Source organism: Streptomyces sp. NBC_01433 (genome assembly GCF_026340105.1).
Lineage (GTDB): Bacteria > Actinomycetota > Actinomycetes > Streptomycetales > Streptomycetaceae > Streptomyces.
This window is the reverse complement of record NZ_JAPEPM010000001.1, coordinates 1,545,861-1,772,118: the sequence shown is the minus strand read 5'-3', so window position 1 is coordinate 1,772,118 and position 226,258 is coordinate 1,545,861. Positions and strand designations below refer to the sequence as shown.

Below are 226,258 nucleotides of genomic sequence, written 5' to 3'. Positions count from 1 at the left end.
TAGACCGAAGATGGAGGAGAGGGCCAGAGTCCTGCTCTCTCGCTTTCCGGCGGCAACCCGTTTCTACGCGAACACCGGATGGGGGAGCGAGAATCCAGACTTCTACGTCATGGCGGCCACTGGTGTAAACCCGTTCACCCAGTACGACGCGGATGCCGGTCTGATTGCCGTCTCCGACGTCGAGGTCGGCATGTTCTGGTCTTTTGACGCCCTCTGACCACCCACCGAACCGAGGACACCGTGCTCACCCGTTCCGCGACCTACCCCGACCGGGAAACTGCCCGCTGGGCCACCCAGCAGGCCGTCACCACCAATGAACAGGCCATCCACCGCTGGCTGGCTCAGGGCACCCGGCCCCGTCTTGCCATCGAGGCCGCCTGGCCGTCGCGGGCCGAGCCGGTCGGCCGGGTGCTGTTGCAGGCCATGGCGCTCGCCGGACGCGAGCCCATCGATGTGCGAGCTGCGCGGGTGGTGCTCAGACGTGAGCCGACGAGCCCGCACGGCTTCGTTGTGCTCACCACCTTTCCGATCTACTTGTAGAGGCTGACCGCGTGTCCATGAAGCCACTCGAATTCGACCGCCGTTACGGCGAGTTGGACCAGGTTGCCGGCGCGTACCTCGGTGAGAACGCCGATGATGCCCCGGAGATGCCGAGTCGCGCCCTCCAGGCGTATCTGCGGCATACCTGGCATGCCCGGCCCTGGGCCCTGTCCGTCGCGGAGCAGCAGATCCGGGAGTACGCGCGCAATCCCCCCGGCCGGCTGCGGCTGCGCCTCGGCGAGTTCTATTCGGTGCCGGATGTGGGCCTGCCCGAGTCCGGGATCCAGGGCTGGTTCTTCCTGCTCGCCGACCACATCAAGCACAGCATCGAGGAAGGCGAGGTTCCGCCCCCGTTGGCGACACCGGAGACGCACTGGGAATGGCGCGCCCGCTTCCCCGAGCTCGCCCAGTTCCTCGGAAGCTGGTTCTCGCAGGACATGCCCGATGAGTTCGCCGACCACGATGCGGCCATCGACGACTACGGCAGCACGGTGGACCGTACGCTCGTGGCCCGACTCGTCGGCGAGCTGCACGAACTGCTTGCCCTCCGCCTTGATGAGGCCGACTACGCGCTCGCCGTGGCCGAACTGGGGATGGAGGTCGATCCGCAGGTTCCGTACACACCCGGCGCCTGGCTCGCGCTGGTGGCGGAGCGGCTCGGGGGCTTCCGGGCGGAGTACGGGCAGCCGGGTACGGATGGGTGAGATGGGGTGACGACGCCACCTGTACCGACCATGAAGCGGCCCGCCGCCCCCTCTCCACCGGCCGGAGGGCGGGGCGTACCGCGTTGTGGGGGGACAATGGCTGTATGGAGCTGAACCCCCTGGAGCAGGCACTGCACACCGCCCGCGCGCTCGTCATGGCCGATCTCGCCGCCGGAGACGTGGCCGAGGCCGAGATCGTCTCGCTCGTCGAGGACGCGGTGACGCACCGGCGCTGGTGGGTCGAGCAGTGGCCCGAGGGGGCGGGGTTCGTCGTCGGGCTGATCGCTCAGGACGTGCAGGACGCCCTGCTGGAGCGGTACGGGCGGTGGCCGCTGTGCCCCGTGTGCGTCGGCGAGGACGGGCCGCACGCCCTGGACGTCGAGCCGGAGCTGGGGCCCGATCCGCACTGGGTGTGCACCAAGGCGACCGTGAGGGTGGCGCCGGTGGGGGCGCTGAGCGGGGTGCTGCGGCGGTGACGGTCTACATCGACCCGCCGGACTGGCCGGGACACGGCCGGCTCTGGTCGCACCTGGTCAGCGATGTGTCCTTCGAGGAACTGCACGTCTTCGCCGCCTCGATCGACTGCCCCCCGCGCGCCTTCGAGCGGGACCACTACGACATACCGGAAGCCCGGTACGGGGACGCGGTGCGGGCCGGAGCGCGGGAGATCGGCTCCAAGGAGCTGGTCCGGCGCCTCACTGCTGCGGGGCTGCGCAGACCGAAGGGGCGGCCGGCTCCCGGGTAGCGGGGACCACGCTCTTCGCCACCTCGCGGGACGGGGAACCGCCGCCGCGCTGGAGCCGCAGCGAGACGACCACCGCCGCCAGCGCCAGCACCGTCATCGCCGCGCCCGCCCAGGCCGTGGCCTCGAAACCGAAGTCCGCGTCGATCACCGCACCGCCCAGCCACGGGCCGCTCGTGTTGCCCAGGTTGAACGCGGCGGTCGTCGTCGCACCGGCCAGCGTCGGCGCGGCGCCCGCCACGTTGAACATCCGGGCGTTGAGCGCCGGAGCCGTGAAGAACGCCGACAGGCCCAGCAGGAAGGCCAGCGCGATCACCGCGATCTGGCTGGAGGCGAACAGGGCCAGCGCCGTCAGGAACACCGTCGACGCCGTCACACCGCCCAGCAGCACCCCGAACAGGTGCGCGTCCGCGACCCGGCCGCCGATCGTCGTACCGACCAGCGCACCGATCCCGAACAGGCCGAGGATCCACGGCACCCAGCCCGAGTCCAGGCCCGCCACATCCGTCAGCAGCGGCGCGAGATAGCTGAACGCGCAGAAGACACCGCCCGCCGCGAGCGCCGTGATCACGATGGACAGCCAGACCTGCCGGTCCCGGTAGATCGACAGCTCCTGCCGCAGCTCCGGCTTCCGGTCCGGCAGCGGGATGTGCGGGATGCGCGTCGCGACCCCGACCAGCGCCACGGCGGACGCCGCACCCACCGCCCAGAACGCCGACCGCCAGCCCAGGTGCTCACCGAGGAACGCCCCCAGCGGCACACCCAGCACGTTCGCGATCGACAGCCCGCCGATCATCACCGCCATCGCCCGCGCCCGCGCGTTCACCGGCACCATCGCGATGGCCACCGACGCCCCGACCGCCCAGAAGCCCGCGCACGCGAACGCGCTGACCACCCGGGAGACGAAGAGCACCTCGTACGTCGGAGCCAGCGCACCCGCGATCTGGCCGAGGCCGAAGACCGAGATCAAGGTGATCAGCGTCGTCTTGCGCGGCAGCCGGAGCGTGGTCACGGCGAGCAGCGGGGCGCCGACCACCATGCCGATCGCGAAGGCGGATATGAGGAGTCCGGCGCGGGGAATGGACACGTTCATGTCGTCGGCGATGGGCGGCAGCAGCCCGGACAGCATGAACTCACTGGTGCCGAGAGCGAAGACCGAGAGGCCGAGGATGTATACGGCCAGCGGCATACGGGTGCGGCGGGAGGCAGAGTCGGGCATGACAGGCCCCAACACGGATCATGCCCGTTACATTCCCGGCCGTCCTGCTCCGTGGACGCGAGCTGCCGCGTCTTCCGGTTGTTCTGCTCCGTGGACGTGAGCTGCCGCCTCCGGCCGTCCTGCTCCGTGGACGCCGGCCGCAGCGCCTCCCGTCCTCCTACTCCTCCGACGCGCGCGTCGAGGACAGCAGGTCCAGCTCCGTCGTCAGGTTCTGCCGCGCCCTCGGCTCCCATTCCGTCACCCCGTGCGGCGTACGGAACAGGCGCGGCAGCTCCAGCAGTTGCCGCAGCACCGCCGCCCGACCCTCCCGGAACGCGTCGTCCGGTACGAATCCGTACTCCTCGCGCACCTGTGCCGCGTACGCCCCGTACTCCTGCGGGCCGCCCGCCAGGATCGCCAGGTCCGCGTCGCACAGCACCTCGCCGTTGCGGTCGCCGTCCGCCGGGTCGTGGGTGACCGTGAGCCGGACCAGCCGGGCGACCTCCGCCGTGACGGGCGCCGGGACGCCCGCCTCGGGCAGCGCGCGCTCGGCGAGTGCGGCACTGCGCTCCTCGTTCTCCGTGCGGTCCGGGCGGTACACCGCGTCGTGGAACCAGGCGGCGAGCCGTACCGCCGCCGGGTCGTCGGCGTGGCCGGCCAGCGTGTCGACGCGGTCCAGGACCGCCGCCAGGTGGGTGGCCGTGTGGTAGCGGCGCTGCGGTTCCGCCCAGCGGGCCAGGAGGTTGTCGGCGTACGGCAGCGGATCGGGGCCCGGCGCCCCGGACCGGGCGGCGACTAGGGCCTCCCGCCAGCGGTCGCGGAGGGCGGCGGTGCGGGTGCCGTCGTCGTCAGGTCCGGGGGGCGTGGTGTCGGTCATGGGCCGACCCTAGAGCCCCCGTCCGCGCGGATCGGCCGCGCGGTCCGGGTGGAGCGGCAGTCCGACCGTCAGTGGCCCGGCGCGGTGTCCAGGGCCAGCGCGGCGAACGTGGCCAGCCAGTGGTCCGAACTGAAGTCGCCCGACGACACCGTGGGGAGGCCCGCCGTCAGGTGCGCGTCGGCGGACTCGGTCAGCGCCGTGCGCTCCGGGCCGTCGGGCAGCGCCGCGGCGATGGTCCGCAGAGCCGCTGCCCGGCTCAGGGTGAGGCCCAGCAGATGGCCGATGTAGGGGTCCGCGTGGTCGGAGACCACGGGCGGGGTGAGCAGTGAGGAGGTGGCCAGGCCCGGCAGGAACGCGGCCAGCCAGCCGCGGAACTCCTCGACGGGCAGCACCCTGCGCACCGCGTCCGCCTCGGTCAGGGCCGGGGAGAGGAAGTCCTGGCCGGAGGGCTCCCAGTGGGTGGGCGCGTCGTGGTCGGCGGTGAACCAGTCGCGGATCCGGTCCGCCACCGCGTCGAGCACGGGTGCGGTCAGTCCGGCACGCTCGCCCGCGTCCAGGATCAGGCCCAGCCCGAACGCGCTGTTGCCGTGGATCCCGTGCCGGATCGGGTACGTCGCCCTGGGCAGCCAGCCGGTGAGCAGGTCGCCGACCGTGGCCACGGCGGGGGCGAGGGCGTCGGCCCAGCGGTCGCCGTCGGGGGTGCCGAGCACACGGCACTCCGCGGCCAGTGCCACGAGCCACGCCCACCCGTAGGGGCGCTCGAAGTGGGGCCGGCCGCGCAGGTAGTCCGCTTCCACGGCGAGGTTCTGCGGGGTGAGGTGGGTGTTCAGGACCTCGTGGATACGGGTGGTGAGGGTGGCCGGAAGCTCGCCGCGGGACGAGAAGCGGCGCAGGAGACGGACGAGCAGCCAGTGCATGTGCACCGTGGAGTGCCAGTCGAAACCCCCGTAGAACGCGGGATGCAGGGTGCGCGGCTCGACCAGTTCCTCGGGGCCCGCGTACAGGTGGGCCGGGGCGTTGGGGTATTCGCGTACGACGTTGGCGAGGGCGAGTTCGGCGAACGGGACGGCGTACGGGGCGGGGAACGGGGCGGGGACCGGGCTGGGGGACGCGGAGGGCATCGAGATCACTCCAGGGGGGTGCGGGCGGGTGAGGGTACGGGTGTTCGGGGGTGCCGGGGTGTTCCGGGGGTGTGCCGGGGCGAATGTTCGGCGGCTCGGGTCAGGACGCGAACAGCCGCCCCGACACCATTGGCTCAGTGGCCCGGCGGTTCGGTGGCTCAGAAGGCGAACAGCGCCATGATCGCGATGTTGCAGACCAGCAGCGCGGCGGCCGTGGGGAGCTGCGCCTTGATCGGGCCGTACTGGTCCTTGAGTTCGAGGAGGGCCGCGGGGACCAGGTTGAAGTTGGCGGCCATGGGGGTGACGAGGGTGCCGCAGAAGCCGCAGAGCATGCCGATCGCGAGGACGGCGGGCGCGTTGCCGTTCATCTGCTCGATCAGGACCGGCCAGCCGATGGCCGCCGTCATCACCGGGAAGGCCGCGAACGCGTTGCCCATGACGATGGTGAACAGGGCCATGCCGCCGCAGTAGACCACCACGGCCACCAGCTGCTGTCCCTCGGGCAGCACCGCCTCACTGATCCTGCGGACCTGCTCGCCGACGCCCGCGGACTGGAAGATCGAACCGAGGACGGCGAGGAGCTGCGGCAGGAGCAGTGCCCAGCCCATCGATTCGAGCATGCTGCGGCCGGAGTGCAGGGGTACGGCGATGCTGCGCTCGCGGAGCACCACCATGCCGACGATCAGGGCGGCGATGGCGCCGACGCCCAGGCCGAGGATGGTCTCGTACCCCGGTTCCAGGACCGGTTCGCCGTCGATCCTCCAGTTCTTCACGAGCGTCGCGCAGATCATCGCGACGACGGGGATGGTGAGGGCCGGGAGGAACAGCTTGTTGCCGAAGCGGGCGGCCGTCGCGGCGCGTTTCTCGCGCGAGGGGGTGCGCGACTCGCCCTTGCCGGTGAGGCCGAAGCCGCCCAGCACGATCAGGATCAGCACGGCGACGCCGAGGGGTTCGGCGGGCAGGAAGTCGTCGACGACTCCGGTGGAGTAGAAGAACGCGGCACCCAGCAGGCCCCAGAATCCGGCCGAGCCGAAGCGCTTGGGGTTGGTGCGGTCCATGGCCATCTGCGAGGCCATGACGAGGAACACCGCGCCGACGAGCCAGAAGAAGTACTCGGACTTGATCACTTGGAGTCCTCCGTCCGGCGGGCGGCGTGCGCCGACGACTCGTTCTCGGCTGCGGCGACGGCCAGTTCGCGCTCCAGCTGACGGTCCAGGTTGAGCAGCCGTCCGCCGTGGATCAGGAAGGCGCATATCGCGGACGGGATGGCCCACAGCGCCAGGTGCAGGGGTTCGAGGTGCTGGTTGTAGGTCGAGTTGACGAACCCCGTGATCAGGAGGATCGAGCCGATGGCGATGAAGCAGTCCTCACCGAAGAAGACGCCGATGGTGTCCGCCGCGGAGGCGTGCGAGCGGACCTTCTCGCGCAGCTTCTCCGGCAGCGGGCCGCCCGCCTTCGCCTCGGCGGCGGCCTCGGCCATCGGGGCGATCAGCGGGCGCACGCTCTGGGCGGGCCCGCCGATGCTGGTGAGGCCGACGGAGGCGGTGAGCTGACGGATCAGCAGGTACAGGGTCAGGAAGCGGCCGGTGGTCAGTTTGCCGAGTCTGCCGATCAGCGTGCGGGCCTGCTCCTGGAGTCCGTAGCGCTCCAGCAGCCCGATCACGGGGAGCGTGATGACGAAGACGGTCACCGAGCGCGAGGAGGCGAAGCTCTCGCCGAAGGTGGTCAGCACCTCCTGCGGGGAGAGCTTGCCGAGCAGGCCCGTGACGATGCCTGCGACACCCACCACGAGGAGGGGATTGCGGCGGGTGGCGAATCCGAGGATCACCACGAGCACGCCGAGGAGAACGATCACGCGTCGGCCTTCTTCCGCGTATGGACATGCGGGCACGGGGGCTCGCAGGGTCCTGATCAGACGAGGTATCGCGGAGACGTTAGGCGATTGTTGAACAAGCCCACAAGAGTGCGGGGTGCGTGGATCGGAAAGCGGGGGCGCGCTCAAGATCCGCCCGGGTGGGTGGTACGTGCGGGCGGAGTGAAGGGGTGACGGGGCGGGGTGAGGGGTGGGGGAGGCCGGTGGCGTGGGCCGGACGGAACTTCGCGGTCGCGGCCTATGCGGCCTACGGGGCAGCCCTCAGCCGTTGTGCTGACCCGTGAGCCGTTCCGCGTACGCCTCCGCGAGCTGGCGCCGGGAGTCCTCCAGGTAGAAGGCCAGCAGTCGTTCGGCGCCCGCCGCGTCGCCCTCGGCGAGCCGGTCCGTGATCTCCCTGTTGCGGGTCAGGTAGGGCTCGTGGAAGCGGCGCGGGTCGGCCATCACATGGAACGCCAGCCGCAGTTCGGCCAGGACGTTGCGCATCAGTTCGTCGGTGCGCGCGCTGCCGGCCAGCCCGGCCAGGGCCTGGTGGAAGCGGATGTTCGCGGTCGAGCAGGCGGCCCAGTCGTCCGCCAGGGCGGCCTTTTCGCCGGTGGCCACTGCGGCTTCGACGTCCGTCACGTCGTACGGCGGCTCGCCCAGCGCCCGCAGGGCCGCGCACTCGACCAGCAGGCGTACGCGGTAGATGTCCACCAGATCGTCGACGGCCAGGATGCGGACGAAGACGCCCTTGTTCAGGCGGTGTTCCAGGAGGCGCTCGTGGGAAAGCAGCCGGAACGCCTCGCGCAGGGTGTTCCTGGACACGGCGAGCGCACCGGCGATGGACTCCTCGGAGAGCCGGCTGCCGGGCGGGAAGTAGCCTTGCGAGATCCGGTCGCGCAGGATGACGGCGACGCGTTCGGCGGTGCCGGAGCGGGACAGGGAGGCGCTGTCGGCCGCCAGTTCGGAGAGATCGGGATTCCCGGTCCGCCCCGCTGCTCCGGCCCCTGCCCCTGCTCCGGTCCCTGACGTCGCGCCTGCCATGCCCGCCCCTGCTCGTCGCCGTGTCCGCTGTGCCGTGTGTGGTGCGTGTGCGTGCTGTGCACGCCCAGTGAACCGTACGGGCGTCCCGTTCCCCGGACCGGGCCTTGTCAGATTGTTGAACAATCGCTAGCGTGCGCCCGTGATGATGGATCTCAACGCGGATCTCGGTGAAGGCTTCGGGCACTGGACCCTCACCGACGACGACGCGCTCCTCGCGTGTGTCACCAGCGCCAATGTGGCCTGCGGCTTCCATGCGGGCGACGCCTCCGTGATGCGGCGGGTCTGCGACGCGGCGGCGGCCGGCGGCGTACGTATCGGGGCCCAGGTCTCGTACCGGGACCTGGCCGGTTTCGGGCGACGCTCGATGGACGTGCCCGCCGCCGAGCTGACCGCCGAGATCGCGTACCAGATCGGTGCCCTGCGGGTCTTCGCGGAGGCGGCCGGTTCCTCGGTCTCGTACGTCAAACCGCACGGCGCCCTCTACAACCGCGCCGTGTGGGACGACGATCAGGCCGCCGCCGTCATCGAGGGCGTCCGGCTCGCGGGCGGCGGCCCCGGCGGCCTCGGTGTCCTCGGGCTGCCCGGCTCCCGGCTGCTCGCCCACGCCGAGGCCGCGGGCCTGCCCGCCGTTCAGGAAGCCTTCGCCGACCGGGCGTACACCGCGCGGGGCACCCTGGTCCCGCGCGGCGAGCCGGGCGCGGTGGTGCACGACGCGGACGAGGTCGTACGCCGCAGCGTCGGGATGGCCGTCGAGCGGACGGTGACCGCCGCGGACGGCAGCCGGATACCGGTCGCGGCGCGCTCGCTGTGCGTCCACGGCGACACCCCGGGCGCCGCGGCACTCGCGCGCCGGGTGCGGGCCGCGCTGGAAGAGGCGGGCGTCTCGGTGCGGGCGTTCATGTGAGCGGGGCGTGCGGGGTGCCTGGGGCACCTGCGGCACCTGCGGCTTTCGGTGAAGTCAGGGGCCGCGACGGGGGCCGCTACGGGGGCCGCGAGGGCCGGGTACAGGTGCTCCCCGCCGGGCGGCAGGCGCTCCTGGTCGAACTGTCCTGCGGCGAACACGCCGAGGCATTCCACGCCGAACTGCTCCGCCGCCGCGCCCGCGGTGAACTCCCCGCCGTCCGCGAGATCGTCCCCGGCGCCCGTACGGTCCTCCTCGACGGCATCGCGGAACCGGGCCACGGCCACGACCCCGACGCCATGGCCCGGTTCGCCCGCGACCTCGCCTCCTGGCGGATACCGCCGCTGCGCCGCGACACGGGCGCGGCCGTGGAGATCCCCGTCGTCTACGACGGCCCGGACCTCGCCGAGGTCGCCGCGGCCTGGGGCGTCGCCGACGACGATGTCGCCCGCATCCACTCCCGTACCGAATTCCGGGTGGCCTTCTGCGGCTTCGCGCCGGGCTTCGGCTACCTCACCGGGCTGCCCGAGCGGCTGCACATGCCCCGGCGTACGACCCCGCGCACCAGGGTCCCGGCCGGGGCGTTGGCCCTCGCCGGGCCCTACACCGGGGTCTATCCGCGCCCCTCGCCCGGCGGCTGGCAGCTCATCGGCCGGATGCCGGACCCGGACGCCCTGTGGGACCCGGCCCGCGAACCGGCGGCGCTCCTGGGACCGGGCGCGCGCGTGAGGTTCGTCGCGGCGGGGACGGGGCCGGGGCCGGGGGACACCGTGGTGGAGAACGGGACGGCGGATCGGACCGCGGGCGTTGCGGGGGAGGCGCGTCGATGACCCACGTACTCGATGTGATCCGGGCCGGTGCCCTGACCACCGTGCAGGACGAGGGGCGGACCGGCTGGGCGCACCTCGGGGTGGGCCGGGCCGGGGCCCTGGACGCGCCCGCCGCCCGACTGGCCAACCGGCTGGCCGGCAACCCGCCCGGCGCGGCCGTCCTGGAGACCACGGTCACCGGCTGCGCGGTCCGCCCGACCCGGACCGTGGTGGCCGTCGTCGGCGGTGCGGTGTGCCGGGTGACGGTGGACGGCCGGCCGGTGGCCTGGGGCGCCCCCGTACGCGTACCGGCGGGTGCGGTCCTCGACGTGGGGCCCGCGGCGTCCGGCCTGCGCGGTTATCTGGCGTTCGCCGGTGGCCTCGTGCCGGAACCGGTGCTGGGCAGCCGCTCGGCCGACCTGCTCTCGGGGCTCGGGCCCCCGCCCCTGCGCGACGGCGACGTACTCCCGCTCGGCGCCCCGGCGGCGTACGGCCCACCGCTCCCCGACGCCGTGCCCTGGCCCGCCGCGCCCACCGAACTGGTGCTCCCGGTGAGCCTCGGCCCCCGCCACACGTGGTTCACCGACGCCGCGCTGCGTACGCTCACCACCGCCGCGTACCGGGTCTCGCCGCACAGCAACCGCATCGGCCTGCGCACCGAGGGCCCGGCCCTGGAGCGGGCCCGCGAGGAGGAGCTGCCCAGCGAGGGCCTGGTGCTCGGGGCGGTTCAGGTGCCGCCGGACGGGCGACCCGTGGTGTTCCTCAACGACCATCCGACGACCGGGGGTTACCCGGTCGTCGGGGTCGTGCCGGAACCCGCGCTCCCGGCGGCGGCGCAGGCCGTGCCGGGAACGCGGGTCCGGTTCGTCGTGGGCGGATAGGGGCCTTCTCGTCGCGTCGCCCCGCTTTCTACGACCCCGCTTTCTACGACCCCGCCTCTTACGACCTCGCCTTTTACGACCTCGCCTTTTACGACCCCGCCTTGAACCCGCGCAGTCGCAGCGAGTTGCCGACCACGAAGACCGAGGAGAAGGCCATCGCGGCCCCCGCGATCATCGGGTTGAGCAGTCCGGCCGCGGCCAGCGGCAGCGCGCCGACGTTGTAGGCGAAGGCCCAGAACAGGTTCGTCCGGATGGTGCCGAGCGTCTTGCGCGACAGCCGGATGGCGTCGGCGGCGGCCCTCAGGTCGCCTCGTACCAGTGTCAGGTCACCGGCCTCGATCGCGGCGTCCGTCCCGGTCCCCATGGCCAGGCCCAGGTCGGCCTGGGCGAGGGCGGCCGCGTCGTTGACGCCGTCACCGACCATCGCGACCGAACGGCCCTCCGCCTGGAGGCGCTTGACGACGTCGACCTTGTCCTCCGGCATGACCTCCGCGAACACCTCGTCGATGCCGACCTCGGCGGCGACCGACTCCGCCACCGCCCGGTTGTCACCGGTGAGCAGGATCGGGGTGAGGCCGAGGGCCCTCAGCCGCACGATGGCTTCCGCGCTGGTGTCCTTCACCGCGTCCGCCACCTCCAGGACCGCCCGCGCCTCGCCGTCCCAGGCGACCGCGATCGCCGTACGGCCCGCGGCCTCCGCCTGCAACTTCAGGCGCTCCAGCTCCACGGTGAGGTGGATCTCCCACTGCGCCAGGAGCTTCTCGCGGCCCACCAGCACCGCGTGGCCCTCGACGATGCCCTGGACTCCGAGGCCGGGGACGTTGGCGAAGTCCTCGGGGGTGGGGAGTTCGCCGACTTCGGCGGTGGCTCCGGCGGCGACGGCCTGGGCGATGGGGTGTTCGGAGGCGTGTTCCAGGGCTCCGGCGAGGCGCAGGACGTCGGCTTCGGTGGTGCCTTCGGCGGTGTGGACGGCGAGGAGGGTCATCTTGCCGGTGGTGACGGTGCCGGTCTTGTCGAGCACGATCGTGTCGACGCGGCGGGTGGTTTCCAGGACTTCGGGGCCCTTGATGAGGATGCCGAGCTGGGCGCCGCGTCCGGTGCCGACCATGAGGGCGGTGGGGGTGGCGAGTCCGAGGGCGCAGGGGCAGGCGATGATCAGTACGGCGACGGCGGCGGTGAACGCGGCGGTGAGTCCCGCCCCGTTGCCGAGCCAGAAGCCGAGGGTGCCGAGCGCGAGGGCGATCACGATGGGGACGAAGACGGCGGAGATCCGGTCGGCGAGGCGCTGGGCCGCGGCCTTGCCGTTCTGGGCGTCCTCGACCAGCTTCGCCATCCGGGCCAGCTGGGTGTCGGCGCCGACCCGGGTCGCTTCCACGACGAGCCGGCCGCCCGCGTTGAGCGTGGCTCCGGTGACGGAGTCGCCGACACCGACCTCCACGGGGACGGACTCGCCGGTGAGCATGGAGGCGTCGACGGCCGAGGCACCTTCGACCACGATGCCGTCGGTGGCGATCTTCTCGCCGGGGCGGACCAGGAAACGGTCACCGGCCTGGAGGTCGGCGGTCGGTACGGTCACCTCGCGGCCTTCGCGCAGAACGGTGACCTCCTTGGCGCCCAGTTCCAGGAGTGCCTTGAGCGCGGCGCCCGCCTTCCGCTTGGAGCGGGCCTCGAAGTAGCGCCCGGCCAGGATGAACGTGGTGACCCCGGCGGCGACTTCGAGATAGATGTTCCCGGCGCCGTCGGTGCGGCCGATGGTCAGCTCGAACGGGTGGGTCATGCCGACCATGCCCGCAGTGCCGAAGAACAGGGCCCAGAGCGACCACAGGAACGCGCCCGAGGTGCCGACCGAGATCAGGGTGTCCATCGTGGCCGCGCCATGCTTGGCGTTGGTCCAGGCGGCACGGTGGAACGGCCAGGCGGCGTACGTGACGACGGGCGCGGTGAGAGTAAGCGAGAGCCACTGCCAGTAGTCGAACTGGAAGGCCGGGATCATCGCCATCGCGATGACCGGCACGGCGAGCAGTACGGAGGTGAGGAGCCGCTGCCGCAGGGGCCGCAGCGCGTCGTCCTCGGCGCTTCCCCCGGAGCCGGAGCCGGAGCCGGAGCCGGAACCGGCGTCGTCGGCCCGTGCGGCAGGGGCGGGCTCCTGCGCGGTGTACCCGGTGGCTTCGACGGTGGCGATCAGATCCTGTACGGAGATGTCCGCGCCCCGGTAGCTGACCTTGGCCTTCTCGGTGGCGTAGTTGACGGTGGCCTCGACGCCGTCCATCCGGTTCAGCTTCTTCTCGATGCGGGCCGCGCAGGAGGCGCAGGTCATGCCACCGATGGCGAGCTCGACCTCTGCTGCTGCGGCGCCGGTGGTACGGGCCGCGTTGCTGGCTGCGGGTGCGGCGGGGTGCGCGGACACGGGTTCCTCCCTGGCGTGGTCCTGGATACCCCTAGGGGGTATCTACTGTTGCCTCATGTATACCCCTGAGGGGTGTAAAAGGCAAGTGGTTCCGGGGAGGTGCCCTCACCCGTCCGCGGTGTGCACTCGCGTATCTTCGCGATCACGCGTTCACATGGAGAGCTGCGCCTTCAGGTGGCTGACCCGTAGGCTGACTATTGGACTAGACCTATAGCCGTTATCTGGAGGAATGGGGATCCATGAGCAACCGTGCAGTCCTGGAGGTGATCGCCCTCGACGCTGAGGACGCGGTCGCCGCACAGGCGGGTGGTGCAGACCGCCTCGAACTGGTCACCGATATGGCGGCCGACGGCCTGACCCCGTCCCGGGAGACCTTCGCGGCGATCCGGTCCGCCGTGGACATTCCCCTGCGCGTGATGCTCAGGGTGGTCGACGGATTCGCCGCCGGTGACATCGACCTCCTGCTGGAGAAGGCGCGGGAGATGCGGGCGGAGGGCGCCGACGAGTTCGTCTTCGGCTTCCTGGACGAGGACGGTTACCCCGACCTCGTGACCGTCGAGCGGATTCTCGCGGAGCTGGAAGGCTGTCGGTGGACCTTCCACCGTGCCATCGACCGGGCCGCGGACCGCGACGCCCTGCGCAAGCAGCTCGCGGACCTGCCCGGCCTCGACACGTACCTCACCGCGGGCTCGGCCGGCGGGGTCGACGAGGGCATCCCGACGCTCCTCGCCGAGGCGGCCCGCACACGCGAGCCGGGCTACGAGCCGCAGATCCTGGTCGGCGGCGGCCTCCACCTCCACCACCTGCCGCGCCTGCTCGCTGCGGGCATCGACGCGGTCCACATCGGCGGCGCCGCCCGCCCGCGAGGCTGGTCGCACCCGGTGGACGCGGCAGCGGTACGGGAATGGCGCGAGGCCGTCGACGCCTGACGGCCGCGGTCCCGCTCCTCAAGCCCCTCCGGCGTGTGAGGAGCGGGGCCATCTCGACCCGTCCGGGCCGACCATCTCGACCCGTCCGACCATCTCAGCCCGTCCGGGCCGACCATCTCAGCCTGTCCGGCGATTGAGGACAAAAGGGGGCCCGGGGCGAAGCCCCCGGTTTCGGGAAGGGGCGGGCAGGGGACAGCCCCGCCGCAGGCGCCCCCACCCGTCCACAGCCCCGCCCCCACCCCCCCCGCAGGCGCCCCCGCCCCACCTACCGCAGCGCCCCCGGCAACCCCACCGCATGCAGCACCGTCAGCCCCGACACGGCCCGCGTGAGCGCCACGTACAGCCGCCGCAGCCCCGTCCGCTCGTCCGGCTCGCCGTCGACCACCGCCGCCGGTTCGTCGAGCACCACGTAGTCGTACTCCAGGCCCTTCGCCAGCGACGCGGGCACCAGCGTCAGCCGTGACTCGGCGGTCGTCTCCTCGCCGGGGGACAGATACGGGTGGCCCGCCGCCGTCAGCGCCTCGGCCAGTGCCGGAATCCGGGCGTCGGCCGCGATCAGGCCGATCGACCCCTCATGGCCCAGCGACTCCTCGCACGCCGCGACGACGGCCGTGTCCAGGGCGTCCGCGCCCGCCACCTCCCGTACGACGAGCGAGCCCGGCGACTCACGTACCGACTCGACCGCCGCCAGGCCCGGTGAGATCTCCGGCAGCAGCCGTGAGGCGTACGCGATCACCTCGCGCGGCACACGGAAGCCCGCGGTCAGCTCCTCGACCACCGCGTCCGCCTTGCCGAGGTGGAACAGCGCCTGCGCCCAGCTCTCCGTCGACCACGGCGTCGTCCCCTGCGCGAGGTCGCCGAGCACGGTCGCCGAACCGGTCGAACAGCGGCGCCCCACCGCCCGGTACTGCATCGGGGACAGGTCCTGCGCCTCGTCGAGGACGACATGGCCGAGCGAGTGCGTACGCGCCACCAGGTCACCGGCCTCGTCGATCAGCACCGCGTCCGCCGCCGACCACTTCACGGACTTCACGCTCCGGGCGGGCTTCGCCCAGAGGATCCGCTTCTGCTCGTCCTCGCTGAGCAGCCCCTCCGCGTGAGCGGCCAGGAACTCCGCGTCCGACAGCAGCCGCAGCACCAGCTTCGCCGGGTCCACCGCGGGCCAGATCGCCTTCACGGCCGCCTTCACCGAGGGATTGCGGGCCACCGCGTTCTGCACCCGGTCGTCGGGCGCCTCACCGGCCTCCTCCATCCGTACGAGGACGGAGTGCGCGATCCGCTGCGGCAGCGCCTCGTGGGCGGCGCCGTACCGCATGTCGCGGGCGAGCAGTTCGTCGACCATCTCCGCCAGCTCGTACACGGGCACCCGCCAGCGGCGCGACCCGCGCACCACCACGACCGGTTCCGTCGGCGGCGTCACATGCGAACGGATCGCCCGCCGCAGCACCTGTGCCATCCGGGCGTCGCCCTTGATGACGGCGGCGGCCGCCTCGTCCGTGCCCCGGACCTCGACGTGCGCCGTCACCAGGTCGTCGACAGTGGCCTGCTTCACCTCCAGCTCGCCCAGGGCGGGGAGGACCTGCTCGATGTAGTGGAGGAAGGACCGGTTCGGCCCGATGACGAGCGTGCCGGTGCGCGCGAGCCGGTCGCGGTGCGCGTAGAGCAGGTACGCGACACGGTGCAGGCCGACGGCGGTCTTGCCGGTGCCGGGACCTCCCTGGACGCAGACCGTGCCGCCCAGGTCGCTGCGGACGATCTCGTCCTGCTCCGGCTGGATGGTGGCCACGATGTCGCGCATCGGCCCGACGCGCGGCCGCTCGATCTCCGTCTGGAGGAGCCTGCTGGTCCGCACGGCCTCCGTCGGGTCGGTGAGGTGCTCGTCCTCGTACGCGGTCAACTCGCCGCCGGTGTAGCCGAACCGGCGGCGCAGCCCGACGTCCTGGGGGTTCTTCGGGGACGCCTGGTAGTACGGCTGGGAGACCGGTGCACGCCAGTCGATGACCATCGGGTCTCCGACGGCGTCGTGCACATGACGCCGCCCGATGTAGAACTGCTCGCCCTCCGCGCCCTCGGCGAGTTCGCCGCCGACCGGGTGCAGATAGTCGAGGCGGCCGAAGAACAGCGGGGTGTGGGAGAGGTCGGCGAGCGCTTTGATGCGGTCGTCGATCTGGGCCTGGAGCACGGCGGCGTTGACCCAGTTCGCGGTGACATCGCGGATGTCGAGGGCCTGGACGTCCTCGCGCATGGCGCGCAGGGCGGCGCGGGACGCGGCGAGATGGGCGCGTTCGTGTGCCAGGGGGTCGGTGGTGGAATCGCTTTCTGCTACGTGCGCGGGCACGGTGTTGCCTCCGGCTCTTCAACGCAGGACGGCGGACCGTGCCGCTCCGGTGACGACGGAGTCGGGCGGTCCGCTCTCAAGGGGCGTTCGCATGGGTACGCGCTTGGGCGCGCGTACGGGCTGTCGGCCGGTTTCCGTCCGGCCGGCGGCGCTCCCCCGGCTGCCGGCATGAGGCCGGTACCACGGTGCGGGAGGCGGGCAGACCGGCGATTGTATCGATCACCGCCCGCCCCGTCGAAACGGTATCCGCGCAACGTATCCGCACGTTCGTGGCCCGGACGGTATCGGCCGGTGGGCGTACAGCGGGTCGGCGACCCGTAGGGGACGGTGTGGGACCGGAGGTCTACCCGCGGGCCCCGCCGGTTCCGCCCGCAGACCGACGCGTTCACGGGGGTGGCCGGAGCACCATGGATACATGAGCACAGTCACCCTGAACCCACGCAGGACCGGCCCCGCGCACGGCGCGACCGCGGCCACCGGTCACCACCGGCCCCACCGTGTCGGCGACGCGCTGCGCGCCGTCAAGGTCTTCGCGCAATCGGCCTTCGGCGTCGTCGTCCTGGGGGAGTACGCGGAGGAGGCGGGCGTCCGCCGCACACGATGAGTACGTGTATCGCTCCGGCGTGAGTACGGGGCCGCGGACGCCGAGCGCCGCGGACGCCGCGCCGCGGACGCCGCGCCGAGCACCCCGCGCCGAGCACCCCGCGCCGCCGCCCCGGCCTTCCGCGCCACTCGGCCAAGCCGCGCCACTCGGCCAAGCCGCCCCGCTCAGTTGTCGGTCAGCAGCTCGTCCGCGTCGACGATCCGGTACGCGTACCCCTGCTCGGCCAGGAACCGCTGGCGGTGTGCGGCGAAGTCCTGGTCGATCGTGTCGCGGGCGACCACCGAGTAGAACCGCGCCTCGTGCCCGTCGGCCTTCGGCCGCAGCACCCGGCCCAGCCGCTGGGCCTCCTCCTGACGTGACCCGAACGTGCCCGACACCTGGATGGCGACGGTGGCCTCCGGCAGGTCGATGGAGAAGTTGGCGACCTTCGAGACGACGAGGACGCTGATCTCGCCCTGCCGGAACGCGTCGAAGAGCTTCTCGCGCTGCGCGTTGCTGGTCTCGCCCTTGATGACGGGCGCGTCCAGGTGTTCGCCCAGCTCGTCGAGCTGATCGATGTACTGGCCGATGACGAGGGTCTGCTCGCCCTGATGCTTGCGCACCAGCGCCTCCGTCACCTTCCGCTTGGTCGCGGTGGTGGCGCAGAACCGGTACTTCTCCTCCGCCTCGGCCGTCGCGTACGCGAGCCGCTCCGAGTCCGTGAGATTGACCCGGACCTCGACGCAGTCGGCGGGCGCGATGTAGCCCTGCGCCTCGATCTCCTTCCACGGGGCGTCGAACCGCTTGGGCCCGATGAGCGAGAAGACGTCCGACTCGCGGCCGTCCTCACGCACCAGCGTCGCGGTGAGCCCGAGCCGCCGCCGGGCCTGGAGGTCGGCGGTGAACTTGAACACGGGGGCGGGCAGCAGGTGCACCTCGTCGTAGATGACGAGGCCCCAGTCGCGCGAGTCGAAGAGCTCCAGATGCGGGTAGATGCCCTTGCGCCGCGTCGTGAGCACTTGGTACGTGGCGATGGTGACCGGCCGGATCTCCTTGCGCGTACCGCTGTACTCGCCGATCTCCTCCTCGGTCAGCGAGGTCCGCTTAACCAGCTCGTGCTTCCACTGGCGGGCCGAGACGGTGTTGGTGACCAGGATCAGGGTGGTCGCCTTGGCCTCGGCCATCGCCCCGGCCCCGACCAGCGTCTTCCCGGCGCCACAGGGCAGCACGACGACTCCGGACCCGCCGTGCCAGAACCCTTCGACGGCCTGCCTCTGGTACGGCCGCAGCGCCCAGCCGTCCTGGTCCAGCTCGATGGGATGCGCCTCGCCGTCCACGTACCCGGCGAGGTCCTCGGCCGGCCAGCCCAGCTTCAGCAGCGTCTGCTTGATCTGCCCGCGCTCGGAGGGGTGCACGGCCACGGTGTCCGGGTCGATCCGGGCGCCGACCAGCGGCGCGACCTTCTTCGACCGGAGGATCTCCTCCAGCACGGGCCGGTCGGTGCTGGTCAGCACCAGACCGTGCACCGGGTGCTTGGACAGGGTGAGGCGCCCGTACCGCGCCATCGTCTCGGCGATGTCGACGAGCAGCGCGTGCGGCACGGGGTAGCGGGAGTACTCGACCAGCGCGTCGACGACCTGCTCGGCGTCGTGCCCGGCGGCGCGGGCGTTCCACAGCCCGAGCGGGGTCAACCGGTACGTATGGATGTGCTCGGGCGCACGCTCCAGCTCCGCGAAGGGCGCGATCACCCGGCGGCAGGCGTCCGCCAGCTCGTGATCGACTTCGAGGAGCAGCGTCTTGTCGCTCTGGACGATGAGGGGTCCGGTCACGCGCTTCGGCCCTTTCTGCGGGGGGTGGCCACCGATGTGGCCAAACGTCCAGTGTGCCGCATGCGGGCCGGATGGTGCGTGGCTCAGGCCACAGAGCGCCGCCGGCCGTCCGGTGGGCGGATGCGGCTCACGTGGGAAAGGCCCGGTGGCGTCGGCCGCCGCGGGAGCCCCGAAGTCTGTGCGGACCGTCCCGGACGAGGACATGTCAGGGCCCCGGCCGGTGCGGGAGCCCCGCCCGCACCGGGGCGTCCGGTCGTACGTGATCACGCCGCCCGGTGGCTCACTCGGACGAGTGCCATCCCTATGCAATGTCGTTTCGCGGGCACTATCGTCAAGTTATGACGCGATGAGCCATGGAAAGACATCGTTCGATGCTTGGAGAGGCTGGCATGCTGCTGCGGTTCCAGGTCACGAATCATGCTTCGCTGCTGGAGGAACAGGAACTGTCCCTCGTGGCTGCCGACCGCCATCCGGAGCGGGCCGAATTCCCCTCCCCGGGCGTCGGGGAGTTCGCGGTTCCCGTGGCCGCGATCTACGGCACCAATGCTTCCGGGAAGTCGAACGTCATCGACTCCCTCGGCTGGATGCGATCCGCGGTCCTTTCCTCATTCCGCCGCTGGGACCCCAGCGGCGGCGTTCCACGCCGCCCGTTCCTGCTCGGTCACGGCGCCGCCGACCGCCCCAGTTCCTTCGCGGTCGATTTCGTCGTCGGTGGAGTGCACCACCAATTCGGGTTCTCGGTCGACGACGAGCGGGTCACCGAGGAGTGGCTGTACTACTACCCGGAGGGACGGCAGCGCCGCCTGTACGAACGTGGGGCGGACGGCACGATCGCCTTCGGCAGATGGCTCACCGGCCGGCGGAAGCTGATCGCCGAACTGCTCAGGCCGAACAGCCTGTACCTGTCCGTTGCCGCGGCCCAGGGGCATGACCAGCTCAGCGAGGTCTTCCAGTGGTTCCGGTCCGGCTTGCGGATGGCCACCGACCACGACTTCGCCCGGCGCCTGGACCTCACGGTCCGGCTCTGCCTGGAGGGGCGGGACGGCCGGCGGAACCAGCCGGTGCTGGACCTGCTCGGCTTCGCCGATCTCGGGGTGTCCGGACTGGAGATCCAGGACTGGGACGACGCCATCCGCGAGGACCACCAGCGGATCACCCAGGCGCTCCGCGAGGCGCTCGGGGACAAGGTCCTCGTCCGGGACGACGCGAAGCAGCGGGTCCGGGTGGAGCACCGGACCGCGGAGGGTGTGTTTCCGCTCGATCTCGCGTACGAGTCGAGCGGCACACGGACGTGGATCGGCCTCATCGGCCCTGTCCTCACCACGTTGGCCGAGGGCGGTGTGCTCTGCGTGGACGAACTCGACGCCCGCCTGCACCCCTATCTGGTCGATGCCCTCGTCGGCATGTTCCAGTCCACCGAGACCAACAGCAGGGGGGCGCAATTGGTCTTCAGCACGCATGAGGCGGCGCTGCTCGGACGGAACGTTCGCACTGAACTCTTCAGGGACCAGGTCTGGTTCACCGAGAAGGACCCTCGGACACTGGCGACGAGGCTGTTTCCGCTGACCGAGTTCTCTGTCCGTGACCCGGCCGACAACCTGGAAAGGCGCTATCTGGGGGGGCGCTACGGGGCGGTACCGCATTTGGACGACGACCTGCTGCGGGATGTGGCCGCGGCGCTGGGGCATGGGGGTGGGCGTGAAGCGGGGAAAGCCGCTGACGCGGACGAAGGGCGTACGCCCGGAGCAGCGTAGGTTTCTCATCTACTGCGAAGGAGAGCGTACCGAGGACCAGTACTTCAGGGGCTTGCGCGCCGACCTGCGGACGCTGCCCGTGTCCATCTGTCTCGGCGGTGAACACGGAGAGCCGCAGTCACTGGTCCGCGCGGCGATCGAGCACAAGGAGCGCGCCCCTCACTCCCCGCAGGACCGGCGAACGGCGTACGACGAGGTCTGGTGTGTGATCGACGTCGAGGCGCCGATTCCGCACGACGGTCTGGACAAGGCCGTGGAGCTTGCCCGGCGGCACGGGGTCGAGGTGGCGCTCACCAACCCGTGCTTCGAGTTGTGGATCATGCTCCACTTCGCGGACGTCACGAGGTACAGCACGTCGGACGATGCGCAGAGAGCGCTGGAGAAGCTCGGCACCTGCGGTTACTCCCTGTCCCGCAAGCACCTGGCGTACGACAGCCTGCGCGAGGGCTTCGGACAGGCCAGGGAACGCGCGGAGGCGCTGAGGCGACGTACCCCGAAGGGGCACCGTCAGAACCCCTGGACGGATGTGGACCGGCTGGTGGGAATGCTGAAGGCGGCCCGACACGGCTGAGGCCGCCGGGCGGCGGGCCTGTACGGCGGGCCCTCGGCGGGGTCTGAACGGCGGGTCCGCGACATGGACCCCGCCCGAGCCGCACCGGCAGGTGCTACGGCTTCGCGTCGTCGGCCAGTTCCGCCACGCCCGTGATGCGGTGGAGCGGATACGTGCGGACCTCGTCGGCCGTGTGGTCGTACGCCGTCACGAAGCCGCCCTCCACCCGGACCGGGGCGATCACCCGCTGGCTGGCCGCGCCCTCCGCGTTGACGTAGCCGATCCAGACCGCCGAGCCCGTCATGGCGGCGGCCTGGACCGTGGCCAGGGTCTCCGCCGACGTCGTACGGGGCAGGGAGCCGGCGGCCGTCGGGGCCGCGGGGCCCTCCCCGGTGTCCTTGCGGACGACCGTCGCGGCCGTGTCCCCGGCCCGGATCGCCCGCACCGCCGCGCCCAGCAGCGTCCCGTCGGGTACGGGCGGGCCCTCGGGGACGGGAACGGGGGCCGTGCGGGGAGGGGTGCGGCGGGCGCCCGCCCGGGTGATCAGGACGTCGCCCTCGGCGGACTCGGCCGCCGGGGCGTAGCCCATCTCGCGCAGCCCTTCGAGCAGGGGCGCCGGGTCGGTCTGGGCGGCCAGCACGGTCGGCGCGAGCCGGCGCAGTCGCAGCGTGGCCGAGCGCTTGTCGGCGAGGATCTCGTTCAGTACGGCCTCGTCGTCGCAGCGCACGTACGCGGAGGCGGCGCCGATCCGCAGGTGGCCGTGGCGGCGGGCCACGTCGTCGATGAGGTAACTGAGCGGCTGGGGCACCGGCGTACGGCTGTGCGCGGTCAGGAACGCGTGCAGGTCGGAGGCGGCCTGCCCGGCGTCCAGTGCCCGGCGCACGGAACCGGGCGTGAAGCGGTACACCGTCGCGCCGCCCTTGGACTCGACGTCCGCGAGGACCGACAGCATCTCGGCCAGCGGGCGTTCCAGCGGGCCGGGGGCGACGGCCGTCAGGTCGGCCTGGAGCAGCACATGGCTGAGCGGTTCGGGGATCAGCGGGGCGAGCCGGGCGGCGGCCGCGGCGGGTCCGTGGGCCAGCAGCGCGCGGGCCTGCGAGGAGAGGGCGCCCCGGCCCGTGATGCCCAGCAGTTCCGCCTCGTTGACCGTCCACAGGGCGAGCCGGGAGCGCAGGTCGGAGGTATCCCCCGGCGCGGTGGGCGAGGCTTCGGCGGGCCGGGGGACCCCGGGCGCGCCGGGGGTTCGCGCGCCCGAGCGCAGGGGGCGTTCCCAGCGCAGCCGGGCCAGCAGCGTCACCGGGTCGGGCGCGGTGCCCGGCGGCAGCGCGGCGAACAGGGCCAGCACCCGGTGACGTACCTCCGGCGCGGCCGAGCGGTCCAGTTCGGGTCCCAGGGCGGACAGCGCCCGGCCCTTGGCGTCCTGGCCGCCGACCAGACCGGCCGTGCGGGTGGCGGCGAGCCAGGCGGCGGCGAGCTGTGCCCAGCGGTCCTGGGCGGGGAGTTCGAGCCAGTCGTCGTACGCCGGTGTCGCCGCGTACCGCTCGTCGCTCTCCCCGTCGGCGGCCAGCAGCCCGGCCGCGTAGGCGAGTTCGACCCAGAACGCGGCGATCGGCTCCGACACGTCCATCGCGTTCGCGGCCCGCTTCAGTTCGCGCACGCTCAGCCCGCCCGCGCGCAGGATCGCGGGGCCGCCGCCGTTCCAGAGCTTCAGCAGGTCCTCGATCGTGGACAGGGCCATGAACGCCTGACCTGCCGCCGCGCCGTCCACAGCCTGGGGATCACGGTCGGCGGCCGCCGCGACGACCGGTGGCACCGGCTCCGGTACGCGGTGGGCGCGCCCGGCCCGCAGATGCAGCGCCGCCTCGCGCGGCAGCACGACGGTGCGCGTCGACACCGGCAGCAGCAGCCCGCGATCGCGCAGCCACCGCACGGGCGGCGCGGGGTTCGGTGTGATCTCCCCGTACGGCGGCCCCCACACCAGCCGGTCCAGCACGGACAGCGCCTCGACCGGGGCGGTGTCCAGCAGCGCCGCCATCCTGGTCCGGTCCGTGAACAGCCCGGCCAGCGCGGTGACGGCCGAGACCGGGTCGTGGGTGGCGGGCAGGCCGACCGAGGTCAGGATCTCCTGGAGCCGGCCGGGCGACATGCCGGCCGTCGCCTCGGCGACGGTCGGCCCGAGACCGGTGGGGGAGGGGTGCTGCGGGGACGGGGCGAGCAGTTCCCGGGCCGTGCGGACCAGGCGCAGCCGGTCGTCCTCACCCCAGACGAGGGCCTGTTCGCGCAGGGTCGCCAGGGCGGCGGGCAGCGCGGCGGTGATCGCCGTGCCCGCGTCGTCACGGTGGTCGCCGTCGTCCTGGCCGTCACCGGTGAGCAGCGAGAGCAGCGTGTCGTACGGCGCCGGGTCGGGCGCCACGGCCAGCGCCTCCGCGGTCTGGAGTGCGAACCGGTCGAGGTGTTCCAGCGCGCGGACGACGGAGGCACGGGTGCCCGCTCTCGTCGCGAGCTGGGTGATGTCGTTCGGTACGGGGCTGAGGAGATCGGGGCGGGCACGCAGCAGCCCGGCCAGCGATTCGTCGCCCCGGGCGCGCAGAGCTTCGGCGAGCGTGCGCGGTGGTGTGGTCGTCCCCATCCGTCCCACGGTAGCCCCTGGAACGCTACCGTCGGGGCAGGGCCGGTAGAGGGGAACCATCGAGTGGGGATCGAGAGCGACCAGCTCGTCTACGACTATCTGAGCCGGGTCGGGGACCTGGCCCAGCAACAGCAGCTGCCGTCGGGCACCAGAATGCGGCTCGTCTCGACGCTGCGGGGCGAGATCGACCGGCAGCGCGACAAGGACGGCACGGACACCCCGGCGTCGGTGCGGCGCATCATCGGCAGGCTCGGTACGCCGGACGAACTGGTGGCCGCGGCGGTCGAGTCGGGCGACGGATCGGTGCCGCTGCCGTCGGCGCGGGCCGCGGCCGATCCGGCGCGCGGCGCGGGCGGCGGTTCCGGCGGCGGGCAGCGGCGGGGCGTTCCCCGGCCCCGGAGCGGGATGCTCCGTAAGGTGCCGAAAGCCGGTTCCGGGCGGGGCGCGTCGGACGGGCCCGGACGCTCGCGGGAGAGCGGGGAGAGCGGGGAGAGCGGGGAGAGCGGGGAGAGCGGGGAAACCCGGGAGAACAGCAAGAATCACGAGAGCGGGAAGAACCGCGGGAGTCGCGAGGGCGTGGATGCGGCCACGGATGCCGCCGCCGCCCCGGCGTACGACTGGCCGGACCCCTCCGCGCCGCATGTGCTCGGCAGCGACCAGCAGGGGCCGTCCGGCGGTGAGCCCGACTGGTGGCGCATCGAACCGGGGCCGTTCGGCGACGGCGAGCGCGTGCCGGGGTTCGTCGGCGGTGTGGAGATCCCCGAGATCCTGAGGCCGCCGAGGAGCCGTGACCCGGTCGCGGACGAGGACGCCGACGACTTCGAGGACGAGGACGGCGAGAACGGCGACGGCGGCGAGGACTCCGCGGGCGAGGCGGGGAAGGCGGGGAAGGGCGACGGGCAGTCCGCGAAGCTCGCCCGCGTACGCCGTCGGCTGCCGAGGCTGCGCCGCCGCAGGCCCGCCGCCGCCGAGCAGCCCGCCGCGGCACCGAAGGAGCGCTCCTCGCATCCGCTGCTGCTCCTGGCCGCGGCCCTGCTGGTCGGCGGCGCGGTGACCGGTTCCTGGCTGGCCCTGGCGGGCGGCTGGCTGCTCGCGTACAGCTCGCGCACCCTCTCCCGGGCCGAGGCGAAGTGGGCCGCGATGGGCCTGCCGGGCGTCGTGGTGGCGGCCGCGGTGGTGTGGGTGTGGGGCCGGATGGAGGGGCGCTGGGGGGAGCCCATCCTTGAGGGCCAGATGCGGGACGCGCTGGTGGGGGCGTGGCCGGTGGTGCTCAGGACGGCGGCGGTGGCCTCGGCGCTGTACCTGGTGTGGCGAGGCCGCAGGCGCACGAGCTGAACGTTCCCCGGTGGGCCACCACCGGCCGCGCCCTCATCCGCCGGGCGCGGCCCACCCGCGGGGCGTCACTTCGTCAGGTCGGCCTGGAACTCGTCCAGGATCTTGCTCGCGGCGGTGTACCCGATGCCCGCGATCCACAGCCGGTCGTCGACCTTGAAGACCTTGCCGTTCTTGGACGCGGTCAGGCCCTTCCACAGGCCGCTGTTCATCGTCTTCGTCGCCCCCGCCTTGCCCGGGTCGCCGTACGTGGACGTGAAGATGACGTCCGCGTCCGCCAGGTCGATCTTCTCGGGGGACACGTCGTACGAGAACCCGTCCTTCGCCTTGTCCGTGATCGCGGGGCGGCCCATGCCGAGGTCGGCGAGGAGTGAACCGATGTAGTTCTGCTTGCCGTAGATGCGGATCTCCGCGCCCTCGACGAAGCGGACGAAGTTGACGTCCGTGGCCGCCGCCTTCTCCTTGCCGCCGATCGCCTCCGTCACCTTCGCCACATGGGCGTCGTACGCCGCGATGACCTTCTTGGCCTCGGCCTTCTTGCCGAGCGCGTCCGCGTGCAGCTGGAAGTTCTCCTTCCAGGCGCTGCCGGTCGCCTCCGTCATCACGGTCGGGGCGATCTTGCTGAGCTGCTCGTAACGGTCCCCGTCACGGACCTTGCTCGTGAGGATCAGGTCGGGCTTGAGAGCGGCGACGGCCTCCATGTTCGGGTTGGCGATCTCACCGACCTGCTTGATGTCCTTCGTCTCGCTCGCGGGCAGGTAGGAGGGGAAACTGTCCTCCGCCGCCGAGTGCGTCGCGCCGACCGGCCGGACGCCGAGGCTGAGCGCGGAGTCCAGCTCGCCGCTGTCGAGGACGACGACCCGCTTCGGAGCCACGGGGACATCGACGTCCCCGTTCGCGGTGCTGACCGTGTGCGTCCCGCTCCCGGCCGCCTTGGAACCGGAATCCCCGTCCGAGTCCGAGGAGCCGCACGCGGAGAGGGCGAGCGCGGCGGTCACGGCGAGCGAGCCGGCGACCAGGCCGCGGTGGTTGCGGAGTGAGGCGGTCATGTCTGGGGACCCTTTCGGAGAGGGGAGGGGGACGGTGTCCAGGGGGCGCCGGGCACGACGAGCGGCGAACCCGTCACCGGGTCCGGGACGATCACCGCGTCCAGGCCGAAGACCTCACGTACGAGCTCGGCGGTGACGACGTCGCCGGGGTGGCCCTCGGCGACGATCCGGCCCGCCTTCATGGCGACCAGGTGGTCGGCGTACCGGGCGGCCTGGTTGAGGTCGTGGAGCACGGTCACCACGGTCCGGCCCCGGGTGCCGTCCGCCGCCGGGGCGGAGAGCTGGCGCACCAGGTCGAGGACCTCCACCTGGTGGGCGATGTCGAGATACGTCGTCGGCTCGTCGAGCAGCAGCAGATCGGTGTCCTGGGCGAGCGCCATCGCGATCCACACCCGCTGGCGCTGACCGCCGGACAGCTCGTCCACCGAACGGTCCGCGAGCGCCGAGACGTCCGTGCGCTCCATGGCGTCCGTGACCGCCCGCTCGTCCTCCTGGGACCACTGCTGCCACCAGTGCTGGTGCGGCTGGCGACCACGGGCGACCAGGTCGGAGACGGTGATCGCCTCGGGGGCCACCGGGGTCTGCGGGAGCAGCCCGATCGACTGGGCGATCTTCTTCGTGGGGATCTTCGCGAGTTCGGTGCCGTCCAGGAGGACGGCACCGCCGCGCGGCTTGAGGAGCCGGCCGAGCGCCCGCAGGGTGGTCGACTTGCCGCAGGCGTTCGGGCCGACGATGACGGTGACCCGGCCGTCGGGGACGGCGAGGTCCAGCCCGTGGACGACGGTGCGGTCCTCGTAGGCGAGGGTCAGTTCGCGGGCCGCGAGCCTGCTCGTCGCCCCCGCGACGTCGGTCGGACGGGTCGTCGCGCTCATGCCTTGCCTCCACTGCGGCCACCGTGGCCGCGGATGATCAGCCAGATCAGATACGGGGCGCCGACCGCCGCCGTCAGAACGCCCACCGGAAGTTCGGTGGGGGAGAAGAGCCTGCGGGCGAGCAGATCGGCGAAGACGACGATCACCGCGCCGAGCAGGGCCGAGCAGAACAGCGGGATCTGCGCCGTGCGCGTCATCCGGCGGGCGATCTGCGGGGCCAGCAGCGCCACGAAGTCCACCGGCCCGGCCGTCCCGGTCGCCACGGACGCCAGGATCACGCCGAGTGCGACGAGCCCCAGCCGTACCCGCCCCAGGCGCACCCCGAGCGCGGTCGCGGTGTCGTCGTCCATCGTGACGGTGCGCTGCGCGCGGGAGGCCCACAGCACGGCGGGCAGCAGGATCAGCAGCGTCCAGCCGATCGGCGCCGCCTCCTCCCAGCCGCGGCCGTTGAGCGAGCCGGTCATCCAGATCTGGGCCTGCTGGGCGACCAGGTAGTCGCCCTTCGTCAGGAACAGCGTGGTGACCGACCGCAGCGCGATGGCGAAGCCGATGCCGATGAGGACGAATCGGGTGGCGTGCAGCCCGCCGCGCCAGGCGAAGGCGTACACGAGGGCCGCCGCTGCGACACCGCCGATCACCGACAGGTACGGCAGGACGGTGTACGAGGTCAGGCCGAACGTCATCGCGCCGACCGTCAGCGCGCTCGCGCCCTGGCTGATGCCGATGATGTCCGGGCTGGCGAGCGGATTGCGGGCCACCGTCTGGATCAGGGCCCCGGCGATCCCGAAGGCCGCGCCGACGAGGAGCCCGACGACCATGCGCGGCAGCCGCAGCGTGCCGACGACCAGTTCGTCCGGCGACGGCTGCCCGAGGACCACCCTGACCGCCTCGGCGGGGGCGACGAAGCTCTCGCCGACACAGAGGTACGCGACACAGATCAGGGCGAGGAGGACGGTGAGGACGGCCGCGACGACGGCGGCGCGGCGGTGCAGCAGGAACCGCCCGCGCGCCCCGATCCGGACGACCGAGTAACCGGCGGGCCGCACCGGGGCCGTGGTCCCGGTCATGGTCCCGGCGCTGGTTCGGTCCGTGGTCCCGTCCGTGGTCCCGGTCATGCGGGCACCGCCTTCCGGCGCACCAGCGCCACCAGGAACGGCACCCCGATCAGGGCCGTCATCACACCCGCCGGTACCTCGCTCGGCGGGAAGAGGACGCGGCCGATGACGTCGGAGACGAGCAGCATCACGGGGCCGATCAGGGCCGCCATCGGCAGCACCCAGCGGTGGTCGTTGCCGACGATCGCGCGGGCGATGTGCGGGACGGCGAGGCCGATGAAGGCGATCGGCCCGGCTGCGGCGACCCCGGCGCCGGTCAGCACGGTCGCCCCGATGCCGCCGACGATCCGTACCGTCGCCACCTTCTGCCCCAGCCCCTTCGCCATGTCCTCGCCCAGCGCGAGCGCGTCGAGCCCGCGCGCCACGGAGAGCACGAGGACCGTGCCGAGGAGGAGGAACGGCCAGATCTGCTGGGCCACCTCCGCCTCGCGTCCGGCGATGGAACCGACCTGCCAGAAGCGGAACTCGTCCAGCGCGGACGCCTTCGTCGTGAGCACCGCCATGGTCACCGACACCAGCAGCGCGTTGATCGCGGCGCCGCCCAGCGCGAGCTTCACCGGCGTCGCGCCGCCGCGCCCGCTGGACGCGATGGCGTACACAGCCACGGAGGCGACCGCGGCGCCCGCGAACGCGAACCAGACATAGCCGGTGAGCGTGTGGACCCCGGCGTACGCGATGGCCAGCACCACACCCACCGACGCCCCCTGGCTGATGCCGAGGATGCCGGGGTCGGCGATGGGGTTACGGGTGATGCCCTGGAGCACCGTGCCCGCGAGGGCCAGCGCCGCGCCGACCATCAGCCCGATGAGGGTGCGCGGCACCCGCATGTTCCGGATGACTTCGGCGGCGTCGGAGTGCCCGCCGTGCAGCAGCACGTCGAACACCTCGGACGGGGCGATGGAGCGCGCCCCCACGGCGAGGCTGAGCAGAACGGCCAGCAACAGCGCCACGACGGCCGCCGCCGTCGCGGAAGCGCGTCTGGAGAGGCGTGGTGCGGCGGCTGACATCTGACCCAATCGAAACGGACACGGGCGCGCGCGGGACGGGGGCACGTGACGCGTGGTGGTGTGTCACGTCGGCCGCGGGCACGGGTGCGGGACAAGTAAGGCTTGGCTAAGTCATCAGTCTAAGCGGCGCGATTTCGGGGACTCAGGCGGCCGGTCGGCACAATGGCCACCATGGCTTCGCACACGTCTTCGCATCCCCTGACGGTCGGCTTCGACCTCGACATGACGCTCATCGACTCCCGGCCCGGTATCAGGGCCAACTACCGGGCGCTGTCCGCCGAGACGGGCGTGCCGATCGATGCCGACCTGGTCGTCAGCAGGCTCGGCCCGCCCGTGGAGGACGAGCTGGCGAACTGGTACCCGGCCCACGCGGTGGCCGCGACCGCCGACCGCTACCGGGAGATCTATCCCACACACGCGATCGCCCCGAGCCCGGCCCTGCCCGGCGCGCGGGAGGCCATCGGGGCGGTGCGGGCGCTGGGCGGCCGGACGCTCGTGGTCACCGCCAAGTACGAGCCGAGCGCGCGGCTGCACCTCTCCCACCTCGGGATCGAGCCGGACGCGCTGATCGGACGGCTCTGGGCGGAGGCCAAGGCGCGGGCGCTGCTCGAACACGGCGCGCAGGTGTACGTCGGCGACCACACCGGGGACGTGCGCGGAGCCCGCGCGGCCGGTGCGCTGTCGGTCGGCGTCACGACGGGCCCGTGCGACGCGGCCGAGCTGCGGGCGGCGGGCGCGGACGTGATCCTGCCGGATCTCACGGAGTTCCCGGCCTGGCTGCGTACGTTCGCGGAGAGCCGCGGCTGACGCGGGACGCGCCGGGGCCGCTACGGGACGCCGCCCCCGTACCGCGTTACGAGCGGCTCGCGGCCCGCTTCGGGGAGCTGGTCCACGCCGACCGCACGACCCCCGCCGCCGCGATCAGGAACCCCACGCCCATCAGCATGCAGACCGCGTAGGCGATCGACGGGAACGGGTCCGTGCCCAGGAACAGTGGGGCCACTGTGACCAGTGTGGCCAGTGCGCCGACGAAGAAAACGATCGCGCCGACCTGAACCAGCCGGTCACCTGCGCCAGAAGGAGTAGTACTCACCCCACCAGGGTAGTTCCCAGCCCGGAGGAACCGTCCGGCGACGTCTTGTCACCGGCCCCAGGGCCATTAGCCTGGGAACCGGCGGGTCATGGGGACCCGCTGTACTGCTATCCGGAGCCGTTTTTCCCGGCTCTCCCGCGCACCGACGAGTACGAGGACGAGGACAGACGTGCCCACCGGCAAGGTCAAGTGGTTCAACAGCGAGAAGGGCTTCGGCTTTCTCTCCCGCGACGACGGCGGCGACGTCTTCGTCCACTCGTCGGTACTCCCTGCCGGCGTCGAGGTGCTCAAGCCGGGCCAGCGGGTGGAATTCGGCGTTGTCGCAGGCCAACGTGGTGACCAGGCACTGTCCGTGGCGATCCTCGACCCCACCCCGTCCGTCGCGGCCGCGCAGCGCCGCAAGCCGGACGAGCTGGCGTCGATCGTCCAGGACCTGACCACGCTCCTGGAGAACATCACGCCGACGCTGGAGCGGGGCCGCTACCCCGACAAGGTCGCGGGCGGGAAGATCGCCGGTCTGCTGCGGGCGGTCGCCGACCAGCTCGACGTGTAGCCCGGTTCGCGGCCCGGCACCGCGGGCCGCGTCAGGGAAACGACAGGGCGCCGTCGGGCAAGTGCCGGAGCGCCGTCAGGGAAATGCCAGAGCGTCCGGGCCGAGGGGCGGAACGAGCCCCTCGGCCGCGGCGCGGGTCAGCAGGCCGCGGATCGCCGCGTAGCCGTCCTCGCCGAGCCCGGCCGTGAACTCGTTGACGTAGAGCCCGATGTGCTGGTCGGCCACGGCCGGGTCCATCTCCTGGGCGTGCTCCAGGACGTAGGGCCGTGAGACCTCCGGCGCGTCCCAGGCCATCCGTACCGACGTACGCACCGATTCGGCCAGCCGCTCCAGCGTTTCGGCGCCCAGCGAGCGCTTGGCGATGATCGCGCCGAGCGGGATCGGCAGACCGGTCGTCTCCTCCCAGTGCCGTCCCATGTCCGCCAGGTTGTGCAGGCCGTAGTTCTGGTACGTGAAACGCGCCTCGTGGATGACCAGACCGGCGTCCACCTTGCCGTCCCGCACGGCGGGCATGATCTCGTCGAACGGCATGACGACGACCTCGCCGACCCCGCCCGGTACGACCTCCGCCGCCCAGAGCCGGAAGAGCAGATAGGCGGTCGAGCGCTCGCTCGGTACGGCGACGGTCCGGCCGGTCAGATCCGCACCCGGCTCCTTCGTCAGCACGAGCGGCCCGCAGCCCCGCCCCAGCGCGCCGCCGCACGGCAGCAGCGCGTACTCCTCCAGGACCCAGGGCAGCACGGCGTACGAGACCTTCAGTACGTCGAGCTCACCGCGCTCGGCCATGCCGTTGGTGAGGTCGATGTCGGCGAAGGTGACGTCGAGGGCGGGCGCGCCGGGGACCCGTCCGTGCGCCCAGGCGTCGAAGACGAAGGTGTCGTTGGGGCAGGGTGAGAACGCGATGCGCAACGCCGCGTCAGCTGAGTGAGTCGTTTCGGTCATGCCGGGTCCAACCTTCCAGTACGGCTGCTGTCTTCCCGAACGCCCCGGTGAGCGCGGCCAGCGCGTCGCCGATGCGCCAGGCCTCCCGGTCGCGGGGGCCGACGGCGTTCGAGACGGCCCGCAGTTCCAGTACGGGGACGCGGGCCCGGTCGGCGGCCTCGGCCACCCCGAAGCCCTCCATCGCCTCGGCGAGCGCACCCGGGTGGGCGGCGAGCAGGTCGGCGGCGCGGGCGGCGCCGCCGGTCACGGTGGAGACGGTGAGCACCGGTCCGGCCGCCGCTCCGGTGGCCGCCGCCACCTCCCGTATCAGCGCGGGCGGCGGCAGGAAGCGGTCCCGGCCGAAGCCGAGTCCGGTGACGGGCACGAAACCGTCCGGGGTCTCGGCGCCCAGGTCGGCGGCGACGACCTCGGTCGCCACGACGAGCGAGCCGACGGGTGCGGCGGGGGCGAAACCGCCGCCGATCCCGGCCGAGACGACCAGACCGTACGGCTCTCCGGGCGGAGCCGAGGCCAGGGCGAAGGCGGCCGACGCCGCGGCGGCGGCCGGTCCCACACCGCCCGCCAGGACGTCGAACGCACCGGTGCGGTGCAGTTCGCCGCCCGGCACGTCAGCCACCTCCGCGATGGCCCCGAACGCACGCGTGACCGCGTCCCGTTCCACCGGGACAGCGGTCACGACAAGCACACGCACGGAAGGGAGCCTCCGGGATCGGGTGGGATCAGGAGGGGGTCAGGACGTCTTCTTGAGCTCGAAGTGCCAGATGCCCGTGAGCTTCTTGCCCTTGGTCTCCACGATGGAGATCTGGGTCTTGTTCGAGGTCTCGCCGGTCTGGCTGGCGAAGAAGGCGCTGCCGGGGATCGACCGGTAGGTCTTCTTGTACGGCTCCTGCTCGGCCTGCTGGCCGTTGATGAAGAGCGTCCAGCCGTTGTCGGCGATCTCGGGGTCGACGCCGAAGCGGACCTTGTCGTCCATCGCGACCTTGACGGACTTCTCCGCCTTCTTGTTGAGGCAGCCCTGGATGTCGGACTCCTTGAGGGCCTTGCCGTCGTTGTAGCAGGACGCCTCGGTGTTCACCGAGTTGTCGCCGACCGTCACGGTGGCGAGCGGCGTCGGCTTGTCGCAGGCGGACAGGACAAGGAGTCCCGCGGACACGGCACCAAGAGCGACGCCGATTCGACGGCCCTTACCGGAGAAGAACGCAACGGTCATGGGCCGAAGGCTATCGGTCGGCCCCGCTCATGCCACGCGGGGGTGCGGCGTGCCGCGCCGTGCGGCGCCCAGCAGCCCCCGTACGGAGGTGGCGGCACCCAGGGCGAGGATCGCCGAGGCGACCGACATGCCGAGTACGCCGTTGAGGGGCAGCGCGATCCCGATGCCGCCGCCGACCACCCAGGCCATCTGGAGCAACGTCTCGGACCGGGCGAAAGCGGATGTACGGACCTCTTCCGGGACGTCCCGCTGGATCATGGCGTCCAGCGACAGCTTCGACAGGGCCTGGGTGAAACCCGCCACCGCGGCGAGCGCGGCGACCATCACGGTGGAGAAGAACAGCGCGGTGAGCACGGCGACGCCCAGGGCGAGCCCGAGGACGGTCGCGATGATCACCTCGGGGCCGCGGGCCCGGAGCCAGGCGCCCACCGCCGTACCGCAGGCGTTGCCGGCCCCGGCCGCGACGCCGACGATGCCGAGCGAGACGGCGGCGCTCTGTCCGGCGAGCGGGTGCTCGCGCAGCAGGAAGGCCAGGAAGAAGATCAGGAAGCCGGAGAGCGCCCGGTGCGAGGCGTTCGCCTGGAGCCCGTGCAGGACGGAACCGCCGACGGAGCGCAGTCCGGGGGGCTTGTCCCGGACCGGCTTGGCACCGTTCTTCCTGCCGATGCGCAGGCCGCGGCGCCCCGTACGGGGCGCCGCGGCGGGCTCGCCGTCCGCACCGTGCGGGACGATCAGGCGCGCCTTGCGCTCGCCCTTCGCGGAGTCGACCTTGGGCGGCAGGGTGAAGGCCAGGAACGTCCCCCCGAGGAAGATCGCGCACGCACCGTAGAGCGGCCAGCCCGATCCGACGGTCTGGAGCCCCGCCCCGATCGGGGCCGCCAGACCCGTCGCGAGGAGTCCGGCCAGGGTGACCCGCGAATTGGCCTTCACCAGGGAGAAGCGGGGTGGCAGCAGCCGCGGCACGACAGCGCTGCGGACGACCCCGTACGCCTTGGAGGCGACCAGGACGCCCAGTGCCGCCGGGTACAGCTCCAGGCCGCCGGTGGCGACCGCGCCCGACATGGTGATCGCCAGCACCGCCCGCGCGAACATCGCGCCCGCCATCGCGGCGCGGCGGCCGTGCGGCAGCCGGTCCAGCAGCGGGCCGATCACCGGGGCGAGCAGGGTGAAGGGGGCCATCGTGATGGCCAGGTAGAGCGCGACCCGGCCGCGCGCCTCGTCCGTCGGGACGGAGAAGAACACCGTGGAGGCGAGCGCGACCGTGATCATCACGTCGCCCGCGCCGTTCACCGCGTGCAGTTCGATCAGTTTGCCGAGGCCGGATTCCCCGGCCCCATGGGCGTGTGTCGCCTTTCGGATGCCTTTCGCGGTGCCCGTGAACGGGGAGCGCAGGGCATGGCCCATCGACCGGCCTGCCCTGCGGAGCGGGCCGGAACCGTCGTGCGACCTGGCGGCAGCCACCCCGTCATAGTGCCCCAACCCTCGCTCCGATGAACCGTGATCGGCCGCCGACGCGGCGCGGGGCGCCCTGTCGGACCAGTGCCCGGAGCGGTGATCGGGGCAGTGACCGGCAGAATGGATACGGCACGTTTGGGACGGGCAGGTGGGCTCGGAGCGGCGGAGAGGGTAGCGTGCGTAACGCGCCACCGGCGGTTGTTCTTGGCCGCGCGCCTCTCCGCGATCCCGCAGAATGGATGGCAGAAGGCGCGCCCGAGGCAGGCACAACGGGTGTGGACGTCGACGCGGCCCCCAGGTCCGCTCCGCCCACAGCCGTCATGGCCGAAAACAGCAATCGCACAGCAGCTGGCGCGCTCGTGAGACTGGCGTATGGAGAGAAGCGAGACCTGTGAGTGCTGCGACGACGCGAAGCCGTACGGCCCGTACCCCCGTTCCCGACCGCCTGTGCGCCGAGGCGGTAGACCTCGCGCGCACGGCGGCCGAGGAAGCCGCCGCGCCAGGAGTGGTCGGTGAGCATGTGGGGGTCGTCTCCGAGGGAGACCGGGTCGTCACCCACTACTTCGAGTGCGAGGATCCCGGCTACCGGGGCTGGCGCTGGGCGGTGACGGTCGCCAGGGCCTCCCGGGCCAAGAACGTCACCCTGGACGAGACGGTGCTCCTGCCGGGCTCGGACGCGCTCCTGGCCCCCGAGTGGGTGCCGTGGAGCGAGCGCCTGCGCCCCGGCGACATGGGCCCCGGCGACCTGCTGCCCACCGAGGCGGAGGATCTTCGCCTGGAGCCCGGCTACACGGGCGAGGACGAGCCCCCGCCGAACTCCGCGGTCTCCGCGGACCTCGCGGACCTCGTCGAGGCGGAGGACGCGGAGCTGACGACCCGGCCGGGCGCGACGAGCCGCGGTTCGATCGCGGCGGTCGCGGACGAGCTCGGCACCCGGCGGGCGCGGGTGCTGTCCCGGTACGGGCTGTACGCGGCCGCGGACCGCTGGGACGAGGAGTTCGGGGCGAAGACCCCGATGGCGCAGGCGGCCCCGGCCACCTGTGTGACCTGTGCGTTCCTGGTGCCCATGGCGGGCTCGCTGAAGCAGGCGTTCGGCGTGTGCGCGAACGAGTTCGGCCCGGCCGACGGCCATGTGGTGTCGCTGGCGTACGGGTGCGGAGGTCACTCCGAGGCGGCGGTCATGCCGAAGCCGACGAAGCCCGCGCCGCACGCGCTGGACACCCTCCAGGTGGACGAGTACACCCTGCGCCCGGCGCGTGACAGCGGGTCCGTACCGGACGAGGCGGACGCGCCCACGGAGGATCTCGGCCACTCCTGACGGGATCGGCGCGCGGGAGACCCGGCTCGTCCGGCGATGGAGGTCATCGCCGGGCGGGCTTGATTCTGTGCCTGCCCGCCGTCGCGGTACCTTCGGGCGCACACTGGGCGGCATGGGCACACGTGCCACACGGCGGTACACCGCACGCGTCACGCGTCGTGCCCGCCGCGCACAGGTCACGGGTCACCGGAACAGAGCGGAGTCGAGAGCGTGAGCATGAATGCGACCGAGGGGGCCGATCCGTTCGGGACGGCACGGCTGCGGCGCGGCGTGCTCGACGCCTGGGGAGCCGGGCCCGCCCGGTTCCGGGAGGACGCCAACGCCGAGGAGGACCTCGCGCTCGGCGGCTACCGTGACCGCCTCGTGGTCGAGCTGGCCCAGAACGCCGCCGACGCCGCCGCCCGCGCCCGCGTCCCCGGGCGGCTGCGGCTGACCCTGCACCCGCCCGCCCCCGGCGATCCGGACGCCCGCGCCGTCCTCGCCGCCGCGAACACCGGCGCCCCGCTGGACGCGACCGGCGTCGAGTCCCTGAGCACCCTGCGCGCCTCCGCCAAGCGGGAGGGGCACGAGTCCGCCGTCGGCCGGTTCGGCGTCGGGTTCGCCGCCGTCCTCGCCGTCAGCGACGAGCCCGCGGTCATCGGCCGGCACGGCGGCGTCCGCTGGTCCCTGGCCGAGGCCCGCGACCTGGCCCGCCAGGCGTCCATCGGCAGCCCCGGTCTGGGGGACGAGCTCCGCCGCCGCGACGGCCACGTACCGCTGCTGCGGCTCCCGCTGCCCGCCGAGGGCACCGCACCGGACGGGTACGACACCGTCGTGGTGCTGCCGCTGCGCGACGGCACGGCCGAGGATCTCGTCGGCCGGCTGCTCACCGCCGTGGACGACGCGCTCCTGCTCACCCTCTCCGGACTCGACGAGATCGTCATCGAAACCCCGGACGGTGTACGGACGTTGCGGCGCACCCAGCAGGGCCCGTACATCCACATCGACGACTCCGCGCACGGGACGAACCGCTGGCGCACCGTCTTCCACCACGGCCCGGTCGAGCCCGCCCTGCTCGCCGACCGGCCCGTCGAGGAGCGGCTGCGTCCGCACTGGTCGGTCACCTGGGCCGTGCCCGTGGACGAACAGGGCGCCCCGCGGCAGCCCCGTACCGCCCCCGTCGTCCACGCGCCCACCCCCACCGACGAACCCCTCGGCATCCCCGCGCTCCTCATCGCCTCGCTGCCGCTGGACACCAGCCGCCGCCACCCCGCGCCCGGCCCCCTCACCGACTTCCTGGTGGAGCGCGCGGCCGACGCCTACGCCGAACTGCTCGCCGCGTGGCAGCCGGTGTCCACGGGCACCGTCGACCTGGTCCCCGGGCCGCTCGGCAAGGGCGAGCTGGACGGAGCCCTGCGCGGCGCGATCCTCTCCCGGCTGCCCCGGATCGCGTTCCTGGAGGCCGCCGCGCCCCGCGACCCGGCCGCCGAGCCCGACCGGTGGGACGACTGGGACAAGGACGACGCCCCGGCCGCATCGCACACGGCCACCACCGCCCTGCGCCCCGTCGAGGCCGAGATCGTCGAGGGCGTCGGCGCCGCGACCGTACAGGTGCTCGCCGAAGTGCTGCCGTGCCTCCTGCCCGCCGGGCTGGAACGCCGCACCGAGCTGCGCACCCTCGGCGTCGCCCGTGTCCCGCTCACCGAGGCCATCGACCGCCTCGCCGGACTGGAGCGCGACCCGTCCTGGTGGCGTCGGCTCTACGACAGCCTGACGGGCATCGACCCGGACCGGCTCTCCGGCCTCCCGGTCCCGCTCGCCGGAGCCCCCGACGCTCCTGCGGACCAGGCGCCCCGCACCACCATCGGCCCCCGCCAGGTCCTGCTGCCGCTCCCGGACGCCCTCACCGGCCCCGTACTCGCCCGGCTGGCCCGGCTGGGGCTGAAGGTCGCCCACCCGGACGCCGCCCATCCGCTCCTGGAGAAGCTGGGCGCCCTGCCCGCCACCCCGCGCGCCGTGCTGAGGACCCCGCAGGTGCGGGCCGCCGTCGCCGGTTCGCTGGACGCGGGCGAGATCTGGGACGAGGACGCGCTGGACGGCGACGAGCTCGCGGAGACCGTCCTCACCCTCGTACGGGACGCGGACCTCGCCCCCGGCGACGAGCCCTGGCTCGGCGCGCTGGCCCTGCCGGACGAGGACGGCGAGCCCGCCCCCGCCGGTGAACTCGTCCTGCCCGGAAGCCCGTTCGCCCAGGTCATGCGCGAGGGTGAACTGGCCCTGTGCGACGAGGAGCTGGCCGGCCGCTGGGGCGAGCAGCCGCTCACCGCGTGCGGAGTGCTGGCCACGTTCGCGCTGGTGCGGGCCACCGACGTGGTGCTCGACCCCGATGAACTGGAGCCCTGCGACGGCGACTTCGCCGAACCGGACGACGCCGGGCTGCTCGACGCCGTCGACGTGTGGTGCGAGGACATCCTCGACCAGCTGCCCGACACCCCCGTGCCGCCCGTCGCCACCGAACTCGTCGCCGTCCGCGATCTGGACCTCGTCGACGACGACGCCTGGCCGCAGGCGCTCGCGATGCTCGCCCGGCCGCCGTTGCGCGACGCCCTGACCCAGCCGGTCCGGGTGCTGCTCCCGGACGGCACCACGCAGTCCGTGCGCCCGTACACCGCCTGGTGGCTGCGCGACCACCCGGTGCTGGACGGCCGCCGCCCGGCGGGTCTGCGCGCGGCGGGCGGCGACCCGCGCCTCAACGGGCTCTACGACGCCGTCGACGCGTCCGGGTTCGACGATGCCCAGGTGCTGCGCGCGCTGGGCGTACGGACCTCGCTGGCCGCGCTCCTGGACGAGCCGGGCGGCGCCGCGGAACTGCTGGGGCGGCTCGCGGACGAGGACCGCCCCGTCGACTCCGTACAGCTGCACGCGCTCTACACGGCGCTGGCCGAACTGGACCCGCAGCAGGTCACGTTGCCCGACGAGCTGCGCGCGGTCGTGGACGGCGAGGTACGGGTGATGGACGCGGCGGACGCCGTGATCGCCGACGCCCCCGACATCCTGCCGCTCACCGAGGGCGTGGCCCTGCTGCCGGTCGCCCCGGCGCGCGCCGCCGAACTGGCCGACCTCTTCCAGGTGCGGCGGCTCGGCGAGACGATCGAGGCCGAGGTGACGAGCGAGGGCGAGGAGCACCGCGTACCGGAATCGGTGCGGGTCCTGCTCGGTGCCGGGACCCCGGACGTGTACATGGAGCACGCGGAGCTGCGGGCGGGCGGCGTCGAGCTGGACTGGCGCCGGACCCCGGACGGCGCCGTGCACGCCGCCACGCTGGAGGGCGTCGCCGCGGGCCTGGCCTGGGCGGCCGGGCAGTGGCCGCGCCGCTTCGAGGTGGCGGCGCTGCTGGAGGATCCGTCGCGTACGGAGGAGCTGGCGCGGGACCGCTGGTTCGACTGATCCGGGCACGGGGCCGTCGCGCGACGGGTCCGGGGCGACGGGTGCGGGCGACGGGCCTGACGTGACGGGTCCGGGGCGACGGGTCCGATGTGACTTTCACAGAAAAGTCATGGGTTCGTACAACCGTTCACACGTGTGAGAGGTCTGGTCTGTCGAGTCAGCAGACTCGCAGACCAGACGGGTCCCACAGGGTGAACGTGAAACCGTGGGCCCCCTGCTCCACACTTGGGGAACGCATGCGCATTCGTGCCACTGTTGCCGTAGCTACCGGCGCCCTGGCCCTGTCCGCTCTCACCATTCCGGCCGCGCAGGCAGCGCAGGCCGACGACGGTCGTTCGTGGTCCCTCGACTACAAGTTCCCGGCGCCGAAGGGTTCCGACACGGCGAAGGCGCCCCTCGGGGCCCGCGCCGCCGCGGCCGACACCTTCAAGGTGACCAAGATCGTCACCAACGCTGGCAAGCCCATCGTGGTCGGCACCACGGCGAAGAAGAAGATCTCCATCTCGGTGACCGCCACCGACACCGCGGGTGTCGGCGGCGTCGCCGCGTACATCTGGGTCGGCAAGAACCGCACCGACGAGGACAGCTTCGGGTTCGGCCCCGAGGAGGACGGCGTCACGTGCAAGGCGGTCAACGCCACCACCACCACGTGCAAGACGGTCCTCACGGTCGAGCCGGGCTGGCTGATGAACTCCGACGCGCGTAACTGGCACGTCGGCATCGCCGGCGTGGACGACAACGGCGAGGAGTACGCGCACGACTCCCTCGCCTGGGTCAAGATGCAGCGGCTCTCCAAGCTGACGGCCAACGCCTCGCCGGAGCCCGTGAAGAAGGGCAAGACCATCACGGTCACCGGCAAGCTGACCCGTGCGAACTGGGAGACCGGTACGTACAAGGGCTACAGCAAGCAGTCCGTGAAGCTTCAGTTCCGTAAGAAGAACAGCAAGACCTACACGACGATCAAGACCATCAAGTCGAGCTCCACGGGCGCGCTGAAGACCACGGTCAAGGCCACGGTCGACGGCTACTGGCGCTACAGCTTCGGTGGTACCTCCTCCACCCCGGCCGTCTCGGCCGGCGCCGACTACCTCGACGTGAAGTAGTCACGCACCGGGCGTCTCCCAGGAGTTGCCCGAGGTGCCCGTCGAGGCACCACCCGAGGCACCCCGCACCTTCCCAAAAAGGCGCGGGGTGCCTCGCGGCTTTTCCTCGGGGTGCCTCGCGACTCTCCTACGCTCCGAAGCGGCGGCCGACCCAGCGCCAGACGAACTCCAGGGCCACCGACGCCGCCACCGCGATCCCCACGGCCGCCCACGGCATGGTCGTCCCCACCAGCTTCAGGGCGAAGAAGTTCTGGAGCCACGGCACGACCAGCACGATCAGGAACCCCAGCCCCATCGCCGCGACCAGGCAGACGCGCCACCAGGTGTACGGGCGGGCGATGATCGCCAGCACCCACATCGAGACCAGGAACAGCGTGAGCGTCGCCGCGCTCGTCTCGGCCTCCAGCGCGCCCGCGCCCGAGTAGTGGTGCCGGGCCATCAGATACGTCGCGAAGGTGGCCGCCGCCGCGATCACCCCGGACGGGATCGCGTACCGCATGACACGGCGGACGAAGTGCGGCTGGGCCCGCTCCTTGTTCGGCGCCAGGGCGAGGAAGAACGCCGGTACGCCGATCGTCAGCGTCGACAGCAGCGTCAGATGGCGCGGCAGGAACGGGTACTCCACCTGGAAGCAGACCACCAGGACCGCCAGCAGCACCGAGTACACGGTCTTCGTCAGGAACAGCGTGGCGACCCGGGTGATGTTGCCGATGACCCGGCGGCCCTCGGCGACGACGGACGGCAGCGTCGCGAAGCTGTTGTTCAGCAGCACGATCTGCGCCACGGCACGCGTCGCCTCCGAGCCCGACCCCATCGAGACCCCGATGTCGGCGTCCTTCAGCGCGAGGACGTCGTTGACCCCGTCGCCGGTCATCGCGACCGTGTGGCCGCGCGACTGGAGGGCCGCGACCATGTCCCGCTTCTGCTGCGGGGTGACCCGGCCGAAGACCGCGTTCTCCTCCATGGCCGTGGCCATCTCATCGGGGTCGGTGGGCATCCGGCGCGCGTCCATCGTGTTCTCGGCACCCGCGAGACCGAGCTTCCCGGCGACCGCGCCGACCGAGACCGCGTTGTCACCGGAGATCACCTTCGTGGCGACCCGCTGGTCGGCGAAGTAGGCCAAGGTCTCCGCGGCGTCCGGCCGCAGCCGCTGCTCCAGGACGACCAGGGCGGTGGGTACGGCCCCGTCACCGATGCCGGGCCCGTCGAGTGCGCCGGAGGCGCGGGCCAGCAGCAGCACCCGCAGACCCTGCTCGTTCAGCTGCTCGATCTCGGTGAGCGTCGGGTCCTGGTCGGGCAGCAGCACATCGGGGGCGCCGAGCAGCCAGGTCGACCGCCGGCCGCCGTTCCCACCGTTCCCGCCGTCCGCGCTACCGGCGTCGCTCTCGTCGAACGCCGCCCCGCTGTACTTGCGCGCCGAGGAGAACGGCAGCGTGTCCGTGACGGCCCACGCCCCGCCGTCCGGGTAGGCGTCGGCGATGGCCTTGAGGCTGGCGTTGGGCCGGGGGTCGGAGGCACCGAGGGCGCCCAGTACCCGGGTCACGTACGCCTCGTCGGAACCGTTCAGCGGGCGCACCTCGGTGACGTCCATGCCGCCCTCGGTGAGGGTGCCGGTCTTGTCCAGGCAGACGACGTCGACCCGGGCCAGGCCCTCGATGGCGGGCAGCTCCTGCACCAGGCACTGCTTGCGGCCGAGCCGTACGACACCGATGGCGAAGGCGACCGAGGTGAGCAGGACCAGGCCCTCGGGGATCATCGGGACGATGCCGCCGACGGTCCGCGCGACGGACTCCTTGAAGTTGTTGTCCTTGACGACGAGCTGGCTGATGATCAGGCCGATCGCGGTCGGCACCATCATCCAGGTCACGTACTTCAGGATGGTGCTGATGCCGGTGCGCAGCTCGGAGTGGACGAGCGTGAAGCGGGACGCCTCCTCGGCGAGCTGCGCGGCGTACGCCTCGCGGCCGACCTTGGTGGCGGTGAACGCGCCACCGCCCGCGACGACGAAGCTGCCGGACATCACCGGGTCGCCGGACCGCTTGATCACCGGGTCCGCCTCGCCGGTGAGCAGCGACTCGTCGATCTCCAGGCTGTCCGCCTCGGCGACCGTGCCGTCCACGACGACCTTGTCACCGGGGCCCAGTTCGATCAGATCGCCCAGGACGATCTCGGAGGTGGAGATCTCGGCGGCGACCCCGTCGCGCCGCACGGTCGGTTTCGCCTCACCGATGACCGCGAGGCTGTCCAGGGTCTTCTTGGCGCGCCACTCCTGGACGATGCCGATACCGGTGTTGGCGACGATCACGAAGCCGAAGAGGCTGTCCTGGATCGGCGCGACGAACAGCATGATCACCCAGAGCACGCCGATGATCAGGTTGAACCGGGTGAAGACGTTCGCCCGGACGATCTCGGTGAGGGAGCGCGAGGAGCGTACGGGTACGTCATTGACCTCGCCGCGGGCGACCCGTTCGGCGACCTCGGCGGTCGTGAGCCCGCCGGTGTGCCGGGCCGAGGGCGGTGGCCGCATCGGGTGTACGGGGTCGAGTTCGGCTCCGGCGTCGATCATGGCCGGCCGGGGAGGTCCGGGGGTTTGCTCCCCCGAGGAGTCGAGTGCCCGCTGTGTCATGGTTCCGACGGTACGGGTGGGTGCCCCGGATCACCCGCCGGGGGTCGGAAGATCAGACCAGCGGAGGACCAAGTCGGTCCTGTGGTCGTACGGGAACGCGCTCAGGAGGCGGGAGAGGCGGGGGAGGCGCCCGAGGCCCCGCCCGGTGCTTCGCCGTGGGTGGTCGCGGCGGCCTCCGCCTCGGCGGCCTCGGCCGCGTGCCGCTTGAGTGCCGCGTCCCGGCCCCGCACGTACCAGATGCCGAACAGCCCGAGCCCGGCAGCGGCCAGCGGGGTCCACACCCACCAGGTGTGCCCGTGGTCGTCGAACCAGCCGTAGAAGGGGAGCTGCGCGAGGAAGAGGACGAACCAGAGGATCGTGCCGCCCGTGATGGTGGCGACGACGGGACCCTCCAGGGGCTCGGGTGCCTCGTGCTTCGGTGTCCACTTCTCCATGAGCTCAGTGTATGGGCCGTTCGGGAACAGCCGGAGGACGCCCGTCGGATGCCCCGAGGACGCCCGTCGGACGCCCCTGGGGCTGCGTACATAAGTGCCGCCGGGCCAGTCGGCCCAAGGGTCTACGCGCGGAGATAGCGATCTTCGCCTTATGTATTCATACTGAATCTGCTTTGGCTGGCTCGAATTATTCGTCTGAAAGTCCAAAGTTGATCGCTTTTTGTTCCTTGAACCCCCCTACGTACGACTGAGGTCATACATGTCCCCCGCGGCTACCGCTCAGGTCGAACCCGAGCAGCCTCCGGCCCCGCAGCCGCACGGCAGCCTGGACCGGTTTTTCAAGATCTCCGAGCGGGGGTCGTCGGTCGCCCGTGAGATCCGGGGCGGATTCGCCACGTTCTTCGCGATGGCCTACATCATCGTGCTCAACCCGATCATTCTCGGCAGCGCGAAGGACATGTACGGGCATCAGCTCGACAGCGGCCAGCTGGTCACCGCCACGGTGCTGACGGCGGCCTTCTCCACGCTGCTGATGGGCGTCATCGGCAATGTGCCGATCGCGCTGGCCGCCGGTCTCGGCGTCAACACCGTCGTCGCCCTCCAGCTCGCTCCCCGGATGAGCTGGCCGGACGCGATGGGCATGGTCGTCCTCGCGGGCTTCGTCGTGATGCTGCTCGTCGCGACCGGGCTGCGGGAACGCGTGATGAACGCCGTACCGAAGTCGCTCCGCAAGGGCATCGCGATCGGCATCGGCCTCTTCATCCTGCTGATCGGCCTGGTCGACTCGGGCTTCGTCTCCCGCATCCCGGACGCCGCGCACACCACCGTGCCGCTCCAGCTCGGCGGCGACGGTCACCTCAACGGCTGGCCGGTCCTGGTCTTCGTCCTCGGCGCGCTGCTCACCCTCGCGCTGATCGTCCGCAAGGTGCCGGGCGCGATCCTGATCTCCATCGTCTCCATGACGGTCGTCGCGCTGATCATCGACGCGATCGCCGATCTGCCGGGCCAGGCGTGGGGGCTGACCGTTCCCGCGTGGCCGGGCAACCCGGTCGCCTCGCCCGACTTCGGGCTGATCGGTCAGGTCAGTCTGTTCGGCGGCTTCGAGAAGGTCGGCGTCCTGACGGGCGTCCTCTTCGTCTTCACCGTGCTGCTGTCCTGCTTCTTCGACGCGATGGGCACCATCCTCGGCGTCGGCGACGAGGCGAAGCTGACGGACAAGGACGGCAACTTCCCCGGCATCAACAAGGTGCTGTTCGTCGACGGCATCGCGGTGGCCGCGGGCGGTGCGAGCTCCTCCTCCGCCTCGACCTGCTTCGTGGAGTCCACGGCCGGTGTCGGCGAAGGCGCCCGCACCGGTTTCGCGAGTGTGGTGACCGGTCTGCTCTTCACGGTGGCGCTGTTCCTGACGCCGCTGGCGACCATGGTCCCGTCGCAGGCGGCCACCCCCGCCCTGCTGGCGGTCGGCTTCCTGATCATCGCGGGCTCGGTGCGGGACATCGACTGGAGCGACTACACGCTCGCGATCCCGGCCTTCCTCGCCATGGTGATGATGCCGTTCACGTACTCGATCACCAACGGCATCGGCATCGGCTTCATCGCCTTCTGCGTGCTGCGGCTGGCGGCCGGCCGCGGCCGTGAGGTCCCGGTGGCGATGTACGTGGTGTCGGCGGTGTTCGTCTTCTACTACGCGATGCCGGCTCTCGGCCTCACGTGATCGGTGGCGGCACCCTCCCCGGGGCGGCTCAGGTGAACCGGTTCGCCGGGTCCACCCGGGCCTCGGCCCCGTAGAACTTCTCCGTTTCGTCGACGGCCGCCTTGAAGCGTTCGTCGAAGTCGTCGCGAATGAGCGTCCGGACCACATAGTCCTGGACGCTCATTCCGCGTTTTGCGGCGTGCTGCCGGAGCCGGTCGAGCAGCTCACCGTCTATCCGCAGGCTGAGCACTGTCGATCCCATGCCAAGCAGGGTCGCCGCCCTGGCGCACGTTCGGTATCACTTTCCGCTTCCGAATCACTCGTTCGGGTGAGCAGATTCTCGCGCGTGTACCATCGGGTGGTATTTAGGGTAGGTAATGAGTTACTCTAACGAACATGCCTGACCTGATCCACGACGGCGACAGTGCCGCCGCCGTGAGCTCCCTCCGCTCCGCCGTGATGCTGCTGAGCCGACGCCTGAAGCACCAGCGTGTCGACGAGTCGCTGAGCCCGACAGAGATGTCCGTGCTCGGCACCCTTGCCCGTTGCGGTTCCGCCACCCCCGGTGAGCTGGCCCGCAAGGAGCACGTGCAGCCCCCGTCGATGACCCGCATCGTCGCCCTGCTCGAAGCCAAGGGACTGGTCCGGCTCGAACCGCACCCCGATGACCGTCGGCAGAAGATGGTCAGCCAGACCGAGCAGGCCGAGGCCATGCTCCTGGAGAGCCGCACCAAGCGGAACGCCTGGCTGACCACCCTCGCCGAGGGCCTGGACGAGGACGAGTGGGACACGCTGCGGGCCGCGGCGCCCGTGCTGGAGAAGCTTGCCCACCTGTGACCTCGCGGGCGCCCCGGACCACAGCCGGAGCGCCCGTTGTCACGTCCCCGTCGGACAGCACGCCGTATACGCCCGAGGAGGCGAACCCTTTTGAGTACGGGATCCGGAGCAGACTCCGCCCCCGCACCGACGTCCACCCACGAGAGCAAGACCGGCGGGACCTTCTCGTCGCTGAAGATCCGCAACTACCGCCTGTTCGCCACGGGCGCCGTGATCTCCAACACCGGTACCTGGATGTCCCGCATCACGCAGGACTGGCTCGTCCTGAGCCTCACCGGTTCCGCCACCGCCGTCGGTATCACGACGGCGTTGCAGTTCCTCCCCATGCTTCTCTTCGGTCTGTACGGCGGAGTGATAGCCGACCGCCTCCCGAAGAGGCAGATCCTGCTCGTCAGCCAGGCCATGCTCGGTCTCTGCGGCATCGCACTCGCCGTCCTGACCCTCTCCGGCGCCATCGAGGTCTGGCACGTCTATCTGATCGCGTTCCTGCTCGGCATGGTGACGGTCGTGGACAACCCGGCCCGCCAGTCGTTCGTCTCCGAGATGGTCGGCCCCGCGCAGCTGCGCAACGCCGTCAGCCTCAACTCGGCGAACTTCCAGTCCGCCCGGCTCATCGGCCCCGCCGTCGCGGGTGTCCTGATCACCACCGTCGGCAGCGGCTGGGCCTTCATGTTCAACGGCCTGTCGTTCCTCGCGCCGCTCATCGGCCTGCTGATGATGCGCACGAACGAGATGCACGCCTCGGTGACCGTCCCCCGCGCCAAGGGCCAGCTGCGCGAAGGACTGCGTTACGTCTCCGGGCGCCCGGACCTGATCTGGCCGATCGTCCTGGTCGGCTTCGTCGGCACGTTCGGCTTCAACTTCCCGATCTGGCTCACCGCCTTCGCGGACGAGATCTTCCACGGCGGTGCCGGGATGTACTCGTTCTTCAACATCCTGATGGCGGCCGGCTCCCTGGCCGGTGCCCTGCTCGCCGCCCGCCGCCGCTCCACCAGGCTGCGGATGCTGGTGGCCGCGGGCACGGCCTTCGGGCTGCTGGAGATCGCCGCGGCCCTGTCGCCCTCGGTCTGGATCTTCGCGATCCTGCTGGTCCCGATCGGCATGATCGGCCTGACGACCAACATCACCGCGAACACCAGCGTGCAGATGGCCGCCGACCCCGAGATGCGGGGCCGGGTGATGAGCCTCTACATGATGGTCTTCGCCGGGGGTACGCCGGTGGGCGCCCCGATCGTCGGCTGGATCAGCGACACGTACGGCGCCCGCACCGGTTTCGCGGCGGGCGGCGCGATCTCGATGGTCGCCGCCCTTGCGGTCGGCTTCATGCTGGCCCGCGTCGGCGGCCTGCGCCTCAAGGTCGACCTCCGCCCCGGCCGCCCGCACGTACGGTTCGTCCCGCGCGAGCAACTGGCGACGGCTGCGTGAGCACACCGGAACCGCCCGCGTGAGCACACCGGAACCGCCCTCTTCCCGCACGGGGAGAAGGGCGGTTCCGCGTATGCGGGAGGACGGTCAGTCGCGGGGGAACGCGTCGGTCTTCAGGACGAGGCCGACGGGGGTGTCGGTCAGGTCGATCGGGGTGCCGAAGTCGAAACCCACCGCACCGCGGTACTCGTCGTCCTTCGGGAGCGTGTGGAGATGCCACGTGCCCTTGTACGGGTCGACGATGAGGTACACGGGTACACCGGCGGTGGCGTACGTGGCCTTCTTGGAGCCGTAGTCGTTGGCGGCGGTGTCCTTGGAGATCACCTCGGCGATGAACTCGATGTCCTGGTAACGCCACCGGCCCTTCTCGTCCTTCGCGGCGCCCTCGGTCAGGGCGACGACGTCGGAGGCGAAGCCGTTGAGCCGCCCGGGGAAATCGATGCGTACGTCGGATTTCAGCTGCTTGCGGGAGTACGCGGCACGCAGCTGCTCGACGATGTCGAAGATGATCTCCCAGTGGGTGTCCCGCTGCGGCGACATGTAGACGTTCCCCTCGACGATCTCTACCTTGAATCCCTCGGGGGTGGGCTCAAGCCACTCGAACATCATGTCCAGGGTGCGCTCGTCGCTCTCTTCGGCCATCTCGATCCTGTCGGTGTCTACGACGGTCATCGTGACGCTCCTCCCCGCCGCCGCATGGGCGTGCGGGCAGCCGCGCAGTACAACGATACGCACGGGCCCCGGGACACGCCGGGAGCTGCCAGACTCGCGCGCATGAGCAGTCAGAGACTCTTCGCGGCCGTTCTGCCGCCCGCCCCGGCCGTCGAGGAGCTGCGGCGGGCCGTCGCCCCGCTCCATGAGCTGCCCGGTGCGCGGGACCTGCGCTGGACGGCACCCGAGGGCTGGCACTACACGCTCGCGTTCCTCGGCGAGGTGGACGAGGACGTGCTGCCCGAGCTGTACCGGCGGATGGAGCGCGCCGCGCACCGCACCGAGCCGTTCCCCCTCCGCGTGCACGGCGGCGGACGGTTCGACGGGCGGGCGCTGTGGGCCGGGGCGGCGGGCGGGCTCGACACGCTCAGGCTGCTCGCCGAGCGCGCCGACGCCGCCGCCCGCCGGGCCGGGCTGCCGATGGAGGAACACCGCCGCTACACCCCGCACCTCACCCTGGCCCGCAGCCGGAACCCGGCCGACCTGACCCCGTTCACGGCCGCGCTCGAAGGCTTCGAGGGGCAGCACTGGGAGGCGGGTGAGCTGAGTCTCGTACGGAGCGACCTGCCCGTGGCGGGAGCGCCCGGGGAGCAGCCGCGCTACGAGGTGACGCGAGCCTGGCCGCTGGGACGGTGAGCGGTGCGGTTAGGCTCGAAGGGTGGATCCGAAGACCAGAAACCGCATCATGGCCGCCGTACTCGTGCTGATGTTCGCCGTTGTCGCCGTGGCGGCCGCCCTCGGGGGATGACGACGGCCGCCTGACGGCACCGGCACCCGGCTACCAGGCGAAGTTCTCCGGCGACGGGCCCGGACCGGGGAAGATCTCGTCCAGCGAGGCCAGCACCTCGTCCGAAAGCTCCAGCTCGACCGCGCGCAGCGCCGAGTCGAGCTGCTCCCGCGTGCGCGGGCCCGAGATCGGCCCGGTGATGCCCGGCCTGGTCAGCAGCCAGGCCAGCCCCACCTCGCCGGGCTCCAGGCCGTGCTTGGCGAGCAGGTCCTCGTACGCCTGGATCTGCGCCCGTACCTTCGGGTCGGCGAGCGCGTCGGCGGACCGGCCGGAGGTGGACCGGGCACCACTGCCCTCGCGCTCCTTGCGGATCGCGCCGCCGAGCAGCCCGCCGTGCAGCGGCGACCACGGGATGACGCCGAGGCCGTACTCCTGGGCGGCCGGGATGACCTCCATCTCGGCGTCGCGCTGCATCAGGTTGTAGATGCACTGCTCGCTGACCAGGCCGTAGCTGCCCCGCTGGTGGGCCCGCTCGTTGGCCTGGGCGATCTTGTAGCCCGCGAAGTTGGACGAGCCCGCGTAGAGGATCTTGCCCTGCTGGATCAGTACGTCGATGGCCTGCCAGATCTCATCGATCGGGGTGGACCGGTCGACGTGGTGGAACTGGTACAGGTCGATGTGGTCCGTCTGGAGCCGCTTGAGGCTGGCGTCGACGGCCCGCCGGATATTGAGCGCGGAGAGCTTGTCGTGGTTGGGCCACGCCTCGCCGTCCGCGCCCATGTTGCCGTAGACCTTGGTGGCGAGGACGACCTTGTCGCGACGGTCGCCGCCCTTGGCGAACCAGGTGCCGAGGATCTCCTCGGTGCGCCCCTTGTTCTCGCCCCACCCGTAGACATTGGCCGTATCGAAGAAGTTGACGCCTGCCTCCAGGGCGGCGTCCATGAGCGAGTGGCTGTCGGTCTCGTTGGTCTGGGGGCCGAAGTTCATCGTCCCGAGGACGAGTCGGCTGACCTTGAGTCCCGTGCGTCCGAGCTGCGTGTACTTCATGACCCCCAAGCCAACGCCTTCGAGCGCGCTCGAAGCAAGGGGAGGGCCCGCGCCCCGGACCGGCCGGGCTACCCGCGCCGGGCGAAGCGGTCCAGGGCGGCGAGCACCGCCCGGCCGGTCGCGGCCCCGCCGAGGTGTCCCGCGTCCTCGATCACCGTCAGCTCGGCGTCCGGCCACTCCTTGGTCAGCTCCCAGGCGGTGGTCAGCGGTCCGCCCAGGTCGAACCGGCCGTGCACCAGCGCCCCGTCGATCCCCGCCAGCCGGCCCGCGTCGCGGATCAGCTGCCCCTCCTCCAGCCAGGCGCCGTGGGAGAAGTAGTGCGAGCAGATCCGGACGAGTGCCTGCCGGGCGACGGCGGGCCTGCCGCTGTACGGGAGCGGACCCTTGTACGCCTCCTGGGACAGCACCGCGTCCTCCCACGCGCACCAGTCGGCCGTCGCCCGCTCCCGTACCGCCGCGTCCGGGCTCTCCATCCGCCGGGCGTACGCGGCGACCAGGTCACCGGGGCCCGCCGCCTCCGGGACGCCCGCCCGGAACAGGTCCCAGGCTTCCGGGAAGATCTGCCCCGCACCCCGGTACAGCCAGTCGATCTCGCTGCGCCGGGTCGTCGTGACCGCCGGGATCACGATCTCCGAGACCCGTTCCGGGTACTGCTCGGCGTAGGCGAGGATCAGCGTGGAGCCCCAGGAACCCCCGTACAGAAGCCAGGTGTCGATCGACAGGTGGGTCCGCAGCCGCTCCATGTCGGCGATCAGGTGGTGCGTGGTGTTGTGCCGCATGTCGGCGGCCGGGTCGCTCGCGTGCGGGGTGGAGCGGCCGCAGTTGCGCTGGTCGAAGAGCACGACGCGGTAGCGCTCCGGGTCGAAGTACTGCCGGGGCCGCTCGGTGCACCCCGAGCCGGGACCGCCGTGGACGACGAGCGCGGGCTTGCCGTCCGGGTTGCCACAGACCTCCCAGTACACGAGGTTCCCGTCGCCCACGTCGAGCATCCCGTGCTCGTACGGTTCGATAGGCGGGTACTTCTCGTCCGGCTTGCGGTCCACAGCGGCGTTCCCCTCGGGCTGTCGGGCGGTCAGGTCGAAGGGGGCTACGTTACGCGGGTGGCGCCGGGAGCCCAGTCGCGGTCGGCGGGTTCCGGTGTCAGGAGCCGGAGTTGGAGCCGGTGCACTCGTCGAGGTCCGGTCGGCCGGGCGGGTTTCCGCCGCCCATCAGGGGCGACAGGTTGTGCATGTACAGGTCGTCCCAGACCTTGCCGTCCAGGATTCCCTTGAGGGCGGAGCACACCTCGCCCTTCAGGAGCGGGGTCTTGGGCCGCATGGCCACGCCGTAGCCCTCCGCGCCCTCGATGGGCTCCAGCCGTCGCACCTTGCCCGGGTTGTCCCTGACGTATCCGGCGAGGATGACGTCGTCCGAGGCCACCGCGTAGACGTCCGACTTCTTGTCCAGGAGCCGGTCCAGGCAGTCCTGGTACGTGTTGGGCTGCGTCTTCGCCATCGTGAAGCCCTTCTTGGGGAGCTCCTTCTCGTACGTCGAGTCCCGGGCGGTGCACACCTCGACCTTGAGTCTCCGCAGGTCGCTGGTGTCGCGGATGTCGTACTTGGCCGACTTCTCGCGTACCAGGAACTCCCGGCTCGCCTCGTAGTACGGACCCGCGAACTCGACGCTGTATCCGCCCGGTGCCGCGGTCTTGCGTTCGGGCGTGATGCTGTACGAGGCGATGACGAGGTCGACCTTCTTGGTCTTCAGGGCGGTGCTGCGATAGTCGGTGGCGACCGTGGTGAAGTCGACCTCGTCCCGCGTGTAGCCCATGCGCTTGGCGAGCTCGTAGGACAGGTCGATGTCGTAACCCGTGTACGTGCCGGTCTTCTTGTCGCGCTTGCTCAGTCCGGGCTGGTCGTCCTTGACGCCGACCTTCAGGGTGGGGTGCGTGCTCCTCCACGTCTCCTGCTCGCCGCCCCGGCCCTGACCGGAGCCGGTGACTCCACCGGTCTTGTCATCCGTCTTCGAGCCGAAGTTGTTCGCGACGAGCCACCCGGCGGTGGCCAGCAGCGTGACGCACACGGCCGCCGTCGTCACCTTCAGCCAGGGCCGTCGCGTCCGGCGCTTCTTCCCGCCTGCCGCCGCAGCGGCGGCGGATGCGGATGCGGGTACGGAAGGGGGCGGGGGTGTGGCCTGCGGGCCCGGAGAGGAGGCGGGCGCGGGCCCGAACGAGGGCGGGGGGCCGAACGAGGCCGCCGGACCGGATGCGGGCGCGGGGCCGGAACCCGACACGGGCGCGGGACCGAACGAGGCCGCGGCTGTCGGCGGGTGGGTGGCTTCGGGGGCCGGGCCGCCCGTCGCCGGTGGGGTGTTCGGCGCGGCGGGTGCCCCCAGGATGTCCCGGAGCAGCCCTTCCGCCCCGGCGGCGTCCAGGCGGCGTTGCGGGTCCGTGGTCAGCAGTCCTTGGATGACCGGCGCCAGGGGCCCGGCGTAACGGAAGGCGGGTGTCGGGGAGCTCCTGATCTGCTCCTGGACCTCCCAGACTTCGTTTCCGGCGAAGGGCACGTGCCCCTCGACCATCAGGAACAGCGTGATTCCCAGCGCCCACAGGTCCGACGCGGGAGTGGGCGCCGGGGCTCCGGGGGCGAAGAGTTCGGGTGCCAGGTACGGGGGCGTGCCGAGGACGCCGCCGTGCTGGGTCACCTGCGCGCCGCCGTCGAACTTGGCGATGCCGAAGTCGACCAGGATCACGAGCCCGTCGTCGCGGACGAGTACGTTGCCCGGCTTCACGTCGCGGTGGACGACCGACGCGCCGTGCACCGCCCGCAGCCCCTGGAGGATCTGCAGGCCGATGTCCGCCGACCTCGGTACGGCGAGTACCTTCTCGCTGCTCAGCAGATCGGCCAGGGACCTGGCTTCGAGCAGCTTCATCACGATCCAGACCTGGTTGTCGGTCTCGACCTGGTCATGGACCGTCACCACGTTCTGGTGCTCGATCTTGGCGATGGCCTCCGCCTCGCGACGCGCCCGCTGCATCGCCTCGGCCTGCGTGGTGGGGGTCATGGAGTGGCGGTCGAGCAGCCCCTTCACGGCGACGAAGCGGCGGAGCCGCCTGTCGTGCGCCTTCCAGACCTCGCCCATGCCGCCGCTGCCGATCGGTGACAGCAGCTCGTAGCGGCCGTCGATCACCGTGTTGTCGGCAGGGGGCTCCGCCCGGGGCGGCGTCTGCGGCCATTCCTGCGGCGCCTGTGCGTCGGCGCGCTGGAGGTCGTTGGCCACCCAGCGGTCGTCGGGACCGCCCGCAGCCCCGTCGTCCGCTCTGCCGTCGGCCATACCTTCGCTGTGCATGCGACCCCCTGTGCACTACTGGACCAGGCCACCCGTAGAGGTTCGGCCGACGACGCACAGGCCAAGGCGGCCTGCGGTCCCGGACACAGTCTAGGAAGCGGATCCGCCATTGCTCTTCAACAGTTGGCCGTTGACCCATTGTCCCTGGGGCGAGCAGAGGAAGTCCACCAGATGCGCGGTGTCCTGCGGGGTGCCGAGACGGCCGAGCGGTGTCGCCCCCAGGCATGCCTCCCGCACGTCGTCGGTCATCCAGCCGGTGTCCACCGGACCGGGGTTGATGGCGTTGGCCGTGACACCCAGATGGGCCAGCTCGTGGGCGGCGGCCAGCGTGATGCGGTCCAGGGCGCCCTTGCTCGCGCCGTAGGGGAGGTTGCCGACGGTGTGGTCACTGGTCAGGGCGACGATCCGGCCGGTCCCCGGGGCGGAGCGGAAGCGCAGCCCGTACTCGCGGATCAGTAGCCAGGTGGCACGCGCGTTGACGGCGAAATGACGGTCGAAGCTCTCGACGGTCGTGTCCAGCAGGCCCGAGTCGACGGACTCGGCATGGCTCATCACGAGTGCGGTGACCGGGCCGAGGCGCCGCTCCGCGTCGTCGAAGATCCTCGTTGGGGCGTCGGGGTCGGAGAGGTCGGCCTCTATCGCGGCCGACCGCGCCCCGGTCGGGCGCAGGCTCTCGGTGATGGCGTCCGTGGCCCCCTGCTCGGGCCCCCAGCTCATGCGCTTGTCGTAGGGCGTCCAGTAGGTGAAGGCGATGTCCCAGCCCGAGGCGGCCAGCCGCCGCGCGATGCCCGCACCGATCCCGACGGTGCGGCCGACCCCGGTGATCAGGGCGACGGGGCGGGGCGACTCGGACGCGGGGGAGTGCGGTTCGGTGGTAGTCATATGAGCCGATGCTCTGTTACGGCACGGCGCGGGTCAACGGCATTTGCGGCGGCCCCTGTTGTGGCGTGTCACCGGGCGGTGGCGAGCCTTCCGCCGGCCTCACGGCGGAGTCGCGATCACCTCGCGGCCCCGCCACGCCTCACAGCGTCATCGGAAGGCCGAAGGCGGGGAACAGGTGGGGTTCGAAGGTGGTGATCTCCGCGATCCGGTCCTCGCCCGCCTCGATGCGCAGGACGTCGATGATCTGCGCCCGGTAGACGCTGGTGCCGGGCCGCTGAAGGTAACCGGCCATCGCCATACGGCCGTTGGCGCGCACCGGCACGGTCCGCCAGTGCCCCGCGAACTTCGGGGACGCGGGATCGAGGTTCGGGCGCAGGAACGTGAGGAGCGCGTCACGCCCCGTGAACCAGAACGGGTTCGGCGGCATCGTCAGCACCGCGTCCTCCCGCACCAGCTCCACCATCGCGTCGATGTCGGAGTGCGCCATGGCATCCATGAAGCGCCGGACCAACGCCTGTTCCCCGGAGCCGGGTTCGCGCAGCGACCAGTCCTCCCGGCGCCCCGGCAGCGCCTGCCGCAGGGCGGCCCTGCCACGCTGGACAGCGCTGTTCGCCGATGCCGTACCGGAGCCGAGCAGGTCGGCCGTCTCCTGGGCGGACCACCCGGCGACATCCCGCAGGAGTACGGCGGCCCGCTGCCGTGCGGGGAGCTTCTGCACGGCGGTCAGGAAGGCCAGTTCCAGCGTCTCGCTCGCCACGGCCGCCGCGTCCGGTTCGTGCATCGGCGCGGGCTTGTCGGGCAGTTGATCATCGGGGAAGGGCTGCAACCAGGTCACCCGTACGGGTGGCGGCCCAACCCCGGAGTCGACGCCGGGGACGGGTGCGTACGTCGTGGGGTGCCGGTCGTGCTCGCGCAGGAAGTCCAGGCACAGCCGGGTGGCGATCTTGTACAGCCAGGCCCGGGGGTCGGCCACGCAGCTGAGCGCGTCCCGCGCCCGCCAGGCCCGGAGGAACGTTTCCTGGGTCAGGTCCTCGGCCTCGTCGTACGAACCGAGCATCCGGTAGCAGTGCACGCGCAGCTCACGCCCGTACTGCTCGGTGACCGTGGCGAAGACGTCGTCGGAGGCGGCTGAGGAGGAGAAAGAGGCCGTCGGATTTGTTACGGGTTCAGGTGTGACGCGTTCTTCCTCGCGCTCGTCCGCCCGCGTCTGCCGGGCGATGCGCCGCAGTTGCGTGAACGGCCCGGACAGCGCCTCGACGTCCGTATGGAACGCGTCGTCCCTGGTCACCGGCCGGAGCTTCCGCAGCCGGTCCCCGAGATCGGCGATCAGTTCCTGCACGGGTAGGGCGGAGGTCTGTTCTCGCTCCCGGTACAGGCGCTGCCGACACGCCTGGGTGCAGTACGCGGGCGCCCGGCCCGGCCCGGCGGTCTTCTCGATTTCCCGTCCGCAGGCGAGGCATTCCCCCGCTGTCGCAGTCACGGCTCAGACAGCTGATCCGGCCGCGTAACCGAGGAAGGAGGACCATGCCCCGGGGGAGAGGGAGAGCGCGGGGACGGCGGGGTCCTTGGAGTCCCGGACGCGGACGGTGTGGGGACAGGCGGCGACTTCGACGCAGTCGCCGCCCTCGCTGCCGCTGTACGTCGACTTGGACCACGTCATGGCGACCTCTACGCAGTCGCCGCCCTGATTGCCGCTGTAGCTGGACTTGAGCCAGTGGAGGTCGGCGCTCATAGTTCCTCTGCCATCTTCTCGATCATTTCCAGAGACCTTTCGGGAGTGTATGCCTGGGCCCGCAGAACCCCATACTTCCCGAACAGGTTTCCGAGGTCAGGCTGTTCGGTGACATAAAAGCTTCCTCCCTGCCCCTCGATGTAGGCGAGATGCTTCCGCTCGTCGGTCTCCAGGAGGACCAAGGGGCCATCGAGGGCGGCGTGATCCGCGCGGTCCGGGGCCATCAACTGGATTCGTACGTGCCGGAGCCGAGCCACTTCGGCGAGGTGGTGGAGCTGTGCCTTGAGTACTCGGCGACCGCCGATCGGCCGGGTGAGGGTGATCATCTCCAGAACGAAACTGATGTCGGGAAGCGGCCTGCGGGACAACAATTTCTGCCGTCCGAGCCGCGCGGCGACCTTCGCCTCGATCTCGTCGTCATAGGTCGGAAAGCGGCTCGCGAATACGGCGCGTGCGTACGCTTCCGTCTGGAGCAGGCCAGGGATGACCTGATTCTCGTACGAGTGCCGTGCCGATGCCTTTTCCTCCTCGTCCGCGAAGCCGGTGAACCAGTCCGGCAACGGGCTGTTGCCCGACTTCGGCGCCACAGCGATCAGTGCACCCTGTGCACCCAGCACCTCGTCCGCTCGCTGCACGAAGATGCCCTTGGGCGGCCGGGCGCCCCGTTCGACCATGGCCACTTGGGACTTGGCGTATCCGATCCGCCTGCCCAGGGCCTCCTGGGACAGTCCGGCCCGTTCCCGGAAGTGCTTCAGCAGCAGCCCGAACGTCGTGGCGTTGCTGTCCCGTGGATCACTGGAGTTCACCGGCTCACCTCTCAGGTACACGGCCGATCACGGCCTGCGTGTGACGCTGGTCACTCTAGGTGTTCTGCCGCAACGCTGAGCGCATGGAGAAGCGAAGTTCACTTGATCCGGTCCCCTGCTGGGTGCCCGCGACCGGGCACGCCCTGCGGCATGTGGGAATCCACTTCGACGCGGTGCGGGCCATCGGCATGCTCGGCGAGGAAATCGCGTACGAGATCATGCAGTTCACCGATTTTCACGCCGGGCCGATCGTCCGCTCACGCATCGGGGAGCGCGGTATGTACTTCCTGCTGCCGCCGCAGACCGCCACCGCGTACCGCTGGCCGCGCGGGGTGGAGGCGTTGCACCGGATCGAGCGGGGCGCGGCCTTCATCGGGGTGCCCGCGCTGGACGGGGCGACCTGGCCGCTGGACTGGCGGTCGCGGCCGACGACGGAGGCGCCGTTCGTGGACGCGGGGCTGCTGCACGAACTGGCGGTGAAGGTGGCCGGGGACGCCCCGTGACCGGGAGGCGTCAGAAGTCGACGGTGAGCTGGGCCCGGACGTGGGCGCGCAGGACGCCCGCCATGTCCGTCTCGCCGTCGCTGAGGAGCCACTGGACCTGGAGGCCGTCCATGAGGGCGATCAGTTGCCGGCCGGCGGCCGACGGGTCGATGCCGGCGCGCAGGGCGCCTTCGTCGCGGGCCTCGCGGTAGGCGCGTTCCGTGTTCGTGACGGAGGTCCGGTAGCGGCGGACGAAGTACGCGTGGGCGGGATGGTCGGCGGCGGTCGCCTCGGCGGCGACCACCGAGAACAGCTCGACGATCCCGCGCCGCGTGGCGTTCAGGGCGGCCAGGTCGGCGAGCCGGCGCAGATGGTCGACGCCCGTGGCGACGCCGAGCGCCAGCCACTCGCCGTCCACGTCGTCGCGGTGTTCGAGGACCGCGAGGAGCAGGGACTCCTTGGTCGGGAAGTGGTGCAGGAGGCCGGGGTGCGAGATCCCGCAGCGGGTCGCGATGACACGCAGTGAGGCGCCCCGGTACCCGGCCTCGCCGAACATGGCCATGGCCTGGTCGAGGATCTCGCGGCGCTTCGCCCGGCCCTTGGCGTAGCCACGCCCCGCTTCTGCGGTCACTCGCACGCTCCCGACTTCTTCCCGGCCCCCCGGACGGCTGTCCCGCCAGGCTGTCACAGCCAGATACTTACCACGCGGTCGGTATTGAGCGTACGGTGATGCGGTGATGTGTGGAGTGACGTCCTGAAAGGAACTCCTGTGGGTCTCTTCCCGCCCTACCTCGACCCCGCGCTGCCTGTGGCGGAGCGGGTCAGTGACCTTCTCGGCCGGATGACGCTGCCGGAGAAGACCGGCCAGATGCTCCAGCTGAACGCCAAGGACGGGGTGCGGCACCTCGTCGAGGACCTGCACGTGGGATCGATCCTGCACGCCTCGCCCGAACGCGTCCTGGAGGCGGCCGAGGCGACCGGGCGCACTCGGCTGCGGATTCCGCTGCTCGTCGCGGAGGACTGCATTCATGGGCACTCCTTCTGGGAGGGCGCCACGATCTACCCGACGCAGCTCGGCATGGCCGCGACCTGGGACGCGGAGCTGGTGGAGCGGATCGCCAGGGCGACGGCCGTCGAGGTCGCGGCGACCGGTGTGCACTGGACGTTCTCGCCGGTGCTGTGCATCACACGGGACCTGCGCTGGGGTCGGGTGAGCGAGACGTTCGGCGAGGACCCGTTCCTCATCGGCGAGCTGGCCTCGGCCATGGTGCGCGGGTATCAGGGCGACGGTCTGGCGGACCCGACGGCGATCCTGGCGTGTGCCAAGCACTTCGCGGGCTACTCCGAGACGCAGGGCGGCCGTGACGCGAGCGAGGCGGACATCTCGCGGCGCAAGCTGCGGTCGTGGTTCCTCCCGCCGTTCGAGCGGGTCGCGCGCGAGGGCTGCCGGACGTTCATGCTCGGCTACCAGTCGATGGACGGCGTGCCGATCACGGTGAACAACTGGCTGCTGAACGATGTGCTGCGCGGTGAGTGGGGGTACACCGGGACGCTGGTGACCGACTGGGACAACGTCGGCCGCATGGTGTGGGAGCAGAAGGTGTACGCCGATGCCGCGCAGGCGTCGGCGGCGGCGGTGCGCGCGGGCAACGACATGGTGATGACGACGCCCGCCTTCTTCGAGGGGGCGCAGGAGGCGGTAGCGGCGGGCACGCTCGACGAGGCGGAGATCGACGCCGCCGTACGCCGCATCCTGACGCTCAAGTTCGAGCTGGGCCTCTTCGAGAACCCGCGCCGCCCGGACGCCGCCCGGCAGGCGGAGTTCATCGGGAGCGCCGGGCACGCCGCGCTGAACCTGGAGGCGGCCCGGCGCTCGCTGGTGCTGCTGGCCAACGACGGGACGCTGCCGCTGTCCGGCGGGTTCGAGGCGGGTGACGACGGGCGGGCGGTGGCCGCGCCGGGGTCGTCCTCCGCGCCGGGGGCCTTGGGCCCCGTACCGCGCACGGTCGCCGTCGTCGGCCCCAACGCCGACGACGCGCAGACTCAGCTCGGGGACTGGGCGGGGTCCTCGGGCCAGGCCGACTGGCTGCCGGACGGGCAGCCGCGCCGCATGATCCGTACGGTGCTGGACGGGTTCCGCGACCATGTGCCCGCCGGGTGGAACGTGTCGTACGCGCGCGGCGCCGACATCCTCACCGTGGGGCCCGACCCGGAGGGCGCGTTCTTCCCGGACGGGCAGCCCCGGCCGGAGGTCGTCGTGCCCGCCGCCGCCGACGCGGCGCTGGTCGAGGAGGCGGTCGCGGCGGCGGGCGCGGCCGACTACGTGGTCGCGGTCGTCGGCGACCGTATCGAACTGGTCGGTGAGGGGAAGTCCACCGCGACGCTGGAACTGGTCGGCGGCCAGGTGGCGTTGCTGGACGCGCTCGCCGCGACGGGCAAGCCGCTCGTCGTCGTGGTCATCAGCTCCAAGCCGCTCGTGCTGCCGCCGTCCGCACGCGGCGCGGCGGCGATCGTGCACGCGTTCAACCCGGGCATGCTCGGTGGCCGCGCCGTGGCCGAACTCGTCCTCGGCCTGGTCGAGCCCACCGGTCGCCTGCCGCTGTCCTTCGCCCGGCACGCCGGTCAGCAGCCGACGTACTACAACCAGGTGCGCGGCCAGCACGGCACGCGGTACGCGGACCTCACGCAGAGCCCGGCGTTCGTGTTCGGCGAGGGCCTGAGCTACACGACGGTGGAGTACGCGGACCTGGAGGTGCTGACGTCCGTCGTGGGGGCGGGCGACACGGTGCGGGCGCGCGTCACGGTCACCAACACGGGTGCGCGGCCCGCTCTGGAGACGGTGCAGGTGTACGTCAGCGACACGGTCACGTCGGTCACCTGGGCCGAGAAGGAGCTGAAGGCGTACCGGCAGGTGGCGCTGGCTCCGGGGGAGTCGCGGGAGGTTCCGGTCGAGCTGCCGGTCGCCGACTGCACCCTCGTGGACGCCGAGGGCCACCGCATCGTGGAACCCGGCCGCTTCGAACTGCTCGTCGGCCCGTCGTCGCGTGACGAGGCGCTGCTGCGGGCGGACTTCACGGTGAAGGGCTGAAGGGTGTACTGATCCGGGTCCCGACCCGACCGCTCCGGGCACAGGATGTCGGGTGCGGTGGGCAGCGCCTCTCCTAGCCTGGGCGCGAAAGGGAAGGGGGCCGGGATGCTGGAGCAGCTGAACCGGGCCATGGAGCACGTGGAGGCGCACCTCGATCAGCCGATCGACGTGGCGGATCTCGCGCGCATCGCGGTGACGTCGGAGTACCACTTCCGCCGGATGTTCTCGGCACTGGCGGGCATGCCGCTGTCGGAGTACATCCGGCGCAGGCGGCTGACCGTGGCGGGCGCCGAGGTGCTCGCCGGTGAGCGGACGCTGCTGGACGTCGGCATGCGCTACGGCTACCGCTCGGGCGAGGCATTCGCCCGAGCGTTCCGCGCCGTGCACGGTGTGGGTCCGGGCGAGGCCCGGCGGACCGGTGCGGCTCTGCGGTCCCAGCCACGGATGTCCTTCCGCCTCGTCATCGAGGGGAGCAGCAGCATGCGCTACCGGATCGTGGACAAGGAGGAGTTCCGCGTGGTGGGCGGGAAGGCCCGCGTACCGCTCGTCCATGAGGGGGTCAACCCGGCGATCGCCGCGTTCATCCGGGGCCTGGACCCGGAGAAGCTGCGGCGCATCGCGGAACTGTCCGACCAGGAGCCGGAGGGGGTGGTCGGCGTGAGCGACCACATCGATCCGAGCCGGGCCGAGGGGACCGAACTCGACTACTACCACGGCGTGGTGACGCGCGCCGAGGCCCCGGCGGACATGGAGGCACTGGACGTCCCGGCGGGGGCGTGGGCCGTCTTCGAGAACTCGGGAGCCTTCCCGCGGGCACTCCAGTACCTGTGGCGGGACGTGTTCACGCAGTGGTTCCCGTCGAATCCGTACCGGAGCAGACCGGGCCCCGAGATCCTGCGCGTGCGCGTCTTCGACGACGGGGCGCGGGCGGACGCGGAGCTGTGGATTCCGGTGGAGCGGTCGGCCGCCTGAGCGGCCCGGAGGGGCGGTCCGGGCTCACTGTCCGGGCTCACTGTCCGGGCTCACTGTCCGGGCTCACTGTCCGGGCCGTGGACTTGTTCGCCGGGCTGTTCGCCGGGCTGTTCGCCGGGCTCTTCGCCGGGCTTCCGCCTACGCGGCGGGGGCCCGGTTGTTGCGTACCTTCCAGAGCCAGCCCGCGCCGCCGAAGGCCATGACCGCCATCACCGCGGCGATCACCCAGCCCACGGCGGCGGGCGGATCGCTGGGGGCGAGGCCGAAGTTGAAGGTCATGGCCAGCGCCGTGGGCAGGAGGGCGGTCACGGCCACGCCGGCCCATTTCTGCTCCCGCGTCCAGTACGGGGACCTGCACAGCACGATGATCCCGGCGATCCTGAACACGAATCCGAGCGGCCCCCAGAACTGGCCCGGCACGATGGTGAGTACCGGAAGCGCCACCGCGAGCCACGCGGGCGCACGGCGCCCGGCGGTCTTCCCGCTACCCGCCTTCACCGCTGCCCCGGAAGAGTCCCGGGCCCCGGCCTCGGCTCCGATTCCAGCTCCAGCTCCAGCTCCAGCCCCTGCTCCCGCCTCCTGGAGCGCGGTGGTGGCGATGGTGCGGGGGTCACCCAGTTCGCGCAGGATGTCCCGGCTGCTGCCGGGCCGTTCGGCGAGCGCGATCTCGATGTGCTCGGTGAGATCGGCGACCAGCTCCTGGCGGCGGTCCGCAGGGAGCGCGGAGGTCTCGCGCTCGACGGCCGCGAGGTACTGCTCGACCAACGCGCTGTCGGTCTGCCCGGTGTTCTGGGTGTTCATCGTTCTGTCTCTCCAGGTGCCTGGGTGCGCGTCTTCGGTGCGAGAAGGTGGTCGACGGCGTTGCGGAAGGCGGGCCATGTGCCGGTGAACTCGGCGAGGGCGGCGTGTCCGGCCTCGGTCAGTTCGTAGTAGCGCCGCGGCGGACCCGAGGCCGACTCGCGCCAGGTGGTGACGACGAGCTCGTCCCGCCGCAGCCGGGACAGCAGGGGGTAGACCGTGCCCTGGCTGGTCGCCAGCGCACCCGTCTCCTCCAGCTCCCGCAGCAGCTCGACCCCGTACCGCGCACCGTCGCGCATCAGGGCGAGCACGCAGTACTCCAGCACGCCCTTACGAAGCTGGCTCACGGCCTTGCTTCCGGGGCGGCTGCTCGCTTCGACCGGTTCCATGCAATGCACAGTACCTTGTCTGGGAGAGGAGCGGAACGCCGCCCGTGCGGCCGTGGCGCGGGGGCCGGTGGGGGGCACGGGGTGTCTCGGGCGGCGGACCCTCGGCGAACAGCATCCGTACCCGGGTTGCCCGCCACGGCCCGGTGGCCCTGGAGATCGACGGCCACATCCATCCCGTGGCGGGCAACCCGGCCGCGCTGCACCGTGCGGAGATGCTCGACCTGGTCAGGTCGCTCGGCCTGTCCTAGGCGGAGCGGATCACCGGCACAGGGCCGTTTCCACGACGCTGTCGACACGCTTCCTGGACGCCTCGTCGCTCAGCTGAACGGTCACCGCGACATTGGCGGCGCGGCCGTCGTCGGTGGCGCCGCCCCGGGTCTCGTATCCCGGGAAGCTACCGCCGTGGCCCCAGTAGATTCCGTCGTCGCAGGGCAGTGGCTTGCTCACGAGCCCCAGCCCGTAGCGGGCGCCGGGGCCGAAGGTCTTGTCGGCGGGGCGGGTGGCGCCGCGCATCTCGGCGAGCTGGGCCGGCCGGAGGAGGTGGCCGCGCAGGAGCTCGCCGAAGAAGCGGTCGAGGTCGGAGGTGGTGGAGATCAACTGTCCTGCCGCCCAGCCCCAGGAGGGGTCGATCTCCGTGATGTCGGTCAGCGGCCCGCCCGCCGAATCCTGGTAGTAGCCCTTGGGATGGGGCCCTCGGACGGTCGCGTCACCGGGGGAGGGGAAATAGGTGTGGCGCAGCCCGATGCGCTTGATGATGCGCCGGTCCATCTCCTCGGCGAGGGGGTGTCTCGTGACCTTCTCCACGATCAGGCCGGCCAGTACGTAGTTCGTGTTGCTGTACTCCCACTTCTTCCCCGGGTCGAAGCCGGACTTGTGCCGGAGCGCGATGTCGACGAGCTCGCGGGGTGCGAAGTAACGGACCTCTTCGCCGAGGTAGTTGCTGTAGTTGGGGAGTCCGCTGGTCTGCTGGAGGAGGTGACGGACGGTGATGCGACGTCCGTCGATCCCGTCCCCGCGTACGAGGCCCGGCAGATAGGTGTCGACCGGGTCGTCGAGGCGGATCTTCCCCTCACCGACCAGTTGCAGCACGACGACCGCGGTGAACGTCTTGGTGTTGCTGCCGATCCGTACCCGACCGTCTCTGGGCACCTTCGATCCGGTGGCCAGGTCGCCGACCCCCGCGGTGTAGTTGCGGGTGCGGCCGTCGCGGTCCGTGACGCTCGCCAGCGCGCCGGGCGGGCCGTCGGGGTGTACCAGCGCGTTCAGGCCCTGCTGGACGGTGTCCGGCCCGGAGGCGGCGAACGCCGGGGGTGGTGCCAGGGCGCCCATCGTCATGACGCCGACGACCACCGCGGCCGCGGCTGTGGCGGCTCCGCGCCGCCCGCCCCGCCGTCGGCCCTGCTGCTCGCCCCGTCGCCCGCCCCGTCGCTCGGAGGAACGGAACCTCTGCCATGCCTGCTCACGCACGCGCCAACTCCTGTGGAATCGTTGGGGAAACCGGCGATATCCGCCGGGTCCAGCATCTCCGGAGGCGGCCTCACGGGGCGATCCTGCTACCCGCCCGGCTCAAGGTGGGGCTAACCCCCGAGGCGCTCACGGTCCGGTCGCGGTGGTGCGGGTGCGGGGCACGGGCGTGGGTGTGGGCGCGGGTTCCGGCCGTACGACCGATGACTTCCGGCTCGCCGTGCCGTCTGCGTATGGGGGAGCGTCCCGTGGGAACGTCCCTCTCTTCCGCGCCTGCGGGAGAACCGAGATGAGATGACAAGGAGCGGTGAACACCGTGGACCAGGAGAACGTGAGCGCCACCCTGACTGTTGCCGCGCCCGCCGAGAAGGTGTTCGCGGTGCTGGCGGACCCGACGACCCATGCCGCGATCGACGGCACCGGCTGGATCCAGGAAGTGGGCGACCCGGCGCCGCTGACCGAGGTGGGGCAGATCTTCCGGATGGACATGCACCACTCCCACCACCCGAAGGTTGACTACCAGGTGGCCAACAAGGTCCACGTGCTCGACCAGCCGCGCGCCATAGGCTGGTTGACGGGGCAGGAGAAGGACGACGGGCAGGTGGAGTACGGCGGCTGGACCTGGCGCTACGACCTCGCGTCGATCGGGCCGTCCCGGACCGGGGTCACGCTCACCTACGACTGGTCGGCGGTGCCGCCGTCCGTCCGGGAGAACTTCCCGTTCCCGCCGTTCGGCCCCGAGCATCTCGGCAACTCGCTGAACCACCTGGCCGAGATCGTCGCCGGTAGCTGAGGGCGCCGACCCGCGGCGGGGTCCGGCCCAGTGGCGCCGTTCGTCTTCGCGGGTGTGGGCGGCGGTCCCGCCGGGATTCCGGTCCCGGACGCGCCCTGCTCGTCAACTTCCTGTACGCCCAGCGCACCACCCTTGAGATGAAGTGTGCCGGGCTGGGTGACGAGTTGGCGCCCGGCGGTCCGTGGAACCGTCCACGCCCTCGCCGCTCGGTCTCGTCCGCCATCCCGCCGACACGGAACGCCGATGGTTCCGGCAGGACATGGCCGGACAGGGCGCGCCGCCGCTCTTCTCCTCGGAAGCCGATCCGGACGGGGATTTCGGCGGCGCGCGCGCCAATACCACTGTCATATCCGGTGCTTGGAGGCATGGCGGGCGGAAGTGGCGTTCGCCGAGCCGGTACGCCGCCGACGCCCCCGATCTCGATGTCGAGGGCCACGACGCTCTGCGGGGGCCCGGTCCCGCCGCGTCGGGTGATCGTGCACATGATCGCGGAGTACGCCCGCCACAACGGTCACGCCGATCCGCTGAGGGAGCGCGTCGACGGCGCGACAGGGGTGTGAAGGCGGGCGCCGCGCTCCCGATGGGGGTGTGGCGCAGTCGGAACCGGGGTGCGGGGGCGAGCACAATGGTGCGGGCGGTCTGTGCAGAGGTGCTGAGGCCCTCTCCCGCACCTCTTCCGCTGAAGGAGGACCGGTGATGGACAACTGGCCGGCTCAGCGCACCGGGCCCGGTGACATGCTCCGTAACCAGGCGCGCGAGCGACTCCTCGACGCGGCGCGGGAACTGTTCGGCGTCGTCGGCTACGCGGAGACCAACGAGATGGCGCTCTGCGAGGCCGCCGGGGTACCGGCCGACGTGCTGCGCCAGGAGTTCGGCTCCCGGGAAGGACTGCTCATCGCCCTGCACAACCGGGTGACGACGAGCGGCCTGCGGGCGGCGGAGAGAGCCCTGCACGCGGACGACATAAGCAAGTGCGGGACGGCGGAACGGGTCCAGCGCCTCTTCAACGCCTATGTGGAGGCCGTCACCCGTGATCCGCGTGAGGCACGGGTGACCTTCGTCGAGGTGCTGGGCGTGAGCGCCACCGTGGACGAGCACTGCAAGCTGTGGCGGGCCCTGTGGACGGAGTTCCTGACGGGGGAGGCCGAGCGGGCGGTGGACCGGGGCGAGGCCGAGGACCGGGACCACCGCGTCGACGTGATGGTGATGGTCGGTACGGTCCATGAACTCATGGCCCACCACAGCCGACGGCCCCGGCGGGCGCGGCCCGGCGAGGTGTCCGGTGAGCTGACCCAGCTCGCGCTGACGATGCTGGGGCAGCGGGGGGAGTGACCCGGGAGTGACCTGGGGGGTGCGGGGACGGGCGTGCGGGGGCGGGCGTGCGGAGGCGGGCCACCGGCTCCGCACCGCCCTCACCCGTAACGGGGCCGACAGCGGAACTATCCGTTGAACGTGTTGTTCTGGGTGCCGCTGCCCTGCACCGGGCCGCTGAACGTGCTGCCGCGGAAGTCGTTGTGCACCGCCCCCGGTGCCACGGCCTCCGGATCGATCGCCCGGACGGCCGCCTCCAGGTCCGCCGCCGCGTCCGGGTCCGCGGTCAGCGAAGCCTGGAACATCGCCTCCCACACCCGTACCGCGCGGGCGAACGCCTCGTCCCCCTCGGCCCGCGTACGCAGCGCCCGTTCGAGCTCTCGGGCGCACTCGTGGTCGCCGGGCTGCCCCTCCAGCGCGGTGAGCGCGGTCTCGGCGGTGTCGGGTTCCGGGGCCGCGCCGTCGGGCGTCCCCGGCGCGGGGTCCCGGCGGCGGCTCACCAGGCCCGTCAGCCCGGACCACGCCTGACGGCCGATCTCCCCGCCCGCGCCGCCTGCCAGCGCCGCCAGCACACCCAGCGAAATCGGGTCCATGGACCCACCCCCGTAACAGCTCGTCACTTCACCGATCAGGCACCACCGTACGGTGGCCGGTCCGGCGGGCGCAGCGGTTTCAGGCGCGGGCGGCGTACGGGGCGCCCAGCCCCCACGCCTGGTGCATCGCGTCGGCGAAGGCGGCCGCGAGCTTGTGCTCACCGCTCGGGCCGGGGTGCGTGCCGTCGTAGGTGTCGGTGTGGATGTCGTACGAGGCCGGGCGCGAGGCCAGCAGCAGCGGGGACGCCGGTCCGTCGAGGTCGGCGACGGCCTTGGCGAGGAGTTCGTTGAAGCGCTCGCACTCGGCGGCGAAGGGGGCGTCCGACTCGGCCCTGATGTTCGGTATGACGGGCAGGAGCACGATCCTGATGTGCGGGTTGGCGGTGCGGGCCGCCGCGACGAACGCGCGGGCGTTCTGGGTGGTCTGCGCGCTGTCGGTGTAGAACCCGAGGTCTATCAGCCCGAGCGAGACGAGCAGGACGTCGGCGCGGGCCTCGGTCACCGCGTCCGCGATCACCGGGGCCATGTGCAGCCAGCCCTCGCCCCAGCCGGCGAGGTGGCGGCGGGCGTCGGCGGGGAAGGACGGGGCGCCGTACGCGTACGAGAGCGGGGCCTGTGCCTCGGTGTCGTACAGCGCGGTGCGCGGGCCGGTGATCGTGTACCGGCCGGGGAGCGTCGCTTCGAGGTGCTGCCACATCCGGAAGCGCCAGGTGAAGTCCCCGGCGCTGCCCACGGTCATGGAGTCGCCGACGAAGAGGAAACGCATGGCGACATCATGGCCGATCACCCATCCGGCCTGCGACGTGACGATGGACACTGGGGTCATGCGCTCGTATCTGACAGCCTCCGGTGCCGCCCTCCTGCTCGTACTGACGGGGGCGGCCACGGCCGTGGCCGACGACGGCGGAGCCGACCGGACCTTCACGATCGAGGACCCCCGGATCACCGAGTCCAGCGGCCTCGCCGCCAGCCCGATCCATCCGGGCGTCTACTGGACGCACAACGACAGCGACGACGGCCCGTACATCTACGCCGTCGACTCCCGCACCGGGAAGACCGTCGCGACGATCACCATGCGCGGGGTCGGCGAGCCCCGCGACGTCGAGGCCATCTCGATCGGGCCCGACGGCAATGTGTACGTCGGTGACATCGGCGACAACCTGAACGGGACGTGGGACCACGTCTGGATCTACCGCTTCCCCGAGCCGAAGCAGCTGCGGGACGCCACGGTCACGGCGACCCAGTTCGACGTGAAGTACGCGGACGGGGCGCGCAACGCCGAGGCGCTGATGGTCCACCCGAAGACCGGCCGCGTCTACATCGCCTCGAAGAACGAGGACGGCGGCGGGCTGTACGAGGGGCCCGCGAAGCTCTCCACCGGCGGGACCAATGTGTTCCGGCGGGTGGGGGAGGTGCCGTGGGTGACGGACGGGGCGTTCTCGCCGGACGGGCGCGAACTGCTGCTGCGGTCCTACTTCAGCGCCCGCGCGTACGTCTTCGAGGGCGGCAGGCTGGGCGAGGACCACGCGGTGAGCGCCCCGTTCCAGCGGCAGGCCGAGTCCGTGACGTACACGGCGGACGGCTCGGCGCTGATGTTCGGCTCGGAGGGGAAGGGCAGCGATGTGGAGCGGGTCGAGGTGAAGGGCGGGGGCGGGGGCGGAAGCGGGAGCGGGGACGGTGGCAAGGACGCGGGACGCGGGTCCGGGAGTGCCGTGAGCGGGTCCGGCGGGGACGGGGCGGACGGCGGCGGGGAGAAGGGGAGCATGACGCTGGGCGCGGTCGTCCTCGCCGGGGTGGCCGTGGCCTGGTTCGCCCTGCGGAGGCGCCGGGGCGGGCGGGGCTGAGGCGGGCGTGAGGCGTCACGGGCGGGCGTGAGGCGCGCGTGAGGCGTCACGGGCAGGCGTGAGGCGGGACTGGGGCGGTCCCGTGGGTGTCCGCACCGCCCCGCCCCGCGCCACGCCGTGTACGGGGCGATCCCCGCCCCCGGGTGGTTCCGCACTGCCGTGGGCGCGCGGACCGGGCCCGTCGTCATCCCCTCGCGCGCTCCCCGACCAGCACTTCGAACCCGTCGATCAGCCGCCGCAGCCCGAACTCGAAGTGGTCGAAGTCGGCGCTGAAGGTGTCCTCCGACATGCCCGCCATCATCGGGTACTCGCCGCTGAGCATGGCCCGCTCCAGGTAGGGGCGCTGGTCCTCCCAGAAGTCGGCGTCGCTCAGGCCGGTCTGCTGCACGGCCTCCACGGCATGGCTCTGGGTGCGGGCGAGGCCCTCGACGAAGCTGTTGACGGTGATGATCACGGCGATCAGCTCGGGGTCCTTGAGGCCCATGCCCCGCAGGCCGGTGAGCGACAGTTCGAGGCCGCGCAGGGCACTGGGGCCGAGCACCGTGCGGGCCTGGTTGATCTTGAGCAGCCAGGGGTGGGTCCGCAGGTTGTCCAGGTAGGTGCGGGCCATCGAGTCTATGGCGGTGCGCCAGTCGTCGGGGACCTCGGCGGTGTTGCCGGTGAGCGGTTCGCCGAGCACCCGGTCGAGCATCAGGTCCAGGAGTTCGGCCTTGCCGGGGACGTACCGGTAGAGCGTCATCGTGCCCGCGCCCAGCTCCGTGGAGAGCCGGCGCATCGAGACACCGGCCAGCCCCTCCGCGTCGGCGACGGCGACGGCGGTGGTGACGATCCGGTCCAGGGTGAGGCCCGGTTTGGGGCCGCGGCTGGGGCGGTCGCCGCTCTTCCACAGGAGCTCCAGGCTGCGCGCGATATCGCCGCTGCCGGTGGCTGTGCCGTCCGCTTCCGCTGCCGAACCGTTTCTCGTCATGGGCACCAGAGTAATGCTCTGGACAGGAATTGGGTACGGTGTACTCTCATTCGGGTACAGCGTACTCAGTTCTCATGTTGCGGAGGGGGTTTGCCATGTCTGCGTCCGGATACGCGGTGCTGGCCGAAGGGGTCGTGAAGCGGTACCGGGAGAAGGGCCGGGGCAAGGGGCGGGGCACGAGCAAGGACGGGGGCAGTGACGGGGGCGGATCCGGGGGCGGGGAGAAACGGGCGCTCGACGGGTTCGACCTCGCCGTCCGCCCCGGCACCGTGCACGGTCTGCTCGGACCGAACGGTGCGGGCAAGACCACCGCCGTGCGGGTCCTGGCGACCCTGCTGCGCTCCGACGCCGGCCGGGTGGAGGTGGCGGGGCTCGACGTGCGGCGTGAACCCCGGCTCGTACGGAGCAGGATCGGGCTCACCGGTCAGTACGCCGCCGTCGACGAGGTCCTCACCGGCCGGCAGAACCTGGAGATGTTCGGCCGCCTCTTCCACCTCGGCGGCTGCCGGGCCCGCCAGCGGGCCGGGGAGCTGCTGGAACAGTTCGACCTGGTGGAGGCCGCCGACCAGGGGGTCATGGAGTACAGCGGAGGCATGCGGCGGCGGCTCGACCTCGCCGCGTCCATGATCCTCGCGCCCGCCGTGCTCTTCCTGGACGAGCCCACGACCGGGCTCGACCCGCGCGGCCGGGGCGAGGTGTGGGACGCGGTACGGGCGATGGTGGCGGGCGGTACGACGGTGCTGCTCAGTACGCAGTATCTGGACGAGGCGGACCGGCTCGCCTCGCACATCACCGTGATCGACCGGGGCCGCGCCATCGCCGACGACAGCCCGGACGGGCTGAAGGACCGGATCGGCGGGGACCGGATCGAGGTCGTCGCCGCCGAAGCGGCCGATCTCCCGGCGGTGGTGAGGGTGGTGGACCGGGTGGCCGGGGGCGGTCTCGTCGTCACCGACGACACGGCCCGCCGTGTGCACGCGCAGGTCTCCGACCGGGTGGCCGCGCTGACGGAGGTGGTGCGGACGCTCCGGGACGAGGGGATCGCGGTCGAGGACATCGGGCTGCGCAGGCCCAGCCTGGACGACGTGTTCCTGCGGCTGACGGGGCGCGGCGCGGGCGAGGAGACGGCGCTGGACACGACGGCCGCGAAGGACGCGAAGGGCGAGAAGGCCGCGAACGAGAAGGCGGGGGTGGCGGTATGACCGTGCTCGAACTGAACGAGGGCCCGGTCCACGCGGGTCCGCGGCACGGCCGGGCCTACTGGGCGCTCGCCGACAGCTGGAACGTCACCCGGCGCAGCATCACCCACTATCAGCGCCAACCCGTCTCCATCATCTGGCAGTTGGGCTTCCCGATCCTGTCCGTGCTGCTGTACGGCTATGTCTTCGGCAGCGCGATGAAGGTGCCGGGCGGGGGCGACTACCGGGAGTTCCTGATGCCCGGCATGTTCGTCACGACCATGGCGATGGGCTTCATGAACACCGCGATGGCCGTGGTCACCGACACGGACGGGGGCGTCATCGACCGGTTCCGCTCCATGCCGATGGCCCCGTCGGCGGTCGCCTCCGGACGCGGGGTGGCGGACCTGGTGGTGGCCTCCGCCGAGCTGGCCATCCTGGCGGCCACCGCCCTGGCGATCGGCTGGCGGGCGGGCGGCGGCCCGATGGAGGCGGTCGGCGCCTTCGGACTGCTCCTGCTGCTGCGGTTCAGCCTGATCTGGGTGGGCGTCTGGCTGGGGCTGCTGGTCCCGAACGCGGAGGCGGCGGGCGGTCTGTACGCCATCGCCTTCCCGGTCACGATGATCTCCAGTGCCCTGGTCGCGCCCTCCCTGATGCCGGGCTGGCTCGGCACCGTCGCCGCGTGGAACCCGATCTCCTCGACGGCCACAGCGACCCGCGAACTGTTCGGCAACCCGGTGGCCGGAGGCGGTACATGGGTCGAGGAGCACGCGCTGCTGATGGCTCTGGTGTGGCCGCTGGTGATCACGCTGGTGTTCCTGCCGCTGGCGGTGCGCAGGTTCCAGCGGCTGAGCCGCTGAGCCGCTCAGCCGGGCCGCTGAGCCGGGTCGCTGAGTCGCTGGGGGTTGGGCCGCCCAGCCGCTCGGGGTGGCGCCGCCCGGCCGCCGGGAAATGGTGATGCCGCCGGTGGGAGGCCCGGCATAAGGTCGGGCCTCATGCACAGAAACGGGCCCCTGCCCTTCACCACCGAACGTCTCGACGCACTGCCCCTGGAGGCCGCGTACGCGGACGAGATGGCCGCGGTCCTCGCCGACCCGGCCCTGCACACGTACACCGGCGGCGCCCCGGAGGACGTGGCCGCGCTCCGGGCCCGCTACGAGCGTCAGAGCGCCGGGTCGCCGGACCCCGCCGAGATGTGGGGCAACTGGGTCCTCCGGGCGCGCGCGGACGGCCGCCTGGCGGGCTACGTCCAGGCGACGGTACGGGGGTCGAGGGCGGAGATCGCCTGGGTGGTGGGGACCCCGTGGCAGGGGCACGGCTACGCGAAGGAGGCGGCGGTGGGCCTCGTCGCGCACCTGCGGGCGAACTGTTCCGTCCGTACGGTCATCGCGCACATCCACCCCGACCACACCGCGTCCGCCGCCGTGGCCGGGGCGGCGGGGCTCGCCCCGACCGAGGAGTGGGAGGACGGCGAGGTCCGGTGGCGCAATGACGTGCCCGGAGCCGCCGGCACGGCCTAGGGTCCTCGCCATGACCGAACCCGCCTTCCTTCATGCCACCCGCGACTCCTACGACACCCTCGCCGTCGACTACGCCGCCCGCAGCCGCGGTGAGCTGGCCGCCAAGCCGATCGAACGGGCCGTGCTCGACGCCTTCGCCGAACTGGTGGGCAAGGGGGGCGGCGGCGGTCTCCCGGTGGCCGATGTCGGCTGCGGGACGGGCCGGATCACGGAGTACCTGCACGGGCTGGGCGTCGACGTGTTCGGGATCGACCTGTCCCCGGGGATGCTGGCCGTGGCCCGCGAGAACTGCCCCGGGCTGCGCTTCGAGGAGGGGTCGATGCTCGGCCTCGACCTCCCGGACGCGTCACTGGGCGGACTGCTGGCCTGGTACTCGACCATTCACGTACCCGACGAGGAACTCCCGCGGGTCTTCGCCGAGTTCCACCGTGTGCTGGCGCCGGGTGCCCACGTACAACTGGGCTTCCAGGTGGGCGACGAGCCCCTGCCGATGAACGACGGCTGGGGCCATGAGATCTCGCTCGTCTTCCACCGGCGTCAGGTGGAGGAGATCGCCGAACTGCTGCGGCGGGCGGGCCTGGAGGTACGGGCGCGACTGTGGCGGGAGCGGGACACCGACAGCGCGTTCCCTGAACGGGCCCCGCAGGGTTTCGTACTGGCCCGTAGGCCGATTGTCAGTGGTGGGCGTCAGGATGAGGACACCAACTGAGAAAGGGACCTCATGGGCGCCTGGGACATCGGCCATTTCGACAACGACACCGCTGCGGACTTCGGGGGCCGGGTGGACGACGCACCGCCGGAGAAGCGCGCGGATGTCCTCCGGGACGCGCTGACCGCGGTGGTGGGCACGTCGCCGCAGGACTATCTGGACGACGGCGAGGTGGCGGTGGCCGCCGCGGCGCTGATAGCCACCCAGTGCCCCGGCGGTGAGCCCGTCACCACCCCGTACGGCCCGAAGAAGCCCCTGCCCCCGCTCCCCGCCGACCTGCGCCCGCTCGCGGTCCGGGCCCTGGACCGGGTCACCGCGGAGAATTCGGAGCCGCTGGAACTGTGGACGGACGGCGGTGCGGGCGAGCAGTGGCTGGCCGGGGTGGCCGCCCTGCGCGCCGTACTGGCGGCGGCGCCGGGGGAGTGACGGCTCAGCGGTGACCTGAGGGCGGCGGGGTCCCGCCCCGGACCTCAGCGTTTCGGGCGGCCCGCCTGCACCAGCTCGGCGACATCGAGGGAGACCTCGGCGCCGATGGAGGCGGGGAGCGGGGCCTCCTGGCCGGGGGCGTACACCTCGTGCCGGTCGTACCCTCCGGCCAGCGGCTCGGTCAGGACATGGATGCGGCTGTGCTTGCGGTCGAGGATGACGTAGACGGGGATCTTGGCCTGGGCGTACGCGACGACCTTGATACGGAGGTCGTTCTGGTAGTTCCCGGAGGTGACCTCCGCGACCAGACGGAAGACGCTGGGGTCGTAGCAGCTGTTCTCGGCGAGGTGGTCGTCGAAGTCTTCGTCTACCAGGGACAGGTCAGGAATGGCGTAGTCGTGCGGGCCACTGGGCAGCCATACGCCGATACCTTGAATGATGGCGGATTCGCCGTCGTCGAGACCTGCGGCAATGAACGGACGCATCAGTTTGGTCAGTGCGTGGCCGTGTCGGCCGTCCGGCGATGGAGCCACGGTGATGACGCCTCCGATGATCTCGACGCGGCGCCCCGGGAGCTGTTCGGAGAGTTCGTTGGCACTCTCCAGCAGCGAGATCTCCGGTTCACCGTCACAGGGGTGCTCGACTGCTGCTGCAGACATTGCGGGCCTCCTGGAATGGCTGGTGTCGAGAACATCATCGTAGGACGGAGTCGCTCCGGGTGTCCCGCAGGCGATCCGCCACCCGGCCGAGTGAAGCAGAAACGGCCCGGCACACGTCGTGTGCCGGGCCGTCTCCGTACGTCCGGTTACAGCTTCTCGATCACGTAGTCGACGCAGGCCGTCAGGGCCTGGACGTCCGACGGGTCGATCGCCGGGAACATCGCCACGCGCAGCTGGTTGCGGCCCAGCTTGCGGTACGGCTCGGTGTCCACGATGCCGTTGGCGCGCAGCACCTTGGCGACGGCGGACGCGTCGATCTCGTCCGCGAAGTCGATCGTGCCGATGACCTGCGAGCGCTTCGCCGGGTCGGTGACGAACGGGGTCGCGTACTTGGACTCCTCGGCCCAGCCGTACAGGTTCTGCGCGGAGGCGGCCGTGCGGCCGGTGGTGAAGTCCAGGCCGCCCTGGGTGTTCATCCACTTCAGCTGCTCGTTCAGCAGGAAGAGGGTGGCCAGCGCCGGGGTGTTGTACGTCTGGTTCTTCAGGGAGTTGTCGATCGCCGTCGGGAGCGAGAAGAACTCCGGGATGTGGCGGCCCGACGCGTGGACGCGCGCGGCGCGGTCCAGGGCTGCCGGGGAGAACGCCGCGATCCACAGGCCGCCGTCGGAGGCGAAGGACTTCTGCGGGGCGAAGTAGTAGACGTCCGACTCGGTGATGTCGACCGGCAGGCCGCCCGCGCCGGAGGTGGCGTCCACCAGGACCAGGGAGCCCTCGTCGGCGCCCGCGACACGCTTGACCGGCGCGGCGACACCCGTCGAGGTCTCGTTGTGGGTGAAGGCGTAGACGTCGACGCCCGCCTCGGCGCGCGGGTCCGGGTGGGTGCCCGGGTCGGAGGCGATGACCGTCGGGTCGGCCAGCCACGGCGCGAGCTTCGCGGCCTTGGCGAACTTCGACGAGAACTCGCCGAAGTTCAGGTGCTGGGACTTCGACTCGATCAGACCGTGCGTCGCGACGTCCCAGAAGGCGGTGGAGCCGCCGTTGCCCAGGATCACCTCGTATCCCTCGGGGAGGGAGAAGAGGCTGCGTACACCGTCACGTACCTCGCCGACCAGGTTCTTGACCGGGGCCTGGCGGTGGGACGTACCGAGAAGAGAGGTGCCGGTGGCGGCCAGCGCGTCGAGCGCCTCCGTCCGCACCTTGGAGGGTCCGGCGCCGAAACGTCCGTCGGCGGGCTTGATGTCAGCGGGAATCTGGATATCGGCCACGAGTCGGAGCGTAGTCCCTCGGCGGCACGGCGTAAGACCGTGTCCGTCGGATGAGACGGGGGCTCCGACCCGTGGGCCGGGCGTCGCGCGGGCGGCGGCGCGGGGTCAGCCGAGGTCGACCGGGAGCTCGTACAGGTCGTTCTGCGTCACGATCGGCTTGTTGCGCAGTTCGGCGGCGGGCACCGCGAGATCGAGCTTCGGGAAGCGCTCGTACAGCGCGGGCAGCGCGATCCCCGCCTCCAGGCGGGACAGGGCCGCACCCGGGCAGACGTGCGGGCCGTGGCCGAAGGCGATGTGGCGGTTGGGCGTGCGGGCGGCGTCGAACTCGCCCGCCGTCGGGCCGTACTGCGCCTCGTCGCGGCCCAGCGCGCCGAAGGAGACGATCAGCGCCTCACCCTTCGGCAGCACCTTGTCGCCGACCTCCACGTCCTCGGTGGCGAACCGGATCAGGACGTGCGAGGTCGGGGTGTTCCAGCGCAGTGTCTCCTCGATCACGCTCTCCCACGCGATCTCCCCGTTGAGCACCCGCTCGCGCTGCTCGGGGTGGGTCTGGAGCGCCTCGACGACGTTGACGATCAGGCTGATCGTGGTCTCGTGACCGGCCGCGATGATCAGCTGGAGCGTGTTGACGATCTCCTCGTCGGTGAGGTGGTCACCGTCCTCGGAGGCCGCGATCAGGGCGCTGGTCAGGTCGTCGCCCGGGTTCGTCCGCTTGCCGTCGACGATCTTCGTGAACAGGGCGCCTAGGTCCGCCATCATCCGCGGGACCTCCTCGGGCGGGGTCTGCGTCGAGAAGAACTTCTCGAACAGCTCCTTGAGGCGGGGGTGATCGGCGGCGTCCACGCCCATCAGCTCACTGATGACGTTCATCGGCAGCGGGTAGGCGAACTCCGCCTTCAGGTCGACGCTCTGCCCCTCGGGCAGCGCCGCCAGCCGGTCCAGGCTCGCGTTCGTCAGTGCCTCGATGCCCGACCGCAGCCGCTCCACCCGCTTCACGGTCAGGGCCTGCGCGACCAGGGTGCGCAGCCTGCGGTGCTCGGTGCCGTCGACCGTCAGCATGGAGCGGCCCGGGTTGGCGAGGCCGATCAGGGGCCAGTCCATCGGTATCTCGCCGCGCTGCCAGGCGCCCCAGACGTTGATGTCCTTCACGATCCGGCTGTCCGTGAGCAGCGCCTTCGCCTCGGCGTGGTGCGTGACGGCGTAGCAGTGCACCCCGCCCGGCAGCTCCACCTCGGCCAGTGGTCCGGCCGCCCGCAGTACGGCGCCCTCGCCGTCGAGGTCAGCGACGAAGGGGTCCAGGGCGATCCGGGTCATGGTCTTCCTCCGAGAGCGGGGGTGGGAGTGAAACGCACCGGCAGGTCGGTCAGACCGCGCAGCCAGGGCGAGGGGCGGCGGGTCAGCGCCTCGGCGCGGACGGCGAGGTCCACGTCGGGCAGCCGGTCCAGGAGGACTTCGATGCCCGTACGGGCGATGACCTCGGCGGTCTCCTGGGCGGGGAACGGGCAGCGGTGCTCGCCGTGGCCGAAGGAGAGGAAGGCGTTGTTGCCGCCGGTGAGGGCCGAGGCGTGGGTCCGTACCTGCGGGTCGCCGTTGGCGGCGGCGATCCCGAGGAGCAGCAGGTCCCCGGCGCGGATGTGCCGGCCGCCGAGGTGGGTGTCGCGGGAGGCCCACCGCCCGGCGACGTTCTGGGTGGGGGTGTCCTCCCAGAGCACCTCGTTCATCGCCTCGGCGACACTGTGCCGCCCGCCGGAGAGGGAGGCGGCGAACCGGTCGTCGGTGAGCATGAGGCGCAGCGAGTTGCCCATCCAGTCGGCGGTCGGCTGGTGGCCCGCGGCCATCATGACCATCAGGTCCTGGGCGATCTCCTCGTCGGTGAAGCCCCCGTCGTCGGCGAGCATCCGGCTGGCGACGTCGTCGCCCGGCGCGGTGTGCTTGTCGGCCAGCAGCTGGACCATGGACGAGGCGAGGTGCTGCTGTCCGGCGAGCGCCCGCTCCCGGCCGTCGATCATGTCGTTGATCGAGCCGACGAGCGCGGCACCGGTCTCGTCGGAGAAGCCGTAGATCTTCGCCAGGACGCGTACGGGGAGCAGCATCGCGTACTCGGCGATGATGTCCGTCCCGCCGGTGGAGCAGAACCGGTCGATGAGACCGTCGGCGAACTCCTCCGCGTACCGCTTCAGCGAGAACGGGTCGACGCCCTCCAGGGCGTCGCTGATCATCATGGCGCGGCGGCTGTGCCGTTCGCCGACCGTGTAGAGGATCGAGGGCTGCTTGCGCCCGATCATCGGCAGCAGCGGCCAGTCGGCCGGGATGCGGTCCCACTGGTTCCAGAGGTCCGAGTCCCGGCTGAAGAGCACCGGATCACCGGTGACCTGGTGCAGTTCGCGGTATCCGAGGATCAGCCAGGCCGGTACGTCGCCGTCGAGGACGACCGGGGCCACGGAGCCGTGGTCGCGCCGCATGTCCCGGTACAGCCGCACGGGGTCGGTCTGGAAGCGGGGTCCGGACAGCGGTACGGACCCGTGGGTGACGGGGCAGCCCGTCACGGGGAGAGCGGTCACGGGGTGGGCTCCGGGGTCTTGGCTGCCGGGGACGCCGAGGTCGCCGTCAGGGCCGCTTGTGGGGTCCGGGCACGGGCGGCCAGCGTCTGGAGGTGTTCGACGAGCGTGATCAGCACGTACTTGCTGGAGGACCGGTCCCGGGCGTCGCACTCGACGAGCGGGATGTCCTCGGAGAGGTCCAGGGCCTCCCTTATCTGCTGCTCGGTGTGGAGCGGGCCGCCGAAGTCGTTGCACGCGACGATGAAGGGCGTGCCGTGGTGTTCCAGCCGGTCGATGGCGTACCAGGAGTCGGCGAGCCGCCGGGTGTCGACGAGGACGACGGCGCCCAGCGTCCCGGAGAACAGCCGGTCCCACAGGAACCAGAAGCGTTCCTGTCCGGGCGCGCCGAAGAGGTAGAGCACCGAGCGTGCGTCGAGCGTGATGCGGCCGAAGTCGAACGCGACCGTGGTGGACGTCTTCGCGTGCACGCCGTCGAGGTGGTCGACGGCCTCGCCCGCGCGGGTCATGGTCTCTTCCGTGTTCAGCGGGCGGATCTCGCTGACGGAACGGACCATGGTCGTCTTGCCGACGCCGAAGCCGCCGACGACGACGATCTTCAGTCCGTTGTCGGCCGTCGCCCGCAGGGCGGCACGGTCAGAGGTTGCGGAGTCCAACGAGCACCTGTTCCAGGATGTCGGGGTCGGGGAGCCGGTCCGCGACACGGGCCGTACGGGGGTGGCGGGCGCTGATCCGGCTGGTGTCGAGCAGGTCGCAGAGCATGATGCGGACGATGCTGACGGGCAGGCTCAGGCTCGCGGCGATCTCGACGACCGCCGTGGGGCGCTCGCACATCCGCAGGATCGCGACGTGTTCCGACTGCATGCCGGGGGACGGATCGCATTCCGAGACGACGAGGGTCACCAGGTCGAAGGCGGCCGAGTCGGAGCGGCTGCGGCCACCGGTGAGGGTGTAGAGCCGGTCCGGATCGTCGTCGCGACCGGGTCGGGGGCGGGGCGCCGTCGTCATACGGCCGTGGTTTCGGCCGCGGCCGGGCCCTCGGCGGGATAGCGCGGCGGGGCGACGAGGTGCTCGCCGAGCTGCTCGACGAGTTCGCTCATGTTGTGGCCGACGAGGCCGACGTCGGAGTCCTCCGCGGCGACGACCGCGAGGTGGGCGCCCGCGCCCGCCTCGACGATGAACAGCACACCGCCGTAGAACTCGGTCATCGCGGACCGTACGCCGCCGGTGCCGTCACCGAACTCGATGGACGCGCCGTGCGACAGGCTCTGGATTCCGGCGGAGATCGCGGCCAGCTGGTCCGCCTGGTCGACGGAGAGCTCGGGGGTGCGGCACAGCTTGAGGCCGTCCCGGGACAGGACGAGGGCGTGCCGGGTGCCGGGCGTGCGTTCGAGCAGCCCCTCCAGCAGCCAGTTGAGCTTCTCGTCGGTGGTCGCGGTCATCGGGTGTTGCCTTCCGGGTGCGGGGAGTTGGCTCGTACCGCCTTGCTGAAGGTGCTGAAGCGGGCTGCCTGGACCTTCGGGTCGGTGGTACGGGGCCGGGGGCTTTCGGCTTCGCCGGGGGTGGCGGTGCCGGTACGGGACTCGGCGGCGGCCAGCGTGCGGCCGCGACGGCGCTTGGGAAGGCCGCTCTCGCCGAACTGGGGAACGGCGCCGGTCGATTCGGAATCCGGACCCTGGGGGCCGGTGTCCCGGTCCTGGTCGGGGCCGTGCGAGCCGGGGCCGTGCGCGCCGGGGGCCGGGTCCGGCGCGGGCCGGGCGGCGGGGACGGGCGCGGGGGTGGCGTCCGGGTACGCGGCCGGTGCGTGCGCGGGCTCCGGCTCGGCGGACGCGCGGGGGTCGGTCACCGGCGCGGGGAGCGCCGCGGCGGACGCGAGCGGGGTGGGTGCCGGGGTGGGCGCGGCCGGGGCGGCTGCCGTGGCCGACGGGGTGCGGGAGATGAGGTCCTGAGGCAGCATCATCAGCGCGCCGGTGCCGCCGCGCGCGGACGGCCGGAAAGAGACGGTGAGTCCGTGTTTACGGGCCAGCCGGCCGACGACGGCGAGGCCGAGCCGGGTGCCGGACAGGCCGGTGAGGTCCTGGTTCTCGGCGGACACCGCACGCTCGGCGCGGCGCAGCTGCACCTCGCTCATGACCAGGCCGCTGTCCTCGACGGTGATGACGATGCCCGCCGGGACCTCCTCGACGTACACATGCACTTCGGCGGTGGGCGGCGAGAAGTTTGCGGCGTTGTCGAGCAGCTCGGCCAGGGCGTGCATGACGCCCTCGGCCGCGTGCCCGGCGATGGCGACGTCGCTCGTCGAGTGCAGGCGCACCCGCTGGTAGCTGCCGATCCGGCCCATCGCGCCACGCAGGATCGACTCCATGACGATCGGCTTCGCCCAGCGGCGACCGGAACGCGCACCGGTCAGCACGGCGATGGAGTCGGCGAGCCGGCCCGCCTGGGCGGTGCGGTGGTCCAGGTGCAGCAGATCCCCGAGTACGTCCTCCGAGGCGTGCCGGTGCTCCATGTCCCGCAGGTCGGCCAGCATGCTGGTGGCCAGGGCCTGCATGCGGCCGGCGGCGTTGGCGCAGGCGGCGACGGCGGCGGACCGCTCGGTCTCGGCGCGGGTGGCGCGCGCGGTGAGCTGCTGGGACTCCGCGGTCAGACGGGCCCTCTCCGCCGCGGTCGCGGCGGTGATCCGGGACATCTCGGCCCGCGCCTCGGACGTGACCCGGGCGGTCTCGGCGGTGAAGCGCTGCGCGTCGGCCGCCGAGGCGGAGACCAGACGCGAGGTCTCGGCGGTGAACCGCTGGGCCTCGGCGGCCCGCTGGGCACGCAGCGCGCGGGCGGCGCCCAGAGTGCGGACGATGACGGCCAGGGCGACGCTCAGCAGTACGGCGGCGGCGCCCGCCCCCCAGGCCAGCGGGGTCCTCACAGAGTCGGGGGCGACGGCGACGGCCCACACGGTCAGTGAGCCGGTGACGATTGCCGAGATCAGCAAGGCGAGTGCGGTCGGCCGGAATGAGGGGCGCAATCGGAGTCCTTGGGAGCGGACGGTGCGGGACAGGTCAGATCGGGACAGTTCGTCACGAGTATGGATGATCGTGACAACTGGAGCTGATAATTCCTGCTCAAGTCTTGGTCACTATAAGAGAATTGACGATTGGTTTGGGAAGTTCTTGTGGGCTTTTATATTCCGAATGTGCCTTTGCGCCCGGTCCTGTCCCAAGAGTTCACTCCGTCGAAGGCATCCTGAGGGCATGGCCGAACAGCGCGAGGGGATTTCCGGACAGACGGGCGACCTGAGGCACGACCTCGGTGCCGCCGTACGCGGAGAGGTCGATTTCGGCGCCTCCGCGCGGGCGCTCATGACGATGGACGCCTCGAACTACCGCCGTGTGCCCGTCGGCGTCGTCGCCCCGCGCGACGCCGACGACATCGCCGCCGCGCTCGCCGTCTGCCGTGAACACGCGGTTCCGGTCGTCCCGCGCGGCGGCGGGACGTCCATCGCCGGGCAGGCCACCGGGACCGGCGTCGTCCTGGACCTCACCCGCCACCTGCGGTCGATCGTGGAGCTGGACGCCACCTCCCGTACCGCCGTCGTCCAGCCGGGCGTGATCCTGGACGACCTGCGGGCCGCCGCGGCACCGCACGGGCTGACCTTCGGACCCGACCCGTCCACGCACAGCCGCTGCACGCTCGGCGGCATGATCGGCAACAACTCCTGCGGCGCGCACTCGGTGGCCTGGGGCACCACCGCGGACAACGTGCACGCGCTGACGGTCGTCCGCTACGGCGGCGAGACGCTGAGACTGGACCGGGGTCTCGCCGATGTCCCGCCCGGCCTGCGCGCACTCGTCGACGCCAACCTCGCCCTGCTCCGCACCGGTTACCCCGACCTCCCGCGCCGCATCTCCGGCTACGCGCTCGACGCCCTGCTCCCCGAACACCCGGGCGGCCCCGACCCGGCCCGCGCCTTCTGCGGCAGCGAGGGCACCCTGGCCGTCGTCGCGGAAGCGACCGTCCGCCTGGTCGAGGCCCCGCGCTCCCGCGCGCTCGCCGTCCTCGGGTACGCCGACGAGTCCGCCGCCGCCGAAGCCGCCGCCGGTCTCCTCCCGTACGGCCCGCTCACCGTCGAGGGCATGGCCGCCGACCTCGTACGCGAACCGGCGGGTCTGCCGCGCGGCGGGGCCTGGCTGTTCGTCGAGACGGGCGGGGCGACCCCGGCCGAGGCCCGCGCCCACGCCGAACGCGTCCTGCGGGCGGCCGACGCGCTCGACGGTTCGGTCGTCACCGACCCGGTCGGACAGCGCGCCCTGTGGCGCGTCCGCGAGGACGCCGCCGGCACGGCGACCCGGATGCCCGACGGCAGCGAGGCCTGGCCCGGCTGGGAGGACTGCGCGGTTCCGCCCGCCCGGCTCGGCCCGTACCTCCGTGACTTCCGCGCCCTGCTCACCGACCACGGGCTGCGCGGCACGCCCTACGGCCACTTCGGCGACGGCTGCATCCACGTCCGGATCGACTTCGACCTGCTGAGCACCGAAGGCGTGGCACGCTTCCGCCGGTTCTCCGAGGAGCAGGCGGACCTCGTCGTCGCGCACGGCGGCTCCCTCAGCGGGGAGCACGGCGACGGCCAGGCGCGCGCCGAACTGCTGCCCCGGATGTACGGGGACGAACTCGTCGGCGTCTTCCACCGCTTCAAGGACCTGTGGGACCCGGACGGCGGCCTGAACCCCGGCATGCTCGCCCGCCCGGACCCCCTCGACGCCAACCTCCGCTTCGCCGTGCTGCCGAAACGCCCCGTGGACGTCGCCTTCGGCTACCCGCAGGACGGCGGCGACTTCACGGCGGCCGTCCGCCGCTGCGTGGGCGTCGCGAAATGCCGTACGGACACGGCAGCGGGCAAGGGCACGGACGTGATGTGCCCGTCCTTCCGGGCGACCGGGCAGGAGGCCCACTCGACGCGGGGCCGGGCCCGGCTGCTGCACGAGATGCTGGCGGGCGAGGTGGTCACGGACGGCTGGCGGTCGACGGAGGTGCGGGACGCGCTCGACCTCTGCCTGTCCTGCAAGGGCTGCCGCAGTGACTGCCCGGTGGGCGTGGACATGGCCACGTACAAGGCGGAGTTCCTGCACCACCACTACAAGGGGCGGCTGCGCCCCGCGTCCCACTACGCGATGGGCCGGCTGCCCCGGTGGCTGCGGCTCGCCGCCCCGTTCGCCCGTCCGCTGAACGCCCTGGCCCGGACGCGCCCGCTCGCCGCGCTCGCCAAACGGCTGGCGGGCATCGCGCCGGAACGGACGATTCCGGTGCTGGCGACGGAGACGTTCGCACGGTGGATGCTAGTGCGGGCGGGCAAGGGGACCCAGATCTTCTCGACCGACCAGGTGGTGGCCCTCTGGCCGGACACCTTCACCGACCACCTCTCCCCGGAGGTGGGGCGGGCGGCGGTACGGGTCCTGGAGGCCACGGGCCGCACGGCATACCTCCCGGCCCGGGGCGTGTGCTGCGGCCTCACCTACGTGTCGACCGGCCAGCTCGACGCGGCCCGCCGGGTGATGCGCCGCACCCTGGACCGGGTGGACCTCTTCCCCGGCCAACCGCTCGTCGTCCTCGAACCGAGCTGTGCCGCCACCCTGCGCACCGACCTTCCCGAACTGCTCCCCGACGACCCGCGGGCCGCCGAACTCGCGGCGTCCGTACGCACCTTGGCCCAGTACCTCCAGGAGTACGCCCCCGACTGGACCCCGCCCCGCACCGAGCGCCCCGTCGTGGGCCAGACGCACTGCCACCAGCACGCGGTACTGGGCGACGACGCCGAGCGGCGGCTCCGGGAGCGGATGGGGCTCACCGGCGGACTGAGCGGCGGCTGCTGCGGGCTCGCCGGGAACTTCGGCTTCGAGAAGGGCCACTGGGAGGTGTCGGTGGCCTGCGCGGAGGAACAACTCCTGCCGTCCGTACGGGCGGCGGAGCCCGGTACGGAGATCCTGGCGGACGGATTCTCCTGCCGGACCCAGCTGGAACAACTGGCCGGACGCCGGGCCAGACACCTCGCGGAGGTGCTGGCGGAGGGGCTGGACATCGAACAGAACGATCCCGCGGTGGGGACGGGGTCCTCGTGACCGGGGCCGGGGAGGAGGAGCATCGGATCTCGGACGGCCTGTCGATCATGCACGCGCTTGAGCGCACGCTCGGCCACAGGCATTCCGAGAGGACTCCGCAATGGGCAGATCTCGGCTTCCCCGTGATCGACCGGGGCACGTACGCGATCTTCCCGCTCGCGGTGGCCCGTGTGCGGGAGGACGGCGATTGCGGAACGGCCGAGCGCCTGTCGGACATGGCGCGCAGCCTGCGGCGCGGCTGCGTCCACTTCTTCGGGGGCGACGATTTCCATGCGGAGACGGAGCTCGATGCCGAGGACGGGTACGGCCGGAAGCTCGCTGACGCCGGAGCCGTCGTCACCGGACCGCCCTGGGAGTGCTTGTGGTGCGTCCAGCGCTTCGCCGTGGTGCTCGCGCACTCGGTCGATCAGCAACGTGCGTGGGAAACCCTGGCCCTCCACATCGTCCCGATCGACTGGGTCCGGTACCGCCCGCTCAACTCGGGGACGAAACGCGAAGCATCCCGCCGGCGGCGGATCATCAGGGAACGGGACGCCGCCGATGTGGTCTGGTCGTGGCCGCTTCCGGTTCCGGACGAATGAGAAGTCAGTGATGCGGCTCCCGGCCCGTCGTGCGATGCGGCAGCCCTCAGGGCCGGGCGTTGTGGTCCCGCCCCACGATCTCGCGGGCCAGCGCGGCGAGTTTCGGCAGCGCGGGGTGGCCGGGGGCGTCCCGGCGGGCGAGCAGCACGGGCAGTGGCGGGGCGTCGTCGAGCGGGCGGTAGGCCACCCCGGTGTGCGGATGCATCCCGGCGGTGGAGGCGCCGGACACCCCGCTGCCGCGCCCGGCGGCGATGGCGGTGAGCCAGTCGTCGGTGTTGGCGACGGTGAGGGTGGCGGCGGGCCGGGCGTGCGGCGGCCACAGGTCGAGGGCGGTGGTGCCGGAGACGGTGTTCAGGACGACCGGACCGGCCGCGAGATCGGCGAGCGTGAGGGAGGTACGGGCGGCGAGCGGGCCGTCCGCCGTCACCGCCGCCACCCGCGTCTCGGTGAACAGCACCTCGGTGACGAGCCCCGGCGCGTCCACCGGCCCGCGCAGCAGGGCCGCGTCGACCTCGCCCCGGGTGAGCCCGGCGGTGCGGTCGTCGATCCGCAGCAGTTCGAGCGGGGTGTCCGGGTAGCGCTCCTGCCAGGTCCGCAGCAGCGGTGTGGTGTACGGGCCGAAGGCGGACCAGGCGTGCCCCAGGCGCAGGGGCCAGTGGCGCAGCCGTCCGGAGTCGAGCGCCTCGTCGAAGGCGGCGACCGCTGCGGCGGCCTTGTCGCGGAAGGCGACGCCCTCGGGGGTGAGGGCGAGGTGGTGGGTGGAGCGGTCGACGAGCCGGACGCCGAGGTGTTTCTCCAGGGCGGCGAGAGTACGGGAGACGGCGGGCTGGGTGAGCCGGAGGCGGGCGGCGGCGCGGGTGACGTTGCCCTCGTCCGCGACGGCGAGGAAGGCCCGCAGGTGCCGGAGCTCCACGGGGCGGCCGGAAGTAGGTTCCATGCTCATGCGCGGGGAGCATAACGTGAGCCCAACAGGCATTTCACGGGACGCGCCGGGGTCCCTACGGTGGAAGGACACGGCGATGTGGTCAGTCCAGTATCGTCACTTGTCCGGTGCATTGTGTTGTACTGGAGTCTCTCCCTCCGGAAGGCCAGCCCGTGAACGACCGGCGCACTGCCGCAGAATCGGCCGCAGCGGCCGTCGCCGTACCCGAGGCGGTGTCGGCGCTGGACGAGACCGGCGGCGGTGCGGGACGCCCGGGTGGCCGACGGGCCGCGCTGGCCCCGGTCGTGCTGGTGGTCGCGGGCGGCCTCTCGGTCCAGTTCGGCTCGGCGGTCGCGGCGCTGCTGATGCCGAAGGCCGGTGCGCTCGGCGTCGTCACCCTGCGCCTGGCCGTCGCCGCGCTGGTCCTGCTGATCGTCTGCCGCCCCAAGCTGCGCGGCCACTCGCGGGCGGACTGGGGCACGGTGCTGGCCTTCGGTGTCGCGATGGCCGGGATGAACACGCTCTTCTACCAGGCGCTGGACCGCATCCCGCTCGGTATCGCCGTCACGCTGGAGGTGCTGGGCCCGCTCGCCCTCTCCGTCATCGTCTCCCGCCGCCTGATCAACGTCCTGTGGGCGGGCCTCGCGGTGGGCGGGGTCGTCCTGCTCGGTGGCGGGGGCTTCGACCGCCTGGACCCGGTCGGCGCGGCGTACGCCCTGGGCGCGGGCGCGATGTGGGCGGCGTACATCATCTTCAGCGCCCGCACCGGCCGCCGCTTCCCGCAGGCGGACGGCCTGGCCCTGGCGATGGTGGTCGCGGCGGTCCTCTCGCTGCCGCTGGGCATCATCGAGTCGGGCAGCAAGCTGGTGGTCCCCTCCACGCTGGCGCTCGGCGCGGCGGTGGCGATGCTCAGCTCGGTCCTCCCGTACACCCTGGAACTGATGGCCCTGCGACGGCTCCCCGCCTCCACGTTCGCCGTGATGATGAGCCTGGAACCGGCGATCGCGGCGGCGGCGGGCTTCCTGATCCTGGACCAGGCCCTGTCCACCACCGACGCCCTCGCCATCGCCCTGGTCATCGGCGCGAGTGTGGGCGCGGTACGCAGCCAGGTGGGCGGCGGCAGGAAGGGCTGAGCCGGGGCTCACTTGTCGGCGGGCAGGACGCGGAAGGCGTCCAGTCCCGGTGTCAGGGGCGCTGGACCAGCTGATCCAGTTCGGTGATGACCAGGGGAGAGACGGCAAGCCGCTCGTTCCTCAGGATCTCGGCCGCAGCGGAGTGCCTCCTGGGCGGCATCGAACGCGGCGTACAGGGCGGATGCATCGGAGACGATGATCAACGGCGGGCCGCTCGTTCCTTGATGTGCTCGTAGAGCGTGTCGTCCATGGCCTCGGAGGTGAGCGGGCGGCCGCTGTTGAACACGGGCATCTCATGGCCCCGCTTCGGACGCTCCGCGTTGTCGAGGAGCAGGGCGACACCGCGCCTGATGAGCTCGGCCTTGCTGACGCCGGTGGCGGACGACTCGGCGTCCCGTCGTACTTCCAGCTCCTCCGGGAGGTACACGGTCGTCTTTTTCACGCTTCCACGCTACGCACCCCGCCAGACGTATGGCACTCCGGCGAACTCCTCCGGGAAACACCTCGCCGAACAGCGCCCCGGGGACAGCGGTAGTGCCGCCCCCGGCGCTCGATCGGGTATCAGCGGCGGGCTTCGATCCTCAGGTCGCCGCGGGTCACCGCGCGCATCCTGTCGCCCGCGAGCATGTCGTGCGGGAAGCCGAGTTCGATCGCACTGGCCTTGGCGAGGCGGGCCAGTTGAGAGGCAGTGAAGTCGACCTCCAGGGCGCCCAGATTGTCCGCCAGCTGCGCGGGGGTGCGGGCGCCGATGAGCGATGCCGTCACATCCGGATTCCGCAGGGTCCAGGCCAGCCCGACCTGGGCGGTCGTGCGGCCCAGCTCCGCGGCGACCTCCTTCACGACCTCGGCGATGTCCAGGCCGCGCTCAGTGAGCCCCCCGTTGGCGAGGGTGAAACTCTTCCGGGTGCCGTCCTCGGCCGCGGCGTTCGTCGTGGTCAGGTCGTCGCGGCTGTACTTGCCGGTGAGCACCCCGCCGGCCAGCGGCGAGTACGGCACCACGCCCAGCCCCATCTCGCGTGCCATGGGGATCAGGTCACGCTCCCCGGTGCGCTCGATCAGGCTGTACTCGATCTGCAGCGCGACCAGCGGCGACCAGCCGCGCAGGTCGGCGATCGCCTGCATGCGCGACACCTGCCAGGCCGGGACGTTGGACATCGCCACGTACAGGACCTTGCCCTGCCGGACCAGGTCGTCCAGGCCGCGCAGGATCTCCTCGACCGGCGTCGTGAAATCCCACACGTGCAGGTAGAGCAGATCGATGTAGTCCGTATTCAGCCGGCGCAGACTGGCTTCCACCGACGAGAACAGGCTCTTTCGGTGACTGCCCCCGGAATTCGGGTCGCCGGGCCGGCGCAGCGTCGTGTACTTCGTCGCCAGCACCAGGCTTTCGCGGTTGTCGCGGGTGAATTCGCCCAGCAGCCGCTCGGAGCTGCCATCGGTGTAGGTGCTGGCGGTGTCGATGAAGTTGCCGCCGTGCTCCACGTAGAGGTGGAACAGCTTGCGCGCCTCGTCCTGCTCGGCGCCCCAGCCCCATTCGGTGCCGAAGGTCGCCGTGCCCAGCGCCAGTGGTGAGACCCGCAGACCGGAGCGGCCCAACAGCCGGTAGGTGTCGAGGGTGAGCGACATGGTGTCCTCCTGCGGTAGCGATCCGTTGTCGATAACGAAGTCTGTGACCGCCGCGCACCGGGGATAAGGGAAGGAAGTTCCTGGGAACGCCGGTCCTACCCACGCTGTTGGACCGAGCATGATGACCCGCACCGTGGACACGACACAGGAGCTGGCCGCGTTCCTGCGGACCCGGCGCGAACGGCTGGACCCGCAGGATTTCGGCCTGCCATCACGTCGGCAGGCGCGGCGGACCCCCGGACTGCGCCGCGAAGAGGTCGCCGAACTGGCCGGGGTCAGCACCGACTACGTCGTGCGGCTGGAACAGGCCCGCGGGCTGCGGCCCTCGGCGGACGTGGTGGAGGCGCTGGCCCGTGCGCTGCGCCTGCCTCCCGCCGAACGCGTCTACCTCTTCAATCTGGCCCAGCAGCGCCCCCGCATCGCCGACAAGCCCGCCGACGCCCCGGCCCCGCCGCTGGCCCGACTGGTCGACGACCTGTCGCCGCTGCCGGTCATGCTGTTGAACCACCGCTACGACATCCTGGCGTGGAACGGCGAAATGGCGAGGTTGCTCCTGGACTTCGACACCCTGCCACCGTCGCAGCGCAATGCGATGTGGCTGTGCCTGATGCATCCGGAGATCCGTGATCTCTATGTCGACCGCGAACGCGTGGTGCGGGAGGGGATCGCCCACCTGCGCGCCGCGTGGGCCGCGCATCCGGAGGACCGGGCGTTGACCGACCTCATCACCGCATGCACCTCCCACAACGAGGAATTCGCGCGACTGTGGGCCGAACAGGACATCAAGGTCAACGGCCGCGGGCGCAAGGTGCTGCACCACCCCGACGCCGGTGTGATCGCGGTGCATTTCGAAGTCCTCACGCCACTCGAAGATCCTGACCAGCGACTGGTGATCTACCGCGCCGCGGACGAGGAGAGCCGGGCGGCCCTGGACCGGTTGTGCGCGCGGTGACGTCGTTCCGGCGTTCCGGCATGTTGCCGGACCGTCGAATCGCTGTCCCGGCGGTGGTACTGGTGGGCCCGCGAGGGTTACTTCACGTCGACGTAGTCCGCCGTGGAGGCGACCGCCGGGGTGGTGGACGTGCCTGCGAAGAAGTAGCGGAAGTGGCCGTCCGCCGTGGCCTTCGTCGTCGTCCTCAGGTTGCCCTTGCTGTCCGTCGTGGCGGTCTTGAGGGTCTTGTAGGTGCTGGAGCCTTTCTTCTTGAACTGGAGCTTCACCGGCTGCTTGGTGTAGCCCCCGTACTTGTAGGTCTCCCAGTTGGCGCGGGTCAGGGCACCCGTGACGGTGATCGTCTTGTTCTTCTTCACCGGTTCCGGCGAGGCGTTGACCGTCAGCCTGGAGTTGCGCAGGACTTTCGCCTTCGCGGCGGAATCCTTGGTGATGTAGTCACCGTCGTTGGCCAGGGCAGGGGCACTCACGGTCCAGGTCCCGGCCGTGGTGTTGTCCTGAGGGTCGACGCGCGGGTTGATTTCCAGCGTGTAGGTGCAGGTGGTCGTGGTGAAGCTCTGCCGCACGCACTTGCCCGCGAAGTTGTCGGGCATCACGAGACCGTGATAGTCGCCGTTCGGGAAGGGCGTGTGCCACATAACCGGGAAGGTCTTTCCGACCTCGATGCCCGAGTCGTCCGTGGCGGTCACCGCGATGGTGAACGTCTTCACGTACGTGGTCCCCAGAACGATGTCCCTCCCGCCGTTGACGACCACATTCGTGATCCTGATGTCGCCCGAGGAGTCATCCGCCTGGGCGGCCCCCGGAATCGTGAGCGCGGACAGGGCGAGGGCCCCGGCGAAGCCTGCCACGGTGGTGCGGTGATGCATGAACGCGTTCTCCCCATGTTCCAGCGCCTCAGGAACGTCCCGAGGCGGAGCTGACAACGGCCCCCGGTACGCGGGTGGCACGCACATGACCATCAGGTCGCGGTAATGGTTGCCCATCGATCACACGGCTGCCAGGACGAGCGCGGGGCTCACGCCATCTTCCGGCCCCGGGGTGTTCCGGCCTTGGTCGGACCATCGGTACAGCAAGTGACGTCCGGGGGTCAGGGGAGTTCGGCGACTTTCACTCCGCGTAGTTGGCGGAGGAGGAGGAAGGCGAGCATGCCGGGGTGGCGGGGTTTGCTGTAGGGGGAGAGCTGTCCGTTCTCGGTGGAGACCCAGCCGGTGGTGGTGAGGCGGTAGAGGGTGCCGGATACCCCGTAGAGGTGGGGTTTGCGTACGCGTAGGAGGACGTGTTCGCCGCGGCGGAGGAAGGGGCATTGTCGCAGGGAGATGCGGGCGTGTTCCGTACAGAGCGGGGGCATGGTGGTGAGTGATTTCTCGGGCCAGGTGGGGGGTGAGTCCTCGCGCTGCCAGTCGATGAAGAGCCAGCCTTCTTTGTTGCGGTCTGCGGGCTGTGCGCAGATCTGGCACAACAGGTGTTCCATGCAGGTGCGTTGGCGGGTGGAGTGGAGGGAGTCGTACTGGACGTGGCCGGGGTCGGGGGACTCCTCGATGCGGACCCAGAGGTTGCCGTGGTTGTCGCGGTCCTTTGGGCGTACGTCGCGGTAGGCGAGTCGTGGCCCGTTCGCGGTGAACTCGACGTCGAGGGTGGATTCCGGCATGCCTCTGTCGGTGCTGCGTGAGGCGACGTACGGGGTGAGGAGAGGCATGGGTTCCTCCGTAAGTTGTTAGGCGGCCCGGGAGGGCCGGATGTGGCTTATGGGTTCTTGCCTTCAGTGGCTCCCAAGGAGTGGCCGTCCGGCTCTCCGGGGCGCCCTGGCTGCTGATTGAGATGTGCGCGCTGTGTGCGGTCGCTGATTACGGAGACGGCAGCGGGGTGTTCCTCGGGCCGACGGCATGTCGTGCGGAACGAGGAGGGGCGAGTGAACGAGCGGAAGACCCAGGTCTGGGCCGGCGTGGATGCCGGCAAGGGCCACCACTGGGCGGCCGTGGTCGACGAGACCGGTGCCACCCTGTGGTCGAAGAAGGTCGACAACGACGAGTCGGCGATCCTGACCGCGCTCGGCGAGATCCTCGACCTGGCGGACCACGTCCACTGGGCGGTGGACATCTCCTTGTGGGGGTGGAGCCGCCCGGCTGCCGCCGTCCCGATGACAGGGGGCAGCCGGGCGGGGCTTGGGGGTTACTGGGCTGCCGGGTGTGTGCCGTGGGTGTGGGGTGCTGTGGTGGGCGGGGTGGGTTTCGCGTAGGGGCAGCCGGGTTTGGTGCCGGTGCAGAGGTTGCAGTGGGGGCAGTCCTGGATCCGGGTCTCGGGGTTGTTTTCCACGGGGATCGCTCCATGCCTTGGTACGGGGAGGGGAAAGGGGCGCTGGTAGGGGCTGGTCCGGTGTGGCCGGGGGTGGCGGGCCGTCCGGCCGGTGAGGGTCAGGTGGAGGCCGACGGCCGGGTCGGTCACGGTGAGCAGGGTGCCGGGGCCGGATTCCATCTGGTGCAGTGCGTCGGCCTGGCGCTGGTCGTCGGCGGCCCAGGCACGGAGGCTTTCGGGAGCGTCGGAGCCGTGAAAGGTGACCGGCCGGACATCGTTCCCTGCCCGTGTCCAGGGGGTGGTGTCGGGAGATATGAGGTGTCCGTGCCCGTCCGCGAGCCGTAGTGCCTGCCTGCGGAGCCATCGCAGGGCGAGGCGGCGGTTGGGCGCGGTGATCCGGCCGAGGGAGACGGGGCGTCTGGTTCCGGTGGTCACGGTGATCTCGGCGACGTAGTCCGTGCCAGCGCCTGTGGCGGTGGCGGGTTCGCCGTGGCGGGGGCCGGGGGCGGGGCGGACCAGGCGCTGGAGAAGGTCGGCCGCCGCTTCGACCGCGTGCAGCCGGGCGGTGCGTTCCGCGTCGTGCCGGGCGATCGCGGCGTCCAGCCCGGCGAGGAACAGGGCCCGGTAGGCGGGGTCGGTCTCGATACGTTGCAGCTCGGCGAACAGCGGTTGTGGTGTGGGTGGTTGTGGGGCGAGTGCCCGGATGATCCGGGGGAGGTAGCGGCGCAGGAGGATTCCGGCGGCTCCGAGGGTGAGGGCGAGCCGGACCGTCAGGAACCCCGGCCTCATGACGGTGTTCCGTGCTCGGCGGTCTCGTGGCGCCGGCGCGAGGCCCGGCAGGCGGCCTGTTTGGTGGCGTCGCGCTCGGCTCCGGCCACGGCCTCGGCGTGGTCGATCTCCTGGCAGCCCCGGCACGGCTCCGGCGCGGGCGGGCCGTCGTGGACGACCGGCCGTACGCGCTCGGGGTCGGCCTCCCACTCGGGGCCGCCGCCGACCGGCCGGAGCGACCAGTACGGTCCGGCGAGCCCACGGAACTCACCTACGCGACCGGCGCGGCTGGTGTCCGTCAAGAGGGTGCCGGGGGCGGGTACGTGGGGGGTACGTCCGTTCGGAGAACCGTTTTTCGTGGACACGATCGTTCCTCTCCGTGGTCATTTCGCTACCAGGTGAGACGAGCGTGACCTAAAGTCTGGCTGTCTTCAACGTTCCTTAAGGGGAGGGCACATTGGTAAACCGCAAGGAGTTAAACCCCGAAGCGAGCCCGCAAGCCGCCTTCGGGGCGCGTGTCCGCAAGTCGCGTGAGGCTCGCGGCTGGACGCAAGACGAGCTTGCCGTGCTGGTCGGCTACTCGGGCAGGCATATCTCAGCAATCGAAACGGGACGCAAACCTCCAACTCTCCGTTTCTCGCGGAGCCTGGATACCGTGCTGGGGCTCACTGGAACAGCAGAGGCGTTCGAGCGCACATGGGGAGAGCTGCGGAACGGCAGCCTGTTGGAGGGCTTTCCGGAGTACGTGGCGTATGAGGGACGAGCCGCAGAAGTCAGGTTGTTCGAAGTCGGCATCGTGCCCGGCCTGCTCCAGACCCCGGAGTATGCGACGATCCTGGCTGCAAGCGCGGTGGCGCGTGGGGCGATCACGCCCGAGCAGGCTGACGAGCGGGTGGCGTTGGTTGCCGAGAGGCAAGCCGCACTTGTGCGCATGCCGCTGCCGCTGGTGGTTGTCGTGCTGGACGAGAGCTGCATTCGCCGGTCAATCGGCGAAACTGCCGCCATGGATGCGCAGTTGGCACGGCTGGTCGAGTTCGCTCGGCAGCCGAACACCATGCTTCAGGTTGCCCCGTTCGATCTGGCGCACCGGCCGTTCTATCTGCCGATAACGGTGTTGACGATGCCGGACCGCTCCCTGATGTCGTACGCAGAGTCTTCGCAGCGGGGGCATCTCGAACGGGAAAGCACTTCGGTCTTGCCCATGCTGACGGCCTACCATCAACTACAAGCAGAATCGCCCTCCCAGGCGACATCCGTGGCCATGATCGAGCAGTTACGAAAGGGCACTCCGTGACGACCGAATCCCCTCGTTGGTTCACGTCCTCGTACAGCGACAACGGCGGCCAATGCGTCGAGGTCGCTGCCAACCTCGCCGCCTCGCGCGGCATGGTCCCCGTACGTGACTCCAAGGATCTGAGCGGTCCCACCCTGGACCTTCGTGCCGATGCGTTCGCTTCCTTCGTGGCGGGCGTCAAGGCCGGAGAGTTCGGCACCGTCTGAACACCCGGTTCCTCACCGAGCCGGACAGCCCCGTCGTGCGCCGCATGGTGGGGCTTCGTGCTGTTCGGGTCGCAACACGGTTTTCAGTGGGCGTCGACTACAGGGATTGAAGGGAGTTACCAGCCGCCGCGTCCTCCTTCCCACAGCGCCGTGCCAGGGTTCGCAGCTCTCCTCGCGTACGTGGACGGGTATCCGGTCGGCCACGCGTACGGCAACACCAGCGAGCAACGCGCTGTGCAGGCCGGGCTGGCGGGGCCACGCGGGTGTACCTGGCGCGGACCTGCCGGAACGTCCTCGTCCGCCCGGTCGCGCGACGCAGAATCGCCTGGTTGATCCCGAACCATCAGAAGGACATCACCATGACGTCGACCGGCTCCGACCTCCCGCAGTCCGTGGAGCGCGAGGACCTGCTGGCGCTGGTCGCCGACCAGCGCACCAACTTTCTCTACACCGTCGCGGACCTCACCGAGGAGCAGGCACGCTCCCGTACGACGGTGAGTGAGCTGACACTCGGCGGGCTGGTCAAGCACCTCGCGCAGGTGCAGCGCGGCTGGCTCGAAGTGGTCGACGGCACGGCGCCGACGAAGGTCGAGTGGTCCGACCTCGACCCCGACGGCAACCGGCTGACGGAGTCCGAGTCGCTGGCCGGAGCGGTCGACGCCTTTCACGCCGCCGCCCGGGAGTTCGACCGCACGGTCCGGGAGGAGGCCGATCTCGACCGTACGGTGACGCTGCCGGAGTACCCGTGGTCGCCGCCGGAGCCGGTCACCTGGACCGTCCGGCACGTCCTGATGCACGTCTTCCGGGAGATCGCGCACCACAGCGGCCACGCGGACATCGTGCGCGAAGCCCTGGACGGCGCCAGTACCACCGCGCGGATGGCGGAGGCCGCCTCGCGCGGGGAGTGACTTTCCGAACCGGGTCATCAAGACCGTCGCCCGCGACGCCTACGGCTTCCGCGACCCCGGCAGCCAAGCCCCTACGCACCCGCTGCGCGACCACCCGTCGAGCCCGTGGGCACCTCGACGCCCGCTAATTTCGTTGAGCCCGCACCTGTGATCGTGTTGGCTACGGGACAGCCCTTAGCGGCGCCGAACTGTCCGTACCGCGGGTGTCCGCTTGGCTGTAGCAGGGAGTTAAACGTGCAGGACATGGGTGTCGACCCCGTTGCCCATAATCGGGCGGCCTGGGACAAGTACGTCCAAGAGGGCAACGAGTGGTCGACGCCGGTGAGTGCTGAGGATGTCGAGCGCGCCCGCATGGGCGACTGGTCGATTGTTCTCATCGGGCGTGAGCCGGTCGACCGCTCCTGGCTGCCGACGGACCTGACCGGCAAGGACGTGTTGTGCCTGGCCTCCGGCGGTGGCCAGCAGGGGCCGATCCTCGCCGCCGCGGGGGCGCGGGTCACCGTGTTCGACAACTCGCCCGGCCAGCTCGGTCAGGACCGGATGGTGGCGGCGCGCGACGGACTTGAGCTGCGCACCGTCCTGGGTGACATGCGCGACCTCAGCGCCTTCGGCGACGCGGCGTTCGACGTCGTATTCCATCCGGTCTCGAACTTGTTCGTACCCGACTTGGCACCGGTGTGGCGTGAGTGCTTCCGCGTCCTGCGACCGGGCGGAACTCTGCTCGTGGGCTTCCTCAACCCTGATGTGTACTTGTTCGACCACGAGGCGCTCGACGAGCGCGGCGAGCTGGTCGTCGCGCACAAGCTGCCCTACAGCGATGTCACGCAGTACTCCGCCGAGGAACGCGCCACGAAGTTCGGCGCGGATGCCGCTCTTGAATACAGCCACACCCTGACCGACCAGATCGGCGGGCAACTCGCCGCGGGGTTCGTCCTCACCGGCTTGGCGGAAGCGCCGCACCAATCCAACGCATCCGCTCAATACATGTCGAACTATTTTGCGACGCTGGCGGTCAAGCCGGGCTGACCCAGCCGTGGGGCCGGCCGGGACGGCCGTGTCTCCGCATGGTCAAGTGGAGCGCTGTGCCGGCCCGGCCCCCACTGACTTCGCCGAGCCGGGACAGGGCGCGGGCTAACGGCCGCGGCTTCGCTCCGTGGCGTGGCCGTCCGGCTGGGCGGTCGCGTGGGCGGACCACTGGAGGAGGAAGCGCAGTGATTCCTGGGAAGGCGAGTCCGGTGGGGCCGTGTAGGCGACGAGTTGCTGGTCGGGCTGTGTGCCGACGCGGAACTGTTGTACGTCGAGGGTCACGGAGCCGATGACCGGGTGGCGGTAGGTCTTGGTGAGCTGCCTGGGCCCGCGGACCTGGTGACTTGCCCACCAGGCCCGGAAGTCCGCGTCCCGGACGGTGAGTTCGCCGACCAGGGCGGTCAGGGCCGGGTCACCGGGGTTGCGTCCGGCCTCCATCCGCAGGACCGCGACGCACTCGCGGGCGGCGCGGGGCCAGTCCGCGTACAGGGACCGGTAGGCGTCGTCGAGGAAGGTCAGCCGGATCAGGTTGCGCTCGGACGCGGGCAGTGCGGCGAAGTCGGTCAGCAGGGCTGCCGCACCCCGGTTCCAGGCCAGCACGTCCATGCGGCGGTCGAGGACCATGGCGGGGATGTCGCGCATGCCGTCGAGCAGTTGCCGCAGCCGCGGGTCGACCTGCTGCCCGGCGGGCTGTCGGGCGGGGGCGGCCTGCGTGGTGTCGGCCACGGTGAACAGGTACGCGCGTTCGTCCGGGGCGAGTTCCAACGCGTCGGCGAGGGCGTCGAGGACCGGGCGGGAGACCCGGCGGGTCCGGCCCTGTTCCAGCCGTACGACGTAGTCGATGCTCACGTGCGCGAGCTGGGCCAGTTCCTCACGGCGCAGGCCCGGTACCCGGCGCGGGCGGCCGTCGTCGGGCAGGCCGACGCGGCGCGGGTCCAGGGCGGCGCGGCGGGCGCGCAGGAAGTCGCCGAGTTCCTTGCCGCCCGGCGGATCGCGGCGGTTGTCCATGGTTCCCAGTGTCCGCCAGGTTCCGGCCGCGTGCCTGGTACCGGTCTGCACAGGCAGGGCTCTCCCTGGCACCTCGTAGCGGGCTGCGCGACGGTGGTGGAGGTGGCCCGGCGCACTCGACGCGGTCACCGGTATCCCGCCCTCGGGGCGGGGCCGCCCCTGTCATGACCGGAGAGCATCACCATGAAGACGGACGTCAGCTTTCCCAGCGCCGGCCTGGAGCTCGCCGGTCACCTCTACGCGCCCGACGGCGAAGCCGGTGGTACCCGCCCCGCCGTCGTGGTGGGTCATCCCGGCGGCGGGGTGAAGGAACAGGCCGCCGGTCTGTACGCGCGGCGCCTGGCCGAGCGGGGCTTCGTCGCCCTCGCGTTCGACGCCGCCTACCAGGGCGAGAGCGAGGGCACCCCGCGCGGCCTGGAGGACCCGGCCCATCGGGTGGAGGACATCAAGGCCGCGGTCTCGTTCCTCACCACCCGCGACGGTGTCGACCCCGACCGCATCGGGGTGCTGGGCATCTGTGCCTCCGGCGGGTACGCGCTTCCCGCCGCCGCCACCGACCACCGCATCAGGGCCGTCGCCGCCGTCAGCGGCGTCGACATCGCCCGCCAGTTCCGTCTGGGTGCCGACGGCGCGCAGGACCCCGCCGTCATCCAGGGCATGCTCGACGCGGCCGCGGCCGCGCGTACCGCCGAAGCCCGCGGTGAGGGCGTGCAGAGCTTTCCGCTCTTCCCCGACACCGCCGAGCAGGCGCGCGCCCTGGGCGGCCGGCACGGCTTCGAGGGCTTCGAGTACTACCGCACCGACCGCGCCCAGCACCCGCGCGCGGCACGGTTCTTCACCTGGTCCAGCGTCGACCGCATGGTCGGCTTCGACGCCTTCCGCTTCGTCGACCTGATCGCACCCCGCCCGCTGCTGCTGATCGTCGGAAGCGAGGCGGTGACCTCCTGGATGGCCGTGGAGGCGTTCCAGAACGCTCGCGGCCCCAAGGAACTGCACTGGATCGACGGAGCCGACCACGTCGACCTCTACGACAGAGAGCCGTACGTCGGCCCCGCGGTCGCGAAGCTCACCGACTTCTTCGGGACCCACCTGGCCACGGCCGGGCAGACCGGCCGTGCCGCCGTGGCCTGACTACAGCGACGCCAGCACGGCTGCCCCGGCGAAGACGATATTCAGGTCGATCACGACCTCCTCACCCTCCCAGCGCCCGCGCTCCGAGATCACCAGGCCGATCAGTGCCAGATCACCGGCCTGGTCCCGCAAGGTGGACTGCTCAGAGGTCTCCTCACCGAGGTCACCCGACTCATCACGCTCCCAGGCAGCCACCGCGGCCTCGGCCACCGCCCTGGGCAGTCGCACCGTGACATGGCCGACCTGCGCGTCGACGTGCTTCCCGATCGCTGCCAGTACCGTCGAGTCCGCCCGGTACCGGACGTACGCCTCTTCATCCACCACAGGGCGAGGCTACGCGGGCCGCCGGACCTGTCCCGACCGAATTAGTCCGGCGAACCCATGCGGTCGGCGCGCCGGCCGTTGTGGGAAGCGGCCTTCGGCTCCACCTGAGTGTTCGTCTCCGGCGGCACCGGGAAGTGCCTCAGCAACTCCTCCATCCAGGCGGCCGGATGCGTGGCCGTCGCCGCGCCGCCCGGGAGGGCGCGTGCGCCGCGGATGCCCTCGATCAGCGCCGCGGTCGCGGCCTTGGCGGTGTAGCGGTCGGCCACCCACTGGCGGCCCGCCTGCCGCACCTCCTCCTGGTCGGGCAGTTCGAGCAGTTCGAGAGCCTTATCGGCCAGCTGATCCGTTTCGAGCTCCGGAATCCGCCACGCGGACGGCGATTCGAACAATTCCGCTCCGCCGCCACCGGCGTAACCGGTCACCAGGCAGCCGCCGGCCATCGCCTCGGCCGGTGGCAGTCCGAAGCCCTCGCCCTCGGGCGCTCCCAGTGCGATGAACACCGACGTGTCCGACAGCACGCGAGCGACTTCCTCATGGGGAACCGCGTGGATGTCGTACAGCTCGACGTCGTGGGACCGCGGGTCGGCGTGGAGCAGGCGGTGGAGCAGCGTGCTTTCGATCGGACGCTTGCGGGACATCCACGCGATGCGCCGGACCCGCCGGGTCGTTGCCGGGCGGAACAGCTCGGTGTCAATGATGTTCGGCACCAGGTGCGGTTCGAACTCGGGCAGGGCGCGGCGAAGCATGTCGACGCCCGCCTGCGAGATCACCCACAGTGCCGGGCGTTCCGACCAGCCCGGATACGGGCCGACGCCGGGGCAGGTCAGGAAGTTGACGTAGTGCCCCTGCGAGTAGATGACCTTGTGTCCGCCGGGCGCCGGGTCGTGGTCCGGGACCACGCTGACCTCGTGCAGCACGAGTACGTCCTCGGGCCCGAGATCCAGGGTCATGCCGGACAGCGTCGGCACATCGTCGTCGAACCACGTGTAGCGGAACCCCGGCGTGGGTGTCCAGCGGTACGCCTCGACACCGATGTCCCGCAGCAGCGAGATCTGTTGGTTCAGCACGCGAATGCCGCCCACCGGGAACTGGAACTCGAACGACGCGTAGATCACTCGACCGGTCACGGTACCTCCATGAGAGACAACGTCCGGTGAGACCAACCAGGGGGAGTCCCTGTGCATTCCTCCACCGCACGTGACGAGTTGGCTGTGCCGATGTGTCAGAGGCCCTGATCCGCACGGCGGTTGGCGTACGGGAGCGGCGGTCAACGGGCGGCGGGAGAACGGCCCGATACGTCCGGCCCGCGGCATAAAGGCTGGCTCACGACAGCGCGCCGGTGGTCTAATCAGCGGCGCTCCGTCGGGTCGAACGTATGCCCTATCGAGAGCCGGGGGGCGGTCTCTTCACGGCGGAGCGATGTGCGCCCGTAGATCACGGGCGCATTCTCCCGTCCAGTGACAAGGGGCATGAGCAGCCGGATGAAGAAACCTTTTGGCATAATAAGCGCCGCTGTTGTGTGCGCTCTGCTCGGTCTGCACGCCGGTACCGGCAGTGCGGGCGCCGTGGCGAAACAGGGCCCACAGGTGGGCGTCGAGTCCACCGTGAGCGTCGGCGGCACCGGCTCGGACCGTGCGTGTACTGACAACTGCCCGGCCGGTGTGGAGCCCAGTGCCGCCTCGCCGCGCGGCGGTGAAGCCGTAGACGGGACGCGGATCGCGGCCGGAACCACGCTCTTCCCCGGAGAGAGCCTGCGCTCCGAGAGCGTACGGATGACGATGCGGACCGACGGCAATCTCGTCATCGTCTCGGGTGCGGGGACCACGGTGTGGTCCACCGACACCGCGGGCAACCCCGGTGCCACCGCCCGGTTCGACGACACCGGCAATCTCCGCGTCCTCGATGACGACGACACGACCGTCCTGTGGGAGTCGGGTACCTCCGCTCCCGACGGCGAGGCCGTCCTCCAGGACCGCGGCAACCTCGTCATCTACGACGCGGACGACGCGTCGCAGTGGACCAGCGGCACCTCCGCCCGCCACGACTACAACCGAGACGGCCGCAGCGACCTGGTGGCCTGGTACGACTACGCCGAGGCAGCCGGGCAGACGGACGGCGACGACGCCCTGCACGTCTTCCCCGCCGGTGCGGACGGTGCCCTGCTCGAACCCGGTAAGGCATGGAAGACGGATCCCGGCAACTACTGGGCCGAGCACATGAAGCGCCTCACCGGTGACTTCAACGGTGACGGTACGGGTGACGTCGCCGCGTTCTACGGCTACGACGACGGGAAGGTCAAGCTCTGGACCTGGCTCGGCAAGGGCGACGGCACCTTCGCCGAACCCTTCTCCTCCTGGTCCGTGGCTCCCAAGATGTGGTGGTTCGACGCCATGACCGCCGAGGCCGGTGACTTCAACGGTGACGGCCGTGACGACCTCGCCGTTTGGTACAACTACAGCAACGGCGACGACAAGCTCTTCACCTTCCTCTCCAACGCCAAGGGCGGTTTCGCCGAGCCCTTCTCGTCCTTCGAGCGCACCGCCGCCGACGGATGGGACGTCGCGCGCATGAAGTTCGCCACCGGTGACTACAACGGTGACGGCCGTGACGACCTCGGTGCCCTGTACGGCTACGCCTCCGGCACCGTGACGCTGATGTCCTTCACCAGCAGGCCCGACGGCGGGTTCAACGAGGTCGTCCGCGGCTGGGAGGCCACCAGCGGCTGGACGTTCAGCCGGGCGACCATGCACTCCGGTGATTTCGACGGCGACGGCCGCGACGACCTCGCCGCCTGGTACGACTACAGCGACGGTCACGATGCCCTGATCGCCTTCACCCTCGGCGCCGACGGGGCGTTCGGCAACCGCCGCGAGATCCTGAACAGGCCGGCGGGCTGGTACGAGCGGTCCCGCATGAAGATCGTCACCGGTGACTACAACGGGGACGGCCGCGACGACCTCGCCGCTCTCTACGGATACAGCGACCTGCGGGTGAAGACCGTGAAGACCATCACCTTCACCGCCGGGGCCGACGGCATTCTTGAGGGCGACCTGCACGGCTGGGAAGACCTCACCGGCTGGAACTTCGACAGGGCGCACCTGATCGAGCGCCACTCGGAGGGGCTGCCCGTCTGCCCGACGATCTTCGGACACGGCGGCTACCCCACCGGGCCGGACGCCGGGAAGCGCGACCAGATCCGTCAGCCGAACCATCCCATGGGCCTCGCACAGCAGAAGAGCTGGGGAGCGGGCGGTGTGGAGGCCGACCTCCAGCTCACCAGGGACGGCACCAAGGGCGTGATGTGGCACAACGCCTCGACCAGGGGACTGACGGGCACCAGTGCGAAAATCACGGACCTCTGGTGGGCCACCGGTGCCGACCAGCTCAAGGGCCGCACGATCGACCGGGGCCCGTACGCGGGGGAGACCGTGTACACCTTCCGTGAGTGGCTCGACAGCGCCAAGGCCCAGAAGATGGCCGCCTATGTGGAGCTCAAGGGCGAGGCCGGCCAGTCACTCCTCAACACCGACGCGTCGATCCGCGAGGCCGCGTGGAAGGAAGTCATCGATCCCATCAAGGACCGCATCTCCGCGCAGAAGATCATGATCTATACGGCGGCCAAGAACACCGATCTGGTCGTCGAGCTCAAGAAGCGCATCGCGGCGGCCGGTCTTGGTGCCACGCTCAACAACCGCCCCTACTGGGTCGACGGTATCGGCTGGGAGGAGCCCTCTCCGCCGGTCTCGGGCAACTATGCCTCCTGGCTGGACAGGCTGACCCGGAACGGGCTCCCGACCACCTCGGTGCCGATGGCCACCACCTGGCCGAAGGAGTTCGCGTCCTGGCTGGACGGACGGTGCATCTGACGCTCTGGGCGCGTGCGGGGGGCGGCGGTGCTGCCGTCCCCCGCATGTCCTCGCCGGCGCGACCCGGCGCGACCCGGCACGATCCGACAGCACCCGGCGCGACCCGGCCGTCGGCACGGCCCGGCGGACATCGAGGACACCCGGGCGGGGAATCTGAAAATCATGCAAGCGTGCTTGATTGTTTCCCGGCCCGCTGCCATGCTCCTGGGCACCACACCCGGTCCCGAGGGGGCGCACGTGTTCGACGCCGTAGCCGTGATCGACGATCTGCGCGAGGAGAGCGACGAACTCGACCGGCTGGTGCGCGGGTTGAGCGTCGAGCGGTGGGCCGTTCCGACGCCCGCCGAGGGGTGGACCGTCGCCCATCAGATCGCCCACCTCAGCTGGACCGACGACGTCGCCCTGGTCGCCGCGACCGAGCCGGACCGGTTCGCCGACGAGGTGGCGAAGGCGCTGGAACGCCCGGACTCCTTCGTCGACGAGGCCGCCGGTGAGCTGGTGGCCGCCCACGGCCCGGACGCGCTGCTCGCCCGGTGGCGGGCGGGACGGCAGCGGCTCCAGGAGGTGCTGCGCGCCGCCCCCGCCGGGAGCCGTTTCCCCTGGTACGGGCCGCCCATGGGCGTCGCATCGATGGCCACCGCCCGGATCATGGAGACCTGGGCGCACGGGCAGGACATCGCCGACGCCCTCGGTGTCACCCGGACCCCGACCGCCCGGCTGCGGCACGTGGCGCGGATCGGGGTGCGGGCCCGTGACTACGCCTACGCGGTACGGGGGATCAAGCCGTCGGAGGAGGAGTTCCGGGTGGAACTGACGTCACCGGACGGTGAGTTGATCACTTACGGCCCCGAGGGTGCCCCGCAGCGCGTCACCGGGCCGCTCCTCGACTTCTGCCTTCTGGTCACCCAGCGCACCCACCGCGACGACCTCGCCGTCACCGCCACCGGGCCCGACGCCGAACAGTGGCTGGACATCGCCCAGGCGTTCGCTGGGCCCGCCGGTCCCGGCCGCGCGCCCCGACGGGCCCGCTGATGGAACCCCTGCGGATCGGCAACGCCTCCGGGTTCTACGGCGACCGCTTCGACGCCGTACGCGACATGCTCACCGGTGGCCCCCTCGATGTCCTCACCGGCGACTATCTCGCCGAGCTGACCATGCTCATCCTCGGGCGCGCCCGCCTGAAGGACCCGCAGCGCGGATACGCCACCACCTTCCTGCGCCAGCTCGAAGAGGGGCTCGGGCTCGCCCACGAGCGCGGGGTGAAGATCGTCGCCAACGCCGGGGGGCTCAACCCCGCCGGACTGGCCGCCGCCGTGCGGGAGTTGGCCGACAACGTGGGCGTGCCCGTGCGCGTCGCCCATGTCGAGGGCGACAGCCTGCCCGTGCCCGGCGGATTCCTCACCGCCAACGCCTACCTCGGCGGCGCGGGCATCGCCGCCTGTCTGCGCGCCGGGGCCGACGTCGTCGTCACCGGGCGGGTCACCGACGCCGCCCTCGTCACCGGACCCGCCGCCGCCCACTTCGGCTGGGGACCGGACGACCTCGACGCGCTCGCCGGGGCCGTCGTCGCGGGGCACGTCCTGGAGTGCGGCACCCAGGCCACCGGCGGCAACTACGCGTTCTTCGGCGAGCACGACGTGCGCCGCCCCGGCTTCCCGCTCGCCGAGATCCACGCCGACGGATCGTCCGTCATCACCAAACACGACGGTACGGGCGGCGTCGTCGACGTCGGCACGGTGACCGCGCAACTCCTGTACGAGACCGGGGGAGCCCGGTACGCCGGGCCCGACGTCACCGCCCGGCTCGACACCGTACGGCTCACCCAGGACGGGCCGGACCGGGTCCGCGTCCACGGGGTGCGGGGCGAGGCCCCGCCGCCCACGCTCAAGGCCGGGCTCAACCGGCTCGGCGGCTGGCGCAACGAGGTCGTCTTCGTGCTCACCGGTCTCGACATCGAGGCCAAGGCGCGGCTCGTGCGGGAGCAGTTCGAGGACGCCCTGGACCGGGGCGGACGCCGGCCGGCCGAGGTGCGCTGGGAGCTGGCCCGTACCGACCGGCCCGACGCGCCCACCGAGGAGACCGCCAGCGCCCTGCTCCGGCTCGTCGTGCGCGACCAGGACGCCGCCACCGTCGGGCGTGCCGTCTCCGGCGCCGCCGTGGAGCTGGCACTCGGCAGCTACCCCGGCTTCCATGTCACCGCCCCGCCCGGAAAGGGCGCGCCCTACGGGGTGTTCGAGGCCCTGTACGTACCGGCCGGGGACGTCCCGCACATCGCCGTCCTGCCGGACGGGGCGCGGGAAGCCGTGCCGCCCGCCCCCGTCACCCGCGTACTGGAGGATCTCCCGGACGCCCCGGAGCTTCCCGAGCCCCTGCCGCCGGGCCCCACCCGCATCGCCCCCCTCGGGCGGGTCGCGGGCGCCCGCAGCGGGGACAAGGGCGGCGACGCCAACGTGGGGGTGTGGGTGCGCACCGACGACGTGTGGCGCTGGCTCGCCCATGAGCTGACCGTCGAGCGGTTCCGGGAGCTGCTGCCGGAGACCGCCGGACTCACCGTCGTACGCCATGTCCTGCCGAACCTGCGCGCCCTGAACTTCACCGTCCGGGGCCTGCTGGGCGAGGGCGTCGCCGCGCAGGCCCGCTTCGACCCGCAGGCCAAGGCGGTGGGGGAGTGGCTGCGGTCCCGGTGCCTCCCGATTCCCGTCACTCTGCTCACCCTTCCCGAGTCCGAAGCCGCAGCCGGACCCGAAAACGAGCCCGAGTCCGCCCCCGCACCGGAGGTGACCGCATGACCGTCCTGCCCACCGGGCTCGACACCGCCGGACCCGAATACGCCGCGAACCGCGAGGTGATGCTCGCCAAGCTCGCCGAGCTGGACACCGAGCACGCCAAGGCCCTCGCGGGCGGCGGCGAGAAGTACCTCGCACGGCACCACAAGCGCGGCAAGCTCCTGGCCCGGGAGCGGATCGAGCTGCTCCTCGACCCGGACACCCCGTTCCTGGAGCTGTCGCCGCTCGCCGCCTGGGGGAGCGACTTCGCGGTGGGCGCCTCGCTCGTCACGGGGATCGGGGTGGTGTCGGGCGTCGAGTGCCTGATCACCGCGAACGACCCGACCGTACGCGGCGGCGCGTCGAACCCCTGGACGCTGAAGAAGGCCCTGCGCGCCAACGAGATCGCCTTCGCCAACCGGCTGCCCTGCGTCAGCCTGGTGGAGTCGGGGGGCGCGGACCTGCCGTCCCAGAAGGAGATCTTCATCCCCGGCGGGGCGCTGTTCCGCGACATCACCCGGCTCTCCGCCGCCGGAATCCCCACCGTCGCCGTCGTCTTCGGGAACTCGACCGCCGGAGGCGCGTACGTCCCCGGCATGTCCGACCACACCGTCATGATCAAGGAGCAGTCCAAGGTCTTCCTCGGCGGACCGCCGCTGGTGAAGATGGCCACCGGCGAGGAGAGCGACGACGAATCGCTCGGCGGCGCCGAGATGCACGCCCGTACGTCCGGGCTGGCCGATCACTACGCCGTGGACGAGCACGACGCGCTGCGGCAGGCCCGCCGGATCGTCGCCCGGCTCAACTGGCGCAAGGCGCACCCCGATCCGGGTCCCGCCGAGCCGCCCGCGTACGACGAGGACGAGCTGATCGGGATCGTGCCGGGGGACCTGAAGGTGCCGTTCGACCCGCGCGAGGTCATCGCCCGGATCGTGGACGGCTCGGACTTCGACGCGTTCAAGCCGCTGTACGGGACCAGCCTGGTCACCGGGTGGGCCACGCTGCACGGCTATCCCGTCGGCATCCTCGCCAACGCGCAGGGCGTGCTGTTCAGCGAGGAGTCGCAGAAGGCCGCCCAGTTCATCCAACTCGCCAACCAGCGCGACATCCCGCTCCTCTTCCTGCACAACACCACCGGCTACATGGTCGGCAAGGAGTACGAGCAGGGCGGCATCATCAAGCACGGCGCGATGATGATCAACGCGGTGGCGAACTCGAAGGTCCCGCACCTGTCGGTGCTGATGGGCTCCTCCTACGGGGCCGGGCACTACGGCATGTGCGGCCGCGCCTACGACCCCCGCTTCCTCTTCGCCTGGCCCGGCAGCAAGTCCGCCGTCATGGGACCCCAGCAGCTCGCGGGCGTCCTGTCGATCGTCGCCCGCGCCTCCGCCGCCGCGAAGGGGCTGCCGTACGACGACGAGGCCGACGCCGGGCTGCGCGCCATGGTGGAGCGGCAGATCGAGTCGGAGTCGCTGCCGATGTTCCTCTCCGGGCGGCTGTACGACGACGGGGTCATCGACCCGCGCGACACCAGGACCGTCCTCGGGATGTGCCTGTCCGCGATCCATACCGCACCGGTCGAGGGCGTCCGTGGCGGCTTCGGCGTATTCCGGATGTGAGGCCCCAGATGATCACCACTCTGCTCGTCGCCAACCGGGGCGAGATCGCCTGCCGGATCTTCCGTACCTGCCGCGCCCTGGGCATCACCGGCGCCGCCGTGTACTCGGACGCCGACGCGGACGCCCTGCACGTCCGCGAGGCCGACCTCGCCGTGCGGCTGCCGGGGGCCGCCCCGTCGGACACCTATCTGCGCGGCGATCTCCTCGTGGCCGCCGCGCTGGCGGCGGGCGCCGACGCGGTGCATCCCGGGTACGGCTTCCTCTCCGAGAACGCCGCCTTTGCCGCCGCCGTCCAGGACGCCGGGCTCCGCTGGGTCGGGCCACCGGTCAAGGCCATCGAGCTGATGGCGTCCAAGACCCGCGCCAAGGAACTGATGGGGGCGGCCGGGGTCCCGCTGCTGGCACCCCTGGACACCGGGAGCGTGACCGCCGCCGATCTGCCGCTGCTGCTGAAGGCCGCGTCGGGCGGGGGCGGGCGCGGTATGCGCGTCGTACGGGAACTGGGCTCGCTGGAGGCAGAGTTGACGGCCGCTTCCGCCGAGGCGGCGGCGGCCTTCGGGGACGGGGAGGTGTTCGCCGAGCCGTACGTGGAGCGCGGCCGGCATGTCGAAGTGCAGGTCATGGCGGACGGCCACGGCACCGTCTGGGCGCTCGGCACCCGGGACTGCTCGCTCCAGCGCCGCCACCAGAAGGTCATCGAGGAGGCCCCCGCGCCCGGTCTGGACGACGCGGTGCGGGCCCGGCTGCACGAGTCCGCCGTCGCCGCCGCGCGGGCGGTCGGATACGCGGGGGCCGGCACCGTCGAGTTCCTGCTCTCGGCCGAGGGGCGCCCGTACTTCCTGGAGATGAACACCCGGCTCCAGGTCGAACACCCGGTGACGGAAGCGGTGTTCGGGCTCGACCTGGTCGCGCTGCAACTGCGGATCGCGGAGGGGGAGCCGCTGCCCGCCGCCGGGCCGCCGCAGCCCGAGGGGCACGCCGTCGAGGCCCGGCTCTATGCCGAGGACCCCGCGCGTGACTGGCGACCACAGACCGGAGCACTGCTCACGCTCACGGTGCCGGAGGAGCCCGGACTGCGCCTGGACACCGGGTACACCGGCGGTGACACCATCGGCGTGCACTACGACCCGATGCTCGCCAAGGTCATCGCCCACGCGCCCACCCGCACCGAAGCGGTGCGCCTGCTCGCCCGCGCCCTGGAGCGCGCCCGTGTTCACGGCCCGGTCACCAACCGCGATCTGCTCGTACGGTCCCTGCGCCACCCGGACTTCGTCGCGGGCCGCGTGGACACCGGCTTCTACGACCGGCACCTGGCGGACCTCACCGCCCCGGCGGACGGCGACCGGGCCCGTGCCGCCCTCGCCGCCCTTGCCGCAGCCCTCGCGGACGCCGTACGTCACCGGTCCGCCGCCGCCCCGGCCGCCCACGTCCCCGCCCCGGCCGCCTCCGTCCCCGGCCCCGTCCGCTTCGGTGCCTGGCGCAACGTCACCTCGCAGCCGCAGACCAAGCGCTACCGCAGCGAACCCGACGGAGCCGAGCACACTGTCGCCTACCGCACCACCCGAGGCGGCCCGGTCCCGTACGACGCCCCCGGCATCCGGGTCCTCGCCGCCCGCCCCGACCGCGTCACCCTCGAAACCGACGGCGTCACCCGCCACTTCGACATCGCCGTCCACCGCGACCGGGTGTACGTGGACGGAGCCACCGGCTCGTACACCTTCACCGCCCTGCCCCGCTTCACCGACCCGAGCGCGCAGAGCGAACCCGGCTCGTTGCTCGCCCCGATGCCCGGCACCGTCGTGCGCCTCGCGGACGGGCTGGCCCAAGGCGCCGCCGTCGAGGCCGGACAGCCGCTGATCTGGCTGGAGGCGATGAAGATGGAGCACCGCATCCTCGCCCCCGCCACCGGCACGCTCACCGCACTGCACGCCGCCCCCGGCCGCCAGGTCGAGGTCGGAGCCCTGCTCGCCGTCGTCACCGAACCCGCCGCACCGGAGGAGAACGTATGAGCACCGTCCTCGAAACCGAAGAGCACCGGGCGCTGCGCGCGGCCGTCGCCGCCCTCGGCAAGCGCTACGGGCGCGACTACATGACCTCCGTGATCCGCGAGGGCGGCCACCCCCGCGAGCTGTGGGCCGAGGCCGCCGAGCTCGGCTACCTCGGGGTGAACCTGCCGGAGGAGTACGGCGGCGGTGGCGGTGGCATGGCCGAACTCTCCATCGTGCTGGAGGAGTTGGGTGCCATGGGCTCACCGCTCCTGATGATGGTCGTCTCGCCCGCGATCTGCGGCACCGTCATCGCCCGCTTCGGCACCGAGGCGCAGAAGCGGCAGTGGCTCCCCGGTCTGGCCGACGGCAGCCTCACCATGGCCTTCGGCATCACCGAGCCGGACGCCGGTTCCAACTCGCACCGCATCACCACCACCGCCCGCCGTGACGGCACGGGACCCGACGCCGACTGGCTGCTCACCGGCCGCAAGGTCTTCGTCTCCGGCGTCGACATCGCCGACGCCACCCTGATCGTCGGCCGCACCGAGGACGCCAGGTCCGGCACGCTCAAGCCCTGCCTCTTCATCGTGCCGCGCGAGGCCCCGGGCTTCGGTCGCTCGCAGATCGACATGGAACTCCAGGCGCCGGAGAAGCAGTTCGAGCTGGTCCTGGACGACGTACGGCTGCCCGCCGACGCGCTCGTCGGGGACGAGGACGCCGGACTGCTCCAGCTGTTCGCCGGGCTGAACCCCGAACGCGTGATGACCGCCGCGTTCGCCATCGGCATGGGGCGCTACGCGCTGGGCAGGGCCGTCGAGTACGCCAGGACCCGCCAGGTGTGGAAGGCCCCCATCGGATCCCACCAGGCCATCGCGCACCCGCTCGCCATCGCCCACATCGAGCTGGAACTGGCCCGGCTGATGATGCAGAAGGCCGCCGGGCTGTGCGACGCGGGCGACGACGTCGGCGCGGGCGAGGCCGCCAACATGGCCAAGTACGCGGCCGGTGAGGCGTGCGTGAAGGCCGTCGACCAGGCCGTCCACACCCTCGGTGGCAACGGCCTCACCCGCGAGTACGGGCTCGCCTCGCTGATCACGGCGTCCCGGGTGGCCCGGATCGCCCCGGTCAGCCGCGAGATGATCCTGAACTACGTGTCCCACCAGTCGCTGGGACTGCCCAAGTCGTACTGACGGGCCCGCTCCGGCGAAGGTGTTCGGTCCAAGGTCTCCCCAACCCTGCCGGCAGAGGCGATTCTGTCTCCCGTCAGACCCGACGCGCCCGACCCACCCGGCTTACCCGTCCGACCCGGCAGACGCGACTTACCCGTCTCACCCGTCCGACCCGTCAGACGTGACTTACCCGCCCCACCTGCCCCACCCGACCCACCACATCCGCACGGCGCCCCTCGCCATCGTCATCGCCATCGGCAGGGGCGCCGGTCCGGCCACACCGCGACAACAGGGGACTGCCATGGTGTTCCGCAGCGAGTACGCAGATGTCCAGGCCCTCGACACACCCATCCACGAAGCGGTCCTCGGGAGGGCCGCGGAGTTCGGTGACACCGTCGCCCTCATCGACGGGACGAACGGCGCCACCCTCACGTACGCCCAGCTCGACGGCTTCCACCGGGGGATCGCCGCCGCCCTCGCCGAGGCCGGACTCCGCAAGGGCGACGTGCTGGCCCTGCACAGCCCCAACACGATCGCCTACCCCGCCGTCTTCTACGGGGCCACGCGCGCCGGAGCCTCCGTCACCACGGTCCATCCACTCGCCACGGCCGAGGAGTTCGCCAAACAGCTCGGCGACTCCGGGGCCCGCTGGATCGTCTCCGTGTCCCCGCTCCTCGAATCCGCCCGCCGGGCCGCCGAACTCGTCGGCGGCATCCAGGAGATCTTCGTCTGCGACCGGGCCGAGGGCCACCGCTCCGTACAGGACATGGCGGCCTCCACCGCCCCCGAGCCGCGGATCACGTTCGACCCCGCCGAGGACGTGGCCGCCCTCCCGTACTCCTCGGGCACCACCGGCACTCCCAAGGGCGTCATGCTCACGCACCGCTCCATCGCGACCAACCTGGAGCAGCTGAAGCCGTTCGTCCCCACCGGCCCCGGAGACCGCATCCTGGCCGTGCTTCCCTTCTTCCACATATATGGCCTCACGGCCCTGATGAACGCCCCGCTGCGCTGCGGTTCCACCGTCGTCGTGCTGCCCCGCTTCGACCTCGCGCAGTTCCTCTCCGTGATCGAGAAGCACCGGATCACCGGCCTGTTCGTGGCCCCGCCGATCGTCCTGGCCCTGGCCAAGCACCCCGCTGTGGACCAGCACGACCTGTCGTCGCTCGAATACATCATCAGCGCCGCCGCCCCGCTGGACGCCGCGCTCGCCACCGCCTGCGCCGACCGCCTGGGACTGCCCGTCCGCCAGGCGTACGGGATGACGGAACTGTCGCCCGGCACCCATGTGGTGCCGCTGTCCGCCGAGCACCCGCCGCCCGGCGCGGTCGGCAAGCTGCTGCCCAGCACCGAGATGCGGATCGTGTCGCTGGAGGACCCCGGCAAGGACGCGGACACCGGCACGGACGGCGAGGTCCTCATCCGGGGCCCGCAGGTGATGAAGGGCTACCTCGGCCGCCCCGAGGCCACCGCTGAGATGATCGACGCGGACGGCTGGGTGCACACCGGCGACATCGGCCGCGTCGACGCCGACGGCTGGCTGTTCGTGGTCGACCGGGTCAAGGAACTCATCAAGTACAAGGGCTACCAGGTCGCCCCCGCCGAACTGGAGGCCCTGCTGCTGGGCCACGAACACCTCGCGGACGCGGCCGTCATCGGGGTGTACGACGAGGAGGGCAACGAGGTCCCCAAGGCGTACCTGGTGCGCGGTGCGTCCGCCGCCTCGGAGGCCCTGACCGCCGAGGACGTCATGGCGTACGTCGCCGAGCGCGTCGCCCCGTACAAGAAGGTCAGGCGGGCCGAGTTCATCGCCGCCGTACCGCGCGCGACCTCGGGGAAGATCCTCAGGCGTGAACTGCGCGACCGCGAGAAGGGAACGTCCGCATGACCTTCGGGGCCCTCTCCGAGCCCACCCACGACCGGGGCGTCACCACCCTCGCCCTGGACTCACCGGCGAACCGCAACGCGCTCTCCGCGCGGCTCGTCTCCGAGCTGTCCACGGCCCTCGACGCCTGCGCGGCCGACGACTCCGTACGCGCGGTCGTCCTCACCCACACCGGCAACACCTTCTGCGCGGGCGCCGACCTCACCTCCCCGCCCGACCCCGGGGCGTTCGTCGCCCTGATGCGGCGGGTCGTCGCACTGCCCAAACCCGTCGTCGCCAGGGTCACCGGACATGTCCGGGCGGGCGGCCTCGGCCTGCTGGCCGCCTGCGACATCTCGGTGGCCGGTCCCGCCGCGAGCTTCGCGCTCACCGAGTCCCGGCTCGGCCTCGCCCCCACCGTCATCTCCCTCACCCTGCTGCCCCGCCTGGACCCGGCCGCCGCGAGCCGCTACTGCCTCACCGGAGAACGCTTCGACGCCCCCGAAGCCGCCCGGACCGGGCTCGTCACCCTGGCGGCCGAGGACGTGGACAAGGCGCTCGTACCCGTACTGGACGGACTGCGCAGGGCCTCGCCACAGGGGCTGACGGCATCGAAGGAGCTGCTCACGGCTACGGTTCTGAAGAGCTTCGACCAGCACGCCGAAGACCTCATCGCCCGCTCGGCGGCGCTCTTCGCCTCCGCCGAGGCACGGGAGGGGATGACGGCCTTCCTCGAACGACGGGACCCCGCATGGGTGTGGTGACACCCCCCAAGACCCCCAACGCCCCCAAACAGGACCGCAGTCGGGCCACCCGGCAGCGGCTCCTGGAAGCGGCGGTCGCCTGCCTCGCCGAACACGGCTGGGCGGGCTCCACCGTCTCCGTCGTCGCCGAACGCGCCGGAGTCTCGCGCGGCGCGGCCCAGCACCACTTCCCGACCCGCGAGGACCTGTTCACCGGAGCCGTCGAATACGTCGCCGAGGAACGCTCCGCCGCCCTGCGCGCCCTGCCCGTCCAGGGCCGCAGCGAGGTCGTCGCGGCCCTGGTCGACCTGTACACCGGCCCGCTCTTCCGAGCCGCGCTCCACCTCTGGGTCGCCGCCTCCAACGAGGAACAACTGCGCCCCCGCGTCACCGAACTCGAAGCCCGCGTGGGCCGCGAGACCCACCGCATCGCCGTCGAACTCCTGGACGCCGACGAGACCCGCCCCGGCGTCCGCGAAACGGTCCAGGGCCTCCTCGACATGGCCCGCGGCCTGGGCCTGGCCAACCTCCTCACCGACGACACGACCCGCCGCACCCGCGTGGTGACCCAGTGGGCGTCGGTACTGGACGAGGCGCTGGGCTGAGGGGGCGCGGGCGCGGCGGCGGTCAGTTCCCCAGGTCCGCCAGCTGGTCGAAACCGGCGATCTCCGCCGGGTTGCGGGTGCCGGGGCCGATGTACGTCGCCGAGGGGCGCACCAGGCGGCCCGTCCGCTTCTGTTCCAGGATGTGCGCCGACCAGCCCGCCGTACGGGCACAGGTGAACATCGACGTGAACATGTGGGCGGGGACCTCCGCGAAGTCCAGCACGATGGCCGCCCAGAACTCCACGTTCGTCGCCAGCACCCGGTCGGGGCGCCGGGCGTGCAGCTCCTCCAGCGCGGCCTTCTCCAGCGCTTCCGCCACCTCGAAGCGCGGTGCGGCCAGCTCCCTGGCCGTGCGGCGCAGGACGCGGGCGCGGGGGTCCTCGGCCCGGTACACGCGGTGTCCGAAGCCCATCAGACGCTCGCCGCGGTCCAGGGCCTGCTTCACGTACGCGGACGCGTCACCGGTGCGTTCGATCTCCTCGATCATGCCGAGGACGCGGGAGGGCGCGCCGCCGTGCAGCGGGCCCGACATGGCGCCCACCGCGCCGGACAGCGCGGCCGCCACGTCGGCGCCGGTGGAGGCGATGACGCGGGCGGTGAACGTGGAGGCGTTCATGCCGTGCTCGGCGGCGGAGGTCCAGTACGCGTCGACGGCCTTGACGTGCTGGGGGTCCGGCTCGCCGCGCCAGCGGATCATGAACCGTTCCACCACGGAGCCCGCCTTGTCGATCTCGCTCTGCGGCACCATCGGCCGACCCTGGCCGCGTGCCGACTGGGCGACGTAGGACAGGGCCATCACGGCGGCCCGCGCCAGATCGTCGCGGGCGGTCGCCTCGTCGATGTCCAGCAGCGGTTTCAGGCCCCACACGGGGGCGAGCATCGCCAGCGCGGACTGCACGTCGACCCGGATGTCACCGGAGTGGACGGGGATCGGGAACGGCTCGGCGGGCGGCAGGCCGGGGTTGAACGCCCCGTCCACCAGCAGACCCCAGACATTGCCGAAGGACACATGGCCGACGAGGTCCTCGATGTCGACCCCGCGGTAACGGAGCGAGCCGCCTTCCTTGTCCGGTTCGGCGATCTCCGTCTCGAAGGCGACGACTCCCTCTAGTCCCGGTACGAAGTCGGACATCAGGCGGCTCCCTCAGTTCGGCGGCGGGCGGTGGCTGTACGAAGGCCGCAGGGGCCTGCCACAAGATATTGGCGGGTTCCCACGATGCGGGGAAGCGTGACATCCGGCACAGGACCTCATTTCGGCGGCCGGCGGTTACCACCCCTCCTCGCCGGGCACACTCGGCCGCTGCGGCAGGATGACCCCGTGCCCACACGAGACGACAAGGCCCCTTCCGCCGCTTCCTCCGCACCCACCTCCGTTCGCGCCCCCGGTTTCGATTGCACCACCGATCCGGCGGCCATGCGCGAGCAGTACCGCTCGGAGCGGTTCGCCGAGCAGGACCTCAGCCCCGATCCGATGGACCAGTTCGCCCGCTGGTTCCGCCAGGTCGCGGCGGGTGGCGTGCTCCACGAGCCGAACGCCATGGTGGTCTCCACGGCCACCCCGGAGGGCCGCCCGTCCTCCCGCACGGTCCTGCTGAAGCGGTACGACGGCCGGGGCTTCGTCTTCTTCACGAACTACGGGTCCCGCAAGGGCCGCGAGCTGGCCGCGAACCCGTACGTCTCGCTGCTCTTCCCCTGGCACCCGCTGGCCCGCCAGGTCATCGTCACCGGCACCGCGGCCCGGGTCTCCCGCGAGGAGACGGTCTCCTACTTCCGCACCCGCCCGCACGGCTCCCAGCTGGGGGCCTGGGCCAGCGCCCAGTCCACGGTCATCGGCTCGCGCCAGGAGCTGGTCACCCGGTACGAGGACCTGGCCGCGCGCTACCCCGAGGGCGAGAAGGTTCCGGCCCCGCCGCACTGGGGCGGCTTCCGCGTCGTCCCGGACACCATCGAGTTCTGGCAGGGCCACGAGAACCGGCTGCACGACCGGCTGCGGTACGTACGCGAGGACGCGGAGAAGGCGGAGGGCGCGGAGGAGCGGGACGCGGAGGCCGGTGGTACGGGGTGGCGGGTGGAGCGGCTCTGCCCGTAGGCCGCCGGTAGACCCGTAGACCCGCAGGCCGCCCGTAGGTCCGTGGCGCCCGCGGCCGGGTCGTCCGGCGCGAGGCGCCCGTACGACCCCGGACACGCAGAAACCCGCAGGCTCTGGTCCCTCCTTGCGGAGGGGCCGGCCGGACTTACCGGCGAGCCTGCGGGTCGGTGACTGCTAGGGATTGGCCGGCGACCGGCCTGCACTGCAAGAGCGCGACGACGGGCGTCAGCCCGCAGTCACCTCACGAGTCCGAAGATAAATCACTTCCGGAACACCTCCTCTCTTGTGTGCCATCAGCTTAGGAAACCCCGTCGGGGGCCTCAACCGATTTAATTCGCGCCGCCGGTGAACTCCTGTCGCAGGGGGAACGCCCGCCCCTGGGTGAACTCCCGCCGCACGGTGGACGGAGCCGGGGGAGCCGCCGGATTTCGGTGAAGTGGATGTGCGCCGGGTCACGTTCCAGTTGAATGGTGTGACGTGCAGCAATGCGTGCGGAAATACGTACGGCAAGGGCCGACACGTCCTGCGGGGGGTACGGAATGAGTGCTTCCAGGAGCAGTGGGACCACCGACGCTCTCGGGCCGGACGAGGGCCCCGGCAGAGAAGCCTCGGGGTCCCCGGAGGCCGGGGCGGTTCCCGGGTCCGAACTGCTCGCGGCACTGCTCGACGGGATGGACGCCGCCCTGTGCGCGTTCGACGCGGGCGGCGCGATCACCCACTGGAACCGCGAGGCCGAGCGGATTCTCGGCTGGACCGCCGAGGAGGCCGTCGGGCGGACCGGGTTCGCGGGCTGGGCCGTGCGCAGGGCCGACGCGGACGAGGTGCAGGGGCGGCTGATGTCCGCCATGGCCGCTCCGGGGCGCCAGGTGCACGAGTTCGCGCTGCTGCGCAAGGACGGCGGCCGGGTTCTCGTACGGACCCAGTCGGCCGGGGTGCGGGGCGCGGACGGGAAGCCGGCCGGGGTCTACTGCGCGTTCAGCGAGGTGCACGCGCAGATCGACCTGGAGCGCTCGATCGCGCTCAGCGAGGCACTGTTCGAGGACGCGTCGTGGGGTGTGGTGCTGGTCGACGTCGATCTGCGGCCCACGGTCGTCAACTCCCACGCGGCACGGGCGCTGGGCGGCGGCCGTACGACGCTGCTGGGGCGCCCGCTGGGCGAACTGGTCGTGCAGGGCGTCGAGGACCTGGAGGGCGCGTTGCAGCACGTGCTCGCCGAGGGGGCGCCGACCGCCCCCACCGAGATCTGGGTGACCCTGCGGACGGCGGAGGGCGACCGGCGGCGCTGCTGGCGCAGCGGATTCCTGCGGCTGGCCTCACCACTGGCCGAGGAGCCCGTGCCCCTGGGCGTGGGCTGGCTGTTCCAGGACGTGACCCGGGCGAAGCTGGCCGAGCAGGACGCGGACCGGGTGCGCTTCCGGGCCAACCAGCTGCACCGGGCCGCGCGGGCGGCGTCCGAGTGCGAGGACCCGATGGAGGCGGCGACGTCGTCGCTGGACTTCGCCCTGGCCGGGTTCGCCGACCATGTACTGGTCGACCTGGTGGCGGGGGAGCGGCTGGTGCGGGCCGCGGCGACGCCGTCCGACGAGCCGGGCCCGTGCCTGCCGGTGTCGGGTGGTGCCGTCCCGGCGCGCTACGGGCCCGGTCACCCGGCCCTCCAGGCGGTGGAGCGCACCGGCTCGGTACGGGCGAGCGCGGGTGCGGCGGGTGCGGCGGACGGGGTGTGGGCGCTGGAGCGGCAGTGGCCCCGGGACTCGGCGCACGCCCTGTGTACGGTGCTCCGGAGCCGGGGCAGGACGCTGGGCGTGGTGACGTTCCTGCGCGCGGCGAACCGGGTCGCGTTCGAACGCCCGGACGTGATGTACGCGGAGAGCGTGGCGGTCCGGGTCGCGTCCGCGGTGGATCTGCACCAGCTGCTGAACGCGGGCGGATCGGACATGGGCGGCGGCACCGGTATTGGTGGCCCGTCCGGGGTGTGAAGGGCGCCCCTGTCGCGCCCCTGTCGCGCCCCTGTCGCGCAGCTCAGGGGCTGCGGGGCGGGGCAGGGGCGCGGCGGACGAACCGGACCCCTTGGTTCAGTGGCGGTAGAAGACCCGGTCCGCGTACTCCGTCATGACCCGGCCGTTCCACTCGTGCCCGCCGTCGACGTTGCCCGACCGCAGCAGCGGCGGCTCGATCCCCCTGGCCACCAGCTCCTCGGCGGCGGCCGCCATCATCGCCTGCATCACCGCACTGGTGACCACCGTCGACGCGGGCGCGAACGGCGCCTCGATGCCGTCCGTCGTCAGTTCGGCGTCGCCGATCGCGATCTTGCTGTCGAGCACGATGTCGCAGTGGTCCCGCAGGAAGCCGCCCGACACATGCCGGGACCGGGTGCCTTCCGTGTACGCGACCGAGGTGACCCCGATGACCTTCAGACCGAGCGCACGGGCGTTCAGCGCCATCTCGACGGGCAGCGCGTTGCGCCCGGACAGCGAGATGATCACGAGTAGGTCGCCGGACGTGGCGGGGCTGGTGTCCAGTACCGCCGAGGCGAGCCCGTCCACCCGCTCCAGCGCGGAGCCGAGCGTGGCGGGCATGACGTCGACGCCCATGGTGCCCGGCACCGTGAGCAGGTTCATCAGGGCGAGCCCGCCCGCCCGGTAGACGACGTCCTGCGCGGCGAGGGAGGAGTGCCCGGCGCCGAAGGCGAAGAGCCGGCCGCCCGCCTCGACGGTGTCGGCGATGGCCGCACCGGCGGCCGCGATGTTGCCGGATTCCTCGTCCCGCACCCGTGTCAGCAGGCCGATCGCTGCGTCGAAGAACTGACCGGCCAGCTTGCTTTCGCTCATCGGGGAGAGCCCTTTCGGCGGGGTGGGATGTCCGTGCCGCCGATCACGTTGCGGTCTGGACCAGCGGCCTGTCAATAGCGCCTGGGCCGCTCCGCCGCATGGTCTTCGGTCCGTGCGGCACGGTTGTCGGCGGTATGCGTCAGAATTGGTGCAGGGCCATCGCACGACGTTTTTCTTGTCACAGCATCGAGGGGCACGTATGTCCGGACTGATCGACACCACGGAGATGTATCTCCGCACCATCCTCGAACTCGAAGAGGAAGGCGTGGTCCCCATGCGCGCCCGGATCGCTGAACGGCTGGACCAGAGCGGTCCGACGGTCAGCCAGACGGTGGCGCGCATGGAGCGCGACGGACTCGTCCAGGTCGCGGGCGACCGCCATCTGGAGCTGACGGACGAGGGCCGCAGGCTCGCGACGCGCGTGATGCGCAAGCACCGGCTGGCCGAGTGCCTGCTCGTCGACGTGATCGGCCTGGAGTGGGAGCAGGTCCATGCCGAGGCGTGCCGTTGGGAGCACGTCATGAGCGAGGCCGTGGAGCGCCGGGTGCTGGAGCTGCTGCGGCACCCCACGGAGTCTCCGTACGGGAATCCGATTCCGGGCCTGGAGGAGCTGGGCGAGAAGGCCGAGGCCGACCCGTTCCTGGACGAGGGCATGGTGAGCCTGGCCGAGCTCGACCCGGGCGCGGAGGGCAAGACGGTGGTGGTGCGGCGGATCGGCGAGCCGATCCAGACCGACGCCCAGCTGATGTACACACTGCGGCGCGCGGGCGTGCAGCCCGGCTCCGTGGTCAGCGTGACGGAGTCGCCCGGCGGCGTGCTGGTCGGCTCCAGCGGGGAGGCGGCCGAGCTGGACTCCGATGTCGCCTCGCACGTGTTCGTCGCGAAGCGCTGACGCGTCGCGAAGCGCTGACGCGGGGCGCACGCCCGGCGTGTGGAAACGGCGCGCGGACCGCGCGTACGGAACTGGAAGCGGGCGCTACGGAAACCGAACCGTAACGCCCGCTTTCTGTTTTCCGTCCGGAATTGCAGCGCCCGCGCGCATCGCGTGCCAGGCTGAGGCCAGGCATATGACCTGAGGGTGCCGGCCGGGTTCGGCCGCGCGGTCGGGGAGGGAGCAGGGGATGCGCCCGTCGTACTGGCATGTGCGCCGAAGGGCGGCTGTCACGAGCCCGGATGCCCATGCCGGTTGCCGTTCCGACGCCGGTCGCTGTCCCCGTGCCCCTGCCCCTGTCCGTACCCATGCCCCTGCCCAGGCGCCCGCCCATGCCCGTTCCCGCGCCCACGGCAGTCCCCGTACCCATGGCTGTTCCCTTGCCGACGCCCGTGCCCGTACGCATGCTCCGGGGCGGTTTTGCCCGTCCGTTGCCATCGTTGTCGTACGAGGCCGGAAGGGCGCTTCCGGCGCCTCCGGAACAGGGGGCGGCCCCGGCGCCCGAGGGCGCCGGGGCCGGTCCTCCCCTTCGCTGACCTGGAGCCCCGAGCTCTCAAGGTCAATCCCCACGAACCGTCATCCCCGAGCGGCCCGCCTCCCGCTGAAGGTCTCCCCTCGGCGGCGGGCGCCAATCCTTGGGCGCGGTCACTCGAAGGTGGGGTGTTATGTGGCGGAACCCGATTTTCGAATAAGTGTTCGATAGTCTGGCGTGACGCGATGACACGGTGATCGAGGACCGAGAAGGGGGTGCCAGAACCTATGGTGCAGCGCATCGATGTGACCGGATCCGGCGGTGTACGCCTCGCGGCGTGGGAGTTCGCGGATCCACCCAAAGCGCGCGCGGAGGCGGAACGCGTGCCCGGGATCTTATTGCTCCACGGGCTGATGGGCCGGGCCTCGCACTGGGCCGCCACCGCCCGCTGGCTCGCCGAGCGGCACCGGGCGGTCGGCCTCGACCAGCGGGGCCACGGCCGCAGCGAGAAGCCCACGGACGGCCCGTACACCCGCGACGCCTACGTCGCGGACGCCGAGGCCGCCATCGAACAGCTGGACCTCGGCCCCGTGACCGTCATCGGTCACGCGATGGGTGCCCTCACCGGCTGGCAGCTCGCCGCGAAGCGCCCCGACCTCGTCCGGGCACTCGTCATCTCCGACATGCGGGCCTCCGCCCTCGGCGCCGCTTCCCAGCGGGAGTGGGGGGACTGGTTCGACTCCTGGCCCGTCCCCTTCGCGACCCTCGCCGACGTACGGAAATGGTTCGGCGAGGACGACCCCTGGGTGGAGCGGCCGAGCCCCTCCCGCGGCGCGTTCTACGCCGAGGTGATGGCGGAGCGGGCCGACGGCTGGCGCCCCGTGTTCTCGCGCCGTCAGATGCTCACGTCCCGGGCGACCTGGGTCTTCGACGCGCACTGGGAGGAGCTGGCACAGGTCCGGTGCCCGGCCCTGGTCCTGCGCGGGCTGGACGGGGAGCTGGGCCGGGCCGAGGCCCAGGAGATGGTCCGCGTCCTGCCGCGCGGCCAGTACGCGGAGGTGGCGGACGCCGGTCATCTCGTCCACTACGACCAGCCGGAGGGCTGGCGGGCGGCGGTGGAGCCGTTCCTGGAGCAGCTGGCGGAGGAGTCCCACGACGACCTTGAGCCGGTCGCCCCGTAGCCCGCGGCCAGCTGCTCCCGCGTCGGCCCCGGGCGACCTGCCCGTGTCCCCGACCTGCCCGTGTCCCCGAGCCGCCCGTCCTGCCGCGGCCCGCCCTGCGCTCCCGTCGCGGCCCGCCGGTCAGCCCTTGCTGACCGCGGTCAGGATCTCCGGCAGCCGGTTCGCCGTGCGCGGAGCGGCCACGCGCAGCCCCGCCCAGCCGATGAACGTCCCGTACGCGGCCCCCACCGGCACCAGCAGCCACAACGCGTCCTGCTGGTCCGACACATGCAGCCAGATCGTCAGCGCGATCACGGGCGCCGCCAGCAGCGCCGAGGCCACCATCCCGCCCAGGATCGAGATCCAGGCGAGCCCGCCCTGCCCCGGCACCACGTTCTTGAACGCGCCGTCCTGCGGGATCGAGTACGGGAACGCCGCGGAGGCCACCGCGCCGGTGGCCAGCATCGCGCCCAGCAGGGCGAACGACAGCCCCATCGCCCCCGGCATCGCCGTCCAGTCGCCGATGACGGCGGCCGTCACCAACGTCACCAGAATCGTGTACGGCAAGGTCACCACCAGCAACGCCAGCGCCCGCGCCCGCAGTTCGAGGTACGCGTCCCGGGTGGAGGAGATCGTCAGCGCCACCATCCAGAAGGCGGAGGTGTCCTGGCCGAACTGGTTGTACATCTGCATCCCGAGCATCCCGGCGGCGAAGCACGCGAAGTAGACCGAGCCGCCCCCCTGCACCGCGTTGAGCACCGGCACGATCAGCCCGATCGCCAGCGCCGCCACCCAGGCCGCCTTGGTCTTCGGGTCCCGTGCCACGTACCGCAGACTGCGCTGCATCACCGTGGCCGTACGGCCCTCCGGCAGCAGCGCGGCGAGCCCCGAGCGGCCCGGGGCGGACTCCTTGCGGGCGGGCGCGGACGCGGCCAGCGTCGAACCGTCCGGCGAGGTCATCAGCTTCACCAGGCTCCGCTGCCACAGCCACAGCAGCGCCACCAGAGCCGCCACCGAGATCAGCAACTGCACGACGGCCTGCCCGTACGAACCGTCCGAGGCGGCGTCCACCGCACCCATGGCCGAGGCCCCCGGCAGCCAGCGCACCACGTCCGCCACCGGGACCAGCGCGTCGAGCCCGCCCGCCCGGCCGAGCCGCTGCGCCCCGAAGTTGACGAACTGGATGCCCACCGCGATCACCAGACCGCTCAGTACCGCCAGATCGCGGCCCTTGCGCGAGGTCAGCAGCCGGATGTTGGCGGTGGCGACCGAGCGGGCCAGCGCCACACAGATCAGCAGCGTCAGCGGGACCGCGATCACCCCGAACACCACGGCCGCGGCTCCGTGCGCCAGGGCCAGCACCGAACCCAGGGCGAGGCAGAGCGTGAACAGCGGGCCGATGCCGACCAGCGAGGCCACCAGCAGCGCCCGGACCAGCGGGCGGGGGCGCAGCGGCAGCATCACCAGCCGGCTCGGGTCGAGGGTCTCGTCGCCGCTGGGGAAGAACAGCGGCAGCACGGCCCAGCCGGCCGCCACCACCGCCGTGAGCAGCACGACGAGGGTGCCCGCGTCGGCGTGACCGCGCATCAGGATCAGCCCGAGCACCTGGCCGGCGGCGATCAGCAGCGTGAACACCAGGGAGACGATGAACACGGCCCGCCGCCCGGAGGACTGCCGCAGCCCGTTGCGCAGGAGCGTCAGCTTGAGCCGTACGAAGACCGAGACGATGCCCTCGCCCCGGCCGGCCGGGGCCGTGGTCCCCGTAGGGGCGTCGAGCACGCTCATCGGGTGCCGCCCAGCCAGTCCAGGGAGTCCCCGGTGTCCCGGCCGCCCGCGCCGACCAGCTCCAGGAAGGCGCTCTGCAACGAGGGGGCGTCGCCGCGCACTTCCGCGAGCGTGCCCTGCGCCGTGATCCGGCCCGCGGCCATGACGGCCACCCAGTCGCACAGCGACTCGACCAGCTCCATCACGTGGCTGGAGAAGACGACGGTCGCCCCGGACCCGGTGTACCGCTCCAGAACCCCGCGAATGGTCTGCGCCGACACCGGGTCGACACCCTCGAAGGGCTCGTCGAGGAAGAGCACTTCGGGGTTGTGCAGCAGGGCCGCGGCCAGACCGATCTTCTTCCTCATACCGGTCGAGTAGTCCACGACCAGCTTGTGCTGCGAGCCCGCGAGATCGAGTACGTCCAGCAGCTGGGTGGCCCGCCTGTCGACCTCGTCCCCCGGCAGCCCGCGCAACCGGCCGGTGTACGCGAGGAGTTCACGCCCCGAAAGTCGTTCGAAGAGCCGCAGTCCCTCCGGCAGCACCCCGATCCGGGACTTCACCTGGACCGGGTCCGTCCACACGTCGTGCCCGGCGACCTCGACCTTTCCCATGTCGGGCCGGAGCAGCCCCGTCACCATCGAGAGCGTGGTGGTCTTCCCCGCCCCGTTGGGCCCCACCAGGCCGATGAACTTGCCCGCGGGCAGCTCCAGATCGATTCCGGCGACCGCGATCTGGTCCCCGAACCGCTTCCACAGGCCCTGCACGCGAACGGCGGGCGGCGCGACCCCCGCCCCGCCCGCCCGGTCCTCCTGCGCGCCCCGGGTGCTCTGCGCGCCCTCTACGCCCTGTGCGTTCTGCGGGCCCTGCGTGTCGTGTGCGTTCTGCGTATCCGCTACGTCTCGTGCATCTGCCCGGTCCGGCATGGCACAGCCTTTCGATATCCCCATCGGTGGGGACCACCCTACGAAAGGCGTGCCCGAGCGTCCGCCGCCTCGCGCGCGCAGGCGTAGGCGAGCGGGCTGATCAGCTCCTCGGCGTCCGGCAGCCACCGGTTGGCGTGGGTGGGGCGGCGCGCCCACTGCACGGCGCCGCGTCCCCCGACCCGGGTCGGCGGCCCCGCCACGTAATGGCCGTCGCCGCGGCCCACCAGGTCGATCGCCTCGGCGTTCCAGCCCAGGGTCCGTACCAGCTCGGCGACCTTGACCGCGGCGCCCGGCAGGACGAAGAACAGCATCCGGCGGTCGGGGGTGCAGGTGACCGGGCCGAGCGTCAGACCCATTCGCTCCATCCGGGCCAGCGCCAGGAAGCCCGCGGACTCGGGAACGTCGATCGCGTCGAAGGTCCGGCCGGTCGGCAGCAGGACCGAGGCCCTGGGGTGCTTGGACCACATCCGGCGGACGGCGGCGGCGCTGCCGGTCGCCTGGCCCGCCCAGTCGGGCCGGGGGGCGTGCGCTCCGGGGGCGGCACAGCCGTCGTCCTCGCAGGAGCAGCGCTCCCTGCCGCCCACCGCCTCCAGCCAGGTGCCGGGGAACACGTCCCAGTGGCGCTCTTCCGTGTACCGCACGGCGGCGTCGAGCAGTTGCTCGCCTCGCTGTTGGGGGACGTGCGCGTGCTTCGTGACTCCGATGGTCTCTTCCACGAAGAGCACAACTCCCGCCGCCACCTGGGGTTACGGGCGTGACGTACGCGTCACGGCGCATCGGTCCCCCGTACGGGGCGCATGGATGCATGGGCGGGGGCGCGCGTGCGGCGGTGCGTCAGTGTGTGGGTAGCCCCATGCAGAACTGAGCAACTCGCCGTGCTCGTACCGAATGCCGTTGGAATATGCGCATTTCTTGTGTATCCGCCGGGCAGTGATCCGTCCATCGATCACCGCGTATCCATCTCAGTCTTCGCGCATCACGCGTATCCATCTCTGTCCATCAAGGGGGAAACATGGCAGCCAGGCCACTCGTAGCCCGCCAGCCGAACGAACGGCTTCAGACACTCATTCAGGAAGCGGCTTGCTCCAACGCGGGTCTCGCACGACGCGTCAACATGGTCGGCGCCGAGCGCGGACTCGATCTCCGTTACGACAAGACGTCCGTGGCCCGGTGGCTGCGCGGTCAGCAACCACGCGGCAGGGCACCGGGAATCATCGCCGAGGCGCTCGGCCGCAAGCTCGGCCGTACGGTCACGATCGACGAGATCGGCATGGCCAACGGCAAGAATCTGGCCTCCGGCGTCGGCCTCCAGTTCGCGCCGACGGTCATGGGCGCGATCGAGCAGGTCTGCGAGCTGTGGCGCAGCGATGTGGGCCGCCGCGATCTGCTGACCGGTTCGACGGTGGCCGCCTCCGCCCTCGTGGAACCCAGCAGGGACTGGTTGATCACGGGCGCCGACCCGCAGGTCGCCCGGACGGCCGGGGCGCGCGTCGGCATGTCGGACGTGGAGGCGGTACGGGCGATGACGGCCGCGCTCGTCGACCTCGACCACCGCTTCGGCAGCGGACACGTGCGTCCGGTGCTGGTCCACTACCTCAACAGCGTGGTCTCCGGGCTGCTTTCGGGGGCGTACCGCGAGGCGGTCGGCCGGGAGCTTTTCGGCGCGGTCGCGCGACTCACCGAGCTCGGCGGCTACATGGCGATCGACACCGGCCAGCCGGGGCTCGCCCAGCGGTACTACATCCAGGCGCTGCGCCTGGCCCAGGCCGCGGGGGACCGGGCGTACGGCGGCTATGTGCTGGCCGCGTCGATGAGCCACCTCGCCGCGCAGCTGGGCAACCCCAGGGAGATCGCCCAGTTGGCACGGGCCGCGCAGGAGGGGGCGCGTGGGCGGGTGACGCCGAGGGCGGAAGCGATGTTCCACGCGGCGGAGGCCCGCGGGCACGCGTTGCTGGGCGACGTCCGCACCTGCCAGGCGGTGGCGGGCCGGGCGTTGGCGGCCATGGAGCACGCCGACCCGGACACCGGCGACGACCCGGACTGGATCGCCCACTTCGACGCGGGGTATCTCGCGGACGAGCTGGCGCACTGCCACCGCGACCTGGGGCAGGCGGAACACGCCGCGCGCCGGGCGAAGGAGGCCCTGGCCGCCCTGCCGGAGTCCCGGACCCGGCGTCGCGGCATCGGGCTGGTGCTCCTGGCCACGGCTCAGGTGCAGCAGCGCGAGGTGGAGCGGGCCTGCCACACGGGGATGCGGGCGATGGAGCTGCTGGGGACGGTGCGCTCCAGCCGGGGTGCGGAATATCTCGATGACCTCCAGCAGCGGCTCCTGCCGTACGGGGACGAGGCGGCGGTACGGGAGTTCGGCGCGCGACTGGAGCTTCAGGCGGCCTGAGAAAGGGTCCCGGGGGCGATCCGAACCGCGGCCCGAACCGCGGAATCGGGAAGTCGCCCCTTAACAGCGCCTTAAGAGCGCTGGGTGTTACCCGGCGTGTGAAGGGGTGGTGAGTGGCATCACGCGCTTGGCGGAGGCGGGCGACCACCCGATAGCGTGAGCCGACGATTCCGTAGGTTTACACGTAGGAGTCCCGGTGACGCAGAGCGGACAGGGTGACGAGCGGCAGCTCCCTGCTGTACGGCCCGCGCACGAAGGGGTCGTGCTGCCCGCAGACGGTGGCGCCCCGTGGATCCCGGGGGGCGACGCGGGCGGCCCGGCCGAGCAGGCCGTGCCGGCGGGCGGGCAGCCATGGGGGCAGCCCTGGGGGCCGCAGAGCGCTCAGCCGCCGCACCCGGACGCCCAGGCACCGGGGCAGGGCGGGCAGGGATATCCGCAGGCGCAGCAGCTGCCGCCCGCGCAGCCGGGGTCGTACCAGCAGCCTCAGCAGCCCGGCCCGTACCAGCCGCAGCAGCCTGGCGCCTATCAGCAGCCGCAGCAGCCGGGGGCGTATCAGCAGCCGCAGCAGCCCGGTGCGTACCAGCAGCCGCAGCAGCCCGGTGCGTACCAGCAGGCGCCGCCGCAGCAGGGCGCGTATCAGCCCCAGCAGCAGGGGCGGCCCCAGCCGTACGCGCAGCCGCTGCCGCCCGAGGCCGGACCGGGCGCCGGTGCCGGCGCGCCCGGCGGGGACGCGGACGCCACGCAGTTCATCGCGCCCGTCCCCGGTGGGCCCGGACCGGTTCCGGGTGGGCCCGGTGCCGGTGGGCTGCCGCCCGAGCGGCCCGCGGAGTCCACGGCGTACCTGGGGCAGGCGCCGCAGTCCGGCCCCGCTCCGCAGGCGGCGGACGCGGACGCGACGCAGTACATACCGCCGGTGCCCGGGGGCGCTCCGTACGGGATCAGGCCGGGCGCGCCGGGGGACCGGCAGCCGCCCGCGGAGTTCGACAACCTGTTCCGCGACGAGGCGCCCGCGGGTGCCACGCAGCAGATGCCGCACTTCGACCCCGCGCGGCAGCAGGGGCAGCAGCAGGCTCCGCAGCACCAGCAGTACCAGGGGCAGCAGCATCAGGGGGCGCAGGGCGGGCAGTTGCCGCCTCAGGCCCCGCACGCGTACGGGCCGGGGGCCCAGGCGTTCCCGGGGGCGGCCGGGCCGCAGGAGCCGCCGCGGCAGCATCAGGACGGCGGCCCCGCGCCGCGCAGGCGTCGCCCGCACGTCGCGCTGATCGCCGCGGTCGTCGCCGGGTGTGCCGTCATCGGGCTCGGCGCGGGCGCGCTGATGAGCGGTGGCGACGACGACAAGAAGGACGACAAGCAGCCGGTGGCGGCGCAGAGTCCCTCGGCCGAGGAGACCGGCACGAAGGCGGCCGACCCCGCCGAGCCGCAGGCCCAGGCGCTCGACAAGCTGCTGGCCGACAGCAACAACAGCCGTGCGGCGGTGATCGGCGCCGTGGAGAAGATCAAGTCCTGCCAGGCGCTGGAGCAGGCGGCCACCGATCTGAAGGGCGCGGCCCAGCAGCGCCGTGATCTGGTGACCAGGCTCCAGGGGCTCACCGTGGACAAGCTGCCCGACCACGCCGCGCTGACCGCCTCGCTGACCAAGGCGTGGGAGGCGTCCGCGTCGGCCGACGACCATTACGCCGCGTGGGCCGGGCAGGCCAAGAGCAACAAGAAGGTGTGCAAGGGCGGCAAGGCCAGGTCGACCAACGAGACGGTGCAGGCCACCATGCGCAGCGGTGACGCGAGCAAGGCCAAGGCCAAGGCGTCGCCGCTGTGGAACACCATCGCCGAGAAGTACGGCCTGACCAAGCACGCCCCGACCCAGCTCTGAGCCGCTGCGGCTCTCCGGCGGTGCTCTCCCGCGACCGGCCGGAGGGCCGACCTACCGCCGGAGTGTCGAAGAGCCGCCGAAGAGCCGCCGGAGGGCCGGCCAAAGGCTCAGCCCACGGTGTTCGGGGCGTCGGACAGGGTCTCCGTGACATCCACGAAGCCCTTCCTGTCGGCGACGAGGCGGCCTTCACGGACCACCTGGAACGTCACCTTCCCGTTGATGATGCGCGGATACGCGGACGAGCCGACCATGTCCTTGTAGCGCCAGCGCAGCACCGGAGTCAGGCCGCCGGTGTCGACCTCCGCGCCGTGGTTGAGGGCGGCGGTGACCCGGCCGGAGGTGACCGCGGAGTCGCCGAGCGACTCGACGACCGCCTTCAGCGCCGTGTACGCGATCCAGGTGGTCTGCACGCCCGTGTCCTCCGGGTCGACGCGGTTGTCGCCGAACGCGTGCTTCCGGATCACCTCGCGCATCCCGTCCCAGCGCGCGTCGCCCGAATCCGGGTACCAGCCGGTGACGTACGCCCCTTCGAACGGGCTGTTCCGGCCGCCCGTGCGGTCGATGAGCGGCTGGCCGACGCTGCCGAGCACGGAGGAGATCCGCACTCCGCTGCCTTCCGGTTCGAGTCGGCGGAAGGAGTCGAAGAAGGTCTCCGTGCGTTCGCCGAGCACCGCCGTCACACAGCCGTCGCCCGCCTGCTCCAGCGCCTTCGCCGCCTGGTCGGCGTACGACGTTGCGGTCTCCGGAGCCAGGATGTCGACGGACTCGGGCCGGTCGGCCGCCAGGAGGCTGGTGTTGAGGAGCGACGGCATGCCGTCGCCCGCGATCGAGTCGGGCCGCACCAGGGACACCCGGTCGCAACCGGCCGCCAGCTGCTTGCCGTTGCCCGCCAGGAGCGCCGACTGGCCGCCGTTGACCGGGTAGGAGACATAGCTGGTGAACTCCTCGTCGGAGGCCCCGTACCCACCGATGTACGGAATTCCGGCGGCCTCCAGCGGGGCCATGAAGGACCGCCCGTGCCGGCTGTAGGACCCGACGACCGCGGTCACCTTCCGCCGGACCGCGTCCCGGGCGCACTTCTCCGCGCCGACGGAGGTGTCGCCCTCGTTGCAGACGATCACGCGCAGGTCGTGCCCGCCCATGCCGCCCCGCCCGTTGACCCAGCGGGCGTACGTCTTCGCCATCGCGGGCATCCCCGACATGTTCACCGCGTCGGCGTCGTCCGAACGGTCGGGTGCCCAGGTCATCACGGTGACGGGCTCCCCGGAACCCCCCGAGGCCCCGGGGAGCACGCCGCAGCCGGATATCAGGACTGCCCCGGCCGCCGCCGTACAGGTGAGGAACCAGTAGGGGCGGGGGGAGGTGGGGCGTCGCCGTCCGGTCATAGGTCTGTACATTTCCGCCCCTGGGGTAACGCCACAGAGTGCTCTGTTCAACGCTCGGTGACATCGAGGTGAATTGCGGGGGCCCGTACGTACACGGGAAAAGGGAACGTACGATCGACAACCGTGCAGCAAGGTTCGGAGAACACTTCCCGTCGCGGCCGTCGCTCCTCCACCATGGGCGACATGCCGCTCAATGACATGCCGTGGTGGCGCTGGCGCACCAACGTGCGCTCGGCGCTGCACATGCTCTCCGACCCCACCTTCCACCACGAGTGCTGGCTGGCCGGCCGGGAAGGGTACGGGGACGTCACCGACGCCGTGTACCGCCTGGTCGAGGACACCTGGCTCGACAACTGGTCCGCCGAGAAATACGTCGGGACGATCTTCCGGGACTCCGGTGAGGCCGCCGCCGTCGACGTCGCCGCGCTGCGGGTGCTGCGCATCATGCACCAGGTCGGCGCGGACGCCCCCGTATCGGCCTATCTGGAACATCACGGCTGGCCGGAGGCCGTCCGGGCGGCCCGCGAGGCGCATGTGATGCTCGCCACCAACGACGCCGAGGATCCGGACATCCCGCCCCGTTCCCTGGACGTCATCCGCATCATGACCAGGGCCGCCTGAGACCGGGCGGGTGTGGCACCCTACGGGGATGACCGCGCCGCAGCCCGCCTCTCCCGCCGCCTCGGACGCCGTATCCGAGCAGTACGTCCTCACCCTTTCGTGCCCCGACAAACAGGGCATCGTGCACGCCGTGTCGAGCTATCTCTTCATGACCGGGTGCAACATCGAGGACAGTCAGCAGTTCGGCGACCACGACACGGGTCTGTTCTTCATGCGCGTCCACTTCTCGGCGGACTCCCCGGTGACGGTGGACAAGCTGCGGGCCAGCTTCGCGGCCATCGGGGACTCCTTCCGGATGGAGTGGCAGATCCACCGGTCCTCGGACCGGATGCGGATCGTGCTGATGGTCAGCAAGTTCGGGCACTGTCTGAACGACCTGCTGTTCCGGTCCCGGATCGGGGCGCTGCCGGTCGAGATCGCGGCCGTCGTCTCCAACCACACGGAGTTCGCCGAGCTCGTCGCCTCGTACGGCATTCCCTTCCGGCACCTTCCGGTGACCAAGGAGAACAAGGCGGACGCCGAGGCGCGGCTGCTGGAGCTGGTGCGCGAGGAGGGCGTCGAACTGGTCGTCCTGGCCCGGTACATGCAGGTCCTCTCGGACGACCTCTGCAAGCAGCTGAGCGGCCGGATCATCAACATCCACCACTCGTTCCTGCCGAGCTTCAAGGGCGCGAAGCCGTACCACCAGGCCCATGCGCGCGGCGTGAAGCTGATCGGCGCGACCGCGCACTATGTGACCGCGGACCTCGACGAGGGCCCGATCATCGAGCAGGAGGTCGAGCGGGTCGGCCACGACGTGACGCCGGACCAGCTCGTCGCGATCGGCCGCGACGTGGAGTGCCAGGCGCTGGCGCGCGCGGTGAAGTGGCACGCGGAGCGGCGGATTCTGCTCAACGGCCGCCGTACGGTGATCTTCGCGTAGCGGTAGCCGTAAGCCGTGAGCCACAGCGGGGGCCGTCTCGACCGTTGCGGCGGGCGCTCGGGAGCTGGGCTTGTTACAGGCGGCTGAGCGAGGCCGCGGCGAACAGCACGTCGCGGATCGCCTCGCGGTCGCCCTCCTGGCCCGCCGCCGCGTCCACCGGCGAGATGTGGCCCGCGACCAGCCGGCAGAACTCCACCCCGTCGAGCGCGACCTGTGCCACCGCGTGCTCGGGGGAGCCGACGGCGGCCGGGGAGTCCAGCGCGATGTACCAGTCGCCGCCGCCGTGCCCCTCGACCTCCAGATGGAGCGAGCGGCCCGGTGCACCGGCCGTGACCAGTTCCTTGGCCGGTCCGGCCAGACCCGTACGACGGCGACCCGCGAGGGCGGCCGGGAGCAGCCGGGCCGCCAGGTCGATCATCCGGTGGAGGTGCGCGGCGGACGGTGCCCCGTACGGGTAGTCCACGGCGTCGGCGATGTCCCCGCCGTGCATCCAGCACTCGAACGCCCGGTCCAGCAGCGAGTCCTGGAGCGGGAGGGCGAAGTCCCCGTAGGAGACGGAGTGGTCCGCGATGTCGCGGCCGGCGAAGGACACCGTGCGGATCAGCTCGTGGCTCTGGTCGCGCCAGGGTTCCCGGACGGTCCGGGTGGGTGGCAGGCGCGCGGCCGACCAGTACGTCTCGGTGCGCTCGGTGGGGGAGGACGGCACGTCGCCGGTCCCGACCGGGTCGTCGAGGCCGAGGGCCGCGGAGACCAGGCCGTCCACGGCCATGAGATGGCCGATCACCCCGGCGACCGTCGTTCTGCGGTGGACCGCCCGCTCGCTCTCGAACCACTTCAGCCGCACCGGGGCGTGCCATTCCGAGGCGCCGATGTCCCGGAGCAGGGCATCGAGCCGCGCGGTCTCGGCGTCGTACGGTGCGGCCCAGCCCGGTACGGGGATCTCGGCCGGACGACGCCCCAGGCAGCCGTCGATCACCCGGGACCGCAGCGTCGGGTCGAGGTCCAGGGAGCGGTCGGCGTGCAGCAGCCCCACCGCGTCGCGCAGCCGCAGGGCCTCGTCCTCGCAGCCGGCGCACTCGGTGAGGTGATCCTCGACGGCCGCGGTCTCCCCGGCCGAGCAGGCCGAAAGGGCCCAGGCACCGAGGAGGGACTTGAGGACCTGGTGGGAGAGGACCGGCGGGGCCGACATCACCTCGGGCTCCGGTTCCGTAGGGGCGGCGGGCGCTTCGGCCGAGGACGCCTCGGGTGAGTGCTCGTCCGGCACGGGGGCGTCCGGCGCGGGTTCCTCGGGCGAGGGCTCCTCGGCAGCGGGCTCACGCCGTACGCCCGGGAGGGCGGCCCTCCGCACGACGGCGGCGAGGTCGAGGTCGTCGAGGTCGTCCGCGGCGCCGCGGGGCGCCGGTATGCGCCGCGCGCCCCGTACCTCGTCGTCGCGCCCGCGGCTCTCGCGGCCGTTGTCGTCTTCGCCGGTCACAGTGTCCGACCGTATCCGGGTGGCGAGGACCCTTCCAGTGGCCGGGCGTTCGCGGTGGACAGCAGCTGGAGTCCCAGCCGGAGCCGCCGCCTCGCCTCGTCCTCGGTGACCCCGAGGTCGGCCGCGGTCTGCCGGTAGTCCCGGCGCTGGACGTACGCCAGTTCCAGCGCGGCGCGCAGGGGTGCGGGCATGGAGGCGACGATGTAGTCGGCGCGGGCCGCGGCGGTGGCCCTGCGTACGCGCCGCTCCAGCTCCTCCGGGTCGAGGACGGCGCCGTGCCCGTGCTCCTCCTCGTAGGAGGAGGCTTCCGTCGTGCGCAGCCGCTCCACGGAGCGGCGGTGGGTGAGCCGGGCCACCCAGGACCGCATCGAGCCCTGCTTCGGGTCGTACGCGTCGGGGTTCTCCCAGACCTGGCCGAAGACCTCGCGGGTCACCAGGTCGGCGGCGTCCTCGTCGTCGAGCATCCGGTTCGCCTGGCTGTGGACCAGCGCGGCGAACCGGTCGTAGAGCTCGCCGAGGGCCGCCGCCTCACCGCGTGCCAGCCGTTGCTGCATCCTGCGGTCCCAGCGGGGAGGTGCGTCCTTCGCCATGAATCCCCCAGCCCCAGCCCTGTGCCCTGCTCCGTGCCCTGCCCTGTGTCCCGCTCCGTGCCCTGCTGTGTCCTGATCTGTCCTGTCCTGTGCCGCTCGTCACTCCGAATGTAGTCGGCGGCACCGCTCAATCACGCACGTTTCTCTCAACTGCGCCCGGTGGAGGGCCGGGGATGGTAGGGAATGTGTCACCTGCCTGCGTCCTTGGCAGGAGAAACAGACCCGAAGTGATCATTTCCGCAGGAAACCCTCTGTTCCTTTTTGAGCGGGTCGGTGTTTCATGGATGAGCGGTGGGGCAGCCGCGAGGAGGAACGGAAACTTCCGCATCGTCGGGAGCCCCCCGGAACGAGAGGTCCAGCCGCGTGACACTGAAGGTGGACGAGACCGAACAGGGCGCGTGGACCGTGCTGAGGATCCGGGGTGAACTCGATCTGGTGACCTCACCCGTCGTCCGTCAGTCCGTGCACGACGCGGTCGCCGAGGGCCGTCACGATGTGGTGCTCGACCTGTCGGACGTCTTCTTCTGCGATTCCAGCGGTGTCGGCGTACTGATCGCCTCGCGCCGTCTGATGAAGTCCTGCGGTGGCCGGCTGCGGCTGATTCTCCCGGCCCGGGGGGCCGAGGACGGCTCCCACGTCAACCGGGTGCTCGCCGCGCTCGGGGTGCGCCGGCTCTTCGCGGTCTTCTCCGACGCGGCGGCCGCCGTCGACGAGGAAGCCCAGCCGCTCTCCGCCTGAAGCCCGGGTTAATACCAGGTTGTCACATGGGTGGCGTGCGTTAGTGACACGTGATGGCTCCGGGCGTCGTACGCTCCCCGCATGGACAGCGCAGAGTACGAGCGCAAGATCGCGCACCGGTTCGCCGCCTTCGACCAGGACGGCAACGGATACATCGATCGCGCCGATTTCAACGCAGCCGCGGCCCGTCTGCTCACCGAGTTCGGTACGACGGCCCGCTGCGACAAGGGTCAGGCGCTCTACACCGGGGCCGAGGCGTTCTGGCAGGGCATGGCGGGGATCGCCGATGTGGACGGGGACCAGCGCGTCACCCGTGAGGAGTTCGCGGGCGGAGCCGTGAAACGGCTGCGCGACAACCCCGAGCGTTTCGCGGAGATCGCCCGCCCCTTCCTGCGCGCGGCCATCGCCGTCGCGGACGGCGAGAACGGCGGGGCGGCCTCGGTGGCGGCCGTGGAGCGGGCACTGAGAGTCCTCGGCGCCAGTGGCGAGATCGCGAGCGTCGCCGCCCAGAGCCTGGACACCGACCGGGACGGCCGGGTCGCCGAGAGCGACGCGGTGGCCGCGTTCGCCACCTACTTCACGGTGATCGAGCCGGACGCGTAACCACTTCCCTTCCCGGCCTTCCGGTCGGGGCGGGGTGCGGACGTGCCGAGCCGCCGTCCGTGCCCCGCCTCCGCGCGCCCGGACCCGGGCGTTGTCAGTGCCCCGTTCTACGCTCCACCCATGAGCGTCTCCCTCTACTGCTCGGCTCGCCGCGACACGCTCCTGAGCCCGGCCGAGACCGCTGCCGTCCAGCGGGTCGTGACCGTGCGCGGAGCCACGTATCCCTACGACGACGAGGAAGGACTCCATCTGTACGACACGTGCGGGGACGAGCCCGCGGAGATCCTGGCCGGATCCACCAAGCTCTCCTTCGAACCCGCCCGCGTCTTCCCGCAGCTCCGCCATCTGCTGGGCTCCATGACCGAGCTGCGCCGGGCCGTGCCCGACGCCGAGTGGTACGTGGCGATCGACGACGGCGCGGTCGAGTGGGAGGAGCCGGTGGGCTACACCCTGCCGGGCCTGGACGACCCGGACCTCCAGGCCGAACTGGAAGCCCTGTAGCGGAGGTTCGCCTGCGGGCGGCCGGTCCGGTCCCGCATGGATCAGGCGAATCGCTCCCGCAGCTTGTACTTGAGCACCTTGCGCAGCGTCTCGTTGCGCGGCAGCGCGTCCACCACCTCCAGCTGTTCCGGCACCTTGTGCACCGAGAGGCCCTCGGCGCGCAGGTGTCCGGCGATCTCCGCCAGGGTCAGGACCGGTGCCCCGGTGGGCTGTTCGACCACCGCACAGACCCGCTCCCCGCGCTCCGGGTCCGGCAGACCTATCACCGCCGCGTCGGCCACGCCGGGGTGGCGGTGGAGCAGGTCCTCGATCTCCTTGGCGGAGATGTTCTCGCCCTTGCGGATGATGATGTCCTTGAGGCGGCCGGTCAGGGTGAGGTGGCCGCTCTCCTGGAGCCGGCCGACATCTCCGGTGATCAGGAAGCCCTCGCCGTCGAAGACCGGGACCGAGGCGTCCGGGTTCAGATAGCCCCGGCAGACCGCCTCGCCGCGCAGCCGTACCTCGCCCTCCGCGCCGTACGGGAGTGGCGTGCCCCGCTCGTCGGTGATCCGGATCTCCATGCCCGCCGGGGGGCGGCCCTCCGTCAGGGCGAGGTGCTCCGCCGTGTCGTCCGGGGTGCCCATGGTGATCATCGGGACCTCGGTCATCCCGTAGCCGTGGGTCAGCATGACGCCCATCTCGCGGACGACCGCGTGGTGGATCTCCGGCGGTTTCGGCGCCCCGCCGCCCGCGAGCAGCCGCAGGGTGGGGATCAGCCTCCGGTCCGGGGCCTTGCGCTGTTCGGCCAGGAACATCGAGTAGAACGCGGTCGATCCGCCCGCCACCGTCACCCCGTGGCGCCGGTACTCCGCCAGCGCGTCCGGCAGCGCGAAGTGCTCGAACATCACCGCGGGGAACCCGTACAGCAGCAGCATCACGGTGTAGTCGGGCCCGGCGACATGGGCGAACGGGAACGCCATCGAGCCCACGTCGTCCGCCGACAGGCGCAGGGCGTGGGCCAGGCAGGAGCCGGCCGCGATCAGGCTGCGGTCGGTGTGCAGTACGCCCTTCGGGTCGGACGTGGTGCCCGAGGTCCAGTAGATCCAGCGCACCGCGGTCCCGTCGGCGGGCGCGGGAGGGGGTGGCAGGATCGCCGGATCGCCGTCCGGGAGCGTCTCGTACGCCTCGAAGACCAGTGGCGGGCGCTTCAGTTCCCCGGCGAGGCGGTGCGCCATCGCCGTGTGGTCGAATCCGCGCCACAGGCCCGGTACGGCGAAGAAGTCGGCCTGTGACTCGCGGAGCGCGAACCCCACCTCGCGGTCCCGGTAGAACGGGATGACCGGCGTCTGCACCGCCCCGAGCCGGGTCAGCGCGAAGGACAGCAGGGCCGTCTCCAGCCGGGTCGGCAGCTGCCAGGCGACCACACTGCCGGAGCGCACCCCCAGCTCGTACAGTCCGGCGGCGACCCGTTCGGCGCGGTTCCGCAGCTCGCCGAAGGTGAGGGCCCGGTCGTCCTGGAGGAGTACGGGACGGTCCGGGGTCAGGGCGGCCCGGCGTTCGATCAGCTCCCAGAAGGTGCGGGAGGCGCCCAGGGTGTGCGCGATGTCCGTCGCGGCCGCGTCCCCCGTCGGTGTGCTTCCGGTGTTCCCGTCGTTCACGGCTCCCACGGTGATCCCCTCTGAACTGACGGATAGTCAGATAGTGCGGAGAGCGTAGAGCGCTGCGCCTTGTCGGTCCAGGGGTGCGGGGCTAGCCTGGGTGCGGATGTGAATCTGACGGGTCATCAGATATTGGCCGAGTGCGCCGAAGGGGACACCATGACGGAACTGCCTCGGATCGTCAGCGTCGACGACCATGTGATCGAGCCACCGCACCTCTTCTCCACCTGGCTGCCCGCCAAGTACCGCGAGCGCGGCCCGCAGCCGCTCACCGCGGGCATCGGCGAGCTGGCGTACACGGGAGGCAAGTACGTCATCACGATGGACCCGGACGGACCGCCCACCGACTGGTGGATCTACGAGGACCTGAAGTTCCCGTACAAGCGCAACATCGCCGCCGTCGGCTTCGACCGCGACGACATGACCCTGGAGGGCATCACCCGGGCGGAGATGCGGCGCGGCTGCTGGGACCCCGCCGAACGCCTCAAGGACATGGACCTCAACCATGTCGAGGCGTCCCTCTGCTTCCCCACCTTCCCGCGCTTCTGCGGGCAGACCTTCGCCGAGGCCCACGACAAGGAGGTCGCCCTCGCCTGCGTGCGCGCCTACAACGACTGGATGGTCGAGGAGTGGTGCGGCGACAGCGGCGGCCGGCTGATCCCGCTCTGCGTCATCCCGCTCTGGGACATCGACCTGGCCGTCGCGGAGATCAGGCGCAACGCGGCCCGCGGGGTGCGGGCGGTGACCTTCTCCGAGATCCCCACCCACCTCGGACTGCCGTCGATCCACACCGGGTACTGGGACCCGTTCTTCGCGGTCTGCCAGGAGACCGGGACGGTCGTGAACATGCACATCGGGTCCAGCTCGCAGATGCCCGCGGCCTCCCCCGACGCCCCGCCCGCCGTCCAGGCGTCGCTCTCCTTCAACAACGCCATGGCCTCGATGATGGACTTCCTGTTCAGCGGGGTCCTGGTGAAGTTCCCGCGCCTCAAGCTGGCCTACAGCGAGGGGCAGATGGGCTGGATCCCGTACGCGCTGGAGCGCGCCGACGACGTGTGGGAGGAGCACCGCGCCTGGGGCGGGGTGCGCGATCTGATTCCCGAGCCGCCGTCCACGTACTACTACCGGCAGATCTTCTGCTGCTTCTTCCGCGACAAGCACGGGATCGCGTCCCTCGATGTCGTCGGCCGCGACAACGCCACCTTCGAGACCGACTACCCGCACGTCGACTCGACCTTCCCGCACACCAAGGAGGTCGCCCTCGACCACGTCAAGGGACTGGACGAGGAGACCATCTACAAACTGATGCGCGGAAACGCGATCCGGATGCTCGGTCTGGATCTCGACCGGGACCGGGACAAGTAGGCGGCTGCGCCGTGGATCTCGCGTACACGGAGGAAGAGGAGGAGTTCCGGGCGCGGCTGCGGAAGTGGCTCGCCTCGGTGCTCCCCGGGCTGCCCGCGAAGCCCCCGCCCGACGACTGGCCCGCCCGCCGCGCGTACGACACCGCCTGGCAGCGGATGCTCCACGACGCCGGGTACGCCGGTCTGCACTGGCCGCTCGACGCGGGCGGCCGGGGCGCCACCCCCACCCAGCACCTGATCTACCTGGAGGAGACCGAGCGGGCCGGCGCCCCGTACGTCGGCGCCAACTTCGTCGGGCTGCTGCACGCCGGGCCCACCATCGCCGCCGAGGGCACGGCCGGGCAGCGGGCCCGCTGGCTGCCGCCCGTCCTGCGCGGCGACGAGATCTGGTGCCAGGGGTTCAGCGAACCGGACGCGGGCTCCGACCTGGCCGCCCTGCGCACCCGGGCCGTACGCGACGGCGACCACTACGTGGTGAGCGGCCAGAAGATCTGGACCTCGCACGCCGAGGTCGCCGACTGGTGCGAACTGCTCGTGCGTACGGACCCGGAGGCGCCGAAACACCGCGGCATCAGCTGGCTGGCCATGCCGATGGACGCCCCCGGGATCACCGTCCGCCCGCTGCGCACCCTCGCCGGGTCCACGGAGTTCGCCGAGATGTTCCTCGACGAGGTCCGGGTGCCGGTCTCCCACCGCGTCGGCGCGGAGAACGACGGCTGGCGGGTCACCATGGTCACCCTTTCCTTCGAACGCGGTACGGCCTTCGTCGGCGAGGTCGTCGCCTGCCGCCGCACCCTCGGAGAACTGGCGGCGGCCGCACGCGTGAACGGCCGCTGGGACGACCCGGTGCTGCGCCGCAGGCTCGGCAGGCTGAACGCGGAATTCCGGGCGCTGTGGCGGCTCACCCAGTGGAACGTCAGCGAGGCCCAGCGCAGCGGCGGCGTCCCCGGCACCGGCGGGTCCGTCTTCAAGCTGCGCTACTCGCAGGCCCGCCAGGAGCTGTACGGGGCGGCGGCCGAGGTGCTCGGCGCGGACAGCCTCGATCTGGACCGGGAGTGGGTCCTGGACCGGCTGTCCTCGCTCTCGTACACGATCGCCGCGGGCACCTCGCAGATCCAGCGGAACATCGTCGCCGAGCGGATGCTCGGCCTGCCGAAGGGGCGCTGAGCGGACTGTGGACTTCCAGCTCTCGGAGGATCAGCGGGCGTTGCGGGCGGGGGTGCGCGACCTGCTCGCCGGCCGCTTCGGCAGGGACCGGATGCGGGCCGCCCTGGACCGGGGCGAGGGCCCCGGCCGGGGACTGTGGGCAGAGCTCGGCGCGGCCGGGTTCTTCGCGCTGCGGCTGCCGGAGGACAGCGGCGGGGTGGGCCTCGGGCTGCCCGAGGCCGTGCTGCTCTTCGAGGAGGCGGGGCGGGTGCTGCTGCCCGGCCCGCTGGTGGCCACCCACCTCGCCGCCGGTGCGGTGGAGGGGGCCGCGGAGGGGCGGACGATGGTGACCGCTGTGACCGCTGTGACCGCGGCGACCACGGTGACCGCGGCGGACGGTGCCGGTCCGGTGGCGGGCCCGGTGGCGGACCTGGCGGGCGCCGACGCGGTGCTCGTCCTGGGGGAGGGCGTGCGGGTGCTGACCGGGGAGCCGTTGCGCGCCCTGGTGCGCGGGGCCCGCCCCGTACGTTCGCTCGATCCGTTCACCCCGCTCCACCGGTTGACGGACCTCCCCGGACCGGGGGAGCCGCTGCCCGGCGACGCGGCGCGGCTGCGCGGTGAGGGAGCGGTGCTGACCGCCGCCGAACAGCTCGGAAGTGCCGCCCGCACCCTGGAAATGGCCGTCCAACACGCCCGTGAGCGTGAGCAGTTCGGTACCCCGATCGGGTCGTTCCAGGCGGTCAAACATCTCTGCGCCGAGATGCTGGCGCGGGTCGAACCGGCGCGTTGCGCCGTGTACGCGGCGGCCGTGACCGGCGACCCCGTGGAGATCGCGGGCGCCAAGCTGCTCGCCGACGAGGCCGCCGTCGGCAATGCGCGGGACTGCCTCCAGATATACGGCGGCATGGGCTTCACCTGGGAAGCAGATGTTCACCTCCACCTGAAACGGGCCTGGGTGCGTTCCGCCCGGTGGCTCACGGCGGCGGCCGCGGAGGAGATTCTGGCGGCCGAGCTGGGCGCTGCCGGGCCGCAGGACCGGGACCCGGCGATACACGTGTAGAGGGCATCCGAGCTTGTGGGTGGGGTGTGACTCACCGCAGCCGGACCGTGCCGAGACCGGGTTGTGTCCGTTGCGTGATTCGTCACCGGCCGGAGTCGGCGCCGGGCTCGGGTACGCTCCGTGGGATGCGAGTGGTTCTGGAACCGGGCGATCCGGGTGCGGCCTGTGCGGCTGCTCCGGGCCGGGAGAGATGCCCCGCGCATACCTCAAGGAGATCGGCGGAGCCTGTCCGGGAAGCGATTCCCGAGGCGTCGGCGCGCTCCTGTTCGACTCCCCGCAACGTGCGTCGCACAGTATGCACCACGCGTACTCCTTCGCGCTGGAATATGCCCGAAGCGCTTGTTGCGGTGACTGTACGTCAACCATGCTGTATCCCAAGGGAATCACGTTCCGTGACCCTGAGGAGGCGCGAGGCGATGTGTCCGCCGGTTCGGATGGTGTGAGCGGTGCAGGTGCTTCAGGTTCAGCTGGAGGTCGGGCCGGATCCCGCGGAGGTGGGGCGGGCCCGCAGATGGGCGCGTTCGCGCCTGGTCGGGTCCGGGATGGGGGACGACGAGCCGCTTGCCGAGACGCTCATCCTGCTCATCTCGGAGCTGGTCACCAACGCGGTCGTCCACACCGGCTGTCCGGCCGTGCTGAGGATGCTGTTCGGTTCGGCCGGGGGCACGTGCGCCGCCGGGACCGTACGCGTCGAGGTCGCCGACGCCAGCGCCCGCCCGCCCCTCCAGCGTCACGCCGAGGGTGACGACACCAACGGCCGCGGCCTGGAACTGGTGGACGGTCTCGCGGACCGCTGGGGCTGGCAGCCCGAGGGCGCGGGCAAGCGGATCTGGTGCGAGGTCGACCGGGGCGGCCCGGTACTGGTTCCGGTGCTCAAGGACCGGTCCGGGCCGGGGACCGTCGCGGATTCCGGGGCCGGGGTCACCTCCGGGGGAATCGGCGCGCAGAGTGCGGGGGCGCAGGGTGTCGGCGTACAGGGCGCCGGGGCGTGCGATCCGTCCCGCGCCGTCTTCACGCCCTTCTTGTAATGGGCGTTGGCGGCACTGGGCGGCACTGACAGGCGCTGGTGCAAGGCATCGGTCGGGCGGCTACGGGGCTCCGGCTGTCACATGACACCAGAGGTCACGCGGGGCTCCGGCCGTCACAGGATGGCGACCGGGGCGACCGGGGTGCCGGTGGCCCCGACGAAGGGCTCCGGCATCGCCGAGAGCAGGAAGGCGTGGCGCCGCTCCTCCGCGCAGGCGGTGGAGAGACCTTCGAGGTTCCAGTTCTGGCCCTGGAGCATGCCCATCTCGACCAGATGGAGCGCGTGCACCGGCATCCACAGGTCCTCGATCTCCGGCGGGAAGATCTCGAACGTCAGGGTGTCGTTGGCGACCGCGGCCACGTCGCGCGCGTGGAACCACTCGGGCGTCCGCACCGAGAGGCCGGGTGACGGATAGCCGTAGCCGTGTTTGTCGCCCGCCAGACAGACCCGCACCTGTCCGGTCCGTACGAGCACGATGTCTCCGGCCCGGACCCGTAGGCCCGCGAGATCCTCCGCCGCGTCCAGGTCGTCCGGGGTGACGGCGTGGTCGCCCGGCAGCCGGTCGACGCCCCGGGCGCGGGCCACGTCCAGCAGGACCCCGCGCGAGACGAGGTGCGGCACGGCGGCGATCGAGCTGAACTCCGCGCCGCCATGGGCGGTGATGGTGGCGGCGGGGCGGCCGTTGTAGATCTTCCCGCTGTGCGAGGCATGGGTGAGCGCGTCCCAGTGGGTGGCCGCCTGGAGTCCCATCGTGACGGCGTCGTCGCTGGTGGCGACGGTGCCGGGGCCGAAGAGCTCCTGGTTGATCTGGACCATGGTGTGCAGGGGATTGACCCGTCCCGGGATCAGCCCGCTCTGTACGCCGTCCTGCTGGAGCGGCAGCGCGAGCGGTATCCGGCGGCCCGTGCGGACGGTGGCGGCGGCCTCCCGTACGACCGCGTCGGTGATCAGGTTGAGCGTGCCGGTTTCGTCGCCCGCGCCCCAGCGGCCCCAGTTGTTGACGCGCTTGGCGATCTCGTGGAACTCGGCCGGCAGGGACATGGGGGCCTCCTGGGTCTTGTGCCGGAGCATCCGACTACCCATAAAATCTAACGGTCCGTCAGAAACCGCGGGAAGGGGCCGGGCATGGGGAACTTCTTGGCAGGCAAGGTGGTCGCCGTCACGGGGGCCGGCCGGGGCATCGGGCGGGCGGTCGCCGTCGCCGCCGCCGCCGAGGGCGCGCGGGTCGTCGTCAACGACTACGGCGTCTCCATCGAGGGCGGTGAGCCGAGCAGCGACGTCGCGCGGTCCGTCGTCAAGGAGATCGGGGCGGCGGGCGGGGAGGCGGTCGCGGTCGCCGACGACATCTCCACGATGGCGGGCGGGCAGCGGATCGTGGACACGGCGCTCGACCGGTTCGGGCGGATCGACGGAGTCGTGTGCGTCGCCGGGATCCTGCGCGAGCGGATGCTGTTCAACATGTCCGAGGAGGAGTGGGACCCGGTCCTCGCCACCCATCTCAAGGGCACCTTCACGGTGTTCCGTGCCGCGTCGGCGGTGATGCGCAAGCAGGAGGGCGGCGGCACGCTGATCGGTTTCACCAGCGGCAACCACCAGGGCAGCGTGGCCCAGGCCAACTACAGCGCCGCCAAGGGCGGGATCATCTCGCTCGTCCGCAGCGCGGCGCTCGGCCTGCACAAGTACGGCGTCACGGCGAACGCCGTCGCCCCCGTGGCCCGGACCCGGATGTCCGCCAACGTACCGATGGAACTGGCGGAGATCGGGGAGCCGGAGGACGTGGCGGCGCTCGTCGTGTACCTGCTGAGCGAACGGGCCCGCGCCGAGCGGATCACCGGTCAGGTGTACACGATCGCGGGCCCGAAGATCGCGGTCTGGGCCCAGCCGAGGGAGCTGCGCGCGGGGTACGCGGACGGGTCCTGGACCCCCGAGAAGATCGCCGACTTCCTGCCGGGGACGGTGGGGGTGGACCCGATGCCGATGCTGGCGCGGCTGGAGGAGATGGCGGCGGCGGCCAGGGCGGGCACCCGGCCCAACGCCTGACCGTCCGTGGGGTCGCATCCGGCCCGACGTCGACCGCCCGTGCGGTCGCACCCCGGCCCAACGCCCGACCGTCCGTGGGGCGGAGCCCCCAGGAGAGAAGCAGGAGGCACGCATGGACTTCCGTTTCGGGCCCGAGGACGAGGCGTTCCGCGCACAGGCCCGCACCTGGCTGGAGGCCAACCTCCCCACCGCCACCACCCCCCGCACCTGGGAACGCACCCTCGGCCGTGACGGCTGGATCGGCCTCGGCTGGGAGACCCCGGACCCCGGCTACGGCAACCGGCGCGCGAGCCCGGCCCAACAGGTGCTCTGGGCCGAGGAGTACGCCGCGTCCGCCGCCCCCGCCCGGGTCGGCCACATCGGCGAGAACCTCCTCGCCCCGACCCTGATCGCGTACGGGACCGAGGAGCAGCGGCGGCGCTTCCTGCCCGGCATCGCACGCGGCGAGACGCTGTGGTGCCAGGGGTACAGCGAACCGGGCGCCGGTTCCGACCTCGCCTCGGTGCGGACCGCCGCCGTACGGGAGGGGGCGGGCGGCTATGCCGTGACCGGGCAGAAGATCTGGACCTCGCTCGCGCGGGAAGCCGACTGGTGCTTCGTCCTGGCCCGCACCGAGCCGGGATCGTCCCGCCACCACGGGCTGTCGTTCCTGCTGGTCGAGATGGACCAGCCCGGCCGCGTCGAGGTGCGGCCGATCCGCCAGATGTCGGGGACCAGCGAGTTCAACGAGGTCTTCTTCGACGGGGCGCGTGCCGAGGAGGTGGTGGGCGGCGAGGGCAACGGCTGGACCGTCGCCATGGGGCTGCTGGCCCTGGAGCGCGGGGTGTCCACGCTCGTCCAGCAGATCGGGTTCGCCGCCGAACTGGAGCGGGTGGTGCGCGCCGCCGTCGAGGGCGGTGCCGTCACCGATCCGGTCCTGCGGGAGCGGCTGGTGCGGCAGTGGGCGGAGCTGCGGACCATGCGCTGGAACGCGCTGCGCACCCTCGGTACGACGGGCGACCCCGGCGCCCCCAGCGTGGCCAAGCTCTTGTGGGGCGGCTGGCACCAGCGGCTCGGCGAGCTGGCCGTACGGATCAAGGGCCCGGCGGGGGCCGTCGGCCCGGCCGCCTGGTCCGAGCGGAGCCCGTACGAACTCGACGAGGCACAGCGCCTGTTCCTCTTCACCAGGTCCGACACCATCTACGGCGGCTCGGACGAGATCCAGCGGAACATCATCGCCGAGCGGGTGCTCGGCCTACCGAGGGAGCCGAGATGAGAGGCGTCGTCTTCGACGGCAAGCGGACCGAGGTCATCGACGACCTGGAGATACGCGATCCGGCGCCCGGTGAGGTGCTGGTCGCGGTGGCCGCGGCGGGTCTGTGCCACAGCGATCTGTCGGTGATCGACGGCACGATCCCCTTCCCCGCGCCGGTGGTCCTCGGCCACGAGGGTGCCGGGGTGGTGGAGGCCGTCGGCGCGGGCGTCACGCATGTGGCTCCGGGGGACCATGTGGCGCTGTCGACGCTGGCGAACTGCGGGGCCTGCGCCCAGTGCGACCGGGGCCGGCCCACGATGTGCCGCAAGGCGATCGGCAGGCCGGGGCGGCCCTTCTCGCGGCGCGGGAAGCCACTGTTCCAGTTCGCCTCCAACTCCGCTTTCGCCGAACGGACCCTGGTCAAGGCCGTACAGGCGGTGAAGATCCCCGCCGGGATCCCGCTGACCTCGGCGGCGCTGATCGGCTGCGGGGTCCTCACGGGAGTCGGCGCCGTACTCAACCGGGCGCGGGTCGACCGCGGCGAGACGGTCGTCGTCATCGGCACCGGCGGCATCGGGCTCAACGTGATCCAGGGGGCGCGGATCGCGGGCGCCCTGACCATCGTGGCCGTCGACGCGAACCCGGCGAAGGAGGCGGTGGCCCGGCAGTTCGGCGCCACGCACTTCCTGACCTCGGCCGAGGGCGTACGGGAGATCCTGCCGACCGGCGCCGACCACGCCTTCGAGTGCGTGGGCCGCACGGAACTGATCCGGCAGGCGATCGACCTGCTGGACCGGCACGGCCAGGCGATCCTGCTCGGTGTTCCGGCGGCGACGGCCGAGGCGTCGTTCCTGGTCTCGTCGATGTATCTGGACAAATCGATCCTGGGCTGCCGGTACGGATCGTCGCGCCCGCAGCGCGACATCGCGCTCTACGCCGACCTGTACGGCGAGGGGCGGCTGCTCCTGGACGAGCTGGTGACCAGGACCTACCCGGTGGAGGACTTCGACGAGGCGGCGGACGACGCGCACCACGGGCGGGTGGCGCGGGGGGTGCTGGTGTTCTGAGGCCGCGCGGTGCGTCGCGTCGCCGGGGGAGCGCGTGCTGCGCCCGGCGACGCGTCGCGCCGTTGTGGGTCAGTGGCGCTGGTCCGCCGTCGTGCGGAAGGTGCGGCGGTACACGGTCGGCGGCACGCCCAGCGCAGCCTGGAGATGCTGGCGCAGTGAGGTGGCCGTGCCGAAGCCCGCGTCCCGTGCCACCTGGTCGATCGACAGGTCCGTGGACTCCAGCAGCTGCCGGGCCCGCTCCACCCGCTGCTGGGCCAGCCACTGGCCGGGGCTGACGCCGACCTCCTCGCGGAAGCGGCGGGTGAACGTCCGTACGCTCATCGCCTCCTGCCGCGCCATGTCGCGCAGCAGGATCGGCCGGTCCAGGTGCCCCAGCGCCCAGGAGCGGGCGCCGGTGGTGGTCGCGAACCGCGGTTCGGGTACGGGCCGGTGGATGTACTGGGCCTGCCCACCGTCCCGGTGCGGGGGCACGACGGTGCGGCGGGCGATCTCGTTGGCGACGGCGGCGCCGTGGTCGCGGCGCACGATGTGCAGGCAGAGGTCGATCCCCGCGGCGACCCCGGCGGAGGTGAGGACGTCGCCGTCGTCGATGAACAGGACGTCCGGGTCGACGCGGACGTTCGGGAAGAGCCGCTGGAAGTGTTCGGCGGAGGACCAGTGCGTGGTCGCGGGCCGCCCGTCCAGATACCCGGCGGCGGCGAGGACGTAACTGCCGGTGCAGATGGAGACCATCCGGGTGCCCGGCCGGACGAGCGCGAACGCGGCGGCCAGTTCCTCGGTGAGCCTGCCCTCGGTGTGGACGGGGCCCAGCTCGTAGGAGGCGGGGACGACGACGGTGTCGGCGGTGGCGAGCGCCTCCGGCCCGTGCTCGACGGTGATCGTGAAGTCCGCGTCGGTGTGGACCGGGCCCGGCGGGCGGACGGAGCAGGTCACGACCTCGTACAGCTTTCTTCCCTTGTTGCGGGGCTCCGCGCCGAGCGACCGGCCGAAGATCCTCTGGGCGATGCCCAGTTCGAAGGGGAGCAGCCCATCGAGGGCCAGAACGACGACACGGTGCGGCATGACGGACCTCCTACAACCCACTAGCTGGTATAGACCAAAAGCTGATACATGTCACTGCTGTGATGGAGAAGCCGATAGAAACCGCGCCCATTCCCGGCGCACCGGACGACCTGGTTCCGCCCCTGGCCCCGCCGCCCCCGCTGCGGGGGGTGACGGTCGGTATGGGGCCCGGCTCGGGGTCCGGCGCAGGTCCCGGCTCGGAGTCCGGTGGAGGGTTCGGCTCGGGGTTCGGCTCGGGTCTCGGCTCGGGGCCCGGCGAGCTCTGGAACCGTAACTTCCGGTACTTCTTCGTCGCCCGTACCGTCGCGCTCTTCGGCGACGGGATGATCCCGGTGGCGCTCACCGCGGGTCTGCTCGGCGCGGGCCGCCCCACGTCGTCCGTCGGGTTCGCGCTGGCCGCCTGGATGGGGCCGCTGGCGTTCTTCGTGCTGTTCGGCGGGGTGCTGGCGGACCGCTTCACCCCGCGCCGCATGATGATCATCGCCGATGCGCTCCGGCTGATCGGTGCGTCGTTGCTCGCGGTGGCCTTCGCGACGGGCAACCCGCCGCTGTGGGCGGTCTACGTACTGAGTTCCGTCGCCGGGGTCGGCGCCGCGCTGTTCCAGCCGGGCGTCGCCTCGACCGTGCCCCGGGTCTCCTCCGACGTCCAGCGGGCCAACGCGGTCCTCCGGGTCTCCGAGGCGCTGATGACCATGGCGGGTCCGGCCTTCGCGGGCGTGCTCGTCGGGCTGGCCAGCGCCGGGGCCGTGTACCTGGCGAACGCGGCGACCTTCGCCGTCTCCGGGATCTGCCTCTTCCTGATGCGGCTCGCCCCCGCCCCGGCCGACGACGCGGTGCGCGGCACGTTCGTCGCGGAACTCGCCGACGGGTGGCGGGAGTTCCGGGCCCGCTCCTGGCTGTGGGGCGTGATCGCGATCTGGACGGTGTACGGGTTCATGGTGCTCGGCCCGATGCTCCCGCTCACCGCCGTCCTGGTCACCGAGGAGCACGGCTCGGGGACGTACGGCGTGATGATGGCGGTGAACGGCGCGGGCAGCGTGGCCGGCGGCCTGCTCGCCCTGCGGCTGCGCCCGCGCAGACCGCTCGCGGCGGGGGCCCTCGCGCTGTCCGCCGTGGTGGTGAACCTGGTGGTGCTGGGCCTCGGGACGCCGGTGTTCGCGCTGGGGGCCGGACAGTTCGTGGCGGGCGCGGCGTTCGCGTTCTGGCTGGTGATGTGGTCGACGACGGTCCAGACCCACGTTCCGCCGGAGGCCCTGAACCGTCTGCACGCCTATGACGTGGCGGGCTCGCTCCTGATGGTGGCGGCGGGCCGCGCGCTGGCCGGACCGGTGGCGGAGGCGGTGGGTGCGCCGGAAGTGCTGCTGGCCGGTGCGGTGATCAACATGCTGGTGGTGGGCGTGCTGTTGATGGCCCGGCCGATCCGGCGGCTGGAGCGGATCGGATGACGGCGCGGGTACGCGGGCGGGCGTCGGCCGCTCGTACGCGGGCGCTGGCGGCGGGTGCCGCGCTGCTGACCGTGGCCGCCGGGCTCGGCATCCGGTCGGTGGCGGTCGGCGACGTCGCCAAGTACGCCGGGGACGCGCTGTACACGGTGCTGATCTGCGTCCTCGTGGTGATCGTCGCACCGAGGGCGAGGCCGCTGCCGGTGGCGGGGGTGGCGCTGGCCTTCAGCTGGGCGGTGGAGTTCGCCCAGCTGACCGGCGTACCGGCGGAGCTGTCCGCGCGCAGCGGGGTGGCCCGGCTGGTGCTCGGCTCGACGTTCAACGCCCCGGACCTGTTCTGGTACGCGGTGGGGGCGGGGGCTGCCTGCGGTGTGCACGCGTGGGCGACGCGGCGTGGCACGTCCGGCCGGGCCGTGGGGCGGGCGGTCGCCGAATAGGCCGGGGAGGGGGCGGACAGGTCCGGGAGGTCCGGGAGGTCCGGGAGGTCCGAACAGGCAGGGGCGCCTCGACCCGTGCCCCGACCCGTGGCCCGATGCCTGCGAACCGTGTCCGTCCGGCCACTCGTACGCCCGGCGTCCGGGCCGGATGCTGAGTGACGTGACCCAGACAACCGAAGGCGCCGCCAGGGACGACGACCGGCGGCCCGGCGCCGCCGCGGGGCCGGGCGGCAAGTCCGCGACGTCCGGCTCCCGTACGTGGACATCCGACCGTCGCGCGGGCGGGCCCGGCCCCCGTTCCGGGACGCATGACCGCCGCCGCCGGGACCCGCGCGTCCACTGGGCCTGGGTCATCGCCGCCGTCACCTTCGTGACGATCATCGGCGGCGCGGCGTTCAACTCGCTTCCCGGCCTGCTCATCGACCCGCTCCACACGGAGTTCGGCTGGTCGCGCGGGGAGATCGGGCTGGCCGTCTCGATCGACATGGCGCTGTACGGGCTGACGGCACCGTTCGCCGCGGCGCTGATGGACCGGTTCGGCATCCGCCGGGTCGTCGTCGTCGCGCTCAGCATGGTGGCCGCGGGGGCGCTGGCCAGTGTCTGGATGACGGCGGCTTGGCAGCTGATGATCTATTGGGGCCTGCTCGTCGGCCTGGGTACCGGCTCCATGGCGATGGCGTTCTCCGCCACCGTGACCAACCGCTGGTTCGTCGCCCGGCGCGGCCTGGTCACGGGCGTCCTCACCGCGGCCGGTGCCTCCGGCCAGCTGGTGTTCCTCCCGCTCTGCGCCTGGATCGTCGACGCGCACGGCTGGCGCCCGGCCTCGGTGACCGTGGCTCTGGCGGCCCTGGTGGTCGTCCCGTTCGTCTGGCTCCTGATGCGCGACCACCCGGCCGACGTGGGCCTGGCCCCGTACGGCGGTGAGTACGTGGCGAAGCCCGTACCCGAGAAGGGCGCCGCAGGACGTACGGTGCGCATTCTGTTCGACGCCGCGCGGACGGGCCCGTTCTGGCTGCTCGCGGGTACGTTCGCGATCTGCGGGGCCTCGACCAACGGCCTGATCCGCACCCACTTCGTCCCGTCGGCCCACGACCACGGCATGCCGATCACGGCCGCCGCCTCGCTGCTCGCCGTCATCGGGGTCTTCGACGTGATCGGCACGATCTTCTCCGGCTGGCTCACCGACCGCTACGACGCCCGCCGTCTGCTCGCCGTCTACTACGCGCTGCGCGGCCTCTCGCTGCTCTTCCTGCCGATGCTGATGGCGCCGACGGTCCACCCGCCGATGGTCTTCTTCATCGTCTTCTACGGCCTGGACTGGGTCGCGACGGTCCCGCCGACCATGGCGCTGTGCCGTGAGCAGTACGGCGAGGACAGCGCGATCGTCTTCGGCTGGGTCCTGGCCTCGCACCAGGTCGGCGCGGCGGCGGTGGCGTTCCTCGGCGGTGTGGCACGGGACGTGTTCGGTTCGTACGACATGGTCTGGTACGCGTCGGGAGCGCTGTGCGCGACGGCGGCACTCATGGCGCTGGTGATCCGGCGGAAGGCGCCGGCGCCTGCGTGAGGCCCCTCGGCCGGTTCAGCCGCTGAACCGGCCGAACGCCCCCCGGTGGAACAGCAGCGGATCCGCGTCCGCGCCGTCCGCCGTCGCCCCCAGCGCCTCCACCCGGCCGACCACGATCAGATGGTCCCCGCCCGTGTGCACGGCCTGGATGCGGCAGTCGACCCAGGCCGGTACGGAGCGCAGGAGCGGTGACCCGGTCGCGGGGGTGTTCTCGTACGCCACTCCCGCGAACTTGTCGGCCCCGCTCACCGCGAACCCCCGGCACAGCGCGCCCTGGTCCGCGCCCAGGATGTTGACGCAGAAGACTCCGGCGCGCGCGATGCGCGGCCAGGTCGACGACGTACGGGCGACCATGAAGGTGACCAGCGGCGGATCGAGGGAGAGCGAGGCGAACGACTGGCAGGCGAACCCGGTCGGGCCGTCCGCGTCCTGAGCCGTCACGACGGTGACGCCCGTCGCGAAGTGCCCCAGCACACGTCGGAATTCGCCCGGATCGACGGACAGCCGCTCGTCGTCGCGGACGGCTCTGAGCTCGGGCCGAGGCAACGGGTCCAGCGGTGCCGGGGCGGTGGTTCCGGCACCGACGGACCTGAGGTACCGGACGGCGGTTGCGGCCATACCTGCGTGTCCCATCACACCTCCATTAGAACTGACGAACCATCAGACAGGAAGGGATGGAACCCTCACCTTCCCCGGTACTTCGGTGAGCGCCGTGCCACGAAGCTCGCGACCCCTTCGTTCGCGTCCCGCGTCGTCATGTTGACCTCCTGGGCCATCGCCTCGGCGGCGAACGCCGTCGCCCGGTCGCTGTCCAGCGAGGCGTTCACCAGCTGCTTGGTCAGGGCGATCGCCCGGGTGGGCCCGTCGGCCAGCCGCCGCGCCCATTCCCCGGCGGTCTTGGCCAGCTCCGCGTCCGGCACCGTGCGGTTGACCAGTCCCAGCCGCTCCGCGTCCGCGGCGGGGAGCGCGTCGCCGAAGAACATCAGCTCCTTGGCGCGCTGCGGCCCGATCAGCCGGGGCAGCAGATACGCGCCCCCGCCGTCCGGGACGAGACCGCGGCGTACGAACACCTCGATGAACTTCGCCGAGTCGGCGGCCAGGACCAGATCGCAGGCGAACGCGAGGTGCGCGCCGAGGCCCGCCGCGGTGCCGTTGACGGCCGCGATCACGGGTTTCTCGCAGTCCAGGACGGCGGCGATCAGACGCTGGGCGCCGAGCCGGATCGTACGGGCGACATCTCCGGGTACGCGTTCGCCGCCGGAGGCCGGGGCGCCGCGCAGGTCCGCGCCCGCGCAGAAGCCGCGGCCGGTGGCGGTGAGGACGACGGCCCGCACGGCGGGGTCGGCGGAGGCTTCGGCGAGCAGGGCGATGACGCGTTCACGCTGGTCCCAGGTGACGGCGTTCATGGCGTCGGGCCGGTTGAGGGTGATCCACGAGACGCCGTTGTCAGTGGTGTGGAGTACCAATGACTCAGTGGGGTCTACGGGTTCGACAGGTACGACGGGTTCGACGGAGGTGTCGGGCCTGGCGGTGTCTTCGGGGGAGGACGGCATGAGGCAGCTCCATGGCGGGCGGCGGCGGGGCGTGGGCGGCAAGTGGTGGGACAAGGACAAGGGCAGGAGCAGGAGCAGGACCAGGAGCAGGACCAGGAGCGGCGGCGGGGGCTGGAGCGGAGGCGGCGGGTGGTGGCGCTGGGGCCGGCGTGGGGGATCAGCTGCAGACGGCCAGCGCGTCCAGGGCCACCGCGCCCTGCCCCCGCCCCAGCACCACCAGCGGATTGATGTCCAGTTCGGTGAGGTCGTCGCCCAGCTCCAGGGCCATGCGCTGCACCCGGAGCACGACCTCGACGAGCGCGTCCACATCGACCGGCGGCCCGCCGCGTACGCCCTCCAGGAGTGCGCGGCCACGCAGTTCGCCGAGCATGTCCCGCGCCTGGTCCTCGCCGAACGGCGGCACGCGGACCGCCGTATCGTGCAGGACCTCGACCAGTACGCCGCCGAGACCGACGGTCACGGTCGGCCCGAAGAGGGCGTCCTGGGTGACGCCGACCATCATCTCGACGCCCCGCTCGATCATCTGGCAGACGAGGACCCCGTCCAGGTCGATGGACTCGAAGCGCGCGATGTCGGTGAGTTCGCGGTACGCGTCGCGGACCTGGCTGGCGGAGGTGAGCTGCACCTTCACCAGCCCCAGCTCGGTCTTGTGGGCGAGCTGGGCGCCGGACGCCTTCATGACGACGGGGTAGCCGACCAGTCCCGCCGCCCGGACGGCGGCCGCCGCGCTGGTCACCAGCTGCTCGCGCGGCACGCGAATGCCGTACGCGCGCAGCAGCTGCTTCGCCGCGTGCTCGCTCAGCCGGCGTCCCGGGCGGATCAGTGCCTGCGCCTTGCGGAACGAGGGCGACGGGGTGCGCGGCGCCTCGTCGAAGGGCGAACGGTAGCCGGAGGCGAAGCGGTGGTGGTCCAGATAGGCCCGCACGGCGGTGATGCAGTTGCCGAACGTACGGAAGGTGGCGACCCGGGACGAACCGAGCAGCGTCGTGCGGTAGGCGTCCTCGGTGCCGACGGGCGACCCCCAGATCACGCACACCAGCTTGTCCGTGGTCTCCGCCGCGTCCACCAGGTCCTGGGCGAGCCGGTCGCTCATCGGAGGGAAGGGGCCGGTGATCGGGCAGATCAGCACCCCGACGGACGGGTCCGCGAGGATCGCGTCGATGATCTTCCGGCCACGCCAGTCGCCGACCGGGTGGCCGCCGTTGTCGATCGGGTTGGCGACGTTCAGATAGCCGGGTATCCAGGAGTGCAGTTCGCGCTGCTTCTCCTCGGACAGGGTGGGCAGGTGGAGCCCCGCCCCGGTGGCCAGGTCGGAGAAGTGCGCGCCCGTGCCGCCCGAGATCGAATACACCGCGACCCCGTCGGCCTGCGGCGGCCTGGCACGGGCCAGTAGCGCGGCGGTGTCCTGGAGTTCGTCGAGGCCGTCGACCCGGATCACCCCGAACTGCCGCATCGCCGCGTCCACCACCTGGTCGGCGCCGGTCAGCTTGCCGGTGTGCGAAGCGGCCATCCGGGCCCCTGTCTCCGTACGCCCCACCTTGACCGCCACGACGGGGACCCCGGCACGGGCCGCCCGGTCCGCGGCGAGGAGGAACGCGCGGCCGTCCTTGAGGCCCTCGACGTAACAGGCGATGGCCCCGACCTCGGGGCGCTCGGCGAAGTACGAGATGAAGTCGGAGGTCTCCAGATCGGCCTCGTTGCCCGTGGGCGCCCAGTGCGAGAGCCGGATGCCCAGCTCCTGGAGGGTGTAGACGGGCCGGCCCTGGTGCCCGGACTGGGTGATGAGGGCGATCGCGGGCCCGTCCAGGTCCTCCCGGAACTCCTCGAAGGCGTTGAGGTTGGTGTTCGGCCCGAGCAGCCGCAGCCCGGACCGTTCCACCGCGGCCGCCAGCCGGGCCTGCGCCGCCGCGCCCGCCTCGCCGGTCTCGGCGAACCCGGAGGCGAAGGCTACGGCGAACTTCACCTTGGCCTCGGCGAGTTCCTCGATGACCGGAAGGGGGTCGCCGACCAGCAGTACGGCCAGATCGACCTGTTCCGGCAGGTCGGCCACGGAGGGAGAGCAGGCCCGTCCGAACACGGAGGGCCGCGTGGGATGCACCGGGTGCAGCCGCGCCCCGACCCGCTCGGCCCAGGCGATGAGCTGCCGGGTGATCCCGGTGTTCGGCCGCCCCTCGGTGTCGGAGGCCCCGATGACGGCCACGGACCGTGGCCGGAAGAACCGGTCCAGGTCGGGCACGGTCGAGTGCAGCGGCCGCCCGCTGACGTCGAGACCGCCCTCCACCGCAGCGGTTGTCATGCTGACGACGGCGGCGTGCGGCTCCTCGCCGCAGGCCACCACTCTGGCGCGGAAGTCGGTGGTGAGGGTGCCGTGAGTCGATCCAAGCATCGTTCCGCCCACTTCTGCTCGATGGTGTCCGTCCGGGCCCCGCGGAGTCGTCCGGGCCCCCGTTCCATAGCTGACGCCTTGTCAGGTTACTGAACTGACGGCCCGTCAGGAATGGCTGGGACGGAATGGGTGGGACGGAATGCGTGCGGCACCGCCGGTCCGGGGCATCGCCCGGTGGCCGTGACCGCGAGGGGCCGGACCTTCGGAGCCCGGACCTTCGGAGCCCGGAGACCCGGGCGCCGGACGTCCGGACATTCATCCCGGATTCTGGAACATGGCCGCAGGAGCGCCGCCGGGACAGGCTTCAGTCATGACAAAAGCAACTGTTCTCGTAATCGGCGGCACCGGCAAGACCGGCCGCAGGGTGGTGGCCCGGCTCCGCGAGCAGGGCGTGGAGACGCGCGTCGCCTCCCGTTCCTCGGAGATCCCGTTCGACTGGGCGGACCCGGGCACCTGGGAGGGGGCCCTCGACGGGGTCACCGCGGCCTACATCGTTCCGTACGACATCTCGCCCTCGCCGACGCCCGCGCTGGTGGAGCGGGCCGTGGCGAGCGGGGTGCGGCGGCTGGTGCTGCTCTCGGCCCGGGGTGTGGACGTGCCCGGATACTTCGGTGCCGCGTACGACGGTGACGGGCCCCATACGCAGGGGGAGACCGCCGTACGGGCCTCCGGGGTGGAGTGGACGATCCTGCGGCCGGGCTGGTTCGCCCAGAACTTCAGCGAGGGCATCTTCCACGACGGAGTGACGGGCGGCGAGCTCGCCCTGCCCACCGGGGACGGCGCCGCCGCGTTCGTCGACGCCGAGGACATCGCGGCGGTGGCCGTCGCCGCGCTCACCGAGGACGGCCATCAGGGCCAGGTGTACGAACTGTCCGGCACCCGGGCGCTCGGGATCGCCGACGTACTCGCGGAGATCGCCGGGGCGACCGGGCTGCGGGCCCGCTATGTCCCCGTGGGGGAGGACGAGTTCCGGGCCGGGCTGGTCGCCCAGGGATTCCCGGCCGAGGAGGCGGCGGTCTGGACCGACGCGCTGAAGCCGATCCGGACGAGCGAGGAGGCCCCGGTCGTCGACGGGGTACGGCGCGCGCTCGGCCGGGCACCGCGTGACTTCACCGATTTCGTGCGGGACGCGGCTGCGGGGGGTGCCTGGCGGGCGTGAGGGCGGGGAGGCGCGGGTCGGGGGCAGGGGGCGAACGTCCCTTTGCCCCCGCGCCCCCGCGCCGGCCGTTTCAGCATCCCCGCGCCCCGCACCGCGCCCCCCGACCGCGCCCCGCGACCGCGCCCCGCACTGCGTACGGACCGTCTCGGCCCCCCGGAACTGGCGGCCCCACTTACCCCGCAGGGGCCGCCAGCTCCGAGGGCGCGAGGGACGCGGCCTCCCGGCGGTACGTGCTCGGGCTCTCGCCCCGGAGCCGCTTGAACGCCGCGCTGAAGCCGAAGGCGTCCGCGTACCCCACCCGCCGGGCCACGGCCGCCACCGTCAGCTCGGGGCGGGTCAGCAGGTCGGCCGCGAGGGTCATGCGCCACTCGGTCAGATACGCCACCGGCCCCTCCCCGACGAGTTCCGTGAACCGCTTCGCCAGGGTCGTCCGCGACACCCCGGCCCGGGTCGCCAGTTCCGCCGTCGTCCACGGGTGCGCCGGGTCCTCGTGCATCGCGCGCAGCGCGGGCCCCGCGACCTCGTCGCCCAGCGCGCGGTACCACTTGGGCGGGTCCGCCTCGGGGCGGTCGAACCAGTCCCGCAGCGTGCAGACCAGCAGCCAGTCCAGCAGCCGGTCGAGCACGATCTGCCGGCCCGGCCGGGCCCCGGTGATCTGGGCCTCCAGGTAGTCGCGCATCGCCGTGCAGTCGTAATCGTCCGGCACCACGAGTACCGGGGGCAGGACCCGGAGCAGCCGCTGCGGAACCTCCGCGCGCACGTCGTAGGCGGCGGCCAGCAGGACGGTGGGGCCGGTGAGTTCGTCGTCGGGGGACGACGCGTCGTCCGGCCGGTCCTCACGCCAGCGCACCTCCCGCACCGAGGCGCCGGGCGCCGCCCCCGTGGCCGGGTCGTCGGTGAAGACGAACGGTGCCGGACCCCGTACGATCGCGGCCTCACCGAGCCCCACCCGCTGCGGCGCACCGCTTTCCGGCACGATCCACCCGGCACCCCGCAGCGGCACGCACAGGGTCAGATACGCCCCGTCCGTGAACCGCAGCGACCACGGCGGCCACAACACCGAACGGCCGAACACCGCACCCTTGCCCCGTACGCCCCGCAACAGCTCATCGAACACGTCCATGTTCCCCACCGTACGCAGCCCCGGCACAGGTCCGGACGATCGCCTATGTGCCACGGACGGGCGGCCATGGTCGCGACCCCGTCGCCGCGATGGACTTGCCCCATGACAACGAAGACGAGCACCCATTCAGCCTCAGCCCCTGCCTCCGCCTCCGCCGACATCCTCGTGCTGGGCGCCACCGGCAAGACCGGCCGCCGGGTCGTCCAGCGCCTGCGCGACGCCGGGACGGCCAGGGTTCGGGCGGCCTCCCGCTCCGGTGGAGTGAGGTTCGACTGGACCCTCCCGGACACCTGGGAGCCCGCACTGTCCGGGGCGTCGGCCGTCTACCTCGTCGCACCCGACGACCCGTCCCCGGTACGGGAGTTCGTCACCAGGGCGACGGCCTCGGGCGTACGCCGCTTCGTCGCCCTGTCCGGCCACGGCATCGACAAGGCCGGGGGAGGCTTCGACAGGGCCGGGGGCGGGTTCGGCCAGGGCATGGCGGCAGGTGAGACGGCGGTACGCGAGTCCGGGGCCGAGTGGACGATCATCAGGCCCAGCAACTTCTTCCAGAACTTCGACGAGGACCTCTGGCTGGCCCCGCTGCGGGCCGGCCGGCTGGGGCTGCCGATCGGTGCGACGCCCGAGCCGTTCATCGACGTGGACGATGTGGCGGAGGTGGCGGTGGCCGTCCTCACCCAGGACGGCCACGCCGGCCGGATCCACGAACTGACCGGACCCCGGGCGCTCACCTTCGCCGAGGCCACGGAGACGATCGCCCGCGCCGCCGGACGGCCCATCCGCTACGAGGAGTTGACCCCCGACGCCCACCGCGCGGAACTTCTCGCCGAGGGCTGGCCCGAGGCCGCCGCCGACGCGCTGGGCGCCATGTTCGCCCTGCACCGGGCTGGCCGCTCGGCGGATGTCGCCGACGGCGTACGGGAGGTGCTCGGCCGCGCGCCGTCGGACCTGGAAACCTGGGCCCGCCGCATCGCGGCCAGGGGCACCTGGTCGGCGATGACCTGATCTTCCGAGACGACGGTCAGGTTCGCCGCCACGATATGTGGCCGAAATATCGGCCGGAAACCCCGCTCGCGCATGTGGTCGGAGCATCTCGCCCTCCGCCGTGAAAGACGAATGGGGGACGGCGGTCGAATAGGCGGAGCATGAGGGTGATCGCTCTTGCGATGCCAGAACTCCCGATGATATGACCCGGAGGCTTTTCCGGAGATGCCTGTCTTTCGCCTGTGTGTTTGGCAAGGGGCGGTGCGATAACGTCACCCACGAAACGGTAAGCGTTGGGGAAATCGGGGGGATCCGTGCAGAGTTCGGTCGAATGGCTGGAATTATTCGAACAGGCGGAGCGACCCAGAACCGCTGAATCCGGAGAAACGGCGCAGCGCATGTCCCTCGCCTCGGTCGCACCCGAGGGGCCGAGGAGTCCTTCGGCGCCTCCGGGCGAGGGCGGTGCGGGAGGTCTGCGGCACAGCGGCGGACCCTGGACCACGGCGTCGGGTGCGGCCGAGACCTTGCGGATCAGCACCGAACGGAGCCACCGCAGACTCGGATCCGCGCATGAGGGCGTTGCGTCCGGGGCGCGGGGGCTCGCGTCCGCAGCCGCACTCAAGTCCGTCCAGGAGTCCTGGGAGGAGCGGCTGACCGGCGTACGCGACGAGTGCGGATATCTGAGAACGGTGCTGCTCAGGGTCGCCAAGGACGTGGGTGAGACCGATGCTGCCGTGGACCGTTCCTTCGGTGCGGTGGCGAAGGGCGGGTCCCGGTGACCGGAGTGTCGCTGACCTGGCAGCTTCTGCGGGACCTGAAGCCGTCGGAGTTCGAGAGCGCGGGAGACGGCTGGCACGAGGTCTCGGGCCGCGCCGATGCCGACCGGGTGAAGACCGACAAGGTGATGACGGCGGGCCTGAGGAGACGCAGCAGGGGGCGACTCGGCGAACGGGGCCGTCGCGCGACTGGAGCGGCTGAGCCGGAACTTTCAGTACGTCCACACCGAAGCGGGCCTCATTCGTACGGCACTGAACGGCCTCGCCTCTGAACTGGCCGTACCGCGCAAGCAACTCCTTGAATTCCTGGAGGATGCGTGGAGCCTGAAGTTCACCGTCCACGAAGACGGTTCGGTCAGCTATCCGGCAGCCATGGGTGAAACCCTCCTCGGAAAGGAGGAGGCGCCGGGCGGGAAATCCCTGGGCAGCTCGCGATTGCCACTGGAAGCGCCGGGCCTGAACGAACAGCCCGGACTTCCGGGAGGCCGGTTCATTCCCAACCCGAATGCGGCGAAAGCGCAGGTAATCGCGGACAGCATCGCCCGGGCGGTCCGGTCGGCGGCCGAGATCGACGGCCGGTACGCGACGGCACTCGGCAAACTCAAAGCAGCCCGGGGCCTCGACGTCACCAGGGCGATGATGGACGACGTATTCCGCGACACGGCGGTGGTGCGCTCCACTGCCGGTACCTATCTGGGGCACGGCATTCCCTGGGACCGAACTCCCGCTGAGCGCAAGGAATGGTGGGACGGCCTGACGGAGGAGCAGCGCCAGGAGTATCTGGAAGTGGCCCCGGATCTGGTCGGCAACCTGGACGGCATTCCGGCGGTGGCGAGGGACGAGGCGAACCGCAACCATCTACCGGTGCTGAGCGGTGAGTTGGAGCAGCGGGGCGGCGAGGCGGCCCGGACGAAACTGGACGCGCTCCGAGAGCTACAGGTCAAACTGGGCGAGCCTTCCAAGGTGCCGATGTATCTCCTGGGCATCGGGGACGAAGGCAATGGGCGCGCCATCGTGGCGTACGGGAATCCGGATACGTCGCGGAACGTCTCTACGTACGTCCCTGGGCTGGGGACCAAACTGGACAAGAGTTTCGTCGATGGCACCCTTCAACGGGGCCTGGACACCGCCGTAGGCGCTAGAGGCTACGACTCATCGAGTGCGGCCATCGTGTGGCTCGGCTACGACGCACCCCAGGACGTGGACGTCATGGGCAAGGGCGACGCGCAGAAGGGAGCCCCCGCCTACAACAGTTTTATGGGCGGGCTGGAGGCCACCAACGAGTACAAGGACCCCCACCTGACCGCGATCGGCCACTCCTACGGCTCGCTCACGGTGGGCACCGCGACCCAGCAGGCCGGCGGCATTCCGGGCGCGGATGACATCATCCTGCTCGGCAGCCCCGGCACCGGAGTCGACAGAGCGGAGGACCTGGGTGTCGGTAAGGACCATGTCTTCGTCGGAGCGGCCGACAACGACCCCGTGACCAAGTTGCCTTCGAAACAGGAGACCGCGGCGGCCGCCCCATTGGTGTTGGGTGGGCCGCTGGCGATGTACATGGCCGGGGATATCGCGGACCAAGGTGACGACGGCCTCTACTTCGGCAAGGACCCGGCGAGTGGGGCCTTCGGCGCGCGCCGCTTCGAGGTGGACGACGGGCCCCGGCCCATCCGTGATCGGGGCGGGTTCGACGCCCATTCCCAGTACTTCACACCGACGAAGGACCACGTGTCCGCAGACAACATTGCCCCCGGTATCTTCGCCAAGAGCTCTGACGGATTCGCGATTGCTTTGACGATTGCCGACAAGGGGCAGGCCCGTTTCGAGGTGTCAACCCCATGCGTCAAGGAGTCGGACGTCGCAGCGCCCACGGCCGCGCCCAACGGGCCCGCCTACGAAGGCGTCGAGATTCCCCGTCCCAATGTGCGTTCCGACTTCTGGTCGGCCGGAACGCCGGTGCCCGCGCCGACGCCTCGCACGGGCTGATCCGACGCCCCGATGAGCGCCAAGGGCCGACGCCCCGATGAGCGCCACCACGGGCGGGCCCGCGCTCAGTGCGTTTTGGCCACCTTCTTGGCGATCTTCTCCGCGTCCAGGGCCATTTCGCGGAGCATGCCGCTGATCGGGTTGGTGAACCCGGTGAAGTACAGGCCGGGCGCCTGCTTCGGGGTGCGGCCTCCGTGTGTCACCGGGCGTCCGCGTGCGTCGAGCACGTCCAGGTGGCCGACCAGGTCCTCCAGGGCCCGCCGGTAGCCGGTTGCCGCGATCACCGCGTCCGGGGTGATCCGGGTGCCGTCGGCCAGGATCACCGTGTCCTGGTCGAAGGACTCCACCGTCGCCACCGGGGCCACCCGGCCCTTCTTCACCGCGTTGATCAGCCCCACGTCCTGGACCGGGATCGCCCCCTCCTTGACCCGGGAGTACAGACCGGTGTCCGGGCGCGGCAGCCCCTGGGCGGCGAGGTCGGGGACGGCGATCCGGTTCATCAGGCGGCCCGCCCAATCGACGAGCCGGACCGGCAGACGGCGTACGAGGATGCCGGTCGACTGCGCGGGCCAGCCCGCGGTGGAGCGGCGCACGATGTGCGGAACGGTGCGTACCGCGATCCGTACCAGGGAAGCGCCCCCCTCCACCAGGTCCACGGCGATCTCCGCCCCCGTGTTGCCGATGCCGACGACCAGGACGTCCTTGCCCGCGTACGGGGCCGGGTCGCGGTACTCCGAGGCGTGTGCCAACTCCCCGGTGAATGTGTCGCGGCCGGGCCAGTCGGGAGTGCGCGGGGTGTGGTTGTAGCCGGTGGCGACGACGACCGCCCGGCCGGTCAGCACCCGGCCGCCGGTGGCGGTGAGCTGCCAGCCGGTGCCGTCGGCGGTCCGGTCGATCCGGGACACCTCGACGCCCGTCACCACCTCCAGCTCGTGGTGATCGACGTACTTCTCCAGGTACCGCACCACGTCGTCCCGGGACACCCACCGTCCGAACCGGCGCGGCATGGCCAGCCCCGGCAGGGCGGACCGGCGGCGGGTGGTGTGCAGGTGCAGCCGGTCGTAGTGGCGGCGCCAGGACGCGCCGACGTTCTCCGACTTCTCCAGCACCACCGCCCGCACTCCCCGCGCGCGCAGGGCGGCAGCGGCGGCGAGGCCGCCGGGGCCGCCGCCGATGACGTAGACGGGCCTGGCTGAGGGGCCGGAGAGGAGAGCGCGGTCGGACATGCTTCGGAGCGTAATGGCGCGATTTGTTGTTGGGTCTCGGTCAAGACCGAAATCGATTGCGAATTGATCACGGGGACCTGTGCACGCCTCTTGCGGACCGCCTTCGCCATCAGGTGAACTGACGTATCGTCAGATTCGGCGACCGGGAGGGACCCCGATGCAGACCATCTGGCTCGGCGGCGCGGAATGGCTCGCCGTTCTCCGTATAGGGCTCGGCCTGTGGTGGCTGGAGAGCTGGCGGCACAAGGACAAGAAGGGCTGGTTCGAGCGCGGTACGGGCATCGCCTGGGCGGCCGACGTGGCGGGCAAGCACCGGTGGCCCGTGGTGCGCACCGGCTTCCGGCGGATCGTCGAGCCCCGCCCCAAGGTGATGGCGTACCTCGTCGTGTACGCCGAACTCGCCCTGGGGCTCGGGCTGATCGCCGGATTCCTCACCCCGGTCGCCCTCGTCGCCGGGCTCCTGCTCAACCTGCTCTACCTCGTCCTCATGATCCACGACTGGGCCGAGCAGGGGCAGAACGCCATGATGGCGCTCATCTCGCTCGTCGCCCTGTTCGCCATGTCCTGGCAGACGTGGTCGCTCGACGCCGCGATCGGACTCTTCCTGTGACGGCCGCGCCCCGCTACGACCTGCCGGAACCCGACGCCTTCACCCGCCCCTACTGGGAGGCCGCCGCCGAGGGGCATCTGCTCCTGCGCCGCTGCGCGGCCTGTGGGCGCGCCCACCACTACCCGCGCGAGTTCTGCCCGCACTGCTGGAGCGAGGACGTGACGTGGGAGCGGGCGAGCGGCCGGGCCACGCTCTACACCTGGTCCGTCGTCCACCGAAACGACCTGCCGCCCTTCGGCACCCGTGTCCCGTACGTCGCGGCCGTCGTCGACCTGGCCGAGGGGCCCCGGATGATGACGGAGATCGTGAACTGCGAAGAGGCGGATCTGGCCATCGGCATGGAGCTACGGGTCACGTTCCGGCAGGAGGAGGGCGAGGAGGCCGTACCGGTGTTCCGGGCCCGGCGCTGACCTCGGCCGCCCTCTGCGCCACTCGATCGGAGGATGGCGAAGCCATCGCGCCGGGCCCCTCCGGCGCCGGAGGGGCCCGGCGCCGGGCACCCGCCGACCACGGACCGCGTCCCCCGGACACCGCTCCCACTGGCTGCTCACAACCCCGGCGCGCCCCAGACCGGGAACCAGCGGGCGAGGTCCTTCTCCACCCGTAGGTCGTCGCCGAGTACGGCTCTGGCCTGCAACTCCAGCTGGCTGTCCCGTTTTTCCGCGCCTCCTTGGACCGGGGCGAACGGATAGAACGTGCCGCGCTTGTACAGGTACACCAGCGCCAGCGAACGCCCCTCCGCGTCCCGGAAGCCGATCAGCGAGCAGAGCAGCTGCGGGCCGAAGCCGCCGTCCTGGAGCAGGGTGTTGACCGCGTGCAGGTCGTTGACCAGGCCGGCGGTGTCCTCGGGAGGGTGGCGGGCCAGCAGCCAGGTGTAGCCGTACGAGTCCCGGCTGAACTCCACCGGGACCCCGCCCCGGTCCGCGTCCAGCAGTTCCCGTACGTCCTCCTGGATACGGGCGAAGCCGCCGCCCTCGACCCCCGCGAAGCACACCGAACCCAGCCCGGTCGGCGTGAAACCCGCACCCGCCTGGAGGGTCAGCGCGGCCGAGGGGACGGCGAAGAGCTGGTCGAGGTCGGGGCGGACCGGTTTGCTCCGGCCCAGGATCGCGTCGAGCAGGCCCACGGAGTCTCCTTCGGGAGTTACGGGCGGTTACGAACAGCTACGTGACGGTTGCGGGGCGGTTGTGGGGCGGTTGTGGGTCGGGATCCTTACCGGTGGCGATCCGTACGGGTACGGGCGCGGCCCTTACGGGCGGGACAGGTCCGCCGAGATGCGGGCCAGCTGGTCGAGGCGCTGTTCGAGGGTGGGGTGCGAGGAGAGCAGCCGGCCCAGGCTCTCCTTGGAGGCGAAGGCCGGGACGAAGTAGAAGGCGTTGTACGGCTCCGCCTTCCGCAGGTCCTCGGTGGGGATGCGGGCCATCTGACCGCTGACCTTCGTCAGGGCCGACGCGAGGGACGACGGGCGTCCGGTGAGCAGGGCCGCCGTGCGGTCGGCGGACAGCTCGCGGTAGCGGGAGAGCAGCCGGGTCAGCAGGAAGCTGAGGGCGTACACGACGGCGCTGATCAGCGGGATCAGCATGATGACGATGCCCACCGGGTCGTTGCCCCGGCTGTTTCGGGCGAGGCCGCCCCACAGGGCCACTCGGGTGATGATGCCCGCCAGCACGCCGAGGAACGACGCGATCGTCATGACGGCGACATCGCGGTGCGCGACGTGCGACATCTCGTGCGCGAGGACCCCTTCCAGCTCCTCGGGCTCCAGTCTGCGCAGCAGTCCCGTGGTCGCGCAGACCAGGGCGGTCTTCTCGCTGCGCCCGGTGGCGAAGGCGTTCGGTACGTCGCTGGTGGCGATCGCCACCCGGGGCTTCGGCATGTCCGCCAGGGCGCAGATCCGGTCGATCGCACCGTGCAGCTCGGGGGCCTCCTCGGGCGTGACCTCGCGGGCTCCCATGCCGTACGCCGCGATGCGGTCGCTGAACCAGAACTGGGCGATGAAGAGGCCGCCCGTGATGATCAGGATGATTGGCCAGGCCCCGCGCAGCACCGCGAGCAGCACGCCGACGAGGACGACGTACAGCAGACCGATGAAGAACATGGTGCTCACCATGCGGGCGGTCAGACCGCGGTCCGGTGCGTAACGGGAACGAGTTCGTGGCATCGGTGCCTCCCAACAGCTCACCTGTCTCCCATAGTGCCCCTTTCTTGTCGAAATCGAATAAAATCCGGCCCGCGGTACGGACGGAGACGCGGGGCGCGGGGCGCGAGGGGCTGGGCGCGAGGCCGGTGTCTTCTACGGCCAGAGCAGTTCCCGCACCCAGGCGTCCGCCTCCCGGCGGTAGCGGAGCCGGACGTGCCGTCGACCCGCGTCGCCCTGGAAGAACTCGACCTTCTCCGGGGCGACCACATAGCGCGTCCAGGTCTCCACCTCGGCGTCCGGCTCGGCCCGCGCCCGCTCCCACGCCGCGTCGGCGGCCCGGGTCAGCTCCTCCCCGGAGCCGAGGACCGCGCTCTGCGACCCGGTCAGCGCCGAGGCCAGGGCTCCGGTGGACCGGGCGTGCAGATCGGCGCGGCTCTCGGCGGGTGTGCAGGCCGTGACCGGGCCCCGTACCCGCACCTGCCGGCCCTGGGCGGGCCAGTAGAAGCCGAGTGCGGCGTACGGGCGGGCGGCGAGCTGGCGGCCCTTCGCGCTGGTGGAGTGCGTGGCGAAGTGCCAGCCCCGGCCGTCCGCGTCGTGCAGCATCAGCGTCCGTACGTCGGGGCGGTCCGCGCTGTCGACGGTGGCCAGCGTCATCGTGTGCGGCTCGGGCTGCCCGGCGGCCACCGCCTCGGCGAACCAGGCGTGGAAGAGGGGTACGGGGGCGTCCGGTGCGGTGGCCGGGTCGAAGCCGGGAAGGTCGACGTCCCAGACGCGCTGGGCGTGCAGAAGGTCCCGGAAGGTGCGCTGGGCATCAGGAGTCGCGTCGGTCATGCGGCCATTGGACCTCACGCGGCGCTCCCGTACGCGGTGCGGTGGAGCGCACCGGGCAGGCTCGGCCGCGCCGGTCGTACGGAGAGCCACGGCGCTCGGCCGCGCCGGTCGTACGGAGAGCCACGGCCCGCCCGTTCCCGCCCCCTCGGCCGGGCCCCTCAGCCCCGCCCCAGCACCACCGTGCCCGATGAGCAGAACCAGCCGCCCGTCCCCGAGGCCACCGCCAGTTCCGGGAGCCGTCCGCCCGCGCGCCGCACCTGACGCGCGCCCGCCTCGCCGCGCAGCTGCCGTACCGCCTCCACCAGCAGGAACAGTCCCCGCATCCCGGGGTGGCAGGCGGAGAGGCCGCCACCGTCCGTGTTCACCGGCAGCTCGCCCGTCAGGCCGGTCCGGCCCTTCTCGACGAACGCGCCGCCCTCGCCCTTCGCGCAGAACCCCAGGTCCTCCAGCGTCACCAGCGTCATATAGGTGAACGCGTCGTAGATCTCGGCGATGTCGATGTCGGCGGGCCGCACCCCGGCCCGTTCGAAGGCCAGCCGCCCGGAGACGGCGGCGGGGGAGACCGTGAAGTCCTCCCACTCGGACATGGCGGAGTGCGAGACGTGCTCGCCGGTGCCGAGGATCCACACCGGAGCCTTCGCCGTGTCCGGTACGTACTCCTCCGCCGCCAGCAGCACCGCGCAGCCGCCGTCGCTGCGGATGCAGCAGTGGAGCTTGGTGAACGGGTCCGCGATCATCGGGCCGGACAGCACGTCGTCCACCGTGATCGGGTCCCGGAACATCGCCTCCGGGTTGACCGCCGCGTTCGCCCGCGCCTGTACCGCCACTTCCGCGAGCTGCTCCAGCGTCGTGCCGTACTCGTGCATGTGGCGGCGGGCGGCCATCGCGTACTTGGCGATCAGCGAGTGCCCGTAGGGCACTTCGAACTGGAGCGGGCCGCGCGCCCCGAACGACAGGTTCGACGTGCGGCGGCCCGCCTTGATGTCGGCGCGGGCCGTCGATCCGTACACCAGGAGCACGGCGTTCGCCCGGCCCGCGGCGATGGCGTCCGCCGCGTGGGCCGCCATCACCTCCCAGGTCGCGCCGCCGACCGCCGTGGAGTCCACCCAGGTGGGTTTGAGGCCCAGATACTCGGCGACCTCGACCGGGGCGAGCGTGCCGAGGCCCGCCGAGGCGAAGCCGTCGACGAGCGAACGGTCCAGGCCCGAGTCGGCGAGTGCCCGGCGGGCGGCCTGGGCATGCAGGGCGTACGGGGTGGACCCGTCGACGCGTCCGCAGTCCGCGAGGGATATGCCGACGACAGCGACCTTGCGCGGGGAGGAGGAGGGTGAGGAAGGCATGAATCTGACGGTACATCAGATATGAGCGGACGTGACCGGGCGCGGAGGTCGGTTCTCCGGCCTCCGTAAAAGGAGTTGGGGTGGTGCCCGTGGAGGTGGGGGTGTGCCGGAGTCTGGGTTTCTCGCCGCTTCCCGCCTAGCATGACGCACCGTCAGATCGGGGGCACCCGCTCCCGAGGGGAAGGAGCCCGAGGATGGACGCCGCCTTCACCGCGGAGCAGCACGAGATCCGCCGCACCCTGCGCGAACTGCTGGCCGAGCGCTGCGGACCCGCCGAGGTCCGTGCCGCCGTGGACACCGCCCTCGGCTACGACGAGGCCCTGTGGAACCGGCTCGCGGGGGAGCTCGGGCTGCCCGGGATCGCGCTGCCCGAGGCGTACGGCGGTGTCGGCTGCGGGACCGCCGAGCTGGCCCTCGCCTGCGAGGAGACCGGCCGCGCCCTGCTGCCCTCACCCCTGCTGGCCACCTCCGTGCTCGCCGCACCCCTGATCGCCGCACTCGGCACCGAGGCCCAGCGCGCGGCCCTGCTTCCCCGCATCGCCGCGGGCGCGCTGACCGCCACCCTCGCCGTCCCCGGCGGCTCCCTGTCCACCGCTCTCGGCCTCACCGGCGACAACGCCCGCGGCGAATGGGCGGGCGGCGGCCGTGCCGGTGGCGTCCAGGCCAGACGGGCCGACGGGGACGGGGGCGGAGGCGGGGACGCGGGCGGAGGCGACGACGGACGCGACGACGGAGGCGGGGGCTGGCGGCTGTACGGGGAGGCCGCCCAGGTCCTCGACGGCCACAGCGCCGGGCTGCTCGTGGTCGCCGCCCACACCGGCGGCTTCCCGCGCAGCCGTACGCTCCTGTTCCTCGTCCGCACCGACACCGCGGCCGGACTCGTCCGCACCCGGCAGACCTCGATGGACGCGACCAGGCCGCTCGCCCGCGTCGAACTGCGCGACACGGGCGCCGAACTCCTCGGCGCCGACGACACTGTGGACGCCGCCGGTGCGCTGGCCGCCACCGGACGCAAGGTCGCCGCGGTACTGGCGGCCGAGGCGGTCGGGGCCGCGTCGAGCGCGCTGGACCGGACCGTCGCCCACGTCAAGGAACGTGAACAGTTCGGCCGGCCCATCGGCTCGTTCCAGGCGGTGAAACACCGGCTCGCCGACCTGTACGTACGGGTGCAGGCGGCCCGCTCCGCGGCGTACTACGCGGCCTGGGACCCGGCGGCGGGCGGGCTCGCGCTCGCCCAGGCACTGGAGGCGCTGCGCGTCACCACGGCGGAGGCCGTCCAGCTGCACGGCGGCATCGGCTTCACCTGGGAACACGAGGCGCACCTCTACTTCAAGCGGGCGGCGGCCGACGAACTGCTCTTCGGCCCCGTCCACCGGCTGCGCGACCACGCGGCGGGCCAGGCCGGACTGTTCGCGCCCCGGACCGCGGGACAGCGGGTGGCGGTCTGATGGCCCGCGGTGTCCGGCTGATGCAGAAGGTCTCCTCGACCCGCACCTTCGCGCGGATCGCCCCGCACGTCGTCCCCGCCATGGACCGCGCCGTGCACCGGCTCACCCGGGGCAAGGTGCTCCTGAGCGCCCGGATGCTGCCGGGGCTCATCCTCACGGTGCCGGGGGCGCGGAGCGGGCAGCCCAGAACGACCCCGCTGGCCTGTATGCCGGAGGGCGGGGCGGACGGCGGCTGGATCCTGGTCGGCAGCAACTTCGGCCGTGCGGGGCATCCGGCCTGGACCGCGAATCTGCTGGCCGGTCCGGACGCGGCCGTCGTCAACTGGAAGGGGCGGGACATCCCGGTGCGCGCCACGCTGCTCCGGGGCGAGGAGCGGGCGAAGGTGTGGCAGGTCGCGCTGGCGTTCTGGCCGCCCTACGCGACGTATCAGGCGCGGGTGGAGCGGGAGATCCGGCTCTTCCGGGTGGAGCGGCGGGAGGGGCCGTGAGACCGGGGCTTCGGTGAGACCGGGCGTTCGCTGACGCCGGGGACGGGGACGCCGACGGCGGATCACCTGCGTGATCCGCCGTCGGTGAGACAGGACCTGGGGGCGCCCGGGGCCGCCGTACGTGCCCGGCGTGAGCCGGGGCGTCCGGAGCCCGTGCCGGTGCTTACTTCGTCGGCTTCTTGCCGGTGATGCCCAGGTGGACCAACAGGGCGAGGTTCGGCTTGAGTTCGGCCTGCTTCACGCCCCAGGTGGTGAAGCCCTTCTGGTGCGAGGCGACCGCGGCCAGCATCGCGACCAGGGCGCCCGCCATCGCCGCGGGGCTGACGTCCTTGTCGACCTTGCCCTTGGCCTGGAGCTCCTTGACCGTTTCGGTAAGGGAGTTGGTCACCGAGTTCAGGATTTTCATGCGGATCTTGTAGAACCGCTTGTCGCCCTCGGCCGCGCCGAGGTCGACCACGCGGAGGATCGCGTCGTGGTGACGCCAGAAGTCGAGGAATCCCTCGACCAGTTCCTCGGAGGTCTGCCAGCCGGCCTTGCCGACCCAGGAGCGGCCCGCGACCAGTTCCGTCAGCCCGGCGCCCTCCTTGGCCATTTCCTCGGCGATTTCGAGGACAGCGCCCTCGACGTCGGGGAAGTACTGGTAGAAAGTCGCGGGTGAAGTCCCGGCCTTCCGGGCGACGTCGATGACTTTGACGTCCCGGTACGGCGAGGAACTGAGCATCTCGCTGAGGCAGTCGAGCAGCTTCTGCCGCGTCGCCTGGCCGCGTCGTCCGGCCACGCGGCCGTCGACGGTGCGTACTTGTCCTGTCATGCCGTCAGCTTACCGACGGGTGATCGGAGCGCGATTCGGCCGACTGCAAATGGGGAACGCCGCAGGACCGGAGGGGTGTACGGAGGCATTCGGGCCCTTCCCGGGAGGCTCGCTCCCGGCGCGGGGAGCCCGGTCCGCATTAGTGTTATCAACAGCCTGTGGACAACTTCGGTGGACAACTTTTGTCCACGGGGGTGCTGGATCTTCACGATTCGGGCGAACGTTCTATATGGACAGGGTCGGGGATGTGCCGGGGCGCGGAGTGCGGGACCCGAGGCTACGTTGAGTGTGACGGGCGTCACTGCAACGGAAGGATCCGGGCCCATGGCCGTATTCGCGCACTCCGCGCCGTGCTGGGTGGACGTGCAGCTCTCCGACCTCGAAGCGGGCAAGCGCTTCTACGGCGGGCTCTTCGGCTGGACCTTCCGGGCGGGTGACGGCATGCCCTTCGCCGACGCCCTCAGCGACGGCAAGCTCGTCGCCGCACTCGCCGCGAAGCAGGACGGCCGGATGCCGACCGCCTGGGGCGTCTACTTCTCCACGGACGACATCAGGGCGACGGTGGCAGCGATCCGTGCGGAGGGCGGCCAGGTGATCACCGAGCCGGTGCACGCCGGACGGGCCGGGTTCGTGGCACAGGCCGCCGACCCCGGCGGCGCGGTCTTCGGGCTCTGGCAGGCGGGCGACCGTACCGGCTTCGAGAAGCGGAACGAGCCCGGCGCCTTCTGCTGGACCGAGGTCTACACCCGGCAGCCGGAGCGTGTCGATCCGTTCTACGAGAAGGTCTTCGGCTTCCGGGGCACCGACCTGGGAGAGTCCGGAAGCGACGCCCCCGGCACCGCCGAGTCCCTCGTCGACTTCCGGATGTGGTCCCCGGCGGGCACCGAACCGGGCCCAGACACCGCGATCGGCGGGCGCAGCGTGATCACGGACGCCCTCCCCGCCGAGCTGCCCAGCCACTTCCTCACCTACTTCGCCGTCGCCGACTGCGACCGGGCCGTCGAGACCGCCGTGCGTCTGGGCGGCCGGGTCTCCGCGCCGCCGTTCGACATCCCGTACGGGCGGATGGCCGTGCTCCACGACGATCAGGGCGCCGTCTTCGCCGTGCTCCAGCCGATCGAACCGCTTCCGTAATCGTTCCGGGCGGCCGTTGTGGGCCGATAGCGGGCGAAGTGACATGAGACACCCTGATCCGCCCCCGGGTTCGCAACCGGCGCCCGAGCCAGGAACAATCGGGGTGCGCACCGCCAGGTGGTGCCCAGTGGTGAGACGCTGCACAGGGCGGGAATTCGCGGGCTTCTGTTCCTGAGGTCCGTACGGGGAGGTGGCAGGCAAGTGGTGGAACAGCTGACGCAGCACGACCCGAGGCGGATCGGCCCGTTCGAGGTGCTGGGACGGCTCGGTGCCGGTGGCATGGGGCTGGTCTATCTCGCGCGCTCGGCGTCCGGCCGGCGGGTGGCGATCAAGACGGTCCGTACGGAGCTCGCCGAGGACCAGCTGTTCCGGGTCCGCTTCACGCGTGAGGTGGAGGCCGCCCGCGCCGTCAGCGGTTTCTACACGGCCGCCGTGGTCGACGCCGACCCGCGGGCCGCGGTGCCCTGGCTGGCCACCGCCTATGTACCCGCCCCCTCCCTCGAAGAAATAGTGAACGAGTGCGGGCCCATGCCGACCCAGGCGGTGCGCTGGCTGGCCGCCGGGATCGCCGAGGCCCTCCAGTCCATCCACGGTGCGGGGCTCGTCCACCGCGACCTGAAGCCGTCCAACGTCCTGGTCGTCGAGGACGGCCCCCGGGTGATCGACTTCGGCATCGCGTCCGGAGTCTCCAACACCCGGCTGACCATGACGAACGTCGCGGTGGGCACGCCCGCGTACATGTCGCCCGAGCAGGCGCGGGACTCGCGCAGCGTGACGGGTGCCAGCGACATCTTCTCGCTCGGCTCGACGCTGGTCTTCGCCGCCACCGGCCACGCGCCCTTCCACGGGGCGAACCCGGTCGAGACGGTGTTCATGCTGCTGCGGGAGGGCCCGGACACCGAGGGCCTGCCCGACGACCTGCGGCCGCTGATCGAGTCCTGCATGCAGCTGGACGCCGGGCTGCGGCCCAGCCCCGCCGACCTCCAGGCCCAGCTCGCCCCGCATCTGTTCGCCTCCGGGAGCGACGACAGCGGTACGGCGTCGGCCTGGCTGCCCATCAGCGCCACGGCGATGATCGAGCGGCGCCGCGGCGGCGGGCGCACCGTCGCGCCTGCCGCGCCCGCCCCGGTCGCCGCACCGCCGCCGCCCTCGCGCCCGCCGCGCTCCCCGGACACCGGCTGGCGCGGCGGCGCCGACCTGCGCTCCCCGTCCCCGCTCTCCTCGCCCGCCCCCGTCTCGTCCCCGCTGCCCGACGGCGGCCCGGTGCGACTGGCCGGGGCGAAGGTGCCGATCGGCCCCGGTCCGCGTGCGGGGAGGGCCGCGGTGCCGCCGCCGCGCATCCGGCCGCGGCCACCGGCTGGGTCCGGCCGCCCGCCGGGCTGAACGGCGCGACCACCGCCGCGGCCGCCCCGGTGCCCTCCCCGGCACCCGCCCCGGACGCGGCGCCCGCGGCGCCGGACCGCTGGCGGCCCTGGCGTTTTCGCATGTCGAACGATGTGTGGGGGACGCCCATCGTCTCCGGTGACCTGCTGTACGTGACGTCCTTCGAGGTGCACGCGCTGGACGTGGGCAATGGGCGCCGCCAGTTCAAGACCCGTGACGTGGCCTGGGCGATGGCCGTCGACGGGGGCAGGATCCACGCCTCGGACGGCCCGTCCCTCTACGCCCTGGACGCGACGAGCGGCGCCGAACGCTGGCGGCTCCAGACCGATGCCTGGGTGTACTCCCTGAAGGCCGACCGGGGGACCGTCCTGACGGGGACCCGGGGCGGCGGCGTACAGGCGTGGGAGGCGTCCAGCGGCGAGAAGCTGTGGGAGTCCTCGGGCCTCCAGACGGACTTCGAGACGCCGGAGGCCGGGCCCGCGATACACGACGGCACGGTCTACCTCTGGCAGGACGCCCGGCTGCGGGCCGTGGACGCCCGTACCGGCCGGGAGCGGTGGTCGTACCCGATCGGCGACGCCGCCTCCTGCGGCGGTGTCCCGGTCCGGGTGACCCCGGCGCCCGACGGTTACGTCTACGTCGCGGCGGGGACCCGGGTGCTGGCCGTCGACGCGGCCTCGGGCCGGGTGAGCTGGCACTTCGAGTCGCCTGCGGTCTTCCTCTCGCCGCCCGCGTTCGCGCCGGGCCCCGCGGTCACCGGGGGCGGGGTGTACCTCGCCGACTACCTGGGCACGGTGTACGCGCTCGACGCGTCGACCGGCAAGGACCGCTGGCGGATCGCCACGGAGGCCCGGCAGTCCATCGAGCCCGTGCTGGTCGTGGCGGGGAACGTGCACGTCGGCAGCGGCAGCGCGCTGTACACCCTGGACGCGGTGACCGGCACCCCGAAGTGGCGGTTCGCCGCGGGCGGCGACGTGGTGGGCTCCCCGGTCGTCGCCGACGGCCGGGTGCACTTCGGCTCCGCCGACCATGTGCTGTACACCCTGGACGCGGCGGGCGGTCAGCTGCGCTGGAAGCTCGCCACGGGCGGCGAGATCACGGGCTCACCGGTGGCGCAGGCGGGCGTCGTCTACGCCTGCAGCAAGGACCGGTGCGTGTACGCGCTGGACGCGCTGAAGGGCACGGGCACGGGGAACAAGGCCCGCGCGTAGGTGCGGAACAGGGCCCCGCGCGCACGGACGGAACAAGGCCCGCGCGCACGGACCGGCGGGGGTCTCAGTTCTGCGGCGGGCGGCCGGGGTCGTGCCCCTCGTCGTGCCCCTCGTCGTGCTCCGGACGTACCGTCGGAAACGGAGCCGTGTCGTGGTCGTCGTACGGAGCCGCGCTCCGGGAGCGCGGGTCGTGCGGGTCGTGCGGGGCGCCGGGGTCCGGGCCCGTGTACGGGTCGGCCTCCGGCTCCGGCCACGGCGTCGTCTGCGCGGACATTCCCGGCTCCTGCGTGGGAGGCCAGGTGTCCGGGTGGTCCGCGCCGGGCGCGCGATAGGGGGCCGCGTGCCGCCCGGCCCGCTTCACCCGCCCCGACATCAGCAGCGATCCCAGCAGAATCAGCACCCCGCCCGCCGCCGCGCTCGCCACCCCCATCCGGAGGCCCGACCCGTCCCCGGACACGGTCAGACCGCCCGCCGCCTGCCCCTGCCGGACCATCCACAGCACGGTGAAGCCGAGCACCACCACGCCCGCGAACGCCACCAGCGGCCGTGACCGCAGGATCACCCCGACGATCACCACCAGCGCGGCGAACATGAACGGCAGCAGGATCGAGACCATGACCCCGGACGACGTGGTGGTGATGCCGCCGAAGAGGTCCTGGACGCGGTAGTCGCGCCCGAGCCGGCTGTTGTACCACTCGCTGAAAGGGCTCTGGACGGCGCCCGCCGCTCCGATGAGGGCGACGACGGAGCCGAGGACGTTGCGGATCATCATCAGCCTCCTGCGGCACTTGCCGCGTGTGCGGTGCGCGCGTGCCGACGGCATTCGCGCCCACCCCCGGCCGACGCTACGCCCGGCCGATCACCCCCGCCACACAGACGCCGATCACCCCCGCCACACAGACCATGACGGGGTCGTGACAGGGTCATGACTTGGCTGTGAGTCTTCGGCCGCCATGCTGTGGGGCGGTACGGGGACGGCCGGCAAGCAGACGGTGACAACTCAAGGGGGGCTGCATCGATGATGCGGCAGCGTATGAAGTTCGCGGCGGTGCTGGTCGTGGTGGTGCTCGCGCTCACCGGATTCTCGACCTCCACCAGCGGCGGCAAGGGCGGCAAGAGCCGCAGCGGCAAGAGCAGCGGTTCGGGTGGCGGCGGCGGATGCTCCAGCTCCAAGAAGAGCAACCACGACTACGACGACTACGACGGCGACAGCTCGTCGAGCAGCTCCTCCGGCGGAACCGACTACGGCACACCCACCCCCGGCATCACGGAGTCCGACGCCCCCGACGTCCGGGTCATCCGCTGCGCCCAGCCCCGCAAGGGCAAGCGCAAGGCCGTCACCTCGTCCGTCGTGGAGATCAGGTCCAAGGCGGCCGGCACGGACCGGACGTACGAGATCGACGTGACCTTCCTGGACGCCGCCGGCCGGAAGGTCGACTCCGCGGAGACCACCGCGACACTCGGCTACGGCGACGTCAGGAGCCTCACCGTGCGCATGGACAGCCCCCGCAAGGTGTCCAAGGTGAAGCGCTGCCAGGTCACGGCGGTGGCGCGCCCCTGACGCCGGACGGGCGGGCTCACCGCGACCGCGGAACGCCACCGGCTCACCGCAATCGGGGAGCCCCGCCCCTGCGCCGTCCCTCGAACAGCTCGGCCTGCCGCTCCGGCGCCAGATTGCCGAGCGCGACGAGATGCGGGGCGTGCGCCATGGCCTGGGTGCGGGCCGCCTCCTTCGCGGACCACACCGCCCGTACGGTGCCCTGGACGGCGGCCGTCGGGTACGAGGCGATCGTGGTGGCAGCCCGTACCGCGGCCGCCACCGCGCCGCCGGGCGCGGTGACCTCGCTGACCAGCCCGGTCTCGTACGCCCGGCGGGCCGTCACCCGTTCGGCCGTGCCCATCAGGGACATCCGGGCCACCTCCCCGAACGGCATCCGCTGGGCCATGGAGATCGCCTCGTACGCGCTGACCATGCCGTACGTCGTGTGCGGGTCGAAGAACGTCGCCTCCTCGGACGCGATGACGAACTCGGCCTCGCCCAGCAGATAGAACGCCCCGCCGCAGGCCATCCCCTCGACGGCCGCGATCACCGGCTTCCACAGGTCGTTCGCCTTGGGCCCGATCGCCAGCAGCGGATCGTCGATCGTGTACGGGGACGGGGGCTGCGGGACCTCGGCCCCCCGGTCGATCCCGGTGCAGAAGGCGCGCCCGCCCGCCCCGGTCAGGACGACGGCCCGCACCTCCTCGTCGAAGCGGAACGCCCGCCAGACGGCGGCCAGTTCACCGGCGGTGGCCAGGTCGACGGCGTTGAGCCTGTCCGGCCGGTCCAGGGTGACGACCGCGACTCCGCTCTCCTTGTCCGTTTCGGTGCGCAGCGCCATCGCTCAGCGCTCCAGCAGCCAGCGGACCATGGTCACGTCCGGCGTCACCCGGCAGAAGACGGCCCGGACCGCCGCCCCGATCCGCAGCCGCCCCGGATCGACGGAGTCCAGTCGCGCGTCGGGCCCGGCGACCACATTGCCGACCAGCCGGATGTGCGGGGCGTCGGACAGCTCCACGACGACCGCGTTGTACGGGGCCTGTTCGGCGTACGCGGGCAGCAGTGGCGGGTGCGGCAGCACGTACGACCAGATGCGGCCGCGCCCGCTCATCGCCCGCCACTCGCTGTCGAAGGACTGGCAGTGCGGGCAGCAGGGCCGGGGCGGGAAGCGGAGTTCTCCGCAGCCGGGGGCGGCGCAGGACTGGACGCGGAGTTCACCGGCGGCGGCGTACTCCCAGAACGGTGCCCCGTCCTCGTCGACGACGGGCAGCAGAAGGGGGGAATCCGGTGTAGGCATCTCAACTCCTCAGCAGAACGGCGGAGGTGGGCACGCCCTCACCCGCGGTGACCAGGCAGGTCGCGGCGTCCGGCACCTGGGCGGTGGAGGTTCCGCGCAGTTGCTTGACGCCCTCGGTGATGAGGTTGAAGCCATGGACGTACGCCTCACTGAGCCCGCCGCCCCCGGTGTTGATGGGCAGCCGGCCGCCACTCTCCAGCGCGCCGCCCTCGGTGAACGCGGCGCCCTCGCCGCGCCCGCAGAAGCCGTAGCCCTCCAGGGAGAGCGGAATGAGGGGGGTGAACGCGTCGTAGATCTGGGCGACATCGACGTCGTCCGGACCGAAGTCGGCCTGCTTCCACAGCTGTCGCGCCGCCGTCCAGGCGGGGCCGGTGAGCGGGTCGTCGTTCCAGTAGTTGACCATGCCGTGGTGCTGGGCGGGCAGGCCCTGGGCGACGGAGTGGATGAGGACGGGCCTCTGCCGGCAGTCGCGGGCGCGTTCGGCGGAGACGATGACGCAGGCGAGCGCCCCGTCGGTCTCCAGGCAGTTGTCGAAGAGGCAGAGCGGGTCGCTGATCCAGCGGGAGGTCATGTACATCTCGCGGGTCAGCGGCCGTTCGTACATCATCGCGTCCGGGTTCTGGTTGGCCCGGTTGCGGCAGGCGAGCGCGACGTTGAAGAGGTGGTCGCGGGTGGCCCCGTACTCGTGCATGTACCGCCGGGCCAGCATGCCGATCTCGTCGGCGGGCCGCAGCAGTCCGTACGGCCGGGTCCACTGGGCGGGGGTGGGCAGCTGCACGGCGGTGTTCTTCCATGGCCTCGGCCCCGAGCCCCGCTTCCGGGACCGCCAGGCCACCCCGACGCTCGCCTGCCCGGTGGCGACGGCGGCGGCGAGATGCGCGACGGTCGCGCAGGATCCTCCGCCCCCGAAGCCCACCTTGGAGAAGAAGGTGACATCACCGGCCCCGACGGCCTTGGCGATCTCGACCTCGTCGGTCTCCTCCATCGTGTACGAGGCGAAGGCGTCCACCTCCGAGGCGTCGATGCCCGCGTCGTCGAGGGCCGCGACGATGGCCCGGCAGGCCAAGGTCTTCTCGGACTCGGGGAGTTGTTTCGCGAAGGCCGTCTGTCCGATGCCGGCTATCGCTGTCACGTCTTTGAGCGTCGCCACCCGTGCACCTCCCGGAACGTCCTGACTGCTGACAGCGCCCGAGGCTACAGCTAATCTGACGGATAGTCAGCTACTGCGGTTCGGTTCGGCGGGAGGGCGTGCGATGCGCGGCGACGAGGAGTGGGGAAGCATCCCGGAGCTGGTACGGGCGGCGGCGGAACGGTACGGCGACCTGGAGGCGGTGGTCGAGGGCCGCACCCGCCTCTCGTACGCCGAACTCGGCGAGCGCGTGGAGCGGGCCGCCGCCGCGTGCATGGCCTCGGGCGTGGAGCCGGGGGACCGGGTCGCGGTCTGGGCCCCGAACACCCTGGACTGGATCGTCTCCGCGCTGGGGGCGGTGACGGCGGGAGCGGTGCTGGTCCCGCTGAACACCCGGTTCAAGGGCACGGAGGCGGCGTACATCCTGCGGCGGAGCCGCGCGAAACTGCTCTTCGTCACGGGCACGTTCCTCGGTACGTCGTACGTGGCCTCGCTGCGCCGCTCGGACGTGGAACTCCCGCACCTGGAGACGGTGGTGGTGCTCGCGGACAGCGCCCCGCGCGACTACGTCGCGTGGAAGGACTTCCTGGCGGCGGGGGAGGGGGTGTCCGGTGCGGAGGTGCGGTCCCGCGCCGACGCGATCGCCCCCTCCGCCCCCTCCGACATCATCTACACCTCGGGCACCACGGGCAGCCCCAAGGGGGCGGTGATCACGCACGCCCAGACCCTGCGGTGCTACGCGATCTGGAGCGACCTGGCGGGTCTGCGCGAGGGCGACCGCTATCTGATCGTGAACCCGTTCTTCCACACCTTCGGCTACAAGGCGGGGATCATCGCCTGTCTGATGCGGGGCGCGACGATGGTCCCGCAGCCGGTGTTCAACGTGGACACGGTGCTGGCCAACATCGCCGCCGAACGCATCTCGGTCCTGCCGGGCCCGCCCACCCTGCACCAGTCCCTGCTGGACCACCCGTCCCGCGCGGCGCACGACCTCTCCGCCCTGCGCCTGGTGGTGACCGGCGCGGCCGTCGTCCCCCTCCAGCTGGTGGAACGGCTGCGCACCGAACTGCACATCGCCACGGTCCTCACGGCGTACGGCCTCTCCGAGGCGAGCGGCATCGTCACGATGTGCCGCCGGGGTGACCCGGCGGACGTCATCGCCACCACCTCGGGCCGCGCGATCCCCGGTACGGAGATCCGCGTGCTGGCCGGACCCGGCGAGCCCGGCGAGGTTCTGGTGCGCGGCTTCCACGTGATGCGCGGCTACTTCGAGGACCCGGACACCACGGCCGCCGCGCTCACCCCCGACGGCTGGCTGCGCACCGGCGACGTGGGCGTGCTCGACGAGGCGGGCAACCTCCGGATCACGGACCGGATCAAGGACATGTTCATCGTCGGCGGCTTCAACGCCTACCCGGCCGAGATAGAACAGCTCCTGGGCCTCCACCCGGACGTGGCCGACGTGGCGGTGATCGGCGTCCCGGACCCGAGGCTGGGCGAGGTCGGCAAGGCGTACGCGGTACGGCGGCCGGGAGCGACGGTGACGGCGGACGACCTGATCGCCTGGTCACGGCGCGAGATGGCGAACTTCAAGGTGCCCAGGTCGGTGGAGTTCGTGACCGAGCTGCCGCGCAACGCGGGCGGCAAAGTGGTGAAGGAAGAACTGCGGGGGAGGGGCGAGTAGGGCCCGCGGCCCGCGCCGCTGTGCGTGCGCGGTGACGCCCCGACGGTCGTTCCGTCACCCAGGTGAATCGACTGACGCGGCCGACGGCCAGACGGTATGGCAACCAAGAAGTACACGGTCACTCTCCCGGAGGAGCTCGCGGAAGGGATTCGCGGCGAGGTGGGCCCCGGCGCGTTCAGCGCCTATGTCACTCGCGCCGTGGAGCGCCAGCGTGAGCACGACCGCCTGGGGAAGCTCGTGGGGCGGCTGGAAGGCGAGTACGGGCCCGTGGCGGACGCCGATCTGGCCGAGGGCGAGGTCGAGCCCCGCGAGATCGAACAATTGTTCGATGAACAGGGGGGTGGTGCGGAGCCGCACCGGAGCGAGGCCGCCTGATGCCGGATCTCTCCTGCGTACTGGACTGTGAGGCCCTTTCCCTGACGGCGCTCGGAAACCCCGCGATGAAGGCCCGTCTCAAGGACGCCCACGGCAGGGGCATCCGGGTGCTCACCAGCTCGATGACGCTGATCGAGGCGCAGCACAGCAAGATCCGGCGACCCGTCCGGGAGTGGGCGATGTCCGGCATCGTCGTCGAACCGGTCACCAAGGATGTCGCGGACGAGGCGATCAGGCTGCTGCGGGAGGCCGGTCCGCACGGCCACGAGTACGCCATCGACGCGGCGCTCGCAGTGATCGCGGGGCGTCAGCCCGGACGGACCGTGGTCTTCACATCGGACGGACGACATGGGGAAGCTGTGCGGGGGGCGGTTCCTGGTGCGGGGGCTGTAGCGCGCGCACGGAACGGGCCCCAGCGACGGAGCGGGCCCCCGGGGCCCCGACGCCGCCGGTACGCGGACATGCAGTGGCCGCGACGGCTCCCCCTCCGCGCCGCCGCGGCCACTCCCCCGTCCCCGTGGGCAAAAAGTCTTACTTGGCCGGCTTGAACGGCTCCGACGTGGCGTGCTGGTCCAGCGTGGTGATCTCTTCGCCCGTCGCGTGCTGGTCCTGCGTCGTGAGCGGCGTCTTCGGCTCACCGGTGGCGTGCTGGTCCGCAGGCTTGAAGATCGGGTCCTGCTTCTTGGCGTCGGCCATGATGGTCAACTCCTTCTCTCCGCGCTGTGCGCTATGGGTTGGTGAGGCCCGTCCGGCTGTTCCCCCGTGGACTGCCGGACGGGCCTCATCGGGCCGCTCACCTTAGTGGGTGGCCTGTCGCCCCCGTCTGCCCCCCGACGCGACGGATCGACAGGTACGAGAATGCCGGACGGCGATAAACGAACGATGAACGCCCGCGTTTGTCAGGACGCGGAGGCCGGCGCCAGCAGCGATCGGACCTCGTCCGCCTCCGGCGATCCGAGCTCCTCGTAGATGGCGAGCGCCTCCTGCCAGCAGACCTGGGCGCGTCCGGTCTGCCCGATTCCGGACAGTGCGCGCCCGAGGACGGTCAGGACGTTTCCCCGCCGCCATTCGCCACCGATGCCCCGCAGGACGGTCAGCGCGAGTTCGGAGTACTGGGCGGCCTGCGCGGGGCGGCCGGACGCGATGTCCACCTCCGCCAGCCGGAACATCGCCATGCCCTCCCACAGCCGCTGACGGCTGTCGCGGAAGATCTCCAGTGCCTCCGTCAGCTGGGCGGTCGCCGCGGCGAACTGTCCGCTCTGGGTCAGCGCCATCCCCAGGGCGTAGCGGCCGTTCGCCCCGCGCAGCGCGTGGCCGAGGGAGTCGTAGATCTCTATGCCCGACCGGGCGAGCGTGATGGCGCTCTTCGTCCGGCCGGTGGCCAGGTGTATCCGGGACAGGTTGCACAGGGCACTGGCCTCGCCCGGACGGTTCCCGTCGCTGCGGAACGCCGCGATGGCCTGGCTCAGGAACTCCTCGCCGTCCGCGTGCCGGTTCTGGTAGAGGGCGATGATCCCCCGGGCGTTGGCCGCCCAGCTGGCGGGCAGCAGGTCCTGGACCGTGTCCGCCAGCCGCATCGCCTCCTGGGCCTCGCGGTCCGCGTGGTCGAATCGCCCGGCCAACTGGTGGGCGTTGGCCAGGGACATGACGGCGCGGCCCTCCGCCCGCGGATCGCCGCACTCCCTGGCCGCCTCGCGAACGGTCAGCGCGGCCGCTTCGTACTGCTTCGCGTTCGCGCCGGACTCGCCCAGGTCGAGGGCGGCGTAGAGGAGGTCGACGGCGCGGCGCAGCGTCGCGGGGCGGGACGCCTGGCACACGCAGGCGAGCAGATTGGTCGCCTCCGCGTAGAGCCAGTCGAGCGCCGAGTGGCGGCCGGCGAAGGTGAGCCCCGCGTGGACCGTCGGCTCCAGATGGTCGACCAGCCGGTCCTCCGGCCGCTCCAGCGCGTACACCCCGGCCGTCGTGGCGAGGTAGAAGTCCAGCAGCCGTGACAGCGCCATCTCCCGCTCCTCCGGCGTCTGTTCGTCGCGCTCCGCACATGCACGCGCGTAGAGGCGTACGAGGTCGTGGAAGCGGTAACGTCCCGGCGCCGCCGACTCCAGCAGGCTCGTGTCGACCAGCGCCTCCAGCAGGTCCTCCGCCGCGTGCGGCTCCAGGTTCAGCAGGGCGGCGGCCGCGGCCAGCGAGATGTCCGGGCCGTCGGCGAGGCCGAGGAGACGGAAGGCGCGGGCCTGCGCGGGCTCCAGCTGGCCGTAGCCGAGCTCGAAGGTGGCCTTGACCGCGAGGTCGCCCGCCTGGAGTTCGTCCAGGCGGCGGCGTTCGTCGGCGAGTTTGGCGGCGAGGACGGAGACGGTCCAGGTGCGGCGGGCGGCCAGCCGGGAGGCGGCGATGCGGATGGCCAGGGGCAGGAAGCCGCAGGCGGCCACCACGTCCAGGGCCGCCTCGCGCTCCGCGCCGACCCGCTCCTCGCCGACGATCCGGGTGAACAGCTGGAGGGCTTCCTCCGGGGACATCACATCGAGGTCCACCAGATGCGCACCGGCCAGGTCGACCATCCGGACCCGGCTGGTGACCAGCGCAGCGCAGCCCGCCGTGCCGGGGAGCAGGGGGCGGATCTGGGCCGCGTCGTGGGCGTTGTCCAGGAGGACCAGGACGCGGCGGCCGTCCAGGGCCGAGCGGTACAGGGCGGCCCGTTCGGCCAGGGTGTCCGGGATGGCCGAGTCGGCGGTGCCGAGCGCGCGCAGGAACGAGCCGAGCACCGTCTCGGGTTCCGCCGCACGGGATCCGGCGCCCTGGAGGTCGACGTACAACTGGCCGTCCGGGAAGTGCGGACGGGCCTGGTGGGCGACGTGGACGGCGAGGGTCGTCTTGCCGACGCCGCCGATGCCGGCCAGTGCGGACACCGCCATCACCGAGCCCTCGGCGGTCGCGAGCCGGGCCCCCAGCTCCGCGACGAAGGAGGTGCGGCCGGTGAAGTCGGGGACGGTGGCCGGGAGCTGGGCGGGGCGGAGCGGGGCGGCCACCGGGGCCGGTTCGTCGGCCGGGAGGGCCAGTTCCTCGTCGGCCTGGAGGATGCGCCGCTGGAGCTGCGCCAGCTCGGGGCGTGGATCGACGCCCAGTTCGTCGGCGAGCAGCCGGCGGGTGTCCGTGTACACCGCGAGGGCCTCGGCCTGACGGCCGCTGCGGTACAGGGCGATCATCAGCAGTCCGCGCAGCCGCTCGCGCAGCGGGTGCGTGGCGGTGAGCGCGGTCAGTTCGGAGACCGCCTCCGCGTGGCAGCCGACCTCCAGGTCCAGGTCGAGCCGGGTCTCGGTGAGCTGGAGGCGCCATTCCTCCAGCCGGGTGCGCTGGTTCTCCGCGTACGGGCCGGGCACGGAGGCGAGCGCCTCGCCGTCCCACAGGCCCAGCACCTTGTTGATCAGGGTGCGGGCCTGGCCGCGGTCGCCGCCCGCGCGGACCTTCTCCGCCTCGGTGGCCAGCTCCTGCGCGAGGCTGACGTCCAGCGCGTCGTGCCGGATCCGGATCGCATAGCCGCCGGACTCGCTGGTCAGAGTGTCCTGGCCGAGCGCCTTGCGCAGCCGGGAGGCGTACGTCCGTACCGCCGCCAGCGCCTGCTGGGGCGGCTCCTCGCCCCAGATCGCGTCGATGAGTTCGGCCGCGGTGGCCGTCCGCCCGTCGCGCAGGAGCAGCGCGGCCAGCAGGGCCCGCTGCTGCGGTGAGCCGGAGGGCAGCAGCTCGCCATCGCGCCAGGCGCGTACGGGACCGAGCACGGCGAACCGCAGCGCGGCACCGGCCGCCGGTTCATCCGGAGCGCGCTGCTCCGGCACGCGCACGCGTGGCCCGTGGTGACGGTCCATTGATGCCCCCAGTCCTGCTCGCCTGCCGGTCCTGCCCTGGTGCCTGTGTCGGAATGCCCGCCTGTGTGCCGATGTATGACGGGCATCCGGATTGCTCCCTACCGCTGGTATCGCGCTCAACAGTCTGCCTTGTTTTAGGCCGACTCGTCAGCAGCGGGTGACGCTCTGCACAAGCCCTCGACAACGATTCGGGAACCGAGCCCGGTGCCGATCGCGAACAGATAGCTGACGGTTCGTCAGATCAACGCTACCGTGGTACGCATGGAGACCTTCCCGAAGATCATCTCGGTGGACGACCACACGGTGGAGCCCGCTCATGTCTGGCGGGACCGGCTCCCGTCCAAATACGCGGACACCGGTCCGCGGATCGTCCGGGCGCCGCTCAAGGAAATGACCTTCATGGGCGGCAGGTTCGCGCCCGTGATGGGGGCGAAGGGTGACGACGGGCCGGTCGGCGACTGGTGGGTGTACGAGGACCTGCACCGGCCGCTCACCAGGCTGGACACCGCCGTCGGCTACGACAGGGACGAGATCAGGCTGGAGGTCATCACCTACGAGCAGATGCGTCCGGGTTCGTATTCGGTGCCCGACCGGCTCGCCGACATGGACGTCAACCACGTCCAGTCCGCGCTGTGCTTCCCGACCTTCCCGCGGTTCTGCGGGCAGACGTTCACCGAAGCGAAGGACCGCGAGCTGGGACTGCTCGGAGTCCGGGCGTACAACGACTGGATGGTGGAGGAGTGGTGCGGTCCCGAGGCGCACGGGCGCCTCATCCCGCTCACCCTCGTTCCGCTCTGGGACGCGGAGCTGGCGGCGCAGGAGGTCCGGCGCAACGCGGCGCGGGGCGTGCGCGCGGTGGCATTCTCCGAGATACCTCCGCATCTCGGGCTCCCGTCCATACATACGGATGAATGGGATCCGTTCCTTCGGGCCTGCGACGAGACGGGGACGGTGATCGCCATGCACATCGGCTCGTCCTCGAAGATGCCGTCCACCTCGGCCGACGCCCCGCCCGCCGTCGGCTCCACCATCACCTTCGCCAACTGCTGCTTCTCGATGGTCGACTGGCTGATGAGCGGCAAGTTCGAGCGCTTCCCGAACCTGCGGATCATGTACGCGGAGGGCCAGATCGGCTGGATTCCGTACATCCTGGAACGCGCCGATGTGGTCTGGGAGGAGAACCGCGGCTGGGGCGGCGTCGCCGACAAGGTCCACCGGCCGCCGTCCGAGCTGTTCACGGAGCATGTGTACGGCTGCTTCTTCGACGACGCCTTCGGGCTGAAGAACCTCGACGCGATCGGCGTCGGAAACGTCCTGTACGAGACCGACTACCCGCACTCCGACTCCACCTGGCCCCGCTCCCGCGAGGTCGGCGAGGAGCAGATGGGGCACCTGGACGCGGAGGTCGTGGACCGGATCGTGCGCCGGAACGCGATCGACCTGCTGGGGCTGACGGACGACGGGCTGTGGGCGGGGCAGTGAACTGAGCGGGCCGGGGGTGAGGGGCTCGCGGCCCCTCACCCCCGGTCCGTGTGTCAGGCCCCGGTGACCGGCTCCTGGAGTTCCGTCACCCACTTCTCCCGGTCGTCCGGGCACTCCAGGTTGACCTCCCGGGCGTACCCCGTCGACCGGTAGCCACTGGTGTCGATCCACCGGGCCAGCGTCTGCTCCGTCGGCAGGACGGTGTCCATCGGGCCCCGGTGCACGATCGTCGCCGCCTCGAACGCGGGCAGCTCCACCACCGTGATCCCCGTGGCGCCGACCGGGCCCACCGGGGCGGAGACCGTCACGCCGGCGTGCACGGCGATCGCGCCGCCGCCGGACGGGGCGTCCTCGTAGTACGCGATGCCCGGCCCGGACGGGGAGAGCCCCGCCGTGTCCAGCAGGCCGAACAGCCGGTCGTACAGCGGAACGATCACCTCCGTGATGTCCTCGGGCCCGTAACTCGCCGCGGTCCCGGTCAGCTCCGCCACCCGTACCGCGGGAACGGTCTTCAGTACGACATCGTCCGTGGGCATGTGCCCCTCGCTCTCGATCGACCGGAGCCTCGCCTCGACCTGCGTCAGCCGCGCCTGGGCCGCCGACCTGGCCGCCTCCAGTTCCGCCCGCCGCAGCCGCAGCATCCCGCGCAACTCCTCGGGCCCCACCTGCTCGTCCAGGACGGCCCGCACCTGCTGGAGCGTGAAGCCGAGGTCCTTGAGAGCGATGACGCGGTTGAGGCGGGCGAGCTGGGCGGCACCGTAGAAGCGGTATCCGGTGGCGGGGTCGGTGCGGTCGGGGCGCAGCAGACCGATGGCGTCGTAGTGACGCAGCATGCGGGCCGACACCCGCCCGTACCGGGCGAAGTCTCCGATGGTGAACATGATGGCTCCCACTGCACCGCTTCACACGGTGTCAAGGTCAAGCGCCTCCGCGCCGCTTCCGGTCCAGCGCCCGCCGCGCCGCGAGGCCGGGTTCAGTCGCGCCGCTTCCGGTCCAGCAATTGCTCCCGCAGCGCCGTCAGCTGGTGCGAGGACTCCACCGCCCGGGTCTCGTCCAGGGTGGTCAGCGCCAGCAGCAGCGCGTCGGCGACCAGCAGTCCCGTCAGCGACTCCGCCGTGATCCCGGTCGGGGTGTGCGGCGCGGTCAGGACGGCCTCGACGCGGTCCGCGTACGCCTCGCCCAGCTCGTCCGTCACCAGGACGACCTTGGCGCCGACCGCGCGGGCGCGGTCCATCATGACGGCCAGCTCCACCAGCCGACGGCCCGGCTGGAAGATCACCACGGCGTCGCCCTGCCCGAGGGCCAGCAGCTGGTCCGCGAGGGCGAAGCCCGTCTCGGAGACGAAGCGGGCCCGGCGGCCGATCCGGCCCAGCGCCAGCGCCAGGTGCCGGGCGCCCGGCTCGGAGGCGGCGATCCCGTAGCAGAACACCTCGTGCGCCTCGGCGAGCGCGGCCACCGAACGCCTCAGGGCCTCCGGTTCGGTGAGGCGCCGGGCGTGGTCGATGCGCTCATGGGCCTCGTCGAAGACATCGGCCCAGATGGAGTCCAGGTCCTGGCCCACGTACGCGATGCGCTGCTTGAGGCGCACCTCGGGCGCGACGGCGGAGGTGAAGTCGTTGGCCAGCTCCCGCTTGAGCGCGGGCAGACCGGCGTAACCGAGGCGCTGGAGCGCGCGGACGACGGTGGCGTTGCTGGTGGAGCTGGCGGCGCCGAGTTCCTGGGCGCTGGCGAAGAGCAGTTGTTCCACGGGCGCGCTGACCAGGTACTGCGCCACCGCCCGCTCGGAAGCGGACAGTTCCTCCCATTGGTCGCGAATCGCGGCACGGAGGCGCGTCACTCCGGTCTCGTTCTCTGGAATTTCCATTACAAGCATTGACTTCCGTGTGACCGGCGTTACTGTCCTGGGCAGTACGTTCCAAAGGGAACGCTTTCTGAAATCGACGTTACAGGATCGTGGTGATCCTGCGGTGCCGGTCGCGGAGGCGTTCCGTCGCGAGGAGAACAATGGCACCCCGTCCCACGGAACCCGCCCCCGCCCGGGTCCTCCCGGTCATCGAGATCTCCGGCAGCCCGCTCGACCGGGGCCGCCAGTACGGCGAAGCCGTACGGCCCCAACTGCGCGCGGCCCTCGGCTACTACGAGGAGGCGTTCGGCCGGTCCGCCGGGCTGACCTGGTCCCGGGTGGCCGCCCGCGCCGCCCGCTGGCTGGAACCCGTACGCGACTTCGCGCCCCACCTCGTCGAGGAGATGCGGGGCATCGCGGACGGCGCGGGCGTCGGCCTGCTGGACGTCCTCGCCCTGAACGCCCGCGGCGAGGTCATCTACGACAAGTCCTTCGCGCAGATGCGGGCGGACGGGCCGACGTCCGACGAGGAGCCCGACGAGGGACCCGCCGAGGGACCCGCAAAGGGACCCGCCAAGGAGTCCGCCGAGATACCCGACGAGGAACCCGCCGAGGGCTGCACCTCCTTCGCCGCCTACGGCGAGGCCAGCGGCGACGGACACGTCTACGCCGGGCAGAACTGGGACTGGCGGGCCGGAGTCGCCGACACCGTCGTCATGATCCGCATCGTCCAGCCGCCGCGGCCGACCCTGATCATGCAGGTCGAGGCCGGACAGATCGGCCGCCAGGGCGCCAACTCCGCCGGGATCGCCTTCAACGCCAACGGTCTCGGAGGCCGCTTCGACGACACGATCGGGCTGCCCCAGACCGTCGTACGCCGCAGCGTCCTGGACCAGAGCAGCATCACCGACGCCCTCGACGTGCTGTGCCGCACCCGGGCCCACATCGCCAGCAACGCCCTGCTCACCTGCCGCGAAGGCTTCGCCATCGACCTGGAGACCACCCCCGCCGGGCACGGCTGGATGTATCCCACCGACGGCCTGCTCGTGCACGGCAACCACTACCAGGCCGGCATCCCCGCCCCGCTGGCCGTCGCCGGATACCGCCCCATGTCGTCCGACTCCCTGGTCCGCGTCCCGCGTGCCGAGCAGGGCCTCAAGGCGCTGCGCGACTCCACCGGGCCCGACGAGTCGCGGCAGATCATCCGCCGGGCGATGTCGGACCACCTCGGCCACCCCGAGTCCCTGTGCACCCACCCGGACCCCCGGCAGCCGGTCGTCAAGCACTGGACGACCCTCGTCTCCTCGCTGGCCGACCTGACCACCGGGGACTACCGCGTCACCGCCGGAACCCCCTGCGACCGCGAGTACCAGCACCTCCCCTGGAACCTCTACGACGGCCCGTACGGCCAGAACTGACAGGAACGCAGTGATGACCCACATCCCTTCACGAAGGACGGCACTCGCCGCGGGCCTCGTCGCCGCGACGATGGTCGCGGCCGCGGGCTGTAGCGGCGCCACCCGGAACACCTCGGGCAGCGGCACCGCCACCGACGCCGCCAAGCTCACCCTCACCCCGGCCACCGCCCCCGCCAAGGGCGAACTCGCCGCCGCCGACTGGCTGCTGGAGGACGAACCGGACTCGCTCGACCTGGACACCCAGGGCTCCAGCGCGGGCCGCGTCGTCCTCACCAACGTCTGCGAGCGGCTCTACCAGCTCCAGCCGGACATGTCGACGAAGCCCTTCCTCGCGGAGAAGGCCGAGACGCCCGACGACCGGACCCTCGTCCTCACCCTGCGCTCCGGCGTCACCTTCCACGACGGCACCCCGATGACCGCCGACGACGTGCTGTGGAGCCTTCAGCGGCACGCCGACCCCGACATGGAGCAGGGCGACGAGTTCGGCAACATCGCCGCGATGAGGAAGACCGGCGACCGGCAGATCACGATCACCTTCAAGGCACCGGACGCCATGTTCTTCAAGGCGCTCGCCGGTGACGCGGGCATCGTCTGGAACAAGGAGCAGGTCGAGAAGGCGGGCAAGGACTTCGGCACCCCGGGACAGCCCGACGCCTGCACCGGGCCGTACGCGCTCGGCGGCTGGAAGTCCGGCGACTCGATCACCATCGAGCGCTACGACGGGTACTGGGGCGAGAAGCCGCTGACCAAGAAGGTCACCTTCCGCTGGGCCACCGACAGCGCCCTCGTCAACGCGCTGACGACCGGCGCCGCCGACGGCGCGTACGCCGAGTCCCCGAACACCGCCTCCGCGCTCAACGGCAAGAAGGGCATCGAGCAGCACTACGGCCCCTCCACCGCCTCCCTCGTCCTCATCCCGACCGAACGCGGCGGGCTGAAGGACCCCGGGGTCCGCCGGGCGCTCTCGCTCGCGCTGGACCGCAAGGGCATCGCCGCCTCCGGTTACGGAGGCATGGTCCAGCCCTGGGGCACCCCGGTCGGCTCCGGCGCGTGGGGCTACGAGAAGCCCGTCTTCGAGGCCGCCCAGAAGGCCGTCGCGTACGCCCCCGCCGCCCCCACCGCCGACGATCTCGCCGCCGCCAAGCAGCTGGTGAAGGACGCCGGAGCCGACGCGGCCACCCCGATCGTGATCGGTACGGACGCCAGTCAGGGCCGCACCGTCGTCGCCAACGCCGTGCGCGCGGCACTTCAGCGCATCGGCCTCAAGGGGCAGATCAAGACGGTGCCGACCGCGCAGTTCGAGCAGTTCTACAGCGACCCGGAGATCCGCGGCGAGATCGATGTCCTGGTCGGCGACTGGTACATCTCCAAGGCCGACCCGATGGGCTTCTACGACAACGCGCTCTCCGACTCCTCCAACAACTGGGTCGGATTCAAGGACAAGGCGTACGACGCCAAGGTGAAGCAGGCGCTCGGCACGCTCGACGACGCCGCCCGCGCGAAGCTCACGGTCGACGTCCAGAAGATATTCACCGACGCCGCCGTCTGGATCTCGGTCGCCCAGGTCCCCTCCGTCCTCGTCCTGAACGAGAAGCTGACCGGACCGCCCGCCTCCATGGCCTACCTCTACTACCCGTGGGCCGCCGAACTCGGCGCGAAGAAGGGCTGATTCCGCGATGCTCGCCCGGATCTCCCGGCGGCTGGCCGGACTGCTGGCCACCCTCCTCGCCGCCTCGTTCGTCATCTTCGCCGCGGTCTACGCGGCACCCGGCGACCCCGCCGTCTTCCTGGCCGGCGGCCGCGACAAGCTCACCCCGGAAAAGCTGGAACTGGTCCGGGCGCAGTACCACCTCGACGAGCCCCTCGTCGTGCAGTACGGGCGCTGGCTGGGCGACTGCCTCCAGTTCGACCTCGGCCGCTCCTTCAAATACAGCGACCAGGTGGCCGACCTGCTCACCGCCCGCTTCCCGACGACGCTCGCCCTGGTGGCGTACGCGACCGTGCTCTTCGTCGTCCTCGGCGTCGGCGCGGGCATCCTCGCCGCCGTCCGCCGCGGCACCTGGATCGACTCGGCCGTGGTCGGCGGGACGACCCTGGCCGCCTCCGTCCCCTCGTTCGTCTCGGCCATCGCGCTGGTCGCGCTGTTCGGCGTCCAGCTGGGCTGGTTCCCGGTGACCGGCAGCGGCGAGGGCTTCGCCGGAACCCTGCACCATCTCACGCTGCCCGCCCTGGCACTGGCGCTCGGCGCGCTCGCGCTGATCAGCCGGGTGACCCGGCAGGCCATGGCCGACGCGGGCGCCGCCGACCATGTGGAGGTCGCCCGCGCCTCCGGCGTCCCGGAGCGCGAGATCGTGCTCCGCCACGTCCTGCGCAACGCGCTGGGCCCGATCGTCACCATGTGCGGCCTGGTCATGGCGGGCATGCTGGCGGGCACCGTCGTCGTGGAGACCGCGTTCGGGATCAGCGGCATCGGCTCGCTGCTCGTCGGCGCGATCAACACGCACGACTTCCCGGTCGCGCAGGCCGTCCTCCTGCTGATGGTCACCGGCTACATCGTCGTCACCACCCTCGTCGACCTGGTGCACCCGCTGCTCGACCCACGGGTGAAGGAGGCCGCCGCATGAGCACGACCCTGTCCACCCCCCTCACCCTCAAGCGGACCGGGGACCGGTGGCCGACCGGCGTCGTCGTCGCGGGCGCGGCGCTCGCCCTCGTGGTCGTCGCCGCGGTCCTCGCCCCGCTGCTCGCCCCGTACGCCCCCGACGCCATCGACCTCTCCGCGTCACTGAACGGCACCACCGGCGCGCACCTCCTCGGCACCGACTCCTCCGGACAGGACCTGCTCTCGCGGGTGCTGTACGGGGCCCGCACCAGCCTGATCGCGCCGGTGCTCCTGCTCGCCATCGCCGCCGTCCTGGGGGTCGCCCTGGGCACCCTCGCGGCCTGGCGCGGCGGCTGGGCGGACACCGTGGTCTCCCGGCTCACCGACGTCATGTACGCCTTCCCCGGGCTGCTGTTCACCGTGCTGATCATCGCGGTCTTCGGCGCCGGAATGACCACCTCCGTACTCGCGCTCGGACTCGCCTACACCCCGACCGTCGCCAAGTACACCCGCTCCGTGGCCCTCGCCGAACGCCGCAAGCCCTACATCGACGCCTACCGCGTCCAGGGGATGGGCGGCGCCCGGATCTGCGGCCGCCATCTCGTCCCCAACCTCGGCCGGTCGATCACCGGCTATCTGGTGGTGCTGTTCGGCGAGGCCCTGATGTCCCTGGCCACGCTCTCCTACCTGGGCTTCGGCGCCCAGCCGCCCAGCTCCGACTGGGGCCTGATGGTGCAGGAGGGGCAGGCGGCCGTCGTCCAGGGCGCGCTGCTGCCGGCCATGGTGCCCGGCGTCGCCATCGCCCTGGTCGTGGTGTCCTTCAACGTCGTCGGGGTCTGGGCCGCCGACCGACTCGACAGCGGGAGGTAGCCGCATGCTCCTCGACATCGACAACCTCACCCTCGAACTCCCCGGCGCCGCCCGGCCCCTCCTGACCCAGGTGTCCCTGCGGGTGGCGAGCGGCGAAGTGGTCGGCCTGGTCGGCGAGTCCGGGTCGGGCAAGTCCACGACCGCCAAGGCGGCGCTGCACGCGCTCCCGGCCGGGACGGCCGTCTCCGGTTCGGTACGCGTCGACGGCACCGACGTCCTCGCGCTGAGCGGTGAGGCGCTGCGCGAGCACCGTGCCCGTACGGTCGCGATGGTCCACCAGGACCCCCGCGCGGCCCTCAACCCGGTCCGCCGCGTCGGCGACTTCCTGGTCGAACGGCTCGCCGGGACCGGCCTCGACAAGCGGGCGGCCCGCGCGCGGGCGGTGGAACTGCTGGACACGGTGGGCCTCTCCGATCCCGAACGCCGGGTCCGCCAGCGTCCGCACGAACTGTCCGGCGGCATGCTCCAGCGGGTCGTCATCGCCGGTGCGCTGGCCGCCGAACCCAGGCTGCTGCTCGCGGACGAGGCGACCAGCGCCCTGGACGTCACCACCCAGGCCGAGATCCTGGCACTCCTGCGCACCCTGCGGGCCGAGCGGAGCCTGGGCCTGCTGTTCATCACGCACGACCTGCACCTGGCCGCCGCGTACTGCGACCGGGTGTACGTGATGTACGCGGGCCGGGTCGTCGAGGAGCAGCCCGCCGGGGCCCTCTTCGACCGGCCCCGGCACCCCTACACCCGGGGGCTGCTGGCCTGCTCGCCCACCCTGGGGGAGGGCGAGCGGGAGATCCGGCCGATCCCGGGGCGCCCGCCGTCGCTGGCGGACGCGTTCGGCGGCTGCGAGTTCGCGGACCGCTGCCCGGAGGCCGAACCGGAGTGCGCGACCTGGCGGCCCGAGCCGGTGCCGCTGGACGGCGGCGGCACCGCGTCCTGCCGCCGCCTGCCCGCGCTCGAGGGTACGGGTACGGGTAGGGGCACGGCCACGGAGAAGAGGAGCGAGCGATGACCGCCGCGAAGGATGCCACCGCCGACACCACCACCGCCGCCGCCGCCGACACCACCGACACCGGCATCCACACCGCCACCGCGCCGCTGCTCGCCGTTGCCGGGCTGCGCAAGACGTACGCGCTGCCCGGCAAGGGGCACCTCACCGCCGCCGACGACATCACCTTCACCGTCCCGGCGGGCGGTTCGCTGGGGATCGTCGGGGAGTCCGGTTCCGGGAAGACGACCGTGGCCCGGATGCTGGTGGGCCTCGTCCGCCCCGACGCGGGCACGGTCGCCGTGGCGGGGCGGCCCCGTGACCGGCGGACGTCGCGCGGGCGGGCGGCCCGGCTGGCGCGCGCCCGGGAGATCCAGATGGTGTTCCAGGACCCGTACATCTCACTGGACCCCCGGCTCACCGCCCGGCAGTGCCTGACCACGGCCGTGCGGCTGCACGGCCGGGAGGAGGCCCTGGTCGACGGGCTGCTCGATCAGGTGGGGCTCGGCGCGCGGGAGGCGGGTGCCCGGCCGCACGGTCTCTCCGGCGGCCAGCGGCAGCGCCTGGCCATCGCCCGCGCGCTGGCCGTCGGCCCGAAGGTGCTGGTCCTGGACGAGGCGGTGGCCGCGCTCGACGTCTCGATCCAGGCGCAGATCCTCCAGCTGCTCGGCGAGATCCGCCGGGACACCGGAGTCGCCCTCGTCTTCGTCAGCCACGATCTGGCGGTCGTCCAGCACATCACCGACGAGGTCGTCGTGATGCGCCGGGGCACGACGGTGGAACAGGGCCCGACCGCCGCTGTGCTGGCCGACCCGGCCGACCCGTACACCAGGCTGCTGCTGGCCTCGGTGCCCCGGGCGGGCTGGGACCCGGCGGACGCGGTCAGGGCACGGGCCGCCACGGTGTGAGCCGCGCTTCCCGGAACTCAGGGGAGAAAAGGGCAGGAGCCCCGCTCCTCCGCCGAAGCGGGGGAGCGGGGCTCCTTGGGTACTGCAAAACGGCCGCGATCGGCCGACCCGGGCAACTAGGCCGGGGTGACGTTCTCAGCCTGCGGACCCTTGGGTCCCTGAGTGACGTCGAAGTTCACGACCTGGTTCTCCTCAAGGGAGCGGAACCCGGCCGCGTTGATCGCGGAGTAGTGGACGAAGACATCCGGGCCGCCGCCGTCCTGGGCGATGAAGCCGAAGCCCTTTTCAGCGTTGAACCACTTGACGGTTCCGGTAGCCATAAGCCCTCCTTGGGCCAAAGGGTTGCCCTGCTCCAGAACCTGCAAACAAGTCTGAAAACTACAAAAGCCTGCGGGTTACATGCTCCGCAGGCTCTGTACTGCAAGGGAAACCAAACTGCAACTTGCGTCGAGCCTAGCACGCAGTCTCTGGAGAGCGGTAGAGGGAAAGATCACTTCACTCGAATGTTTGATTGCCCTGCCGATGACGTGAGGTGGAAGCGACTCGGGAGGGTGTCGCGTCGCCCCGGTGACGTCCTCGGACGACCGCGGGTCTAGCCTCGGGATGTGGACAATTCAACCGTCTCTCCCCTCGAAGGCGACCACCGTCGCAGCCGGCCGCGCGTCGGCCACATCCAGTTCCTCAACTGCCTCCCCCTGTACTGGGGCCTGGCGCGGACGGGAACCCTGCTCGACCTGGAGCTCTCGAAGGACACCCCGGAGAGACTCAGCGAGCAACTGATCAGGGGTGACCTGGACATCGGCCCCATCACGCTGGTGGAGTTCCTGCGCAACGCCGACGATCTCGTCGCCTTCCCCGATATCGCGGTCGGCTGCGACGGGCCCGTCATGTCGTGCGTCATCGTCTCCCAGGTGCCGCTGGAGCAGCTCGACCGGGCCCGGGTGGCGCTCGGTTCGACCTCGCGGACCTCGGTGCGGCTCGCGCAGCTGCTGCTCGCCGAGCGCTACGGCGTCAGCCCCGACTACTACACCTGCCCGCCCGACCTCGGGCAGATGATGCAGGAGGCGGACGCCGCCGTGCTGATCGGTGACGCCGCGCTGCGCGCCAACCTGCACGACGCGCCCCGGCTCGGGCTCCAGGTCCATGACCTGGGCCGGATGTGGAAGGACTGGACCGGCCTTCCGTTCGTCTTCGCCGTCTGGGCGGCCCGCAAGGACTATCTGGCCACGCAGCCCGAGCAGGCGGCCAAGGTGCACGAGGCGTTCCTGGCCTCGCGGGACGTCTCCCTGGAGGAGGTAACCAAGGTGGCCGAGCAGGCCGCGCGCTGGGAATCCTTCGACGCGGAGGTGCTGGAGCGGTACTTCACGACGCTGGACTTCCGCTTCGGTCCGGATCAGCTGGCGGGTGTGCGGGAGTTCGCACGCCGGACCGGCGCGGACACCGGGTACCCGGCGGAGGTCCAGGTGGAACTGCTCGGCGGCTGAGGGCGGCCGGGAGCAGCCGGGAGCGGCCGAGAGGTGTCCCGGGAAGGGATACCGGGAATGGATGAATCCCGTACCGTCCTGCCGTTTATCGGTGTGGTGGTGAATGGAGCGAATGGAACGAATGGGCCGGACATACGTCCGGTGCCCGGATGTCGAATAATGGACGGCGTCCGGGGTGAGTATCGTTTGCGTCCCGGTATCGATCGGATGAACGACACATTCGCGCCTTTTACCGTGGCGAAAACCTCCCTTCGTGCCCTTAGGGGGGAAATCGGTAACACGTTTCCCTGTGACCTCATGACCCCCGCCCCATAGGCTTCGGTCGGAGGTCCGGACGGTCCACAGGGGGAGTCCTTATGCAGCCGCTGGAAGCCGGCGAACCGCACACCATCGGCGCCTACCGGCTGCTCGGCCGGCTCGGCGCGGGCGGTATGGGCCGGGTCTATCTGGGGCGCAGCGCGGGTGGACGTACCGTCGCGGTCAAGGTCGTCCACCCCCACTTCGCCCTGGACGAGCAGTTCCGGGCCCGGTTCCGGCGCGAGGTCGAGGCCGCCCGGCGCATCGGTGCCCAGTGGACGGCCCCGGTCCTGGACGCCGATCCGGACGCGCCCGTGCCGTGGGTCGCGACCGGCTACGTGGCCGGACCCCCGCTGTCGGAGGCGATCACCGACCACGGCCCGCTGCCCGAAGACGCGGTACGCACCCTGGGCGCGAGCCTCGCCGAAGCGCTCGCCGTCGTCCACGGACAGGGCATCGTGCACCGGGACGTGAAGCCGTCCAACGTGCTGCTCGCCCTCGACGGCCCCCGGCTGATCGACTTCGGTATCGCGCGGGCCCTCGGGGCGACCGTCTCGCTCACCTCGACCGGCGTCTCCGTCGGCTCGCCCGGCTATATGGCCCCCGAGCAGATCCGGGGCCACGACGTCTCGGGCGCGGCCGACGTCTTCTCGCTGGGCGCGGTCCTCGCGTACGCGGCCACCGGCACCGCCCCCTTCGTCGGCGACTCGTCCGCCGTACTCCTCTACAAGGTGGTGCACGAGGAGCCGGAGCTGGGCGAACTGGAGGGCGAGCTGCGCGAGGTGGTCGCCGGGTGTCTGGCCAAGGACCCGGCGGACCGGCCCGCCCCGGCCTCCCTCGCCCGCGCGCTCGCACCCGGCGGGGCCGCCGCGATGGTGGCGGGCGGCTGGCTGCCGGGACCGCTGGTGCGTGAGGTCAGCCGGGCCGCGGTGGCCCTGCTGGACCTGGAACCGCCGCAGGACGTACCGACGCAGACGGGGCCGGTGCCGTTCAGCGACGCGTCGCTGGAGATCCAGGACCGGGGCCAGGGGGACCAAGGCCGGGGAGGCCACGGGGGCCGCGGCGACCGGGGCGACCGGAGCGGGACGGCCGCCGGGGCCGGGGAATCCGGCGGGCCGGGCGTGTTCGGTCCGCCGTTCAGCCTGCCGCCCCCGACACCCCCCGCCCCGCCCCTCTCCGCCGCCTCCTTCCTGTCCGCCGACTCCGCCAGGCGGATGGGTGCGGGCGGGATGCCCGAGCAGCGGACCCACGACCCCCGGTTCTCCGTCACGGTGAACGCCGAATCGCAGCCGGCCGGTGAGCGCCGCGGGCGCCGGGTCAGCTGCACGGTCGCCCTGGCCGTGGCGAGCGCCTGCGCCGTGGTGATGGTGAGCACCGGCATGCTCACCGACGTGCTGCCCGGCAGCGGCGGGGAACAGAACAGCACCGACAGCGTGGGCACCGCGCCGTCCGCCTCCAAGGCCCCGTCCGAGGCCGGGAGTCCGACCCCCGCCGGTTCCGCACCGACCGGTTCCGGCGCTGCTCAGGTCGACGCGCTGCCGAAGGAGTTCGTCGGCACCTGGAAGGGCCCGCTCAAGGAGCGGACGACCGGACAGCCGCACGGCACCCTCACCGCGGTGTTCACCGAGGGGAAGCGGGGCACCGACGTGGTCCGGATGCGTACGACGATCTCCAGCCTCGGCATCAGCGTCAGCTGCCACAGCGTCGGCACGCTCTCCTCCGGCACCGCCGACGAGCTGACCTTCGAGGAGCGCGTCGATCCCGACCGCATCAGTACGGCGGGCCTGTGCACCACGACCACCGCCGAAGTCGTCTTCGCCAGGAGCGCGGACGGCCGACTGCGGTTCCGGTCCGAGGAGAGCGGTGCGGGACTTCCGTACGGCACGCTGACCCGGTCCGGCGGCTGATGGCGCCAGGGGCTGGCGTACGCTGGATCGGTCCGTGGATCCGTAGAAAAACCGCCGAAAGGTGACAGCCCGGTGACCGAGAAGGCCGACCTTCAGCCCGTCCTCGACCGAGCCGCCGAAGGCGGTCGGATCACCCCGCAGGAGGCGCTCGACCTCTACCGGTCGGCCCCCCTGCACGCACTGGGAGCGGCGGCCGACGCCGCACGCCGTCGCCGTTACGCCGGTACGGAGCACATCGCGACGTACATCATCGAGCGCAACATCAACTACACCAACGTGTGCGTCACGGCCTGCAAGTTCTGCGCGTTCTACGCCGCGCCCAAGGACACCGCCAAGGGCTGGTCCCGCGACCTCGACGACATCCTGCGCCGCTGCGCGGAGACCGTGGAGCTCGGCGGCACGCAGATCATGTTCCAGGGCGGCCACCACCCGGACTACGGCGTCGAGTACTACGAGGAGCACTTCTCCGCGATCAAGAAGGCGTACCCGCAGCTGGTCATCCACTCGCTGGGCGCCTCCGAGATCGAGCACATGGCCCGGATCTCCAAGGTGTCGGCGAAGGAGGCCATCGAGCGGATCCACGCCGCCGGTCTCGACTCCTTCGCGGGCGCGGGCGCCGAACTGCTGCCCGCCCGGCCGCGCACCGCGATCGCCCCGCTCAAGGAGTCCGGCGAGCGCTGGCTGGAGATCATGGAGATCGCCCACGGCCTGGGCGTCGAGTCCACCTCCACCATGCTGATGGGCACCGGCGAGACCAACGCCGAGCGCATCGAGCACCTGAGCATGATCCGCGACGTACAGGACCGTACGGGCGGCTTCCGCGCCTTCATCCCGTACACCTACCAGCCCGAGAACAACAAGCTGAAGGGCCAGACGCAGGCCACGCTCTTCGAGTACCTGCGGATGATCGCCATCGCCCGGCTGTTCCTGGACAACGTCGCGCACATCCAGGGCTCCTGGCTGACCACCGGCAAGGAGGTCGGCCAGCTGTCGCTGCACTACGGCGCCGACGACCTCGGCTCGATCATGCTGGAGGAGAACGTGGTCTCCTCGGCCGGTGCCAGGCACCGCTCCAACCGGCTGGAGATCATCGACCTGATCCGCAAGGCGGACCGCGTCCCCGCCCAGCGCGCCACGACGTACGAGCACCTCGTCGTGCACGACGACCCGGCGAACGACCCGGTCGACGAGCGCGTCGTCTCGCACATCTCGTCCACCGCGATCGAGGGCGGCACGGCCCACCCGGAGCTGAAGCTCCTCAGCACCAACTAGGCCCTCCTTGCTGACGATTCACACCGCGGACCTGCTGCTGCCGGGCCACGGGCGCGAGCCCGTGCCCGTCGGCGCCGTCCTCGTGGCGGGGCGCCTGCTCACGGCCACCGGTCCGTACGAGGAACTGGCGGCCGCCCACCCGACCGCCAGGGTCCGCCGCTGGCCGGGCGTGCTGACGCCCGGTCTGCTCAATCCGTACGGCCCCGAACTGCTGGAGCGGACCTACCACCCCGACCCGCGCGAGGCCGACACCCTGGGCACCGAGCCGCTCACCGGGGCCGCGCTCGACGCCCTCGGCATGACGGACGCCCGCTGGGGCGCGAGCGCCCGGCGCGGGGTGCAGCGGATGCTGGCCCACGGCACGGTCGCCGTCACGGGCCCGCTGACCCGGGACGCGGTGGCTGACGCCGTGCACCGGGTGGGCCTGGGCGTACGGGAACGTTTCACCGGGGGCGAGGCCCCGGGGCGGCCGTCCCTGGACCCCCTGGCGGGGCTGCCGTTGAGCGAGGCGCTGCTGCTGCCGCCCCTGGACTTCGCGGGCCGCGACGCCGACTTCTCGGTGTTCGACGTGCCGGATGTCGCGGGCCTCCTCACGGCGGGAGCCGCGTCCTGCGTGGTCACGGTGCTCGCCGGACGAATGGTGTACCGGCGCCGCTGACCGGTGAGGCTGTCCGGCGGGGTTTCCGGCTCGGCTGTCCGGCGAGGTCGATTGGCAAGGTCGGCCGGCGCGACCGTCCGGCCTGGTTTCAGCGCACCGACGGGCCGCGCAGATACTTCCCGTTCGCGTCGTACGGCCAGCCGTTGGCGACGCAGCCCTTCAGCCCGTCGATCTGCTGCATCATCGCGGGGGCCCGGCGACCCGCTCCCGGGCAGGTCTCGTGGCCGTGGCCGAGCCAGTGCCCGACCTCGTGGTTGATGATCAGCGCGCGGTAGTCGTGGATCGGCCCGTCGAACTGGGGCGAGCCCTTGAGCCACCGCTTGAGGTTCACCACGACCGTGGTGCCGATCCGGCAGTTGACCTCGCCGCGGGTCCTCAGCCCGTACGCGCCGCAGAGCTTGTCGACGGTGTCGGGCGTGGCGATACGAATCACCAGTCCGGCCGGTCCCGAGGAGATCTGCCGGAAGGCGTCGTCGCCGGGCCCGGTCCAGCCGCGCGGATCGCCGAAGATCTCGCTGATCTCGGCCGCCGCGGGCCCGGCGGTGAGTCCGCTGCCCTTCTCCGCCTCGACCCGGTAGTGGTGGACCTTTCCCTTGCCCTGGGTGCCGCCGACGGGCCGGGCCACCGTGAACCGGCCGGAGGCGGCTGCGGCGGCCGAGGACTCCGCCGAGGATTCAGCCGAGGGCTCCGCCGGGGTCTTCGTCTCCCCGCCCCACGGCCCGGTCAACAGCGCCAGGGCCAGGGCCACCAGCAGCGCAGGAACCGCCGTCGCCCCCAGCACCCGTATCCGCGCCCGGACCCGCCGGGCCTCGCGCCCCCTGCCACGCCCAGTCCGCCCCCGCCCCGCTGCACGACGCGTAGGCCGTCCGCCCTGCTCAGCCACCACGGACAGAGGTCTCCTTCGCGTTCGGGTGTTCCGCTTCCACCGTTACTGAGTGCCTCCGGAGCCAAAAGGTTGTGGGCGACTCACGCCGCCGTGGGAGCGATCCGGCCGGACTGCTTGAATGGGAGGGTGACCCGAGCCTCCCTGGAAAAGCAGCCGCACGAAGTCGCCTCGATGTTCGACGACGTGGCCAGACGCTATGACCTCACCAACGATGTGATCTCACTCGGACAGGCCAGGCTCTGGCGCAAGGAGGTCGCCAAGGCGGTGGACGCCCGCCCGGCCCAGAAGATCCTGGACCTGGCCGCCGGTACCGCCACCTCCTCGCAGCCCTTCGCGCGGGCGGGCGCCTATGTGGTGCCCTGCGACTTCTCGCTCGGCATGCTCAAGGTCGGCAAGGAGCGCCACCCGTGGATGCCGTTCACCGCCGGGGACGGCACGAAACTCCCGTTCAAGGACGAGACGTTCGACGCCGTCACGATCTCCTTCGGGCTGCGCAACATCCAGGACACCGACGCCGCGCTGCGTGAGCTGTACCGGGTGACCAAGCCCGGTGGCCGCGTGGTCATCTGCGAGTTCTCCCAGCCGACCTGGACGCCGTTCCGCACGGTCTACATCGAGTACCTGATGCGAGCACTGCCGTCCGCCGCCCGCACGGTGTCGTCCAACCCCGACGCGTACGTCTATCTCGCCGAGTCGATCCGTGCCTGGCCCGACCAGGCGGGCCTGGCCGCACGGCTCCAGGACGCCGGCTGGTCGAACGTGGCCTGGCGCAATCTCACCGGCGGAGTGGTGGCCCTGCACCGGGGCGTACGCGCCTGACGGCCCGCCGGGTCACAGCGCCAGCCGGAAGCACCACGCGACCTGCCCCGCCCTGGGGGTCGTGAAGGTCTCGGCCCGGCGCATCCCGAGCCGCTCGGCCACCGCGACCGACCGGGCGTTACGGGAGTCGATCATCGCGACCACCTCCGGCACCCCGGCCGCCCGCACCCGCTCCAGCGCGGTGCGCGCGGCGGCGGAGGCGTACCCCCGGCCCCAGGCCGCCCGGCCCAGCCGCCAGCCGATCTCTATCTCGCCGACCGGGCCGTACGTGGTGTGCGGCCACGGCTGCGCGCCGGTGAAGCCGAGGACGCGGTCCTCCTCGTCGGTCATGGTCCACAGGCAGTAGCCCAGCTCCGCGTCGTGCCGCCGCTGCCGGGCGGTCAGCTCCTCGTACACGGAGAATTCGGCCGACCGGCCGCCGAAGAACTCCATCACCTCGGGATCGTCGAACACCCGGTGCCAGGTCAGGGCGTCCTCGTCGGTCGGGACTCGCAGACGTACGGCAGGGTGGGAAACAGGCGCGGTCGACATCGGGGAGCCCTTCGGGAGGTTGATCAGCAGGCCCCCCTAGACTGCACGGGACATGTGCCGCGCGGCACGCGAATTCGAGTCTTCGGGAGATCCGACCGTGACCGAGCCCCTCTCCGAGCACAGCGCGGACGTGATCGTCGTCGGAGCGGGCCCAGCCGGCTCCACGACCGCGTACTACCTCGCCAAGGCCGGACTGAACGTCCTGCTCCTGGAGAAGACGGCCTTCCCCCGGGAGAAGGTCTGCGGCGACGGCCTCACGCCGCGCGCCACCAAGCAGCTCGTCTCCATGGGCATCGACATCTCCGAAGAGGCGGGCTGGCTGCGCAACAAGGGGCTGCGCATCATCGGCGGCGGCGTCCGTCTCCAGCTGGACTGGCCGGACCTCGCCTCGTACCCGGACTACGGCCTCGTCCGCAAGCGGGACGACTTCGACGAGCAGCTGGCCCGGCAGGCGCAGAAGGCGGGCGCCCGGCTGTACGAGCGCTGCAACGTCGGCGCCCCGATCATCGACGAGCGCACCGGCCGCATCACCGGCGTGAACACGAAGCTCGGCGAGGACAAGACCCCGGTCACCTTCCACGCCCCGCTCGTCGTCGCCGCCGACGGCAACTCCACCCGGCTCTCCCTCGCGATGGGCCTGCACCGCCGCGAGGACCGCCCGATGGGCGTCGCGGTCCGTACGTACTTCACCTCGCCCCGCCACGACGACGACTACCTGGAGTCCTGGCTGGAGCTGTGGGACCGGCGCGGCGCCGAGGACCGGCTGCTGCCCGGCTACGGCTGGATCTTCGGCATGGGCGACGGCACGTCCAACGTCGGCCTCGGCATCCTCAACTCCTCCGCGGCCTTCAAGGAGCTGGACTGGCGCGAGGTCCTCAAGGCGTGGTGCGCGTCCATGCCGGAGGACTGGGGCTACACCCCGGAGAACATGACGATGCCGATCCGGGGCGCCGCGCTCCCGATGGCCTTCAACCGCCAGCCGCACTACACCAAGGGCCTGCTGCTCGTCGGTGACGCGGGCGGCATGGTCAACCCGTTCAACGGCGAGGGCATCGCGTACGCCATGGAGTCGGGCCAGCTCGCCGCCGACGTCATCGTCCAGGCCCACGCCCGCGCCACCCCGGCCCAGCGCGAACTGGCCCTGCACAACTACCCGAAGGTGCTCAAGGAGACCTACGGCGGTTACTACACGCTGGGCCGCGCCTTCGTGAAGATGATCGGCAACCCGAAGGTCATGAAGATCGCGACGCAGCGCGGTCTCACGCACCCGATCCTGATGAAGTTCACCCTGAAGATGCTCGCCAACCTCACCGACCCGACGGGCGGCGACGCGATGGACCGCATCATCAACGGCCTGTCGAAGGTGGCCCCGAAGGCCTGACCACGCAAGGTCGGCCGCCCGGCACATGGCTGGGCGGCCCGGTGTGCGACGGTGGAAATCTCAGACGTTGATGATCTTCACTTTCGGTGAGCCGGAAAGTTCCTCGGCGGCCTTGCACAGGGCCGGGATGTGCGACTTGTCGGAGGTGACGAGTAGTACCGGGGGCGTGCAGAGTGCGGCCGTGGCGACCACGAGCGCGTCCACGAGGCATTCGTGACCATCGAGGCCCGAGACATCCAGCAGCTTCTCAGCGGCGTCTATCACCACGTCGCTGACCGGCTTCACGTCGAACCGGGACAGCAGGAACTGGAGCCGCTTGGCGGCCTCCCCGCTCCGGCGCACCTCCAAAGGCGTCAGGGCGGACAATGCGACTCTTCGGCCGCTCTGCTGGGCGACCTCGATGCGCGCCCGCATACCCTCGTCGCCGTCGACGTGCAGCGAAAGCCCCTGGGCATCCAGGACGAGTGTGCCTTCACTCTTCGCCTTGATCTTGAGGCGTTTACTCACCACTCCAGTTCCGCCTGCCGCCGTGCCTCGTCGGAGACGGGGCCGAATGCCTTGCGGTCGGCTGTGACGACCTCGCGGAGTTTGGCCGTGGCGAGCCACTGCTCCAGAGCTTCGGCCACGACGGAGGAGAACGCGTTCTTTCCGGTCCGCTCCTCGACTTCGTTGATCAACGACTGTGCCAGCGAGACGGATCTCTTACCGGCCCGCTCGGGTACGGGGTGGGCTGCATGGCTGCTCATACCTAAAACGTAACACCGGCGGTAGGAAATTTCTTGCGAGCGTCACTCGCGTAGCCGTCGGCCTTGGACCAGGCCCGGCAGAGCTCCCCGCGCCTTATCCACTGGCACCGGGACCGCCCGGCCGGATACCGTGGCGCCCATGTCCAGCCCCGAGTCCGACAGACCGAGGCCACCGGTGCTCCGGTGGCCGAGTTCCTGCTGACCGACGCCGGGTGACCCACAGGGTCACGGGCATCTCTTCGCACGGCTCCGTCCCCGCCGGATCACCGCGGGTACGGGCCGTTCCCTCCTCGGTCACGCGCGCCGAAGCGCCGCTCACCGAGTCATGCCCCCGCGATCAGCGGGGCATTCTTCCGCGCCGCCAGGTCGCCGCCCGCCGGATCCGCTCCGGCGCGCACGACGGGGCGTGGGCCCGTATCCCCGCACACCGGTCTGTCTCGTCCATCGACGGTTCCGTCCAAGGGGTCCTGTTCCCATGCCATTCGCTGTCTACGTCCTCGGGCTCGCGGTCTTCGCCCAGGGCACCTCCGAGTTCATGCTGTCCGGGCTGGTCTCGGGCATCTCCGCCGACCTGGACGTCTCCCTGTCCGCGGCGGGTCTGCTGACCTCGTCCTTCGCCGTCGGGATGGTGATCGGCGCGCCCCTGATGGCGCTCTTCAGCCGCAGCTGGCCCCGCCGCCGCGCACTGCTGCTGTTCCTCGCGGTGTTCGTCGCCGTCCATGTCGTGGGGGCGCTCACCCCGAGTTACGGAGTGCTCCTCGCGACCCGTTTCGTCGGGGCCCTCGCCAACGCGGGCTTCTGGGCGGTGGCCCTGATGACGGCCGTCTCCCTGGTGCCCGCGCACCTGAAGGCGCGGGCCACCGCCGTGGTGGTCGGCGGGGTCACGGTCGCCTGTGTGGTCGGGGTGCCGGCCGGTGCGGTGCTGGGGGAGCGGTGGGGGTGGCGGTCGGCGTTCTGGGCGGTCGCCCTCGTCTCCGTACCGGCGGTCCTGGCGATCGTCCGCAGCATCCCGGGCGGACGGCCCGACGCCGAACCCGTACCGGTCCGGACCGAGCTGCGCGTCCTGACCCGCTCACGGCTCCGGCTCACCCTGCTCACGATGGCCCTGGTCCAGGGGGCGACCTTCTGTACGTTCTCCTACCTGGAACCGCTGCTGACCAGGGAGACCGGTCTGGGCGCGGGATGGGTACCGGCCGCCCTCGCGCTCTTCGGCGTGGGCTCGTTCCTCGGCGTCACCGTCGCGGGCCGCTTCGCCGACGTCCGCCCCACCGCGCTCATCGCCTCGGGGATGGTCGCCCTCACCCTCGGCTGGAGCGCGCTGGCCCTGACGGCGGGCAGTCCGGTGGTGGCCCTCGCCCTGATCCTGGTCCAGGGGATGCTCGCCTTCGGTACGGGCACGGCCCTGATCACCCGCGTCCTCGACCAGGCCCCGGACGCCCCGACCCTCGCGGGCGCCTTCTCCACGACCGCCTTCAACCTCGGTGCCACGGTGGGACCTTGGGCGGGCGGCCTGGCCCTGGACGCCGGATTCGGCTACCGGGCGCCGGTCTGGGTGAGCGGTGCGCTGATGACCCTCGCCCTGGTCACGGCCGGGGCACGGCGCGTACGGGTACGGGTGCTGGCGTGAGGGCCGGGTAGCGCGGGGGCGCCGGGCACGTGCTCGGCGCCGACCGCGCTGGCGCGTGGATCAGTCCCCGGTGGACAACTCCCGCGCCGCGTAGTAGGCGCGCAGCGCGGCCTCACTGCCGGAGCCCATGGCGGTCATGATCCGCTGGAAGCGGGCGGATCGCAGGTCACCGGCCACGATGAGGCGGGAGCGGCGGCCGGTCGGCGGGCAGTAGCCGTCCGCGCCGCGGACGAGGTCACCGGGCGGCGCGGTGGGCACGCTTCCGATGCTCAGGTACGCGGCGTCTGCCGTGACCGTGTGCCGTACGCCGTCGCGGCCCACCGCTTCCGCTGTGACCGGGGTCCCTCCGGAGGGGGCCAGGGTCAGGTGCGCGACGGGCAGGAGCGCGACGCGGGGGTCGTCGCGGATCTCTTCGGTCTTGTACGCGTCGGCGTCCGGGTACGCCACGAGCAGGCGGGTGCCGACGGCCGGGTGGGCGCGGAGGAAGGTGCCGATCGGGCGGTCGCCGCCGAGGACGAGGAGGGTCCGGCCTTCGGCGTCGTCCGCGTCGGCCTGCCAGAGCGGGGGCAGGGTGAGGGACTCGGGCCCGGTGATCCAGGCGGCGTCACGGGGCTGGAGCGGGCCGACGCCGGTCGCGACGACGGCGTACGGAGCGGTGAGGCGCGTACCGGTGTCCAGGGTGACGGCGACGCGGTCGTCGTCGGCGCGCAGTTCGACGGCGCGGCGGCCGAGTTCCAGGCGGCACAGTTCCGTGCTCTCCAGCTCCCCGGTGATGGCGTCGGCGAGCGCGGGGCCGTTGGTGTGGCCGCCCAGGACGTTGTTCAGGGCCGGGATGCGGTAGAGGTTGCGGCACAGGGCGTCCGCCTCGATCAGGACCGAGCGCATCCCGACACCGGCGGCCGTCCGGGCGGCGGCGCAACCGGCCGGCCCGCCCCCGACGATGATCAGATCGGTGTCGGGGGCGGTGGGCGAAGGGGGGTGGGGCGGTGTGTCGTCCATGGGGCTATTCGAGCACCGGCGCCCCTGTGTACGCGGTGAACCGGTCCTCCACGTGTTCCGTGGTCCCGGCGGGCCCGCTCTTCCGCTCTTCCGCCACCCGGGACCGATGGCGCACGGCCTGCCGGAGCACGCATCTCCTCCCGATTGAGGTGTCGGCGAGAGCCCTGTGGGTCCGGGCCGGCGTCCGCCGGGTGAGGGCCGCGGCCCGCTGGTGGTCAAGGTTCGGTGGGTTACGGGTCTGTCCCAGCGGGCGGTGGCTGGGTGCGGGTGGGGGTTGGGGGTGGGAACCGGTGGTGCGGCTGGGCGGGGGGTGCGTTCCGTCGTGACGTGCCTGGCCGCGCGTGTAACAGCGGTGTATTAGGGCGTGGTTGGGCGGAACGGGGGGCCGGGCCGGGCGGGTCTAGGTGATCAGAAATGCTCGCTCGTACTGACCCGTACTGACCCGTACCGAGCGGCTGTCGCCGCCGACCGGCAGTGCCGACAACCGATGCTGAGGAAGACATGATGCGCGTTCACAAGCTCACCTTCGCCGCTCTGGCCGTTGCCGCGAGTCTGTCGCTCACGGCCTGCCAGGGTGAGGAGGACGGTACGGGTCGGGGTGCCCCGTCGTCCGCGTCCGCCGGGTCGTCCGCGTCGTCGTCGGGTGGTGGTTCGGATCAGGTCGGTGCGGGCAAGGGCGGTGCGGACGGTTCCGAGGGGAAGGGTTCCAGCGGGAACGGTGGGACGGGCGGGGGCGGTTCCGGTGCGGGTGGCGGGGTCGGGAAGTGCCGTACGGACGAGCTGGAGATCACGGCGTCGGACCGGAGCATCAGCGATGAGGGTGAGGGCACGGTCGTGGTGGAGCTGAAGAACGGTGGTGGCGGGGACTGCTCGGTCTCGGGGTATGCGGGTGTGGATCTGAAGACGAGTGAGGGGCCGCTGTCGGCGGAGCGGGCGGGCCGCGAGACGGGTCCGGACGTGCTCAAGGACGGGGAGCGGATCTTCTTCGGTATCACCTACCCGCTGAACGAGTCGGGTGGTTCCGGTGTGCGTGTCACGGGGCTGGTGGTGACCCCGCCGGACGAGACGAAGTCCGTGACCCTGGACTGGCCGGGTGCCGCCACGCTGCCCGTCACGGACGGCTCGGGCTCCCCGGTGACGGTCGGCCCGATGGGAGGCGCCGGACAGGGCGGCTGACCCGCCCACCCCGGGCACCGGAACGGGCGGTCAGCTCGGGACACCCGCCGGCACGGGCTCGGTGGTGCGGCGCTTGATGAGCAGCACGACGATGAGGACGACCTGGAGCAGGATGATGAAGACCAAGCCCAGGGAGACCTGGGGCTTGTCGCCCACGAGGTTGGAGATCAGGCTTGTGTCCCACAGACCGTGGACGAGCATCGGCAGCAGGATGATGCCGCCGACGCGGAGGCACAGGTAGAAGAAGTAGCCCGAGGTGGACACCACGAGGGCCTGCGCGATGGCCTGCGCTCCCTCGCCGAAGGCGTTGCTGACGTGTACGAGGCCGAAGACGAGCGAGGAGTAGAGGGCGACCTTGCCCTCGGTGAGTCCCGCCCGGCGGAAGACATGGACGCCGATGCCCCGGAACATGAGTTCCTCACCGACGCCGACGAACAGCCCGAGCAGCAGCAGGCAGGCCACCAGGGAGATGCTCTGGTCGGAGAGGTGGCCGTAGTTCAGGCCGATCAGCGCGACGGCGAGCATCGAGATCGGGACCCAGCGCACCCAGCGCCGCACCGGGGCCCGATAGCGCAGGACCTCGCCCCACCAGCCGAGCCAGGTGACGACGGCCGCCGCGAACACGATCGACGCCCCGATCGGTATCAGCGCGTTGCGGACCAGGGACTCGGTGGTGGGGAACTGGCTGTCCGAGTAGCTGGTGTCCACGCCGATCAGGAGTCCCAGACCCTGGATGATGCCCGCGTACACGACGACCACCACCAGGAACCACGGCCACGACAGCCTGCGCCCCGGTTGCCCGTCCCGTATCGAGTCCGTCGTGTCCCGCACCGTGTCTCCCTTTCGTCCGGCGGCGAGGAGGGTCCCCCGCCCGGTCGGGCGCGGCCGTATGCCGCCCCTGCTTCCCGCGAAGAATCTCATACGGAATAGAACAAACATCTCGGACCGCCCTTTAACCGGCAGGAGCATCGCTCAGCGGAGACGCTCCTCAGCGCCCCGGTGGCGGTGTGAGCGATACGTAGCGCAGGGGGCGCACGCTCCACTCGATGTGGCGCCCCCTGCGGAGCAGCAAAGTGAATCCGCAGGGCTCGTCGCGATGGAGCGCGCCGAGCGCCTGTACCCAGCCACCCTGGTCGGCCCAGTGGAGGGCCCGCGCCGTCTCGCGCGGGGTCAGCCCGAGGACGTGGCTCGCGCGAAGCTGGACGCGGATCACGCGGACGGCCTCGCGGGGGCAGGCCAGGATGCGGAGGTCGACCGGTTCGGGCACGAAGCCGGTCGCGGGCCCGTACCGGAGCACGTCGAGCCGGAAGCCGTGCTCGACGCGGGCTTCGATGGGCGGGGTGTGCGGTGGCGTACGCATGGTCGACCGTCCGATCGCAGCGTGTGGGTTGGTGCGGTGCGGTGCCGGAGAGCCCCCGCCCCGGGGTTGTGTGACGAACAGCGGGGCGGGGGCGGCCCGGGTGTGCCCGCATGACGCTCAATGCGTCTGCGGGCAGGGGGAGTTGCGTTGCTGCGCGAGTGCGGCCGGGCGATGCGCCTGTTCGCTTTGGCGACGTACGGTGACCGTAGCGTCACCGGGCTTGCGGTGCAACTATGCCCCGGAGCATGCATGTTGCCGAGACGCGCAAAAGCCCTCCGCCGTGGGCGGAGGGCTCTCGTGGGCTCTACGGCTGAAGGTTACTACCGGGCGAAGTGGTCGAACTCGCCTGCCTTGACGCCCTCGATGAACGCGGCGAACTTGGCCCGGCTGGTGGTGGTCACCGCGCCTGGGTCGTCACTCTCGCGCATCAGGATCTCGCCGGCGTGCGCCGCGATCTCGACGCACTGCTCCCCGCCGCCGCCGGAGAAGGACGACTTCTGCCACTCGATCTCTGTGTTCATGCTGCGGATTATCACAGGTCCCGTGCGATGTGGTGAATGAAGCTTCGCGACTCCTCGGGGGCCAGACTGACCTCCTGTGCGAAGTCGAGCTGCATCCGGTACCGGTGGAGATCGGCTGCCGCATCCAGGTGGGTGCCGCCGAAGGGTGTGTCGATGTGCACGGTGTCCAACTGCGGCACCACTCCGCCCGCGTACAGCACTGTCTGCGTGACCTCGACGAAGTGTTCGCTCGCGAATGGAATCACGCGCACGGTGATGGCAGGCCGATCCGTTGCCTCAAGCAGGTGCTCAAGCTGTTCACGGGCGACCTTGCGGCCGCCGACCCGCATGCGCAGGCTGGCCTCGTGCACGATGACTTCGAACTCGGGCGGATCGTCGCGGTCGAGCACCGACTGTCTCCGCATGCGGTGTTCGACCCTGGCTGTCACCTCGTCCTCGGGCAGCTTGGGGAGCACCCCGTCGAACAGGGCTCGTGAGTAGTCCGGGGTCTGGAGCAGCCCCGGCAGCGTCACCGACTGGAGGCATCGCATGTAGTGCGCATGGTGCTCAAGTTCCGCGATGTTCAGGAATCCGGGTGCGAGCACGCCCCGGTACTCGTCCCACCAGAACTGGCCCCGGTGCTCGCGGGATATCGCGCACAACGCGTTGATCAGCGCTTCGGCGTCGCATGCGTAGAAACTGGCGAGCCGACGGATCCGCTCCTCGCCGATGCCGCTGCGTCCGGCTTCGATGTGGCTGATCCTGGCCTGGTCGGTGGAGATACGCCCGGCTGCCTCGCGGGCGGTCCTGCCCGCACGTTCGCGGAGCTTGCGCAGCTCACTGCCCAAGCGGGCCTGGCGTGCGGTCGGGTTGTCCCTTGGTGGCATGTCACCTTCCCCTGTTTGCGTGTGCAGTCTCGCAGGGCGCTCGCCGGTATGCGACGCGTTCACCCCTGGGCGTGAACACAAGAGGTGCAGACTTGCGCCGGTGCATTTATTGACCCTACCGTTCCCATCGTGTCGCACAGCTCGCCCCGTGGGTCGAAGTGCAGCCACCCGCACGCGAGTTGATGCCACCTCGGAGACCCGCTCACGTAGGGAGACCTCGTCATGACCTCCGTAACCGCTCCGCCTCCGCCCACCCCGTACCTCCCCCAACGCGGCGAGCGTTACCGGCTCATCGCGCCGAACACCCCCACCGCACCCCGGATCGCACGGGACTTCGTGGGCGCCGTGCTGCGTACCACCGCGCATTGCGGGCTCGCGGACGACGCCCGGTTGTGTGTGAGCGAGGTGGTGTCCAACGCGCACTGCCACACGCGGTCGGCGCGGATCCGGGTGGACGTGACGGTGAACCGGCGTCAGGTCCTGGTCTACGTGACCGACGACGAGCCCGGCCCGTTGCCGAAGCCGGGTGCCGATCCGCACGCGGAGCGCGGCCGGGGGCTCCTCATCGTGGACAGCCTGGCCGGGCGGTGGGGGACCACGACGCACGGCGGGAGCGCGCCGCACGCGAAGACGGTCTGGTTCGTCCTGGTCGGGCCGGGGGCGTGACGGATTCGAACAGGGGGTGAGCCGAGGAATGGCGTGATCGCGATGCTCCCGGAGGCGTCGCCGGAACGGTCCCGGACCCTCTTGCCGGGCCCCACCCGCGCGGGTGGCCGCTCGGGGCCGTTCCCCGACCGAAAGAGACGCGCCAAGCCCGCATTCCGGCGGGATAAACACACCACGCCGGGTTCGTACCTGGAGGGGTGACGCCGTGCGGCGATCGCGTATCCGGGCGCCGGACGTATGGCCATGATGTGCCGGTCTTCGCACCCTCCGCGGTCACCGAGCCCGTGTTCTTCGGGCCGCTGCGGCATGGGCGCAGACAGAGGAGCGACACTTTGTCCGGACAGCAGGGCGAGACGGCGGAGCAGGGCATCGGCGAGTTCACGCTTGCCGGTTCACTGGGGACCGCGCGCACGGCCGAGGTGCGGGTTCCGCGGCCGGACGAGGAGTGGGACCTGCCCTTCGGCTTCGCCCGCGTCTACTACGGCGAGGGCAACAACGCCATCCGGAACCCGGTGCTCATGGCCGATGGGTTCAATCTGGGCAAGAGCGACCTCGACGCGCTCTACAAGGGCCTGGACGGGGACTTCGCGTTCCTCACCGAACTGCGGCGGCGGGGCAGGGACGTCATCCTGCTCGGCTACGACAATCGGGGCGCGTCGATCCTCGACAACGCCCAGGCGGCGACCGCGGCCATCCTGCGCACCATCAGCGGTCAGGAGGGCGACGCCCCGCTGACCGTGGGCGGCTTCAGCATGGGCGGGATCGTCACCCGTTACGCGCTCGCCAGGATGGAGAGCGAGGCCATCGACCACCGTACGGCGCTCTACTTCTCCTACGACAGCCCGCACCGCGGTGCCGTGATCCCGGTCGGGCTCCAGGCGTTCGCGCACTTCATCCCGGTCGCCAACAACTTCGCCCGGCAGATGAACAGTTCGGCCGCGCGGCAGATGCTGTGGCGTCACTACGACAACGAGAGCGGCGCGGTCCGGATCGACCCGGAGCGCGAGAAGTTCCTGGACGCGCTCCAGGACGTCGGTGGGTGGCCGATGAGGCCGCGCAGGATCGCCGTGGCCAACGGCCGGGGTGACGGCCGGGGCCTCGATGTCCCGCCCGGCCAGATCGCCCTGGCGAGCACCGGGAAGCTGGTCTACCCGGGCACCACGTTCTTCACCCAGGCCGAGGGCCACGAGGTGGTCGTCGCGGAGCTGAAGCGCCTCTTCCCGAAGGGCGAGAAGACGATCAGGACCAGCGGCTTCCCGGCGCTCGACGGAGCACCGGGCGGCTCGCTGGACTCGTACAGGATCCTCGGCGACATGCTGAAGAAGTTCGGCGCGACCGTGGACCTGCGCCACCCCGACGTCTGCTTCGTCCCGTCCGTCAGCGCGGTCGCCGTCCGTGACCTCGACCAGCCGTCGGATCTGTACGCGAGCATCGACCGGATGTCTCCGGAGGAGAGCGAACTCGACGAGTTCCTGTGCTCCTCGGAGACCACCGAGCACACCGCCATCACCCAGGAGCTGTGCACCTGGCTGCTGGACCGGCTGCCGAACTGACCGCCGGGGGGCTGTCAGCCGTCCGACCGGCCGGCGGCCCCCGACTCCTCCAGCCCGCCGAGCGCCTCGGGCAGATCGACGGTGTGCAGTACCCCGAGGCGCTGGGTGGCGCGGGTCAGCGCGACGTACAGATCACTCACGCCGTACGCGGCCGGTTCCACGACCAGCACCGTGTCGAACTCCAGTCCCTTCGCCTGCCGTGCGTCCAGCAGCACCACGTCCCGGGTGAGGTCGGGCGCGGGCCCGTGACCCGCGTCCGGCAGCTCCGCGAGGAGCGACGCGTGCAGTGCCGCCGGGGCGACGACCGCGACCCGTCCGCCGTCCCGGGCCGCCGCGGCCTCCCGCGCCACCGCTGTGGCCAGGCCGTCCGCGGTGACCCGCAGCGCCCAGGGCCGCACCCCGGTCGACCGCACCGAGCCGGGCGGCTCGAACGACGGGTCGTGCGCCCGCAGGAACCCGGCCGCCACCTCCATGATCTCGGCGGGCGTCCGGTAGTTGACCCCCAGCCGTACGTGCTCCCAGCGGTCGCCCACGTACGGCTCCAGAATGCGTTCCCAGGAGCCGATCCCCGCTGCTTCGGCGGTCTGCGCCGGGTCCCCGACGAGCGTCATGGAACGCGTCGGAATGCGGCGCATCAGCAGCCGCCAGGCCATCGCGGACAGCTCCTGCGCCTCGTCCACGACGATGTGGCCGAACGCCCAGGTCCGGTCGGCCGCCGCCCGCTCGGCCGCGCTGCGGAGGTCGGCCTCCTCGTGCCGTTCGGCCATCCGTTCGGCGTCGATGATGTTGTGCGCCGCGAGGATCTCGGACTCCTCGTCCTCGAACTCGTACGTCTCCGAGCCCGCCGACAGCTCCAGCACGCCCTGTGCGTAGGCGATCCGCTCCTGGCGCTCGGCCTCGGCCGCGGCGCGGGCCGCGCTGTCGTCCTCGCCCAGCAGCTCGGCGGCCTCGTCCAGGAGCGGTACGTCGGCCTCGGTCCAGGCCCCGCCCCGCCGCCGGATCAGCCCGGCCGGCTCGTCATCGAGGTGGACCGGATCGGCGAGGAAGTCCGCGACGAACTCCTGCGGGGTGAGCTGTGGCCACAGCTCGTCGACGGCCGCGTGGACCTCCCGGCTCATCGCGATCTCCTTGCCCATCTGCGCGATGTCGTCGGGCCCCAGCAGATTGGGCCCGCCGAACGGGTCGGCACCGATCCGCTCGGTCAGCTGCGCCGTGAGCGCGTCGATGATGTGGAACGCGAAGACGGGTCTGGCCAGGTTGTGCGGCAGCCCGCTCTCGCGCGCCCGCCACCGGGCGTCCTCGGCCATGGCCCGGTCCAGCTGGAGCGTCCCGTAGCCGTCGTGGCCGATCTCCGTCGCCCGCTCGGGCACGGTCTGCCTCTCCCGCAGCGCCTTCGCCAGCACGTCGGCCATCGCGGCGCGCCCCTTGACCTCGGCGGCGGCCGGACTGTCGGTGCCGGTGGCGCGCACACCGGGGAAGAGCTCGCCGAGGGTGGCCAGCAGCACGCCGGTCTCGCCCAGGGACGGCAGTACGTCGCCGATGTAGCTCAGGAAGGCCGGGTTCGGGCCGACGATCAGCACGGCGCGACGGGCCAGCAGCTCCCGGTGCTCGTACAGCAGATACGCCGCCCGGTGCAGCGCGACGACGGTCTTCCCGGTGCCGGGGCCGCCCTCGACGACCATGACGCCCTGGTGGGGCGCCCGGATGATGCGGTCCTGCTCGGCCTGGATGGTCCGGACGATGTCGTGCATCCGCCCCGTGCGGGCCGCGTCCAGCGCGGCCAGCAGGACCTCATCGGCGTCCGCGCCCTCGTGGCCGGTACGGGTGGGGTCCCCGAGGTCCATCAGCTCGTCGTGGAGCGCGGTGACGGTGCGCCCCTCGGTGGTGATGTGCCGCCTGCGCCGCAGGCCCATCGGGGAATGACCGGTCGCCAGATAGAAGGGGCGCGCCACATCCGCCCGCCAGTCGATCACCAGGGGCGTACGGGACGGATCGTCCTGCCGAATTCCGATACGCCCGATGTGGTGTGCCCGGCCGTCCCGGAAGTCGATGCGCCCGAAACAGAGACCGTTCTCTCCCGAGTGCAGCGCACCGAGCAGCCCGGACTGCTCCGCCACCAGCACATCCCGTTCCAGCCGGGCCTGGAAACCGGTCCCGACCTGCACGAGCGCGTCGCGCACCGACTCCTCGGCCAGCTCCCTGAGCTGATCGAGCCGGGCATAGAGGCCGGTGATGAATTGCTGTTCCTGCCGCATTTCCTCGGTTGACAATTCGACTCCTGACGCGATATGGTTCTGGAAGAAGAGTTCTTCTTCATGCCTTTTCTCGCAAAGACATGAAGGGTTAAATATACGCAGGATCGAGCCTCGGACGCCAATTCGTCCGGGGCTTTTTTGTTATGAGGAAGCGCTGCTCCTGGCGGGCAGGGTCGCCGCCCCACCTGCCCTGCCCCTCTGTGCCCTGACCCACCCGCCTCGTACGCCCCTCCCGCCTTGGACGGCCCTCCCGCCTCGTACGATCGGAGGCCGACGATCAAGGGGATCCGATGAACGGACAGCAGACGGTCGACTGGGCGCAGGCCTACTGGCTCAACCCGCCGCAGGCGTCCGTCGCCCAGGGCGCGGATCTGCTCGTGACCACCCGGGACCGCGGCGACTTCTGGCGCACCACCAGTTACGGCTTCGTGCACGACGACGGGCATGCCCTTCTTACCGACCTGCCCGGCGGATCGGCCGTCGAGGTGACGTTCGTGGCGGACTTCGACACCCTGTACGACCAGGCGGGGGTCATGGTCCGGGTGGACGAACAGAACTGGATCAAGGCCGGGATCGAACTGACCGACGGGGTCCCGCATCTGGGGGCCGTGGTCACCCGCGAGGTCTCGGACTGGTCGATGGCGCCCGTCCCCGACTGGGCCGGGCGGCGGGTGACCGTACGGGCCAGCCGGGCCGGTGACGCGCTCACCGTGCGCGCGCGGTGCGAGGACGGGCCCTGGCGGATGGTCAGGCTCGCCCCGCTGGACCCAGGGGCGGCGGCGCTGGCCGGCCCGTTCTGCTGCTCGCCGCAGCGCGAGGGCCTTGAGGTCCGCTTCACCGGCTTCACCACGGGGCCGGCGGACAGGTCGCTGCACGAGGCCTGAGCACGGCAGGCCCCGGAGTCCCGGACACGGCGAAGGGCCGTCGCTCCCGAGCGGGGGAGCGACGGCCCTTCAGCGTGCTCGGCGGCGGCGGGTGACGCTCGCGCGAGAACGCTGATGAATCAGATAGCGCTGGTGAATCAGAGAACGCCCGCGGAGCGGCGAACGATTGTGGAGCGGCGACCGCCCATGGGCGGCGAACGCTTGTGAATCAGAGAACGCGGACCGCGCCGGTCGGCCTGTCGTAGTCCAGGGAGCGCTGCACCGTACCGGTGTTGGAGTTCTGCGCGCCGACGAACTGGCCGCCGCCGATGTAGATCGCGACGTGGTACGCGCTGCCCGCGCTGCCCCAGTACAGGATGTCGCCCGGCTGGAGGTTGCTCAGCGAGACCTGGGTGCCGGCCGTCGACTGGCTCTGCGAGACGCGCGGCAGGTCGATGTTGACCGAACGGAACGCGGCCTGGACGAGGCCCGAGCAGTCCCACGAGTTGGGGCCGGTGCCACCGGGCACGTACGCGTCGCCGACCTGGGCCTTGGCGAAGGCGACCACGGCGGCTGCGGAGCCGGTGGCGTTCGACGAGGAGTACGAGGGCGAGGAGGAGGGGGACGCGGAGGAGCCGGAGGCGCTGGAGGAGCCCGGGGAGGCGCTGAGCGTCGTGCGCTCGGCGGTGCGGGAAGCGCGCTCGGCGGCCTCCGCCTTCTTCTTGGCGGCCGCCTCGGCCTTCTTCTTGGCCTCTGCCTTGCGTACGGCCTCGGCCTTGGCCTTCTTGGCCTTCTTCGCGGCGTTCTCGGCCGCGGCGTCCTCGTTGGCCTGCGTCTCCAGGTCGAGGGCGACCTGCTGCGTGGCCTGTGCGGAAGCGGCGACGGTCGTGGAGAACCCGGAGGTGATGGTGGGCATCTCGATGGTCTGGGTCACCGGCTCGGCCTGGGCCGGGCCCGCGGCGCCTGCGACCGCGATGGTGCTGAGGACGCCACCGGCAACTCCGGCCCGCAGTGCCGTCTTCGAGGCACTCTGGCGGGGCTTCCGGTGGCTGGGTATGTGAGCGGTGAGGGACATGAGTACTAGCGCTATCAGGGCTGAAGGGGTCCCATCAAGAAACGTGTGTTGCGACACAGTTACGTTCGGAATCTGTGAATCCGCTTCCCGAGGGCCTTTATTGACGCCGTAACGGGCAAACCGGGCATGCGTAATCAGGGCTGTGATCATTGACTTTCGGCAATACGCCCGAATTGCCCGGTGCTTACCATCCGTTCACGCCGATGGCCAGACCCGCTGTATGTGGAGCGGGGGACGTGTGGCGCAGGTCACGGCATGACTCGGGCTCGATCGGCAACCGCGCGGACGCGCCACGAGTACGGGAGTGGCTGGATCGGACCCCTGAGGCGGGATGACCTATTGGTGCGTCATGTCCGTTTGGTTCAGGAGTGGTCGCCGCTCGGCGACGCCCCTCGCCGGTGCGCGGCGTGCGGGTGTCCGACCGGCGTGAGGTGGTCGCCCGGAAGATCGTGAATGCGTGCACATGTCCACATGGCACCCCGTGGCACCCCCTTCCGGGTGAGCGCCGGAGTGGGTCGATGCCTATATCACCCGGATCCGTCCATCGCCAATTTGCTTGTAGGGGCCGTCGATTGATAGCGCGGCACTGCTTTGACCAGCGGTAACACCATCGAATGTCACGTCTCGTGATCACTCGGCCGCTTCGCGTACGAAGATCACCGCTCATCCGACTTCATGATCCTTCGTCAGGTGGTGGAGATCACAAAGGCGTTGTTGCACCCCGTGTCGCAGATCACAGGATGGCAGGCATAGGATGCGGGGCAGTCGGGCTTGTGAACTGCCTCACATGTGCACGATCTTGGTGAGGTGGCGAGCCGGTTCGCCCGATGCGGTCCAACGGTCAAGGACGACTGGAAGGAGCGAGGAGCGTGAATGCCTACGCGCCCATCCTCGTGCTCGGCGCCCTCGGGGCAGGGTTTGCGATCTTCTCCGTGGTCATGGCCACGCTTATCGGCCCCAAGCGGTACAACCGAGCACGGCTCGAAGCGTACGAGTGCGGTATCGAACCCACCCCGACTCCGGCCGGTGGCGGCCGCTTCCCGATCAAGTACTACCTGACGGCGATGCTTTTCATCGTCTTCGACATCGAGATCGTCTTCCTCTATCCCTGGGCGGTCACCTTCGACGCCCTGGGGATCTTCGGGCTCGTGGAGATGCTGCTCTTCGTGCTCACCGTCTTCGTCGCCTACGCGTATGTGTGGCGCCGGGGCGGCCTGGAATGGGACTGAGGGGCTGAGGGGCACACATGGGACTCGAAGAGAAGCTGCCTAGCGGCTTTGTGCTGACCACTGTCGAACAGGCCGCCGGCTGGGTGCGGAAGTCCTCCGTCTTCCCGGCCACCTTCGGCCTCGCCTGCTGCGCCATCGAGATGATGACGACCGGTGCGGGGCGCTACGACCTGGCCCGTTTCGGGATGGAGGTCTTCCGCGGATCGCCGCGGCAGGCCGATCTGATGATTGTCGCGGGACGGGTCAGCCAGAAGATGGCGCCCGTCCTGCGGCAGGTCTATGACCAGATGCCGAACCCGAAGTGGGTGATCTCCATGGGGGTTTGCGCATCATCGGGCGGGATGTTCAACAATTACGCCATTGTTCAGGGTGTTGATCACATTGTCCCGGTTGATATCTATTTGCCGGGGTGCCCGCCGCGCCCCGAGATGCTGATCGACGCCATTCTCAAGCTCCACCAGAAGATCCAGAGCTCCAAGCTCGGGGTCAACGCCGAGGAGGCCGCCCGCGAGGCGGAGGAGGCGGCCCTCAAGGCGCTCCCCCTGATCGAGATGAAGGGGCTGCTGCGGTGACCGACAACGCGAACGGCGACGAGCGGACCGGCAACGGAGTCCCCGCACCGCGCGAGCAGGCCGAGGTCATCCGCGTACGCAAGGGCATGTTCGGCGCCGACAACGGCGGCGACACCACCGGCTACGGCGGTCTCGTACGCACGGTGACCCTGCCGGGCGCCACGTCCCGCCCGTACGGCGGCTGGTTCGACGAAGTGGCCGACGAACTCGAAGGGGCCCTGGAGGAACAGGACCTGCTCCCCGAGAACGCCATCGAGAAGACCGTCGTCGACCGCGGCGAACTCACCTTCCACATCGCCCGCGAGCATCTGCTCCAGGTCGCCCGCACCCTGCGCGACGACCCGGCGCTGCGCTTCGAGCTCTGTACGGGAGTCAGCGGCGTCCACTTCCTGGGCGACAAGGGTCGCGAACTGCACGCCGTCTACCACCTGCGGTCCCTCACCCACGGCCGGCTCATCCGGCTGGAGGTGTCCGCCCCGGACAGCGACCCGCACGTCCCGTCCCTCGTCGAGGTCTACCCGACCAACGACTGGCACGAGCGCGAGACCTACGACTTCTTCGGCCTCATCTTCGACGGGCACCCCGCCCTCACCCGGATCATGATGCCGGACGACTGGCAGGGCTTCCCGCAGCGCAAGGACTATCCGCTCGGCGGCATCGCCGTCGAGTACAAGGGCGCCCAGATCCCGGCTCCGGACCAGCGGAGGTCGTACTCCTGATGACTACTCCCCACGCGACACCCAGGGCCACGACCGAGGGGACTGTATATACAGTCACCGGCGGCGACTGGGACGAAGTCGTCGAGTCGGCCGTCAAGTCCGACGACGAGCGCATCATCGTCAACATGGGTCCCCAGCACCCGTCCACGCACGGCGTGCTGCGGCTGATCCTGGAGATCGACGGCGAGACCGTCACCGAGGCCCGCTGCGGCATCGGCTACCTCCACACCGGCATCGAGAAGAACCTCGAATTCCGGAACTGGACCCAGGGCACCACGTTCGTCACGCGCATGGACTATCTGACGCCGTTCTTCAACGAGACGGCGTACTGCCTGGGCGTCGAGAAGCTCCTCGGCATCGAGGACCAGATCCCCGACCGGGCCACGGTCCTGCGCGTCCTGCTCATGGAGCTCAACCGGATCTCCTCGCACCTGGTCTGCATCGCCACCGGCGGTATGGAGCTCGGCGCGACCACGATCATGATCTACGGCTTCCGCGATCGTGAACTGGTTCTCGACCTCTTCGAGCTGATCACCGGCCTCCGGATGAACCACGCGTTCGTCCGCCCCGGCGGACTCGCCCAGGACCTGCCCCCGGGCACGGTCGACCAGCTGCGCGAGTTCATCAAGACCATGAAGAAGAACCTGCCGGAGTACGACAAGCTCGCCACCGGCAACCCCATCTTCAAGGCCCGCATGCAGGACGTCGGTTACCTCGACCTCACCGGCTGCATGGCGCTCGGCGCCACCGGACCGGTCCTGCGCTCCGCCGGGCTCCCGCACGACCTGCGCAAGACCGACCCGTACTGCGGCTACGAGAACTACGAGTTCGACGTGCCCACCGCGGACACCTGCGACTCCTACGGCCGCTTCCTCATCCGCCTGGAGGAGATGCGGCAGTCGCTCAGGATCGTCGAGCAGTGCCTGGAGCGGCTGGAGCCGGGCCCGGTCATGGTCGCCGACAAGAAGATCGCCTGGCCCGCGCAGCTCGCGCTAGGACCGGACGGACTCGGCAACTCGCTCGACCACATCAAGAAGATCATGGGCACCTCCATGGAGGCCCTGATCCACCACTTCAAGCTGGTGACCGAGGGCTTCCGGGTCCCGGCCGGACAGGCGTACACCGCGGTCGAGTCGCCCAAGGGCGAACTCGGCGTGCATGTCGTCTCGGACGGCGGCACCCGCCCCTACCGGGTCCACTTCCGCGACCCGTCCTTCACCAACCTGCAAGCCATGGCGGCGATGTGCGAGGGCGGCCAGGTCGCCGATGTCATCGTCGCCGTCGCGTCCATCGACCCCGTGATGGGAGGCGTCGACCGGTGACCGCAAACCAAGAGGTCAGTCTGGGGATGCCGCAACTCCCCGCCCCCGCCTACCCGGCCGACGTACGCGCCCGGCTCGAAGCGGACGCGAAGGAGGTGATCGCCCGCTACCCCGACAGCCGCTCCGCGCTGCTGCCGCTGCTCCACCTGGTGCAGTCCGAGGAGGGTTTCGTCTCCCGTACGGGCATGGCCCTCTGCGCCGAACTGCTCGACCTCACTACCGCCGAGGTCACCGCCGTCGCGACCTTCTACACCATGTACCGGCGCAGGCCGAGCGGCGACTACCAGGTCGGTGTCTGCACCAACACCCTGTGCGCGGTCATGGGCGGTGACGCCATCTTCGACCGGCTGAAGGACCACCTCGGTGTCGGCAACGACGAGACCACCGAGGACGGCAAGGTCACCCTCGAACACATCGAGTGCAACGCGGCCTGCGACTTCGCGCCCGTGGTGATGGTCAACTGGGAGTTCTTCGACAACCAGACGCCCGAGAGCGCGACGCGACTCGTGGACGACCTGATCGCCGGACGCACCGTCGAACCCACCCGCGGCGCCCCGCTCTGCTCGTACAAGGAGACCTCGCGCATACTGGCGGGCTTCCCCGACGAGCGCCCCGGCGCCGTCGAGGCGAGCGGCGGCGCGGGCCACGCCTCGCTGATCGGGCTCAAGCTCGCCAAGGGCGAGGCCGTCCCGGGGACCCGCGTGGTCTCACCGCGCGGCGCGGCCCCCCGCGACGCCCAGTCCCGCGACGCGCAGCCCCACGATCCTTCACCGTCCGAACACCTCAGCTCTCATGACGCACCACAGCAGACCTCGGCCTCCGACCCGGAGCACTCGGCCGGGCCGGTAGCCGAGGAGGGGGAGTGATGACCTTGGCCGCCGAGATCAACGAGAACGGGACCAGCCCCGAGAAGCTGCTCTCGCCCGTGCTCTCCGCCTTCTGGGACCAGCCGGACTCATGGACGCTGGACACCTATCTGCGCCACGACGGGTACCAGGGACTGCGCAAGGCGCTGGCCATGTCACCCGACGACCTCATCGCGTACGTCAAGGACTCAGGTCTGCGCGGACGCGGTGGCGCGGGCTTCCCCACCGGGATGAAGTGGCAGTTCATCCCGCAGGGCGACGGCAAGCCGCACTACCTCGTCGTCAACGCCGACGAATCGGAGCCCGGGACCTGCAAGGACATCCCGCTCCTCTTCGCCAACCCGCACAGCCTCATCGAGGGCATGGTGATCGCCTGTTACGCGATCCGTTCCTCGCACGCCTTCATCTACCTGCGCGGTGAAGTGGTCCCCGTACTGCGGCGCCTGCACGAGGCCGTACGCGAGGCTTACGAGGCGGGTTATCTGGGGGCGAACATCCTGGGTTCGGGGCTCGACCTGGAACTCACGGTGCACGCGGGTGCCGGTGCGTACATCTGTGGTGAGGAAACCGCGCTGCTCGACTCGCTCGAAGGACGGCGTGGCCAGCCCCGGCTGCGTCCCCCCTTCCCCGCGGTCGCCGGTCTGTACGCCTGCCCCACTGTGGTGAACAACGTCGAGTCCATCGCCTCGGTTCCCGCGATCCTGAACAGGGGCAAGGACTGGTTCAGGTCGATGGGCAGCGAGAAGTCCCCGGGCTTCACGCTGTACTCGCTCAGTGGCCATGTCACGAGCCCCGGCCAGTACGAGGCCCCGCTAGGCATCACGCTGCGTCAGCTGCTCGACATGAGCGGCGGCATCCGGGCCGGTCACCGCCTGAAGTTCTGGACCCCGGGCGGCTCCTCCACCCCGATGTTCACCGACGAACACCTCGACGTCCCCCTCGACTACGAGGGCGTCGGCGCCGCCGGATCGATGCTCGGCACCAAGGCGCTCCAGTGCTTCGACGAGACGACCTGCGTGGTCCGGGCCGTCACCCGGTGGACCGAGTTCTACGCCCACGAGTCCTGCGGCAAGTGCACACCCTGCCGCGAGGGCACGTACTGGCTCGTCCAGTTGCTCCGCGACATCGAGGCGGGCAAGGGGCAGATGTCCGACCTCGACAAGCTCAACGACATCGCCGACAACATCAACGGCAAGTCCTTCTGCGCCCTCGGCGACGGTGCCGCCTCGCCGATCTTCTCCTCGCTCCAGTACTTCCGCGAGGAGTACGAGCAGCACATCACGGGCAGGGGCTGCCCCTTCGATCCCGCCAAGTCGACCGTCTGGGCCGACGACAAGAACACTCACCGGGGGGTGAACGCATGACAGTCACCACGAGTGCGCCCTCCGGGGGCGGCGAGGCGGCTCTCCCGCCCGAGGACCTTGTCACGCTGACCATCGACGGCATCGAGATCAGCGTCCCCAAGGGCACCCTGGTCATCAGGGCCGCCGAACTCCTCGGCATCGAGATCCCGCGCTTCTGCGACCACCCCCTCCTCGACCCGGCCGGCGCCTGCCGCCAGTGCATCGTCGAGGTCGAGGGCCAGCGCAAGCCGATGGCGTCCTGCACCATCACCTGCACCGACGGCATGGTCGTCAAGTCGCAGATCACCTCGCCCGTCGCCGAGAAGGCGCAGAAGGGCGTGATGGAACTGCTGCTGATCAACCATCCGCTGGACTGCCCCGTCTGCGACAAGGGCGGCGAGTGCCCCCTGCAGAACCAGGCGATGTCGCACGGCGACAGCGACTCCCGCTTCGACGGCAAGAAGCGCACCTTCGAAAAGCCCGTCCCGATCTCCACCCAGGTGCTGCTGGACCGTGAGCGGTGCGTGCTCTGCGCGCGCTGCACCCGGTTCTCCAACCAGGTGGCGGGCGACCCGATGATCGAGCTGATCGAGCGCGGCGCGCTCCAGCAGGTCGGCACCGGGCAGGGCGACCCGTTCGAGTCGTACTTCTCCGGCAACACCATCCAGATCTGCCCGGTCGGCGCGCTGACCTCGGCGGCGTACCGATTCCGCTCCCGTCCCTTCGACCTGGTGTCGACGCCCTCGGTGTGCGAACACTGCGCGGGCGGCTGCGCGACCCGTACCGACCACCGGCGCGGGAAGGTCATGCGGCGCCTCGCGGCCAACGAGCCCGAGGTCAACGAGGAATGGCTCTGCGACAAGGGGCGGTTCGGCTTCCGGTACGCCCAGCAGCGCGACCGGCTCACCACCCCGCTCGTACGCAACGCGGACGGCGTGCTGGAACCGGCGAGCTGGCCCGAGGCGCTGGCCGCCGCGGCAGCCGGGCTCGGTGCCGCGCGGGGCCGGGCCGGAGTCCTGACCGGCGGCCGGCTGACCGTCGAGGACGCCTACGCGTACAGCAAGTTCGCCCGGGTCGCCCTCGACACCAATGACATCGACTTCCGGGCCCGGGTCCACAGCGGCGAGGAGGCCGACTTCCTGGCCGCCCGGGTCGCCGGACGCGGACGCGACCTGGACGGCGACGGGGTCACGTACACCTCGCTGGAGAAGGCCCCGGCGGTGCTGCTGGTCGGCTTCGAGTCCGAGGAGGAGGCCCCCGGCGTCTTCCTGCGGCTGCGCAAGGCGAACCGCAAGCACGGGCAGCGCACCTTCGCCCTCGCCTCGCACGCCTCACGCGGCCTGGTGAAGGCGGGCGGCACGCTGCTTCCCGCCGCCCCCGGCACCGAAACCGAATGGCTGGACGCGCTCGCGGGCGGCGTCGGGCTGGACGGCGGCGGCGCCACAGCGGCCGAGGCGCTGCGCGGCGAAGGCTCCGTGATCGTGGTGGGCGAGCGGCTGGCCGGGGTACCCGGAGCGCTGAGCGCCGCCGTACGGACCGCCGCCGCGACCGGCGCCACGCTGGTGTGGATTCCGCGCCGGGCCGGCGAGCGCGGCGCGGTGGAGGCGGGCGCGCTCCCGACCCTGCTGCCCGGCGGCCGTCCGGCCACCGACCCGCGGGCCAGGGACGAGGTGGCGGCCGTGTGGGGCGTCGCCGAACTCCCCGCCCGCCACGGCCGCGACACAGGCCAGATCGTGGCGGCCGCGGCCTCCGGCGAACTGGCCGTGCTGCTCGTCGCCGGGGTCGAGGTCGCGGACCTGCCCGACCCGGCCCGTGCCCTCGCGGCCCTGGACGAGGTCGGGTTCCTGGTCTCGCTGGAGCTGCGGCCCAGCGAGGTCACCGAGCGGGCGGACGTGGTCCTCCCGGTCGCCGCGGTCGCCGAGAAGCCCGGCACCTTCCTCAACTGGGAGGGCAGGGCGCGGCTGTTCGAGGCGGCGCTGAAGCCCGAGCAGATGCCCCGGACGCTCTGCCCGAGCGACGCCCGGGTCCTGCACATGCTGGCCGACGCGCTCGATGTGCACTTCGCGCTGCCGGACCTGAAGTCGGCCCGGCGCGAGCTGGACCGGCTCGGCGGATGGCAGGGCGCCCACGCCGAGGACCCGCGGGAGTCGGCGCTGCCGCTTCCCCGGCCCGGCGACGGCGAGGCGGTCCTCGCGGGCCACCGGATGCTGCTGGACCTGGGCCGGCTCCAGGAGGGCGACACGGCGCTGGCCGGCACCCGGCACGCGGCCGTCGCCCGGCTCTCGTCGGTCACCGCCGCCGAGTCCGGGGTGAAGGACGGCGACCTGCTCGCCGTCACCGGCCCCACCGGCACCGTCGAACTCCCGCTGAAGGTCACCGACATGCCGGACCGGGTGGTCTGGGTGCCGCTGAACTCCGTCGGGCGAGGCATCCCCGGTGACACCGGCGCACGCCCCGGCGGCCTGGTACGGATCGGCCCCGCCGCCGCACCGGGTGCTCCCGTCGTCCCATCGGAGGTACGCGCGTGACTGGCCTCGCTCCCTTCGCGACGGCACCGGGCGGTGCCGTTCTCGCCGCCGAGGATCTCTCGATGTTCGGCACCGACCCCTGGTGGCTCGTCGTCATCAAGGCGGTCTTCTGCTTCGCGTTCCTGATGGTGACCGTGCTGTTCTCCATCGTGTGGGAGCGCAAGGTCGTCGCCTGGATGCAGCTGCGCATCGGGCCGAACCGGCACGGGCCCTGGGGGATGCTCCAGTCGCTCGCCGACGGCGTCAAACTGATGCTGAAGGAAGACGTCATCGTCAAGCGGGCGGACAAGGTCGTCTATGTCCTCGCGCCGATCATCGCGGCCATCCCGGCGTTCATGGCGATCGCCGTGATCCCGTTCGGCCCGTCCGGCAACGAGGTCTCGATCTTCGGCCAGCGCACGACGATGCAGCTGACGGACCTGCCGATCGCGATGCTCTACATCCTCGCGGTCGCCTCCGTCGGCATCTACGGCATCGTGCTGGCGGGCTGGTCCTCCGGCTCGACGTACCCGCTCCTCGGCGGGCTGCGTTCCTGCGCGCAGATGATCAGCTACGAGATCGCGATGGGCGCCGCGTTCGCCTCGGTGTTCCTCTACTCCGGGTCGATGTCGACCTCGAAGATCGTGGAGGCGCAGGAGGACCGCTGGTTCATCATCCTGCTGCCGGTCTCCTTCATCATCTACATCATCACGATGGTGGGCGAGACGAACCGCGCCCCGTTCGACATGCCGGAGTCCGAGGGCGACCTCGTCGGCGGGTTCAACACCGAGTACTCGTCCATCAAGTTCGCGATGTTCATGCTCGCCGAGTACGTCAACATGGTCACCGTCTCCGCGGTCTCCGTGACCCTGTTCCTCGGCGGCTGGCGGGCTCCCTACCCGGTCAGCACGTTCTGGGAGGGCGCGAACCACGGCTGGTGGCCGATGCTCTGGTTCATCATCAAGGTCCAGCTGCTGCTGTTCTTCTTCATCTGGCTGCGCGGCACGCTGCCCCGTGTCCGCTACGACCAGCTGATGAAGCTCGGCTGGAAGGTGCTGATCCCGGTCTCCGTGGTCTGGCTGATGCTCGTCGCCACGGTCCGCGCGCTGCGCAACGAGGGCTACGACTTCTCCCGGATCGTGCTGTACGTCGCCGGGGCCGTGATCGCGATCCTGCTGATCTCCTTCGTCGTCGACATGTTCCGGGACCGCCAGGCCAAGGCCGAGGAGGCGGCGGCCGGACCGGAGCCCGCGTTCGACCCGATGGCGGGCGGATTCCCGGTGCCTCCGCTGCCCGGACAGGCCTTGCCGACCGTGCCGCGCCGCCGTCCACGACGCGAGCGGGAGCTCGTTGTCAGTGGTGGGCCGGATACTCAGAGTGACGGAAATTCGAGTGACGGAAAGGAGGCTGACGGTGTCTGAGTCATCAGAGCCCAGGGGATCGAGTGAGTCCTCGGGATCCACGGGATCCACGGGGTCCACGGGGGACAAGTTCCAGAATCCTGTGGCCGGCTTCGGCGTGACCTTCAAGGCCATGTTCAAGAAGCGGCTGACCGAGCAGTATCCGGAAACGCCGAAGGTCACGGCGCCCCGCTTCCACGGCCGCCACCAGCTCAACCGTCATCCGGACGGCCTGGAGAAGTGCATCGGCTGCGAGCTGTGCGCCTGGGCGTGTCCGGCCGACGCCATCTACGTGGAGGGCGCGGACAACAAGGAGGAGGAGCGCTACTCCCCCGGGGAGCGCTACGGCCGCGTCTACCAGATCAACTACGCGCGCTGCATCCTCTGCGGACTCTGCATCGAGGCCTGCCCGACCAGGGCCCTGACGATGACGAACGAGTTCGAGCTCGCCAACACCACCCGCGAGAGCCTCATCTACACCAAGGACGAGCTGCTCGCGGGGCTGGAGGAAGGCATGGTCGACAGCCCGCACGCGATCTTCCCGGGCATGGACGAACAGGACTACTACCGGGGCCTGGTGACCGAAGCCGCCCCTGGTACGGAGCGTCAGACCGCCGTCTCCAAGGGCGAGGGCGAGAAGGACGCGGCAGAGAAGGACGGGGCCGAGGGCGAGAAGGCCCGGCGGGACAAGGAGGTGGACGCATGACCGGCCTGGCCGCAGCGGCCTCCATCACCTCGACCGGCGAGGCCGTCCAGTTCTGGGTACTGGGCACCGTCGCCGTGATCGGCGCGCTGTCCACCGTCCTGATGAGGAGGGCCGTCCACAGCGCCCTGTCGCTCGCCGGGACCATGATCGTCCTGGCGGTCTTCTACCTCGCCAACGGCGCGTACTTCCTGGGCATCGTCCAGATCGTCGTCTACACCGGCGCGATCATGATGCTGTTCCTCTTCGTGGTCATGCTCGTCGGCGTCACGGCCGCGGACTCGCTGAAGGAAACCCTCAAGGGGCAGCGCTGGCTGGCCGCGGGCTGCGGCCTCGGCTTCGGCGTCCTGCTCATCGCGGGGATCGGCAACGCCTCCTTGAACAGCTTCACCGGGCTCGGCACCGCCAACGCCAAGTACGGCGGAAACGTCGAGGGGCTCGCCAACCTGATCTTCACCAAGTACGTCTTCGCGTTCGAGATCACCGGCGCCCTGCTGATCACCGCGACCGTCGGCGCGATGGTGCTCACCCACCGCGAGCGCACCGAACGGGCCAAGACCCAGCGGGAGATGTCCGAGGAGCGCGTGCGCGGCGGTCAGCTTCCGCCGCTGCCCGCCCCCGGCGTCTACGCCCGGCACAACGCGGTGGACATCGCCGGCCTGCTGCCGGACGGCACCCCGTCCGAGCTCACCGTCATGGGGACGCTGCGCGAGCGCGGCCAGATCCGTGATGTGTCGCACGAGGCGCTCGCCGACCTCAAGGCGCTGGAACAGCGCTCGGAGGAACGGCTCGGCCGTGACAACGAAGAAGAGGAGGTCGCCAAGTGAATCCGGTCAACTACCTCTATCTTGCGGCCCTGTTGTTCACCATCGGCGCGTCCGGGGTGCTGATCAGGCGGAACGCGATCGTGGTGTTCATGTGTGTGGAGCTGATGCTCAACGCGTGCAACCTCGCGTTCGTCACGTTCTCCCGGATGCACGGCAATCTCGACGGGCAGATCGTCGCGTTCTTCACGATGGTCGTCGCCGCCGCGGAAGTCGTCGTCGGGCTCGCGATCATCGTGTCGCTGTTCCGCTCCCGCCACTCGGCCTCGGTCGACGACGCCAGCCTGATGAAGCTGTAAGGGGTCGGAAATCGTGGAGAACCTGATTGCGCTGCTCGTCGCGGCGCCTCTGCTCGGAGCGGCGGTCCTGCTGTGCGGCGGCCGTCGGCTGGACCGGGCCGGACACTGGCTCGGCACCGTGCTCGCCGCCGCCTCGTTCGTCGTGGGAGTCGTACTCTTCCTCGACATGCTGGGCAAGGGGGCCGAGGACCGGGCCCTGCACCAGCACCTGTTCAGCTGGATTCCCGTCGAGGGCTTCCAGGCGGACATCGCCTTCCAGCTCGACCAGCTGTCGATGACCTTCGTGCTGC

The 226,258-nt window shown here is 71.5% G+C and carries 211 protein-coding genes and 5 pseudogenes (2 of these 216 only partly in view); 120 read left to right on the top strand and 96 right to left on the bottom strand.

Going from position 1 to position 226,258, the window contains the following annotated elements:
• The 5 genes from OG413_RS07905 to OG413_RS07885 form a co-directional block, all read left to right on the top strand.
• Positions 1–217, top strand: partial view of a hypothetical protein gene (locus tag OG413_RS07905; RefSeq protein WP_266803811.1) — the end only. 335 nt of this gene lie to the left of the window's left edge; only the last 217 of its 552 coding nucleotides appear in the window; its start codon lies beyond the left edge, outside the window; it ends in the stop codon at positions 215–217.
• Between the two features lie 23 nt (positions 218–240).
• Positions 241–540, top strand: coding sequence for an RNase A-like domain-containing protein (locus OG413_RS07900; protein ID WP_266803809.1), 300 nt, complete (start codon positions 241–243; stop codon positions 538–540).
• 11 nt (positions 541–551) lie between these two features.
• Complete coding sequence (locus tag OG413_RS07895; RefSeq protein WP_266803807.1) at positions 552–1,244, top strand: contact-dependent growth inhibition system immunity protein; 693 nt, start codon at positions 552–554, stop codon at positions 1,242–1,244.
• A 104-nt stretch (positions 1,245–1,348) separates the two neighbouring features.
• Positions 1,349–1,720 (top strand): hypothetical protein, encoded by a 372-nt coding sequence (locus tag OG413_RS07890; protein ID WP_266803806.1) that lies wholly within the window; start codon positions 1,349–1,351, stop codon positions 1,718–1,720.
• Complete coding sequence (locus OG413_RS07885; protein WP_266803804.1) at positions 1,717–1,989, top strand: DUF4031 domain-containing protein; 273 nt, start codon at positions 1,717–1,719, stop codon at positions 1,987–1,989. The genes OG413_RS07890 and OG413_RS07885 overlap by 4 nt, the downstream gene beginning before the upstream one ends.
• Here OG413_RS07885 and OG413_RS07880 read toward each other — a convergent pair.
• The 6 genes from OG413_RS07880 to OG413_RS07855 all read right to left on the bottom strand — a co-directional run bounded on the left by OG413_RS07880 (position 1,940) and on the right by OG413_RS07855 (position 8,078).
• The gene (locus tag OG413_RS07880; RefSeq protein WP_266809974.1) at positions 1,940–3,175 is read right to left on the bottom strand and encodes a Cmx/CmrA family chloramphenicol efflux MFS transporter; all 1,236 of its coding nucleotides are present in this window, start codon (positions 3,173–3,175) and stop codon (positions 1,940–1,942) included. The two genes, OG413_RS07885 and OG413_RS07880, sit on opposite strands and share 50 nt — an antisense overlap.
• A 187-nt stretch (positions 3,176–3,362) precedes the next feature.
• The gene (locus OG413_RS07875; RefSeq protein ID WP_266803802.1) at positions 3,363–4,061 is read right to left on the bottom strand and encodes a hypothetical protein; all 699 of its coding nucleotides are present in this window, start codon (positions 4,059–4,061) and stop codon (positions 3,363–3,365) included.
• A 68-nt stretch (positions 4,062–4,129) separates the two neighbouring features.
• Positions 4,130–5,182 carry a DUF2891 domain-containing protein gene (locus OG413_RS07870; RefSeq protein ID WP_266803800.1) on the bottom strand — a complete coding sequence of 351 codons (1,053 nt, stop codon included), beginning with the start codon at positions 5,180–5,182 and terminating at the stop codon, positions 4,130–4,132.
• Between the two features lie 158 nt (positions 5,183–5,340).
• A complete protein-coding gene (locus tag OG413_RS07865) occupies positions 5,341–6,309 on the bottom strand; it encodes a DUF979 domain-containing protein (protein WP_266803798.1) in 969 nt (322 codons plus the stop codon).
• A complete protein-coding gene (locus tag OG413_RS07860; RefSeq protein WP_266803796.1) occupies positions 6,306–7,037 on the bottom strand; it encodes a DUF969 domain-containing protein in 732 nt (243 codons plus the stop codon). The genes OG413_RS07865 and OG413_RS07860 overlap by 4 nt, the downstream gene beginning before the upstream one ends.
• A gap of 279 nt (positions 7,038–7,316) precedes the next feature.
• Entirely contained in the window at positions 7,317–8,078 is a 762-nt protein-coding gene (locus OG413_RS07855) for a GntR family transcriptional regulator (RefSeq protein WP_266803794.1), read from the bottom strand.
• Between the two features lie 145 nt (positions 8,079–8,223).
• Between OG413_RS07855 and pxpA the strand changes: the two genes are divergently transcribed.
• From pxpA to OG413_RS07840, 3 genes are all read left to right on the top strand, one after another.
• Positions 8,224–8,982, top strand: a complete 759-nt coding sequence (gene pxpA / locus OG413_RS07850) for a LamB/YcsF family protein (protein WP_266809973.1) — start codon at positions 8,224–8,226, stop codon at positions 8,980–8,982.
• A gap of 104 nt (positions 8,983–9,086) precedes the next feature.
• Positions 9,087–9,809, top strand: a complete 723-nt coding sequence (locus OG413_RS07845) for an allophanate hydrolase subunit 1 (protein WP_266809972.1) — start codon at positions 9,087–9,089, stop codon at positions 9,807–9,809.
• Entirely contained in the window at positions 9,806–10,669 is an 864-nt protein-coding gene (locus OG413_RS07840) for a biotin-dependent carboxyltransferase family protein (RefSeq protein ID WP_266803792.1), read from the top strand. Before OG413_RS07845 ends, OG413_RS07840 begins: the two co-directional genes overlap by 4 nt.
• Positions 10,670–10,757: 88 nt before the next feature.
• Here OG413_RS07840 and OG413_RS07835 read toward each other — a convergent pair whose 3' ends face one another.
• Entirely contained in the window at positions 10,758–12,995 is a 2,238-nt protein-coding gene (locus OG413_RS07835) for a cation-translocating P-type ATPase (RefSeq protein WP_266809970.1), read from the bottom strand.
• A 320-nt stretch (positions 12,996–13,315) separates the two neighbouring features.
• On the opposite strand from OG413_RS07835, the gene OG413_RS07830 reads away from it, so the two are divergent.
• Complete coding sequence (locus tag OG413_RS07830) at positions 13,316–14,005, top strand: copper homeostasis protein CutC (protein WP_266803791.1); 690 nt, start codon at positions 13,316–13,318, stop codon at positions 14,003–14,005.
• 265 nt (positions 14,006–14,270) lie between these two features.
• Here the strand turns inward: OG413_RS07830 and OG413_RS07825 are convergent, their stop codons facing one another.
• Entirely contained in the window at positions 14,271–16,343 is a 2,073-nt protein-coding gene (locus OG413_RS07825) for a UvrD-helicase domain-containing protein (protein ID WP_266803790.1), read from the bottom strand.
• A 415-nt stretch (positions 16,344–16,758) separates the two neighbouring features.
• Between OG413_RS07825 and OG413_RS07820 the strand changes: the two genes are divergently transcribed.
• A complete protein-coding gene (locus OG413_RS07820) occupies positions 16,759–16,947 on the top strand; it encodes a hypothetical protein (RefSeq protein WP_073718644.1) in 189 nt (62 codons plus the stop codon).
• A 164-nt stretch (positions 16,948–17,111) separates the two neighbouring features.
• Here OG413_RS07820 and OG413_RS07815 read toward each other — a convergent pair whose 3' ends face one another.
• Positions 17,112–18,755 carry a DNA repair helicase XPB gene (locus tag OG413_RS07815; protein WP_266803789.1) on the bottom strand — a complete coding sequence of 548 codons (1,644 nt, stop codon included), beginning with the start codon at positions 18,753–18,755 and terminating at the stop codon, positions 17,112–17,114.
• Between the two features lie 371 nt (positions 18,756–19,126).
• On the opposite strand from OG413_RS07815, the gene OG413_RS07810 reads away from it, so the two are divergent.
• Positions 19,127–20,509: an ATP/GTP-binding protein gene (locus OG413_RS07810; protein ID WP_266803787.1), complete on the top strand. Its 1,383-nt coding sequence runs from the start codon at positions 19,127–19,129 to the stop codon at positions 20,507–20,509.
• Positions 20,421–21,080 carry an RloB family protein gene (locus OG413_RS07805; RefSeq protein WP_323137824.1) on the top strand — a complete coding sequence of 220 codons (660 nt, stop codon included), beginning with the start codon at positions 20,421–20,423 and terminating at the stop codon, positions 21,078–21,080. Before OG413_RS07810 ends, OG413_RS07805 begins: the two co-directional genes overlap by 89 nt.
• 94 nt (positions 21,081–21,174) lie before the next feature.
• Here OG413_RS07805 and OG413_RS07800 read toward each other — a convergent pair whose 3' ends face one another.
• Entirely contained in the window at positions 21,175–23,688 is a 2,514-nt protein-coding gene (locus tag OG413_RS07800) for a helicase C-terminal domain-containing protein (protein ID WP_266803784.1), read from the bottom strand.
• A gap of 63 nt (positions 23,689–23,751) precedes the next feature.
• Between OG413_RS07800 and OG413_RS07795 the strand changes: the two genes are divergently transcribed.
• Entirely contained in the window at positions 23,752–25,023 is a 1,272-nt protein-coding gene (locus OG413_RS07795; RefSeq protein ID WP_266803783.1) for a hypothetical protein, read from the top strand.
• 65 nt (positions 25,024–25,088) lie between these two features.
• Here the strand turns inward: OG413_RS07795 and OG413_RS07790 are convergent, their stop codons facing one another.
• From OG413_RS07790 to OG413_RS07775, 4 genes are read right to left on the bottom strand one after another with little or no spacing between them, the layout of a single operon-like run.
• Positions 25,089–26,069: an ABC transporter substrate-binding protein gene (locus tag OG413_RS07790; RefSeq protein WP_266803782.1), complete on the bottom strand. Its 981-nt coding sequence runs from the start codon at positions 26,067–26,069 to the stop codon at positions 25,089–25,091.
• Positions 26,066–26,941: an ABC transporter ATP-binding protein gene (locus OG413_RS07785; protein ID WP_266803781.1), complete on the bottom strand. Its 876-nt coding sequence runs from the start codon at positions 26,939–26,941 to the stop codon at positions 26,066–26,068. The genes OG413_RS07790 and OG413_RS07785 overlap by 4 nt, the downstream gene beginning before the upstream one ends.
• Positions 26,938–28,008 carry an iron chelate uptake ABC transporter family permease subunit gene (locus OG413_RS07780; RefSeq protein ID WP_266809969.1) on the bottom strand — a complete coding sequence of 357 codons (1,071 nt, stop codon included), beginning with the start codon at positions 28,006–28,008 and terminating at the stop codon, positions 26,938–26,940. Before OG413_RS07780 ends, OG413_RS07785 begins: the two co-directional genes overlap by 4 nt.
• A gap of 44 nt (positions 28,009–28,052) precedes the next feature.
• A complete protein-coding gene (locus tag OG413_RS07775; RefSeq protein ID WP_266803780.1) occupies positions 28,053–29,063 on the bottom strand; it encodes an iron ABC transporter permease in 1,011 nt (336 codons plus the stop codon).
• A gap of 162 nt (positions 29,064–29,225) precedes the next feature.
• Here OG413_RS07775 and OG413_RS07770 point away from each other — a divergent pair, with 162 nt between their 5' ends.
• Positions 29,226–29,870, top strand: coding sequence for an HAD family hydrolase (locus OG413_RS07770; protein WP_266803778.1), 645 nt, complete (start codon positions 29,226–29,228; stop codon positions 29,868–29,870).
• 46 nt (positions 29,871–29,916) lie between these two features.
• Here the strand turns inward: OG413_RS07770 and OG413_RS07765 are convergent, their stop codons facing one another.
• Positions 29,917–30,156 carry a hypothetical protein gene (locus OG413_RS07765; protein ID WP_266803777.1) on the bottom strand — a complete coding sequence of 80 codons (240 nt, stop codon included), beginning with the start codon at positions 30,154–30,156 and terminating at the stop codon, positions 29,917–29,919.
• Between the two features lie 169 nt (positions 30,157–30,325).
• On the opposite strand from OG413_RS07765, the gene OG413_RS46885 reads away from it, so the two are divergent.
• Entirely contained in the window at positions 30,326–30,709 is a 384-nt protein-coding gene (locus tag OG413_RS46885) for a cold-shock protein (RefSeq protein ID WP_323137823.1), read from the top strand.
• A gap of 75 nt (positions 30,710–30,784) precedes the next feature.
• Here the strand turns inward: OG413_RS46885 and OG413_RS07755 are convergent, their stop codons facing one another.
• From OG413_RS07755 to OG413_RS07740, 4 genes are read right to left on the bottom strand one after another with little or no spacing between them, the layout of a single operon-like run.
• On the bottom strand, positions 30,785–31,651 hold the full coding sequence (locus OG413_RS07755; protein ID WP_266803776.1) for a 1,4-dihydroxy-6-naphthoate synthase: 867 nt from the start codon (positions 31,649–31,651) through the stop codon (positions 30,785–30,787).
• Positions 31,626–32,342, bottom strand: coding sequence for a futalosine hydrolase (locus OG413_RS07750; RefSeq protein WP_266803760.1), 717 nt, complete (start codon positions 32,340–32,342; stop codon positions 31,626–31,628). The genes OG413_RS07755 and OG413_RS07750 overlap by 26 nt, the downstream gene beginning before the upstream one ends.
• Positions 32,343–32,381: 39 nt before the next feature.
• Positions 32,382–32,861 (bottom strand): DUF2771 domain-containing protein, encoded by a 480-nt coding sequence (locus OG413_RS07745; protein ID WP_266803758.1) that lies wholly within the window; start codon positions 32,859–32,861, stop codon positions 32,382–32,384.
• Positions 32,862–32,888: 27 nt separating this feature from the next.
• Entirely contained in the window at positions 32,889–34,322 is a 1,434-nt protein-coding gene (locus OG413_RS07740) for an MFS transporter (protein ID WP_266803756.1), read from the bottom strand.
• A 385-nt stretch (positions 34,323–34,707) separates the two neighbouring features.
• Between OG413_RS07740 and OG413_RS07735 the strand changes: the two genes are divergently transcribed.
• From OG413_RS07735 to OG413_RS07725, 3 genes are all read left to right on the top strand, one after another.
• Positions 34,708–35,634, top strand: a complete 927-nt coding sequence (locus OG413_RS07735) for a DUF3027 domain-containing protein (RefSeq protein WP_266803754.1) — start codon at positions 34,708–34,710, stop codon at positions 35,632–35,634.
• Between the two features lie 216 nt (positions 35,635–35,850).
• Entirely contained in the window at positions 35,851–39,060 is a 3,210-nt protein-coding gene (locus OG413_RS07730) for a sacsin N-terminal ATP-binding-like domain-containing protein (protein WP_266809968.1), read from the top strand.
• Between the two features lie 236 nt (positions 39,061–39,296).
• Complete coding sequence (locus OG413_RS07725) at positions 39,297–40,163, top strand: calcium-binding protein (RefSeq protein WP_266803752.1); 867 nt, start codon at positions 39,297–39,299, stop codon at positions 40,161–40,163.
• A 127-nt stretch (positions 40,164–40,290) separates the two neighbouring features.
• Here OG413_RS07725 and OG413_RS07720 read toward each other — a convergent pair whose 3' ends face one another.
• Positions 40,291–42,789 (bottom strand): cation-translocating P-type ATPase, encoded by a 2,499-nt coding sequence (locus OG413_RS07720; protein WP_266803750.1) that lies wholly within the window; start codon positions 42,787–42,789, stop codon positions 40,291–40,293.
• A gap of 101 nt (positions 42,790–42,890) precedes the next feature.
• Entirely contained in the window at positions 42,891–43,223 is a 333-nt protein-coding gene (locus OG413_RS07715) for a DUF2530 domain-containing protein (RefSeq protein ID WP_266803748.1), read from the bottom strand.
• Between the two features lie 259 nt (positions 43,224–43,482).
• Here OG413_RS07715 and OG413_RS07710 point away from each other — a divergent pair, with 259 nt between their 5' ends.
• A complete protein-coding gene (locus OG413_RS07710; protein WP_266803746.1) occupies positions 43,483–44,937 on the top strand; it encodes an NCS2 family permease in 1,455 nt (484 codons plus the stop codon).
• A 28-nt stretch (positions 44,938–44,965) separates the two neighbouring features.
• Here OG413_RS07710 and OG413_RS07705 read toward each other — a convergent pair whose 3' ends face one another.
• Positions 44,966–45,178 carry a ribbon-helix-helix protein, CopG family gene (locus OG413_RS07705; RefSeq protein ID WP_266803744.1) on the bottom strand — a complete coding sequence of 71 codons (213 nt, stop codon included), beginning with the start codon at positions 45,176–45,178 and terminating at the stop codon, positions 44,966–44,968.
• 134 nt (positions 45,179–45,312) lie between these two features.
• Here OG413_RS07705 and OG413_RS07700 point away from each other — a divergent pair, with 134 nt between their 5' ends.
• Together OG413_RS07700 and OG413_RS07695 are read left to right on the top strand one after the other, a co-directional pair.
• Positions 45,313–45,753: a MarR family winged helix-turn-helix transcriptional regulator gene (locus OG413_RS07700; protein WP_073718624.1), complete on the top strand. Its 441-nt coding sequence runs from the start codon at positions 45,313–45,315 to the stop codon at positions 45,751–45,753.
• 90 nt (positions 45,754–45,843) lie between these two features.
• Positions 45,844–47,178 carry an MFS transporter gene (locus OG413_RS07695; protein WP_266803741.1) on the top strand — a complete coding sequence of 445 codons (1,335 nt, stop codon included), beginning with the start codon at positions 45,844–45,846 and terminating at the stop codon, positions 47,176–47,178.
• Between the two features lie 87 nt (positions 47,179–47,265).
• Here the strand turns inward: OG413_RS07695 and OG413_RS07690 are convergent, their stop codons facing one another.
• Entirely contained in the window at positions 47,266–47,850 is a 585-nt protein-coding gene (locus OG413_RS07690; RefSeq protein WP_266803739.1) for a Uma2 family endonuclease, read from the bottom strand.
• Positions 47,851–47,952: 102 nt separating this feature from the next.
• Between OG413_RS07690 and thpR the strand changes: the two genes are divergently transcribed.
• Positions 47,953–48,525, top strand: coding sequence for an RNA 2',3'-cyclic phosphodiesterase (gene thpR / locus OG413_RS07685; protein WP_266803737.1), 573 nt, complete (start codon positions 47,953–47,955; stop codon positions 48,523–48,525).
• Between the two features lie 142 nt (positions 48,526–48,667).
• On the opposite strand, the gene OG413_RS07680 is transcribed toward thpR, so the two are convergent.
• From OG413_RS07680 to OG413_RS07650, 7 genes are all read right to left on the bottom strand, one after another.
• A complete protein-coding gene (locus OG413_RS07680; protein WP_266803736.1) occupies positions 48,668–49,663 on the bottom strand; it encodes an aldo/keto reductase in 996 nt (331 codons plus the stop codon).
• Between the two features lie 68 nt (positions 49,664–49,731).
• Entirely contained in the window at positions 49,732–50,706 is a 975-nt protein-coding gene (pip, locus tag OG413_RS07675; RefSeq protein ID WP_266803735.1) for a prolyl aminopeptidase, read from the bottom strand.
• A 97-nt stretch (positions 50,707–50,803) separates the two neighbouring features.
• On the bottom strand, positions 50,804–52,990 hold the full coding sequence (locus OG413_RS07670) for a serine/threonine-protein kinase (protein WP_266803733.1): 2,187 nt from the start codon (positions 52,988–52,990) through the stop codon (positions 50,804–50,806).
• A 90-nt stretch (positions 52,991–53,080) separates the two neighbouring features.
• Positions 53,081–53,872, bottom strand: coding sequence for an SDR family oxidoreductase (locus OG413_RS07665; protein ID WP_266803731.1), 792 nt, complete (start codon positions 53,870–53,872; stop codon positions 53,081–53,083).
• 139 nt (positions 53,873–54,011) lie between these two features.
• Positions 54,012–55,352: an RNA polymerase subunit sigma-70 gene (locus OG413_RS07660; protein WP_266803729.1), complete on the bottom strand. Its 1,341-nt coding sequence runs from the start codon at positions 55,350–55,352 to the stop codon at positions 54,012–54,014.
• Positions 55,353–55,355: 3 nt separating this feature from the next.
• Entirely contained in the window at positions 55,356–55,604 is a 249-nt protein-coding gene (locus tag OG413_RS07655; protein WP_266803727.1) for a DUF397 domain-containing protein, read from the bottom strand.
• Entirely contained in the window at positions 55,601–56,410 is an 810-nt protein-coding gene (locus OG413_RS07650) for a helix-turn-helix transcriptional regulator (protein WP_266803725.1), read from the bottom strand. The genes OG413_RS07655 and OG413_RS07650 overlap by 4 nt, the downstream gene beginning before the upstream one ends.
• Positions 56,411–56,493: 83 nt before the next feature.
• On the opposite strand from OG413_RS07650, the gene OG413_RS07645 reads away from it, so the two are divergent.
• Entirely contained in the window at positions 56,494–56,913 is a 420-nt protein-coding gene (locus tag OG413_RS07645; RefSeq protein ID WP_266803724.1) for a hypothetical protein, read from the top strand.
• Positions 56,914–56,923: 10 nt separating this feature from the next.
• On the opposite strand, the gene OG413_RS07640 is transcribed toward OG413_RS07645, so the two are convergent.
• Positions 56,924–57,523 (bottom strand): TetR/AcrR family transcriptional regulator, encoded by a 600-nt coding sequence (locus OG413_RS07640; RefSeq protein ID WP_266803722.1) that lies wholly within the window; start codon positions 57,521–57,523, stop codon positions 56,924–56,926.
• A gap of 138 nt (positions 57,524–57,661) precedes the next feature.
• Here OG413_RS07640 and OG413_RS07635 point away from each other — a divergent pair, with 138 nt between their 5' ends.
• Positions 57,662–59,980 carry a glycoside hydrolase family 3 N-terminal domain-containing protein gene (locus OG413_RS07635; protein WP_266803720.1) on the top strand — a complete coding sequence of 773 codons (2,319 nt, stop codon included), beginning with the start codon at positions 57,662–57,664 and terminating at the stop codon, positions 59,978–59,980.
• Positions 59,981–60,085: 105 nt separating this feature from the next.
• On the top strand, positions 60,086–60,952 hold the full coding sequence (locus OG413_RS07630; RefSeq protein WP_266803718.1) for an AraC family transcriptional regulator: 867 nt from the start codon (positions 60,086–60,088) through the stop codon (positions 60,950–60,952).
• Between the two features lie 138 nt (positions 60,953–61,090).
• Here OG413_RS07630 and OG413_RS07625 read toward each other — a convergent pair whose 3' ends face one another.
• Together OG413_RS07625 and OG413_RS07620 are read right to left on the bottom strand one after the other, a co-directional pair.
• Positions 61,091–61,753: a hypothetical protein gene (locus OG413_RS07625; RefSeq protein WP_266803716.1), complete on the bottom strand. Its 663-nt coding sequence runs from the start codon at positions 61,751–61,753 to the stop codon at positions 61,091–61,093.
• Positions 61,750–62,139 carry a PadR family transcriptional regulator gene (locus tag OG413_RS07620; RefSeq protein WP_266803715.1) on the bottom strand — a complete coding sequence of 130 codons (390 nt, stop codon included), beginning with the start codon at positions 62,137–62,139 and terminating at the stop codon, positions 61,750–61,752. Before OG413_RS07620 ends, OG413_RS07625 begins: the two co-directional genes overlap by 4 nt.
• A gap of 44 nt (positions 62,140–62,183) precedes the next feature.
• Between OG413_RS07620 and OG413_RS07615 the strand changes: the two genes are divergently transcribed.
• Positions 62,184–62,387 (top strand): hypothetical protein, encoded by a 204-nt coding sequence (locus OG413_RS07615; protein ID WP_266803714.1) that lies wholly within the window; start codon positions 62,184–62,186, stop codon positions 62,385–62,387.
• Positions 62,388–62,397: 10 nt separating this feature from the next.
• Here OG413_RS07615 and OG413_RS07610 read toward each other — a convergent pair whose 3' ends face one another.
• On the bottom strand, positions 62,398–63,474 hold the full coding sequence (locus tag OG413_RS07610) for a serine hydrolase (protein WP_266809967.1): 1,077 nt from the start codon (positions 63,472–63,474) through the stop codon (positions 62,398–62,400).
• A gap of 436 nt (positions 63,475–63,910) precedes the next feature.
• Between OG413_RS07610 and OG413_RS07605 the strand changes: the two genes are divergently transcribed.
• The 4 genes and pseudogenes from OG413_RS07605 (at position 63,911) to OG413_RS07590 (ending at position 65,728) form a co-directional block, all read left to right on the top strand.
• Positions 63,911–64,396 carry a polyketide cyclase gene (locus OG413_RS07605; RefSeq protein WP_266803712.1) on the top strand — a complete coding sequence of 162 codons (486 nt, stop codon included), beginning with the start codon at positions 63,911–63,913 and terminating at the stop codon, positions 64,394–64,396.
• Positions 64,397–64,577: 181 nt separating this feature from the next.
• Positions 64,578–64,772 (top strand): annotated as a pseudogene (locus OG413_RS07600) (DUF664 domain-containing protein); the annotation flags it as partial.
• On the top strand, positions 64,762–64,956 hold the full coding sequence (locus tag OG413_RS07595) for a DUF664 domain-containing protein (protein ID WP_323137822.1): 195 nt from the start codon (positions 64,762–64,764) through the stop codon (positions 64,954–64,956). The pseudogene OG413_RS07600 and the gene OG413_RS07595, both read left to right, overlap by 11 nt.
• 136 nt (positions 64,957–65,092) lie before the next feature.
• The gene (locus tag OG413_RS07590; protein ID WP_266803708.1) at positions 65,093–65,728 is read left to right on the top strand and encodes a TetR/AcrR family transcriptional regulator; all 636 of its coding nucleotides are present in this window, start codon (positions 65,093–65,095) and stop codon (positions 65,726–65,728) included.
• Positions 65,729–65,835: 107 nt separating this feature from the next.
• Here OG413_RS07590 and OG413_RS07585 read toward each other — a convergent pair whose 3' ends face one another.
• Positions 65,836–66,300, bottom strand: a complete 465-nt coding sequence (locus OG413_RS07585; RefSeq protein ID WP_266803706.1) for a hypothetical protein — start codon at positions 66,298–66,300, stop codon at positions 65,836–65,838.
• Between the two features lie 79 nt (positions 66,301–66,379).
• Positions 66,380–67,126, bottom strand: coding sequence for a GDSL-type esterase/lipase family protein (locus tag OG413_RS07580; RefSeq protein ID WP_266803704.1), 747 nt, complete (start codon positions 67,124–67,126; stop codon positions 66,380–66,382).
• Between OG413_RS07580 and OG413_RS07575 the strand changes: the two genes are divergently transcribed.
• On the top strand, positions 67,125–68,144 hold the full coding sequence (locus OG413_RS07575) for a WD40 repeat domain-containing protein (RefSeq protein WP_266803702.1): 1,020 nt from the start codon (positions 67,125–67,127) through the stop codon (positions 68,142–68,144). The two genes, OG413_RS07580 and OG413_RS07575, sit on opposite strands and share 2 nt — an antisense overlap.
• Before the next feature lie 184 nt (positions 68,145–68,328).
• Here OG413_RS07575 and OG413_RS07570 read toward each other — a convergent pair whose 3' ends face one another.
• Entirely contained in the window at positions 68,329–69,111 is a 783-nt protein-coding gene (locus OG413_RS07570; protein WP_266803700.1) for a TetR/AcrR family transcriptional regulator, read from the bottom strand.
• A 95-nt stretch (positions 69,112–69,206) separates the two neighbouring features.
• Between OG413_RS07570 and OG413_RS07565 the strand changes: the two genes are divergently transcribed.
• The 5 genes from OG413_RS07565 (at position 69,207) to OG413_RS07545 (ending at position 72,944) form a co-directional block, all read left to right on the top strand.
• A complete protein-coding gene (locus OG413_RS07565) occupies positions 69,207–70,313 on the top strand; it encodes an ATP-binding cassette domain-containing protein (RefSeq protein WP_266803699.1) in 1,107 nt (368 codons plus the stop codon).
• Positions 70,310–71,149 carry an ABC transporter permease gene (locus OG413_RS07560; RefSeq protein ID WP_266803697.1) on the top strand — a complete coding sequence of 280 codons (840 nt, stop codon included), beginning with the start codon at positions 70,310–70,312 and terminating at the stop codon, positions 71,147–71,149. The genes OG413_RS07565 and OG413_RS07560 overlap by 4 nt, the downstream gene beginning before the upstream one ends.
• 135 nt (positions 71,150–71,284) lie before the next feature.
• Positions 71,285–71,809, top strand: a complete 525-nt coding sequence (locus OG413_RS07555; RefSeq protein WP_266803695.1) for a GNAT family N-acetyltransferase — start codon at positions 71,285–71,287, stop codon at positions 71,807–71,809.
• Between the two features lie 10 nt (positions 71,810–71,819).
• Positions 71,820–72,518: a class I SAM-dependent methyltransferase gene (locus OG413_RS07550; RefSeq protein WP_266803694.1), complete on the top strand. Its 699-nt coding sequence runs from the start codon at positions 71,820–71,822 to the stop codon at positions 72,516–72,518.
• A 12-nt stretch (positions 72,519–72,530) separates the two neighbouring features.
• The gene (locus OG413_RS07545) at positions 72,531–72,944 is read left to right on the top strand and encodes a DUF4259 domain-containing protein (protein WP_266803692.1); all 414 of its coding nucleotides are present in this window, start codon (positions 72,531–72,533) and stop codon (positions 72,942–72,944) included.
• 44 nt (positions 72,945–72,988) lie between these two features.
• Here OG413_RS07545 and OG413_RS07540 read toward each other — a convergent pair whose 3' ends face one another.
• The 8 genes from OG413_RS07540 to OG413_RS07505 form a co-directional block, all read right to left on the bottom strand.
• Positions 72,989–73,603, bottom strand: coding sequence for a Uma2 family endonuclease (locus OG413_RS07540; RefSeq protein ID WP_266803690.1), 615 nt, complete (start codon positions 73,601–73,603; stop codon positions 72,989–72,991).
• Between the two features lie 146 nt (positions 73,604–73,749).
• Complete coding sequence (gene serC, locus OG413_RS07535; RefSeq protein WP_266803688.1) at positions 73,750–74,868, bottom strand: phosphoserine transaminase; 1,119 nt, start codon at positions 74,866–74,868, stop codon at positions 73,750–73,752.
• A 105-nt stretch (positions 74,869–74,973) separates the two neighbouring features.
• The gene (locus OG413_RS07530) at positions 74,974–76,182 is read right to left on the bottom strand and encodes a cytochrome P450 (RefSeq protein ID WP_266803686.1); all 1,209 of its coding nucleotides are present in this window, start codon (positions 76,180–76,182) and stop codon (positions 74,974–74,976) included.
• On the bottom strand, positions 76,179–77,414 hold the full coding sequence (locus OG413_RS07525) for a cytochrome P450 (protein ID WP_266809965.1): 1,236 nt from the start codon (positions 77,412–77,414) through the stop codon (positions 76,179–76,181). The genes OG413_RS07530 and OG413_RS07525 overlap by 4 nt, the downstream gene beginning before the upstream one ends.
• Before the next feature lie 11 nt (positions 77,415–77,425).
• Positions 77,426–78,082 (bottom strand): ATP/GTP-binding protein, encoded by a 657-nt coding sequence (locus OG413_RS07520; protein ID WP_266803685.1) that lies wholly within the window; start codon positions 78,080–78,082, stop codon positions 77,426–77,428.
• The gene (locus OG413_RS07515) at positions 78,063–78,434 is read right to left on the bottom strand and encodes a DUF742 domain-containing protein (RefSeq protein ID WP_073718580.1); all 372 of its coding nucleotides are present in this window, start codon (positions 78,432–78,434) and stop codon (positions 78,063–78,065) included. Before OG413_RS07515 ends, OG413_RS07520 begins: the two co-directional genes overlap by 20 nt.
• Positions 78,431–78,868, bottom strand: a complete 438-nt coding sequence (locus OG413_RS07510; RefSeq protein ID WP_266803682.1) for a roadblock/LC7 domain-containing protein — start codon at positions 78,866–78,868, stop codon at positions 78,431–78,433. Before OG413_RS07510 ends, OG413_RS07515 begins: the two co-directional genes overlap by 4 nt.
• Positions 78,865–80,442, bottom strand: a complete 1,578-nt coding sequence (locus OG413_RS07505) for a sensor histidine kinase KdpD (RefSeq protein WP_266803680.1) — start codon at positions 80,440–80,442, stop codon at positions 78,865–78,867. Before OG413_RS07505 ends, OG413_RS07510 begins: the two co-directional genes overlap by 4 nt.
• A 226-nt stretch (positions 80,443–80,668) precedes the next feature.
• Here OG413_RS07505 and OG413_RS07500 point away from each other — a divergent pair, with 226 nt between their 5' ends.
• Positions 80,669–83,530 carry an FAD-binding and (Fe-S)-binding domain-containing protein gene (locus tag OG413_RS07500; RefSeq protein ID WP_266803679.1) on the top strand — a complete coding sequence of 954 codons (2,862 nt, stop codon included), beginning with the start codon at positions 80,669–80,671 and terminating at the stop codon, positions 83,528–83,530.
• Positions 83,527–84,111 carry a hypothetical protein gene (locus OG413_RS07495; RefSeq protein ID WP_266803677.1) on the top strand — a complete coding sequence of 195 codons (585 nt, stop codon included), beginning with the start codon at positions 83,527–83,529 and terminating at the stop codon, positions 84,109–84,111. The genes OG413_RS07500 and OG413_RS07495 overlap by 4 nt, the downstream gene beginning before the upstream one ends.
• Before the next feature lie 46 nt (positions 84,112–84,157).
• Here OG413_RS07495 and OG413_RS07490 read toward each other — a convergent pair whose 3' ends face one another.
• On the bottom strand, positions 84,158–85,054 hold the full coding sequence (locus tag OG413_RS07490) for a LysR family transcriptional regulator (protein ID WP_266803675.1): 897 nt from the start codon (positions 85,052–85,054) through the stop codon (positions 84,158–84,160).
• A 152-nt stretch (positions 85,055–85,206) separates the two neighbouring features.
• Here OG413_RS07490 and OG413_RS07485 point away from each other — a divergent pair, with 152 nt between their 5' ends.
• A complete protein-coding gene (locus tag OG413_RS07485) occupies positions 85,207–86,166 on the top strand; it encodes a DMT family transporter (RefSeq protein WP_266803674.1) in 960 nt (319 codons plus the stop codon).
• 199 nt (positions 86,167–86,365) lie between these two features.
• On the opposite strand, the gene OG413_RS07480 is transcribed toward OG413_RS07485, so the two are convergent.
• Positions 86,366–86,608, bottom strand: coding sequence for a CopG family transcriptional regulator (locus OG413_RS07480; protein ID WP_266803673.1), 243 nt, complete (start codon positions 86,606–86,608; stop codon positions 86,366–86,368).
• A 119-nt stretch (positions 86,609–86,727) separates the two neighbouring features.
• Positions 86,728–87,792, bottom strand: a complete 1,065-nt coding sequence (locus OG413_RS07475; protein ID WP_266803672.1) for an aldo/keto reductase — start codon at positions 87,790–87,792, stop codon at positions 86,728–86,730.
• A 118-nt stretch (positions 87,793–87,910) separates the two neighbouring features.
• Here OG413_RS07475 and OG413_RS07470 point away from each other — a divergent pair, with 118 nt between their 5' ends.
• Positions 87,911–88,744: a helix-turn-helix transcriptional regulator gene (locus OG413_RS07470; RefSeq protein WP_266803671.1), complete on the top strand. Its 834-nt coding sequence runs from the start codon at positions 87,911–87,913 to the stop codon at positions 88,742–88,744.
• 77 nt (positions 88,745–88,821) lie between these two features.
• Here the strand turns inward: OG413_RS07470 and OG413_RS07465 are convergent, their stop codons facing one another.
• Both OG413_RS07465 and OG413_RS07460 read right to left on the bottom strand, forming a co-directional pair.
• Entirely contained in the window at positions 88,822–89,610 is a 789-nt protein-coding gene (locus tag OG413_RS07465; protein WP_266803670.1) for a DUF5707 domain-containing protein, read from the bottom strand.
• A 221-nt stretch (positions 89,611–89,831) separates the two neighbouring features.
• The gene (locus OG413_RS07460; protein WP_266803669.1) at positions 89,832–90,440 is read right to left on the bottom strand and encodes a hypothetical protein; all 609 of its coding nucleotides are present in this window, start codon (positions 90,438–90,440) and stop codon (positions 89,832–89,834) included.
• 213 nt (positions 90,441–90,653) lie between these two features.
• Between OG413_RS07460 and OG413_RS07455 the strand changes: the two are divergent.
• Positions 90,654–90,845, top strand: a pseudogene (locus OG413_RS07455) (transposase); the annotation flags it as partial.
• A gap of 68 nt (positions 90,846–90,913) precedes the next feature.
• Here the strand turns inward: OG413_RS07455 and OG413_RS46880 are convergent.
• Both OG413_RS46880 and OG413_RS07445 read right to left on the bottom strand, forming a co-directional pair.
• Positions 90,914–91,825: a hypothetical protein gene (locus OG413_RS46880; protein WP_323137820.1), complete on the bottom strand. Its 912-nt coding sequence runs from the start codon at positions 91,823–91,825 to the stop codon at positions 90,914–90,916.
• Positions 91,826–91,977: 152 nt separating this feature from the next.
• Positions 91,978–92,169, bottom strand: a pseudogene (locus tag OG413_RS07445) (hypothetical protein); the annotation flags it as partial.
• A gap of 92 nt (positions 92,170–92,261) precedes the next feature.
• Here OG413_RS07445 and OG413_RS07440 point away from each other — a divergent pair.
• From OG413_RS07440 to OG413_RS07425, 4 genes are all read left to right on the top strand, one after another.
• Positions 92,262–93,098: a helix-turn-helix transcriptional regulator gene (locus tag OG413_RS07440; RefSeq protein WP_266803668.1), complete on the top strand. Its 837-nt coding sequence runs from the start codon at positions 92,262–92,264 to the stop codon at positions 93,096–93,098.
• Positions 93,095–93,304 (top strand): DUF397 domain-containing protein, encoded by a 210-nt coding sequence (locus tag OG413_RS07435; protein ID WP_266803667.1) that lies wholly within the window; start codon positions 93,095–93,097, stop codon positions 93,302–93,304. The genes OG413_RS07440 and OG413_RS07435 overlap by 4 nt, the downstream gene beginning before the upstream one ends.
• A 329-nt stretch (positions 93,305–93,633) precedes the next feature.
• Positions 93,634–94,212, top strand: coding sequence for a DinB family protein (locus OG413_RS07430; RefSeq protein ID WP_266803665.1), 579 nt, complete (start codon positions 93,634–93,636; stop codon positions 94,210–94,212).
• Positions 94,213–94,446: 234 nt separating this feature from the next.
• On the top strand, positions 94,447–95,238 hold the full coding sequence (locus tag OG413_RS07425; protein WP_323137819.1) for a class I SAM-dependent methyltransferase: 792 nt from the start codon (positions 94,447–94,449) through the stop codon (positions 95,236–95,238).
• A gap of 105 nt (positions 95,239–95,343) precedes the next feature.
• Here OG413_RS07425 and OG413_RS07420 read toward each other — a convergent pair whose 3' ends face one another.
• Complete coding sequence (locus OG413_RS07420; protein ID WP_266803663.1) at positions 95,344–96,246, bottom strand: helix-turn-helix transcriptional regulator; 903 nt, start codon at positions 96,244–96,246, stop codon at positions 95,344–95,346.
• Positions 96,247–96,429: 183 nt separating this feature from the next.
• On the opposite strand from OG413_RS07420, the gene OG413_RS07415 reads away from it, so the two are divergent.
• Positions 96,430–97,377: an alpha/beta hydrolase gene (locus tag OG413_RS07415; RefSeq protein ID WP_266803661.1), complete on the top strand. Its 948-nt coding sequence runs from the start codon at positions 96,430–96,432 to the stop codon at positions 97,375–97,377.
• Here the strand turns inward: OG413_RS07415 and OG413_RS07410 are convergent, their stop codons facing one another.
• On the bottom strand, positions 97,378–97,701 hold the full coding sequence (locus tag OG413_RS07410; protein ID WP_266803659.1) for a hypothetical protein: 324 nt from the start codon (positions 97,699–97,701) through the stop codon (positions 97,378–97,380).
• Between the two features lie 41 nt (positions 97,702–97,742).
• Positions 97,743–98,828: a glycosyltransferase gene (locus OG413_RS07405; protein ID WP_266803657.1), complete on the bottom strand. Its 1,086-nt coding sequence runs from the start codon at positions 98,826–98,828 to the stop codon at positions 97,743–97,745.
• Positions 98,829–99,182: 354 nt separating this feature from the next.
• Between OG413_RS07405 and OG413_RS07400 the strand changes: the two genes are divergently transcribed.
• The 9 genes from OG413_RS07400 (at position 99,183) to OG413_RS07360 (ending at position 112,320) form a co-directional block, all read left to right on the top strand.
• Positions 99,183–101,567 carry an FG-GAP-like repeat-containing protein gene (locus OG413_RS07400; RefSeq protein ID WP_266803655.1) on the top strand — a complete coding sequence of 795 codons (2,385 nt, stop codon included), beginning with the start codon at positions 99,183–99,185 and terminating at the stop codon, positions 101,565–101,567.
• A gap of 237 nt (positions 101,568–101,804) precedes the next feature.
• Positions 101,805–102,599, top strand: coding sequence for a TIGR03084 family metal-binding protein (locus OG413_RS07395; protein ID WP_266803653.1), 795 nt, complete (start codon positions 101,805–101,807; stop codon positions 102,597–102,599).
• Positions 102,599–104,356: an acyclic terpene utilization AtuA family protein gene (locus OG413_RS07390; protein ID WP_266803651.1), complete on the top strand. Its 1,758-nt coding sequence runs from the start codon at positions 102,599–102,601 to the stop codon at positions 104,354–104,356. The genes OG413_RS07395 and OG413_RS07390 overlap by 1 nt, the downstream gene beginning before the upstream one ends.
• Positions 104,353–105,951 carry an acyl-CoA carboxylase subunit beta gene (locus OG413_RS07385; RefSeq protein ID WP_266803649.1) on the top strand — a complete coding sequence of 533 codons (1,599 nt, stop codon included), beginning with the start codon at positions 104,353–104,355 and terminating at the stop codon, positions 105,949–105,951. Before OG413_RS07390 ends, OG413_RS07385 begins: the two co-directional genes overlap by 4 nt.
• An 8-nt stretch (positions 105,952–105,959) precedes the next feature.
• Complete coding sequence (locus OG413_RS07380) at positions 105,960–107,960, top strand: biotin carboxylase N-terminal domain-containing protein (RefSeq protein ID WP_266803647.1); 2,001 nt, start codon at positions 105,960–105,962, stop codon at positions 107,958–107,960.
• The gene (locus tag OG413_RS07375; protein WP_266803645.1) at positions 107,957–109,129 is read left to right on the top strand and encodes an acyl-CoA dehydrogenase family protein; all 1,173 of its coding nucleotides are present in this window, start codon (positions 107,957–107,959) and stop codon (positions 109,127–109,129) included. The genes OG413_RS07380 and OG413_RS07375 overlap by 4 nt, the downstream gene beginning before the upstream one ends.
• A gap of 280 nt (positions 109,130–109,409) precedes the next feature.
• Positions 109,410–110,996 carry a 4-coumarate--CoA ligase family protein gene (locus OG413_RS07370; protein WP_266809961.1) on the top strand — a complete coding sequence of 529 codons (1,587 nt, stop codon included), beginning with the start codon at positions 109,410–109,412 and terminating at the stop codon, positions 110,994–110,996.
• Complete coding sequence (locus OG413_RS07365) at positions 110,993–111,736, top strand: enoyl-CoA hydratase family protein (RefSeq protein ID WP_266803643.1); 744 nt, start codon at positions 110,993–110,995, stop codon at positions 111,734–111,736. The genes OG413_RS07370 and OG413_RS07365 overlap by 4 nt, the downstream gene beginning before the upstream one ends.
• Positions 111,724–112,320, top strand: coding sequence for a TetR/AcrR family transcriptional regulator (locus OG413_RS07360; protein ID WP_266803641.1), 597 nt, complete (start codon positions 111,724–111,726; stop codon positions 112,318–112,320). The genes OG413_RS07365 and OG413_RS07360 overlap by 13 nt, the downstream gene beginning before the upstream one ends.
• Before the next feature lie 22 nt (positions 112,321–112,342).
• Here OG413_RS07360 and OG413_RS07355 read toward each other — a convergent pair whose 3' ends face one another.
• Complete coding sequence (locus OG413_RS07355; RefSeq protein ID WP_266803639.1) at positions 112,343–113,452, bottom strand: citrate synthase 2; 1,110 nt, start codon at positions 113,450–113,452, stop codon at positions 112,343–112,345.
• 282 nt (positions 113,453–113,734) lie between these two features.
• Here OG413_RS07355 and pdxH point away from each other — a divergent pair, with 282 nt between their 5' ends.
• Both pdxH and OG413_RS07345 read left to right on the top strand, forming a co-directional pair.
• A complete protein-coding gene (gene pdxH / locus OG413_RS07350; RefSeq protein ID WP_266809960.1) occupies positions 113,735–114,409 on the top strand; it encodes a pyridoxamine 5'-phosphate oxidase in 675 nt (224 codons plus the stop codon).
• Positions 114,410–114,948: 539 nt separating this feature from the next.
• A complete protein-coding gene (locus OG413_RS07345; protein WP_266803637.1) occupies positions 114,949–116,385 on the top strand; it encodes a PAS domain-containing protein in 1,437 nt (478 codons plus the stop codon).
• A gap of 96 nt (positions 116,386–116,481) precedes the next feature.
• Here OG413_RS07345 and OG413_RS07340 read toward each other — a convergent pair whose 3' ends face one another.
• Positions 116,482–117,237, bottom strand: a complete 756-nt coding sequence (locus tag OG413_RS07340) for an SIS domain-containing protein (RefSeq protein WP_266803635.1) — start codon at positions 117,235–117,237, stop codon at positions 116,482–116,484.
• A 199-nt stretch (positions 117,238–117,436) separates the two neighbouring features.
• Between OG413_RS07340 and OG413_RS07335 the strand changes: the two genes are divergently transcribed.
• Together OG413_RS07335 and OG413_RS07330 are read left to right on the top strand one after the other, a co-directional pair.
• Positions 117,437–118,129: a metal-dependent transcriptional regulator gene (locus OG413_RS07335; RefSeq protein WP_266803633.1), complete on the top strand. Its 693-nt coding sequence runs from the start codon at positions 117,437–117,439 to the stop codon at positions 118,127–118,129.
• Between the two features lie 798 nt (positions 118,130–118,927).
• Complete coding sequence (locus OG413_RS07330) at positions 118,928–119,821, top strand: alpha/beta fold hydrolase (protein ID WP_266803631.1); 894 nt, start codon at positions 118,928–118,930, stop codon at positions 119,819–119,821.
• Between the two features lie 120 nt (positions 119,822–119,941).
• On the opposite strand, the gene OG413_RS07325 is transcribed toward OG413_RS07330, so the two are convergent.
• The 3 genes from OG413_RS07325 to OG413_RS07315 are packed head-to-tail and all read right to left on the bottom strand — an operon-like array spanning position 119,942 to position 123,215.
• Entirely contained in the window at positions 119,942–121,585 is a 1,644-nt protein-coding gene (locus tag OG413_RS07325; protein ID WP_266803630.1) for a transporter, read from the bottom strand.
• Positions 121,582–122,490, bottom strand: coding sequence for an ABC transporter ATP-binding protein (locus tag OG413_RS07320; RefSeq protein ID WP_266803628.1), 909 nt, complete (start codon positions 122,488–122,490; stop codon positions 121,582–121,584). Before OG413_RS07320 ends, OG413_RS07325 begins: the two co-directional genes overlap by 4 nt.
• A gap of 38 nt (positions 122,491–122,528) precedes the next feature.
• Positions 122,529–123,215 (bottom strand): bifunctional DNA primase/polymerase, encoded by a 687-nt coding sequence (locus OG413_RS07315; RefSeq protein ID WP_266803626.1) that lies wholly within the window; start codon positions 123,213–123,215, stop codon positions 122,529–122,531.
• A 287-nt stretch (positions 123,216–123,502) separates the two neighbouring features.
• On the opposite strand from OG413_RS07315, the gene OG413_RS07310 reads away from it, so the two are divergent.
• On the top strand, positions 123,503–124,885 hold the full coding sequence (locus OG413_RS07310; RefSeq protein WP_266803624.1) for a transcriptional regulator: 1,383 nt from the start codon (positions 123,503–123,505) through the stop codon (positions 124,883–124,885).
• Positions 124,886–125,081: 196 nt separating this feature from the next.
• Entirely contained in the window at positions 125,082–126,752 is a 1,671-nt protein-coding gene (locus OG413_RS07305; RefSeq protein ID WP_266803622.1) for a hypothetical protein, read from the top strand.
• 107 nt (positions 126,753–126,859) lie between these two features.
• On the opposite strand, the gene OG413_RS07300 is transcribed toward OG413_RS07305, so the two are convergent.
• Positions 126,860–128,137 (bottom strand): ABC transporter substrate-binding protein, encoded by a 1,278-nt coding sequence (locus tag OG413_RS07300; protein WP_266803620.1) that lies wholly within the window; start codon positions 128,135–128,137, stop codon positions 126,860–126,862.
• A gap of 174 nt (positions 128,138–128,311) precedes the next feature.
• On the opposite strand from OG413_RS07300, the gene OG413_RS07295 reads away from it, so the two are divergent.
• Complete coding sequence (locus tag OG413_RS07295; protein WP_266809959.1) at positions 128,312–128,758, top strand: hypothetical protein; 447 nt, start codon at positions 128,312–128,314, stop codon at positions 128,756–128,758.
• 28 nt (positions 128,759–128,786) lie between these two features.
• Positions 128,787–129,680 (top strand): formyltetrahydrofolate deformylase, encoded by an 894-nt coding sequence (gene purU, locus OG413_RS07290; protein WP_266803618.1) that lies wholly within the window; start codon positions 128,787–128,789, stop codon positions 129,678–129,680.
• 73 nt (positions 129,681–129,753) lie between these two features.
• On the opposite strand, the gene OG413_RS07285 is transcribed toward purU, so the two are convergent.
• A complete protein-coding gene (locus OG413_RS07285) occupies positions 129,754–131,154 on the bottom strand; it encodes a zf-HC2 domain-containing protein (protein ID WP_266803616.1) in 1,401 nt (466 codons plus the stop codon).
• On the bottom strand, positions 131,151–131,744 hold the full coding sequence (locus tag OG413_RS07280; RefSeq protein WP_266803614.1) for a sigma-70 family RNA polymerase sigma factor: 594 nt from the start codon (positions 131,742–131,744) through the stop codon (positions 131,151–131,153). Before OG413_RS07280 ends, OG413_RS07285 begins: the two co-directional genes overlap by 4 nt.
• Positions 131,745–132,107: 363 nt before the next feature.
• Between OG413_RS07280 and OG413_RS07275 the strand changes: the two genes are divergently transcribed.
• From OG413_RS07275 to OG413_RS07265, 3 genes are all read left to right on the top strand, one after another.
• Positions 132,108–132,482, top strand: coding sequence for an STAS domain-containing protein (locus OG413_RS07275; protein WP_073718534.1), 375 nt, complete (start codon positions 132,108–132,110; stop codon positions 132,480–132,482).
• A gap of 81 nt (positions 132,483–132,563) precedes the next feature.
• On the top strand, positions 132,564–133,085 hold the full coding sequence (locus OG413_RS07270; protein WP_266803611.1) for an EF-hand domain-containing protein: 522 nt from the start codon (positions 132,564–132,566) through the stop codon (positions 133,083–133,085).
• A gap of 120 nt (positions 133,086–133,205) precedes the next feature.
• The gene (locus OG413_RS07265) at positions 133,206–133,586 is read left to right on the top strand and encodes a hypothetical protein (protein ID WP_266803609.1); all 381 of its coding nucleotides are present in this window, start codon (positions 133,206–133,208) and stop codon (positions 133,584–133,586) included.
• Positions 133,587–133,627: 41 nt separating this feature from the next.
• On the opposite strand, the gene OG413_RS07260 is transcribed toward OG413_RS07265, so the two are convergent.
• The gene (locus OG413_RS07260; RefSeq protein ID WP_266803607.1) at positions 133,628–135,223 is read right to left on the bottom strand and encodes a class I adenylate-forming enzyme family protein; all 1,596 of its coding nucleotides are present in this window, start codon (positions 135,221–135,223) and stop codon (positions 133,628–133,630) included.
• Positions 135,224–135,382: 159 nt separating this feature from the next.
• Between OG413_RS07260 and OG413_RS07255 the strand changes: the two genes are divergently transcribed.
• The 4 genes from OG413_RS07255 (at position 135,383) to OG413_RS07240 (ending at position 139,821) form a co-directional block, all read left to right on the top strand.
• A complete protein-coding gene (locus OG413_RS07255) occupies positions 135,383–136,588 on the top strand; it encodes an amidohydrolase family protein (protein WP_266803605.1) in 1,206 nt (401 codons plus the stop codon).
• Positions 136,589–136,599: 11 nt separating this feature from the next.
• Positions 136,600–137,754 (top strand): acyl-CoA dehydrogenase, encoded by a 1,155-nt coding sequence (locus OG413_RS07250; RefSeq protein WP_266803603.1) that lies wholly within the window; start codon positions 136,600–136,602, stop codon positions 137,752–137,754.
• A gap of 7 nt (positions 137,755–137,761) precedes the next feature.
• Positions 137,762–138,793 carry an acyl-CoA dehydrogenase family protein gene (locus tag OG413_RS07245; RefSeq protein WP_266803601.1) on the top strand — a complete coding sequence of 344 codons (1,032 nt, stop codon included), beginning with the start codon at positions 137,762–137,764 and terminating at the stop codon, positions 138,791–138,793.
• A 446-nt stretch (positions 138,794–139,239) separates the two neighbouring features.
• A complete protein-coding gene (locus tag OG413_RS07240) occupies positions 139,240–139,821 on the top strand; it encodes an ATP-binding protein (protein WP_266803599.1) in 582 nt (193 codons plus the stop codon).
• A gap of 113 nt (positions 139,822–139,934) precedes the next feature.
• On the opposite strand, the gene OG413_RS07235 is transcribed toward OG413_RS07240, so the two are convergent.
• On the bottom strand, positions 139,935–140,861 hold the full coding sequence (locus tag OG413_RS07235; RefSeq protein WP_266803597.1) for a cyclase family protein: 927 nt from the start codon (positions 140,859–140,861) through the stop codon (positions 139,935–139,937).
• An 84-nt stretch (positions 140,862–140,945) separates the two neighbouring features.
• Between OG413_RS07235 and OG413_RS07230 the strand changes: the two genes are divergently transcribed.
• The 3 genes from OG413_RS07230 to OG413_RS07220 all read left to right on the top strand — a co-directional run bounded on the left by OG413_RS07230 (position 140,946) and on the right by OG413_RS07220 (position 144,161).
• The gene (locus tag OG413_RS07230; RefSeq protein WP_266803595.1) at positions 140,946–141,860 is read left to right on the top strand and encodes an SDR family oxidoreductase; all 915 of its coding nucleotides are present in this window, start codon (positions 140,946–140,948) and stop codon (positions 141,858–141,860) included.
• A 112-nt stretch (positions 141,861–141,972) separates the two neighbouring features.
• Positions 141,973–143,115, top strand: coding sequence for an acyl-CoA dehydrogenase family protein (locus OG413_RS07225; RefSeq protein WP_266803593.1), 1,143 nt, complete (start codon positions 141,973–141,975; stop codon positions 143,113–143,115).
• Positions 143,112–144,161, top strand: coding sequence for a Zn-dependent alcohol dehydrogenase (locus tag OG413_RS07220; protein WP_266803591.1), 1,050 nt, complete (start codon positions 143,112–143,114; stop codon positions 144,159–144,161). Before OG413_RS07225 ends, OG413_RS07220 begins: the two co-directional genes overlap by 4 nt.
• 69 nt (positions 144,162–144,230) lie before the next feature.
• Here the strand turns inward: OG413_RS07220 and OG413_RS07215 are convergent, their stop codons facing one another.
• On the bottom strand, positions 144,231–145,223 hold the full coding sequence (locus tag OG413_RS07215; protein WP_266803589.1) for a GlxA family transcriptional regulator: 993 nt from the start codon (positions 145,221–145,223) through the stop codon (positions 144,231–144,233).
• A 62-nt stretch (positions 145,224–145,285) separates the two neighbouring features.
• Between OG413_RS07215 and OG413_RS07210 the strand changes: the two genes are divergently transcribed.
• From OG413_RS07210 to OG413_RS07200, 3 genes are all read left to right on the top strand, one after another.
• On the top strand, positions 145,286–146,668 hold the full coding sequence (locus tag OG413_RS07210) for an MFS transporter (RefSeq protein ID WP_266803587.1): 1,383 nt from the start codon (positions 145,286–145,288) through the stop codon (positions 146,666–146,668).
• Complete coding sequence (locus OG413_RS07205; protein WP_266803585.1) at positions 146,665–147,102, top strand: DUF2809 domain-containing protein; 438 nt, start codon at positions 146,665–146,667, stop codon at positions 147,100–147,102. Before OG413_RS07210 ends, OG413_RS07205 begins: the two co-directional genes overlap by 4 nt.
• A gap of 160 nt (positions 147,103–147,262) precedes the next feature.
• Entirely contained in the window at positions 147,263–148,666 is a 1,404-nt protein-coding gene (locus OG413_RS07200; protein ID WP_266803583.1) for an MFS transporter, read from the top strand.
• 15 nt (positions 148,667–148,681) lie between these two features.
• On the opposite strand, the gene OG413_RS07195 is transcribed toward OG413_RS07200, so the two are convergent.
• From OG413_RS07195 to OG413_RS07185, 3 genes are all read right to left on the bottom strand, one after another.
• Complete coding sequence (locus OG413_RS07195; RefSeq protein ID WP_266809957.1) at positions 148,682–149,284, bottom strand: flavin reductase family protein; 603 nt, start codon at positions 149,282–149,284, stop codon at positions 148,682–148,684.
• Between the two features lie 65 nt (positions 149,285–149,349).
• Positions 149,350–150,219, bottom strand: a complete 870-nt coding sequence (locus tag OG413_RS07190; RefSeq protein ID WP_266803581.1) for an enoyl-CoA hydratase/isomerase family protein — start codon at positions 150,217–150,219, stop codon at positions 149,350–149,352.
• Between the two features lie 157 nt (positions 150,220–150,376).
• Positions 150,377–152,605 (bottom strand): acetate--CoA ligase family protein, encoded by a 2,229-nt coding sequence (locus OG413_RS07185; protein ID WP_266803579.1) that lies wholly within the window; start codon positions 152,603–152,605, stop codon positions 150,377–150,379.
• A 310-nt stretch (positions 152,606–152,915) separates the two neighbouring features.
• Here OG413_RS07185 and OG413_RS07180 point away from each other — a divergent pair, with 310 nt between their 5' ends.
• Complete coding sequence (locus tag OG413_RS07180; RefSeq protein ID WP_266803577.1) at positions 152,916–153,764, top strand: NAD(P)H-binding protein; 849 nt, start codon at positions 152,916–152,918, stop codon at positions 153,762–153,764.
• A gap of 172 nt (positions 153,765–153,936) precedes the next feature.
• On the opposite strand, the gene OG413_RS07175 is transcribed toward OG413_RS07180, so the two are convergent.
• A complete protein-coding gene (locus tag OG413_RS07175) occupies positions 153,937–154,887 on the bottom strand; it encodes an AraC family transcriptional regulator (protein WP_266803576.1) in 951 nt (316 codons plus the stop codon).
• Between the two features lie 102 nt (positions 154,888–154,989).
• Between OG413_RS07175 and OG413_RS07170 the strand changes: the two genes are divergently transcribed.
• The 3 genes from OG413_RS07170 (at position 154,990) to OG413_RS07160 (ending at position 158,633) form a co-directional block, all read left to right on the top strand.
• On the top strand, positions 154,990–155,892 hold the full coding sequence (locus tag OG413_RS07170; RefSeq protein ID WP_266803574.1) for an NAD(P)H-binding protein: 903 nt from the start codon (positions 154,990–154,992) through the stop codon (positions 155,890–155,892).
• 377 nt (positions 155,893–156,269) lie between these two features.
• Complete coding sequence (locus tag OG413_RS07165) at positions 156,270–156,650, top strand: hypothetical protein (protein WP_266803572.1); 381 nt, start codon at positions 156,270–156,272, stop codon at positions 156,648–156,650.
• Between the two features lie 369 nt (positions 156,651–157,019).
• Positions 157,020–158,633 (top strand): alpha/beta hydrolase, encoded by a 1,614-nt coding sequence (locus OG413_RS07160; RefSeq protein ID WP_323137818.1) that lies wholly within the window; start codon positions 157,020–157,022, stop codon positions 158,631–158,633.
• A gap of 65 nt (positions 158,634–158,698) precedes the next feature.
• Here the strand turns inward: OG413_RS07160 and OG413_RS07155 are convergent, their stop codons facing one another.
• Positions 158,699–159,859 (bottom strand): NAD(P)/FAD-dependent oxidoreductase, encoded by a 1,161-nt coding sequence (locus tag OG413_RS07155; protein WP_266803570.1) that lies wholly within the window; start codon positions 159,857–159,859, stop codon positions 158,699–158,701.
• Positions 159,860–160,016: 157 nt separating this feature from the next.
• Between OG413_RS07155 and OG413_RS07150 the strand changes: the two genes are divergently transcribed.
• Together OG413_RS07150 and OG413_RS07145 are read left to right on the top strand one after the other, a co-directional pair.
• Positions 160,017–160,469, top strand: a complete 453-nt coding sequence (locus OG413_RS07150) for a DoxX family protein (protein ID WP_266803568.1) — start codon at positions 160,017–160,019, stop codon at positions 160,467–160,469.
• Positions 160,466–160,879, top strand: a complete 414-nt coding sequence (locus OG413_RS07145; RefSeq protein WP_266803566.1) for a Zn-ribbon domain-containing OB-fold protein — start codon at positions 160,466–160,468, stop codon at positions 160,877–160,879. Before OG413_RS07150 ends, OG413_RS07145 begins: the two co-directional genes overlap by 4 nt.
• A 137-nt stretch (positions 160,880–161,016) precedes the next feature.
• Here the strand turns inward: OG413_RS07145 and OG413_RS07140 are convergent, their stop codons facing one another.
• The 4 genes from OG413_RS07140 to OG413_RS07125 form a co-directional block, all read right to left on the bottom strand.
• Positions 161,017–161,595, bottom strand: coding sequence for a hypothetical protein (locus tag OG413_RS07140; protein WP_266803564.1), 579 nt, complete (start codon positions 161,593–161,595; stop codon positions 161,017–161,019).
• Between the two features lie 123 nt (positions 161,596–161,718).
• Complete coding sequence (gene htpX / locus OG413_RS07135; RefSeq protein WP_266803562.1) at positions 161,719–162,630, bottom strand: zinc metalloprotease HtpX; 912 nt, start codon at positions 162,628–162,630, stop codon at positions 161,719–161,721.
• A 132-nt stretch (positions 162,631–162,762) separates the two neighbouring features.
• Entirely contained in the window at positions 162,763–163,440 is a 678-nt protein-coding gene (locus OG413_RS07130) for a pyridoxal 5'-phosphate synthase (RefSeq protein ID WP_266803560.1), read from the bottom strand.
• A gap of 158 nt (positions 163,441–163,598) precedes the next feature.
• Positions 163,599–164,780 carry an acetyl-CoA acetyltransferase gene (locus OG413_RS07125; protein WP_266803558.1) on the bottom strand — a complete coding sequence of 394 codons (1,182 nt, stop codon included), beginning with the start codon at positions 164,778–164,780 and terminating at the stop codon, positions 163,599–163,601.
• Between the two features lie 194 nt (positions 164,781–164,974).
• Between OG413_RS07125 and OG413_RS07120 the strand changes: the two genes are divergently transcribed.
• Entirely contained in the window at positions 164,975–166,228 is a 1,254-nt protein-coding gene (locus OG413_RS07120) for an acyl-CoA dehydrogenase family protein (RefSeq protein WP_266803556.1), read from the top strand.
• Entirely contained in the window at positions 166,228–166,716 is a 489-nt protein-coding gene (locus tag OG413_RS07115; protein ID WP_266803554.1) for a nitroreductase family deazaflavin-dependent oxidoreductase, read from the top strand. Before OG413_RS07120 ends, OG413_RS07115 begins: the two co-directional genes overlap by 1 nt.
• Before the next feature lie 163 nt (positions 166,717–166,879).
• Here the strand turns inward: OG413_RS07115 and OG413_RS07110 are convergent, their stop codons facing one another.
• Positions 166,880–167,527 carry a TetR family transcriptional regulator gene (locus OG413_RS07110; protein WP_266803552.1) on the bottom strand — a complete coding sequence of 216 codons (648 nt, stop codon included), beginning with the start codon at positions 167,525–167,527 and terminating at the stop codon, positions 166,880–166,882.
• A 324-nt stretch (positions 167,528–167,851) separates the two neighbouring features.
• Between OG413_RS07110 and OG413_RS07105 the strand changes: the two genes are divergently transcribed.
• Positions 167,852–168,661: a VOC family protein gene (locus OG413_RS07105; RefSeq protein WP_266803550.1), complete on the top strand. Its 810-nt coding sequence runs from the start codon at positions 167,852–167,854 to the stop codon at positions 168,659–168,661.
• A 201-nt stretch (positions 168,662–168,862) separates the two neighbouring features.
• Positions 168,863–171,255 (top strand): annotated as a pseudogene (locus OG413_RS07100) (serine/threonine-protein kinase).
• A 64-nt stretch (positions 171,256–171,319) separates the two neighbouring features.
• On the opposite strand, the gene OG413_RS07095 reads toward OG413_RS07100, so the two are convergent.
• Positions 171,320–172,024: a hypothetical protein gene (locus OG413_RS07095; RefSeq protein ID WP_266809955.1), complete on the bottom strand. Its 705-nt coding sequence runs from the start codon at positions 172,022–172,024 to the stop codon at positions 171,320–171,322.
• A 249-nt stretch (positions 172,025–172,273) separates the two neighbouring features.
• Here OG413_RS07095 and OG413_RS07090 point away from each other — a divergent pair, with 249 nt between their 5' ends.
• The gene (locus tag OG413_RS07090; RefSeq protein WP_266803548.1) at positions 172,274–172,816 is read left to right on the top strand and encodes a hypothetical protein; all 543 of its coding nucleotides are present in this window, start codon (positions 172,274–172,276) and stop codon (positions 172,814–172,816) included.
• Between the two features lie 43 nt (positions 172,817–172,859).
• Here OG413_RS07090 and OG413_RS07085 read toward each other — a convergent pair whose 3' ends face one another.
• Genes OG413_RS07085 through OG413_RS07075 form a run of 3 tightly spaced genes read right to left on the bottom strand, consistent with a single transcriptional unit; the run spans position 172,860 to position 175,242 of the window.
• Positions 172,860–173,636 (bottom strand): enoyl-CoA hydratase/isomerase family protein, encoded by a 777-nt coding sequence (locus OG413_RS07085; protein ID WP_266803546.1) that lies wholly within the window; start codon positions 173,634–173,636, stop codon positions 172,860–172,862.
• Between the two features lie 3 nt (positions 173,637–173,639).
• The gene (locus OG413_RS07080; RefSeq protein WP_266803544.1) at positions 173,640–174,092 is read right to left on the bottom strand and encodes a Zn-ribbon domain-containing OB-fold protein; all 453 of its coding nucleotides are present in this window, start codon (positions 174,090–174,092) and stop codon (positions 173,640–173,642) included.
• A 1-nt stretch (position 174,093) separates the two neighbouring features.
• Positions 174,094–175,242: a lipid-transfer protein gene (locus tag OG413_RS07075; protein WP_266803542.1), complete on the bottom strand. Its 1,149-nt coding sequence runs from the start codon at positions 175,240–175,242 to the stop codon at positions 174,094–174,096.
• Between the two features lie 103 nt (positions 175,243–175,345).
• On the opposite strand from OG413_RS07075, the gene OG413_RS07070 reads away from it, so the two are divergent.
• The 3 genes from OG413_RS07070 to OG413_RS07060 all read left to right on the top strand — a co-directional run bounded on the left by OG413_RS07070 (position 175,346) and on the right by OG413_RS07060 (position 177,828).
• Positions 175,346–176,905, top strand: coding sequence for a FadD3 family acyl-CoA ligase (locus tag OG413_RS07070; RefSeq protein ID WP_266803540.1), 1,560 nt, complete (start codon positions 175,346–175,348; stop codon positions 176,903–176,905).
• Between the two features lie 96 nt (positions 176,906–177,001).
• Complete coding sequence (locus OG413_RS07065) at positions 177,002–177,280, top strand: hypothetical protein (RefSeq protein WP_266803538.1); 279 nt, start codon at positions 177,002–177,004, stop codon at positions 177,278–177,280.
• Positions 177,280–177,828 carry a hypothetical protein gene (locus tag OG413_RS07060; RefSeq protein WP_323137817.1) on the top strand — a complete coding sequence of 183 codons (549 nt, stop codon included), beginning with the start codon at positions 177,280–177,282 and terminating at the stop codon, positions 177,826–177,828. Before OG413_RS07065 ends, OG413_RS07060 begins: the two co-directional genes overlap by 1 nt.
• Here the strand turns inward: OG413_RS07060 and OG413_RS07055 are convergent.
• Entirely contained in the window at positions 177,812–177,976 is a 165-nt protein-coding gene (locus tag OG413_RS07055) for a hypothetical protein (protein WP_266803536.1), read from the bottom strand. The genes OG413_RS07060 and OG413_RS07055 overlap by 17 nt on opposite strands.
• A gap of 203 nt (positions 177,977–178,179) precedes the next feature.
• Complete coding sequence (locus OG413_RS07050; RefSeq protein WP_266803534.1) at positions 178,180–181,137, bottom strand: BTAD domain-containing putative transcriptional regulator; 2,958 nt, start codon at positions 181,135–181,137, stop codon at positions 178,180–178,182.
• A 261-nt stretch (positions 181,138–181,398) separates the two neighbouring features.
• Here OG413_RS07050 and OG413_RS07045 point away from each other — a divergent pair, with 261 nt between their 5' ends.
• A complete protein-coding gene (locus OG413_RS07045; protein WP_266803532.1) occupies positions 181,399–182,619 on the top strand; it encodes an amidohydrolase family protein in 1,221 nt (406 codons plus the stop codon).
• 53 nt (positions 182,620–182,672) lie between these two features.
• Here the strand turns inward: OG413_RS07045 and OG413_RS07040 are convergent, their stop codons facing one another.
• Both OG413_RS07040 and OG413_RS07035 read right to left on the bottom strand, forming a co-directional pair.
• Positions 182,673–183,500 carry a MerR family transcriptional regulator gene (locus tag OG413_RS07040; RefSeq protein WP_266803530.1) on the bottom strand — a complete coding sequence of 276 codons (828 nt, stop codon included), beginning with the start codon at positions 183,498–183,500 and terminating at the stop codon, positions 182,673–182,675.
• A 92-nt stretch (positions 183,501–183,592) separates the two neighbouring features.
• Positions 183,593–184,483: a MurR/RpiR family transcriptional regulator gene (locus OG413_RS07035; RefSeq protein ID WP_266803528.1), complete on the bottom strand. Its 891-nt coding sequence runs from the start codon at positions 184,481–184,483 to the stop codon at positions 183,593–183,595.
• A 140-nt stretch (positions 184,484–184,623) separates the two neighbouring features.
• Here OG413_RS07035 and OG413_RS07030 point away from each other — a divergent pair, with 140 nt between their 5' ends.
• The 6 genes from OG413_RS07030 to OG413_RS07005 are packed head-to-tail and all read left to right on the top strand — an operon-like array spanning position 184,624 to position 191,242.
• Complete coding sequence (locus OG413_RS07030; RefSeq protein WP_266803526.1) at positions 184,624–185,880, top strand: C45 family peptidase; 1,257 nt, start codon at positions 184,624–184,626, stop codon at positions 185,878–185,880.
• Between the two features lie 13 nt (positions 185,881–185,893).
• Positions 185,894–187,549 (top strand): ABC transporter substrate-binding protein, encoded by a 1,656-nt coding sequence (locus tag OG413_RS07025; protein WP_266803525.1) that lies wholly within the window; start codon positions 185,894–185,896, stop codon positions 187,547–187,549.
• Positions 187,550–187,556: 7 nt separating this feature from the next.
• On the top strand, positions 187,557–188,504 hold the full coding sequence (locus OG413_RS07020) for an ABC transporter permease (RefSeq protein WP_266803523.1): 948 nt from the start codon (positions 187,557–187,559) through the stop codon (positions 188,502–188,504).
• Positions 188,501–189,352: an ABC transporter permease gene (locus OG413_RS07015; protein WP_266803521.1), complete on the top strand. Its 852-nt coding sequence runs from the start codon at positions 188,501–188,503 to the stop codon at positions 189,350–189,352. Before OG413_RS07020 ends, OG413_RS07015 begins: the two co-directional genes overlap by 4 nt.
• A gap of 4 nt (positions 189,353–189,356) precedes the next feature.
• On the top strand, positions 189,357–190,358 hold the full coding sequence (locus OG413_RS07010; RefSeq protein ID WP_266803519.1) for an ABC transporter ATP-binding protein: 1,002 nt from the start codon (positions 189,357–189,359) through the stop codon (positions 190,356–190,358).
• Complete coding sequence (locus OG413_RS07005; protein WP_266803517.1) at positions 190,355–191,242, top strand: ABC transporter ATP-binding protein; 888 nt, start codon at positions 190,355–190,357, stop codon at positions 191,240–191,242. Before OG413_RS07010 ends, OG413_RS07005 begins: the two co-directional genes overlap by 4 nt.
• Positions 191,243–191,358: 116 nt before the next feature.
• Here OG413_RS07005 and OG413_RS07000 read toward each other — a convergent pair whose 3' ends face one another.
• Positions 191,359–191,562, bottom strand: coding sequence for a cold-shock protein (locus OG413_RS07000; RefSeq protein WP_006347360.1), 204 nt, complete (start codon positions 191,560–191,562; stop codon positions 191,359–191,361).
• Between the two features lie 285 nt (positions 191,563–191,847).
• Here OG413_RS07000 and OG413_RS06995 point away from each other — a divergent pair, with 285 nt between their 5' ends.
• The 4 genes from OG413_RS06995 to OG413_RS06980 all read left to right on the top strand — a co-directional run bounded on the left by OG413_RS06995 (position 191,848) and on the right by OG413_RS06980 (position 196,860).
• Positions 191,848–192,726 (top strand): menaquinone biosynthetic enzyme MqnA/MqnD family protein, encoded by an 879-nt coding sequence (locus OG413_RS06995; RefSeq protein WP_266803513.1) that lies wholly within the window; start codon positions 191,848–191,850, stop codon positions 192,724–192,726.
• A 356-nt stretch (positions 192,727–193,082) separates the two neighbouring features.
• Positions 193,083–194,930 carry a serine/threonine-protein kinase gene (locus OG413_RS06990; RefSeq protein WP_266803511.1) on the top strand — a complete coding sequence of 616 codons (1,848 nt, stop codon included), beginning with the start codon at positions 193,083–193,085 and terminating at the stop codon, positions 194,928–194,930.
• Between the two features lie 72 nt (positions 194,931–195,002).
• On the top strand, positions 195,003–196,202 hold the full coding sequence (mqnC, locus tag OG413_RS06985) for a cyclic dehypoxanthinyl futalosine synthase (RefSeq protein ID WP_266803509.1): 1,200 nt from the start codon (positions 195,003–195,005) through the stop codon (positions 196,200–196,202).
• Positions 196,203–196,209: 7 nt separating this feature from the next.
• On the top strand, positions 196,210–196,860 hold the full coding sequence (locus OG413_RS06980) for a hypothetical protein (RefSeq protein WP_266803507.1): 651 nt from the start codon (positions 196,210–196,212) through the stop codon (positions 196,858–196,860).
• Between the two features lie 88 nt (positions 196,861–196,948).
• Here OG413_RS06980 and OG413_RS06975 read toward each other — a convergent pair.
• Positions 196,949–197,509 (bottom strand): annotated as a pseudogene (locus OG413_RS06975) (DUF3152 domain-containing protein); the annotation flags it as partial.
• A gap of 363 nt (positions 197,510–197,872) precedes the next feature.
• Between OG413_RS06975 and OG413_RS06970 the strand changes: the two are divergent.
• Positions 197,873–198,565: a demethylmenaquinone methyltransferase gene (locus tag OG413_RS06970; protein WP_266803505.1), complete on the top strand. Its 693-nt coding sequence runs from the start codon at positions 197,873–197,875 to the stop codon at positions 198,563–198,565.
• Positions 198,566–198,577: 12 nt separating this feature from the next.
• Here OG413_RS06970 and OG413_RS06965 read toward each other — a convergent pair whose 3' ends face one another.
• Positions 198,578–199,096, bottom strand: coding sequence for a GNAT family N-acetyltransferase (locus OG413_RS06965; protein WP_266803503.1), 519 nt, complete (start codon positions 199,094–199,096; stop codon positions 198,578–198,580).
• A 97-nt stretch (positions 199,097–199,193) separates the two neighbouring features.
• On the opposite strand from OG413_RS06965, the gene OG413_RS06960 reads away from it, so the two are divergent.
• Positions 199,194–200,477 carry a geranylgeranyl reductase family protein gene (locus OG413_RS06960; protein ID WP_266803502.1) on the top strand — a complete coding sequence of 428 codons (1,284 nt, stop codon included), beginning with the start codon at positions 199,194–199,196 and terminating at the stop codon, positions 200,475–200,477.
• Between the two features lie 60 nt (positions 200,478–200,537).
• Here OG413_RS06960 and OG413_RS06955 read toward each other — a convergent pair whose 3' ends face one another.
• Together OG413_RS06955 and OG413_RS06950 are read right to left on the bottom strand one after the other, a co-directional pair.
• Positions 200,538–200,984, bottom strand: coding sequence for a DNA-binding protein (locus OG413_RS06955; protein WP_266803501.1), 447 nt, complete (start codon positions 200,982–200,984; stop codon positions 200,538–200,540).
• On the bottom strand, positions 200,981–201,223 hold the full coding sequence (locus tag OG413_RS06950) for a hypothetical protein (RefSeq protein ID WP_266803500.1): 243 nt from the start codon (positions 201,221–201,223) through the stop codon (positions 200,981–200,983). Before OG413_RS06950 ends, OG413_RS06955 begins: the two co-directional genes overlap by 4 nt.
• A 475-nt stretch (positions 201,224–201,698) precedes the next feature.
• Between OG413_RS06950 and OG413_RS06945 the strand changes: the two genes are divergently transcribed.
• Entirely contained in the window at positions 201,699–202,850 is a 1,152-nt protein-coding gene (locus OG413_RS06945; RefSeq protein WP_266803499.1) for a Cmx/CmrA family chloramphenicol efflux MFS transporter, read from the top strand.
• 60 nt (positions 202,851–202,910) lie between these two features.
• Here OG413_RS06945 and OG413_RS06940 read toward each other — a convergent pair whose 3' ends face one another.
• On the bottom strand, positions 202,911–203,849 hold the full coding sequence (locus OG413_RS06940) for an FAD-dependent oxidoreductase (protein ID WP_266803498.1): 939 nt from the start codon (positions 203,847–203,849) through the stop codon (positions 202,911–202,913).
• 504 nt (positions 203,850–204,353) lie between these two features.
• Between OG413_RS06940 and OG413_RS06935 the strand changes: the two genes are divergently transcribed.
• On the top strand, positions 204,354–205,025 hold the full coding sequence (locus OG413_RS06935; protein ID WP_266809953.1) for a DUF4232 domain-containing protein: 672 nt from the start codon (positions 204,354–204,356) through the stop codon (positions 205,023–205,025).
• A gap of 30 nt (positions 205,026–205,055) precedes the next feature.
• On the opposite strand, the gene OG413_RS06930 is transcribed toward OG413_RS06935, so the two are convergent.
• From OG413_RS06930 to OG413_RS06915, 4 genes are all read right to left on the bottom strand, one after another.
• Positions 205,056–205,856 (bottom strand): CPBP family intramembrane glutamic endopeptidase, encoded by an 801-nt coding sequence (locus OG413_RS06930; RefSeq protein WP_266803497.1) that lies wholly within the window; start codon positions 205,854–205,856, stop codon positions 205,056–205,058.
• A gap of 157 nt (positions 205,857–206,013) precedes the next feature.
• Complete coding sequence (locus OG413_RS06925; RefSeq protein WP_266803496.1) at positions 206,014–206,385, bottom strand: hypothetical protein; 372 nt, start codon at positions 206,383–206,385, stop codon at positions 206,014–206,016.
• A 320-nt stretch (positions 206,386–206,705) separates the two neighbouring features.
• Complete coding sequence (locus OG413_RS06920) at positions 206,706–206,906, bottom strand: DUF397 domain-containing protein (protein WP_266803495.1); 201 nt, start codon at positions 206,904–206,906, stop codon at positions 206,706–206,708.
• A gap of 11 nt (positions 206,907–206,917) precedes the next feature.
• Positions 206,918–207,772 (bottom strand): helix-turn-helix transcriptional regulator, encoded by an 855-nt coding sequence (locus OG413_RS06915; RefSeq protein ID WP_266803494.1) that lies wholly within the window; start codon positions 207,770–207,772, stop codon positions 206,918–206,920.
• Positions 207,773–207,994: 222 nt separating this feature from the next.
• Here OG413_RS06915 and OG413_RS06910 point away from each other — a divergent pair, with 222 nt between their 5' ends.
• Positions 207,995–208,438: an ATP-binding protein gene (locus OG413_RS06910; protein ID WP_266803493.1), complete on the top strand. Its 444-nt coding sequence runs from the start codon at positions 207,995–207,997 to the stop codon at positions 208,436–208,438.
• Between the two features lie 332 nt (positions 208,439–208,770).
• Positions 208,771–209,991 (top strand): triacylglycerol lipase, encoded by a 1,221-nt coding sequence (locus tag OG413_RS06905; protein WP_266803492.1) that lies wholly within the window; start codon positions 208,771–208,773, stop codon positions 209,989–209,991.
• A gap of 14 nt (positions 209,992–210,005) precedes the next feature.
• Here the strand turns inward: OG413_RS06905 and OG413_RS06900 are convergent, their stop codons facing one another.
• Positions 210,006–212,246, bottom strand: coding sequence for an AAA family ATPase (locus tag OG413_RS06900; protein ID WP_266809951.1), 2,241 nt, complete (start codon positions 212,244–212,246; stop codon positions 210,006–210,008).
• Between the two features lie 290 nt (positions 212,247–212,536).
• Here OG413_RS06900 and OG413_RS06895 point away from each other — a divergent pair, with 290 nt between their 5' ends.
• Positions 212,537–213,130 (top strand): DUF1349 domain-containing protein, encoded by a 594-nt coding sequence (locus tag OG413_RS06895; protein WP_266803491.1) that lies wholly within the window; start codon positions 212,537–212,539, stop codon positions 213,128–213,130.
• Positions 213,131–213,338: 208 nt separating this feature from the next.
• On the opposite strand, the gene OG413_RS06890 is transcribed toward OG413_RS06895, so the two are convergent.
• Positions 213,339–214,184: a C40 family peptidase gene (locus tag OG413_RS06890; RefSeq protein WP_266803490.1), complete on the bottom strand. Its 846-nt coding sequence runs from the start codon at positions 214,182–214,184 to the stop codon at positions 213,339–213,341.
• Positions 214,185–215,053: 869 nt separating this feature from the next.
• On the opposite strand from OG413_RS06890, the gene OG413_RS06885 reads away from it, so the two are divergent.
• The 12 genes in view from OG413_RS06885 to nuoL are tightly spaced (at most 26 nt apart) and all read left to right on the top strand, a layout consistent with a single transcriptional unit that may run on beyond the window.
• On the top strand, positions 215,054–215,413 hold the full coding sequence (locus tag OG413_RS06885; RefSeq protein ID WP_030420561.1) for an NADH-quinone oxidoreductase subunit A: 360 nt from the start codon (positions 215,054–215,056) through the stop codon (positions 215,411–215,413).
• A gap of 17 nt (positions 215,414–215,430) precedes the next feature.
• On the top strand, positions 215,431–215,985 hold the full coding sequence (locus tag OG413_RS06880; protein ID WP_266803489.1) for an NADH-quinone oxidoreductase subunit B family protein: 555 nt from the start codon (positions 215,431–215,433) through the stop codon (positions 215,983–215,985).
• On the top strand, positions 215,982–216,704 hold the full coding sequence (locus OG413_RS06875) for an NADH-quinone oxidoreductase subunit C (RefSeq protein ID WP_073718466.1): 723 nt from the start codon (positions 215,982–215,984) through the stop codon (positions 216,702–216,704). Before OG413_RS06880 ends, OG413_RS06875 begins: the two co-directional genes overlap by 4 nt.
• Positions 216,704–218,026, top strand: coding sequence for an NADH-quinone oxidoreductase subunit D (locus OG413_RS06870; protein WP_266803488.1), 1,323 nt, complete (start codon positions 216,704–216,706; stop codon positions 218,024–218,026). The genes OG413_RS06875 and OG413_RS06870 overlap by 1 nt, the downstream gene beginning before the upstream one ends.
• Before the next feature lie 26 nt (positions 218,027–218,052).
• Positions 218,053–218,892 (top strand): NADH-quinone oxidoreductase subunit NuoE, encoded by an 840-nt coding sequence (nuoE, locus tag OG413_RS06865; RefSeq protein ID WP_266809949.1) that lies wholly within the window; start codon positions 218,053–218,055, stop codon positions 218,890–218,892.
• Positions 218,892–220,256 (top strand): NADH-quinone oxidoreductase subunit NuoF, encoded by a 1,365-nt coding sequence (gene nuoF, locus OG413_RS06860; RefSeq protein WP_266803487.1) that lies wholly within the window; start codon positions 218,892–218,894, stop codon positions 220,254–220,256. The genes nuoE and nuoF overlap by 1 nt, the downstream gene beginning before the upstream one ends.
• Positions 220,253–222,763: an NADH-quinone oxidoreductase subunit G gene (locus OG413_RS06855; protein ID WP_266803486.1), complete on the top strand. Its 2,511-nt coding sequence runs from the start codon at positions 220,253–220,255 to the stop codon at positions 222,761–222,763. The genes nuoF and OG413_RS06855 overlap by 4 nt, the downstream gene beginning before the upstream one ends.
• Positions 222,760–224,163: an NADH-quinone oxidoreductase subunit NuoH gene (gene nuoH, locus OG413_RS06850; RefSeq protein WP_266803485.1), complete on the top strand. Its 1,404-nt coding sequence runs from the start codon at positions 222,760–222,762 to the stop codon at positions 224,161–224,163. The genes OG413_RS06855 and nuoH overlap by 4 nt, the downstream gene beginning before the upstream one ends.
• Positions 224,156–224,848 (top strand): NADH-quinone oxidoreductase subunit NuoI, encoded by a 693-nt coding sequence (gene nuoI, locus OG413_RS06845; RefSeq protein WP_266803484.1) that lies wholly within the window; start codon positions 224,156–224,158, stop codon positions 224,846–224,848. Before nuoH ends, nuoI begins: the two co-directional genes overlap by 8 nt.
• Positions 224,845–225,672 carry an NADH-quinone oxidoreductase subunit J gene (locus tag OG413_RS06840; RefSeq protein WP_266803483.1) on the top strand — a complete coding sequence of 276 codons (828 nt, stop codon included), beginning with the start codon at positions 224,845–224,847 and terminating at the stop codon, positions 225,670–225,672. Before nuoI ends, OG413_RS06840 begins: the two co-directional genes overlap by 4 nt.
• On the top strand, positions 225,669–225,968 hold the full coding sequence (gene nuoK / locus OG413_RS06835; RefSeq protein ID WP_073718458.1) for an NADH-quinone oxidoreductase subunit NuoK: 300 nt from the start codon (positions 225,669–225,671) through the stop codon (positions 225,966–225,968). Before OG413_RS06840 ends, nuoK begins: the two co-directional genes overlap by 4 nt.
• A 13-nt stretch (positions 225,969–225,981) precedes the next feature.
• Positions 225,982–226,258, top strand: partial view of an NADH-quinone oxidoreductase subunit L gene (gene nuoL, locus OG413_RS06830; protein WP_266803482.1) — the 5' end (the start) only. It continues 1,619 nt past the right edge of the window; only the first 277 of its 1,896 coding nucleotides appear in the window; its start codon is at positions 225,982–225,984; its stop codon lies off the right edge, out of view.

Coding starts and splice junctions, on each gene's coding strand:
- OG413_RS07890 (WP_266803806.1), top strand. CDS start 1,349: ATGGAGCTGAACCCCCTGGAGCAGGCACTGCACACCGCCCGCGCGCTC.
- OG413_RS07880 (WP_266809974.1), bottom strand. CDS start 3,175: ATGCCGCTGGCCGTATACATCCTCGGCCTCTCGGTCTTCGCTCTCGGC.
- OG413_RS07875 (WP_266803802.1), bottom strand. CDS start 4,061: ATGACCGACACCACGCCCCCCGGACCTGACGACGACGGCACCCGCACC.
- OG413_RS07870 (WP_266803800.1), bottom strand. CDS start 5,182: ATGCCCTCCGCGTCCCCCAGCCCGGTCCCCGCCCCGTTCCCCGCCCCG.
- OG413_RS07855 (WP_266803794.1), bottom strand. CDS start 8,078: ATGGCAGGCGCGACGTCAGGGACCGGAGCAGGGGCAGGGGCCGGAGCA.
- pxpA (WP_266809973.1), top strand. CDS start 8,224: ATGGATCTCAACGCGGATCTCGGTGAAGGCTTCGGGCACTGGACCCTC.
- OG413_RS07840 (WP_266803792.1), top strand. CDS start 9,806: ATGACCCACGTACTCGATGTGATCCGGGCCGGTGCCCTGACCACCGTG.
- OG413_RS07830 (WP_266803791.1), top strand. CDS start 13,316: ATGAGCAACCGTGCAGTCCTGGAGGTGATCGCCCTCGACGCTGAGGAC.
- OG413_RS07820 (WP_073718644.1), top strand. CDS start 16,759: ATGAGCACAGTCACCCTGAACCCACGCAGGACCGGCCCCGCGCACGGC.
- OG413_RS07810 (WP_266803787.1), top strand. CDS start 19,127: ATGCTTGGAGAGGCTGGCATGCTGCTGCGGTTCCAGGTCACGAATCAT.
- OG413_RS07805 (WP_323137824.1), top strand. CDS start 20,421: ATGTGGCCGCGGCGCTGGGGCATGGGGGTGGGCGTGAAGCGGGGAAAG.
- OG413_RS07800 (WP_266803784.1), bottom strand. CDS start 23,688: ATGGGGACGACCACACCACCGCGCACGCTCGCCGAAGCTCTGCGCGCC.
- OG413_RS07790 (WP_266803782.1), bottom strand. CDS start 26,069: ATGACCGCCTCACTCCGCAACCACCGCGGCCTGGTCGCCGGCTCGCTC.
- OG413_RS07785 (WP_266803781.1), bottom strand. CDS start 26,941: ATGAGCGCGACGACCCGTCCGACCGACGTCGCGGGGGCGACGAGCAGG.
- OG413_RS07780 (WP_266809969.1), bottom strand. CDS start 28,008: ATGACCGGGACCACGGCCCCGGTGCGGCCCGCCGGTTACTCGGTCGTC.
- OG413_RS07775 (WP_266803780.1), bottom strand. CDS start 29,063: ATGTCAGCCGCCGCACCACGCCTCTCCAGACGCGCTTCCGCGACGGCG.
- OG413_RS07770 (WP_266803778.1), top strand. CDS start 29,226: ATGGCCACCATGGCTTCGCACACGTCTTCGCATCCCCTGACGGTCGGC.
- OG413_RS07755 (WP_266803776.1), bottom strand. CDS start 31,651: ATGACCGAAACGACTCACTCAGCTGACGCGGCGTTGCGCATCGCGTTC.
- OG413_RS07745 (WP_266803758.1), bottom strand. CDS start 32,861: ATGACCGTTGCGTTCTTCTCCGGTAAGGGCCGTCGAATCGGCGTCGCT.
- OG413_RS07730 (WP_266809968.1), top strand. CDS start 35,851: ATGAATGCGACCGAGGGGGCCGATCCGTTCGGGACGGCACGGCTGCGG.
- OG413_RS07725 (WP_266803752.1), top strand. CDS start 39,297: ATGCGCATTCGTGCCACTGTTGCCGTAGCTACCGGCGCCCTGGCCCTG.
- OG413_RS07720 (WP_266803750.1), bottom strand. CDS start 42,789: ATGACACAGCGGGCACTCGACTCCTCGGGGGAGCAAACCCCCGGACCT.
- OG413_RS07715 (WP_266803748.1), bottom strand. CDS start 43,223: ATGGAGAAGTGGACACCGAAGCACGAGGCACCCGAGCCCCTGGAGGGT.
- OG413_RS07710 (WP_266803746.1), top strand. CDS start 43,483: ATGTCCCCCGCGGCTACCGCTCAGGTCGAACCCGAGCAGCCTCCGGCC.
- OG413_RS07705 (WP_266803744.1), bottom strand. CDS start 45,178: ATGGGATCGACAGTGCTCAGCCTGCGGATAGACGGTGAGCTGCTCGAC.
- OG413_RS07700 (WP_073718624.1), top strand. CDS start 45,313: ATGCCTGACCTGATCCACGACGGCGACAGTGCCGCCGCCGTGAGCTCC.
- OG413_RS07690 (WP_266803739.1), bottom strand. CDS start 47,850: ATGACCGTCGTAGACACCGACAGGATCGAGATGGCCGAAGAGAGCGAC.
- thpR (WP_266803737.1), top strand. CDS start 47,953: ATGAGCAGTCAGAGACTCTTCGCGGCCGTTCTGCCGCCCGCCCCGGCC.
- OG413_RS07680 (WP_266803736.1), bottom strand. CDS start 49,663: ATGAAGTACACGCAGCTCGGACGCACGGGACTCAAGGTCAGCCGACTC.
- OG413_RS07670 (WP_266803733.1), bottom strand. CDS start 52,990: ATGCACAGCGAAGGTATGGCCGACGGCAGAGCGGACGACGGGGCTGCG.
- OG413_RS07665 (WP_266803731.1), bottom strand. CDS start 53,872: ATGACTACCACCGAACCGCACTCCCCCGCGTCCGAGTCGCCCCGCCCC.
- OG413_RS07655 (WP_266803727.1), bottom strand. CDS start 55,604: ATGAGCGCCGACCTCCACTGGCTCAAGTCCAGCTACAGCGGCAATCAG.
- OG413_RS07645 (WP_266803724.1), top strand. CDS start 56,494: ATGGAGAAGCGAAGTTCACTTGATCCGGTCCCCTGCTGGGTGCCCGCG.
- OG413_RS07630 (WP_266803718.1), top strand. CDS start 60,086: ATGCTGGAGCAGCTGAACCGGGCCATGGAGCACGTGGAGGCGCACCTC.
- OG413_RS07625 (WP_266803716.1), bottom strand. CDS start 61,753: ATGAACACCCAGAACACCGGGCAGACCGACAGCGCGTTGGTCGAGCAG.
- OG413_RS07620 (WP_266803715.1), bottom strand. CDS start 62,139: ATGGAACCGGTCGAAGCGAGCAGCCGCCCCGGAAGCAAGGCCGTGAGC.
- OG413_RS07610 (WP_266809967.1), bottom strand. CDS start 63,474: ATGACGATGGGCGCCCTGGCACCACCCCCGGCGTTCGCCGCCTCCGGG.
- OG413_RS07595 (WP_323137822.1), top strand. CDS start 64,762: ATGGCGGGCGGAAGTGGCGTTCGCCGAGCCGGTACGCCGCCGACGCCC.
- OG413_RS07590 (WP_266803708.1), top strand. CDS start 65,093: ATGGACAACTGGCCGGCTCAGCGCACCGGGCCCGGTGACATGCTCCGT.
- OG413_RS07585 (WP_266803706.1), bottom strand. CDS start 66,300: ATGGACCCGATTTCGCTGGGTGTGCTGGCGGCGCTGGCAGGCGGCGCG.
- OG413_RS07575 (WP_266803702.1), top strand. CDS start 67,125: ATGCGCTCGTATCTGACAGCCTCCGGTGCCGCCCTCCTGCTCGTACTG.
- OG413_RS07580 (WP_266803704.1), bottom strand. CDS start 67,126: ATGACCCCAGTGTCCATCGTCACGTCGCAGGCCGGATGGGTGATCGGC.
- OG413_RS07570 (WP_266803700.1), bottom strand. CDS start 69,111: ATGACGAGAAACGGTTCGGCAGCGGAAGCGGACGGCACAGCCACCGGC.
- OG413_RS07565 (WP_266803699.1), top strand. CDS start 69,207: ATGTCTGCGTCCGGATACGCGGTGCTGGCCGAAGGGGTCGTGAAGCGG.
- OG413_RS07560 (WP_266803697.1), top strand. CDS start 70,310: ATGACCGTGCTCGAACTGAACGAGGGCCCGGTCCACGCGGGTCCGCGG.
- OG413_RS07555 (WP_266803695.1), top strand. CDS start 71,285: ATGCACAGAAACGGGCCCCTGCCCTTCACCACCGAACGTCTCGACGCA.
- OG413_RS07550 (WP_266803694.1), top strand. CDS start 71,820: ATGACCGAACCCGCCTTCCTTCATGCCACCCGCGACTCCTACGACACC.
- OG413_RS07545 (WP_266803692.1), top strand. CDS start 72,531: ATGGGCGCCTGGGACATCGGCCATTTCGACAACGACACCGCTGCGGAC.
- OG413_RS07540 (WP_266803690.1), bottom strand. CDS start 73,603: ATGTCTGCAGCAGCAGTCGAGCACCCCTGTGACGGTGAACCGGAGATC.
- OG413_RS07530 (WP_266803686.1), bottom strand. CDS start 76,182: ATGACCCGGATCGCCCTGGACCCCTTCGTCGCTGACCTCGACGGCGAG.
- OG413_RS07515 (WP_073718580.1), bottom strand. CDS start 78,434: ATGACGACGGCGCCCCGCCCCCGACCCGGTCGCGACGACGATCCGGAC.
- OG413_RS07510 (WP_266803682.1), bottom strand. CDS start 78,868: ATGACCGCGACCACCGACGAGAAGCTCAACTGGCTGCTGGAGGGGCTG.
- OG413_RS07500 (WP_266803679.1), top strand. CDS start 80,669: ATGGCCGAACAGCGCGAGGGGATTTCCGGACAGACGGGCGACCTGAGG.
- OG413_RS07490 (WP_266803675.1), bottom strand. CDS start 85,054: ATGAGCATGGAACCTACTTCCGGCCGCCCCGTGGAGCTCCGGCACCTG.
- OG413_RS07475 (WP_266803672.1), bottom strand. CDS start 87,792: ATGTCGCTCACCCTCGACACCTACCGGCTGTTGGGCCGCTCCGGTCTG.
- OG413_RS07470 (WP_266803671.1), top strand. CDS start 87,911: ATGATGACCCGCACCGTGGACACGACACAGGAGCTGGCCGCGTTCCTG.
- OG413_RS07465 (WP_266803670.1), bottom strand. CDS start 89,610: ATGCATCACCGCACCACCGTGGCAGGCTTCGCCGGGGCCCTCGCCCTG.
- OG413_RS07460 (WP_266803669.1), bottom strand. CDS start 90,440: ATGCCTCTCCTCACCCCGTACGTCGCCTCACGCAGCACCGACAGAGGC.
- OG413_RS46880 (WP_323137820.1), bottom strand. CDS start 91,825: ATGAGGCCGGGGTTCCTGACGGTCCGGCTCGCCCTCACCCTCGGAGCC.
- OG413_RS07420 (WP_266803663.1), bottom strand. CDS start 96,246: ATGGACAACCGCCGCGATCCGCCGGGCGGCAAGGAACTCGGCGACTTC.
- OG413_RS07415 (WP_266803661.1), top strand. CDS start 96,430: ATGAAGACGGACGTCAGCTTTCCCAGCGCCGGCCTGGAGCTCGCCGGT.
- OG413_RS07400 (WP_266803655.1), top strand. CDS start 99,183: ATGAAGAAACCTTTTGGCATAATAAGCGCCGCTGTTGTGTGCGCTCTG.
- OG413_RS07390 (WP_266803651.1), top strand. CDS start 102,599: ATGGAACCCCTGCGGATCGGCAACGCCTCCGGGTTCTACGGCGACCGC.
- OG413_RS07385 (WP_266803649.1), top strand. CDS start 104,353: ATGACCGTCCTGCCCACCGGGCTCGACACCGCCGGACCCGAATACGCC.
- OG413_RS07380 (WP_266803647.1), top strand. CDS start 105,960: ATGATCACCACTCTGCTCGTCGCCAACCGGGGCGAGATCGCCTGCCGG.
- OG413_RS07375 (WP_266803645.1), top strand. CDS start 107,957: ATGAGCACCGTCCTCGAAACCGAAGAGCACCGGGCGCTGCGCGCGGCC.
- OG413_RS07370 (WP_266809961.1), top strand. CDS start 109,410: ATGGTGTTCCGCAGCGAGTACGCAGATGTCCAGGCCCTCGACACACCC.
- OG413_RS07365 (WP_266803643.1), top strand. CDS start 110,993: ATGACCTTCGGGGCCCTCTCCGAGCCCACCCACGACCGGGGCGTCACC.
- OG413_RS07360 (WP_266803641.1), top strand. CDS start 111,724: ATGGGTGTGGTGACACCCCCCAAGACCCCCAACGCCCCCAAACAGGAC.
- OG413_RS07355 (WP_266803639.1), bottom strand. CDS start 113,452: ATGTCCGACTTCGTACCGGGACTAGAGGGAGTCGTCGCCTTCGAGACG.
- pdxH (WP_266809960.1), top strand. CDS start 113,735: ATGCGCGAGCAGTACCGCTCGGAGCGGTTCGCCGAGCAGGACCTCAGC.
- OG413_RS07345 (WP_266803637.1), top strand. CDS start 114,949: ATGAGTGCTTCCAGGAGCAGTGGGACCACCGACGCTCTCGGGCCGGAC.
- OG413_RS07340 (WP_266803635.1), bottom strand. CDS start 117,237: ATGAGCGAAAGCAAGCTGGCCGGTCAGTTCTTCGACGCAGCGATCGGC.
- OG413_RS07335 (WP_266803633.1), top strand. CDS start 117,437: ATGTCCGGACTGATCGACACCACGGAGATGTATCTCCGCACCATCCTC.
- OG413_RS07330 (WP_266803631.1), top strand. CDS start 118,928: ATGGTGCAGCGCATCGATGTGACCGGATCCGGCGGTGTACGCCTCGCG.
- OG413_RS07325 (WP_266803630.1), bottom strand. CDS start 121,585: ATGAGCGTGCTCGACGCCCCTACGGGGACCACGGCCCCGGCCGGCCGG.
- OG413_RS07320 (WP_266803628.1), bottom strand. CDS start 122,490: ATGCCGGACCGGGCAGATGCACGAGACGTAGCGGATACGCAGAACGCA.
- OG413_RS07310 (WP_266803624.1), top strand. CDS start 123,503: ATGGCAGCCAGGCCACTCGTAGCCCGCCAGCCGAACGAACGGCTTCAG.
- OG413_RS07300 (WP_266803620.1), bottom strand. CDS start 128,137: ATGACCGGACGGCGACGCCCCACCTCCCCCCGCCCCTACTGGTTCCTC.
- OG413_RS07295 (WP_266809959.1), top strand. CDS start 128,312: ATGGGCGACATGCCGCTCAATGACATGCCGTGGTGGCGCTGGCGCACC.
- purU (WP_266803618.1), top strand. CDS start 128,787: ATGACCGCGCCGCAGCCCGCCTCTCCCGCCGCCTCGGACGCCGTATCC.
- OG413_RS07280 (WP_266803614.1), bottom strand. CDS start 131,744: ATGGCGAAGGACGCACCTCCCCGCTGGGACCGCAGGATGCAGCAACGG.
- OG413_RS07270 (WP_266803611.1), top strand. CDS start 132,564: ATGGACAGCGCAGAGTACGAGCGCAAGATCGCGCACCGGTTCGCCGCC.
- OG413_RS07265 (WP_266803609.1), top strand. CDS start 133,206: ATGAGCGTCTCCCTCTACTGCTCGGCTCGCCGCGACACGCTCCTGAGC.
- OG413_RS07255 (WP_266803605.1), top strand. CDS start 135,383: ATGACGGAACTGCCTCGGATCGTCAGCGTCGACGACCATGTGATCGAG.
- OG413_RS07235 (WP_266803597.1), bottom strand. CDS start 140,861: ATGTCCCTGCCGGCCGAGTTCCACGAGATCGCCAAGCGCGTCAACAAC.
- OG413_RS07230 (WP_266803595.1), top strand. CDS start 140,946: ATGGGGAACTTCTTGGCAGGCAAGGTGGTCGCCGTCACGGGGGCCGGC.
- OG413_RS07225 (WP_266803593.1), top strand. CDS start 141,973: ATGGACTTCCGTTTCGGGCCCGAGGACGAGGCGTTCCGCGCACAGGCC.
- OG413_RS07220 (WP_266803591.1), top strand. CDS start 143,112: ATGAGAGGCGTCGTCTTCGACGGCAAGCGGACCGAGGTCATCGACGAC.
- OG413_RS07215 (WP_266803589.1), bottom strand. CDS start 145,223: ATGCCGCACCGTGTCGTCGTTCTGGCCCTCGATGGGCTGCTCCCCTTC.
- OG413_RS07210 (WP_266803587.1), top strand. CDS start 145,286: ATGGAGAAGCCGATAGAAACCGCGCCCATTCCCGGCGCACCGGACGAC.
- OG413_RS07205 (WP_266803585.1), top strand. CDS start 146,665: ATGACGGCGCGGGTACGCGGGCGGGCGTCGGCCGCTCGTACGCGGGCG.
- OG413_RS07195 (WP_266809957.1), bottom strand. CDS start 149,284: ATGGCCGCAACCGCCGTCCGGTACCTCAGGTCCGTCGGTGCCGGAACC.
- OG413_RS07190 (WP_266803581.1), bottom strand. CDS start 150,219: ATGCCGTCCTCCCCCGAAGACACCGCCAGGCCCGACACCTCCGTCGAA.
- OG413_RS07185 (WP_266803579.1), bottom strand. CDS start 152,605: ATGCTTGGATCGACTCACGGCACCCTCACCACCGACTTCCGCGCCAGA.
- OG413_RS07180 (WP_266803577.1), top strand. CDS start 152,916: ATGACAAAAGCAACTGTTCTCGTAATCGGCGGCACCGGCAAGACCGGC.
- OG413_RS07175 (WP_266803576.1), bottom strand. CDS start 154,887: ATGGACGTGTTCGATGAGCTGTTGCGGGGCGTACGGGGCAAGGGTGCG.
- OG413_RS07170 (WP_266803574.1), top strand. CDS start 154,990: ATGACAACGAAGACGAGCACCCATTCAGCCTCAGCCCCTGCCTCCGCC.
- OG413_RS07165 (WP_266803572.1), top strand. CDS start 156,270: ATGTCCCTCGCCTCGGTCGCACCCGAGGGGCCGAGGAGTCCTTCGGCG.
- OG413_RS07160 (WP_323137818.1), top strand. CDS start 157,020: ATGGGTGAAACCCTCCTCGGAAAGGAGGAGGCGCCGGGCGGGAAATCC.
- OG413_RS07155 (WP_266803570.1), bottom strand. CDS start 159,859: ATGTCCGACCGCGCTCTCCTCTCCGGCCCCTCAGCCAGGCCCGTCTAC.
- OG413_RS07150 (WP_266803568.1), top strand. CDS start 160,017: ATGCAGACCATCTGGCTCGGCGGCGCGGAATGGCTCGCCGTTCTCCGT.
- htpX (WP_266803562.1), bottom strand. CDS start 162,630: ATGCCACGAACTCGTTCCCGTTACGCACCGGACCGCGGTCTGACCGCC.
- OG413_RS07130 (WP_266803560.1), bottom strand. CDS start 163,440: ATGACCGACGCGACTCCTGATGCCCAGCGCACCTTCCGGGACCTTCTG.
- OG413_RS07125 (WP_266803558.1), bottom strand. CDS start 164,780: ATGCCTTCCTCACCCTCCTCCTCCCCGCGCAAGGTCGCTGTCGTCGGC.
- OG413_RS07120 (WP_266803556.1), top strand. CDS start 164,975: ATGGACGCCGCCTTCACCGCGGAGCAGCACGAGATCCGCCGCACCCTG.
- OG413_RS07115 (WP_266803554.1), top strand. CDS start 166,228: ATGGCCCGCGGTGTCCGGCTGATGCAGAAGGTCTCCTCGACCCGCACC.
- OG413_RS07110 (WP_266803552.1), bottom strand. CDS start 167,527: ATGACAGGACAAGTACGCACCGTCGACGGCCGCGTGGCCGGACGACGC.
- OG413_RS07105 (WP_266803550.1), top strand. CDS start 167,852: ATGGCCGTATTCGCGCACTCCGCGCCGTGCTGGGTGGACGTGCAGCTC.
- OG413_RS07095 (WP_266809955.1), bottom strand. CDS start 172,024: ATGATCCGCAACGTCCTCGGCTCCGTCGTCGCCCTCATCGGAGCGGCG.
- OG413_RS07090 (WP_266803548.1), top strand. CDS start 172,274: ATGATGCGGCAGCGTATGAAGTTCGCGGCGGTGCTGGTCGTGGTGGTG.
- OG413_RS07085 (WP_266803546.1), bottom strand. CDS start 173,636: ATGGCGCTGCGCACCGAAACGGACAAGGAGAGCGGAGTCGCGGTCGTC.
- OG413_RS07080 (WP_266803544.1), bottom strand. CDS start 174,092: ATGCCTACACCGGATTCCCCCCTTCTGCTGCCCGTCGTCGACGAGGAC.
- OG413_RS07070 (WP_266803540.1), top strand. CDS start 175,346: ATGCGCGGCGACGAGGAGTGGGGAAGCATCCCGGAGCTGGTACGGGCG.
- OG413_RS07065 (WP_266803538.1), top strand. CDS start 177,002: ATGGCAACCAAGAAGTACACGGTCACTCTCCCGGAGGAGCTCGCGGAA.
- OG413_RS07060 (WP_323137817.1), top strand. CDS start 177,280: ATGCCGGATCTCTCCTGCGTACTGGACTGTGAGGCCCTTTCCCTGACG.
- OG413_RS07055 (WP_266803536.1), bottom strand. CDS start 177,976: ATGGCCGACGCCAAGAAGCAGGACCCGATCTTCAAGCCTGCGGACCAG.
- OG413_RS07050 (WP_266803534.1), bottom strand. CDS start 181,137: ATGGACCGTCACCACGGGCCACGCGTGCGCGTGCCGGAGCAGCGCGCT.
- OG413_RS07045 (WP_266803532.1), top strand. CDS start 181,399: ATGGAGACCTTCCCGAAGATCATCTCGGTGGACGACCACACGGTGGAG.
- OG413_RS07040 (WP_266803530.1), bottom strand. CDS start 183,500: ATGTTCACCATCGGAGACTTCGCCCGGTACGGGCGGGTGTCGGCCCGC.
- OG413_RS07035 (WP_266803528.1), bottom strand. CDS start 184,483: ATGGAAATTCCAGAGAACGAGACCGGAGTGACGCGCCTCCGTGCCGCG.
- OG413_RS07030 (WP_266803526.1), top strand. CDS start 184,624: ATGGCACCCCGTCCCACGGAACCCGCCCCCGCCCGGGTCCTCCCGGTC.
- OG413_RS07025 (WP_266803525.1), top strand. CDS start 185,894: ATGACCCACATCCCTTCACGAAGGACGGCACTCGCCGCGGGCCTCGTC.
- OG413_RS07020 (WP_266803523.1), top strand. CDS start 187,557: ATGCTCGCCCGGATCTCCCGGCGGCTGGCCGGACTGCTGGCCACCCTC.
- OG413_RS07015 (WP_266803521.1), top strand. CDS start 188,501: ATGAGCACGACCCTGTCCACCCCCCTCACCCTCAAGCGGACCGGGGAC.
- OG413_RS07010 (WP_266803519.1), top strand. CDS start 189,357: ATGCTCCTCGACATCGACAACCTCACCCTCGAACTCCCCGGCGCCGCC.
- OG413_RS07005 (WP_266803517.1), top strand. CDS start 190,355: ATGACCGCCGCGAAGGATGCCACCGCCGACACCACCACCGCCGCCGCC.
- OG413_RS07000 (WP_006347360.1), bottom strand. CDS start 191,562: ATGGCTACCGGAACCGTCAAGTGGTTCAACGCTGAAAAGGGCTTCGGC.
- OG413_RS06990 (WP_266803511.1), top strand. CDS start 193,083: ATGCAGCCGCTGGAAGCCGGCGAACCGCACACCATCGGCGCCTACCGG.
- OG413_RS06965 (WP_266803503.1), bottom strand. CDS start 199,096: ATGTCGACCGCGCCTGTTTCCCACCCTGCCGTACGTCTGCGAGTCCCG.
- OG413_RS06950 (WP_266803500.1), bottom strand. CDS start 201,223: ATGAGCAGCCATGCAGCCCACCCCGTACCCGAGCGGGCCGGTAAGAGA.
- OG413_RS06945 (WP_266803499.1), top strand. CDS start 201,699: ATGCCATTCGCTGTCTACGTCCTCGGGCTCGCGGTCTTCGCCCAGGGC.
- OG413_RS06940 (WP_266803498.1), bottom strand. CDS start 203,849: ATGGACGACACACCGCCCCACCCCCCTTCGCCCACCGCCCCCGACACC.
- OG413_RS06935 (WP_266809953.1), top strand. CDS start 204,354: ATGCGCGTTCACAAGCTCACCTTCGCCGCTCTGGCCGTTGCCGCGAGT.
- OG413_RS06925 (WP_266803496.1), bottom strand. CDS start 206,385: ATGCGTACGCCACCGCACACCCCGCCCATCGAAGCCCGCGTCGAGCAC.
- OG413_RS06920 (WP_266803495.1), bottom strand. CDS start 206,906: ATGAACACAGAGATCGAGTGGCAGAAGTCGTCCTTCTCCGGCGGCGGC.
- OG413_RS06915 (WP_266803494.1), bottom strand. CDS start 207,772: ATGCCACCAAGGGACAACCCGACCGCACGCCAGGCCCGCTTGGGCAGT.
- OG413_RS06910 (WP_266803493.1), top strand. CDS start 207,995: ATGACCTCCGTAACCGCTCCGCCTCCGCCCACCCCGTACCTCCCCCAA.
- OG413_RS06900 (WP_266809951.1), bottom strand. CDS start 212,246: ATGCGGCAGGAACAGCAATTCATCACCGGCCTCTATGCCCGGCTCGAT.
- OG413_RS06895 (WP_266803491.1), top strand. CDS start 212,537: ATGAACGGACAGCAGACGGTCGACTGGGCGCAGGCCTACTGGCTCAAC.
- OG413_RS06890 (WP_266803490.1), bottom strand. CDS start 214,184: ATGTCCCTCACCGCTCACATACCCAGCCACCGGAAGCCCCGCCAGAGT.
- OG413_RS06880 (WP_266803489.1), top strand. CDS start 215,431: ATGGGACTCGAAGAGAAGCTGCCTAGCGGCTTTGTGCTGACCACTGTC.
- OG413_RS06870 (WP_266803488.1), top strand. CDS start 216,704: ATGACTACTCCCCACGCGACACCCAGGGCCACGACCGAGGGGACTGTA.
- nuoE (WP_266809949.1), top strand. CDS start 218,053: ATGCCGCAACTCCCCGCCCCCGCCTACCCGGCCGACGTACGCGCCCGG.
- nuoF (WP_266803487.1), top strand. CDS start 218,892: ATGACCTTGGCCGCCGAGATCAACGAGAACGGGACCAGCCCCGAGAAG.
- OG413_RS06855 (WP_266803486.1), top strand. CDS start 220,253: ATGACAGTCACCACGAGTGCGCCCTCCGGGGGCGGCGAGGCGGCTCTC.
- OG413_RS06840 (WP_266803483.1), top strand. CDS start 224,845: ATGACCGGCCTGGCCGCAGCGGCCTCCATCACCTCGACCGGCGAGGCC.